147 protein-coding genes and 6 tRNA genes (1 of these 153 running past the window's edge) are annotated in these 209,557 nt (G+C 60.2%); 103 read left to right on the forward strand and 50 right to left on the reverse strand.

Annotated features, from left to right (window positions below; translation table 11 throughout):
- The 7 genes from B9Z51_RS14580 to B9Z51_RS14610 all read left to right on the forward strand — a co-directional run.
- On the forward strand, positions 1–588 hold the 3' portion of the coding sequence (locus tag B9Z51_RS14580) for a DsbA family oxidoreductase (protein WP_108376042.1). The gene continues 69 nt to the left of window position 1, outside the view; only the last 588 of its 657 coding nucleotides appear in the window; the start codon falls outside the window, past its left edge; its stop codon occupies positions 586–588.
- Between the two features lie 18 nt (positions 589–606).
- Entirely contained in the window at positions 607–1,407 is an 801-nt protein-coding gene (locus tag B9Z51_RS14585; RefSeq protein WP_108375831.1) for a class III extradiol ring-cleavage dioxygenase, read from the forward strand.
- Positions 1,408–1,416: 9 nt separating this feature from the next.
- Positions 1,417–1,803 carry a thiol-disulfide oxidoreductase DCC family protein gene (locus B9Z51_RS14590; RefSeq protein WP_108375832.1) on the forward strand — a complete coding sequence of 129 codons (387 nt, stop codon included), beginning with the start codon at positions 1,417–1,419 and terminating at the stop codon, positions 1,801–1,803.
- Positions 1,800–2,519 carry a formylglycine-generating enzyme family protein gene (locus B9Z51_RS14595; protein WP_108375833.1) on the forward strand — a complete coding sequence of 240 codons (720 nt, stop codon included), beginning with the start codon at positions 1,800–1,802 and terminating at the stop codon, positions 2,517–2,519. The genes B9Z51_RS14590 and B9Z51_RS14595 overlap by 4 nt, the downstream gene beginning before the upstream one ends.
- A gap of 20 nt (positions 2,520–2,539) precedes the next feature.
- Entirely contained in the window at positions 2,540–3,229 is a 690-nt protein-coding gene (locus B9Z51_RS14600) for an SDR family NAD(P)-dependent oxidoreductase (protein WP_108376043.1), read from the forward strand.
- A 58-nt stretch (positions 3,230–3,287) separates the two neighbouring features.
- Positions 3,288–3,917, forward strand: coding sequence for a LysE family translocator (locus B9Z51_RS14605; RefSeq protein ID WP_108375834.1), 630 nt, complete (start codon positions 3,288–3,290; stop codon positions 3,915–3,917).
- 253 nt (positions 3,918–4,170) lie between these two features.
- Entirely contained in the window at positions 4,171–4,410 is a 240-nt protein-coding gene (locus tag B9Z51_RS14610) for a hypothetical protein (RefSeq protein WP_108375835.1), read from the forward strand.
- Positions 4,411–4,569: 159 nt separating this feature from the next.
- Here B9Z51_RS14610 and B9Z51_RS14615 read toward each other — a convergent pair whose 3' ends face one another.
- Genes B9Z51_RS14615 through B9Z51_RS14625 form a run of 3 tightly spaced genes read right to left on the reverse strand, consistent with a single transcriptional unit; the run spans position 4,570 to position 8,782 of the window.
- Positions 4,570–5,028 carry a hypothetical protein gene (locus tag B9Z51_RS14615; protein ID WP_108375836.1) on the reverse strand — a complete coding sequence of 153 codons (459 nt, stop codon included), beginning with the start codon at positions 5,026–5,028 and terminating at the stop codon, positions 4,570–4,572.
- Positions 5,009–6,796: an ATP-binding protein gene (locus B9Z51_RS14620; RefSeq protein WP_108375837.1), complete on the reverse strand. Its 1,788-nt coding sequence runs from the start codon at positions 6,794–6,796 to the stop codon at positions 5,009–5,011. The genes B9Z51_RS14615 and B9Z51_RS14620 overlap by 20 nt, the downstream gene beginning before the upstream one ends.
- A 54-nt stretch (positions 6,797–6,850) precedes the next feature.
- Positions 6,851–8,782, reverse strand: coding sequence for a radical SAM protein (locus B9Z51_RS14625; RefSeq protein WP_108375838.1), 1,932 nt, complete (start codon positions 8,780–8,782; stop codon positions 6,851–6,853).
- A gap of 260 nt (positions 8,783–9,042) precedes the next feature.
- Here B9Z51_RS14625 and B9Z51_RS14630 point away from each other — a divergent pair, with 260 nt between their 5' ends.
- From B9Z51_RS14630 to B9Z51_RS14710, 16 genes are all read left to right on the forward strand, one after another.
- A complete protein-coding gene (locus tag B9Z51_RS14630; protein ID WP_108375839.1) occupies positions 9,043–9,756 on the forward strand; it encodes a response regulator transcription factor in 714 nt (237 codons plus the stop codon).
- Positions 9,753–11,099: a FecR domain-containing protein gene (locus B9Z51_RS14635; protein ID WP_146187780.1), complete on the forward strand. Its 1,347-nt coding sequence runs from the start codon at positions 9,753–9,755 to the stop codon at positions 11,097–11,099. The genes B9Z51_RS14630 and B9Z51_RS14635 overlap by 4 nt, the downstream gene beginning before the upstream one ends.
- Positions 11,099–13,369: a CHASE2 domain-containing protein gene (locus B9Z51_RS14640; RefSeq protein ID WP_108375841.1), complete on the forward strand. Its 2,271-nt coding sequence runs from the start codon at positions 11,099–11,101 to the stop codon at positions 13,367–13,369. Before B9Z51_RS14635 ends, B9Z51_RS14640 begins: the two co-directional genes overlap by 1 nt.
- Positions 13,370–14,072: 703 nt before the next feature.
- The gene (locus B9Z51_RS18300) at positions 14,073–14,312 is read left to right on the forward strand and encodes a hypothetical protein (RefSeq protein WP_146187781.1); all 240 of its coding nucleotides are present in this window, start codon (positions 14,073–14,075) and stop codon (positions 14,310–14,312) included.
- Positions 14,305–15,132, forward strand: coding sequence for a transporter substrate-binding domain-containing protein (locus B9Z51_RS14655; RefSeq protein ID WP_233254979.1), 828 nt, complete (start codon positions 14,305–14,307; stop codon positions 15,130–15,132). The genes B9Z51_RS18300 and B9Z51_RS14655 overlap by 8 nt, the downstream gene beginning before the upstream one ends.
- Before the next feature lie 60 nt (positions 15,133–15,192).
- Positions 15,193–16,692 carry a sigma-54-dependent Fis family transcriptional regulator gene (locus tag B9Z51_RS14660; RefSeq protein ID WP_108375845.1) on the forward strand — a complete coding sequence of 500 codons (1,500 nt, stop codon included), beginning with the start codon at positions 15,193–15,195 and terminating at the stop codon, positions 16,690–16,692.
- Between the two features lie 222 nt (positions 16,693–16,914).
- On the forward strand, positions 16,915–18,102 hold the full coding sequence (locus tag B9Z51_RS14665) for a substrate-binding domain-containing protein (protein ID WP_108376044.1): 1,188 nt from the start codon (positions 16,915–16,917) through the stop codon (positions 18,100–18,102).
- Between the two features lie 207 nt (positions 18,103–18,309).
- Positions 18,310–19,074: an ABC transporter ATP-binding protein gene (locus tag B9Z51_RS14670; RefSeq protein ID WP_108375846.1), complete on the forward strand. Its 765-nt coding sequence runs from the start codon at positions 18,310–18,312 to the stop codon at positions 19,072–19,074.
- Complete coding sequence (locus B9Z51_RS14675; RefSeq protein WP_369959310.1) at positions 19,071–19,811, forward strand: ABC transporter ATP-binding protein; 741 nt, start codon at positions 19,071–19,073, stop codon at positions 19,809–19,811. The genes B9Z51_RS14670 and B9Z51_RS14675 overlap by 4 nt, the downstream gene beginning before the upstream one ends.
- Complete coding sequence (locus tag B9Z51_RS14680) at positions 19,808–20,794, forward strand: branched-chain amino acid ABC transporter permease (RefSeq protein WP_108375847.1); 987 nt, start codon at positions 19,808–19,810, stop codon at positions 20,792–20,794. Before B9Z51_RS14675 ends, B9Z51_RS14680 begins: the two co-directional genes overlap by 4 nt.
- A gap of 10 nt (positions 20,795–20,804) precedes the next feature.
- On the forward strand, positions 20,805–21,896 hold the full coding sequence (locus B9Z51_RS14685; RefSeq protein ID WP_108375848.1) for a branched-chain amino acid ABC transporter permease: 1,092 nt from the start codon (positions 20,805–20,807) through the stop codon (positions 21,894–21,896).
- Between the two features lie 7 nt (positions 21,897–21,903).
- A complete protein-coding gene (locus tag B9Z51_RS14690; RefSeq protein WP_108375849.1) occupies positions 21,904–22,770 on the forward strand; it encodes an alpha/beta fold hydrolase in 867 nt (288 codons plus the stop codon).
- An 83-nt stretch (positions 22,771–22,853) separates the two neighbouring features.
- A complete protein-coding gene (locus B9Z51_RS14695; protein ID WP_108375850.1) occupies positions 22,854–23,873 on the forward strand; it encodes an ABC transporter substrate-binding protein in 1,020 nt (339 codons plus the stop codon).
- A gap of 13 nt (positions 23,874–23,886) precedes the next feature.
- Positions 23,887–26,100 (forward strand): iron ABC transporter permease, encoded by a 2,214-nt coding sequence (locus B9Z51_RS14700; protein ID WP_108375851.1) that lies wholly within the window; start codon positions 23,887–23,889, stop codon positions 26,098–26,100.
- 17 nt (positions 26,101–26,117) lie between these two features.
- Entirely contained in the window at positions 26,118–27,173 is a 1,056-nt protein-coding gene (locus B9Z51_RS14705; protein ID WP_108375852.1) for an ABC transporter ATP-binding protein, read from the forward strand.
- A 224-nt stretch (positions 27,174–27,397) separates the two neighbouring features.
- Positions 27,398–28,027 carry an HAD family phosphatase gene (locus B9Z51_RS14710; protein ID WP_158272904.1) on the forward strand — a complete coding sequence of 210 codons (630 nt, stop codon included), beginning with the start codon at positions 27,398–27,400 and terminating at the stop codon, positions 28,025–28,027.
- Positions 28,028–28,138: 111 nt separating this feature from the next.
- Here B9Z51_RS14710 and hemH read toward each other — a convergent pair whose 3' ends face one another.
- Entirely contained in the window at positions 28,139–29,227 is a 1,089-nt protein-coding gene (gene hemH / locus B9Z51_RS14715; RefSeq protein WP_108376046.1) for a ferrochelatase, read from the reverse strand.
- A 19-nt stretch (positions 29,228–29,246) separates the two neighbouring features.
- Here hemH and B9Z51_RS14720 point away from each other — a divergent pair, with 19 nt between their 5' ends.
- The 4 genes from B9Z51_RS14720 (at position 29,247) to B9Z51_RS14735 (ending at position 32,216) form a co-directional block, all read left to right on the forward strand.
- Positions 29,247–29,954, forward strand: a complete 708-nt coding sequence (locus B9Z51_RS14720; RefSeq protein WP_108375854.1) for an HAD family hydrolase — start codon at positions 29,247–29,249, stop codon at positions 29,952–29,954.
- Positions 29,955–30,155: 201 nt separating this feature from the next.
- Entirely contained in the window at positions 30,156–30,806 is a 651-nt protein-coding gene (locus B9Z51_RS14725; RefSeq protein WP_108376047.1) for a glutathione S-transferase family protein, read from the forward strand.
- 75 nt (positions 30,807–30,881) lie between these two features.
- Complete coding sequence (locus B9Z51_RS14730) at positions 30,882–31,475, forward strand: nitroreductase (RefSeq protein ID WP_108375855.1); 594 nt, start codon at positions 30,882–30,884, stop codon at positions 31,473–31,475.
- Positions 31,476–32,024: 549 nt separating this feature from the next.
- On the forward strand, positions 32,025–32,216 hold the full coding sequence (locus B9Z51_RS14735; RefSeq protein ID WP_108375856.1) for a hypothetical protein: 192 nt from the start codon (positions 32,025–32,027) through the stop codon (positions 32,214–32,216).
- Here B9Z51_RS14735 and B9Z51_RS14740 read toward each other — a convergent pair.
- Positions 32,204–33,385, reverse strand: coding sequence for an IS4 family transposase (locus B9Z51_RS14740; RefSeq protein ID WP_108375857.1), 1,182 nt, complete (start codon positions 33,383–33,385; stop codon positions 32,204–32,206). The genes B9Z51_RS14735 and B9Z51_RS14740 overlap by 13 nt on opposite strands.
- 304 nt (positions 33,386–33,689) lie before the next feature.
- Between B9Z51_RS14740 and B9Z51_RS14745 the strand changes: the two genes are divergently transcribed.
- The 4 genes from B9Z51_RS14745 to B9Z51_RS14760 all read left to right on the forward strand — a co-directional run bounded on the left by B9Z51_RS14745 (position 33,690) and on the right by B9Z51_RS14760 (position 36,793).
- Entirely contained in the window at positions 33,690–34,790 is a 1,101-nt protein-coding gene (locus B9Z51_RS14745; RefSeq protein WP_108375858.1) for an IS5 family transposase, read from the forward strand.
- A 302-nt stretch (positions 34,791–35,092) separates the two neighbouring features.
- A complete protein-coding gene (locus B9Z51_RS14750) occupies positions 35,093–35,554 on the forward strand; it encodes a GNAT family N-acetyltransferase (protein WP_108375859.1) in 462 nt (153 codons plus the stop codon).
- Between the two features lie 19 nt (positions 35,555–35,573).
- Positions 35,574–36,512: a DUF4135 domain-containing protein gene (locus tag B9Z51_RS14755; RefSeq protein WP_108375860.1), complete on the forward strand. Its 939-nt coding sequence runs from the start codon at positions 35,574–35,576 to the stop codon at positions 36,510–36,512.
- A gap of 53 nt (positions 36,513–36,565) precedes the next feature.
- Positions 36,566–36,793: a helix-turn-helix transcriptional regulator gene (locus B9Z51_RS14760; RefSeq protein ID WP_108375861.1), complete on the forward strand. Its 228-nt coding sequence runs from the start codon at positions 36,566–36,568 to the stop codon at positions 36,791–36,793.
- A 48-nt stretch (positions 36,794–36,841) separates the two neighbouring features.
- Here B9Z51_RS14760 and hpnD read toward each other — a convergent pair whose 3' ends face one another.
- Together hpnD and B9Z51_RS14770 are read right to left on the reverse strand one after the other, a co-directional pair.
- Positions 36,842–37,681: a presqualene diphosphate synthase HpnD gene (gene hpnD, locus B9Z51_RS14765; RefSeq protein ID WP_108375862.1), complete on the reverse strand. Its 840-nt coding sequence runs from the start codon at positions 37,679–37,681 to the stop codon at positions 36,842–36,844.
- Between the two features lie 14 nt (positions 37,682–37,695).
- Positions 37,696–38,724 carry a phytoene/squalene synthase family protein gene (locus B9Z51_RS14770; protein ID WP_108375863.1) on the reverse strand — a complete coding sequence of 343 codons (1,029 nt, stop codon included), beginning with the start codon at positions 38,722–38,724 and terminating at the stop codon, positions 37,696–37,698.
- An 85-nt stretch (positions 38,725–38,809) separates the two neighbouring features.
- On the opposite strand from B9Z51_RS14770, the gene B9Z51_RS14775 reads away from it, so the two are divergent.
- The 11 genes from B9Z51_RS14775 (at position 38,810) to B9Z51_RS14825 (ending at position 50,061) form a co-directional block, all read left to right on the forward strand.
- Positions 38,810–39,988 carry an efflux RND transporter periplasmic adaptor subunit gene (locus B9Z51_RS14775; RefSeq protein WP_108375864.1) on the forward strand — a complete coding sequence of 393 codons (1,179 nt, stop codon included), beginning with the start codon at positions 38,810–38,812 and terminating at the stop codon, positions 39,986–39,988.
- Positions 39,989–39,993: 5 nt separating this feature from the next.
- The gene (locus tag B9Z51_RS14780; RefSeq protein ID WP_108376048.1) at positions 39,994–43,167 is read left to right on the forward strand and encodes an efflux RND transporter permease subunit; all 3,174 of its coding nucleotides are present in this window, start codon (positions 39,994–39,996) and stop codon (positions 43,165–43,167) included.
- A 151-nt stretch (positions 43,168–43,318) separates the two neighbouring features.
- Positions 43,319–43,405: transfer RNA gene (locus B9Z51_RS14785), tRNA-Leu, on the forward strand.
- A gap of 65 nt (positions 43,406–43,470) precedes the next feature.
- Entirely contained in the window at positions 43,471–44,784 is a 1,314-nt protein-coding gene (tig, locus tag B9Z51_RS14790) for a trigger factor (protein ID WP_108375865.1), read from the forward strand.
- A 121-nt stretch (positions 44,785–44,905) separates the two neighbouring features.
- Positions 44,906–45,514, forward strand: a complete 609-nt coding sequence (gene clpP / locus B9Z51_RS14795; protein ID WP_108376049.1) for an ATP-dependent Clp endopeptidase proteolytic subunit ClpP — start codon at positions 44,906–44,908, stop codon at positions 45,512–45,514.
- A 107-nt stretch (positions 45,515–45,621) separates the two neighbouring features.
- Positions 45,622–46,887, forward strand: a complete 1,266-nt coding sequence (gene clpX / locus B9Z51_RS14800; protein ID WP_108375866.1) for an ATP-dependent Clp protease ATP-binding subunit ClpX — start codon at positions 45,622–45,624, stop codon at positions 46,885–46,887.
- Positions 46,888–46,987: 100 nt separating this feature from the next.
- Positions 46,988–49,408, forward strand: a complete 2,421-nt coding sequence (lon, locus tag B9Z51_RS14805; protein WP_108375867.1) for an endopeptidase La — start codon at positions 46,988–46,990, stop codon at positions 49,406–49,408.
- Between the two features lie 97 nt (positions 49,409–49,505).
- Positions 49,506–49,581 (forward strand) — tRNA-Gly (locus B9Z51_RS14810).
- A gap of 93 nt (positions 49,582–49,674) precedes the next feature.
- Positions 49,675–49,748, forward strand: a tRNA-Cys gene (locus tag B9Z51_RS14815).
- A gap of 83 nt (positions 49,749–49,831) precedes the next feature.
- Positions 49,832–49,907, forward strand: a tRNA-Gly gene (locus tag B9Z51_RS14820).
- Between the two features lie 80 nt (positions 49,908–49,987).
- Positions 49,988–50,061 (forward strand) — tRNA-Cys (locus B9Z51_RS14825).
- Positions 50,062–50,225: 164 nt separating this feature from the next.
- Here the strand turns inward: B9Z51_RS14825 and B9Z51_RS14830 are convergent.
- Complete coding sequence (locus tag B9Z51_RS14830; RefSeq protein ID WP_108375868.1) at positions 50,226–51,128, reverse strand: LysR family transcriptional regulator; 903 nt, start codon at positions 51,126–51,128, stop codon at positions 50,226–50,228.
- A 105-nt stretch (positions 51,129–51,233) separates the two neighbouring features.
- Between B9Z51_RS14830 and B9Z51_RS14835 the strand changes: the two genes are divergently transcribed.
- The 13 genes from B9Z51_RS14835 to B9Z51_RS14890 all read left to right on the forward strand — a co-directional run bounded on the left by B9Z51_RS14835 (position 51,234) and on the right by B9Z51_RS14890 (position 62,124).
- Complete coding sequence (locus B9Z51_RS14835; protein ID WP_108375869.1) at positions 51,234–52,451, forward strand: CaiB/BaiF CoA-transferase family protein; 1,218 nt, start codon at positions 51,234–51,236, stop codon at positions 52,449–52,451.
- Positions 52,448–52,945: a MaoC family dehydratase gene (locus B9Z51_RS14840; RefSeq protein WP_108375870.1), complete on the forward strand. Its 498-nt coding sequence runs from the start codon at positions 52,448–52,450 to the stop codon at positions 52,943–52,945. The genes B9Z51_RS14835 and B9Z51_RS14840 overlap by 4 nt, the downstream gene beginning before the upstream one ends.
- A gap of 39 nt (positions 52,946–52,984) precedes the next feature.
- Positions 52,985–53,962 carry a tripartite tricarboxylate transporter substrate binding protein gene (locus tag B9Z51_RS14845; RefSeq protein ID WP_108375871.1) on the forward strand — a complete coding sequence of 326 codons (978 nt, stop codon included), beginning with the start codon at positions 52,985–52,987 and terminating at the stop codon, positions 53,960–53,962.
- A gap of 20 nt (positions 53,963–53,982) precedes the next feature.
- Positions 53,983–54,969, forward strand: coding sequence for a tripartite tricarboxylate transporter substrate binding protein (locus B9Z51_RS14850; protein ID WP_108375872.1), 987 nt, complete (start codon positions 53,983–53,985; stop codon positions 54,967–54,969).
- Positions 54,966–56,219, forward strand: a complete 1,254-nt coding sequence (locus B9Z51_RS14855; RefSeq protein ID WP_108375873.1) for a CaiB/BaiF CoA-transferase family protein — start codon at positions 54,966–54,968, stop codon at positions 56,217–56,219. The genes B9Z51_RS14850 and B9Z51_RS14855 overlap by 4 nt, the downstream gene beginning before the upstream one ends.
- Complete coding sequence (locus tag B9Z51_RS14860; RefSeq protein ID WP_108375874.1) at positions 56,216–57,373, forward strand: acyl-CoA dehydrogenase family protein; 1,158 nt, start codon at positions 56,216–56,218, stop codon at positions 57,371–57,373. The genes B9Z51_RS14855 and B9Z51_RS14860 overlap by 4 nt, the downstream gene beginning before the upstream one ends.
- A 12-nt stretch (positions 57,374–57,385) precedes the next feature.
- A complete protein-coding gene (locus B9Z51_RS14865; RefSeq protein WP_108375875.1) occupies positions 57,386–58,387 on the forward strand; it encodes an acyl-CoA dehydrogenase family protein in 1,002 nt (333 codons plus the stop codon).
- A 21-nt stretch (positions 58,388–58,408) separates the two neighbouring features.
- On the forward strand, positions 58,409–59,200 hold the full coding sequence (locus B9Z51_RS14870) for a crotonase/enoyl-CoA hydratase family protein (RefSeq protein WP_108375876.1): 792 nt from the start codon (positions 58,409–58,411) through the stop codon (positions 59,198–59,200).
- A 112-nt stretch (positions 59,201–59,312) separates the two neighbouring features.
- The gene (locus B9Z51_RS18565) at positions 59,313–59,483 is read left to right on the forward strand and encodes a hypothetical protein (protein WP_199222242.1); all 171 of its coding nucleotides are present in this window, start codon (positions 59,313–59,315) and stop codon (positions 59,481–59,483) included.
- Between the two features lie 131 nt (positions 59,484–59,614).
- Positions 59,615–60,007, forward strand: a complete 393-nt coding sequence (locus tag B9Z51_RS14875) for an MAPEG family protein (RefSeq protein WP_108375877.1) — start codon at positions 59,615–59,617, stop codon at positions 60,005–60,007.
- Between the two features lie 40 nt (positions 60,008–60,047).
- A tRNA-Leu gene (locus B9Z51_RS14880) sits at positions 60,048–60,139 on the forward strand.
- Positions 60,140–60,162: 23 nt separating this feature from the next.
- A complete protein-coding gene (locus tag B9Z51_RS14885) occupies positions 60,163–60,798 on the forward strand; it encodes a DUF6806 family protein (RefSeq protein ID WP_108375878.1) in 636 nt (211 codons plus the stop codon).
- Between the two features lie 12 nt (positions 60,799–60,810).
- The gene (locus B9Z51_RS14890) at positions 60,811–62,124 is read left to right on the forward strand and encodes an MFS transporter (protein ID WP_108375879.1); all 1,314 of its coding nucleotides are present in this window, start codon (positions 60,811–60,813) and stop codon (positions 62,122–62,124) included.
- 165 nt (positions 62,125–62,289) lie between these two features.
- On the opposite strand, the gene murI is transcribed toward B9Z51_RS14890, so the two are convergent.
- The 3 genes from murI to B9Z51_RS14905 are packed head-to-tail and all read right to left on the reverse strand — an operon-like array spanning position 62,290 to position 65,395.
- A complete protein-coding gene (gene murI / locus B9Z51_RS14895) occupies positions 62,290–63,141 on the reverse strand; it encodes a glutamate racemase (protein WP_108375880.1) in 852 nt (283 codons plus the stop codon).
- A 55-nt stretch (positions 63,142–63,196) separates the two neighbouring features.
- On the reverse strand, positions 63,197–64,750 hold the full coding sequence (locus tag B9Z51_RS14900; protein WP_108375881.1) for a fumarate hydratase: 1,554 nt from the start codon (positions 64,748–64,750) through the stop codon (positions 63,197–63,199).
- A gap of 42 nt (positions 64,751–64,792) precedes the next feature.
- On the reverse strand, positions 64,793–65,395 hold the full coding sequence (locus tag B9Z51_RS14905) for a TIGR00645 family protein (protein WP_108375882.1): 603 nt from the start codon (positions 65,393–65,395) through the stop codon (positions 64,793–64,795).
- A gap of 177 nt (positions 65,396–65,572) precedes the next feature.
- Here B9Z51_RS14905 and acs point away from each other — a divergent pair, with 177 nt between their 5' ends.
- Together acs and B9Z51_RS14915 are read left to right on the forward strand one after the other, a co-directional pair.
- Positions 65,573–67,534 carry an acetate--CoA ligase gene (gene acs / locus B9Z51_RS14910; RefSeq protein WP_108375883.1) on the forward strand — a complete coding sequence of 654 codons (1,962 nt, stop codon included), beginning with the start codon at positions 65,573–65,575 and terminating at the stop codon, positions 67,532–67,534.
- Between the two features lie 270 nt (positions 67,535–67,804).
- Complete coding sequence (locus B9Z51_RS14915) at positions 67,805–68,299, forward strand: hypothetical protein (RefSeq protein WP_146187783.1); 495 nt, start codon at positions 67,805–67,807, stop codon at positions 68,297–68,299.
- A 218-nt stretch (positions 68,300–68,517) separates the two neighbouring features.
- Here B9Z51_RS14915 and B9Z51_RS14920 read toward each other — a convergent pair whose 3' ends face one another.
- The 3 genes from B9Z51_RS14920 to B9Z51_RS14930 all read right to left on the reverse strand — a co-directional run bounded on the left by B9Z51_RS14920 (position 68,518) and on the right by B9Z51_RS14930 (position 72,330).
- Positions 68,518–69,501, reverse strand: coding sequence for a tripartite tricarboxylate transporter substrate binding protein (locus tag B9Z51_RS14920; protein ID WP_108375885.1), 984 nt, complete (start codon positions 69,499–69,501; stop codon positions 68,518–68,520).
- A 96-nt stretch (positions 69,502–69,597) separates the two neighbouring features.
- A complete protein-coding gene (locus B9Z51_RS14925) occupies positions 69,598–71,412 on the reverse strand; it encodes a gamma-glutamyltransferase family protein (RefSeq protein ID WP_199227544.1) in 1,815 nt (604 codons plus the stop codon).
- Between the two features lie 159 nt (positions 71,413–71,571).
- Positions 71,572–72,330, reverse strand: a complete 759-nt coding sequence (locus B9Z51_RS14930) for a 3-hydroxyacyl-CoA dehydrogenase (protein ID WP_108375887.1) — start codon at positions 72,328–72,330, stop codon at positions 71,572–71,574.
- 206 nt (positions 72,331–72,536) lie between these two features.
- Here B9Z51_RS14930 and cfa point away from each other — a divergent pair, with 206 nt between their 5' ends.
- The 4 genes from cfa to ahpF all read left to right on the forward strand — a co-directional run bounded on the left by cfa (position 72,537) and on the right by ahpF (position 76,674).
- A complete protein-coding gene (cfa, locus tag B9Z51_RS14935) occupies positions 72,537–73,706 on the forward strand; it encodes a cyclopropane fatty acyl phospholipid synthase (protein WP_199227545.1) in 1,170 nt (389 codons plus the stop codon).
- A 110-nt stretch (positions 73,707–73,816) separates the two neighbouring features.
- Positions 73,817–74,215 (forward strand): DUF423 domain-containing protein, encoded by a 399-nt coding sequence (locus B9Z51_RS14940; RefSeq protein ID WP_158272906.1) that lies wholly within the window; start codon positions 73,817–73,819, stop codon positions 74,213–74,215.
- 105 nt (positions 74,216–74,320) lie between these two features.
- The gene (ahpC, locus tag B9Z51_RS14945; RefSeq protein ID WP_108375890.1) at positions 74,321–74,884 is read left to right on the forward strand and encodes an alkyl hydroperoxide reductase subunit C; all 564 of its coding nucleotides are present in this window, start codon (positions 74,321–74,323) and stop codon (positions 74,882–74,884) included.
- Positions 74,885–75,111: 227 nt separating this feature from the next.
- Positions 75,112–76,674, forward strand: a complete 1,563-nt coding sequence (gene ahpF / locus B9Z51_RS14950) for an alkyl hydroperoxide reductase subunit F (protein WP_108375891.1) — start codon at positions 75,112–75,114, stop codon at positions 76,672–76,674.
- Between the two features lie 422 nt (positions 76,675–77,096).
- On the opposite strand, the gene hemP is transcribed toward ahpF, so the two are convergent.
- The 8 genes from hemP to B9Z51_RS14990 all read right to left on the reverse strand — a co-directional run bounded on the left by hemP (position 77,097) and on the right by B9Z51_RS14990 (position 84,518).
- The gene (gene hemP, locus B9Z51_RS14955) at positions 77,097–77,279 is read right to left on the reverse strand and encodes a hemin uptake protein HemP (protein WP_233254980.1); all 183 of its coding nucleotides are present in this window, start codon (positions 77,277–77,279) and stop codon (positions 77,097–77,099) included.
- A 26-nt stretch (positions 77,280–77,305) separates the two neighbouring features.
- Positions 77,306–77,719 (reverse strand): biopolymer transporter ExbD, encoded by a 414-nt coding sequence (locus B9Z51_RS14960; protein ID WP_108375893.1) that lies wholly within the window; start codon positions 77,717–77,719, stop codon positions 77,306–77,308.
- A 62-nt stretch (positions 77,720–77,781) separates the two neighbouring features.
- Positions 77,782–78,492 carry a MotA/TolQ/ExbB proton channel family protein gene (locus B9Z51_RS14965; RefSeq protein WP_108375894.1) on the reverse strand — a complete coding sequence of 237 codons (711 nt, stop codon included), beginning with the start codon at positions 78,490–78,492 and terminating at the stop codon, positions 77,782–77,784.
- Positions 78,493–78,499: 7 nt separating this feature from the next.
- Positions 78,500–79,207 carry an energy transducer TonB gene (locus B9Z51_RS14970; protein ID WP_233254981.1) on the reverse strand — a complete coding sequence of 236 codons (708 nt, stop codon included), beginning with the start codon at positions 79,205–79,207 and terminating at the stop codon, positions 78,500–78,502.
- Between the two features lie 7 nt (positions 79,208–79,214).
- Positions 79,215–80,357 (reverse strand): alpha-hydroxy acid oxidase, encoded by a 1,143-nt coding sequence (locus B9Z51_RS14975; RefSeq protein WP_108375895.1) that lies wholly within the window; start codon positions 80,355–80,357, stop codon positions 79,215–79,217.
- 18 nt (positions 80,358–80,375) lie between these two features.
- Positions 80,376–81,062 carry a Fe2+-dependent dioxygenase gene (locus B9Z51_RS14980; protein ID WP_108375896.1) on the reverse strand — a complete coding sequence of 229 codons (687 nt, stop codon included), beginning with the start codon at positions 81,060–81,062 and terminating at the stop codon, positions 80,376–80,378.
- 8 nt (positions 81,063–81,070) lie between these two features.
- Entirely contained in the window at positions 81,071–83,353 is a 2,283-nt protein-coding gene (locus tag B9Z51_RS14985) for a TonB-dependent siderophore receptor (protein WP_108376051.1), read from the reverse strand.
- A gap of 121 nt (positions 83,354–83,474) precedes the next feature.
- The gene (locus B9Z51_RS14990) at positions 83,475–84,518 is read right to left on the reverse strand and encodes an extracellular solute-binding protein (protein WP_199227546.1); all 1,044 of its coding nucleotides are present in this window, start codon (positions 84,516–84,518) and stop codon (positions 83,475–83,477) included.
- A 141-nt stretch (positions 84,519–84,659) separates the two neighbouring features.
- Between B9Z51_RS14990 and B9Z51_RS14995 the strand changes: the two genes are divergently transcribed.
- Complete coding sequence (locus B9Z51_RS14995) at positions 84,660–85,580, forward strand: patatin-like phospholipase family protein (protein WP_108375897.1); 921 nt, start codon at positions 84,660–84,662, stop codon at positions 85,578–85,580.
- A 184-nt stretch (positions 85,581–85,764) separates the two neighbouring features.
- Here B9Z51_RS14995 and B9Z51_RS15000 read toward each other — a convergent pair whose 3' ends face one another.
- Positions 85,765–86,853: an ABC transporter ATP-binding protein gene (locus B9Z51_RS15000; RefSeq protein ID WP_108375898.1), complete on the reverse strand. Its 1,089-nt coding sequence runs from the start codon at positions 86,851–86,853 to the stop codon at positions 85,765–85,767.
- A gap of 95 nt (positions 86,854–86,948) precedes the next feature.
- Between B9Z51_RS15000 and B9Z51_RS15005 the strand changes: the two genes are divergently transcribed.
- Positions 86,949–88,583 carry an iron ABC transporter permease gene (locus B9Z51_RS15005; protein ID WP_108375899.1) on the forward strand — a complete coding sequence of 545 codons (1,635 nt, stop codon included), beginning with the start codon at positions 86,949–86,951 and terminating at the stop codon, positions 88,581–88,583.
- A gap of 328 nt (positions 88,584–88,911) precedes the next feature.
- Here the strand turns inward: B9Z51_RS15005 and B9Z51_RS15010 are convergent, their stop codons facing one another.
- Positions 88,912–89,445 carry a phasin family protein gene (locus B9Z51_RS15010; RefSeq protein ID WP_108375900.1) on the reverse strand — a complete coding sequence of 178 codons (534 nt, stop codon included), beginning with the start codon at positions 89,443–89,445 and terminating at the stop codon, positions 88,912–88,914.
- A gap of 195 nt (positions 89,446–89,640) precedes the next feature.
- Between B9Z51_RS15010 and B9Z51_RS15015 the strand changes: the two genes are divergently transcribed.
- The 12 genes from B9Z51_RS15015 to B9Z51_RS15065 all read left to right on the forward strand — a co-directional run bounded on the left by B9Z51_RS15015 (position 89,641) and on the right by B9Z51_RS15065 (position 105,097).
- A complete protein-coding gene (locus B9Z51_RS15015; RefSeq protein WP_108375901.1) occupies positions 89,641–90,570 on the forward strand; it encodes a histone deacetylase in 930 nt (309 codons plus the stop codon).
- Positions 90,567–91,019: a thioesterase family protein gene (locus tag B9Z51_RS15020; protein ID WP_108375902.1), complete on the forward strand. Its 453-nt coding sequence runs from the start codon at positions 90,567–90,569 to the stop codon at positions 91,017–91,019. Before B9Z51_RS15015 ends, B9Z51_RS15020 begins: the two co-directional genes overlap by 4 nt.
- Entirely contained in the window at positions 91,016–91,753 is a 738-nt protein-coding gene (locus B9Z51_RS15025) for a nitroreductase (protein WP_108375903.1), read from the forward strand. Before B9Z51_RS15020 ends, B9Z51_RS15025 begins: the two co-directional genes overlap by 4 nt.
- Positions 91,754–91,818: 65 nt before the next feature.
- Positions 91,819–93,837, forward strand: coding sequence for a site-specific DNA-methyltransferase (locus B9Z51_RS15030; RefSeq protein ID WP_108375904.1), 2,019 nt, complete (start codon positions 91,819–91,821; stop codon positions 93,835–93,837).
- Between the two features lie 47 nt (positions 93,838–93,884).
- Positions 93,885–95,285 carry an AAA family ATPase gene (locus B9Z51_RS15035; protein ID WP_108375905.1) on the forward strand — a complete coding sequence of 467 codons (1,401 nt, stop codon included), beginning with the start codon at positions 93,885–93,887 and terminating at the stop codon, positions 95,283–95,285.
- The gene (locus B9Z51_RS18305; RefSeq protein ID WP_146187784.1) at positions 95,282–95,845 is read left to right on the forward strand and encodes a hypothetical protein; all 564 of its coding nucleotides are present in this window, start codon (positions 95,282–95,284) and stop codon (positions 95,843–95,845) included. The genes B9Z51_RS15035 and B9Z51_RS18305 overlap by 4 nt, the downstream gene beginning before the upstream one ends.
- Positions 95,846–95,854: 9 nt before the next feature.
- Positions 95,855–98,836, forward strand: coding sequence for a DEAD/DEAH box helicase family protein (locus B9Z51_RS15040; RefSeq protein WP_108375906.1), 2,982 nt, complete (start codon positions 95,855–95,857; stop codon positions 98,834–98,836).
- A 165-nt stretch (positions 98,837–99,001) separates the two neighbouring features.
- The gene (gene pncB, locus B9Z51_RS15045) at positions 99,002–100,186 is read left to right on the forward strand and encodes a nicotinate phosphoribosyltransferase (protein ID WP_108375907.1); all 1,185 of its coding nucleotides are present in this window, start codon (positions 99,002–99,004) and stop codon (positions 100,184–100,186) included.
- Between the two features lie 30 nt (positions 100,187–100,216).
- Positions 100,217–101,545 (forward strand): cation:proton antiporter, encoded by a 1,329-nt coding sequence (locus B9Z51_RS15050; RefSeq protein ID WP_108375908.1) that lies wholly within the window; start codon positions 100,217–100,219, stop codon positions 101,543–101,545.
- 17 nt (positions 101,546–101,562) lie between these two features.
- Positions 101,563–102,546, forward strand: a complete 984-nt coding sequence (locus tag B9Z51_RS15055) for a D-glycerate dehydrogenase (RefSeq protein ID WP_108376053.1) — start codon at positions 101,563–101,565, stop codon at positions 102,544–102,546.
- Complete coding sequence (locus B9Z51_RS15060) at positions 102,543–103,916, forward strand: DNA recombination protein RmuC (RefSeq protein ID WP_108375909.1); 1,374 nt, start codon at positions 102,543–102,545, stop codon at positions 103,914–103,916. Before B9Z51_RS15055 ends, B9Z51_RS15060 begins: the two co-directional genes overlap by 4 nt.
- The gene (locus tag B9Z51_RS15065; protein WP_108375910.1) at positions 103,913–105,097 is read left to right on the forward strand and encodes an MFS transporter; all 1,185 of its coding nucleotides are present in this window, start codon (positions 103,913–103,915) and stop codon (positions 105,095–105,097) included. The genes B9Z51_RS15060 and B9Z51_RS15065 overlap by 4 nt, the downstream gene beginning before the upstream one ends.
- A gap of 84 nt (positions 105,098–105,181) precedes the next feature.
- Here the strand turns inward: B9Z51_RS15065 and B9Z51_RS15070 are convergent, their stop codons facing one another.
- The 4 genes from B9Z51_RS15070 to B9Z51_RS15085 all read right to left on the reverse strand — a co-directional run bounded on the left by B9Z51_RS15070 (position 105,182) and on the right by B9Z51_RS15085 (position 107,718).
- Complete coding sequence (locus B9Z51_RS15070; protein WP_108375911.1) at positions 105,182–106,069, reverse strand: TIGR00730 family Rossman fold protein; 888 nt, start codon at positions 106,067–106,069, stop codon at positions 105,182–105,184.
- A gap of 102 nt (positions 106,070–106,171) precedes the next feature.
- Entirely contained in the window at positions 106,172–106,726 is a 555-nt protein-coding gene (gene efp / locus B9Z51_RS15075) for an elongation factor P (protein WP_019428318.1), read from the reverse strand.
- A 96-nt stretch (positions 106,727–106,822) separates the two neighbouring features.
- Positions 106,823–107,248 carry a DUF6691 family protein gene (locus B9Z51_RS15080; RefSeq protein WP_108375912.1) on the reverse strand — a complete coding sequence of 142 codons (426 nt, stop codon included), beginning with the start codon at positions 107,246–107,248 and terminating at the stop codon, positions 106,823–106,825.
- Positions 107,245–107,718 (reverse strand): YeeE/YedE family protein, encoded by a 474-nt coding sequence (locus tag B9Z51_RS15085; protein WP_108375913.1) that lies wholly within the window; start codon positions 107,716–107,718, stop codon positions 107,245–107,247. Before B9Z51_RS15085 ends, B9Z51_RS15080 begins: the two co-directional genes overlap by 4 nt.
- Positions 107,719–108,106: 388 nt before the next feature.
- Between B9Z51_RS15085 and B9Z51_RS15090 the strand changes: the two genes are divergently transcribed.
- Both B9Z51_RS15090 and B9Z51_RS15095 read left to right on the forward strand, forming a co-directional pair.
- Positions 108,107–108,349, forward strand: coding sequence for a FeoA family protein (locus B9Z51_RS15090; RefSeq protein ID WP_108375914.1), 243 nt, complete (start codon positions 108,107–108,109; stop codon positions 108,347–108,349).
- A complete protein-coding gene (locus B9Z51_RS15095) occupies positions 108,342–110,240 on the forward strand; it encodes a ferrous iron transporter B (RefSeq protein ID WP_108375915.1) in 1,899 nt (632 codons plus the stop codon). Before B9Z51_RS15090 ends, B9Z51_RS15095 begins: the two co-directional genes overlap by 8 nt.
- A 12-nt stretch (positions 110,241–110,252) precedes the next feature.
- Here the strand turns inward: B9Z51_RS15095 and B9Z51_RS15100 are convergent, their stop codons facing one another.
- Entirely contained in the window at positions 110,253–111,020 is a 768-nt protein-coding gene (locus B9Z51_RS15100) for a helix-turn-helix transcriptional regulator (RefSeq protein WP_108375916.1), read from the reverse strand.
- An 84-nt stretch (positions 111,021–111,104) separates the two neighbouring features.
- Here B9Z51_RS15100 and B9Z51_RS15105 point away from each other — a divergent pair, with 84 nt between their 5' ends.
- The 7 genes from B9Z51_RS15105 (at position 111,105) to B9Z51_RS15135 (ending at position 119,350) form a co-directional block, all read left to right on the forward strand.
- Positions 111,105–111,572 carry a DUF3237 domain-containing protein gene (locus tag B9Z51_RS15105; RefSeq protein WP_108375917.1) on the forward strand — a complete coding sequence of 156 codons (468 nt, stop codon included), beginning with the start codon at positions 111,105–111,107 and terminating at the stop codon, positions 111,570–111,572.
- Positions 111,573–111,631: 59 nt separating this feature from the next.
- Positions 111,632–112,654 carry a tripartite tricarboxylate transporter substrate binding protein gene (locus B9Z51_RS15110; RefSeq protein WP_199227547.1) on the forward strand — a complete coding sequence of 341 codons (1,023 nt, stop codon included), beginning with the start codon at positions 111,632–111,634 and terminating at the stop codon, positions 112,652–112,654.
- A 43-nt stretch (positions 112,655–112,697) separates the two neighbouring features.
- A complete protein-coding gene (locus tag B9Z51_RS15115; RefSeq protein ID WP_108375918.1) occupies positions 112,698–114,425 on the forward strand; it encodes a tannase/feruloyl esterase family alpha/beta hydrolase in 1,728 nt (575 codons plus the stop codon).
- 37 nt (positions 114,426–114,462) lie between these two features.
- Positions 114,463–116,058 carry a tannase/feruloyl esterase family alpha/beta hydrolase gene (locus B9Z51_RS15120; RefSeq protein WP_233254982.1) on the forward strand — a complete coding sequence of 532 codons (1,596 nt, stop codon included), beginning with the start codon at positions 114,463–114,465 and terminating at the stop codon, positions 116,056–116,058.
- Positions 116,059–116,418: 360 nt separating this feature from the next.
- Complete coding sequence (locus tag B9Z51_RS15125; protein WP_108375920.1) at positions 116,419–117,513, forward strand: phosphotransferase family protein; 1,095 nt, start codon at positions 116,419–116,421, stop codon at positions 117,511–117,513.
- 43 nt (positions 117,514–117,556) lie between these two features.
- Positions 117,557–118,549 (forward strand): Bug family tripartite tricarboxylate transporter substrate binding protein, encoded by a 993-nt coding sequence (locus B9Z51_RS15130; protein ID WP_233254983.1) that lies wholly within the window; start codon positions 117,557–117,559, stop codon positions 118,547–118,549.
- A 75-nt stretch (positions 118,550–118,624) separates the two neighbouring features.
- Complete coding sequence (locus tag B9Z51_RS15135) at positions 118,625–119,350, forward strand: FadR/GntR family transcriptional regulator (RefSeq protein WP_158272907.1); 726 nt, start codon at positions 118,625–118,627, stop codon at positions 119,348–119,350.
- Between the two features lie 31 nt (positions 119,351–119,381).
- On the opposite strand, the gene B9Z51_RS15140 is transcribed toward B9Z51_RS15135, so the two are convergent.
- The 8 genes from B9Z51_RS15140 to B9Z51_RS15175 form a co-directional block, all read right to left on the reverse strand.
- The gene (locus B9Z51_RS15140) at positions 119,382–119,897 is read right to left on the reverse strand and encodes a DUF1993 family protein (RefSeq protein WP_199227548.1); all 516 of its coding nucleotides are present in this window, start codon (positions 119,895–119,897) and stop codon (positions 119,382–119,384) included.
- 38 nt (positions 119,898–119,935) lie between these two features.
- Positions 119,936–120,514, reverse strand: coding sequence for a flavin reductase family protein (locus B9Z51_RS15145; protein ID WP_108375922.1), 579 nt, complete (start codon positions 120,512–120,514; stop codon positions 119,936–119,938).
- Positions 120,515–120,520: 6 nt separating this feature from the next.
- On the reverse strand, positions 120,521–120,724 hold the full coding sequence (locus B9Z51_RS15150) for a hypothetical protein (RefSeq protein ID WP_108375923.1): 204 nt from the start codon (positions 120,722–120,724) through the stop codon (positions 120,521–120,523).
- Positions 120,721–120,984 (reverse strand): DUF2164 domain-containing protein, encoded by a 264-nt coding sequence (locus B9Z51_RS15155; protein WP_108375924.1) that lies wholly within the window; start codon positions 120,982–120,984, stop codon positions 120,721–120,723. The genes B9Z51_RS15150 and B9Z51_RS15155 overlap by 4 nt, the downstream gene beginning before the upstream one ends.
- A gap of 13 nt (positions 120,985–120,997) precedes the next feature.
- Complete coding sequence (locus tag B9Z51_RS15160; protein ID WP_108375925.1) at positions 120,998–121,456, reverse strand: RidA family protein; 459 nt, start codon at positions 121,454–121,456, stop codon at positions 120,998–121,000.
- 392 nt (positions 121,457–121,848) lie between these two features.
- Positions 121,849–122,748 carry a transglutaminase family protein gene (locus B9Z51_RS15165; protein WP_108375926.1) on the reverse strand — a complete coding sequence of 300 codons (900 nt, stop codon included), beginning with the start codon at positions 122,746–122,748 and terminating at the stop codon, positions 121,849–121,851.
- A 12-nt stretch (positions 122,749–122,760) separates the two neighbouring features.
- Entirely contained in the window at positions 122,761–125,433 is a 2,673-nt protein-coding gene (locus tag B9Z51_RS15170) for a circularly permuted type 2 ATP-grasp protein (RefSeq protein ID WP_108375927.1), read from the reverse strand.
- Between the two features lie 14 nt (positions 125,434–125,447).
- On the reverse strand, positions 125,448–128,834 hold the full coding sequence (locus B9Z51_RS15175) for a DUF2126 domain-containing protein (protein WP_108375928.1): 3,387 nt from the start codon (positions 128,832–128,834) through the stop codon (positions 125,448–125,450).
- A 209-nt stretch (positions 128,835–129,043) separates the two neighbouring features.
- On the opposite strand from B9Z51_RS15175, the gene B9Z51_RS15180 reads away from it, so the two are divergent.
- The 3 genes from B9Z51_RS15180 to B9Z51_RS15190 all read left to right on the forward strand — a co-directional run bounded on the left by B9Z51_RS15180 (position 129,044) and on the right by B9Z51_RS15190 (position 134,481).
- On the forward strand, positions 129,044–131,650 hold the full coding sequence (locus B9Z51_RS15180; RefSeq protein ID WP_108376057.1) for a DNA internalization-related competence protein ComEC/Rec2: 2,607 nt from the start codon (positions 129,044–129,046) through the stop codon (positions 131,648–131,650).
- A 217-nt stretch (positions 131,651–131,867) separates the two neighbouring features.
- A complete protein-coding gene (locus B9Z51_RS15185; protein ID WP_108375929.1) occupies positions 131,868–133,331 on the forward strand; it encodes a circularly permuted type 2 ATP-grasp protein in 1,464 nt (487 codons plus the stop codon).
- 172 nt (positions 133,332–133,503) lie between these two features.
- Positions 133,504–134,481 carry an alpha-E domain-containing protein gene (locus tag B9Z51_RS15190; RefSeq protein ID WP_108375930.1) on the forward strand — a complete coding sequence of 326 codons (978 nt, stop codon included), beginning with the start codon at positions 133,504–133,506 and terminating at the stop codon, positions 134,479–134,481.
- A gap of 218 nt (positions 134,482–134,699) precedes the next feature.
- Here B9Z51_RS15190 and xth read toward each other — a convergent pair whose 3' ends face one another.
- From xth to B9Z51_RS15220, 6 genes are all read right to left on the reverse strand, one after another.
- A complete protein-coding gene (gene xth, locus B9Z51_RS15195) occupies positions 134,700–135,479 on the reverse strand; it encodes an exodeoxyribonuclease III (protein WP_108375931.1) in 780 nt (259 codons plus the stop codon).
- A gap of 7 nt (positions 135,480–135,486) precedes the next feature.
- Positions 135,487–136,062 (reverse strand): DUF4337 domain-containing protein, encoded by a 576-nt coding sequence (locus B9Z51_RS15200; RefSeq protein WP_108375932.1) that lies wholly within the window; start codon positions 136,060–136,062, stop codon positions 135,487–135,489.
- 11 nt (positions 136,063–136,073) lie between these two features.
- Positions 136,074–136,562, reverse strand: coding sequence for a dihydrofolate reductase (locus tag B9Z51_RS15205; protein ID WP_108375933.1), 489 nt, complete (start codon positions 136,560–136,562; stop codon positions 136,074–136,076).
- Between the two features lie 136 nt (positions 136,563–136,698).
- Entirely contained in the window at positions 136,699–137,550 is an 852-nt protein-coding gene (locus B9Z51_RS15210) for a thymidylate synthase (RefSeq protein WP_108375934.1), read from the reverse strand.
- Positions 137,551–137,575: 25 nt separating this feature from the next.
- A complete protein-coding gene (locus B9Z51_RS15215) occupies positions 137,576–139,006 on the reverse strand; it encodes an FAD-binding oxidoreductase (RefSeq protein WP_108375935.1) in 1,431 nt (476 codons plus the stop codon).
- A gap of 40 nt (positions 139,007–139,046) precedes the next feature.
- Entirely contained in the window at positions 139,047–139,454 is a 408-nt protein-coding gene (locus tag B9Z51_RS15220; RefSeq protein ID WP_108375936.1) for a DUF2069 domain-containing protein, read from the reverse strand.
- 21 nt (positions 139,455–139,475) lie between these two features.
- Here B9Z51_RS15220 and B9Z51_RS15225 point away from each other — a divergent pair, with 21 nt between their 5' ends.
- Positions 139,476–140,735, forward strand: a complete 1,260-nt coding sequence (locus tag B9Z51_RS15225) for a YihY family inner membrane protein (protein WP_108375937.1) — start codon at positions 139,476–139,478, stop codon at positions 140,733–140,735.
- A 25-nt stretch (positions 140,736–140,760) separates the two neighbouring features.
- Here the strand turns inward: B9Z51_RS15225 and B9Z51_RS15230 are convergent, their stop codons facing one another.
- The 4 genes from B9Z51_RS15230 to B9Z51_RS15245 are packed head-to-tail and all read right to left on the reverse strand — an operon-like array spanning position 140,761 to position 144,533.
- On the reverse strand, positions 140,761–141,072 hold the full coding sequence (locus B9Z51_RS15230) for a DUF962 domain-containing protein (RefSeq protein ID WP_108375938.1): 312 nt from the start codon (positions 141,070–141,072) through the stop codon (positions 140,761–140,763).
- Positions 141,073–141,091: 19 nt separating this feature from the next.
- Positions 141,092–142,423 (reverse strand): cytochrome P450, encoded by a 1,332-nt coding sequence (locus tag B9Z51_RS15235; RefSeq protein ID WP_233254984.1) that lies wholly within the window; start codon positions 142,421–142,423, stop codon positions 141,092–141,094.
- Positions 142,420–143,238, reverse strand: a complete 819-nt coding sequence (locus B9Z51_RS15240) for an alpha/beta fold hydrolase (RefSeq protein ID WP_108375939.1) — start codon at positions 143,236–143,238, stop codon at positions 142,420–142,422. The genes B9Z51_RS15235 and B9Z51_RS15240 overlap by 4 nt, the downstream gene beginning before the upstream one ends.
- The gene (locus B9Z51_RS15245; protein WP_108375940.1) at positions 143,235–144,533 is read right to left on the reverse strand and encodes an O-acetylhomoserine aminocarboxypropyltransferase; all 1,299 of its coding nucleotides are present in this window, start codon (positions 144,531–144,533) and stop codon (positions 143,235–143,237) included. Before B9Z51_RS15245 ends, B9Z51_RS15240 begins: the two co-directional genes overlap by 4 nt.
- Before the next feature lie 114 nt (positions 144,534–144,647).
- Here B9Z51_RS15245 and B9Z51_RS15250 point away from each other — a divergent pair, with 114 nt between their 5' ends.
- Positions 144,648–145,112, forward strand: coding sequence for a CBS domain-containing protein (locus tag B9Z51_RS15250; RefSeq protein ID WP_108375941.1), 465 nt, complete (start codon positions 144,648–144,650; stop codon positions 145,110–145,112).
- Here B9Z51_RS15250 and gluQRS read toward each other — a convergent pair.
- A complete protein-coding gene (gene gluQRS / locus B9Z51_RS15255) occupies positions 145,102–146,055 on the reverse strand; it encodes a tRNA glutamyl-Q(34) synthetase GluQRS (RefSeq protein ID WP_108375942.1) in 954 nt (317 codons plus the stop codon). The genes B9Z51_RS15250 and gluQRS overlap by 11 nt on opposite strands.
- A 7-nt stretch (positions 146,056–146,062) precedes the next feature.
- Positions 146,063–147,106 carry an NAD(P)/FAD-dependent oxidoreductase gene (locus B9Z51_RS15260; protein WP_108376059.1) on the reverse strand — a complete coding sequence of 348 codons (1,044 nt, stop codon included), beginning with the start codon at positions 147,104–147,106 and terminating at the stop codon, positions 146,063–146,065.
- A gap of 297 nt (positions 147,107–147,403) precedes the next feature.
- On the opposite strand from B9Z51_RS15260, the gene B9Z51_RS15265 reads away from it, so the two are divergent.
- The 10 genes from B9Z51_RS15265 (at position 147,404) to B9Z51_RS15310 (ending at position 188,848) form a co-directional block, all read left to right on the forward strand.
- Complete coding sequence (locus tag B9Z51_RS15265; protein WP_158272908.1) at positions 147,404–148,759, forward strand: TolC family protein; 1,356 nt, start codon at positions 147,404–147,406, stop codon at positions 148,757–148,759.
- A 46-nt stretch (positions 148,760–148,805) separates the two neighbouring features.
- A complete protein-coding gene (locus B9Z51_RS15270; protein ID WP_108375944.1) occupies positions 148,806–150,959 on the forward strand; it encodes a type I secretion system permease/ATPase in 2,154 nt (717 codons plus the stop codon).
- Complete coding sequence (locus B9Z51_RS15275; RefSeq protein WP_108375945.1) at positions 150,956–152,263, forward strand: HlyD family efflux transporter periplasmic adaptor subunit; 1,308 nt, start codon at positions 150,956–150,958, stop codon at positions 152,261–152,263. Before B9Z51_RS15270 ends, B9Z51_RS15275 begins: the two co-directional genes overlap by 4 nt.
- 5 nt (positions 152,264–152,268) lie before the next feature.
- Positions 152,269–154,050 (forward strand): TolC family protein, encoded by a 1,782-nt coding sequence (locus B9Z51_RS15280; RefSeq protein WP_146187785.1) that lies wholly within the window; start codon positions 152,269–152,271, stop codon positions 154,048–154,050.
- Positions 154,051–154,091: 41 nt separating this feature from the next.
- Complete coding sequence (locus tag B9Z51_RS15285) at positions 154,092–154,847, forward strand: hypothetical protein (protein ID WP_108375947.1); 756 nt, start codon at positions 154,092–154,094, stop codon at positions 154,845–154,847.
- Positions 154,848–154,865: 18 nt separating this feature from the next.
- Positions 154,866–156,182 (forward strand): HlyD family type I secretion periplasmic adaptor subunit, encoded by a 1,317-nt coding sequence (locus B9Z51_RS15290; RefSeq protein ID WP_108375948.1) that lies wholly within the window; start codon positions 154,866–154,868, stop codon positions 156,180–156,182.
- Between the two features lie 63 nt (positions 156,183–156,245).
- On the forward strand, positions 156,246–157,742 hold the full coding sequence (locus B9Z51_RS15295; RefSeq protein WP_108375949.1) for a hypothetical protein: 1,497 nt from the start codon (positions 156,246–156,248) through the stop codon (positions 157,740–157,742).
- Positions 157,743–157,801: 59 nt separating this feature from the next.
- Entirely contained in the window at positions 157,802–169,540 is an 11,739-nt protein-coding gene (locus B9Z51_RS18910) for a hypothetical protein (RefSeq protein ID WP_108375950.1), read from the forward strand.
- On the forward strand, positions 169,533–171,665 hold the full coding sequence (locus B9Z51_RS15305; protein ID WP_108375951.1) for a peptidase domain-containing ABC transporter: 2,133 nt from the start codon (positions 169,533–169,535) through the stop codon (positions 171,663–171,665). The genes B9Z51_RS18910 and B9Z51_RS15305 overlap by 8 nt, the downstream gene beginning before the upstream one ends.
- 35 nt (positions 171,666–171,700) lie before the next feature.
- Complete coding sequence (locus B9Z51_RS15310) at positions 171,701–188,848, forward strand: Ig-like domain-containing protein (RefSeq protein WP_108375952.1); 17,148 nt, start codon at positions 171,701–171,703, stop codon at positions 188,846–188,848.
- Between the two features lie 14 nt (positions 188,849–188,862).
- Here B9Z51_RS15310 and B9Z51_RS15315 read toward each other — a convergent pair whose 3' ends face one another.
- Positions 188,863–189,792 carry a LysR family transcriptional regulator gene (locus tag B9Z51_RS15315; RefSeq protein WP_108375953.1) on the reverse strand — a complete coding sequence of 310 codons (930 nt, stop codon included), beginning with the start codon at positions 189,790–189,792 and terminating at the stop codon, positions 188,863–188,865.
- A gap of 108 nt (positions 189,793–189,900) precedes the next feature.
- Here B9Z51_RS15315 and B9Z51_RS15320 point away from each other — a divergent pair, with 108 nt between their 5' ends.
- The 4 genes from B9Z51_RS15320 to B9Z51_RS15335 form a co-directional block, all read left to right on the forward strand.
- A complete protein-coding gene (locus tag B9Z51_RS15320; protein ID WP_108376060.1) occupies positions 189,901–190,602 on the forward strand; it encodes a pirin family protein in 702 nt (233 codons plus the stop codon).
- A 43-nt stretch (positions 190,603–190,645) separates the two neighbouring features.
- On the forward strand, positions 190,646–191,179 hold the full coding sequence (locus B9Z51_RS15325; RefSeq protein ID WP_108375954.1) for a flavodoxin family protein: 534 nt from the start codon (positions 190,646–190,648) through the stop codon (positions 191,177–191,179).
- 197 nt (positions 191,180–191,376) lie between these two features.
- Positions 191,377–192,072, forward strand: coding sequence for a DUF599 domain-containing protein (locus B9Z51_RS15330; protein WP_108375955.1), 696 nt, complete (start codon positions 191,377–191,379; stop codon positions 192,070–192,072).
- A 309-nt stretch (positions 192,073–192,381) separates the two neighbouring features.
- On the forward strand, positions 192,382–209,557 hold a 17,176-nt coding region (locus tag B9Z51_RS15335; protein ID WP_108375956.1), incomplete at its 3' end, for an Ig-like domain-containing protein.

The following is a 209,557-nucleotide window of genomic DNA, read 5'->3' on the forward strand; positions in this document are numbered from 1 at the left end:
TCCCTCGAAAAAGCCCTTGACCGACTGCAAGGCGAAGTCCAAGTCGAGATGCATTTTCAGCCTTTTGAACTCAACCCCCACATGCCTGCGGGTGGGCAGGACCTGACCGAGCACATCACCGAAAAGTACGGCTCCACGCCCGAGCAGCAGGCCCAGATGCGCGAGAACATCCGCCAGCGCGGCGCCGAGGTGGGCTTTGCCTTTGCGCCCGGTGGCCGGGGGCGCGTCTACAACACCTTCAACGCCCACCGCCTGCTGCACTGGTCGGCGGGGCAGGGCGAGGGCATGCAGCGCGCGCTCAAGAAAGCCCTGCTGGCGTCCTACCAGGGCCGCGCCGAATGCATCGAAGACGACGCCGTGCTGCTGCAGGCGGTGCAAACCGCTGGCCTGTCTGTGGAGGCGGCCCGCGAGGTGCTGGCCAGCCAGGCCTTTGCCGACGAGGTGCGTGCCCAAGAGCGCTACTACCAGCAGGCGGGTATCCATTCAGTGCCTGCGGTCATCATCAACGACCGGCACCTGATCTCGGGCGGTCAGCCCGCCGAGGTGTTTGAGCAGGCTTTGCGCCAAATCGCGGCGCAAAGCCTGTAGGGCACCGAGGCCTGAGCCATGGTCGATCGCTTGCCGGTGTTGTTTGTCTCGCATTGCTCGCCCATGTTCGCCCTGAACCCGGGCAGCACCGGCCAGGCCTTACAGGCCTGGATGCAGGCCCATGCGCCTGCCGAGCGCCTGCGCGGCATCGTGCTCATGTCGCCGCACTGGATGACCCGTGGCCTTGGCGTCATGTCCAACCCGCAGCCGCCGACCTGGCACGACTTTGGCGGCTTTCCGCCGGCTTTGTACGAACTGCAGTACCCCGCACCGGGTGACCCGGCGCTGGCCCACAGGATGCTGGATCTGCTGAGTGCAGCGGGCCTGCCCGCAGGCGCTGACCCTGAGCGGCCGTTTGACCATGGCGCCTGGGTGCCATTGCGGTACATGGCACCTTTGGCGCAGGTGCCGGTGGTGCAGTTGTCTTTGCCGGCCTACGGGACCCCGGCCGACATTTACGCCATCGGGCAAGCCTTGGCACCCTTGCGTGAGGAGGGCATCTTGCTGATGGGCTCGGGCAGCATGACGCACAACCTGTTCGAGTTGCGCCGAGAAGAAGGCCCGACCGAGCCTTATGTGTCGGCGTTTTGCGGCTGGGTCGAGGGCACCCTGCGCCTGGGCGATCTGGCGGCCATGCTGGACTACCGCCGAACAGCACCGCACGCCGAGCGGGCTCACCCTACGGACGAGCACTTTCGCACGATCTACTTTGCCTTGGGCGCGGCAGGCTGGGGTCAGGCAGGCGGTCCACAGCCTGACTACATCAGCCACGAGGTGATTTACACCTCTTTGTCGATGGACGCTTTCAGCCTGCATTGAGCACACCACATGAACTCGCCTGAACTCACGGTTTACTTTGATGGCAGCTGCCCCTTGTGCCGCCGCGAAATCGCGCTGTATCGTCGGCTGCCAGCCAGCCAAGCCCTGCAATGGGTGGATGTGAGTGCTGGGCAGGCCTTGGGGCAGGGGCTTTCGTGTGATGCGGCCATGCGGCGTTTTCATGTGCGCGAGGCGAGCGGCCGTTTGCTCAGCGGTGGCGCCGCTTTTGCCAGTTTGTGGCGGGCCTTGCCCGGCTGGCGTGTGCTGGGTTGGGTGTTCGCTTGGCCACCGCTGTCTTGGTTGCTGGAGTTGAGTTACCGCGGTTTTTTGCCCCTGCGCCCCGGACTGCAGCGCCTGGCCAGGCGTTGGACGCGCGAACCGGATGCCTCCCAATGACATGGGCCTTGGTCAAGGTGTGCGCTTTGCTATGGCTGAGCACCGGGCTTGCACAGGCACAGATTGGCGAGCGTGTGGCGCTCGAAGGGCTGGGTGGCTTGCAGTTCGATCGCACCGAGGTGACCATGGGGCAGTTCGAGCGCTACGTGCAGGCCACGGGCGTGCGCACCCGCGCCGAGCTGGAAGGGGGCGGGTTTGAGTATGTGGGGGGCTGGCAGCGCCGTGCAGGTTGGACTTGGCGGCAACCCGATGGCGAGCCAGCGTCGGCGCAGTTACCCGCGGTGCACCTCACGCACGCAGAAGCTACAGCGTATTGCCGTTGGGCCGGGGGGCGTTTGCCCACTGCCGCCGAGTGGCGTGCTGCCGCTTTCACAGAGCTGCGTGCGGCCCCACCTGCGCCTTGGGTTCGTGGCAAGACCTACCCCTGGCCCACGGGCGAGAGCCCGCAAGGGGCCAATACCAGCGACCCCGACCCTTGGCCACGCGCGGCCCCCGTGACGCAGACCCGGGCCGGGGTCAACGGCCTGCACGACATGGGGGCGAATGTGTGGGAGTGGGCCGCAGATGCCCGGGGCAACGAGCGCCAAACGCTGGGCGGCTCCTGGTGGTATCCGGCTGGCCAGATGAAGGCCGATGTGCAGGCGTGGAAACCGGCCGATGTTTATGTGGTCTACATCGGCTTTCGTTGCGTGTACGAGGCAGGGGGCAAGCCGTGATCCAGGCGGTGTTTGCGGGCATGCACAGTTTGCGAAATGGCTACCGTGCCTTGGTGATTGGCGCCAGCGGGGCGCTCGGGCAGGCGTTTGTGCAGGCCTTGAAGACCGACCCGCGATGCGCTGAGGTGCAAGCCGTCTCGCGTGGGCAGCCTTGCGACTGGGACCTCAGCGATGCGGCCACCCTGACGGCACTGGCTGCGCAGCTGCAAGGACCCTGGCAGCTGGTGGTGGACGCCACCGGGGCCCTCACGCTGGGTGGCCAAGGCCCTGAAAAGCGCTTGCCCGAACTGGATGCCGCGCGGCTGCTGCACAGCTTGCAGGTCAATGCGGTGGGGCCTGCCATTTTGTTGCAGCAATTGAGCCTGCAGCTGGCACGCGGCGAGCGCGTCATCTGGGCCAAGCTCTCAGCGCGTGTGGGCAGCATCGAAGACAACCGCAAAGGCGGCTGGTACGGCTACCGCGCCGCCAAAGCCGCGCTCAATCAACTCATGCAAACGGCCGCCATCGAACTGGCGCGCCAACGTCCGCTGGCCGTGGTGGCTGCCTTGCAACCCGGCACCGTGCGCTCGGCCTTGAGCCAGCCTTTTGTCGGTGACGATGCCATGGACCCCGCGGTGTCTGCGCAGCGCCTGCTGGCGGTGCTTGACGTACTGGAGCCAACGGGCAGGGCGCAGTTTGTCGACCATCTGGGGCAGCACATTCCTTGGTGATGCAGGTGGCTGGGCGACAATGCAGCCCAATTCAAACAATTCAGGGAACGGGTGCGGTATGGGTGGGCACACATGGTGGTTGTTCGTGGGCATGACTTTTGTCGTCTCGGCCACGCCGGGGCCCAACATGCTGCTGGTGATGAGCCACGGTGCGCGTTTTGGCTGGCGCAAGGCGGTCATGACCATGGCCGGATGCATGAGCGCCTTGCTGAGCATGATGAGCCTGTCGGCCGCAGGGCTGGGGGCGGTGCTGCACACCTCACCCACGCTGTTTGATGCTTTGCGCTACATGGGTGCGGCCTACCTGGCTTATTTGGGCTACAGGCTTTGTATTGCACCCACTCAAGGCGCGCATGCGGGTGAAGCCATGACAGACGCTGCAGCCCAGCGCAGTGGCGGGTCCTTGTACCGCGCGGGCCTGGCCGTGGCCGCCAGCAACCCCAAGGCCATCGTGTTTGCGGCGGCATTTTTCCCTCAGTTCATCCAGCCCGGGTCGCCCGCTTTGCCGCAGTTTGGGATTTTGCTGGCCACATTCACCTTGATCGAGGTGGCTTGGTACGGCATTTACGCGGTGAGCGGTCACAAGCTCTCGCCTTATTTGCAGCGACCAGAGGTGCTCAAAACCTTCAACCGCCTGACCGGTGGCGTGTTTGTGGGCTTTGCCGCACTCATGGCGGTCAGCCGCTGAGTGCCGAAGTGTTCATGCGGGGTTACCCCCAGCGGCTGTGCGCCAAGCTGTGGATAACACCTTGGACAAGCCTTGAAGTCCGCATGCCTGTTGACCGGGCGGGCGATGCCTAAAAAACAGGCGCTCGGTGCGTCAGTCCAGGGCCTTGGCGATTTGGTGGCGGGCCACGGTGGGCTTAGGGCATTGGCCCTGAAAAATGCATGCAGTAACTCGATGGCGGCACAGCCTGTAGATCAATGCGGTGGGACCAGCGTTGAGGAAGCAGCTCAGTCCGTGGCTGGCCCGTCGCGAGCGCGTCATCTGGGCCAAGCTGTCGGTTTGTTTGGGCATCATCGAAGACAACCACAAAAGCGACGGGTACTGCGACCGATCTGCCAAGCCAGCACGCACCCAGCTCGTGCAGACCGAAGCGATTGAAATCAGTCGACAGCGCCTGCGGGTGTTGGTGGTCGCCCCGCTGCGAGGTATCGGTAGCGGTAGTGCACGCTACTGAATCAGTCCTGTTAGGGCAATGACTTGCAGGATTCACTTGCGGCTCAGATGGGCCTCATGCAGGCATTCGACACAGCACCCGTCTCAGTCCGTGGGCTATTTCTGGATTACTGGGGAAACCGCATTCCTTGCTGAGGTCGGCTGCCACACGCGGCGTCTGTCACGGTACACAACCACGCACCGCATTGGCCAGCTGTGCATGCGAGACCGCCTGCGCGGTCACGATCGTGCAGACCAGACTCTTTTGCAGAAAGACGCAGCCCTGATCGGGCAAGATCTGCACACGCTCACCCAGCGGCGTTTGTACCTGCTCGCAAGTATTCAGTGCATCTTGCTGCTGTTTCCAACGCACACGGGGTGGCAGTTTCTGTCGCCAGGCTGGGTCGAGTTCTGCCAGTGCGGCGCCCCTGTCCGAACAGTCCTCTGGCCCGGTTTTGAGTGGCGCGATGAAACGGATGTCACCGGTTTGCGCGTTGACTTCGATGGTGCGGTACTCGCAGATAATCTCTGGATTTTCGGCGGCCTGTAAAGGCACCGCCGTCAGAAGAGGCATCAGCCAGAGGAGGACATATGCGTTGAATTTAGCTCGCATGCTGGCTTCAGGCGCTGCGGCGCGCATGTTCAAGGACTTTCTTGCTGAGCAGGATGCGGTCAAAGGGTTTGACCATGGATTCGTTCATGCCGACGGCCAAGCAACGTTCATGCTCGCGGGCATCGTTGTTCGCTGTCAGGGCAATGATGGGGGTATAGCACAGCGGTGGGGGCAATTCGGTGCGCACCTTGCGGGCGGTTTCAAAGCCGTCCATGTCGGGCATCAGGAGATCCAGCAAGACCACGTCGTAGTGACCATCGCGGATTTTTTCAAAAGCCTGCCGCCCCCCTTCTGCTTGGTCGATTTCGGCTTGCAGCAACTGGCGGCGCAGCTGCAATGAAGCAACTTGCCGGTTCAATGGATTGTCATCGACGATGAGGATGCGCACAGGCCCTTGATCTGCGAGTGGCTCATCCGACCTGATGCGCGACTGCAGTGGCGCTGTGCTCTGGCACGGTAAGCTGATGTAAAAGCGGCTGCCTTTCCCGCCCGTGCTATCTACCCCGATTTTGCCGCCCATGGCCTCAACCAGATTGCGGGTGATGGACAGGCCAAGTCCGTTACCACCAAAACGCTGTGCAATGCTGCTGTCGGCCTGCACAAATTGCCCAAACAGCTTGGACTGATTTTCTGCTGAGATGCCAATGCCACTGTCTCGCACCTCGATGTGCAGGATTCCATGCGCCGTGTCCTCAAGGCTCTCTTCGTACTGGCAGCTCAGGCTCACAAAGCCCTCGGTCGTGAATTTGACCGCGTTACCCAGCAGGTTGACCAGCACCTGTGTGAGTCGGTGTGCATCGCCCAGAATCCACAGGGGCACGCCCGACCCCATGTGCAGCGTGTAGCTGATTGGTTTGGTCAGTGCACGCGGCTCAAGGATCATGTAGGACGTGCGCAACGTGTCGTGCAGGTCAAATGGTTCATGCACGATCCGCAGGGCCCCCGCAGAAATCTGCGAATAGTCCAGCAGATCGTTGATGATCGTCAGCAGGTGTTCTGAAGATTTTTGGATGTTTTCAACCTTGGCACGCACATCGTCTGCCAGGTGCTTGTCGTGGTGAATCAGGTCGGCCAGACCAAGGATCGCATTCATGGGTGTGCGCAGTTCGTGACTGACGGAGGCCACAAAAATGTCCTTCTGCTTTTGAGCATGCACCAGGTCGTTGCGCATGCGGTGCAACAGCCTCGTGTGGCGGTGCATGCGTTCGAGTCGTTGCAGACGCAGGCGCTGAAAGCGGTAGAGCAGGCCAGTCTGTAGCGCCAGGATCAGCAGGGCCACCAGTGCGTGCCAGTGCACCAGATGTGATGGCGCCATGCCCAGCATGACCTCGCCGCCCATCAGAGCGTAGGCGTAAAGCGCCAAAATGAGTAGGGCGGTGCCACCAATCCAGGCATGTGCCTGACGGATGGAATGGTCGATCACCGCAGGCAGGCAAGCCCAAGCCAACCAGCCCAGCATGGGCGAAAAAATACCGCCACTGGTCCAGGCCAACGCCAGGGCCTGCCCCAGCAAAGTCCACTGCGTCAGCCGAACCAGCCTGGGCAATGCCGTGCCCCGCCAGCGCAGTACGAACACCGTCAGGTTCAGCAGCAGGCCCGTCAAATGAAGCTCAGCTCCTTCGACGTACCCTACCGCCCAGGACACACCAGCAAAAGCGGTATTGGCCAGGGTGAGGATGGCCAGGTAAGTCAGGAACAGCTGGTCGCGTTCACCTCGTAAACCCGAGGGTAGCCATGAAGGAAAGGAGGTGCCATGTTGAGCAGCTTTGGCAGTGGAAACGGAGGGGGTGATCAATATGTGGTCCTCTTTTTGAGAACCTTATTATGTATAAGTTTGGAAAGAGAATTTTCAAGAAGTTTTCAGTGCCCGTCCAATGCGGTCACGCCGCACGGTAGGTTTGGTGCAGACGCTGCTGGGCAGATCAAACCAATTGCGCACTTCCTGATTCAGTCCCACGCCGTGCATGAAGTTGTAAATCGCTTTCTTCAGCCCTTGGCCCAGCAGGTCGTGGTCCACACCCTTGGGCATGGGAGTCGGGTCCACAAAACCCACATCGTTTTTGGCAAAGGTGCCTTCAGGCAGGGGCAATAACGTGACGCCATAGGCATTGGGGTTCCGGCCCACAGGTGAATGCACCGTGCAGACAAAGCGGTGGAAAAAGCCACTGTGGATGCAGCCGTTCTCAAACAGCTGGCGCACGTATTCGAGAGCGTCCACGGTGTCTTGCACGGTTTGCGTTGGAAAACCGTACATCAGGTAGGCATGCACCAACACGCCTGCGTCGGCAAAGCCCTTGGTCACTTTCGCCACCTGCTCGACTGAAACGCCTTTTTTCATCAGCTGAAGCAAGCGGTCGGACGCCACTTCGAGCCCGCCCGACATGGCGATGCAGCCGCTTTGCGCCAGCAGCTCGCACAGCTCGGGGGTGAAGGTTTTCTCAAAGCGGATGTTGCCCCACCATGAGATTTGCACGCCCCGGCGCAGCAGTTCTTCGGCCAGGGCCTTCAGGGCTTTGGGCGGCGCGGCTTCGTCCACAAAGTGAAAACCCGTCTGGCCCGTTTCGGCCACGATCTGCTCGATGCGGTCCACCAAAGTGCTGGCCTGGGCGGTCTCGTAGCGGCTGATGTAGTCCAGGCTCACATCGCAAAAGCTGCACTTTTTCCAGTAACAGCCGTGCGCCACGGTGAGCTTGTTCCAGCGTCCGTCGCTCCACAGCCGGTTCATGGGGTTGAGCATGTCCAGCAATGACAGGTATTGGTGCAGCGGCAGGCCGTCCCAGGTGGGGGTGCCCACGTCTTCAAAGGCGATATCAGGCTCTTGCATATTGAAGTACTGCACCTGACCTGCCTCGTTGCGCATGAAGGTGCGTTGCAGGCGCTGCACGCTGCGTTGGCCCTGCAGGTGTTCGATCAGGCTCAGCAGTGGGCGTTCTCCGCCGTCAAGCGTGACGAAATCCACATGATCGAAGACGCGGGCGTCGTTCAACTCGCGCAGCTCGGTGTTCACAAAGCCGCCACCCAGGCCAATGCGTATGTGCGGATGCGCCCGCTTGATGCACTGTGCAATGCGAAAAGCCGCATACACCGAGCCGGGGAAGGGCACTGAGAGCAACACCAAGCTGGGCTGGTGGCGTTCAATCGCCTCCAGTGTCAGGCGCTCCAGCGTGGTGTCGATCAGATTGGGCGGCTGGGCCAGCGCTTCGGCCAGCGCGTCAAAGCTGGGCTGGCTGGCGGCGAGGCGTTCGGCGTAGCGCACAAATTCAAATCCCTCATCGACCGCATCGCGCAGCACATCGGCCAGGTCGTTCAGGTACAGCGTGGCCAAGTGCCGCGCGCGGTCGGTTTGGCCCAATGCGCCAAAAGCCCAGCCGATCGGGTCGCCTGTGCCGTCATCGTCATAGGCATCGAGCGCGGCAAAGCGCGGGCCTTCGGGCAAAAAGCCACGGCCCGCAATGCGGTGGCTCAGTGTGCTGTCGCGGCCTTGCAAAAAGGCGATCACCGGATCGATGCTGACGGCGTAATCGTTGAAGTGATCGAGGAAGAAGTTCACTGGACCCGAACGGTCTTCAACGGGCAAAGCCAGCGCCGTATCGCGCAAATTGGTGAGGCCCTGGCGGTTGAGCAAAGCCAGCACGGTGGCCAGCGCCAGGTCTTCTTGCACTGCATCAAACCCCCGTGAACGCAAAAAACCCGTCAGGTAAGCCGTGGACGGGTAGGGCGTGTTGAGTTGCGTCATCGGTGGGATGATGCTCAAGACGTTCAATGGTGAGGTAGAGTACATCAAAAGGAGCTAGGTCAATTCAAAACTGTGGGAGGATTATCGTGGCGCATCCAAGACTAAGTCTTATGCATTTCGAGTCGCTCATGGTCAACACCAAGCACCTGTGCGATCAGCTTCTGTCTTTCTTGGATGATCGTTCACTGTTCGTGAAATGCTGTGTGAATGCATGAATGATTTTTTTCTTTTTCAATGAATGCATACATTCGCAACGTATTTGACGGTTTTGACGTATACAATTTGACTCAAATACGGGAACTTCAATGCACATTGCTTTACTCGAAGATGAACAGACCTTGGCGATTGATGTTCAAAACTTGTTGTCCAACGCTGGCCATTCTGTGGTGCACTTTCCGGATGGCCATCAGATCATGCGTGCTTTGTTGAAAGACACCTTTGATCTGTTTGTGCTCGACTGGAATGTGCCGGGGCCAGATGGACTTGAGGTCTTAAAGCACATGCGCAACAACATGAAGCTCGATACGCCAATCATTTTTTTGACAAGCAACAATGCCGAAGAACAGATTGTCACTGCACTTGATGCCGGTGCTGACGACTATTGCACCAAACCCATCCGGCCGTTTGAATTTCTCGCGCGCGTAGCGGCTCTTCAGCGTCGATTTCTGCCCAAGGAAAACCCCGATGTTGATGGTGAATTTGTCGAAGGCTATGTGTTTGAAAGAAGTCAGCGAACAGTCACGATTTTTGGTAATTGTGTCAATCTGACTGAGAAAGAATATGAATTGGCACGTTTGATGTTTCAGAACATAGACCGGCCCATTTCTCGCCATCGCATCATGCAGGAAGTTTGGGGACGAGAGGAGGACGCATTGTCACGAACACTGGATGTGCATATCTCCTGGGTTCGTCGAAAGCTGGATATTGGCGCTGGGGCTCAATATTTGCGTTTGGTTGTCGTGCACGGATTTGGCTACCGCTTGATCAAAATTACAGTGCCAGAAGGTGGTACGTTGTGAATTGCAGATCTTGGATCGCTTGGGGCGTGTGGTGTTTTCTGTCTGCGGCAGCGGGGCTGGCGATGTGGCCTGCCCCGGTCTTGGCGCAAGTGGTCGCCAGTGATGAGCGATTCATTCATTACAAAATCAAGCCTGGCGATACCTTGCGTGCTTTTGTAGCGCAATACATTTTTGGTGACGATGGTTTGGCGCTGGTGACCAAGATCAACCAAATGGACAACCCCAATAAAGTTCAAGTGGGCAAGGTCATCAAGTTGCCCCGTGAGCGGATCAAGTTCAGGCCCTCGACGGCGACCGTCAGCCGTTTGAATTGCACGGGCGTGACCTTGTTGGGCGGGGACAGTCCTGTCACAGTGAGTGCAGGCATGTCTTTGACGGAGGGGGCTGTGGTGAGAGTTCCGCCGGGCTGTCAATTCGGCCTCACCTTGGAAGATGCATCTACTGTGAGCATGCTTTCGGGGGCTGTGATTCAACTCAAAACTTTGCGTGTGAATGTGCTGGAGCCTTCTCCCGATATTCAAATCGAGTTGCTGGAAGGGCGGATTTTTGTGGATGTGCCACGAAAACGGCTCGACGGCGATGCGCCATTCCGCGTGAAAACGCCGACTTCGGTTGCTGGCGTGCGAGGCACCCAATTTCGAGTAGGTTTTGACGCTGCCGACCGGCATAGCCAGGTGGAAGTCGCCTTCGGCATGGTCGGCGCCAAAGGCCATGATGAGACTGAAGAAAAACGTGCTGCAGGTAATCAGGGGGTGCCAGTTTTGCCCACAGGCAAATCTTTGCCTGTAGAGACTTTGCCCAAGTCGCCGATGTTCAAAAAATTCAGCTTTGTGCCCAGTGCGCAGGCCGTGCAAGATGTATTGCTGGAGTTTGAGGTCGATCCTCAAACCCACAAAATGGCTTTGGTCAAAGCTCAGGATGTCGCTTTTTCCTTGGCCCAGAACGAGATCAAGTTGCTCAAGCCCGAAGTCGTGCTTGCAGATCTGGGCAACAAGGCCGTGTTCTATCAGGTCGCAGCCATTACTGAAACAGGCTTGTATGGCGCTACGGCAGACTACGCTGTTTGTCGCGGGTATGTTCGAGGCAAGGACTTGCGATGCAATGTGCAATTTGATCTGGCCGGGTTGAGTAAGCCAGTTTTGTATTTTGAGCGGCTCGATGCCGATGGTGGGGCCAAGATTTTGTTGAATGCGCCCATTGATGTCCGTGTCAACGACCAAGCCGTTTTTCGCGGAGTTCCTTCGGGAATCTACAAATGGCGCATTGAGTACGCCGTCTCTGACACCTTGAATGCCAAATTGACTGGGCAGTTTCAGTTGATTGCATTTCCTGGGAACGATTGATGCAGAACTTGGTCAGGTACTGGTGCGGACGCCTTTTCAAACGTGAACTTTCTGGAGATGAAAAACGTTTTTACGGCGAATGGGTGATCTTTTCCATCGTGGCGTTGGCGTTGCTTGCGTGCAGTCTTTGGTGGCAATGGGGAACATCCTTTGGCAATGTGATCTATGACCGTCTGCATCGCTTGCGGGGCCCTGCACCATCCAGTGAAATTGTGGTGATCGCCATTGATGACTTTTCGCTGGACCGATTGGGGGGGTGGCCGGTTTCCCGTTCAGTGTATGTGGATCTGCTGAAAAAACTGGCGGATACCGACAACCGGCCAAAAGCCATTGGCTTTGATATTCTGTTTCATGATGCCACGCCCATGGACGACGCTTTTGCTGAGCAATTGAAGCGTCATCGCGCTTTTCTGGCGGTGGAAACCCCATTGGATGAGATGGGTTTTAGCATCAAAAAACCCCGAGATGTTCTGGCCAATGCGGCGTTAGGCTTTGGGCACATCAACATTGCTTTTGAGACCGATGGTTTTTTGCGTGGTATCCATTTGACCGAGGCGATGGTGCCCCATCTGGCTTTGGCCATGTCCGGACAGGCCTCGCAGGGTTTCAATGAACAGGCCAGCTACCGGCGCTTCAATATGGTCAATCCTGCGGTGGGATTTCCAACGATCTCATTGGCCGATGTGCTGTCGGAGCATTTCCCGGTACACGTCCTCAAAGACAAATATGTTTTGATCGGCTCGACCGCCCCCAGCTTGGGCGATCACTATCCCACGATTTATGCAGGTCGGCAATCTTCAGGCATGCCCGGTGTGGAACTGCATGCCAATGTGCTCAATGACATTTTGCGAGAGGATTTGATTTCATTCGTCAGCCTGCCTGCGCACATTGCGTTGAGTTTTTGGGCACTCTTGTCTGTGTTGGTTGCACTGCTGGTACTCAGTCCGCTGGCTGAGTTACTGGTGACTTTTTTTGTGATTTTTTGCGCGCTGGCCGTGAGCTTTTTCATGCTGGTCAACTGGAATGTCTGGTTTGATCCGGGCCCTTGTGTGCTCGCCATCGTTCTGGTCAAACCCGCATGGGCTTGGCGACGCATGGAAATGATCGTCAGCTTCATGGGCGAGAGAGCCGCTCAGGTGGAGCAGTTCAAGAGACCTCGACGCAGTCTGGCCAAGGGTTTGCGTCTTCAGCATTTCACCAGCGATACGGTGTTGCAGTATTCGCGCTTGCTGGATCGCGCTATTGGAGTCATGAATGAGCGCGTTCAGTTTTTGGGGGCCATCGTCAATGATGCCCCCAATGCCATGCTTTCAGTGGATGAAAATGGCGCCATACTGAATGCCAACCCGAAGATGGCCAGCTTGGTTCCGGCAGGTTTGATTCGGATTACAGCCAGCGTGGCTCCATTTTTAGCTTATTTGGGCGTGCCTGCATCAGATGGCCTGCAATCATTGGTGGGCAAAGATCATTACGTCAGCGCCTTGGACAATCAGGCAAGCCTTCATTACCATATTTTCAGCGTAATCCGCGTATCACAGTCGGATGACAAATTTCTTTGGATTTTGTCCCTGGTGGACATCACTGAAATCCGGCAATTTCAAAACCAGCGTGACCGTACGTTGCAATTGCTGTCGCATGACATGCGCACACCGATCGCATCTATTTTGTCGCTTTGTCGCCAAGATGCTGTTGCGTATGAAAATCCAGAGAGCAGTTCCTTCAAGAAGCGTCGGCATGCAGAGCATTTGCTCAACATGATGGATGATTTCATCTTGTCCATCAAAGCGCAGGCACCAAAATACAAACTCAGTGAGGTCTTGATCGATGATTTGATGGATGAGGCCATCTTTCAAGTCAAGGATTTGGCAGTGAGCAGGCGAATCCACATAGAGCAGGTGTTTGATGCAGCGCCGCAATTCATTTGGGTAGATCAGCGCTTGTTCACGCGGATGCTGGTCAATTTACTGGTCAATGCCATTCGGTATGGTGCGCCAGACAGCACTCTTGAAATCGAGTTGGCGCACGATAAAGACGGCCGCCGCCACGCAGGTGCATGGGTCCACTGCCACATTCGCAATCGTGTGGTTGATCGCGCGCATGAAGTCGACAATACTGCCCAGCAAGGTTTTGGTTTGGGCATGGATTTTGTCCGAACGGTGATCGGCAGGCACCATGGAAGAATTCAGTTCGATGTTGACAAAAAACCAGGCCAATTGGCGGTTGTGCATCTGATGCTTCCCATGATCAATGCGCCAGATGAAGCGCCTTGACAGGGTGTTTGGCTGGCTCCATGTCCGGTGATCTTCAGTCGTTAAAAAAATATATTTAGCTCATTTTTTGCAACAAAAAGAGTAATTAATATTTATTCATTAAGATAGTGCTTGGCCGAGCTGCAAGCTTGGCCATCAAAGTCTTTTTTGACCTTTTGATAGGTGCTCGACATATGACGTGGACTGTCAACCCTTGGTGTTTGGTTTCACAAACTCGGGATGCGAATCCTGCGAGTGTGTGGCGCTGCCTCTTGTTGGTGCTTTTGTCGACTCTTTGGAGTTTGGCAGTGCACGCTGATCCCCTGCTGGATTTCAGCATGTTCTCCGCACCTGATGTGAGCAAACGCAGCATCAGTTTGCCCACCGTCAGCTGGATTGTTCACCCTCAAGCAGAAACTTATTGTCAGCAAGTGGAGCCCAAAGACGGGTTTGTGGCCAGACCTGAGGGCTGCGTTTATTGGCAAATAGCCACTTCGCGCTGCACGCTTGTGACCCGACCATCGACGACCCATTCGCAATTGGGTCATCTGCTCTTGCATTGCATGGAGGGCAAGTGATGGCCCAGATGAAATCATTGAGGCAGCAGGCCGTGGCCCGGCTGTGCCGACCGTGGGTGTGGGCCGGGGTGGGGGCTTTGCTGCTATCGGGTTGTGAAACGGTGACTTTGACGCCACCCAAGGTTGACCAGGTGAGGTTTTCCCCCATGCCCACCACCCAACGGACGATTGCAGAGCCCAAGATCAAATTTTTACCTCGCCATGATGGTTTCGAATATTGCTCACGCATCACAGGGGTGCCCATCACACCGACATCTCGTCCAATGGCCTGTGCTTTTTGGAATGTGCGCCGTCAGGAGTGCACGATCGTGACCCCCTTGTCCACCGGTTACAACTACCTGGGGCATGAGTTGCGCCACTGCTTTGAGGGGGCATTTCATGATTGAGGGCATGAACACCCTGGCCGCAGAGCAGGTCAGCCGTCGCACTTTGTTGTTTCAAGCGCTGGCGGGATTGGGCGCATGGGTTGCGCCGCTGTGTGCTCAAGCCCAGGCCTCAGATGCACTGAAAATTGGTTTCTTGAACCACTATCCGCCTTTCAGTTTCAAGGACAAGGACGGCGTTCAAAAAGGCTTTGACCTGGATGTGATGGTTCGGGTGTGTCAGATCTTGGGCGTGGCCTTTGTTCCTGAAGTCGATGGCATGGCTTCTTTGAAGCAAAAAATCCAGACTGGTCAAATTTCATGGATCGGGCACCAACTGCTGGCGACTCCGGAAAACCGACGTGAGTTCGATCTGGTCAAGCCTTCTTATGCTGCCATTCAACTGGTCTGCGTTCAGCAAGAAGACGATGACCGGGACTTTCTGAGCCTGGACGATCTGGTGGGCAAAAAACTGGGCGTTTTGGCCAACACCGGCATCGAAGAGCAGTCCCGCCAAGCCATTGGAAAGTCCACTGTGGCCTATCCCCGCATAGAAGATGCGTTGGCCGATCTGGCGCGCAAAAAACTCGATGCGGTGCTGGAAGAAAGCCTGATTGCAGATTACTTCATTGAGCGTGATCGCTTGCCTCTGAGGCTGGCAGCGCCGTTTGCAGCACCGATTGCGGCGGGTTTGGCCGTTCGCAAAGGCCATCGGGAGATGCAGGCCCAGCTGTCGTCCGCGATCCAGACCCTGCTCAAGGACGGTTCCTTGCGCAAAATCGCTGAAAAATGGTTCGGGTATGACGTCAGTCGTCCCCGGGTCAGCCATCAGCAAAGCAACTGATCAACAGGGTTCCTGCCTGCAGTGCCTCCACCGGCGTGGGGCATTGGTAAGCTACAGGCCATGAAGACAGCTAAGACCCAGAGCCCTGTGGGATATTTGCCCAAAGATGCGCAAAGCATTTTGAATCTGGCCGCCAAGTCACTTTTTGATGTGTTTGCCAACGCCAGCGAGGGCATGTTGCTGGTGGATCGCACCGGTTGTGTGGTGTGGATCAATGACCAGTACCGCCGATTTTTGCCTGCCCTGGGGTTCGCGAGCGAGCAGGAATTTGTGGGGCAGCCGGTTTCCTCGGTGGTGCAAAACACGCAAATGGAACAGGTGCTGCAGACCGGCAAACCCATCCTGATTGATTTGCTGACCAACAAGGCGGGTACCTTTGTCGTGAGCAGGTTTCCCTTGCGAGACGATGCCGGGCAGGTGATTGGTGCGCTGGGGGTGGTGCTGTTTGATCAGCCACAGTCCAACTTGCAGCCCTTTTTGTCCAAATTTTCCCTGCTTCAGCGCGAGCTGGATGAGGCCCGAGATGCCCTGGCGGTGCAAGGCCGTTCCGGTGCCGGCTTGCGGCAGGCGCGGCACAGTTTTGCCAGCTTCATTGGCAACAGCGCCCAGGTGGTTGACCTCAAGCGCCAGGCGCGCAGGGCAGCGCAGTCGAGCAGCCCGGTCTTGCTGTTGGGTGAAACCGGCACCGGCAAAGAATTGCTTGCCCACGCCATCCATGCATCATCGCCCCGGGCCCAGGGGCCGCTGATCAGCGTGAACATTGCCGCTGTGCCGGAGACTTTGCTCGAAGCCGAATTCTTTGGCGTGGCACCGGGGGCCTACACAGGCGCCGACCGCAAAGGTCGCGATGGCAAGTTCCGACTGGCCGATGGCGGCACCTTGTTTCTGGATGAAATCGGTGACATGCCGCTGGGGCTGCAGGCCAAACTGCTGCGCGCCTTGCAGGAAGGCGAAATCGAGCCTTTGGGCTCCAACCGCTTGCTGCCCTTTGATGCCAGGATCATCGCCGCTACATCGCGCGATTTGGTCAAACTGGTGCAGGATGGGCGTTTTCGCGAAGATTTGTTTTACCGATTGAATGTGCTGCCTTTGCGGGTGCCACCTTTGCGTGACCGGGCCAGTGACATCCCGGCCCTGATCGAGGTGCTGACCGAAGCATTGGCCTTGCGCAGTGCTTTACTCCAGCCCGAGTTCAGTGCGCAAGCCATCGCCTTGTTGTCCGCGCAGCACTGGCGAGGCAATGTGCGCGAGTTGCGCAATGTGATTGAACAATTGTTGTTGCGCAACGACAGCGGTTGGCTGGATGTGAACGAGGTGGAGCAAGTCCTTCGGGAGTCGGGCCTCAGCCAGATCGCCCCGGCGCAGAGTCCGGGGCCCACGCCACCAATTGCGGATGGGGGGCAGGCACCAACCCGGCTCCTTCGGCCCTTGTCTCAGCAGGTTCAGGAGTTGGAGCGCCAGGCCGTGGCTGCGGCCTTGGGATCCACACAGGGCAACAAGGTGGCCGCTGCGAAACTGCTGGGGCTTTCCAGGGCCAAGTTGTACCAACGTCTGCCTTGATCTGTATTTAAAAAAATACATTTGTATTTTATTTGGACATTTTAATTGTCTATAAATTAGACAATTTACGGTGCTTCATGCAACAAGCCATATGGGGAGGAAAAAATCTTTGATGCGACAAGGGTTTAGTATGCCGTGGTGACTGCAGCAGCCTGGCACGGCTTGTGCAACACAGTCCATGCACAAATGCAGCACACGACCATTCATTCAGGAGACCCTCACATGTTCCGTCGACACCTCATTTCGTTGGCCGCCTTGACTTTGACCACGGCGCTGGCCCCCACCGCCATGGCCCAGGGCAAAGACATCAAGATCGCCCACATTTACAGCAAGACCGGCCCGCTGGAGGCTTACGGCAAACAGACCCAAGTGGGTTTGATGATGGGCTTGGACTACGCCACCGGTGGCACCATGACCGTCGGTGGCCGCAAGATCGTGGTGATCGAAAAAGACGACCAGGGCAAGCCTGATCTGGGCAAAAACCTGTTGGCCGCCGCGTATGGTGACGACAAGGTGGACCTGGCCGTGGGCCCCACCGCATCGCCCGTGGCGCTGGCCATGCTGCCCGTGGCCGAAGAGTACAAAAAGATTTTGCTGGTCGAGCCCGCTGTGGCCGACTCGATCACTGGCGAGAAGTGGAACAAATACATCTTCCGCACGGGCCGCAACAGCAGCCAGGACGCGATTGCCAACGCCGTGGCGGTGGACAAGGACGGCGTGAGCGTCGTCACGATGGCGCAAGATTCGGCTTTTGGCCGTGACGGCGTGAAGGCCTTCAAGGAAGCGCTGAAAAAATCCAAGCTGGTGCACGAAGAGTACCTGCCGCCCGCCACCACCGATTTCACCGCGGGTGCGCAGCGCATGATCGACAAGCTCAAGGGCCTGCCTGGCCGCAAGATCATCTTCATCATCTGGGCCGGTGGCAATCCCTTCAAGATCGCCGACATGGACTTGAAGCGCTATGGCATCGAGATCGCCACGGGCGGCAACATCCTGCCCGCCATGGTGGCCTACAAACAGTTCCCCGGCATGGAAGGCGCGGCCTACTATTACTTTGGCATGCCCAAGAATCCGGTGAACGACGCCATGGTGTCCATGCACTACACCCAGTTCAAGACGCCGCCAGACTTTTTCACCGCAGGCGGCTTCTCGTCGGCCATGGCTTTGGTGACAGCGCTCAAAAAGACCAATGGCGACACCAGCGCCAACAAGCTGATCAGCACCATGGAAGGCATGAGCTTTGACACGCCCAAAGGCAAGATGACCTTCCGCAAGGAAGACCACCAAGCCATGCAAAGCATGTACCACTTCAAGATCAAGATCGATCCGGCTTTTGCCTGGGGCGTGCCCGAGCTGATCCGCGAGATCAAGCCTGAAGAAATGAACGTGCCGATCCGCAACAAACGCTGATTGCGGCAAGGATGTGGGAGCCCCGCCCCAGGGGCGATGGCGTGTGGATTGCGGGCAATTTTCGCGGCGAAGGCGCCGCTCCCACAGTACGCTTCTTGACACGATCTTGTTGTGGGAGCCCCGCCCTCGGGGCGATGGCTTGTGGATTGCGAGCGCTTTTCGCGGCGAGGGCGCCGCTCCCACAAAACGCTTTGACGGATGGATGGAATGCTTGAAACCCAAAACCTGACGGTGCGGTTTGGCGGTCATGTGGCCGTGAATGCGGTGTCGTGCCGCTTTGAACCCGGCACGCTCACGGCCATCGTCGGCCCCAACGGGGCGGGCAAAACGACCTACTTCAACCTGATCTCGGGGCAGCTGCCTGCCACCGCAGGCTCGGTGCACCTGAACGGCCGTTCGCTGACGGGCTTGCCCGCATCGGCGCGCACCCGTGCTGGCTTGGGCAGGGCATTTCAGTTGACCAATCTGTTCCCCAATCTGTCGGTGCTCGAAAACGTGCGCCTGGCAGTGCAGGCCACGAAAGAAGGCGCACACCGCCGGGGCCTGAACCTGTGGAGCATCTGGAGCGACCATGCGCAGCTCACGAACCGCACTTTGGAAATTTTGCAGTCCGTCTCGATGACTGCGCAGCAAGACGCCCCGGTGGCCAGCCTGCCGCACGGCGACCAGCGCAAGCTCGAAGTGGCGCTCTTGATGGCGCTGGAGCCATCGGTCTACATGTTTGACGAGCCCACTGCGGGCATGAGTCACGACGAAGCGCCGGTGATCCTGGACCTGATCCGCCAGCTCAAAAAAGACAAGACCAAAACCATTTTGCTGGTCGAACACAAGATGGACGTGGTGCGCGAGTTGGCCGACCGCATCATCGTGCTGCACAACGGCTCGCTGGTGGCCGATGGCGAGCCGAATGAGGTGATCGCTTCGCCCATCGTGCAAGAGGCTTACCTAGGCAAAGCCAAGGTGGCCGCATGAACCAAGCCGACATGAACACGAATTTGCTGACCCTCGAAGGCGTTCACACACACATCGGGGCCTACCACATCCTGCACGGAGTTCAATTAGCCGTGCCGCGTGGCGAGCTGACCATGCTGCTGGGCCGCAACGGCGCGGGCAAGACCACCACGCTGCGCACCATCATGGGCCTGTGGCAAGCATCGCAAGGGCGCATCACCTTCGGCGGTGAAGACATCACGCAGCTCAACACGCCCGCCATTGCGCAAAAAAACATCGCTTATGTGCCCGAAAACATGGGCATCTTCTCGGACCTGACCGTGAAGGAAAACATGCTTCTGGCTGCCCGCAGCGCCAAGCATGCGGCGCAGATGGACGAAGCGCGTTTGCAGTGGATTTTTAAACTCTTTCCGGCTGTTGAGAAATTCTGGAACCACCCGGCAGGCAAGCTCTCGGGCGGGCAAAAGCAGATGCTGGCCGTGTCGCGGGCCATTGTGGAGCCGCGTGATTTGCTCATCATCGACGAGCCCAGCAAGGGCCTGGCCCCGGCCATCATCCAAAACATGATCGACGCGTTTCAGCAGCTCAAGGCCAGCGGCGTGACGATCTTGCTGGTGGAGCAAAACATCCACTTTGCCCAGCAGTTGGGTGACAGCGTGGCCGTGATGGACAACGGCCGCGTGGTCCATGCCGGCCGCATGCAGGTGCTGGCCGAAGACGCGGCTTTGCAGCAATCCTTGTTGGGGCTGGCTTTATGAAATTTTTCGAAGACATCGATACGCGCCCCTTGCTGTTGGTCCCGGTGCTGGCTCTGCTGGCCTGGCCCTTGATCGGCTCGGGTTCGACTTGGCTCACGCTCACGGTGGCGGGCCTGGCCATGGGCATGATCATCTTCATCATGGCCTCGGGCCTGACGCTGGTGTTTGGCCTGATGGACGTGCTCAACTTTGGCCACGGCTTGTTCATTGCGCTGGGTGCATTTGTGGCCACCAGCGTGCTGGGTGCCATGGGCGACTGGACCGGCTCGGGTGAGTGGTGGCGCAACATGGTGGCGGTGTTGCCTGCCATGGCGGTAGCCATGGCTGTGGCTGCTGCCGTGGGCTTGGCGTTTGAACGCTTCATCGTGCGGCCGGTCTATGGCCAGCACCTCAAGCAGATCCTCATCACCATGGGCGGCATGATCATTGGCGAAGAACTCATCAAGGTCATTTGGGGTCCGCAACAGATCGCCTTGCCTTTGCCCGAAGCCATGCGCGGCTCGGTGCTGTGGGGCGACGCCGCGATTGAAAAATACCGCTTGCTGGCGGTGGCCGTGGGCCTGGCCGTTTTTGCGGTGCAAATGTGGGTGCTGGGCCGCACCAAGATCGGTTTGCTCATCCGCGCAGGGGTGCAAGACCGCGAGATGGTCGAGTCGCTGGGCTACCGCATCCGTCGCCTGTTTGTGGGCGTGTTCGTGGCGGGCAGCGCGCTGGCGGGCTTGGGCGGCGTCATGTGGGGCCTGTACCAACAAAACGTGGTGCCGCAGATGGGCGCTCAGGTCAACGTGTTGATCTTCATCGTCATCATCATTGGCGGGCTCGGCTCGACTGGCGGGGCGCTGATCGGCGCTTTGCTGGTGGGCCTGATGGCCAATTACACCGGCTTTTTGGCCCCCAAGCTGGCGCTGTTTTCCAACATCGTGCTGATGGCGGGCATCCTGCTGTGGCGTCCGCAGGGCGTGTACCCGGTGGCCAACCGCTGAAAGGCCAGACATGTTCAATCGACTCATTTCCAACGACCCGCCACGCAGTCGCCTGCTGGCCGCCTTGCTCATCGTCATCTTGCTCGGGCTGGCCTTCGCACCGTTTTTGTTCCCTGGCGTCAAGGCCTTGTCGGTCGCGGCCAAGGTGCTGATTTTTGTGGTGCTGGTGGCGGGCTTTGACCTGCTCTTGGGCTACACCGGCATCGTGAGCTTTGCGCACACCATGTTCTTTGGCATCGGGGCCTATGGCATTGCCATCTCGTCCAACACCTGGGGGCCGACCTGGGGCGCGATCGGGCTGGGCTTTGCGCTGGCCTTGGCGCTCACGCTGGTGTTGTCGCTGGCCATCGGCCTGTTTTCGCTGCGCGTGCGGGCGATCTTTTTTGCCATGATCACGCTGGCCGTGGCGGCGGCCTTTCAGACGCTGGCCTCGCAGTTGTCCGACTTCACCGGCGGCGAAGACGGCCTGAGCTTCAAACTGCCCGAGCTGCTGCTGCCCAGCACCGAGTTCAGCGAAGAGCCGTTCTTGGGCGTGTCGCTCGATGGCCGCCTGCTTTGCTATTACCTGCTGTTTGTGTTGGCCTTGGGCATGCTCTTGTCGCTCCTGCGCATCGTCAACTCGCCCTTTGGCCGCGTGCTTCAAGCCATCCGCGAAAACGAGTTCCGGGCCGAGGCCATTGGCTACCGCGTGGTGGTTTACCGCACGCTGTCGAGCGTGTTGTCTGCGCTGTATGCCTGTGTGGCCGGGGCCATGCTGGCGCTTTGGCTGCGCTACAACGGGCCAGACACTTCGCTCAGCTTTGAAATCATGATGGACGTGCTCTTGATCGTGGTGATCGGCGGCATGGGCACCATTTATGGTGCGGCCATTGGCGCGGTGCTGTTCTTGCTGGCGCAAAGCTATCTGCAGGACCTGCTGCGCCTGGCCAGCGAAGCCACGGCTTCGTTGCCTTTGCTGTCGGCACTGCTCTCGCCCGACCGCTGGCTGCTGTGGCTCGGTCTTTTGTTTGTGCTGTCGGTCTATTACTTCCCGACTGGGGTGGTGGGGCGCTTGCGCAGCCGCGCTGCGCTGAATGCCTTGGCATCGTCGAAACAGGCTTGAGGTTGATATGACGTTCACATCCAACTACATCACTTGCGCTGGGCTGGAAATCCATTACACCGACTGGGGCAAGGCCGACAAAGGCACGGTCATCGCTTGGCACGGCCTGGCCCGCACCGGGCGCGACATGGACGAGTTGGCCGCGCACCTGAGCGCGCAGGGCTGGCGCGTGATTTGCCCCGACACGGTGGGTCGTGGTTTATCGCAGTGGAGTGCTGACCCGGAAAAGGAGTATTGTCTCGCCTTCTATGCCCGCATCGCCCGCGAGCTGATGGACGGTTTGCAGCTGCGCGCCGTGCATTGGGTGGGCACGTCCATGGGCGGCGCGATTGGCACATTGTGTGCGGCGGGCCTGGTGGAGCCGACCTTGAAGCACCGCATCCTGAGCCTCACGCTCAACGACAACGCGCCGGAGCTGGCGCAGGCGGCCATCGACCGCATCAAGGCCTATGCGGGCACGCCGCCGTCTTTTGCCACGGTGACCGAACTCGAAACATTCTTGCGTCAGGTCTACAAGCCCTTTGGCTGGTTGAGCGATGCGCAGTGGCGGCGCTTGGCCGAAACATCGACGCGCCGGTTGCCCGATGGGCGGGTGACGCCGCATTACGACCCGGCCATGGCGCTGCAATTCACGGTGCACCCCAACGACTACCTGATCTGGGCGCATTACGACGCCTTGAATCTGCCCGTGCTGCTGCTGCGGGGTGCAGACTCGGATTTGGTGCTGCCCGAAACGGTGGTGGACATGCGCCACCGCGGCCCGGGCTTGCGAGGGCAGCTCAAAATCATCGAAGTGCCCGGTTGTGGCCATGCGCCCGCGCTCAATGTCTTGCAGCAACTCGAATGGGTGACCGATTTCATCGCCGGTGTTTGAGTGCCGTGTCATGGGTGTTTCCACTCTGAATAAATGAGGACTTTTGAGCTGACAATCTCGGCAGTCCCATTTCAGAGATTCCGATGAACATTGCATTCAAACTGATTCCCTTGTTGGCCTTGTGGGCCACGGGTGCGCAGGCCCAGAGCCGTGAGGTCAACATCATCTGTTCGGCCCAAGCCGCTTGGTGCAGCATGATCGCCGTCACCTTTGAAAAGAGCCAGGGCATCAAAGTCAACATGACGGCCAAGGGCTCGGGTGAGGCGATTGCCCAGTTGGCCGCAGAAAAAGCCAACCCCAAGACCGACATCTGGTTTGGCGGCACAGGCGACCCGCACCTGCAGGCGGCTGAACAAAACCTGAGCCTTGAATACAAATCGCCCACCTTGCCCAAGCTGCACGACTGGGCGCAAAAACAAGCCGCGCAAGCTGGCTACAAAACCGTGGGCATTTACTCTGGCCCGCTGGGCTTTGGTTACAACACCGAGTTGCTGGCCAAAAAGAAACTGCCCATCCCTAAAACTTGGGGTGACCTGCTCAAGCCCGAATACAAAGGCGAAATCCAGTCGGCCAACCCGGCCTCCAGCGGTACGGCCTACACCATGATCGCCACGCTGGTGCAGCTCATGGGCGAAGACAAAGCCTTTGATTACCTCAAGGGCCTGCACAAAAACATCGGCACCTATACCCGCTCGGGCACCGGCCCCATCAAGGCCGTGGCGCGGGGCGAGACCGCCGTGTCCATCAGCTTTGTGCACGACGGCCCCGGTGAAAAGGCTCAGGGCTTTCCCATCGAGACCATCACCCCGGCCGATGGCACGGGCGCCGAAATCGGCTCCATGTCGATCGTGCGCGGCAGTCGCAATCTGGAGGCCGCCAAGAAGTTTTACGAATGGGCGCTGACCCCTGCTGCCCAAGAATTAGCCGCAGCCACTTTGCAGTTCCAACTGCCCTCGCACAAAGAGGCCAAGGTGGACCCGCGTGTGCCCGACTTCCGCAAGATCAAGATGATCAATTACGACTACGCCAAATACGGCCAAACGGCTGAGCGCCGCCGCCTGATCCAGCGATGGGAAAAAGAAGTCAACTCGCTGCCCCGTTGAGTGAAGGTTTGAGATGAATCCTGCGCTGCGTTTGCAGCGCGCTTTGCAAGGGTGGGTCGTGCTTGGCCTGCTGGGCTTTGCGCTGCTGCCTTGGTATTTTTTGCAACAAATGAGTTTGGCCGATGCCATGCCGGGCGTCTTGGCTGGGACGGGTGTCGGGGCCGAAACGGCCAGCGGCATCGTGCAGGCCCTGCAGCACGGTCGGCCCTGGTTGTGGTCAGGCTTGGTGGGCTTGTTGGTCTGCGCTCTGGCGGTGCTGCGGCCTTGGCCTGCGCGCCTGCAAGGTTGGGGCCTGCTGGCAGGCAGCCTGATCGGCCTCTTGGGCTTGCTGCTCAGTGGCTTTGCCATCGGCGCAGTCGGCTGGGCTTTTGAATCGCTCACATCACTTTGGGGCGCTTTGCCCACCGGCCAATACGGCATGGGCTGGGGCGCTGCCGTGGTGCTGCTCAGCTTGGTGGTTTTGCTGGGCGCATCGCTGGCCCGTTTGGGTGGTTTTAGGGGCGACGTGTTTGTGTCCGCTGCGGTGGTGGGCTGTACGGCGCTGCTGCTGCTGTTTGTGGTCTATCCGGTGTTGCGCTCTTTGGTGGCGGCTTGGGTGGACGATGCGGGGGGCTATGCCTGGGCGCACCTGCTGGAGCGCGTGGCCACCGAGCGGGTTTGGGGCTTGGGCTGCGTGCAGGGGGCAGGGCGCTGCGGCGTGGCCTGGAACACCTTGTGGCTGGCCACCCTCACGGCGGTGGGCACCACCCTCATGGGCACTTTGCTGGCCTTGTGGGCCGAGCGGGGGGGCACGCGCTTGTCCAAGCCGCTCAACATCTTGGCCATGTTGCCCATCATCACGCCGCCTTTTGTGGTGGGGCTGGGCTTGATTCTGTTGTTTGGCCGTGCGGGCCTGTTCAACCAAGGCTTGGAGTGGGCCTTCGGCATTGAGCCAGGCCGCTGGTTTTATGGCGTGTTTGGCATTTGGCTGGCGCAGATGTTCGCCTTCACGCCCATTGCCTTCATGATCATGCGCGGTGTGGTGCAGGGCGTGAGCCCGAGCATGGAAGAGGCCGCACAAACCCTGCGCGCCAGCCGCATGCAAACCTTCTGGACGGTGACGTTGCCCCTGCTCAAGCCGGGGCTGGCCAACGCCTTTCTGGTGGGTTTCATCGAGAGCATGGCTGACTTTGGCAACCCCATCATTTTGGGTGGGCAGTACGCGGTGCTGTCCACGGAGATCTTTTTTGCCATCGTGGGCGCGGCGCTGGACCCGGGCATGGCCGCAGCTTTGGCGTTGGTGCTCACGGCCTTTGCGCTGGCGGTGTTTTTGGTGCAGCGCCGGGTGCTCTCGGGCAGCAGCTTCACCACCGTCTCGGGCAAGGGCGATGCGGGCGTGGCCATGGCTTTGCCGCCTGCGGTGCTGCGTGTGTGCCGCAGCGTGGCAGGACCGTGGCTCTTGTTCACCGTGGTGGTGTATCTGTTTGCGTTTGCGGGCGGCTTTGTGCAGACCTGGGGGCGTGACTTCAGCTTCACGCTGGCGCACTTCAAAACCGCGTTCGATGTGCAGCAGGGCGAGTTTGGCTGGGTGTTTGCGGGCACGGCCTGGAAGTCGCTCTTCACCACGCTCAGCCTGTCGGCCATGGCCGCGCCCATTTGTGCGGGCGTGGGCTTGCTGATCGCCTGGTTGCTGGCCCGCACCGAATTCCGGGGCAAGGCAGCGTTCGAGTTTTCTGCACTGCTGACCTTTGCCATTCCGGGCACGGTGCTGGGCGTGAGTTACATCCTGGCCTTCAACGTGCCGCCAGTGGAGCTGACGGGCACTGGGCTGGTCATCGTGTTGTGCTTTGTGTTTCGCAATCTGCCGGTGGGTGTGCGGGCGGGCACGGCGGCCTTCAAGCAGTTGGACCGTTCGCTCGACGAAGCCTCGCAAATGCTGCGCGCCAGCACCCTGACCACGCTGCGCCGGGTGGTGTTGCCCCTGCTCAAACCCGCTTTGGTGGCAGCGCTGGTCTACAGCTTTGTGCGCTCCATGACCACGGTGTCGGCAGTGATTTTTTTGGTCACGGCGCAGTACGAGCTGGCCACGACTTACATCATTGGCCGCGTGGGCAATGGCGACTATGGCGTGGCGCTGGCTTACTGCACGGTGCTGATGGTGCTCATGTCCGTCATCACCTGGGGCATTCAAAAGCTGGTGGGTGAGCGGCAGCTGGGGCGGCGGGCTTCTGCGGTCACACCGGCTTGAAACAAGGATTCAAAAGCATGGGTATTCAATTCAAACAAGTCACCAAACGCTATGGCGGCGGCGCGTCGCCGCTGGTGGTGCAAGGCATCGACTTTGTCGTGCCCAAGGGCAGCTTGACCACGATCCTCGGGCCATCGGGCTGCGGCAAAACCACCACCTTGCGCATGATTGCCGGGCTGGAAGCGCCCACGGGCGGGCAGATTTTGATCGACGGTGTGGACGTGACGCACCTGGGTCCGTCCGAGCGCAATGTGAGCATGGTGTTCCAAAGCTATGCGCTGTTTCCGCACATGAACGTGATCGAAAACGTGCGCTATGGGCTGGACGTGAGCGGTGTGAACAAACACGAAGCCAACGAACGCGCCTTGAAAAGTCTGGCCAATGTGGGTCTGAAGGGCTACGAGCAGCGGCTGCCGAGCGAATTGTCGGGCGGGCAACAGCAGCGCGTGGCCCTGGCCCGTGCGCTGGTGCTGGAGCCCTCGGTTTTGCTGTTTGACGAGCCGCTGTCCAACCTGGACGCCCGGCTGCGCCGCTCCATGCGCGACGAAATCCGCCACCTGCAGCAGCGCCTGGGCTTGACGGTGGCCTATGTGACGCACGACCAAAGCGAAGCGCTGGCCGTGAGCGATCAGATCATCGTCATGGAGGCAGGCCGCATCGCGCAAGCGGGCACGCCGCAAGACCTGTACGAGCGGCCCGCATCCGCATTTGTGGCTGGGTTCATGGGCGAGGCGGTGCTGTTTGACGGCCAGTCGCTGGCCGATGGCACGGTGCAACTGGGGCCGCTGCGGCTGGTGCCACGTCATGCAGTGGCGTCGGGTGCCGTGCGTGCGGCGGTGCGGCCTGAGGCTTGGTTGGTCGGGCGTGAATTGCTGGGTAACGAGACCGTGCCCGGCAGTCTGTCGGCCAAGCTTGTGCAGTGGTCTTATCTGGGCAGCTTTGTGGAGCTGACTTTTGACACCGAACTGGGACAGGTTTTTGTCGTCTCGCCCGAGGTGGAGCGCGACTGGCGCATCGGCCAATTGCTGGCCCTGAGCCTGCCGGGGCGTGGCGTGTCGGTGGTGGCGGTTTGAACGACCGATTTGGCTGTTTTGTAGGTCGGCGGTCGAAGACCCCGACGTTGGTGGTTTGTTCGGTCAGGCTGATGGAGGCTGAGCAGGTATACCGAAAAACGTCGGACTCTGCGAGTACCGACTTACCGGGCGGAGCCGTATTCTTGTAGGTCGGCGGTCGAAGACCCCGACGTTGGCTGCTTGAGCGATAGCGGATCAATGGCTTGAACCTTGAAAGAGAAATGATGAGCAAAGACGTGGTGTTCGATTTGGGCGGTGTGGTGTTCCGCTGGCAGCCGTTGGTGCTGTTGCAAGAGCTGTTTCCCGAGCAGGTGAGCAGCGAGGACATCGCCCGTGAATGGGCGAGCCAGATTTTCGAAACCTTTCACCCAGAGGCTGATTGGGCGCTGTTTGACCTGGGCCGCATTGAGCCCGAACCGCTGGCCCAGCGCATCGCTGCGCGCACTGGATTGGCCAAATCCGATTTGCTGCGTTTGATGCACGGCATCCCGCCGCACTTGCAACCGATCCCGGGCACCGTGGACTTGATCCATGACTTGAAGTCGCAAGGCCACCGTCTGTATTTCCTGTCGAACATGCCCGCTGGCTATGCCGACCATCTGGTGCGGATGAACCCCTTTTTCAGCCAGTTTGACGAAGGCATCTTCTCGGCCTATGTGCAGCAGATCAAACCCCTGTCAGACATCTTTGCAACCGCCCAAGCGCGTTGGCCTTTGCGCGGGCAGCCGGTGTTCATCGACGACGTGCAACACAACATCGACGCTGCCGAGCAGCACGGCTGGCAAGGCATCCGCTTTGAAACGCCTGAGCAGGTGAGAAAGGCGCTGGAGGCGCGGGGTTATTTGCCAGTTTGAACCTGCAGACGGGCGACGATAGGGCCATTTTTGCAGGTCCGTGGCTTCAGCCCCGACCAGTGGCTGTGTCTTTCAATGAACGTCGAAGCAAAAGCCCCAGCACACTGACCCTTAAGTTTTTGCCCCATGCGCCAAAGCCCGCGCCCGGCTGGCGGCCAGCGCCGAAGCATCCGGCGCTGATAAATCCCAGCTCTGCATGTGGCTCAGGCTGATGTCGGCCAGGGCCTCGATCCATTGCGCGTGGTTGTTCAGGCAGGGGATGTAGTTGAAGCTTTCGCCGCCCGCGTGCAAAAACGCTTCTTGCGCCTCTTGCTGGATTTCTTCCAGCGTTTCCAGGCAGTCGCAGGTAAAGCCCGGGCAGATCACGTCAACTTTTTTCACGCCTTGCTGCGCCAGTGCGATCAGCGTGGGTTCGGTGTAGGGCTCCAGCCACTTGGCTTTGCCAAAGCGCGATTGGAAAGTGAGCTTATATTGGTCTTTGGACAAGCCTAGGGCTTCGGCCAGCAGGCGGCCGGTTTTCATGCACTCGCAGTGGTAGGGGTCGCCCAGTTGCAAGGTGCGCTCAGGCACGCCGTGGAAACTCATCACCAGCTGCTCGGCTTGGCCGTTGGCTGCCCAGTGTTCACGCACCGTCTGCGCCAGCGCGGCGATGTAGCGCGGGTCGTCGTGGTAGCGGTTGACAAAGCGCATCTCGGGGATGAGGCGGGTTTTCAGGCCCCAGAGGTAGACGGCATCAAACACGCTGGCCGTGGTGGTGCCGCTGTATTGGGGGTAGGCGGGCACGATCAGCACGCGCTGCACGCCTTCGGCTTTGAGGGCGTCGAGCTGCGCCGGGATGGACGGCTGGCCGTAGCGCATGGCGTAGCGCACGCTGACGTGGTGGCCGCGCTCTTGCAGGGCAGTGCCCAGCGACTGGGCTTGTTGTTCGGTGAAGGCTTTCAGGGGCGAGCCCTGCTCGGTCCAGATACTGGCGTATTTGGCCGCCGATTTGGCGGGGCGCACGCGCAAGATGATGCCGTGCAGGATCAGCCACCAGATGGGTTTGGGGATTTCCACCACGCGGCTGTCACCCAAAAATTCGGCCAGGTACTTGCGCAGGGCCGGGGCGGTGGGGGCGCTGGGGGTGCCCAAGTTGCAATACAGGATGGCCGTTTTGGCAGCCTGACCATGCTGGAAGGAGGGTTCTTGTTGAAATGCCATGCGGTATTCTCCCACCACCATGATTGACATTTCCCGAATCAAAGCCATTACCCTCGATCTGGACGACACTTTGTGGCCCGTCTGGCCCACGATTGGCCGTGCCGAGGCCGTGTTGACCGCGTGGTTGACCGCGCATGCGCCCAGCACGGCGGCGCTGTCGGCCGATGCCGAACTCAAAAAAGCCGTGCGCGCCGAGATCAACGCCCGCCATGCCGACCGGGCGCACGATTTGTCATTTTTGCGGCTGCAGTCGATTCGAGCCTTGTTGCAGCAAGCCGGTGACCCGGTGCACCTGGCTGAGCCAGCGTTCGAGGCCTTTTTTGCCGAGCGCCAGCGGGTGGATTTGTTTGAGGACGCGCTGCCTGCCTTGGCGTTTTGGAGCCAGCGCTACCCGGTGGTGGCCCTCTCAAACGGCAACGCCGACGTGCACCGCGTGGGCATTGGCCAGCACTTTCACGCCAGCGTGAGTGCCCAGTCGCTGGGTGTGGCCAAGCCGGACTTGCGCATTTTTCTGGCCGGCGCAGAGGCCGCAGGCGTTGCGCCGCATGAGGTGCTGCACATTGGCGATGACGCGCACGCCGACTGCGTGGGCGCTTTGGCTGCTGGCATGCAGGTGGCTTGGCTCAACCGCGAAGGGCACGAGTGGACCCATGGCGACACCCGGCCGCACCTGGAGGTGCGAGACTTGCACGCGCTGTGCGCCAGTTGGCCCGAATACGCTGATTGATCCGGCCCTGCCGACGGACTTATGCCTTTGTGGGAGCCCACCCCGTGGGCGATGGCCTGCCGTGGTGGTATGCGTGCCATCGCCCACAGGGGTGGGCTCCTACAAATAAAGCGTTCATGCCAACATCATCAGGTTGGATCAATCGTTGGTGGCTTTAGCCCCGACATGGAAGCTGTGCTGTTTGAAAAGGAGGAGACCGAGATGACATTGAAAATTTACGGCATTGGCGCATCCCGCGCCGCACGCCCCTTGTGGGCTGCGCTGGAGCTGGGGGTGCCGTTTGAGCACATCGCAATGCCTTACCAAGGCGGTGCCACGCGTACCCCCGAGTTTTTGGCCATCAACCCCAATGGTCACATTCCGGCTGTGGTGGACGAGCGCCCCGAAGGCGCGGTCACCGTGTGGGAGAGCATGGCCTGCGCCCTGTACATCGCCCGTGTGCACGGCAAGGCTGACGGCCAAACGATCACGCCCGCCACGCCCCGCGAAGAAGCCGAGGCTCTGCGCTGGAGCTTTTGGGCTGTATCTGAGCTGGAGAGTGATGCGCTCACGGTGCTCATGCACCGCATGGCCATGCCCGCCGATCAGCGCAAACCCGAGTTGGCCGATCGCGCGGAAAGCCGACTGAAAGTGCCCTTGGCCGTGCTGGAAAAACACCTGCAGGCCCAAAATGCCCAAGGTCAGGCTTATCTGGCCGCCAATCGCTTCACCGTGGCCGATGTGTGCGTGGCCAGTGTGGCCAGTTGGGTGCGTCCAGCCGGTGCCTTGCTGGCGCAGTACCCGGCCGTTTCCGCCTGGCTACATGCCTGTGTGGAGCGCCCCGCCCACAAGCAAGCCCGTGCACTGAAGTGAAGGGCGCTGTGCGGCTGAATCGAACATGCCTTATGAAACGATGGACCTGGCACAAGCCGCAAGTTGGGATGCCACATGAGTGAAACCGAAAAACAAAGCGCCACACGGCTGGCCAGCCAGTGGATCGCTTCGCGCCAGACCGTTTTGCCCAAAAGGTTGGTGGCCCCAGGACCCAACGCGGCTGAACTTGAACAATTGTTTCAGGCCGCTGCCGCCGCGCCTGACCACGACCTCATCAACCCCTGGCGCTTCTTGATCATTCCCGAGCACAAAAGGGCCGATCTGGGCGAGCTGTTTGCTTCTGCCTTGCTGGAGCGCGATGCCAGCGCCTCCAACGATCAGCTGGCGCAGGCACGCGACAAGGCCCTGCGGGCACCTTTGCTGATGCTGCTGATCGTGGACGAAGCCAAAGGCTCTGCCGACATCGACCTGCACGAGCGCGTGCTGAGCGCGGGCTGCGCCGTGCAAAACCTCATGCTGTTGGCCCATGCCATGGGCTATGGCTCGGGCTTGACGAGTGGCAAGGCGCTCAAGGCAGATTCATTTAGAGCCGGTCTGGGGCTTGGTGCTTCAGAGCACGCCATTTGTTGCCTGAGCGTGGGCACGGTCAGCTCACGCAAACCCTTCAAGCCGCGCCCCGAGGTGCCGCAATTCACCCGCATCTGGTGAGAGGATGCGTGCGGTAGCAGGTTCCAAGCGACAGGCTTTCTTTTGTCATGTCGCTTGCACCGATTGCGCATGCAGCCGGATGCCCAGGGCCGAGGTGACTTTCAAAGGTGTTGCCTGTTGGGCAGATTTTGTGGGAGATTGCCCTGCAAGCGAAAAGCCTGTGGTCCACAGGCGCCGCATCGCCAGCAGGGCTGGCTCCCTATCAAGGTGCAAGTTTGAAGTCACCGTGCGGACTTCACAGGGGCGGATCTTCAAAACAACTTCGCCCCCAGCTCAAAGAAGTCAAAGCCACCTGTGCGCCCGCCCAGGCAGCGGGCCAGAAAGTCTTCGGTTTTGCGGTAAACCACCATGTTGTCTTGCCAGCGCCGAATTGCGTCGCCGGGCGGCAAAAAATCGCAGATTGGCATTGAACTAAGGGACGAACTTATGCGTAAAAAATAAACTTAAGAATTTTAAAATTTGCATTTTTTACTAATTGAGTAGTGCAATTCTTGTCTCTGCGATTTATTCGCAGGGAATTCTTTTTAATTTTTTTGAAACGGTCATCAAATGAACAACGCAGTAGGCATCTCTGCCAGCCTTGCCCAAATTCCAACGAGCCTTATCGATACAAAAAGTCTTCTCGATCTTTTTGAAAAATACAACAGCGTTACATACTACGCCGGTGGCGGTGGCGGTGGCGGTAAAGGTGCTGGGGGTCAATCAGCCAATCCACCGAACATAAGCCTCTACGCCTTGTAAGCCAAATGCGGATGCGGCTTTGTTTTGCTCGCCGGTCGTGGCCGAGATCGGCCTTCAACCCTTCGCACCAGATTGCCCTTGAGCAGTTCGATGCTCTGGGCGATGCACGTCGCAAGGGCACCCGGCAGCAACAGCAAACGGGGCAGCATGCGTTGCATCAGGCTGGCCGCGTAGCTGCGGTTGCAGACACGATCCGTGCGCTCTTGCATGCCACGGGCACAGTGACTGAGCAAAGCGCCCAGGTTGTCGGCCAACACTTTGGCGGCGATGTCAACGACACAGGCTTGCTGGCTCAAGCCACTGACGCTTTCGATTTTCAGGCGGTGCTTGAGGCGTTTGAAGGCTTCTTCGATGCGCCAGCGTTGGTGGTACAGCTGCCCAAACAGCTCAGCAGGAAACGCTTGTGCATCCAAGTTGGTGAGCAGCACGCGCACCTTGCCGCTGGAGCTGACACAACGCACCAGGCGCACGCGCGGGGCTTGGCGAATGAACTCGTAATCCTTGGCATCTTCAGTGCTGGGCATGTTCAGGGTGACCATCGCCTCGCTGGCACCGCTACGCAAGAACTCGCGCACCGCCTTGAAGCCGCAGTCACTGTCGCAGCGCATGCAAAAGCGGATGCTTTGCTGCTGCAACAGGGCAATCAACCAAGCAGCCGGATAACCCCGGTCAAGCACCAGCACATCGGTGGCTTGCAGGTGGTGCAAGTTCTCAAAAAGCATCTGACGCTCGCCCGTCTCGGGGCCATAGAGTTGGGCATGCAGACACAGCTCAGGGCCGGGCAGATACAGGCCAAACAAACGCTGATCGGGATGTGCCGCAAGGCGCGTTCGGTGACACGCACGGGTGGCGGGCATGAACACAGAGGCGTCTGCGGCCACCACACGCAGGCCATGCCAAAGCGGCATCCAGCCTCTGGCCTGAGCCAGGTCCAGCAATTGAGCATTCAAAGCGGTAAGGGCTTCGGGCTTGAGTTTGTTGCGTGCTTGGGCAAATGCGCGGTCACTGGCCACGCGCTCAAGACCTGCGTGACCGGCCAAGCTGGCGAAAAACGAGTCCAGCATCAGCTGCTGAGATTGAGAGCGTTGGCTGAGCAAAGCGCCCACGAGACAAGGCAGGGGCAGTTTGCGTTGGCGAACAAAGGCGGTGGATTGTGGGCCTCGGGCCAAATCTGCAAAAGCGCAGCTGTGGATGAATTTGCTCAGCTGAGCAAAGACAGAGGTCAGCTCAGCAAGAGGCGATGAACCAAGGGTAAACCCTGTATTTTCTTACCATGGTGGTTGTCATGTTGTGGCGAGAGAAAATAAGAAAAACTTCAATTAAATCAATGAGTTGCGTTAATTATTATAGCTTAAGTTCGGTGGATTGGTCAATCAGCGGGCAGCACTAGCAGGCTGCTGAAATACCCCCCTTGACGAAAGCCTCCCTTCAGCTTCGCCGTAGAAAATACCCGCATCACAAAAGCAGACAACTATGCGCGGCGCTGACACCTTCACCGAAAGCCTGTTTCTGATGAAGCGGCTGGATGATTTCGTACCTGCAAACCACCCTCTGAGGCCGATTCGCGAGATGGTGAACAAAGCACTGATTGCCATGAACGGCTTGTTTGCGGACATGTACGAGGCTGATATCAAAGGCGGCCGCCCCAGCGTTGCGCCAGAGAAGTTGTTGCGCGCCATGCTGTTGCAGGTGCTCTACAGCGTGCGCTCTGAGCGCATGCTCATGGAACAAATTCAGTACAACATGCTCTTTCGCTGGTTTGTGGGTTTGGCCATGGACGATGCCGTCTGGGTGCCCACGGTCTTCACCAAGAACCGCCAACGCTTGATTGAGCATGATGCGGTGGTGGAGCTGTTCAACCAGATCGTGGCTCAGGCTGACGAGCAAGATCTGCTCTCAGGTGAGCACTTCAGCGTAGACGGTACCTTGATCCAGGCCTGGGCAGGTCACAAAAGCTTTGTACCCAAAGACCGCAAGGATGAGGACGACAGCGATGGTGCCAACTTCCGCAACCAGCGCCGCAGCAACGAGACGCACGAATCGAGCACCGACAGTGATGCGCGGCTGTACCGTAAAGGCAAGACAGCCAGCGAGCTGCGTTTCATGGGCCACACACTCACTGACAACCGCAACGGCTTGGTGGTCAACGCCATGGTCACGCAAGCCGATGGATACGCCGAACGAGAATCGGCCAAGGCCATGATCAATGATGCGCGCCAAGCGCGTGAAGAGGAGACGACGCTCACATTGGGTGCGGACAAAGGCTATGACGCCAAGGAATTCATCGAGGCCTTGCAGGAGATGAACGTATTGCCGCATGTGGCGCAAAACAAATCTGGTCGCCAATCGGCAGTACCCGATGCAGTGGCAGCCAGCGAGGGTTACGAGATCTCACAGGAAAAGCGCAAGCGCATAGAGCAAGGCTTTGGCTGGGCCAAGACGGTGGGTCACATGAGGCAGGTTCTGGTGCGAGGACTGGAGAAAGTCGACCAGATGTTCGTGCTGACGATGACGGGGTACAACCTCACGCGACTGCGCACGCTGGGACAGGTGCGCCTGCAAGGTGCTCGATGAGTGAAAAGAGCTGGAAAAGGGGCCTCAAAAACAGTTTTTGAGGCCTCAAAGGCAGCGGTATTTCAAAATGCGAAAAGAAAATCTAGGAAATGCTTCCTAGGGCAAGATGCTTCGCCTGAAACGATGAGTATTTCAGCAGCCTGCTAGATGCTGCGGAACAGGAACGTGTGACAATATGCCCGTTTAATCGCGTGTAAAAACGGATGTTGCTTCAGAATTTTTGTGCTGAACTGGCATCCTTCTCTAATTTTTTTACTGAAAATTATAATGGTCTCGATATTTTTTGATGCGAAAGGAATGTGATGATTAACAAGAGTGGTATTAATATTACGACGGACACAGAAAAGATTGGTTTTGATGACTTAGCCAATCTTTATGAATCCGTTGGGTATGGTTCTGCATCTTCTTATAAAGAGGACGAAGGGTATAGGGCAGCATTTTTTGGTCCCAGTTCTTTTTGTTTTTTTGCTTTGAATGATGATGGGCAGTTAGTTGGAATAGCTAGGGTTTTTAGTGACAACAAAATTTGCTCATGGATTGCCGAAGTGTGTGTTCATCCCTCATGGCAAGGAAAAGGAGTTGGTAGTAAACTTGTTGAAATGATAATTGAGCGTTTTGGACATACTGCAATTTATGTCGACGCTTTTGTTGGAGAAGAGAGCTTTTATGCAAAACATGGGATTAAGCCGAAGCAAAAATTAGTGGCTTGCAGTCGTGCAGGTAAAGTTAATGATGTTTCAGAGTCGTCACCTTTCATGCATTGACGTCTACCGCGACTGAACCATGTTATATGCTACCGTTGACAAAGAAGTATCAAGACTTTTGCAACTCTACAAAGAATTGTCCGCTATCAATTTTGATAGCCTTCGGACTATTGTGGAAAATGAGATTTTTACGGTTCTTCAACCAGTTTTTTTGACAACGGAGAATGCCCAAAAAAATTTTGATACTTCGCAAAGCTGGCAAAATTCTGTTGAATATCTAGAAAAAATAGCTCGAAAACGCGTCGAAAATATTGGAATTTTTTTGATCTCCGCTCTTGAGGCAAGTGCAATTTATAACCAAACGCAAAAAGATCGTATTACGCTCCCGTTAGTATTTAAAGCATTAGCGGGAGATTCACATAATGGAGGAATGCGTCCCCTGCTTATTGAAAATAGAAAAAGCGCCGTTGTTCTTAAATTCGCCGATCCCCGCCCTTATCAAGTGCTGAGGGAAATTCTTCAAGAGTTATCACAAGCAATCGGTTGTGATGTTGCACCCCCTCCAATTTTTGCCGATAAAAAAAATCAATGGTACTTCATCGAATATCTTGAAGAAGAAAACACCGAAGAGAGAATCAGCCAAAATAATATTGAAACATTCATGTACAGCATGGGAGTAATGACTGCGACCGCCTTTTCTTTAGGATTCGTCGATCTTCATCTGGAAAATATTATTGCCGTTGGAAGCAAACCTATCATCATTGATCCCGAGTGTATTTTCTATAATTTTGATGGTGATACTGTAGTATCGGAAAAATTATTAAGCACTGGTCTATTAAGTCACAATGTTCACATGTCCTCTTTAAGAGGAGGTGGTACGGCTGGAGTCCCGCTGCATGATTTTACTATGTATATCACAAAGGATGGGGTGCTTCGATATCGCAAGCCAGTACGACCTCATAGAAATAGGGTTCGACAAGTTGATGGTTCTTTGATTTCCCGTACGGGAAATTATTGAGCCCCATGCGGTTGAAATGTATAAAATTTCCCGAACGGGAAATTCAACAAAGCATGACCAGCATTCATTCACCACAGCAATTGGGCAGTGCCGTCCGCGCAGCCCGCAAGCAGCTCGCGCTCACGCAGCCTCAATTGGCCCTGGCGGCAGGGGTGGGCGTGCGCTTTGTCGTGGAGCTGGAGGCAGGCAAGCTATCGGTGCAACTGGCACTGGTGCTACGCGTCATACAAGCGTTGGGAGGTGAAATCCACATCACTGGATTTCCAGAGGGCAGCGCCTAACGTTCTTCCTGCGGTGTCTTGACGTGCATGCCCTTAGCGCTGAGCGCCTCAAAACCGCCCCAGCGCCTGCATCTTCCAAGCCAGCCACAGCTTGCGCAGCGGCGTGAGCGCAATGCGTTGGTGCAGCACCTGAAAACCCGAGGCTTCGATTTCCCGCAGCAAGGTGCGGTAGATGCTGGCCATCATGAGGCCGGGTTTTTGGGCGCGGCGGTCGGCGGCAGGCAGCAGGGCCAGGGCTTCGTCGTACAGGGCGTGGGCGCGGTCGGTCTGGAACTTCATCAGCGCGGTGAAGCGGTCTGAATAGTCGCGCTGCATCAGGTCTTGCGCTTTGACGCCAAAGCGTTGCTGTTCGTCCAGCGGCAAATAGATGCGCCCGCGCATGGCGTCTTCGCCCACGTCGCGGATGATGTTGGTCATCTGAAAGGCCAGGCCCAGCTTGTGCGCGTACTGGGTGGTCGCCTCGTCGGTCTGGCCAAAGATGCGTGCGGCGACTTCGCCTACCACACCGGCCACCAGGTGGCAGTAGGTCGTGAGGCCCGCAAAGTCCAGATAACGGGTTTGGTTCAGGTCCATCTGGCAGCCGTCGATCACGGCCATCAGGTGGCGGCTTTCGATGCCGAAGGCAGGGGCCAGGGGCATGAGGGCGTGCATGACGGGGTGGCTGGGCTGGCCTGCGTAGGCTTGCATCACTTCTTTTTGCCACCAGGCGAGTTTGGTGGCGGCCACGCTGGGGTCTTTGATTTCATCGACCACGTCGTCCACTTCGCGGCAAAACGCATAAAAGGCGGTGATGGCCGCACGCCGCTCGGGGGGCAAAAACAGGAAGGCGTAATAGAAGCTGCTGCCCGAGGCGGCGGCTTTTTGCTGGACGTAGTCTTGCGGGCTCATGGGCTGGGATTGTCTCACTGCGAAAGGCGCTGAAATTCTCGGCCCAGGGTATGGGGCGAGGCCAGCCGCCACAGCAGCCGCCAGAGCAAGGCGCGCATTTCGTGGCGCGGCATTTTCACGCGCTGGGTCAGGGCTTGTGGGCCTGCCTGGCGCAGCAGGGCCACAGTGCGGGCGCCGATCAGGGCGGGAAGTGCGCAGGCCAGGCGCAGGCGGCGGCTGCTCAGGCACTGGCTGTAATGCAGGCCTTCGCTCAGTTGGGTGTAGGTTTGCTGCAGGTACTCGCCCCACAAGGGGGCCAAAAGTTGCAGCGTAGCGGCATCACCCGTGCGAACGGCTTGCCTGAGCTGCTCGGGGCTGAGGCCCAGTGGTGTCAGGCGCGCCTCAGGCAAGTAGCACCGGCCCGCAGCCAGGTCGGCCCCGGCGTCGCGCAAGATGTTGAGCCTTTGCAGGCCCATGCCGTAGGCTCGGCCCGCCAGACGCATGGCGTCTGCGCTTTGGGTGGCAAAGCCGGGCAGGTGCCGCTCGCACAGTTCGGTCCAGAACTCGCCCACGCAACCGGCCACGAGCCAGGTGTAGTCGTCCAGTTCAAATTCGGTTGCCAGGGCTGCAGGCCCTTGGCCAAAGCGCTCAACGTCCAGCACCTGCCCGCGTGTGATGTGCCCCAGAACCCAGCGCACGCTGGCCTGGTCGTCGGGGGGCAGGGCGTGCAGCAGGGGCAGGCAGTCGGGCAGGGCCTGCATCAGCGCCCGCTCATGCGGGTCGGTCTGGTGGCGGGCAAACTCGTTGAGCAGGCTCTGGAGTGCTTGCAGGGACCCTGCGGGTGATTGAATCGCTTGGGCCAGGCCAGACAGCAAAGCCAGGCGTTCGGCGGCAGGCTGGGCCGTGGTGTCGGCCACGGTGTCGGTGGCCCGGGCCAGCAGATAGCCCACTGCTATGGGGCCTTGCAGGGCGGGTGGCAGCAGACGAATCGTCAGGTAAAACGAGCGCGATACGCCGCGTAAAAGAGGCAGTTGCTTGCGGGTCAAAAGAGTGGAGGCTGGCATGTGTAGGCATATTGTCGCTTGACAGAAGTCAGTCATTTGCTTAAATTACTAACCAGTCAGTCATTAATTTTGGGATGGTTTTTCCATGTTTCATTTCTCTTTGCCTCAAGGGGCCGGGCGCTGGGCGCTTCGCTTGAGTGTGGTTTCGGCGTTCACGGCGGTGGCTTTGTTGTCGGCCTGTTCGCGCCAGGAGGCGGTTCAGGAGCCGGTTCGCTCGGTCAAGCTGCTCACGGTGGGGAGCTCGGTGCTCCATGCACAGGGTGAATACGCCGCTGAAGTGCGTGCCCGGGTCGAGTCGCGTCTGGGTTTTCGGGTGGCCGGCAAGCTGGTGCAGCGCCAGGCTGAGGCGGGGCAGCGTGTGGGCGCAGGTCAGGTGCTGGCCCAAATAGATGCGCAGGATTACCAATTGGGGGCGCAAGCGGCCATGGCCGGTGTGACAGCCGCCCAGACCCAGCGCGACTTGGCGGCTGCTGAGTTCAAGCGTTTCGAGGCCTTGAAGGCGCAAAACTTCATCAGCGGTGTGGAATTGGAGCGCCGCGAAGCCAGTCTGAAAGCGGCCGAAGCCACCTTGGCGCAGGTCAAGGCGCAGGCCCAGGCCCAAAGCAATCAGGCGGGCTATGCAAAGTTGCAAGCCACGGCTGCGGGGGTGATCACTGCTGTGGAGGTTGAAGTCGGCCAAGTGGTGTCGGCCGGGCAGCCGGTGGTGCGTCTGGCGCATGACGGTCCGCGCGATGCGGTGTTTGCCGTGTCGGAGCAGGCCATTTTGGCGATCAAGACCGGACAAGCCATGCAGGCGGTCTGGCCTGGGACGGGCCAGGTGTTCAAAGGCCGGGTGCGCGAAGTGGGGGCTGGGGCCGATCCGGTGACCCGCACTTACACGGTCAAGCTGGCGCTGGAGGCGGCGGATCGCCTGCCTTTGGGGGCCACGTTGACGGTGCTGGCGGCTGAAGAGGCACCCCGCACAGCCCAAGTCATCAAGCTGCCCACCAGCGCGCTTCGCCAAGAAGGTGCAGGCAGTGCGGTTTGGGTGCTGGACGAAGCGACCATGACGGTGCGTTTGCAGCCTGTGCAAGTGAGCACGGTCGATGGCAATGAGGTGGTGATCGCGTCGGGCCTGAGCGTGGGCCAAAAGGTGGTGAGTGCCGGGGTGCATGTCTTGTCGCCGGGGCAGAAGGTCTCGGTGTACAGCGCACCGGCAGCGGCTCCCGCACCCGCAACGGCTCCCGCCCCCGTCACAGCGGCTTCTTCAGCAACCCAGCGGTGATGCCCATGCGTGACACCGAAAAAAAGAGTTTCAACCTCTCGCGCTGGGCGCTGGAGCACCCGGCCCTGACGCGCTACCTGATGGTGGCGCTCATGGTGCTCGGCATGGCGTCTTACTTTCAGCTGGGGCAGGACGAAGACCCACCGTTCACCTTCCGGGCCATGGTGGTGCGCACTTATTGGCCCGGGGCCACGGCCCAGCAGGTGGCCGAGCAGGTGACCGATAAGCTCGAACGCACGCTGCAGGAAGTGCCCTATGCGGACAAGATCCGCAGCTACTCCAAGCCGGGCGAGTCGCAGATCATTCTGGAACTCAAGGACTATTCCAAGCCCGGTGAGGTGCCGCAGGTCTGGTACACCGTGCGCAAAAAGATCGGCGACATGCGCGCCACCTTGCCGCAGGGCGTGGTGGGGCCGTTTTTCAACGATGAGTTTGGTGATGTGTATGGCGTGATTTACGCCCTGAGCGGCGATGGCTTCAGCGCCGCCGAGGTCAAGACGCACGCCGACCGCGTGCGCCAGACGCTGCTGCGCGTGCCCGATGTGGCCAAGGTCGAGCTTTTTGGCGTGCAGGACGAAAAAATCTTCATCGACGTCTCGCAAAAGAAGATCGCCCAGATGGGCTTGGACATGGGCGCCGTGCTGGCGCAGCTGGGCCAGCAAAACGCGGTCGAGTCGGCCGGCACGATGCAGTCACCCAACGACGTGGTGCAGGTGCGCGTGGGCGGCCAGTTCCAGAATCTGGACGACCTGCGGGCCATGCCCATACGTGGTGGCTCAGGCGCGCAGGTGCGACTGGGCGACATCGCCACGGTCAGCCGTGGGTATGTGGACCCGCCGTCCGTCAAGGTGCGCCATGACGGCGAAGAAGTCATTGCCCTGGGTGTGAGCATGGCCAAGGGCGGCGACATCATCGCTCTGGGGAAGGCGCTCAATGCCACGGTCAAGCAAATCGAGGCCAGTTTGCCCGTGGGCTTGGCGCTCAAGCAGGTGCAGGACCAGCCCGCAGCCGTGTCCAAATCGGTCAATGAGTTCATCAAGGTGCTGATCGAGGCGGTGGTGATTGTGTTGGCGGTGAGCTTTTTGGCGCTGGGTTTGCACAAGCGGCCCGGAAACAACCCCCTGTGGAAGCGCTGGACGCTGGACATCCGACCCGGTCTGGTGGTGGGCATCACCATCCCGTTGGTGCTGGCGGTGACCTTTTTGGCCATGAATTACTTTGGCATCGGTCTGCACAAAATTTCGCTGGGCTCGCTGATCATTGCGCTGGGCCTGCTGGTCGACGACGCCATCATTGCGGTCGAGATGATGGTGCGCAAGATGGAAGAGGGCTACGACAAGTTCCGCGCGGCCACCTTTGCTTATGAGCTGACGGCCATGCCCATGCTCACGGGCACGCTGATCACGGCGGCGGGCTTTTTGCCCATCGGCATCGCCAAATCGGTGACGGGCGAATACACCTTCGCCATCTTCGCGGTCACGGTGATTGCGCTGATCGTGAGCTGGGTGGCCTCGGTCTACTTTGTGCCCTACCTGGGCGCTTGGCTGCTCAAGCCTCCAGTGCATGCGGTGGTGGGCGAGGGGGCTGTGCACAGCCACGACAGCGCCGAAATGTTTGACACGCCGTTTTACCGCCAGTTCCGCCGCTGGGTGACTTGGTGTGTGACCCACCGCTGGAAGACCATCGGCATCACCATCGCCCTGTTTGTGCTGGGCATCGTGGGCATGGGCAAGGTGCAGCAGCAGTTCTTCCCCGATTCCAGCCGCCCTGAAATTTTGGTGGACCTGTGGCTGCCCGAGGGCGCACCCTACAGTGCCAGCGAAGAGGTGGCCAAGCGCGTCGAGAAACGCCTGGCGCAAGAAGAGGGCGTGAGCTCGGTCACCACCTGGGTGGGCTCGGGCGTGCCGCGTTTTTACCTGCCGCTCGATCAGGTGTTCCCGCAGAGCAATGTGTCGCAGTTGATCGTGTTGCCGCGTGACCTGAAGGTGCGCGAGAGCTTGCGTGTGAAGCTTCCGGCCTTGCTGGCGCAGGAGTTCCCCGAAGTCCGTGGCCGCGTCAAGCTGCTGCCCAATGGCCCGCCCGTGCCCTACCCGGTGCAGTTTCGCGTGGTGGGCACCGAGCCTGTGGCCCTGCGCCAGAAGGCCGAAGAGGTCAAGGCCGTCATGCGCCGCAACGCCAGTGCCCGGGGGGTGAACGACAACTGGAACGAGTCGGTCAAGACCGTGCGCCTGGAAGTGGACCAGGCCAAGGCCCGCGCCTTGGGCGTGACCAGTCAGTCCATTGCGCAGTCCTCACGCACGCTCTTGTCGGGGGCGCCTGTGGGCCAGTTCCGCGAAGGCGACAAACTGATCGACATCGTGCTGCGTCAGCCTTTGAACGAGCGCGATGCGCTGTCCGATCTGGGTCAGGCCTATGTGCCCACGGCGTCGGGCAAGTCGATTCCGCTCTTGCAAATCGCGCGTCCCGTCTTCGCCTGGGAACCGGGCGTGATGTGGCGCGAAGGCCGCCAGTACGCCATCACGGTGCAGTCGGACATCGCCGAAGGGGTGCAGGGCGCCACGGTGACGGCGCAGCTGCAGCCTGAGTTGCAGAAGCTGCAAGCCCAGTGGGCCAGCCAGGGCCAGACCGATTACCGCATTGAAGTCGCAGGCGCGGTCGAGCAAAGCTCCAAAGGCTCGGCCTCGATTGCGGCGGGTGTGCCCATCATGCTGTTCATCACCTTCACGCTGCTGATGCTGCAGTTGCAAAGCTTCAGCCGCTCGGTGCTGGTGTTCCTGACCGGTCCTTTGGGCATGGCGGGGGTGGCGGCATCGTTGCTGGCGCTCAACCGGCCATTTGGTTTTGTGGCTTTGCTGGGGGTGATCGCGCTCATGGGCATGATCCAGCGCAACTCGGTGATCCTGATTGACCAGATCGAGCAGGACCGCGCAGCAGGTGTGGAGCCTTGGCGGGCGATCGTCGAGTCGGCCGTGCGCCGTTTGCGGCCCATTGTGCTGACGGCAGCAGCGGCCGTGCTGGCCATGATCCCGCTGTCGCGCAGCGTGTTTTGGGGGCCGATGGCCGTGGCCATCATGGGTGGCCTGATCGTGGCCACCGCCCTGACTTTGCTGGCGCTGCCGGCCATGTACGCGGCCTGGTTCCGTGTGCCGCGCCCGACAGAGCCTGCCCAGGCGGCTTGAAAAACACCGTCGCAGAGGAGAAAACCAGCATCGCCCGGACCCAAAAATAGGGTCCGGAGCGGCTAAAATAGAAAGTTGACCGATTTCAAGCGGGCGGTCAGGCCTGTGGATGGCACCCATCCCGGCCTGTTCGCCCTTTTTGTTTGGACCCGCGCGGGTGGCGAAATTGGTAGACGCACCAGGTTTAGGTCCTGACGGTGGCAACACTGTGCGGGTTCGAGTCCCGCCCCGCGCACCAACTCTTTTTCATGAGAAGGGCTTGTCCCGGAACATGAGAGCGATTCACATTAACCGAGAACGACGATGACAGTGACTGTTGAAACCCTTGAAAAACTGGAACGCAAGATCACCCTGACTGTGCCCGTGACGGCCATCCAGTCCGAGGTCGATGCACGCCTGAAGAAAATGGCCCGTACGGTCAAGATGGACGGTTTCCGTCCGGGCAAAGTGCCCATGAACGTCGTGGCCCAGCGCTATGGCTACTCGGTTCAGTACGAAGTGCTGAATGACAAAGTGGGCGAAGCTTTCTCCGTGGCTGCCAACGAAGCGCAAGTGCGCGTGGCTGGTCAGCCCCGCATCTCTGAAAAAGAAGGCGCACCGGAAGGCCAATTGACTTTTGATGCCATTTTTGAGGTTTACCCCGAAGTGAAGCTGGGCAATCTGGCTGACACCGAAGTCGAAAAACTGACCGCTGAAGTCTCTGATGCGGCCATCGACAAGACCGTGGACATCTTGCGCAAGCAGCGCCGCACCTTCGCTCAGCGCGCTCAAGACGCCGCTGCACAAGACGGCGACCGCGCCACCATCGACTTCGAAGGCAAGATCGACGGTGAAGTGTTCTCTGGCGGCAAAGCCGAAGACTTCCAGTTCATCCTGGGCGACGGCCAGATGCTCAAAGAGTTTGAAGACGCTGTGCGCGGCATGAAAACCGGTGAAAGCAAGACTTTCCCGCTGGCTTTCCCTGCGGACTACCACGGTCAGGATGTTGCGGGCAAAACCGCCGACTTCCTCGTCACCGTCAAGAAACTCGAAGCGGCTAACCTGCCCGAAGTCAATGAAGCCCTGGCCAAGTCCTTGGGTATCGCTGACGCAACGGTTGAAGGCCTGCGCGCTGACATCCGCAAAAACCTCGAGCGCGAAGTCAAGTTCCGCTTGCTGGCCCGCAACAAGCAAGCCGCTATGGATGCTTTGGTGGCCAAGGCCGAGCTGGACCTGCCACAGTCGATCGTGCAAAGCGAAATCGAGCGCCTGAAAGATGGCGCCCGTGCCGACTTGAAGCAACGCGGCATCAAGGACGCCGACAAGGCCCCAATCCCTGACGATATCTTCCGACCCCAAGCCGAGCAGCGCGTGCGCCTGGGCTTGGTGGTGGCCGAAGTCGTGCGTGGCAATACCCTGCACGCCAAGCCTGAGCAGATCAAGGCGCACATCGAAGAGCTGGCTGCAAGCTACGAGCGCCCCGATGATGTGGTGCGTTGGTACAACAGCGACAACCAGCGTCTGGCCGAGGTGGAGGCCGTGGTCATCGAGAGCAATGTGTCTGATTTCGTGCTGGGCCAAGCCAAGGTCACCGAAAAAGCCATCACCTTTGAAGAGCTGATGGGTCAGCAGGCCTGATGGATTCTGTGAACACTTGAAGAATGGGGCTTGTGCCGGGCTTGCAGTCTGGCTGACAAGCCCCATCTCTTTGGTGGGTTGAGAACTCGGGTTAAAGTCATCTGAAATTCATGGAGAAATGATGAGCGCACTGGATATCACTAATCTGGGCATGGTGCCCATGGTCGTTGAGCAATCGGGCCGTGGCGAACGTGCCTATGACATTTATTCACGCTTGCTCAAGGAGCGCGTGATTTTTCTGGTGGGCGAGGTCAATGACCACATGGCCAACCTGATCGTGGCGCAGTTGTTGTTTTTGGAGAGCGAAAACCCTGAAAAGGACATCTCGCTGTACATCAACTCACCAGGCGGCTCGGTCAGCGCAGGCATGGCGATTTACGACACCATGAACTTCATCAAGCCCGATGTGTCTACGCTATGCAACGGCATGGCCGCCAGCATGGGTGCTTTCTTGCTGTCATCGGGTGCCAAGGGCAAGCGCTTTTCGCTGCCCAACTCCAAGATCATGATCCACCAGCCTCTGGGTGGTGCGCGTGGTCAGGCCACTGAAATCGAAATTGCTGCACGCGAAATCGTCAAGACCCGTGCACATTTGAACCGCATCCTGGCCGAAAACACCGGCCAGCCGCTGAGCAAAATTGAGTTGGACACCGAGCGCGATTACTACCTGTCGGCTGACGAGGCCAAGGACTATGGTTTGATCGATCAGGTGATCGCCAAGCGAGCCTGATGCGTGCCGGTTGACCCGGCCTGATTTGGACGGCGTTTACCTGTGCAGGTGAGCGCCGTTTTTCTTTCGTTATCATTGACGATCTCCGGATACCAAGGCGACTTTTTATGGCCGACAAAAAAGGCTCCACTTCTGAAAAAAACCTGTACTGCTCCTTTTGCGGCAAAAGCCAGCATGAGGTCAAAAAGCTGATTGCAGGCCCATCGGTCTTCATTTGCGACGAATGCATAGACTTGTGCAACGACATCGTGCGCGATGAACTGGCCACCACCTTGGTGGGCGAGGGTGCCAAGGACGGCTTGCCGACACCGTTGGACATCAAAACCAACCTCGATAACTATGTGATTGGCCAGGAAAAAGCCAAGCGCAGTCTGGCGGTGGCGGTTTACAACCATTACAAGCGCCTCAAACACAAAGAGGGTGCCAAAAAAGACGATGTCGAACTCGCCAAGAGCAACATCTTGCTGATTGGCCCTACGGGTTCGGGCAAGACTTTGCTGGCGCAGACCATGGCGCGCATGCTGGACGTGCCCTTTGTGATGGCTGACGCGACGACCCTGACCGAAGCCGGTTACGTGGGCGAGGACGTCGAGAACATCGTGGCCAAGTTGCTGCAGACCTGCAATTACGACGTCGAGCGTGCCCAGCGCGGCATCGTGTACATCGACGAGATTGACAAGATCACCCGCAAATCCGACAACCCCTCGATCACGCGTGACGTGTCGGGCGAGGGCGTGCAGCAAGCCTTGCTCAAGCTGGTTGAAGGCACCATGGCCAGCGTTCCCCCTCAGGGCGGGCGCAAGCATCCCAACCAGGATTTCCTGCAGATCGACACGACCAACATCCTGTTCATTTGCGGTGGCGCTTTCGCGGGGCTTGAAAAAGTCATCGAAAACCGCACTGAAGCTGGCGGCATTGGCTTTGGCGCCACGGTCAAGAGCAAGAAGCAGCGTTCACTGACCGATGTGTTCAACGAAGTTGAGCCTGAAGACCTCATTAAATTCGGCCTGATTCCCGAGCTGGTCGGTCGGTTGCCTGTGGTGGCCACTTTGGCTGAATTGACCGAAGACGCTTTGGTGCAAATCCTGACCGAGCCCAAAAACGCCGTGGTCAAGCAGTTCACCAAACTGCTGTCCATGGAGGGCGTGGAGCTTGAAGTGCGCCCCAGTGCGCTGACGGCGATTGCCCGCAAGGCATTGGCCCGCAAGACCGGTGCCCGAGGCTTGCGCTCCATCATGGAGCAAGCATTGATCGACACCATGTTTGAATTGCCCAATGCGGCCAATGTTGAAAAAGTTGTGGTAGACGAGTCCACCATCGACGACAACAAAGCGCCGCTGCTGGTTTACCGCGAGTCGGCCAAACAGGCCTGACCAACATGTGTGATGCGCTGCGCAATAGCCCCTCAAACTGCTGGGTTGTAATTGTGCGCAGAGCATCCATGTGTAGCTGAATTGACCTGAGGGAAACACCATGTCTGGACACACACCTTTGCCGCCCACCCCGATCGAACTGCCCATGTTGCCGCTGCGTGACGTGGTGGTGTTCCCTCACATGGTGATTCCGCTGTTTGTTGGGCGTCCCAAGAGCATCAAGGCGCTCGAATCGGCCATGGCAACCGAACGCCGCATCATGCTGGTGGCTCAAAAAACTGCCGCCAAGGACGAGCCAGACGCTTCTGACATGTTTGATGTCGGCTGTGTGTCCACGATATTGCAAATGCTCAAGTTGCCCGATGGCACCGTAAAGGTGTTGGTGGAAGGCCAGCAGCGTGCTTTGGTTCAGAGCATCGTGGATGGCGAGGTCCACTTTGTCGCCAAGGTGGCTCCGGTGGACCCGAGCATAGAGCAGTCCGAGCCTGGCAGTGAAATCGAAGCGCTGCGTCGTGCCGTGATGCAGCAGTTTGATCAGTACGTCAAACTGAACAAGAAAATCCCGCCGGAAATCCTGACCTCCATCTCGAGCATTGACGATGCCGGACGCTTGGCGGACACCATTGCCGCGCATCTGCCTCTGAAGCTGGAAAACAAGCAGCAGGTGCTGGACTTGTCCAGCATCAAGGCGCGCCTTGAGAATCTGTTTGCCCAACTCGAACACGAGGTGGATATTCTCAATGTCGACAAGCGCATTCGTGGTCGAGTCAAGCGCCAGATGGAAAAAAATCAGCGCGACTTTTACCTCAATGAGCAGGTCAAAGCGATCCAAAAAGAATTGGGTGATGGCGAAGACGGTGCTGACATCGAGGAAATCGAAAAGAAAATCAAGACGGCCAAAATGTCCGCTGAAGCCCGTAAAAAGGCTGAAGGCGAGCTGAAAAAACTCAAACTCATGTCGCCCATGTCGGCAGAAGCTTCGGTGGTTCGCAACTATCTGGATGTGCTGACCGGATTACCCTGGAGCAAAAAGACCAAGCTCAAGCACGATCTGGGCAATGCCGAAGAGGTGTTGAATCAGGATCACTATGGGCTGGACAAAGTCAAAGACCGCATCCTGGAATATCTTGCTGTGCAGCAACGTGTGGACAAGGTCAAGGCGCCCATTTTGTGTCTGGTCGGGCCACCCGGCGTCGGCAAGACCTCGTTGGGGCAATCGATTGCCAAGGCCACCGGTCGCAAATACGTGCGCATGGCTTTGGGCGGGATGCGTGATGAGGCCGAAATTCGTGGGCATCGCCGCACTTACATTGGTGCTTTGCCGGGCAAGGTGCTGCAGAACCTGAACAAGGTGGGCACCAAGAATCCGCTGTTCCTGCTCGACGAAATCGACAAATTGGGTACCGATTTCCGGGGCGATCCTTCCAGCGCCTTGCTGGAGGTGCTGGATCCTGAGCAAAACCACACCTTTGGAGATCACTACGTTGAAGTTGACTTTGACCTGAGCGATGTGATGTTCGTGGCCACCTCGAATTCGATGAACATCCCTTCGGCCCTGTTGGACCGCATGGAAGTCATCCGTCTTTCGGGTTACACCGAAGACGAAAAAACCAGCATCGCCATGAAGTATTTGCTGCCTAAGCAAATGACCAACAATGGTGTCAAGGAGTCCGAGCTGAACGTGTCCGAAGCAGCGGTTCGGGACATGGTGCGGTATTACACACGTGAAGCGGGTGTTCGATCTTTGGAGCGCGAACTGGGCAAGATTTGCCGCAAAGTCGTCAAGGCCTTGCTGCTCAAGCAAATGAAGCCGCAAGTTCAGGTGACTGCCGACAACCTCAATGAGTTTTTGGGTGTGCGCAAATACACCTATGGCCGTGCTGAGCAAAAGAACCAGGTGGGTCAAGTGGTTGGTTTGGCCTGGACTGAAGTGGGTGGCGACTTGCTGACCATCGAAGCGGCCCTTATGCCCGGAAAAGGCGTGATCACCCGTACCGGTTCGCTGGGCGATGTGATGAAAGAGTCTGTAGAAGCCGCCCGCACTGTGGTTCGCAGCCGTTCGCGTTTGCTGGGCATCAAGGACGAAATCTTTGAAAAGAAAGACCTGCACATCCACGTGCCGGATGGCGCTACACCCAAAGATGGTCCGAGTGCTGGTGCTGCCATGACCACGGCCATGGTGTCGGCCATGACGGGTATTCCTGTGCGTGCTGATGTGGCCATGACCGGTGAAATCACCTTGCGAGGTGAAGTCACGGCCATTGGTGGCTTGAAGGAAAAATTGCTGGCGGCATTGCGTGGCGGCATCAAGACCGTGATGATCCCCGAGGACAACGTCAAGGATTTGCAGGACATTCCCGAGAACGTCAAAAATGGCCTGGAAATTGTGCCCGTGAAGTGGATTGATCAGGTGCTGGAAGTCGCCCTGGAAGCCAAGCCTTTGCCCTTGAGTGAAGAAGAGGTGGCCGCTGCCGTGACGGCAGTGGCCGCAACGGCCAAACCGGAAGCAGTCAAGCATTGATGGAAATTTTTGAGTTCTATTCAATTGGCCTCGAAAATCACGCTATAATTCATGTCAATGCAGAGGATGAAGCATATAATGCCAAGTTCTTTGAAATGCGGGAATAGCTCAGTTGGTAGAGCGCAACCTTGCCAAGGTTGAGGTCGCGAGTTCGAGCCTCGTTTCCCGCTCCAAATCTTGAAAGAAGTGCCAACATCTTTCAGCAAATAGGGAAGCTAAAGCTTCCCTTTTTTGTGCGATTTCTGAGATTCCTTTGATAGGAACGGGGCGCGGTAGCAAAGCGGTTATGCACCGGATTGCAAATCCGTGTAGGTCGGTTCGACTCCGGCCCGCGCCTCCACTCATGAATCGGTGTGATGAATTGGATTTTGTCGTGGTCGGATTTGGTTCTGATTTTCGATGTATAATTTGAGTCCAGACAATGCGGGAATAGCTCAGTTGGTAGAGCGCAACCTTGCCAAGGTTGAGGTCGCGAGTTCGAGCCTCGTTTCCCGCTCCAAACATTGAAAGAAGTGCCAACATCTTTCAGCAAAAAGGGAAGCCAACGCTTCCCTTTTTTGTCAGGTTTTTTCTGAACATGGCTCGGTAGCAAAGCGGTTATGCACCGGATTGCAAATCCGTGTAGGTCGGTTCGACTCCGGCCCGAGCCTCCAAAAATTTCATGTTTGAAATCAACAAACTGGCCCGCTTCAGGCGGGCTTTTTTGTGGCGGTTACCTGAACAGCCGCATGAGCTTGCTATTGTTTTGCAGGCAGGGCAGGGCAGGGCAGGTATGTGAAACGCTTGCACTGCCAGTGGCGTAATCTGCGAGTTTCATTTACCCCGTGGTCTTGTCGGCCAGACTCTCAATCGTTTCCCTGAACCGGCGTGCCGCAGGCGTTTCGCTGTCGGGCCGCCACAGCAGGGCAATGCCAATTTCGGTGGCGGCGCCCGGCCCATGCACCTTGCGGAACACGACACCCGGCATGGCGTGGCGTGTGGCCACCGAGGGCACCAGGGCCACGCCCAAGCCGCTCTCGACCAGGCTGACCACGGTCTGCACTTGCACCGCTTCTTGCTGCACCTTGGGCACAAAGCCCGCCTGCTGGCAAGCGAGCAAGGCCATGGCGTGCAGACCGGGCACTGCTTGGGCGCTGTACATGACAAAGGGCTCTGCCGCGAGGTCCGACAGCTTAAGTTTGGGTTTGGCCAGCAGCGGGTGGCCTTCGGGCAGCGCGGCCACAAACACATCGCGCTCCACCGGGGTCATCTGCGCCTGGGTGGCGTGCACCATCGGAAAGCGCAGCAGCCCGGCGTCCAGATCGCCTTGCTCCACCTGCTCGATCAGGCGGCTGGTGGTCGACTCGCTCAGCACCAGCTCGACGTCGGGGTAGCGCGCGCGAAACAGCGGCATCAGCCGGGGCATGAGCGAATAGGTGGCCGAGCCGATGAAGCCGATGCGCAGCGTGCCCGCTTCGCCCCGGGCTGTGGCGGCGGCCGTGCGGCCGAACTGCTCGGTGTGAAACAGCGCGCGGCGGGCATCGGCCAGCGCCGCCTCGCCCGCGGGCGTGAGGTGGGTGCCGCGCCGCGTGCGCTCGAACAAACGCACGCCCAGCTCTTCTTCGAGTTTGCGGATCGAGGCCGACAGCGGCGGCTGCGAGATGTGCAGCCGCTCGGCCGCGCGGTGGTAGTTCAGGGTTTCGGCAAGGGCCACAAAGTGGCGCAGCTGGCGGGTGTCCATTGATATCCAATAGCTATCACAGAGGTGAAAACAAATATTAGACGAAAACATCCCCGGCAGAAATAATGGCCTGCGATACACCCTTTCCACATCTTCGTCTCAGGTATGCAGCCACTCAAAGGAATCCGGGTCCTGGACCTGTCGAGCGTGATTTTTGGCCCACTGGCCAGCCAGGTGCTGGCCGACTATGGCGCCGAAGTCATCAAGGTCGAGCCGCCCGAGGGCGATTCGACACGCCACACGGGCCCGGGCCTGGAGCCGGGCATGGCCGCCATGTTCATGGGCGCCAACCGCAGCAAAAAGAGCTTGGTGCTCGACCTCAAGCAGGCCGCAGCCCAGCAGGCCTTGCAGGCGCTGGTGGATTCGGCCGACGTGTTCATGCACAGCATGCGGCCCCAAAAACTCGCGGCGCTGGGCATCGACCCGGACACCCTGCGCCAACGCCACCCCCGGCTGGTGTACGCCAGCTTGTTGGGTTTTTTGCCTGGGCCTTATGCGGGCCGACCCGCATATGACGATGTGATCCAGGGCATGTCGGGCCTGGCCGATCTGATGGAGCGCCAGACGGGCGAGGCGCGTTACCTGCCCACCATCGCCGCCGACAAGACCTGCGGCCATGTGGCGGCGCACGCCATCTTGGCCGCCCTGATGCAGCGCGAGCGCACGGGCGAGGGCGCGCTGGTCGAGATCCCCATGTTCGAGTCCATGGTGGGCTTCAATCTGGTGGAGCACTTTTACGGTCAGCACTTTGTGCCGCCGCTCTCGGGTGCGGGTTACCCGCGTGTGCTGGCGCCTTGGCGCAGGCCTTACCGCACGGCCGATGGCCATGTGGCCATGATGCCCTACACCACCACCCACTGGCAGCGGTTTTTTGCCGAGGTCGGTCGCCCGAACTTGGCAGCGGACCCGCGCTTTGCCGACATCGCGCAGCGCACCAAGCACATTGCCGAGTTGCTTGAACTCGCGTCCGGTTTGGTGGAAAAGCACGACACGGCCTACTGGATCGCCACTTGTGAGCGGCTCGAAATCCCGGCAGCGCCCGTGGGGCGGCTGGACGATTTGCCGCAAGACCCGCATTTGTTGGCCACCGGGTTTTTCGAGTCGGTGCAAGACCCCGCCATGGGCGAGGTGCGCTTTCCGGGGGTGCCCGTGCGCTTCAACGGCCAGCGCCCGCCCGTGGCGCTGCCGCCGCGCTTGGGGGAACACACGCGCCCCCTGCTGTCCGCTGCGGGCTTGTCTGCCGCGCAGATCGACGCCATGCTGGGCAGCGGCGCGGCCGTGGCCCCCACACTTTCCAACGATTCCGGAGTTTCACACCCATGAGCAGCGCAGCGTTTTCGACAGCGGCGGTGGACCGCACTTTGCCTCAGCTGGGGCGCGGCTTTGTCTGGCAAGACCTCACGGTCGGTCAGCGCATGCGCACCTTCCGGCGCACCATCACCGAGACCGATTTGGTCAACTTCATTTCGGTCACGGGCATGCTCGAAGCCATCTTCATCGAAGAAGGCTACGAAGGCGGCGCGATGGCCGGGCGACCTGTGCCGGGCGCACTCACCTACACCCTGATCGAAGGCTTCATCTTGCAGACCATGATCCAGGGCACGGGCCTGGCCATGCTGGAGCTGCACCAGAAAATTTTGGCACCTGTGCTGGTGGGCGACACCATCGAGGCCGTGATCGAGGTGACCGAGATCCGACCCACTTCGCGCAGTGGCCGCGCCGTGGTCACGTCGCGCATCGACGTGTTCAAGCAGCACGGCACGCCCGTCATGACCTACACCGCCACCCGCTTGCTGGCAGGTCGCCCAGCCGATTGAGCGTTTTCAAAAACCCCGATCCACACCAGGAGACAAAAAATGAACATCCAACACACTTTTCGCAGAACCCTGCTGGGCCTGGCCGCTGCGGCTTGCTTGCCCCTGAGTGCTTGGGCGCAGGCTTACCCGAGCAAGCCCATCACCCTGCTCGTGCCCTTTCCGCCGGGCGGCCCCACCGACCTGGTGGCGCGCGTGCTGGCCAAAAAAATGTCGGAGCAAATGGGCCAGTCCATCGTGATCGACAACAAGCCCGGTGCCAACGGCAACATTGCAGCCGTGGCCGCCGCCAAGGCGCCAGCCGACGGCTACACCGTGCTCTACAACACCTCGTCCATCACCTTGAGCCCAGCGCTCTACAAGAGCCTGGCCTACGACGTTCAGCGTGACCTCGCGCCCGTGGCGCTCACGGCCGTGGTGCCGCTGGCGCTGGTGGTCAACCCTGCCGTGCCTGCCAACACTGTGCGCGAGTTCATCGCTTACGCCAAAGCCAACCCCGGCAAGCTGTCCTATGGCTCGGCAGGCAATGGCAACGTGACGCACCTGGCGGCCTTTCAATTGGTCAAGCACCACGACATCGACGCCACCCATGTGCCCTACCGTGGCAGCGCCCCGGCCGACGTGGACTTGGTCGCAGGGCAGATCCAGTTCATGACCGACACCATCAACTCGGTGATGCCTTTCGTGAAAGAAAAGCGCCTCAAGCTGCTGGCGGTCACCACCAGCCAACGCATGTCACTCTTCCCCGAGGTGCCCACGCTGGGCGAGACCGTGATGCCAGGATTTGAAGCGGGTGCCTGGCAGGGCATCATGGTGCCCGCCAACACCCCCAAAGCGGTGGTGCAGCGCCTGAACGCCGAAATCACCAAGGCCCTGCAAAGCGCCGAGGTCAAGGAAAAGCTGGCCCAACAAGGTGCCGAACCTCTGGGCTCGACCCCCGAGGAGTACGGCGCTTATGTCAAGAAGGAACTGGCGCGCTGGGCTGCCGTCGTCAAAGCCACGGGCGTGACGCTCGAATAAAAATTCACCGGAGACAAGCCATGATGCAACGCAGACACATCCTCAAGACACTCACCACGCTGGGCCTGCTGGCCGCAGCCATCGGTGGCACGGCCGTGCAAGCGCAGACAGCGGCCTTCCCGTCCAAGCCCTTGCGCTTTGTGGTGCCGTTTCCACCGGGCAGCGGCACCGACACCTCGGCACGTTACTTCGCCAAAAAGCTGACCGAGATGACGGGCCAGACCGTGGTGGTGGACAACAAGCCCGGTGCCAACGGCTTCATCGCCGTGCGTGCCGTGCAAAGTGCTCCCGCTGACGGCTACACCGTCTTTGTGGGCAGCAACTCCACACTGGCGGTGAATGCGGCGCTGTTCAAGTCTTTGCCCTATGACCCGGTGGCCGATTTCGCGCCACTGACCATGATGATGCGCGCCGCATCGCTGCTGATCGTGCCGGGCCAGTCAGAGTACAAGACAGTGGCCGATCTGGTCGCGGCCGCCAAGGCCAAACCTGGCCAACTCAATTACGGTGCGGGCTCGGCCGGTTACCAGCTGATGGCCGAGGCCTTCAACGATGCTTCCCGCATCCAGGCGGTGCATGTGCCGTTCAAAGGTGCCAGCGAAGTCGTGTCGGCAGTGACGGCAGGCACCGTGCAGTTTGCCTTTGCCGAGATGACGAGCGCGCAAGAGATGGTCAAGGCCGGCAAGTTGCGTGCACTGGCTTTTGCGTCAGAGCAGCGCTCGCCCACATTGCCTGCGGTGCCCACCGCCAGCGAGGCGGGCTTGCCAGGCTTCACGGCCTACACCTGGGTGGGCGCCATGGTCTCGGCCAAGACACCCAAGGCCGAAACCGACAAGCTCGCGAGCTTGCTCACCGCCATCGAGCGCTTGCCCGAAACCCGTGAGTTTTATGAGCGCCTGGGCGCTGAGGTCATGAACGGTGGCCCCGAAGAAATGCGCACCTTCCAGGCGGCCGAGATCAAGCTGTGGAAGCGCATTGCCGCCAGCGCAAAAGTGGAGCAGCAATGAACGCTGCCATCGAAGACACCGGTCCACGCGGTGCGCTCTCGCACATCCGCGTGCTCGACCTCTCACGTGTGCTGGCAGGGCCTTGGGCCGCGCAGACCTTGGGTGACCTGGGCGCCGAGATCATCAAGGTCGAGCGGCCCGAAACGGGTGACGACACCCGCACCTGGGGCCCGCCCTACCTGAAGGACGCACAGGGTGAGCCCACGCGTGATGCGGCGTATTACCTGTGCACCAACCGCAACAAGAAATCCATCGCGATCGACCTGAGCACCCCCGAAGGCCAGCAACTCGTGCAGCAATTGGCGCAGCAATGCGATGTGCTGATCGAGAACTTCAAGGTCGGCAGTTTGAAACAGTACGGGCTGGACTACGACACACTGCACGCCCTGCACCCCCGGCTGGTTTACTGTTCGGTGACCGGCTTTGGCCAGACCGGACCCTATGCCCAGCGCGCAGGTTATGACTTCTTGATCCAGGGCATGGGCGGGCTGATGAGCATCAGCGGTCAGCCCGATGGCACGCCCGGCGCTGGCCCCATGAAGGTGGGCGTGGCACTCACCGACATCCTCACGGGCTTGTATGCCAGCACCAGCATCCTGGCGGCCTTGCAAGCACGCCAAGTGACAGGCCGCGGCCAGCACATTGACTTGGCACTGCTCGACGTGGGCGTGGCGTGTCTGGCCAACCAGTCGATGAACTACCTGCACAGCGGGGTGGCCCCCCAGCGCATGGGCAATGCCCATCCGAACACAGTGCCTTACCAAGACTTCCCGACGGCCGACGGCCACATGATTTTGGCCATGGGCAACGATGGCCAATTCGCCCGTTTTTGCAAAACCGCCGGGCGGCCCGAATGGGCAGACGATGCGCGCTTTGTGACCAACGCCGGGCGTGTGCAAAACCGCGTGGCCTTGATTGAGTTGATGCGCGCACTCACCGTGACCCGCAGCACACGCGAGTGGGTGGCCTTGCTCGAATCGGCGGGCGTGCCTTGCGGTCCCATCAACACCATTGCCGATGTGTTTGAAGACCCGCAGGTCAAGGCACGCGGCATGCAGATCCAGATGGACCACGCAGCCAGGGACGATGTGGCCTTGGTGGCCAGCCCGATCCGCCTGTCGGACACGCCCGTGCAGTACCGCCACGCGCCGCCGCTCTTGGGGCAGCACACCCGCGAGGTGCTGGCGGATCTGCTCGATTTGAACGAAGACACCATGCAACCATTGTTTGAAAAAGGGGTGTTGGCATGAGCCAGCTTGATTCCTTGAACCCGTCGGCCATTCCTGCGCAAGACGAAGCCCTGCGCCAAGAAGTGCGGGCCTTTTTGGTCGAGGCCATGCGCGGCGTACCCGCCCATGTGCGCGCCCGCTCCTGGTCGGGCTACGACCCCGAGTTCAGCCGCGAGCTGGGCCGCCGAGGCTGGTTGGGCATCACCTTTCCGCAGGCCTATGGCGGCGCAGGGCGCAGCGCGTTTGCGCGCTATGTGCTGGTCGAAGAGTTCCTGAACTTTGGCGCGCCCGTGGGCTCGCACTGGATCGCCGACCGCCAAAGCGGCCCCTTGCTGCTCAAGTACGGCACCGAAGCGCAAAAGCAGCGCTACCTGCCTGCCATCTGCCGGGGCGAGGCCTTCTTTTGCATCGGCATGAGCGAGCCCGGCTCGGGCTCGGACCTGGCCAGTGTGCGCACCCGTGCGGTGCCCCATGAATCTGGCTGGTTGTTGAATGGCCAGAAAATCTGGACCACCAACGCCCACAACTGCCACCTCATGATCGCGCTGGTGCGCACCAGCGGCGAAGCGCTTGATCGCCACAAAGGGCTGTCGCAGGTGATCGTCGACTTGTCTTTGCCGGGCGTCACGGTGCGGCCCATCGTCGACCAATCGGGCGACAGCCATTTTTGCGAAGTCTTTTTCGAGAACGTGCAGCTGGGCCCTGATGCCTTGGTGGGCAACGAGGGCGGTGGCTGGGAGCAGGTCACGGCCGAGCTGGCTTTTGAGCGCAGCGGTCCGGAGCGTTTGTTTTCCAGCATCGCCTTGTTCGACGAGTGGCTGGCCTATGTGCGCACGCCGCAAGGCCGCACACCGCAGGCCCAGCGCCTGGCGGGCAAGATCCTGAGCCAGCTGGCACCGCTGCGGGCCATGTCGGTGGCCATCACCGAGAAGCTCACACGGGGCGAAAGCCCGGTGGTCGAGGCGGCGCTGGTCAAAGACCTGGGCACGGGCGTGGAGCAGTTGATCCCGGCGGCGATTGCCGACGACCTGTTTTCGCGCGATGCAGCCGATGTGCCCGCCGAACTGCTCAACACGCTCAACTACATCACACAGGTCGCGCCCAGTTACTCGCTGCGTGGCGGCACGCGCGACATCCTGCGCGGCATGATCGCCCGTGGCCTGGGCTTGCGCTGAAAAGGAAACACCATGGACGATCTTTTTTCCGACGCCGTCAAGGCGCTGCTCACCGACCACTGCACACCCGCTGTGGTGCGCGCCATCGAAGCAGGTCAGCCGCACGCCCCCTTGTGGCAAGCCCTGGAGGCCTCGGGCTTTGCCGACGCGCTGGTGCCTGAATCTGCGGGTGGAGCAGGGCTGACTTTGGCCGATGTCTACCCGGTGCTGGAGTTGTGCGGCACATTTGCCGTGCCTGTGCCATTGGGCGAGACCTTGCTGGCGCGTGGCCTGTTGGCCCATGCTGGCGTGTCCGCGCCAAAGGGTTCGGTGGTGTTCGGCACGGGCCAGCTGGCCAGCGATGGCCGTTTGTACTGCGCGCAGGTGCGCTGCGCCGCCAAGGCCGACTGGGTGCTGGTCTCGTGTGGCGGTGTGTGCCGCCTGCTGCCTGTGGCGGAGGCTCAAATGCAGGTGGCTGGGTTTTGCCTGGATGCGCAACTGAGCTGGCCGCAAGCGGCTTGGGAGCAAGCGCAGCCGGTGCCCGGCACGCACGACCTGGTGACCTTGCAAGCGGCGCTCTATGCCGCCCAGCTGGCGGGTGCTTTGATGGCCGTCTTCAGCCGCACGCTGCAGTACGCCAACGACCGACAGCAGTTTGGCAAACCGATTGGCAAGTTCCAGGCGATCCAGCACCAGCTGAGCCTCATGTCCGAGCACGCATTTGCTGCCCGCATGGCCGCCCAGTTGGGGCTGTGCGCCGAGGGCCCGGTGCCCGACCGTTTGCGCGTGGCCATGGCCAAGGCGCGCACCAGCGAGGCGGCACTCGAAGTCGCGGGGCTGAGCCACTCCATCCACGGGGCGATCGGCTTCACACGCGAGTTTGATTTGCAGCTGTACACCCGCAGGTTGCACGCCTGGCGACAAGCCGCTGGGTCAGAGTCCTACTGGCACGACGTGCTGGGCCAGGCCCTGCTGGACAGCCCCGAGCCGCTGAGTCTGGACCTGATACGCACACTCACCGACGTTGTTGTTTGACCCTTTAATACAGGAATTGCCATGCGTTCATTTCTCAAAATCACCCGTGAGGGCAGCATCGCCATCCTCACCATGAGCCAGCCCGAGACTCGCAACGCCTTGACCGGCAACACGGCGGTCGAAGAGTTTGTGCAGGCTTGTGCCGACATCACCAAGGACACCAGCATCCGCGCGGTGATCCTCACCGCCGAAGGCCCGGTTTTCAGTTCGGGCGGCAACGTCAAGGACATGCTGCGTTACCAAACCCAGCGGCTCTTGCCCGACGTGATCCGTGAGGAATACCGCAATGGCATCCAGCGCCTGCCCAAGGCGCTCTACAACCTGGACGTGCCTGTGATCGCCGCCATCAACGGCCCGGCCATTGGCGCGGGGCTGGACTTGACCTGCATGTGTGACATCCGCATCGCATCCGACAAAGCCACCTTTGCCGAGAGTTTTGTGAAAGTGGGCATCGTGCCGGGTGACGGTGGCGCTTGGCTGCTGCCGCGCGCGGTGGGCGCATCCAAAGCCGCTGAGATGGCTTTCACGGGCGAGGCTTTGTCGGCCGAGCAAGCGCTGGCCTGCGGTTTGGTGTCGCGCGTCGTGGCGGCTGAGCAGCTGCTGCCTGAGGCGCTGGCCTTGGCGCGCAAAATCGCCGCCAACCCGGGCGCGGTGCTGCGCATGACCAAGCGTTTGCTGCGCGAAGGCGAGCGCAGCTCGCTGGAATCGCTGCTGGAGTTGTCAGCGGGTTACCAGGCCATTGCCCACATGACCACCGACCACCATGAAGCGGTGAACGCGTTCATTGAAAAGCGTCCGCCGAAGTTTTCTTGACCTGAAGGCTGGCTTTGTCCGAGTTGAACCCTCACCTGTTGGACCCTCTTGAGAAAGTTCGGGTTCAACTTGTGGCTTAATATCGCTTTTGCATTTTTATCTGGAGCCATCGATGGGCAACAAAATCGTCACCGAAGCAGATCGTAAATTCACCCCTCCATTGCCAGCATTGCCTGGTGTGACCCTGCGCACGCATGGCCGTGGTCAGCGCGTCAGCCTGGAGCGTGGTGTGGCAACCCGCAGCAAGAAAAACCCCGGCAAGCGCTCCAAAAAGGGCGGTTGATCCAGGCTGTTGCAGCTGAGCGCTGCGACAGATCGTCAAGCCACTGATGCGTGTCAGTGGCTTTTTTTTAGGTTTGGCCACCCAGAGAATGCCTGAATGGGCAGCTGACCGGCCAGATAAAAGGTGATGCCATGTTGATCTCTTATGCGTCGCTGTTGATTGCGGGTTTGATGCCTGTCATTTGTGCAGGCATTGCCAAGGCTGGTGCCAAAGGCTATGACAACCACGACCCCCGAGCCTGGATGGCTCAACAAACCGGCTTTCGTGCCCGCGCCAACGCGGCGCAATCCAACAGCCTGGAAGCCTTCCCATTCTTTGCTGTCGGCCTTGTTTTGGCCCTGCTCACAGGCGTGGACCCCTTTGTGGTGGATATGCTGGCCGCCGCGTTCATTGCAGCGCGTATCGCCTATGTGGCCTGCTATGTCAGTGACAAAGCCCGGTTTCGTTCCATTTTCTGGGCCGTGGGCTATTTCAGCGTCATTGCGTTCTACGTGTTGGCCATGATGAATTTGCAACTGGGCTGAGCCCGGAAAAACGTCTTTCTCAAGGCACAATAGAGCCTTGGCCCCGGTGGTGAAACTGGTAGACACACCGGACTTAAAATCCGTTGCTTCCTGAAAAGGGGCGTGCCGGTTCGATTCCGGCTCGGGGCACCAGCAGTCAGTCATAAGGCACCATCATGAACCACGACAACGCACCGTTTGAAATCCACGTGCATGGTGATGTGCCGATCAAGCCCGGCACCGACACCAAGGCCATTCAGGAAGCTCTCAAGCCCCTTTGGCACTACGTCGGCGCACGCACCTTGAGTGAAGGTGCCATGAGTCTCTACGAGGAAGAGCCGGGCATCCGTTTTGATGCCAACACGCAGCGACTGCACATGTGCTGGACCGTGCGCGGGGACGACGATTTCCGCATGGTGCTGGACGACTTGTGCATGAACCTCAACGATTTGTCGGCAGCGGGCACCCAAATCGAAGTGACCTTTTACGACACCGAGTTTGATGACGAAGATGAAGCCCGTGGCGCGGAGTCTCGTGATGACTTTGTGATGCTGTTTGTCGGCCCCGATCCGGGCGCCATCATGCAGGCCCAGCGCGATTTGCTGGTGCACGACGTGGTCAACATGATGGAGCGCCATTTTGATGGCTCGGAGTTGTCCGGCGTCGTGGGCGAAATTGACAAATTGTTCAGCCAGCGCTTCGACAATCTGGTCAGTTCGCTGGAATTGGGCAAGCCGCCCAAGGGGTCGGGAGGCAACGGCAACAGTGGGCATGGCGGTGGCGGTGGCCGTCGTCCTCGTCACTTGCATTGAACGGGGTTTGCCATGGCAGCCCTGTTTACCCGCGATGTATTGAACCCTGGTGTCCGGTTGCGTGAGGTATTTGGTTGGGCGATGTATGACTTCGCCAATTCTGGTTACACCACCGTGGTCATCACTGCCGTGTTTGCGGCTTACTTTGTGGGGGGTGTGGCCCAGGGCGCTGCATGGGCCACCTTGGCCTGGACGGTGGGTTTGAGTGTTTCTTATGCCATCGTGATGCTCACCATGCCCGGGCTTGGGGCATGGGCGGATCGCACGGCTGGCAAAAAGCGTTTGTTGATGAGCGTCACCGCTGCTTGCGTGATCAGCACCGCTGCGCTGGCTTGGGTCGGCCCTGGACAGGTGGCCTTGGGTTTGGGCTTGTTGATCATCTCCAACACGTTTTTTTCATACGGCGAGTCCCTGACGGCTTCCTTTTTGCCTGAACTGGCCAAACCAGAGGCCATGGGCCGCATCAGCGGTTGGGGTTGGTCCTTGGGCTACATCGGCGGCATGCTGACTTTGGGCGTGTGCCTGGCCTATGTGCTGGCGGCGCAAGCCCGTGGTGAGACAGGTAGCCAGTTCGTGCCGGTGACGATGCTGATCACCGCCTTGGTCTATGGCGCGGCGGCATGCGTGACCTTTGCCCTCATGCGAGAGCATTCGCCCCCCCAGCCTGACGCGCCGGTGGTCAGCCTGCTGCAAAGCCTCAAACAACTCCAGCAAACTTTTCGGGATGCGCGGCCCTACCAGGACTTTGTCCGCCTGATGGCTTGCGCCGTGGCCTATCAGGGCGGGGTGGCGGTGGCGATTTCACTGGCTGCGATTTATGCCGAGCAAGTGATTGGTTTTCAGCCGCAAGAGACCATGGTCCTGATTTTTGTTCTGAACATTGCGGCCTTTGTGGGCGCCTTTGTGTTTGGTTACGCGCAAGACCGCATTGGACACAAATTGGCGCTGACCTTGACTTTGCTGGGTTGGATATTGACCTGCGTGATTGCCGCCTTGTCGAGCACCAAAGAAGTGTTTTGGTGGGCTGCTGCCATCGCAGGGGTGTGCATGGGTTCGAGCCAATCGTCTGGCCGCGCCATGGCCGGGCTGATGGTGCCGCCTGCGCGCCTGGGTGAATTCTTTGGCCTGTGGACCTTTGCGATCCGTCTGGCCAGCATCCTGGGGCCTTTGAGCTATGGCCTCATCACCTGGCTGAGCGGCGGCAATCAGCGCCTGGCCATTGGCTCGACTTCGCTGCTCTTTGTCTTGGGCTTGGTCTTGCTGATGCCGGTGAGCGTCGAGCGCGGACGCCGAATGGCGCTGGGACAGTCTGAGCCTTCTTCGTGATCCGGACCGCTGAAGTTTGAATTTTTTGCACCGCTACTCCGTAGGTCGGCAGCTTCAGCTCCGACAAGTGTCCACGCCGAAGTCAGTAAAGTCGGAGCTGAAGCTACCGACCTACAAAACCATGGCTTTTTGAACACTTTGCGGGGCAGGATCCATAAGCGCTGATCAGACCTGCGGGTCGGCCTTGTGGCAGGCCGCATGCGGCAAATCCAGCCAACGCTTCGCCGCCGCTTGAAGGCTGCTCAGTTCGCCATTCGTCAATAGCTGCATGCGGGCCGAAGCGGCCAATGGCGCAGGGCCTGCGCGCAGCTGGCCAGCCGCATCCAGCAGTCTTCGCGTTTGCCGGGCCACCGGTTCGCCGGTGGACACCAGCTGAATGTCGCTGCCCAGCAAGCTTTGCAGCGCCTTGTGCGCGAACACGTAGTGGGTGCAGCCCAACACCAGGGTGTCCATTTGACCTGCAGCCTGGCCAAACTCGCCCATCTGCTGTGTGTAGTCGCGCAGCAGTTGGGTGATTTTTTCAGAGGTCTGAGCACCGCTGGCGGCGTGTGTGCTTTGCTCGATGGCCAGCGCCAAGCCATTGCAAGGCTGAACCACGAAGTCGGCCTGGTCTTGCAGGCTGGTGAGCAGCCGATGGAATTTTTCGCTGGACAGCGTACCCTTGGTGCCAATGACGCCGATGCGTTTGGTTTGGCTCAGCGCCATGGCAGGTTTGAGCGCGGGCTCGACGCCGATCAAGGGCAAATGCGGGTACTGCGCACGCAAGGTGTGAATGGCCGCTGCCGTGGCCGTGTTGCAGGCCACCACCAGGGCTTTGATGTGGTGATGCTCGATCAGGTGCCGTGCAATGGCCAGGCTGCGTTGGCGCACGAAAAGATCGCTTTTTTCGCCATAGGGCGCATGACCGCTGTCGGCCCAGTACACAAAGTGCTCATGCGGCAGCTCGGCTTGAAGGGCCTGCAGAACGCTCAGGCCGCCGATGCCGCTGTCAAAAACGCCGATGGGGGATTCGGTCATGAATGGGGTGAGGGCAGGGGCATCTTGTCAAAACAAAGCCCCCGACGCATCACATTCAGGCAGCTGTGACGCCAATGCCCTTGAACTCGCCCGTGGCGATGCGTTTTTGCCATTCGGCCGGGCCGGTGATGTGGGCGCTGGTGCCGCCCGCGTCCACCGCCACCGTCACGGGCATATCGACCACGTCGAATTCATAAATGGCTTCCATGCCCATGTCGGCAAAGCCCACCACTTGGGCGTGTTTGATGGCTTTGGACACAAGGTAAGCCGCGCCGCCCACGGCCATCAGGTAAGCCGACTTGTGCTTCTTGATGGCTTCGATGGCGACCGGGCCACGCTCGGCCTTGCCGATCATGGCGATCAGGCCGGTGTTGGCCAGCATCATTTCGGTGAAGCCGTCCATGCGGGTGGCCGTCGTTGGGCCTGCCGGGCCCACAGCCTCGTCGCCCACGGGGTCAACAGGGCCCACGTAATAAATCACGCGGTTCTTGAAGCTCACAGGCAGCGGCTCGCCCTTGGCCAGCATGTCTTGAATGCGTTTGTGGGCGGCGTCACGGCCCGTGAGCATCTTGCCGTTGAGCAGCAAGGTCTGGCCGGGTTTCCAAGCAGCGACCTGTTCGGGTGTCAGGGTGTTCAGGTCCACGCGCTGGCTCTTTTCGGTGTCGGCCGTCCAGCCCACGTTGGGCCACAGGTCGAGCGAAGGCGCTTCGAGGTACGAAGGGCCGGAGCCATCCAGCACAAAGTGCGCGTGGCGGGTCGCTGCGCAATTGGGGATCATGGCCACGGGCTTGCTGGCCGCGTGCGTGGGGTACATCTTGATCTTGATGTCGAGCACGGTGGTGAGGCCGCCCAGGCCCTGCGCGCCAATGCCCAGCGCGTTGACCTTGTGGTACAGCTCCAGGCGCATTTCTTCGACTGGGTCGAGCTTCTCGCCTTTGCTCGATTTTTCGAGCAGCTGGTACATGTCCAGGTCGTCCATCAGGCTCTCTTTGGCCAAGAGCACGGCTTTTTCAGCGGTGCCGCCGATGCCGATGCCCAGCATGCCGGGTGGGCACCAGCCCGCGCCCATGGTGGGCACGGTTTTGAGCACCCAGTCCACGATGCTGTCGCCGGGGTTGAGCATGATCAGCTTGGATTTGTTCTCGCTGCCGCCGCCTTTGGCCGCCACGGTCACATGCACATGGTGGCCGGGCACGATCTTGGTGAAGATCACGGCAGGCGTGTTGTCTTTGGTGTTCTTGCGGTTGAAGTGCGGGTCAGACACCACGGAGGCACGCAGCATGTTGTCGGGGTGGTTGTAGCCACGGCGCACGCCTTCGTTCACGGCATCTTCCAAGCTGCCGGTGAAGCCGTCGAATTTCACGTCCATGCCGACTTCGAGGAACACGTTCACGATGCCAGTGTCTTGGCAAATCGGGCGGTGGCCGAAGGCGCTCATCTTGCTGTTGGTGAGGATCTGCGCAATGGCGTCCTTGGCGGCGGGGCTTTGCTCGCGCTCGTAGGCGCTGGCCAGGTGCGAGATGAAGTCAGCCGGGTGGTAGTAGCTGATGTATTGCAGCGCGGCAGCAACGGATTCGATCAGGTCGTCTTGTTTGATCAGTGTGGTCATGGTTCGTGAGTCCAGTGGAGAGTCAAAAATATCGAAAAGGGTTCAGTGGCCTGCGCTGTCGTGGTGCGACATCAGGCGGTCAGCCACGGCAATGGCAATGGCGCTGAGCAAGAAAGCGATGTGGATGATGGTTTGCCACATCAGGACTTTTTCGTCGTAGTTGGCGGCGTTGATGAAGGTCTTGAGCAGGTGAATCGAGCTGATGCCGATGATGGCCGTGCCCAGTTTGACCTTGAGCACCGAGGCGTTGACGTGGTCGAGCCACTCGGGTTGGTCCGGGTGGCCTTCGAGGTTCAGGCGCGAGACAAAGGTTTCGTAGCCGCCCACGATGACCATGATCAGCAAGTTGGAGATCATCACCACGTCGATCAGGCCCAGCACCACCAGCATGATCACGGTTTCGTTCAGGCTGGTGATGGCCGCATCCGTCTTGTAGCCAATGCTGCTGATCAGCAATTGCAATGCGTGTTGGTTACCAAAGGCGGCTTCGAGCAGGTGCACCAGCTCAACCCAAAAATGGAACACATAAACCGCCTGCGCTGCGATCAGCCCCAGATACAGCGGCAATTGCAGCCAGCGGCTGGCAAAGATGAAGTTGTTGAGTGGGCTGGTGGCGGTTTTGACGCCCGAAGATGGTTTGGACATGGTTTTCCTGAAACTTTCCTGAAGCCAGTGGCTTCTGGGGGTCCCGAATTTTAGGCGGTAGAACAGCAATTCAAAACCAAGTCCATGCAAGTCTGATGTCAGTCAGTGCTTTGTAAGAGCGAACGCCGACATTTGCACCAGTTTTGAAAACGCCATGTCATTGAGGAGACAAATCTGATGAGTTCCACCATTTACCAACCGAGCGCTGATTTCGTTAAAAACGCCAACGTCTCGGGCATGGCCGCCTACGAAGCCCTGTGCAAAGAAGCTGACACCGATTACCAGGGCTACTGGGGTCGCCTGGCCAAAGAGCTGATCACCTGGAAGACGCCTTTCACCAAATTGCTGGACGAGTCCAATGCACCTTTCTTCAAGTGGTTTGAAGACGGCACCTTGAACGTGTCCTACAACTGCCTGGATCGCAACGTCGAAAAAGGCCTGGGCGACAAAACCGCCATCATCTTTGAAGCCGACGGCGGCGAAGTGACCAAAGTCACTTACAGCCAGTTGCTGGCCAAGACCTGTCAATACGCCAACGCGCTCAAATCCCTCGGCATCAAAAAGGGTGACCGCGTTGTCATCTACATCTCCATGTCGATTGACGGCGTGGCCGCCATGCAAGCTTGCGCCCGCATCGGCGCCACCCACTCGGTGGTGTTCGGCGGCTTTTCTGCCCAGTCGCTGCGAGACCGCATCGAAGACACCGGTGCTGTCGCCGTGATCACGGCTGACCACCAAGTGCGCGGTGGCAAGCAGTTGCCCCTCAAATCCATCGTGGACGAAGCCCTGGCCCTGGGCGGTTGCGACGCCATCAAAAACGTGCTGGTCGTCAAGCGCTCGGGCGCCGACATCGCCATGACCGCAGGCCGCGACCTGTGGATGGCCGACGTGGCCGACCAGCAAGCCACCACCTGCGAGCCAGAGTGGGTGGGCGCTGAGCACCCCCTGTTCCTGCTTTACACATCGGGCTCGACTGGCAAGCCAAAAGGCGTGCAACACAGCACCGGCGGCTACTTGCTGCACGCAGCCTTGACCACCCAATGGACCTTCGACCTGAAGGCTGACGACGTGTTCTGGTGCACGGCCGACATCGGCTGGGTCACAGGCCACACCTACATCACTTACGGCCCCTTGGCCCTGGGCGGCACCGAGATCGTGTTTGAAGGCGTGCCCACATACCCCGACGCAGGCCGCTTCTGGAAGATGATCCAGGACCACAAAGTCTCGATCTTCTACACCGCGCCCACCGCCATCCGCTCGCTGATCAAAGCCGCTGAAGCCAACGACGCCGTGCACCCCAAGAGCTACAACCTGAGCAGCCTGCGCCTGCTGGGCTCGGTCGGCGAGCCGATCAACCCGGCCGCCTGGGAGTGGTACTACGAGCACGTGGGCGGCAGCCGTTGCCCCATCGTGGACACCTTCTGGCAGACCGAAACCGGTGGTCACATGATCACCCCGCTGCCTGGCGTGACCCCCATGGTGCCCGGTTCTTGCACACTGCCGTTCCCCGGCATCCAGGCCGCCATCGTGAGCGAAACCGGCGAAGACATGCCCAATGGCCAAGGCGGCATTTTGGTCGTCAAGCGCCCTTGGCCTTCCATGATCCGCAACATCTGGGGCGACCCTGAGCGCTTCAAGAAGAGCTACTACCCTGAAGACTTCAAGGGCAAGTACTACCTGGCTGGCGACGGCGCGATCCGCGACGAGAAAACCGGTTACTTCACCATCACCGGCCGCATCGACGACGTGCTGAACGTCTCTGGTCACCGCATGGGCACGATGGAAATCGAATCGGCGTTGGTGAGCTGCACCGAGCTGGTGGCCGAAGCTGCCGTGGTGGGCCGCCCTGACGACACCACGGGTGAGGCGATTTGCGCCTTCGTGGTGCTCAAGCGCGCCTTGCCAAACAACGACGAAGGCAAAGCGATTGCCAAGCAATTGCGCGACCACATCGCCAAAGAAATCGGCCCCATTGCCAAACCCAAGGACATCCGCTTTGGCGAGAACCTGCCCAAGACCCGCTCGGGCAAGATCATGCGCCGCCTGCTGCGTTCGCTGGCCAAAGGCGAAGAGATCACGCAAGACATCTCGACCCTGGAAAACCCGCACATCCTGGGTCAGTTGGGTCAGGCGTACTGACCAAACGCGGGCGTCAGCCCGCTGTATCAAGCAAAACAAAGGCAGCTTCGGCTGCCTTTGTTTTTTTGGGTGTGGGTTTTTTATTTAAATAAAAAAATAGTACTTAAATTTTATAAAATCTCATCTTCAAAATTATTCCTGTACATGAGTTGAGCAGGACATCAAGGATAAAAAATGAGATTCATAGTCAGCTGGGTCATGAATTTGGCTTCAAGTTTTTTGCATAGGATCTCCATGAAAAATCTGCTGGGTACCATCCTGGCGGTTTTTATGAGTTCAATCGCCATGGCTGAAAACGCCAGTCCTTTTGGCCTGGAGGTGGGCGTCGCTACTTTGTCGCAAGTGCAAAAGCAAATCGGTGACAAAACGTCACTGACCCCCACGGGCATCAATAAATACAGTGGTGGAAAGATGTTTGAAGTCGACGGCCATGGGCTGAACGTGGAAGGCGTGAATGCCGTGACCTTCATCTTTGATCAGGCTGACGTGTTGGTTGGGGTCCTCGTGTCCATGCCTAAAAATCCCAAATCACTGATCAAAACCTTTTCGGGAAAATACAAGGTGATCAACAACAAGGTTGACAACTTCATGAACTATGGCAGCGCCCAATTCAGCAAGGGAGACACAGTGATCGACATTGACGCGCCCCACCTGAGCTTTGTCATGGAAGTACGTTACTTGAGCAAACGCTTGCGAGATGCCTTCATGCAGCAATCGAATGCAGAAACGGCCGCCAAGCAAAAACGCAAAGCCGATAGTCTTTGAATTGCTGATCTTCAAATAGGTTCAAAAAAACGGCAGCCGAGGCTGCCGTTTTTTGTAGGTCGGTGGTCGCAGACCATGGCAATTTTTCGTGTACCGGGCATGCCCTGTATGGACAGTCAAAGGGCAATGTCGGACTCTTCGAGTGTCGACTTGCGAAAAGACCAGGGCTTTTGTAGGTCGGTGGTCGAAGACCCCGACAAATTTCCGCAAACCCCGCTTCAACTCTTCATGCCCAGCCCCAGCTTCTCGATCAGCCGCTTTTCCTTCACATAGCTGGCGAGGATGAACTGGGTGTAGGCCTCGCTGTCCATGTAGATGACCGGCTGGTCGTACTTCTCAAAGGCGGCCACCACACCAGGGTCGCTCAGGGTTTTCTTGAAACCGTCTTGCAGCTTGCGCACGATCTTGGGGTCCATGCCCTTGGGGCCTGCGATGCCAAAGGGCGAATCGGACACCGTGTCGTAGCCCAGCTCGTTGAGCGTGGGCACATTGGGCCAGCGTTTGGTGCGTTTGCTGCCGTAGGTGGCCAACAGGCGCAGGGTGCCTGCTTCAACGTGGGGTGCCCAGCCGGTGGCGTCGCTGTGGGCGTCGATGTGACCGCCTAAAAGCGCCTGCAGGCCGTCCGAGCTGCCTTTGAAGGGCACATGGGTGAGCTGGATGCCTGCCTTGCTGGCGAACTCTTCCACGGCCAGGTGTGGCGTGGTGCCGTTGCCAGTGGAGCCGTAGGCGAACTTGCCAGGGTTGGCTTTGGCGAAATTGACCAGGTCTTTGACCGTCTTGATGGGCGAGTCGGCCTTGACCACGATGCCGAAGGTGTAACCGGTCAGGCAGGCGATGTAAGTGAAGTCCTTGAGCGGGTCGAACTGCATCTTTTGCATGTGCGGCAAGCGGGCCACGCCGATCGTGATTTGCGACAGGGTGTAGCCGTCGGGGGCAGCCTTGACGAGTTCGTTGGGGCCGAGCATGCCGCTCGCACCGGGCTTGTTTTCAACGACGACCTGCTGGCCCAGCACCTTGGTGGCGCCTTCGGCCAGGGCGCGCATCACGATGTCACTCGACCCGCCTGCCGGCCAGGGGCAGATCAGCTTGAGCGGACGGGTTGGAAAGGCGGGTGTCTGGGCCAGCGCGGGCAAGGCCAAAGCGGCGGCAGCGGCGATGCCACTTTGCACAAACTGGCGGCGTGAGGTGTCGTTGGTGTTCACAAGTCTCTCCTGATGGGTTCAGCACGCAGTATGGCCCGGGCGTCTGCGCGTATGCATCGGGAGTTCCCTCAAAAGGTCGCGTGTGTGACCAACACCTCAGTCCCCGCGCACCACACCTTCACGCCGGGGATCGGCTGCGCCAAACCAGCCTGTGGCGGTGCGCTCAATGGCTTGCAGCCCGCTGGTCATGTCGATCAGGCGTACTTCGTGGCCTCGGCCTTGCAGTGCTTGCACCGTGCTGGCGGGCCAGCGCTGGTTTTCGAGCAGCACGGGGCCACCCAGATTGGCAAAGTTGGGCAGGTTCACCGCCTGCTGCACGTTCAAGCCCCAGTGCAGGGTGCCCACCAGCACCTTGCTCGTGAAGTGGATGATGACGGCCCCGCCCGGGCTGCCTGCACTCAGCAGCAACTGGCCGCTGGCCTTGTCAAACATCAATGTGGGCGACATGGACGAGCGCGGGCGCTTGCCGGGCTCGACCCGGTTGGCCACCGGGCGGCCTTGCGCGTCGGTGGGTACGAAGCTGAAATCGGTCAGCTGGTTGTTGAGCAAAAAGCCGCCGGGTCGGGCTGGGTCGGTCGTCACCATGCGGCGCGAGCCAAAGGCGGCTTCGATGGTGGTGGTCATGGCCACGGCGCGGCCTTGCGCGTCGACCACGCTGATGTGGCTGGTGCCGTATTCGGGCTGCGTGGGCATGGGGGCGTGAGCGATGGGGCTGGCTGCTGGTTGGCCTGGTAGGGCCACTTTCATGGCTTGGGCGCCGATCAGCTGGCTGCGTTCGCGCAGGTAGTCAGGGGCCAGCAGACTGCGCCAGTCACCGCCCGGCGCGTTCACAAAGTCGGGGTCGGCCACGTACTGCGCCCGATCGGCAAAGGCCAAGCGCGAGGCTTCGGCATAGCGGTGCAGCCAGTCGGGGGAGGGCAAGCCCTCGGCCAACTCAGGCCCTTGCGCGCGGGTGTGACTCAGCATGCCCAAAATTTGCCCGATGGCGATCTGGCCCGAGGAGGGCGGGGGGAAGCCGCAGATGCGGTACGCACGCGACGTGGCCGCGTGATCAAAACACAGGGCTTCGCGCATGCGGGGCTGGTAATTGGCCAGGTCTTGCAGGCTCAGCCCCCCCGGGCGCGGCGGCTGAGCCGTGCGGGCCACGATGGCTTGGGCCACAGGCCCTTCGTGCAGGGCGCGGCTGCCCTCGCTGGCCAAGCGGCGCAGCACATGGCCGTATTCGGGGTTGCGCAGCACATGGCCCACGGGCCAGGCTTGGCCCTGGGGGGTGTAGAAAAAGCGCAAGGCCAGTGGGTCTTTTCTGAGGTGCGGGTCGGCTTGTAGCAGGGTGTGCAGGCGTGGGCTGACCTTGAAGCCCTGTTCGGCCAGCGCAATGGCGGGCGCAAACAGTTGCGCCCAGGGCAGGGCGCCGTGCTGGCGGTGGGCCGCTTCGAGCATGCGCACCGCACCAGGCACGCCCACCGACTGGCCACTCAAGACCGCATCGTCAAAGGGCAGGGGTTTGCCTTCGGTGTTCAGGAACTGGTCACCCTTGGCCGCAGCGGGGGCGGTTTCGCGGCCATCGAAGGCTTGCACGCGCTGGCCGTCAAAGTGCAGTAAAAACGCGCCGCCACCGATGCCGCTGGACTGTGGTTCCACCAGGCCCAAGACCAGCTGCACTGCAATGGTGGCATCCAGCGCGGAACCACCGGCCCGCAAAATCTGGTGCCCTGCATCGGTGGCCAAAGGGTTGGCTGCCGCTACTGCTTGCCGCGTGGTGGCCCAGCCGGGTTTGTCGGTGAAGCCGCTGGCCGATTCGGGTTGGTCGGGGATGGTGTAGTGCCAGCCGCTGGCCAGGGGCTGCGTGGTGCAGGCGGTCAGCAGCGCCAAGGCGAACAGTGCGATCAGGCGATAGACGGTACTGTGCATGGATGGCATCACTGATGGCAGAGGCCGAACGGGTTTGACATGTTGATGGGGCGGTTTGCTGCCATCTTAGGCCTCTATCGGCCAATTTATCGCCAGCAGGGCTGGCTCCTACAAAGATGGGTACCTGTGTGGGAGCTTGCCCTGCAAGCGATTGTCAGCTCACTTCGGTGCCAGACGGATCGCGCCGTCCAGGCGAATCACTTCGCCGTTGAGCATGTCGTTTTCGAAGATGTGCTTGGCCAATTTGGCGTAGTCCTGGGGGGTGCCCAGGCGGCTGGGGAAGGGCACGCCTGCGGCCAGCGCATCTTGCACTTCTTGCGGCATGCCAAACAGCATGGGGGTGCCGAAGATGCCGGGGGCAATCGTCATGTTGCGGATGCCGTTGCGCGAGAGGTCGCGTGCGATCGGCAGCGTCATGCCGACCACGCCGCCTTTGGACGCAGCGTAAGCGGCCTGGCCAATTTGCCCGTCATAAGCGGCCACGCTGGCGGTGCTGATCAACACGCCGCGCTCGCCTGTGGCTTCGGGTTCGTTTTTGCACATGGCTTCCGAGGCCAGTCGGATCATGTTGAAGGTGCCCACCAGGTTGACCATGATGGTCTTGGTGTAGACGGCCAAGTTGTGCGCGCCGTTCTTGCCCACGGTCTTTTCGGCGGGGGCGATGCCTGCGCAGTTGACCAAGCCCACCAGCTTGCCCATGGACACGGCTTGGGCCACCACGGCTTGGCCGTCGGCTTCATTGCTCACGTCGCACTTGACGAAGGCGCCGCCCAGCTCTTTGGCCACCGCCTCGCCTTTTTCAGCCTGCATGTCGGCGATCACCACTTTGCCGCCGTTGGCCGCCAGCATGCGTGCCGTGCCTTCGCCCAGGCCCGATGCGCCGCCTGTGACGATGAAAACCTTGCCTTGAATGTCCATGTCTGACTCCTGTATTGGTTGACGTTACGTAAACGTCAATTATGCACATTCATGGCTTGCGCATGCAGGGATGCGTAAGCTGATCTCATTGGTTTACGGTAGCCGCGCTACATCAAAAGGCTGATGGTCATGGTTGCAGAGTCTTTCTAGCATGGGTTTGGACATCTACCAATGTCAGGTGGGTGGCTTTACATCAGGAGTATTGAATGGCTTCAGGCATGGCTGTGGGTACGGGGGGCTTGATTCGCAACGATGACAACTGGCGCAGGGCGACCGAGTTGTTGGCGACTGCAGGCATCACTGTCGGTGGCACAAGTCCTTGGGACTTGCAGGTGCATCACCCAGCGACCTTTGATCGCATTCTGACCCGGGGCAGCCTTGGCTTGGGTGAGAGCTATATGGATGGTTGGTGGGACTGCGCTCAGATTGATGAGCTGATCACCCGCATCCTGCGTTCACGTCTGGATGAGCGGGTGGGGCGTGCAGGGTGGCTGTGGGCATCCTTGAAGGCGCGATTGACCAATCTGCAGTCCCAGCAAAGGGCTTGGCAGGTGGGTGAAGTCCATTACGACTTGGGCAATGACCTGTATGAATCCATGCTGGACCCGTCCATGGCCTACAGTTGCGGCTATTGGGCGCAAGCGCAGACGCTGGAACAGGCTCAGGAGGCCAAACTCGACTTGATTTGCCAGAAGCTTCAATTGCGGCCTGGCATGACGCTGCTGGACATTGGGTGTGGCTGGGGCAGTCTGATGTTGTTTGCGGCACGCCATTACCGTGTGCAGTGCGTGGGCCTGACCATCTCGAAAGAGCAAGCCAGGCTGGGCACTGAAAAAGCTCAGGATTTGCCCATTCGTTTTGAGTTGGCCGATTACAGGGCATTCAATTTGCAAGGCACTCAGCGCTTTGACCGCATTGCTTCGGTGGGCATGTTCGAGCATGTGGGGCATAAAAATTACCGCAGCTTTTTCGACATGGCCAGGCGCTGCTTGCGTGATGATGGCCTGTTTTTGTTACACACCATTGGCAAAAACAAGCCGGGTTGGGGCATTGATCCATGGATTGAAAAATACATTTTCCCCAATGGCGTGTTGCCTTCTGTTTCAGAAATCGGTTTTTACAGCGTGAACGACTTTGTCATGGAAGACTGGCACAACTTTGGCTGTGACTATGACAAGACTCTGATGGCATGGCATGAGCGGTTTGAAGCAGCCTGGCCCCAATTGAAAGAGAAATACGGGGAGCGGTTCTACCGCATGTGGCGGTATTACCTGCTGTCTTGTGCGGGCACCTTCAGGGCACGGGACAACCAGTTGTGGCAGGTGGTGTTTTCGCCGCGTGGGCTTCCTGGCGGTTACAGGCGCCCGCTGGCGTGAACGCAATGGGCGTGCATGGGGCCATATGCAGGCGCTCATGGGGGAAAAGCAAGGGGTCGTAGACAATGAGGCTTTTGGCGATAGCTCGCCCCACTTCATTGATTGAAACCATGCCTGCACGCATTTTCCTGATCCTGGGCGCCTTGTTCGCTTGTCTGAGTGTTGTTTTCAGCGCGGTCATAGCCCATTTGTCCGATTTTGCAGGTGGCAGGGCCTTCATGGTGCAAACCGCATTGGGCCAGCAGCAATTTCATGCCTTGGGCTTGCTGCTTGTGGGGCTGGCTTGTCGTGGGCATGCGCCTTCGCGCTGGTGGCTGGCTTCGGGAGCGCTCATGGTGGTCGGCATGTGCCTGTTCAGCTTCAACATCTATGCCCATGCCTTGCTGGGTTTTGATGCCTTGCGCGCCCTGGTTCCCTGGGGTGGCGGTGCATGGATTGTGGCTTGGCTGCTGTTGTTGGTAGGGGCTCTCCGGTCATCGCCTGCGCGCGGCGGCTATGACCTTCATTGAAACTTCCAATCGTCAGGACCCTCTCGGGCCTGTGTATTCGACTTATGATTCGGATCAATGAGTTTTCTCATTCGATAGTTTTTTTCAACCACCAAAGGAAACACCATGTCCCTGATCAACACGCAAGTTCAGCCTTTCAAAGCCAACGCTTTCCATAACGGCAAGTTTATTGAAGTGACCGAAGCCAGCCTCAAAGGCAAGTGGAACGTGTTCATCTTCATGCCTGCCGCTTTCACCTTCAATTGCCCCACAGAAATCGAAGACGCGGCTGACAACTACGCTGCTTTCCAGAAAGCCGGTGCCGAGGTGTACATCATCACCACCGACACCCACTTCTCGCACAAAGTCTGGCATGAGACTTCGCCTGCTGTGGGCAAAGCCAAGTTCCCATTGGTCGGCGACCCTACACACGCTCTGACACGCGCTTTTGGCGTGCACATCGAAGAAGAAGGCCTGGCACTGCGCGGCACCTTCATCATCAACCCCGAGTTGACCATCAAGACCCTGGAAATCCACTCCAACGAAATCGCCCGTGACGTGTCGGAAACCCTGCGCAAGCTGACGGCTGCCCAGTACACCGCCGCTCACCCCGGCCAAGTGTGCCCCGCCAAGTGGAAAGAAGGTGCCAAGACTTTGGCTCCCTCCATCGATCTGGTCGGCAAGATCTAAACCTGCCAGCAGCCTCAATGTAGGAGCCGGCCCTGCTGGCGATTGCTCACTGATCGCTTGCAAGGCAAGCTCCTAAAAAAAACCCTGCGGCGCAGGGCGTTGAGCACAGCACAACAAGGCCACAAGCCGGGTGTGTGCTGTTCTCAACGATTCCCCCCCACCCCTTGATCTGAGGTCCCGCCACAAGCAGGGACCAGGATGAGTGCAGCCTGAAACCGGAGAAAACCATGCTCGACGACACCCTCAAAGCCCAATTGCAACAATACCTTGGCTTGCTGCGCCAGCCGATTCGCCTGATCGCCTCGCTGGATGACAGCGAAACTGGCACCGACATGAAGAGCCTGTTGGAGACCATTGTGGGCCTGTCGGACAAGGTCACGCTGGACACCTCGGGCAACGATGCGCGCAAGCCTTCTTTTGTGGTGGCGCGTGAGGGCCAAAACGTGAATGAAGGGCAAGGCGTGCGCTTTGCGGGTTTGCCGCTCGGCCATGAATTCACCTCGCTGGTGTTGGCGCTGCTCTGGACCGGTGGCCACCCGCCCAAGGTCGAGACTGAAGTGATCGACGCGATCAAAGCCCTGGACGGCGACTTCAGCTTCGAGGTCTACATGTCCCTGAGCTGCCACAATTGCCCCGACGTGGTGCAGGCCTTGTCGCTCATGGCCATCTTCAACCCCAAGGTCAAAACCGTGGTCATCGAAGGCGGTGCGTTCCAGAAAGAAGTGGAAGAGCGCCAGATCATGGCCGTGCCCATGGTCTTTTTGAACGGCCAGGTGTTCGGATCGGGCCGCATGAGCGTGGAAGAAATCGTGGCCAAGCTGGACACAGGTGCGGCCACCCGCGAAGCGGCCAAGTTGGACGCCAAAGACCCCTATGAAGTCTTGATCGTGGGCGGTGGCCCCGCTGGCGCGGCTGCGGCTGTGTACGCAGCCCGCAAAGGCATCCGCGTGGGCGTGGCGGCTGAGCGCTTTGGTGGCCAGACCAACGACACGATGGCGATTGAAAACTACATCTCGGTGCTGGAGACCGACGGCCCCAAGTTTGCCGCTGCCCTCGAAGCGCAGGTGCGCCATTACGGCGTGGACATCATGAACCTGCAGCGGGCAGACAAATTGAGCCCTGCTGGCGCCGACGGTTTGGTGCACATCCAGATGGAAAACGGCGCGACGCTCAAGGCCAAGACGGTGATCTTGTCCACGGGCGCCCGCTGGCGCAATGTGAACGTGCCCGGCGAATCCGAGTACAAAAACAAGGGCGTGGCCTACTGCCCGCACTGCGACGGCCCGCTGTTCAAGGGCAAGCGCACGGCCGTGATCGGCGGCGGCAACTCCGGCATCGAAGCGGCCATTGACCTGGCTGGCATCGTCGAGCACGTCACCGTGATCGAATTTGCCGAGCAACTCAAGGCCGACGCCGTGCTGGTGAACAAGCTGCACAGCTTGCCCAACGTGACGGTGCACACCAACGCGCAGACCACCGAGATCACCGGTGACGGCAGCAAGGTCAACGGCATCCGTTACAAAGACCGTGCGACCGGCACCGAGCACCACGTGGAGTTGGCTGGCGTGTTCGTGCAAATCGGCTTGGTGCCCAACACCGAGTTCCTGAAGGGCACGGTCGAGCTGAGCAAGTTTGGCGAGATTGTGGTGGACGCCAAGGGCCACACCAATGTGCCGGGCGTGTTCGCGGCGGGTGATTGCACCACGGTGCCTTACAAGCAGATCGTGATCGCCGCAGGCGAGGGTGCCAAGGCTGCACTGAGCGCTTTTGACCATCTGATCCGTAATTGATCTTTTACGGCGCGCAATGTGTCGCACTCAGAAAAACCGGATTGCTTACAGTCCGGTTTTTTGTTTGTGCACCCAGCATGGGCGCACACTTTCAGGTGCAAGTCCTGATGCGAACTGGTCACAGTGAGCAAAGAGAAGCCCAACTGCTTGAGGCTGGCATCGCGTGGCAAGCGTGAGTCAACTCACGCGTCGCTCGTGAGTGCTGGGCGAGTGGGTTGCGCCATCGGCAGAGGGGGCGAGCCCAGACAGTCATGACCTCCAGCTATCGAGTCGCCCGGTTCGGACCCGCACAGGCCTGGTGGTGTAGCAGGAGCGCCTCCGATCATGGGGGCCCTCCATGCCGACATTGGAAGAATCTATCCGAAGCGTTGAACAATTGATCCCACTCTTTACGGCATTGGCACCAAGACTTGATGGATGCTTCATTTTGTCAAAATCAGCTTGCCCTGCCGAGTGGTTTGCAGGCGGTAGACCTCACCCAGATGGCGGATCAGCAGCGACGATTGGCCCGCCAGCAGGTCGCGGCTGTCGATGATGCGCAAACCACCGGATGCGGATGAAACCGGTGTCGTGAACGCCTCGGAGGGCACAACAGTCTCATCCAAAAGGCGTTTGCGATCATCGCCGGGTGTCATGGCTTGCTGCCTTCGGTCACAAAACCGATCTTGGTCAGGCCTGAGCGTTGTGCTGCGGTCATGGCCTGGGCCACATGTTCGTAGGGCACTTTCTTGTCGCCTCGGATGTACAGATGCGGCTGCGGGTCCTTGGCGGCATGCAAGCGCAGAGCTTCTTCCAGGTCATCGGCTGCAATGGCCTGCTTGCCCAAAAAGAACTGGCCTTGCGCATCCACGGCCAGCTGCAGGTTGTCGGGTGGCGTTTTGTCCCGCGTGCTGCTGGTGCGGGGCAGTTCCACTTTCACGGCGTGTTGCACCACCGGAATGGCAATCATGAAGATGATGAGCAGCACCAGCATGACGTCCACCAAGGGCGTCATGTTGATTTCGCTCATCACGTCATCGGCGTTGTCGTTGACTTCAAAGGCCATGGGGCTCTCCTTGGGGGCTGCGCAGCGTTCAGGCGTGGCTCTGATTTAGTGGGGATCTGGGCTCAGTGCACTGCCGGAGTCAGGCTGGACGCTTGCGACGAGGGCGCGATGCGGGTGCCCGTCACGTAATAGGCGTGCAAGTCGTGGGCAAAACGGTTCATTCGGGAAATGATGAATTTGTTGCCACGCACCAGCGCGTTGTAGCCCAGCACCGCCGGAATGGCGACTGTCAGACCGAGCGCGGTCATGATCAGGGTCTCTCCAATGGGGCCGGCTATGGCGTCGATGCTGGCGTTACCGGTGACCCCAATGGCCACCAAGGCGTGGTAAATGCCCCATACGGTACCAAACAAGCCGACGAATGGTGCGGTGGAGCCGATGGAGGCGAGGATCGCCAGACCGTTTTGCAACTTGCCCGTGCTGTCGTCAATGGCGTTGCGCAGGCTGCGGGTGACCCAGTCGCTCACGTCCAGGCGGTCGTGCAATTGTTTTTGCGCGGCCTGGTGGTGGTCGGTGGCTTCTTGGCCGGTGATGGCCAGGTCGTGGAACAGGTTGCCTTTGGAGCCCAGGACGTTCAGGCCCTCGCTCAGGCTGTGGCTGTGCCAGAAGGCTTCGCTGCCCAGCGCTTGCTGTTTGTAGCGCCAGACGTCGAGCGCCTTGAGCACGATGACGATCCAGCTGACGATGGACATGCCGATCAGCAAAGCCATGATGGCGCGTGTGATGGCATCGCCATGGAGCCAGATGTGAGAGAGACCAAAAGATTCGTACATGATTTTTTTACTCCAAAACAAATCGAACAGGGACGTTGAACCACATGGCTTCGGGGGTGCCGTGGCGTTTGCCGGGCACATAGCGCCAGCGTTGAACGGTTTCGAGGGCTGTTTTGTCCAGTCGGTCGTAACCGCTGGACGTGCGGATTTCTGCTTGTTCGGCAGTGCCTTGCAGGCCAATGAATACGCGCACGATCACGGTGCCTTGCTCCCCCATGCGCTTGCTCATGCGAGGGTAGACAGGCGCCGGGTTGTTCAGGTAGTCGGCGTCAGACGACGGCAGCACCAGGCTGGGGGGCGTGGGTTTGCCGACACTCGCGCTGGGGGCTGCAGCGGGGGTGGCGGGGCTGACGGGGGAGCTGCTGGTCGCCGCCACGACTGGCGCGTTTGGGCTGGCTTCAGCTGACTTGCTGACCGTTGGCAAGGGGGTAGGGGCCGGTATGGGTCGGGGCCGGGGCACAGCGGGTGTGACCGGTTTGGGCCGTGGCTGCTGTTTGGGTTGCGGTGCTGGTGGCGTGGGTGCCTCCAGCATCACAGAGGCCATGATGACCTGGGCTTCTTCGACGAAGGCGGGTTGTTCCAGCCAACCTTGTTCAATCGCCCAGAGCACGCCCATGTGAGCCAGCAGCACCACCCCTGTGACACGCCAGATACGGTTGTTGTGGCTGCGGTCAGGTCTGCTGGGCACTTCGAGGGAGGCTTTTGGGGTTGTCATGGAGATTTCAGGCAAGGCCTTTTGCACCTTGCAAGTGGACGTTGACGTGTTGTTCCAGTGCGGCAACATGGTTCAGATGGATGTCTTGCACTTGGGCGCAACCGCACAGGGCCAGGGTCATTTCAAATTCATCGCGCAACAGGCGCAGCACATGGGCCACGCCTTGCGCGCCCGCATGGGCCAAGCCAAACACGGCGGGGCGGCCCAGCAGCACCGCATCGGCCCCCAGCGCCAGGGCCTTGAAGATGTCGGTGCCGCGTCGGATGCCGCCGTCCACCAGGATATTCATGGTGTGGTTGGTGGCCGTGTTTTGACAGCGCACCGCAACGGCAATCGGGGCCAGCAAGTGGGCGGTGTCGGGCAGGGTGTCCAGCGTGCGGCCGCCGTGGTTGCTGACGATGACGCCCGCCACTTGCAGGCGAGCCGCTTGCAAGGCGTCTTGCGGGTGCGTGATGCCTTTGAGCAAGATGGGCAGTCGGGTCATGCTTTGCAGCCAGGCCACATCGGCCCAGGTCGGGGCTGCGTTGGCCAGGCCTGCGCACAGGCCGCTGGTGTCGGTGGATGGGGCGGCTTCTGGTGGCCAATGCACAGCACGCACGCCCAGGGGCAGTTGTATGCCTTTGCGGCGTTCTCGGTCGCGCACGCCGTGTACAGGGGCGTCTACGGTGAGCACCAAGGCTTCGTAGCCTGCGGCCTCGACCTGCTGAATCAGGTCTTGTAAATAGACTTTGTCGCTTGGCCAGTACAGCTGAAACCACAGCGGCCCCCGGTCAGGCTCGGCCAGCATCAGGGGTGCCACGGTGTGCAAGGGTGTGCTGGTTTGGTGGCTGAGCACCAGGCCGCATTGTTGGGCGGCAGCCGCCATGGCCATACCGGCTTCCCCATCGGCATGGGCCCAGCGCTGAAAAGCCATGGGCGCCACCAGCAAGGGGAAAGGCCAGGTTTTACCCAGCAATGTGCAGCGGGTGTGGCCGCCGCTCAAGTCTTGCAGCACGCGCGGTGCCAGGCCCCACTGTTGCCAGCCGCGCAGGTTGCTGCGCAGGGTAATTTCGTCTGCCGCACCGCCGCTGAAATACGCCCAGGCAGACGCAGACAGCGCCGCTTGTGCGGCATGTTCGTGGTCTTGCAGGTTGACGATGGGGGTGGGCATGCGCTTGTTTTCTGGGGGTCAGGTGCTGGCCCATTGGCGCAGCAGGTTGTGATAAACGCCTGTCAGCCCGATGGTTTCTGACGTTTCGCCGTGTTGCTCGCGCAGTTTGAGCAAGTTCATGTCCAGATCGAACAGGATGCGGCGCTGCTCGTCTGAGCGCACCATGCTTTCGATCCAGAAGAAAGAGGCCAGCCGCACGCCCCGCGTGACCGACTTCACTTGGTGCAGGCTGGTGCCGGGGTAGAGCACCGCATCACCTGCCGCCAGCTTCACATCATGACTGCCATAGGTGTCTTGCACCACCAACTCGCCGCCGTCGTAGTCGGCTGGATCGGACAGGAACACGGTGCACGAGACATCGGTGCGCACCCATTCCTGGGTGGTGCTGGAGCGCAGCACGGCCCCATCGATGTGCGGGCCATAAAAATTGCTGTTGCCGCCATAACGGTTGAACAGCGGGTTGTAGATCTTGCGCGGCAGAGCCGCCGAAAAGAACAAGGGCTCACGTTGCAAGGCCCCCAGGATCAGTGCTTGCAGGCTGTGCGCCGCAGCACTGGTCTGCGACAGTTGTTGGTTGTTCTTTTGTGTCAGTGCTTGTGCGCCCGCGCTGCTGCGCCCGTCGATCCACGGCGCATCCTCGCCCAGCAAAGACCGGGCAGTGTGGAGTTCTTCCGTGGTCAACAGGTTTTTCAGGGGCAGCAGCATGGGATACCTCAGAACAAGGTCTTGAGACTCAGTTCCACGCGACGTGGGGTGCCTGGGATGTAGAAGCCCGAATAGACCTGGTCGATGTAACGCTGGTTGCTCAGGTTGGAGACGTTCAACTTGAGCACGGTGTTGTCAGACAGGGTGTGCTCGACCATGGCATCGACGGTGGTGAAGGCTGCGGTGGTGAGGGTCGAGTTGATCAAGGGGGTCTGTTTGCTTCGGTAGTTCAAACCGGCGCCCACACGCCACATGGGGGCCACGCGGTAGGTGCTCCACAAGCTGGCGCTGTGCTCGGGCGTGAGGCCCGGGCGATCGCCTTGCACCATGTTGCCGGTGGCGCTGCTGACGTCGATGCGTGCCGTTGGAATCCAAGTGTGGTTGTAGAACATCTCCCAGGCCGCCGAGAGACGACCCGCGAAGTTGAACTCCAGGCCTGTGGCATGGCGCTTGCCGGACAACAGGTATTGGTTGGCTGCTGTGTCCACATCGGTGTTGCGCTCGTTGTATTTTTCGGAGTGGAAAAAAGCCAGGCCCAACAGGGATTTACCTTCGAACAGCTCCCACTTGCCACCCACTTCAAAGTTCTGGCTTTTCTCGGGCGGGGTGTTCAAGGTGGTCAAGTTGGCGTTGGCCACGGTCTTGCCGTTTTGCACCACCGTCGGGCTCAGCTGAGTACCCACGCCATAGAGGTAGGTGTCGCCCGAGGTGTTGTAGGACGTGCCCCAGGATGTGTAGTAAGTGGTGCTGGGGTCGGGCTGCCACAGAGTGCCGATGCGTGGACTGGCCAGTGTTTTGCCCAGAGCCACGCTGTAGCCTTGGGCATCGGTGTACCGGGCCGAAAAACGTTCCAGCCGCAGACCGCCTTGCAGCTTGACGGTGTCGTTCAGTTGAACCGTGTCTTGCACGTAGGTGCCCAGATTTTGGGATTTGAAGGACAGCGTGGGCGCCCACGGCCGACCATCGACGATGCCCACGCCATTGTTGGGCGTGCCCACCAGGGTGCTGTCGTAGGGTGTGGTCAAGCCTGCGGTGGCGTTGTTGTTGCGACGGGCTTTTTCATCGTTGAAGTCAACACCTGCGATGAGGCTGTGTTGATGGCCCAGCCATTGGAATTTGCTGGTGTAGTCGCTTTGCGCTTGCAGCACATCACTGTCGCCATAGCGTGCTTTGGGATTGCGGCTGAGTTCCGTGTTGTCGTTCAAGCCTGAAAAGGAGGTCAGGCGCTTGAAGCCGACCTGGGTGCCCAGTAAATCGCGGCTGTAGTGGCCCATGCGCACAGTGGTTTTGAGTTCATTGTCTTGGTCAAAACGGTGTTGGTGCGCGAAGGTGCCATAGGTGGAGTCGGTGCGCAGGTGGTCGCTGGACATGCCGTAATAATTTTTCGCATCCAGCACCGGCACCATCGTGCCGCTGGGGTTTACTCCGCTGTTGCGCGGGCCACCATTGATGGATGTGCCGTTGTCCACCATCCAGGGGTGGCTGTACAAGGGACGGCCGTTGGTTTCAAGGTGGTAGAGGCTGGTGGTGAATTCATCCCGTTCACCGATGCCCCAGCGGTAGCTGGCCGCAGCGCCTTTTTTATCGACCGATGCCCCCCAGTTATCGGCTTTATGGAGCATGGCGTTGAGGCGCAGGGCTGTGTTCTCGCCGGTCTGTTTGTTGAAGTCGCCGGTCAGGCGCCGCGAGTTGCCGCTGCCCACCGTCACGTTGACCTCGTTTTGGTCCATGAGGAAGGGTTGTTTGTTGACCTGGTTGACCACGCCGCCCGTGGAGCCTTTGCCAAACAGCATGGAGGCCGAGCCTTTGAGCACCTCCACGCGGTCGAGGTTGAAGGTGTCGCGCTCGACCAAGGGTGCGTCGCGCAGCCCGTCGACATAAAGGTCGCCCGCTTGTTGCAGTGAAAAACCGCGCATGCGCACGTCTTCTTCACCGGTTTCGCCCGCCAGAAAAGTCACGCCCGAGGTGGTTTTCAGCACTTGGCGCAAGTCGTCCAGATTGCGGTCGTTCATGAGCTTTTCGGTCATGACGGTGACGGTCTGGGGAATGTCCTTCAAGGCCTGATCGCCTTTGGCGATGCCGGTTTTCTTGACCAGCAGATTTTCCTTGGCCGAGGTCGGTGACTCCTGCTGATCGCGCACCGTCACCGTTTTGAGGGTGCCTTCGGCGGATGCCTCTTGAGCTGCCGCCAGCTGAGGGCTCGACAGCGAGCTTGCCAGCATCAGGGCAGCCAGAGGCAGCATTTTTGCGGGAGGTTGCGTTTTGATGACGTGGTTGTTTCTTTGAGTCATGGTGATGCGAGTCATTGAGTGAAAGGAAGTGACAAACCTGGTTTGTCGGCAAGTTCAATGGCTGGCTATCACCACCCGGGTCTTGTCCCGGTGTGAATGGCTGGCTGTCTAAATCGAGGCTTTACTTGAAGCCCACGCGGTCGAGCATTTGCTGGACCTTGATCTGGTTCTGTCCTACTGCACTGATTGGGATCAGCTCGCTCTTGAAGCTGCCCCCGGTCATGGCCTTGAGGGCCGGGTTGTCAAAGCTCACGCCTTTGGACACGGGCCACTCGTTGTTGCCGTTGGCAAAGTGGTTCTGCGCCGAAGGGCTGGCCAGGTACTCAAGGAACTTGACGGCGTTGTCCACGTTCTTGGCGTTTTTGGCCACCGCTCCCCCGGCAATGTTGACGTGTGTGCCCCAGCTTGACTGGTTGGGGAAGACCACGCCAATCTTTTCAGTCACGGACTTGTCGGCGGGGTTGGTCGATCGCATCAAGCGGGCCAGGTAATACGTATTGGTCACGGCCACACCGCATTCGCCCGCAGCCACAGCCTTGATCTGGTCGGTGTCACCACCTTTGGGGCTGCGCGCCATGTTGTCTACCAGGCCTTTGAGCCAGGCTTCCGTCTTTTCAGCACCCAAATGCTCTGTCATGGCGCCAAACAGACTCAGGTTGTAGGGGTGCGAGCCAGAACGGATGCACAACTGGCCTTTGTATTTGGGGTCGGCCAGCTTTTCGTAACTGTCAAAGTCCGATTTTTTATATTTGATCTTGTCGAACACCACCACCCGGGCGCGGGTGGACAGGCCAAACCACGCAATGCCGCCGTTGTCGGCAGCCTTGGCGTGAAGCTGGCTGGGCACGGCCTCTTCAAGCACCCTGGACTTGATGGGCAGGAACAAGCCATCCACTTCGGCACGCCACAGACGTGACGCGTCCACCAGCAAAATGACATCGGCAGGGGAGGCGGCCCCTTCTGCTTTGAGACGGGCAAGAATACCGGCATCGTCGGCGTCCACGCGGTTGATCTTGATGCCCGTGGATTTGGTGAAGTCAGCGTACAGGGCTTCATCGGTCGGATAATGGCGCGCCGAGTAAATGTTGAGTTGTTTGTCCTGGGCAAGCACAGAGGTGCAAACCAGGCATGTGGCAACAAGGGCGGCGGTTTTCAAAATGGACATGTGTTGAATGATCTTTGGATCGTTGATGGAAAAATTATAAACTAAATGCGAATCATTATCAATGAATTGAATTCGAGGCGCAATCAAGCCGCAGCAGCGTCGAACAACAAACGGAGACCTTTCTTCTGGGGCCATGCTTGCATGGCACTCGCGTGCGCCCTCCTGGCGGGGTGCAGCACAGTGATGCCTACGTCTCAAGCGCCTGGGAGCATGAGCAAAAGTGGGACAGGGGAAACGTTGGCCAACCCTGAACAGGCGCTACAGCGCGAACGCCGGCAGGCCCGCATTGGTTTGGCCTTGGGCGGCGGCGCGGCACGCGGTTTTGCACACTTGGGCGTGATCCAGGTGCTGGAAGAAGCAGGCTTGCGTCCGAGTCTGGTGGTGGGCACTTCTGCCGGAAGTTTGGTTGCTGCGCTGTATGCCAGCGGCAAAACCACCCAGGAGTTGCGACACGTGGCTGAAACCATGGAAGAGGCCGAGATCACCGACTGGATGATGCCCATCGTTAATCGGGGGGCTCTGCGAGGCGAGGCGCTGGCGCGGTATGTCAACAACCAAGTAGGTGGCAAGCTCATTGAGCAGATGAAGATCCCGTTGGGCATCGTGGCCACGGATCTCAAGAACGGTAATGCCGTGACCTTCCGGCTGGGGAATACCGGTTCGGCCGTTCGCGCTTCCAGTGCCGTGCCCGCCGTGTTCCAGCCCGTTCGCATTGGTGAACGTGAATATGTGGACGGCGGCCTCGTCGCCCCCGTGCCCGTGCACCAGGCTCGTGAGATGGGGGCCAACTTTGTGATCGCGGTCGACATCTCCAGCGACCCGGAAGGCAATCCATCAGGCGACACCTTCCAGATCCTCTTGCAAACCTTCGCCATCATGGGCAAGAGCATCAACAGCTTGGCTCTCAAGAACGCCGAGTTTGTGGTGCGTCCCCCTTTGATGGGCTTCAAGAGCGCGGACTTCACTGTGCGTCGCCGCTCCATTGAGGCCGGGCGGTCTGCCATGCAAGCCCAGCTGCCGCAGCTGCGGGCCCGCATTGCGGCCTTTGAAGCCGGGCAGTGAAATGAAAAAGGGCTGATCTTGCAATCAGTCCTTGAAAGAATTCCTGTTAAGAATCCTTGTTTCCCAGTCGAAATTCAAAAAGGTTCTGATCCGGTGATGCAATTGCAGCAGGTGCGCGAACTTTATTTGGAGCAGGAATTCAAGACTTAAGGTTGGATGTGGCGATCCCCAACAGGGCTGGAATCTACTGAGCAGGCTGAGCTGCAGGGGCCGAGCGCTTGAAGGTCACCACATGGTCCACCTCGGCGCGAATGCCAATCCACTCGCCAAGTTTGTGGTCGTGGTGGCTCGGCACATGGGCCATCAACAGCTCGCCCGTGGCCAGGCGCAATGTGTAAAGAAATTCCGAACCCCGGAATGATTTGCGGATGATCTCGGCCTTCACCGGGGCGTGGTCGTCGTGCACGATGTCGTCGGCGCGCAGCAGCACATCGCACTGGCCGCTTTCAAAAGCGCTGGGCAGAGGGCACTCTGCCACATCGCTCAAATCGCCCACGGGGGTTTGCACCACAACCTGGCCACCGACCTCGCGCAGCGTGGCCGGGGTGAACACACCGTGCCCGATGAAGTCGGCCACAAAGCGTGTGGCCGGGCGGTGGTAGAGGCTGTAAGCATCGTCCCACTGGTGCAACTGGCCCTGATGCATCACGCCGATCACATCGCCGATGGCAAACGCTTCCAGTTGGTCGTGCGTGACCAGCAGCGCAGTGGCGTTGGCCGCTTTGAGGATGTTGCGCACCTCATGCGCCAGCCTTTCGCGCAAGTCCACATCAAGGTTTGAAAACGGCTCGTCCAGCAGCAGCAAGTCAGGGCGGGGGGCCAGCGCCCGGGCCAGGGCCACGCGTTGCTGTTGGCCGCCCGAGAGTTGATGCGGGAAATTTTTTTCGGCACCGGTCAGGCCCACCAGTGCCAGCACCTCGCTCACGCGTTGCTGGCGCTCGGCGCGGGGCAGGTGGTTCAGGCCAAAGCCCACGTTGCGGGCCACATCCATGTGGGGAAAGAGCGCGTAATCCTGGAACACCATGCCAATGCGGCGGCGCTCGGCCGGCTCGGTGTGGCCCGGTGCACTGACCACCCGGCCCGACAGCAGGATCTTGCCGCCCGACACGGGCTCCAGCCCCGCCACTGCACGCAGCAAGGTGGTTTTGCCGCAGCCCGAAGGCCCGATCAGCACCCCGATGTCGCCCTTGCGCAGACCCAGGTTGACGCCTTGCACAGAGGGCGTGTTGCGGCCCGGATACTGGATGTCGAGTTGGCTCAGCGCTAGAAACATCGCCCGATTGTAGGCAGGTTGCCGCCTGCCTCGAGGGTGCCCGGAGGCGAGCCGGGCCTGCGGTGTTCTGGGGCGCTTCTACAATACGCGGCTCTATGTCCCGCACTTTGGCCCGAGGTTTTTCGGGCATTCCCTCTTTGCTCTTCGCCTTGCTGGCCCTGATTCTGGCGTTGCCGGTGCTGGCCGTGCTCGGCTCATGGCTTCAGTGGAGCGGCTCAAGCGCTGAGATTTTGCAAGAGATGGCCCGCACCGTATTGCCCGACTACGCGCTCACTTCGCTGGGTCTGTGCCTCATGGTGGCCGTGGGTGTGACGGTGCTGGGTCTGTCCACCGCGGCGCTGGTGACCTTGTTTGATTTTCCGGGGCGGGGCGCTTTTGAATGGCTCCTGCTGTTGCCGCTGGCCATGCCCGCTTACGTGGTGGCCTATGCCTACACCGACTTTTTGCAGTTCAGTGGCCCCTTGCAGATGGCGCTGCGGGACTTGCTTGGCCTGCAAGGCCGCCTGTGGCCTGACGTGCGCAGCGTCTGGGGCGCAGCGCTGGTGTTCACCTTGTCGCTTTACCCCTACGTCTATTTGCTGGCCCGCACCGCCCTGGTGGAGCGCGCTGGCGGCCTGATGGAAGCGGCCCGCCTGCTGGGTGCACCGCTGCCGCGCCGCATCCGCGAAATCGCCTTGCCGCTGGCGCGCCCCGCCGTGGCCGCAGGTGTGGCCTTGGCCCTCATGGAAACGCTGGCCGACTTTGGGGTGTCCAGTTATTTCGGCATCCAAACCTTCACGGCCGGTATCTACAAAGCCTGGCTGGCCATGGACAACCGCATCGCAGCAGCCCAACTGGCCACCTTGTTGCTGGCCGTGGTGGTGGTTTTGCTACAGCTTGAGCAGCGTGCCCAAAAGCGCATGCGCTTCAATCAGGCCCGAGGCAGCCGTCAGGGCTCGGCCGAGGCGCAACCCGTGCAACTGGTCGGCGGGGCGCGTGTGCTGGCATGGTGCTTGTGCGGTGTACCCGTGCTGTTGGGTTTTGCGCTGCCAGTGCTCATTTTGTGCCACGCCATGTTGGGTGAAGCCACCGAGCTGCCCTGGGCTCGCTTTGGCCAATGGGCCTTCACCAGCTTGCGCTTGGGGGCTTTCACCGCTGTGCTGGCCGTGGGCGTGGCGCTGGCGTTGGCCTTCAGCGTTCGCACCCGTGCCGATGCCCTGAGTCGCACCGCCATCGGTTTGGTGGGTCTGGGCTATGCCATTCCGGGGGCCGTGGTGGTGGTGGGCTTGCTCTTGCCGGTAGGCTGGATTCAGCACACCTGGCCCGCCTCAAAGGCCGGCGCCTGGGTCACAGCCACCGCATTGGGGCTGGTGTGGGCCTATCTGGTGCGCTTTTGTGCGGTGGCCTTGCAGTCGGTACAAAGTGGTTACGCTCGCATTCCGGTCAGTCTGGACGATTCGGCCCGCATGCTCGGGGTGACCGGCTGGGGCTTGCTGCGCCGTGTGCATGCGCCGCTGCTCAAGCGCACGACCCTGGCGGCCGTGTTGCTGGTGTTTGTCGACGTGATGAAGGAGCTGCCCGCCACCATGGTGCTGCGCCCGTTCAACAGCGACACCCTGGCCGTGGTGGCCTACCAATTGGCGCGTGACGAGCGCCTGGGAGAAGCCGCCTTGCCCTCGCTTGCACTGGTGCTGGTGGGCTTGATTCCCGTCATCTTGCTCAGCCGTACCTTGCGCCAGCCTCTGAAATGAAACGCGATGGCACGGAGGGTGCCACCTGTGCTTTTCGGTCACCCTACAGTCAGCCGTCGCTTGCAATTGTCTATTTGAATGTCGCCTTGATGCAGACATGTCCATGCACAGCAAGCCATGATCGGCTTTCGAGGCCTGGGCAAAGGGCATGTCTTGTGGGATGGGCCAGCCTGCTCGCCTCCATGCTCTGCGGCCCATAAAAAAAGGGCTGATCTTGCGATCAGCCCTTGAAGGGATCCCTGTTTCCCAGATGAAATTCAAAGAGATCCGAGGAGACAACTTGCAAAAACAGCAGACAGATCCTTGCAAAACCTGTCTGTCGTGAAAATCACTTCTTCTTGGCAGCTTTAGGGGCAGCAGTTTGGGTCACGGCCGCCAGGTTGGACTCGGCCAGATCGGTGGCTTGCTTGACCGCTTTTTGCACGGTTTCGAATGCGCTGTTGGCGGCAGTCACGGCACCCTTCATCATGGCCACAGCTTGCTCGGAGCCAGCTGGGGCGTTGGAGGCGGCGCTGTCAACCAAAGAAGCGAATTGCTGTTGTGCAGCAGCGGCTTGGGCTTCGAACGCTTTGGTGAATTCGCCACCGGTGCCGGTTGCGATGTCGTACAAGTGGCGGCTGTAAGCGGCGGTTTTTTCAGCCAAAGGCTGGAACAGGCTGGCTTGCATGGCCACCAACTCTTGGGCATCTTTCACGCTCAGAGCGGCTTGGGTGTTGCTGGACGATTCGTCCAGGGCTGCTTTGGCGGCAGTCAGGTTCAACTCGACCAGTTTTTCCACGCCTTCGAAGGCTTTGGCGGTCAGACCAAACAGGGTTTCAACATTGGCTTTGTGCGAAGCGACGATTTGTTCAGCGGTCATCATGAGAATCTCCAGATCAAGGTTTCAAAAAAAGGTTTCAAGTGACTGCGCCGAAACTGGCCTGGGCCGTACAACTTTGTTGCAGTGCAGCATGGTTTTGATTTTAGGGGTTCTAGCGATTCATGCAAGGGGATTGAACCCTTTTGAATCCAATTTAGAGAGCATTTTCTAGAATCGATCGATTGCCACCGAATTGACATGCACGCCTATTACGCCGATCACTTTGTTTTGCCCTTGCCCGAAGGACACCGTTTTCCGATGCACAAGTACAGCCGCTTGCGTGACCGACTTACGCAAGAGCTGCCACGTGTCGTCATGCGCGAAGCGCCGACGGCCAGCGATGGCGAGCTGGCGCTGGTGCACACGCCGGACTACATCCGGGGCGTGGCCCATGGCAGTCTGGACGCTGCGCTGCAAAGAGAAATCGGTTTTCCATGGAGTGTGGCCATGGCAGAGCGCGCACGTCGTTCTGTAGGGGCTTCGGTGGCTGCTGCGCGAGATGCCCTGGTGCAGGGCGTCGCTGGCAATCTGGCGGGCGGCACCCACCATGCCTATGCCCACAAAGGTGGCGGCTTTTGCGTCTTCAATGACATCGCAGTCACGGCCCGGCTCATGCAGGCCGAGGCGTGGCGACACCGGCGTCAAGTCCTGCATGTGGCAGTGATTGACCTGGATGTGCACCAGGGCAACGGTACGGCGCACATCTTCGCCAAAGATCCCAGTGTGTTCACCTTGTCGCTGCACGGTGAGAAGAACTTTCCGTTTCGCAAAGAAATGAGTGATCTGGATGTGGGCCTGCCCGACGGCTGCACCGATGCGCCTTATCTGGAAGCGCTGCACCAGGCACTGCAAACCCTGCAAGACCGCTTTGATCCGCATCTGGTGATTTATCTGGCCGGGGCTGACCCGCACGAGGGGGACCGCTTGGGGCGGCTGAAACTGAGCGCAGACGGCATGCAGGCGCGCGACCGAGTCGTCATGGACTGGGCCTGGCAGCGGCGCCTGTCCGTGGTGCTGTGCATGGGCGGAGGTTACGGTCATGACATTGAAACCACGGTGCAGGTGCAAGTACAGACCTGGGCGGTGGCGCTGGGGTATTGGCAACGCTGGCACAATCTCGGGCGATGAACACCCCTGCCACGCCCCCCTTGAAACCCCAGGCCGATGCCCGCAGCAGCTACAAGGCGTTTCGCGCCATCAGCACCCGCTGGATGGACAACGATGTGTACGGTCATGTGAACAACGTGGTGTATTACAGCTGGTTCGACACCGCCGTGAACGCCACACTGATTGAAAAAGGCGTGCTCGACATCCACGCGGGCTCGACCATTGGCCTGGTGGTGGAAACCCAATGTTTCTACTTTGCCCCCCTGGCTTTCCCGCAAACCATTGACGCCGGTATCCGTGTGGCCAAGCTCGGTACATCGAGCGTGCGTTACGAGGTCGGTCTGTTCGCCCAAGGCGAAGAGATGAGCGCCGCCCGGGGCCACTTTGTGCATGTGTACGTAGACCGTGAAACCCGCCGTCCAGTACCCCTGCCACCCGAATTGAAAACTTTTTTGGAGACTTTGACATGAGCACCCCCACCATCACCCAACAAGTCAGCACCCGCGTGAACGACCCGGCCAGCGTGGACGCCGCCATCCTCAGCCGTTTCTCGGCGCGCGCCTATTTGCCCAAACCGGTCGATCGCAGCGTGTTGCAGGACATCCTGGACATCGCGGCCCGCGCGCCCAGCGGCACCAACACCCAACCCTGGAAGGTGTATGTGCTGCAAGGCGCCAAGCTGGAAGAACTGGTGACCAAGACCTGCGCTGCACACGACGCCATGAGTGCCAACCCCGCCTTGGCAGCTGAATACGCCGAGTCCTATGACTACTACCCCGAAAAATGGGTCAGCCCCTTCATCGACCGCCGCCGCGAGTGCGGCTTTGGCCTGTATGGCGTGCTGGGCATAGGCAAAGGCGACAAAGACCGCATGCACGAACAGCACCAAAAGAACTTCCGCTTCTTTGACGCACCGGTGGGCCTGATCTTCACCATCGACAAAGTCATGGGCCGGGGCAGCTTGCTCGACTACGGCATGTTCCTGCAAACCCTCATGATCGCAGCCCGTTCGCGTGGCCTGCACACCTGCCCACAGGCGGCGTGGAACAATTTCTCCAACATCATCTTGCCGCTGGTGGGCGCGGGCGACAACGAAATGGTGGTCTGCGGCATGTCGCTGGGCTATGCCGACGAAGCGGCCGTGGTCAACACCTTTCAGACCACCCGTGTGGCCGCGCAAGACTTCACCCACTGGGTGGACTGAACCGTTGCGTTTGACGATCCGGCGCAGGCCTGCCGCTGTGCCAAGTTCCCTTTTTTGAGTTCCCCATGAGCCACCCCATCTTCACAGCCCCCAGCCCCGCCGCTCAAAAACTGGAACTGCTGCGCGAATTGTTCCCGCAAGCCATTGAAACAGCCCCTGATGGCAGCGTGCGTGTGAACGCCGCCGCCATCCAGCAAGCGCTGGACCCGGTCAACCCCGAAGGCATTCGGGTCGAAGAAGACGGCTATGAACTGCGCTGGGTGGGCAAGCGCGAGGCGTATCACACCGCTTTTGTGCCGCCGCAGAAAATTTTGAAACCCTTGCATGCTGACAGCCAAGACTGGGACACCACCGGCAACCTGCTCATCAAAGGCGACAATCTTGATGCGCTGCGTCTGCTGCGCCAAAGCTACTTTGGCAAGGTCAAACTGATCTACATTGACCCGCCTTACAACACGCAAAACGATACGTTCATCTATCGAGACGATTTCAGCGCGAAGCAAAACGAGGTTCTCAAACAGCTGGGATACAGCGCCGACAACATCGACTACATCAAAAACATCTACGGTGCCCGCACGCACAGCGGCTGGTTGAGCTTCATGTACCCGCGTCTGCTGCTGGCCAAAGACCTGCTGCGTGAAGATGGCGTGATCTTCATCTCGATTGACGACAATGAACAGGCGCAGTTGAAGTTGTTGTGTGATGAGGTGTTTGGGCAGGAGAATTTTGTAGCAGAGATTGTCTGGGAGGGAGCCAACAAGAACGATGCACGTCAAGTCGGAACCGTTCATGAATATGTTTTGGTCTATGCTCAAAACCGTAGTGAACTGCCTCGCGAATGGAGCCTCAAAAAAGAAGGTGCAGAACCAGTATTTGCTGAGGTCAAGCGATTAAAAAAATTGCATGGTTCGGACTTTGAAACCATTTCCAAAGAACTTGCGGGCTGGTTCAGAGCAATGAAAGCTAAACCTTCATTTGCGTTGCGCCGCTTTCGCTATGTTGATGAGAGAGGTGCATACAAAGAGGACGATCCGACAGCGCCAGGAGGAAGAAAGTTTGATTTGATTAATCCCCAAAATAACCAAGTATTACCGCTGAGAAAAAATCGCGGCTGGGGGTTTGATCAAACTGAATTCAATCGTTTAGTTGATGAGGGCCGTGTCTCGTTTATTACAGATTCGAGTGTCATGATTCGTCGATATCTTCATGAAACCGACACCATTACACCGCCCAGTGTGCATTACCAACCGGCACGCTCAGCTTCTGAGCGGTTGACACGCATGATGAATGGGAATGTTTTTGAATTTCCCAAGGACGAAACGGTACTTAACAAGTTTGTCGAAATGGCAACTGATCCTAACGATGCCAATTGCATAGTTCTGGATTTCTTCGCTGGCTCAGGGACCACAGCTCATGCTGTGATGTTGCAAAACGCGTTGGATAGCGGTTGTCGGCGTTTCATTCTCGTTCAAATCCCCCAGACCATCGACCCCAAGAAACAAAAAGAAGCCCACAGCTTCGTGACCGACACCTTGGGCAGACCCGAGGCCACGATTTTTGAAATCACCGCCGAGCGCATCCGCCGAGCCGGAGCCAAGTTGCAGGCCGACCGAAAAACCGACTTGGCGACCGATCCCACCCATTTGGACACGGGTTTTCGCGTGTTCGAGCTGACCGACGACCCCGATGCCCTGATCTTGCAAAAGCCGCTGGCCGAGGCCACGCAGGCCGACTTGGTCAAGCTGCAAACCACCATCGCCACGCCTCAGCCTGAACAACTTCCGCGTATCCTTTACAACCTGCTGCTGGCCGAGGGCCTGCCCTTGTCCACCCGCATTGAGGCCGTGCAAGCCGAGCAGCACCCGCAAGCGCTGTACCGCGCAGCTGATGTGCTCATCATCTTGCAGGCGGTGGACACCGAAGACCTGCGCCAAGCATTGACCCAACTCAAGGCCGCTGGCACCCCGGTGCAGCACCTGAGCGTGTATGCGCCCTGGGTGCAAGACAACAATTTCTTGCTGGGCCTCAAAACCTTGCTCGAAACGCTGGGTCTGTCGGAAGACAAGCTGCGCTTACGGGGTTGACCGACCATGGACGAAGCCGCAGTAAACAACACCATACGAGGTGAAATATGAAAATTGCCATTGAAAATTTTGGTGCCATTAAAAAGCGCATCGAAATCGAGCCCAAACCGCTTACCATCTTTTGCGGAAGCAACAACACGGGCAAGACCTATGGCCTGTATGTGCTTAACGCTTTGATGGACTCACGTTTTGTTGCCTCTTTTGATTGGGCAAAACACAACGCCAAATTGTTGCTTGAACAGGGTCGATTGCTGATTGATCGAGAGTCTTGGCTGGGGGAAGATGCGCTCAAACTCGCACAAAAGAACATCTCTCAAGGTCTGAAAAGCTCACTTGCTAGATTTTTTGTGGCAGACAGCGGCCTGACAGACGACGCCATTTTTGAAGTTTCACTGTCCTTGTCTGAAATCGAGGCAAGTGTGGTTAATTTCGAACTTTCGTATGGGGAGTCCACCAACTCATCACAAAAGAAACCAATGGGGCTGAGAGGTGAATTCAGTGGCAAACGCATTGGGCTTATCTTGTATGGTGACTGGCCAAACATTGCAGCCGTGGAGCGAGTGATTAACAACGCATTGATGGCGCTTTACTGTCCGATTCGTCAGGGGCGTGCCTTGTTGTTGCCTGCGGAGCGTACAGGGATTAACTTGTTTTTTCGCGAGCTGAATTCGCGGCGGGCCGCTTTGCTGCGTCATGTCACTAGCCAAACGCTCGATACCAACGAGCTGCTCAAGGACATCATCGTTTCACGGTATCCGCAGCCGATTCATGACTACATTGAATTCATGAATGCGCAGCCAGAAATAAAACGCCAGACCAGTGAAAATTTTGCAGATTTGGCCGCTTGGTTGCAAAAAGAAGTTTTGAGGGTGAAGTACAAGGTCGATCGTTACGGCGATATCAGCATTGCGCCCTTGCGCAGTAAGACGGAGTTAGGTTTGCACTTGGGTTCGTCAACTGCTAAAACTTTCTTTGGACTTTGGTCGTATCTCAATCATTTGGCGCAGCCGGGGGATTGTTTGATGATCGACGAACCAGAGTTGAACCTTCATCCGCTGAACCAGCGCAATATTGCCCGCTTGCTGGCTGAGTTGGTTAATCGCGGTATTCGTGTGGTCGTTAGCACCCATTCCGACTATATGGTTCGTGAATGGGGCAACCTTGTGATGCTTAGCGAAGATTTTCCTGGGCGGGATGCGCTTTCGAAGCGTCATGGGCTGAGCAGTTCGCAGTGGCTGCCAGCCGATAAGGTCCACGCTTACGAATTCCATTCTGGCGGTGTCGAAGCTATGTCTGTTGATGTGGGCAGTGGCATCCGTACCCCGTTGTTTGACGAAAGCATTGAGCAACTCAACGCAGCGGCACAAGATATTTACTTTGCAGTGCAGGAGGCAAGACCAGCTGAACCTGAGCAAAAGGTGCTCAAGGCGCGCAAGGGCAAGGTATGACAGAAAACGAATATTTTGAAACGCTGCGAGAAGTGCTTAACCCGCCACTCAGAGATGGCCGCAAAAATGTTGGAGGTCATTTTGTGATCGAAGAGAAAGATCAAAAACCGTTTGGATTGAATGTAAGCGGATTAGGCGGTCACGAAGCGATCAAGCTAGAGGGGATGAAGACAGACTGGCCATGCTTCAGAGGTTCTCATCGATTTGCGCATCGTCGCTGCGACCGCATTGTGGTTGCTTGGAACAAGAGCAAAGGAGTTCCCCAGTTTCTACTCGTCGAGCTAAAAAGTGGAAATTCGGCCGGTGCACGTGCACAACTGGGCGCATCGCTGGCGTTCTGCCAGTTTCTGCATCACATGGTTTGCGTGGGTCAAGCAAATCCACCAAAGCCTGAGTTTTCTGCTGTCACGGTGAGTTCAACCCCGTTTGCACTCAAGCTCGGCAGCACGCCCGGTTTGCCATCTTGGAGTTCAAATGGTATTCATCCTGATTGTCGGCACATGGACTTTCCGCGTTCACGGGGCTCACTGCCTGTAAAAGCTGTACTGATCAAGGTTTGAGTCAGTAGCATGACCGCCCAATTCCAATACACCCGCTTGGCGTACCAGGCCCAAGCGGTGAACAGCATTTTTGAGGTGTTTGCCGATGTGCGCTTTGTTGCGCCCAAGAGTGTTCATGCCAATCCGACTTATGTGGCGCATGAGGCGTCCAAGACGATTCTCGCCAACATTGAGCGGATACGGACCGAAAACCATGTGCAGGCGGGTGAGGTGACGGTGGCAGGTTCAGTGACGCCCGCTTTGTCCCTGGATGTGTTGATGGAGACGGGTACGGGCAAGACCTTCACCTTCATCGAGACGATTCACCGGCTGCACCAGAAATACCAGCTGTCCAAGTTCATCGTGCTGGTGCCCAGCAATGCCATTCGGCAGGGCACGGTCAAGAGCTTGCAGTCCACCGCGGATTTTTTTGCCAAGGAATACAACAACCAGAAGATCAATGTCTTCAATTACTCTGACAAGACGGTAAAGGGCTTCATTCACGCGGCCAACATGGGTATTTCGGTCATGGTGGCCACATACCAGTCGTTTGCAGGGGATGGCCGGATCATCAACAAGCGCGGGGTGGAGTCCAACCTTTTTGGCCAGGCCAAAAGCTACATGGAGGCACTGGCCGCCATTCGGCCCGTGCTGATCATTGACGAGCCGCACCGCTTTGACGGCAAGGTGGTCAAAGAGTATTTGCCCAAGTTCAACCCACTTCTCACCATCCGGTTTGGGGCCACTTACAAACGTGACGAGTTCAAAAACCTGGTTTACACACTGGACAGTCTGGAGGCTTTTCGCCAGCGGCTGGTCAAAGGCATCACAGTAGATACCGTGGGCACTGGGTCCACGATGGCGCAAACCCTGTGTTTGCAGCAAGTCACGGGCACCGCCAAAGAGCGTTTGGGGCATGTGAGTTACCAGACAGCCGCGGGCAAAGCTGCCACCACAGAGCTCAAAGCCAAAGACAACTTGGGCGAAAAAACCGGTCTGGCTTATCTGGATGGTCATGTGGTGGAGAGCGTGACGACCAAGGAGCTGGTGTTCACCAATGGCTTTGCCTTGCCGCTGGGCGAGGCCACGGCTTACGGCATGCTGGCCGATGAGGTGCAGTCGCTGTTGATCCAGTGCACGGTGGCCAACCACTTTGAGCGGGAACAGGCCTTGTTCAAGCGCGGCATCAAGGCCATCAGTTTGTTTTTCATTGATGCGGTGGCCAAATATTTGCCAGATGGGCAACGGCCCGCCGTGTTGCGCGAAACGTTTGAGCGCCATTACAAGGCTGAATTGGCCAAGGTATTGGCCGATGCCGATCTGGACCCGGATTACCGTGCTTATCTGGAGCGCACGGCAGAGGATGTGGGCAAGGTTCACAAAGGGTACTTTGCCCGCTCGCACAGCGAGAAGGGTGAAGAGGAAGCCATCAAGCTGATCTTGCAGGAGAAAGAAAAGCTGTTGTCTTTCGACACCGACTTGCGCTTCATCTTTTCGATGTGGGCGTTGCAAGAGGGTTGGGACAACCCCAATGTGTTCACCCTGTGCAAGCTGGCCCCCAGTAACTCCAAGATCACCAAGCTGCAACAAATTGGCCGGGGTTTGCGCTTGGCAGTGAACCAGAGGCTGGAGCGGGTGCATTCTGACGATGCCGCGTTTGACGAGATCAACGATTTGGTGGTGGTGGTGCCCGCCAGCGAGGGCGATTTTGTTCGGGCTATTCAAAGCGAGATCACTGAGCACAGTGTCAAGCGTGTGGCGGGCGTGTTTGACGATGCCGTTTTGGCCGAATTTGGCGTGGCGGCGAGCACGCGCCAGGCCAACAAGGTGTTGGATGCCTTGGCGGGTTTGGGCCTGATTGCGCTGGATGACATGTCGGGGCAGGCCACGGTACTTTGGCAACGTCCGCAGTACCAGGCTCAGCGCGAGGTGATTGTGGCGGCACTGAACAAAGTGACAGGCATGACGCCAGAAAATGTGCAGAACATGCTGCGTTATCTGGATTTGTACTTTGATGGGGCAGGGCAAGTCAAAGCCAAAAAGAACAAACAAACACCTGTATTGACGATCAACCCCGGTCAATATCAGAAGTTCAAACACCTGTGGCAGAACCTGAACCGTCATGCGGTGCTGCGCTACGAGCTGGACACGGAGCAGCTCAAATTGAATGTTCTGGCCAGCATTGAACGCAACTTCAATGTGCGGGCTTTGTCTGTCACTGTCACCACGACTTCAGGGGTGCAAAACCTGCACCAAGCGACGGCAACGCAAGGCGAATACACGATCAAGCCGCATTCGGTTTACACGTTGGCTCAGTTTGTGCGCGAGCTGGCCAATATGACGCGCCTGTCCATGCACACGGTCAGTGACATTTTGTGTCGCATGCCCGCCGACAAGTTTGCGAAGATCAAGGACAACGAAAATCGCGCCTTGCTCAGCCTTCGAGATTTGATTCAAAAGTGCATTCATGCGCTGGTGGTGAACAAACTTTGCTACGACTTGCGCGAGATCCGGGTGCAAACCTCTTTGACCGACAAAAATGGCCAGTTGCTCAAGACCATTCCTTTGTCGCTTTGTGGTGTGGAGGCGCATGACGTGGTCAATCCGGCGGTGCGGGAGCGGTCCTTGTACAAAGAGCCATGGATGCCGGTGGACAGTCAGATTGAGCGCTACACGGTCGATGAATCCAATCACCAGCGGATCACGGTGTTTGCCAAGCTGCCCAAGATCAATATTCCAACGCCGCTGGGGAATTACAACCCGGATTTTGGCTACGTGATTGAGCAAGAAGGACAGGCTCAAGCCTTGTATTTGGTGGTTGAAACCAAAGGCTATGACAACCTGCAAGAAATCCCTGACCCGGAACGATGGAAGATCGACAGCGCCAAGCATTTCTTTGCTGCGTTGAAACAGCATGGCGTTGATGTGCATTACAAGACCAAGATCAATCAAGACACTTTGGCTCAGCTCATGATAGAGATTGATCCCGCCATCGGTGGCGCCAGAGATTAAGCGTCCATCATTTTGGAGAGCCTTCGGGCTGACGCCAGGGCTGGCCGGGTGCTTTGAATCACGAAACGCATGTTTACCCGCAGGCTTGAGCCTGTTCCTTTGCCTTAACATCCAAGCTCTTGCCCTTCGCGCTGCCTTTGTCCTTTTTGGGGGCCAAAATTCGCCATGATCATCACCAGTCTGCTCGACACCGACCTCTACAAGTTCACCATGATGCAGGTCGTGCTGCACCAGTTTCCGGGTGCGCAGGTCGAGTACAAATTCAAGTGCCGCAACCCGGGCATACCTTTGGCCCCTTTTGTCAACGAGATCCGGCAGGAAATTCGTTCGCTGTGCAACTTGACCTTCACCGAGTCGGAGTTGGACTATCTGGGTTCACTGCGTTTTATCAAAAGCGACTTTGTGGACTTTCTGGGCTTGTTCAAGCTCAACGAGAAATACATCCAGGTCACGGCCTTGCCCTCGGGTGAGATCGACATCACCATTCAGGGCCCTTGGCTGCACACCATCTTGTTTGAAATCCCGGTGCTGGCCATCGTCAACGAGGTGTATTTCCGCAACACCCAGAAAGTGCCCGACCTGATGGAGGGGCGGCGCAGGGTGGATCAGAAGATCGCTCAATTGCAGGGCACTGGCCTGGAGACCCTCAAGATTGCCGATTACGGCACACGCCGCCGCTTTTCACGGGCCTGGCACGAAGAGGTGCTGCGCGTCTTGTCGGCCCGTCTGGGCACAGGCCCCGAGGGGCAGTTTGCGGGCACCAGCAATGTCTATTACGCCTACCTGCTGGGTTTGACCCCCCTGGGCACCATGGCGCACGAGTATTTGCAGGCCGCGCAAGCGCTGGGGCCACGCTTGCGGGACAGCCAGGTGTTTGCCTTTGAGTCCTGGGCCAAGGAATACCGGGGCGACCTGGGCATTGCCCTGTCCGATGTGTACGGTTTCAACGCCTTCCTGCGCGACTTCGACATGTACTTTTGCAAGCTGTTCGATGGCGCACGGCACGACAGTGGTGACCCGTTCAGCTGGGGTGAACGCATGATCGCCCACTACCAGCTCAACCGGGTGGACCCCAAAACCAAAACCCTGATCTTCAGCGACAGCCTGACGATTCCGCGCACCATCGAGCTGTACCAGCAGTTCCGGGGGCGCTGCCAGCTGGCTTTTGGCGTGGGCACCAACCTGACCAACGATCTGGGCTACGAGCCGCTGCAAATTGTCATCAAGATGACCCGCTGCAACGGCCAGCCCGTCGCCAAGTTGTCAGACACGCCGGGCAAAGGCATGTGCGATGACGAAAAATACCTGGCCTACCTCAAGCAGGTGTTTGAGATCGACCAGACGGCCTGAGCCATCTTGAGTCAGCCCCCAGAGCTTCACATGAACTACCTCAAAATCGCCGTCCTGTTCGTCATCGCCGCTGTGCTCAACGCGCTAGCGCCTTGGCTGCTGCAGCGCATCGCGCAGCTGGGCGGCACCGAGACCGCCATCGCCTCCACTTTGTGGTGCTTGAGTCTGTTTTTGGGTTTTGGCTGGGCCTGCAGCAAAGTGGCCGAGGGCACGGTTTTTCCGAGCTTCACCATACAACTGCTGATCGGCATCGTGCTGCACGACGCGCTGGCGCCCCTGTCGGTGGAGCTGGCTTTGGCGGTGGTGGTCTGCACCGCGCTGGCGGCGGTCATCCTCAAGTCCGGTGGCGACGAAATCGACCGCAAAGCCTTTGTGAAGATCGCTTTCCCGACCCTCATGATCGCAGTGGTGGGCTACTTGATCACGTTTTTCATCACCTACGCACTGCTGCTGGCGCTGGGGTTGGCGGGCAACACGGCCGCCCTGTTGGCGGCCATTTTGGGCTCGACCGATCCGGCGGCCCTGATCCCGACGCTCAAACAGTTGACCATCAAACCCGAGTACCGCCGCGTCTCGGACATGGCCGTGGCCGAGAGTGCGCTCAACGACGCGGTGGGCGCCATCTTCACCTCGGCCATCGCGGCCATGGTGCTGGGCGGCATGAAGCTGGACAACATGGGCGGCCTGGCGGGTGGACTTTTCAGCGCCGACAACCTGATGCTTTTGGGGCAGCAGTTTTGGTGGGGCACGGTGGCGGGCATCGTGGGGTGGCTTTGCATGTACGGCTTTGATTGCTATAAGGCCACGCACCATGCGAGCGGGGCCGACGAGCCGATGTACGACTTTGCCATTGCCCTCGCCGGGCCGCTGGTGACCTTCATGTTCGCGCAGCTCATCCACGGCAATGGTTTTCTGGCCGCCTTCATCGCGGGCTTGCTGGGCAACTTCAACCGCGGCTCCAAGGCCTTCCATTCGCTGATCCACAGCATGGAAACCAAGATCGAGAGCATCGCCAAACCCACCATCTTCATGATGGTCGGGCCTTTTGTAGCCTTGCCTGACTTGGTCAACACCGCCGGGCTGGGCTTGGCAGTGGCCCTGCTGTTCATGCTGGTGGCCCGTCCGGTGGCGGTGATGGTCTCGCTGCTGCCCACCCGCATCAGTTTCAAAGAAAAATTGTTTTTGTGCGCCGTGCGCGAGACGGGGGTGATCCCGGTGGTGCTGGCGGTGATGACGGTGGCCCAGTTTCCGCAGATGACGCAACTCATGCCGCTGACCGCCTGGGTGGTCATCTGGACGCTGACGCTTCTGCCCGCCATCACACCCTGGTGGTCGCGCAAGCTGGGTATTTTGGAATGAATGAAAGAGAACAAGACATGAAACCCAAGATTTTGGTCGCGTGCCCGATATTTGAAGATGTGCTGGCTGGCCTGCGCGAGCATTTTGATGTCACCGACAACCAGGCCGGTGAAAGCTGGAGCAAAAGCGAATGGATGGCGCGTTTGTCGGGCCATGTGGGTGCCTTGACCGTGGGGGCCAACCCGGTGGATGCCCAGGTGCTGGCTGCCAACCCTCAAGTGCGCATCGTCGCCAACATGGCCGTGGGTTACAACAATTTCGATGTGCCCGCCATGACGGTAGCTGGCGTGCTGGCCACCAACACCCCTGATGTGCTGACCGAGACCACGGCTGATTTTGGCTTTGCTTTGCTCATGGCCACGGCCCGACGCATGGCTGAGAGCGAACACTACCTGCGTGCCGGACTTTGGAAAAATTGGCGCTATGACATGTTTGCCGGGGCCGAAGTGCATGGCTCGACCATCGGCATCATCGGCATGGGCCGCATCGGGCAGGGCATTGCCCGCCGCGCCGCGCACGGTTTTGGCATGAAGGTGATCTATCACAACCGCTCACGCCTGAGCCCCGATCTGGAGGCCGAGTGCAAAGCCAGCTACATGAGCAAAGAAGCGCTGCTCAAGACGGCAGACCATGTGATGCTGGTGGTGCCCTACAGCGCCGAATCGCACCACACCATTGGCGCAGCAGAACTGGCCATGATGAAACCGACCGCCACCCTGGTGAACATTGCGCGCGGCGGCATCGTGGACGATGCGGCCCTGGCGACGGCCTTGCGTGAGCAGCGCATCGCGGCGGCAGGCCTGGATGTGTTCGAGGGCGAGCCTGCCGTGCACCCTGATTTGCTCACCGTGCCCAACGTGGTGCTCACGCCCCACATTGCCAGCGCCACGGTCAAAACGCGCCGCGCCATGGCGCAGTTGGCGGCCGACAACCTGATCACCTATTTCAGCCGTGGACAAGCCTTGACGCCTTTGAACACCGTGCCTGGGCGTGCCGCATGAATGAGTGGGTATTGCTGGCGCTGGGGGGATTGAATCTGCTGGTGCTCCTGGTGCTGTTGCTTCGATCCCAAGCTGCACCAGACAACGGGGCGGACAAGACCGCTGAACAAACGGCCTGGCAACAGCAGCAGTTTGGTGCTTTGCAGGTGCAAACTGAGCGGTTGCAACGAGAGCTGCGCACCGAAATCAGCCAGTCTGGTGTGCAGGGTCGGCAAGAAGCCATGCAGACGCTGACGTTGTTTCAGCAATCGCTTTTGCAACAAAGCGCTGAAGCCACCCGCACCCAAAACCAGCAGATTGACGCCTTGGCCCAACAGCTGGCCTTGCTGCAAAAAAGCCTGACCGACAGCCTGGCCCAACAGGTCAATGCGCTGTCTGAGGCCAATGCCCGGCGCCTGACCGAGATGCGCGGCACCATGGAAACCCAGCTGGCGCAGTTGCAACAAAGCAATGCCGCCAAGCTCGACGAAATGCGTCAGACCGTGGATGAAAAACTGCAGGCCACCTTGCAAGCCCGCTTGGGCGAGAGCTTCAAGCAAGTGGCCGACCGGCTCGAGCAGGTGCACAAAGGCCTGGGCGAAATGCACCACCTGGCGCAGGGCGTGGGCGACCTCAAACACCTGCTGACCAACGTCAAAACGCGCGGCATATTTGGCGAAGCGCAACTGGGCGCACTGCTCGAACAGGTACTCGCTCCGGAGCAATACGCCGAGCAGGTGGCCACCAAACCCGGCGACAAGAACCGCGTGGACTTTGCCATCCGCTTGCCGGGCCGCTCGGACAACGGTCAGCCCGTGTGGCTGCCGATTGACGCGAAGTTTCCCAACGAAGATTACGAGCGCCTGCTCGAAGCTCAGGGCCGCGCCGACCCAGTGCAGGCCGAGCTGTGCGCCAGGGCATTGGAGGCGCGCATCAAGCTCGAAGCCCGGTCGATTGCCGACAAATACCTGGAGCCACCGCACACCACCGACTTTGCGGTGATGTTTCTGCCCACCGAAGGCCTGTACGCCGAGGTACTGCGTCGTCCCGGCCTGATGGAAAGCCTGCAGCGCGACCACCGCGTGACGTTGGCCGGTCCGACCAACCTGATGGCCATGCTCAATGCGCTGCAAATGGGCTTCAGAACCCTCGCCCTTGAAAAGCGCTCCAGCGAGGTCTGGCACGTTTTGGGTGCGGTCAAGACTGAATTTGGAAAATTTGGTGATGTGCTGACCAAGGTGCGCAACCAGACCCAGACCGTGCTTAACACGCTCGACCAGGCCCAGACCCGAAGCAATGTGTTGAACCGAGCCTTGCGGCAGGTCGATGCCTTGCCTGAGACTGCGGCACAGGCGCTGTTGCCTGGCTCGGCAGAAGAGGGCGCTGAGTGAGCCAAGAGCTGGCCCGCCTGATCGCAGGCCAGATTTTTTTACATGCTTGCATGGCGGGCATGCGCATGGCCACTCCATTGTTGGCCCTCAAGCAGGGCTACAGCGCCATGGCGGTGGGCGCTTTGCTCTCCTTGTTTGCCCTGACGCAGGTGTTTCTGGCCATTCCTGCCGGGCGCTACACCGATCGGCATGGCCTTAAAAAACCCCTGCGCTTCAGCATTGCCATCGCCAGCATCGGCGCCATGCTGTCGGCCATCTGGCCGGTGTTCCCGATGTTGTGCGTGAGCGCCCTGGCCTCGGGCGGCGCCACGGGCATGACCGTGATCGCCCTGCAGCGCCATGTGGGCCGTTCTGCCAAAGATGGCGTGGCGCTCAAAACTGCGTTCAGCTGGCTGTCGATCGGCCCGGCCATCTCCAACTTTTTGGGACCTGTGGTGGCGGGGCTGCTGATCGACCACGCGGGCACGCAAGCGGCCGACACCACAGGCTTTCAGGTGGCTTTTGCGGCCATGGCCTTGTTGCCGCTGGTGACGTGGTTTTGGGTGCGCCATGTCCAGGAACACCTGATCCAGCCTGCACCAGACAACGCAGCCCCACGCAATGCACTGGACTTGCTGCGCGAGCCGCTCATGCGCCGACTCTTGATGGTCAATTGGCTGTTGTCGTCCTGCTGGGACGTGCACACCTTCGTGGTGCCCATCCTCGGGCACGAGCGGGGCTTCAGTGCCTCGGTGGTCGGTACGATTTTGGGCTCGTTTGCCATGGCCGCGGCCTTCATCCGGGTGTGCTTGCCGTGGCTGGCGCGCCATGTGCATGAGCACCAGATCATCACCTTCGCCATGGTGGCGACCGGGCTGCTGTTTGGCCTTTACCCCTGGCTACCCAACGCCTGGGCCATGGGGGCCTGCTCGGTCACGCTGGGCCTGGTGCTGGGCAGCGTGCAGCCCATGATCATGAGCACCTTGCACCAGATCACCCCGGCCCACCGCCAGGGCGAGGCGCTGGGCCTGCGGCTCATGAGCATCAACGCGTCCAGCGTGTTGATGCCCACGCTCTTTGGCGCGGCCGGGGCCATTGCGGGCGTTGCGCCTGTGTTCTGGGTGGTGGGCACGGCAGTGGGCTGGGGCTCACTGCTGGCCTGGAAACTGCGACCGGAGCGCACCCACTCACCCTCATCGTAGGTCGGCGGTCCAAGGCCCCGGCCAATGCGAGTGGAATGGCAGCGTCTTTTCAAGCGGCAGATGCCGGACTCTGCGAGTGCCGACCTACGAAGGCGAGGTGGCTTGGTGGCTCAATTGGTAGAAATCGCAGATGGCTTTCCAGGCGTCCTCAGGCGTATCCACGTAGCGAAATAAATGCAGGTCTTCTGCCGTGATGGTGCCTTCTTCGACCAACACATCCATGTTGATCAGCCGTTTCCAGTAATCCGTTCCGAACAAGAGGATGGGCACCGGACGGGCTTTGCGGGTTTGCACGAGGGTCATCACTTCAAACAGCTCGTCCAGCGTGCCAAATCCACCGGGAAAAGCCACCAATGCTTTGGCTCGCATCATGAAATGCATCTTGCGCAACGCAAAGTAATGAAACTTGAAGCTCAGATGGGGGGTGACGTAGGGGTTGGGGTTTTGCTCATGGGGCAAGGCGATGTTCAAGGCCACAGAAGGCGCGCCGGCTTCATGCGCGCCCCGGTTGGCCGCTTCCATGATGCCGGGGCCGCCGCCCGTGCAGATGAACAGTTTTTCTTCATCGGGCAGGTTGGCCGAGGAACGGGCCACCAAGCCTGCAAAAGTGCGTGCGTTTTCGTAATGCTGCGCATTGCGCACCAGGGCTTGCGCTTTGGCGATGGCGGGTGCCAGACCGCTTTGCTGGGCAAGCACAAGCTGGGCCTGAGCAGTCAACCTGTCCGTGAACCGGGCACTGCCAAAAACCACCACGGTGTGGTCGATGTGGGCTTCGGTTTGAGCCAAATCAGGCTTGAGCATTTCCAGCTGGAAGCGGATACCCCGTGTTTCGCGCCTCAGTAAAAATTCGGGGTCGGCAAAGGCCAATCGACTTGCTTGCGGTTCCAGCCAATCGGCATCGTGAAAATCGGGTTTGGTTTCCGCCCAGGCATGGGGCAGGGACGGGGATTGGAGATCTGGGGTCGATTGCATGCTGTGATTGTGCCTCTGCCCATCTCGGAGGCTCTGTGGATTATTGTGCTCTGCCCATGAAAAAAGCCCCTGTCGGGGCTTTCTTAGGAGAGTCGTCTTCGATCAAACGCGCTTGCGGTATTCGCCAGTGCGGGTGTCGATTTCGATTTTGTCGCCTTGGCTGACGAACAAAGGCACTGGCACTTCCATGCCGGTAGCGATCTTGGCGGGCTTGAGCACTTTGCCGGAGGTGTCGCCTTTGACCGCGGGCTCGGTCCAGGTGATCTCGCGCACCACGCTGGTGGGCAATTCGACCGAGATGGCTTTCTCGTTGTAGAACACCACTTCGAGTTCCATGCCGTCTTCGAGGTAGTTCAGGGCGTCACCCATGTTGGTGGCTTCGACTTCGTACTGGTTGAAGTCGGTGTCCATGCAGACATACATCGGATCAGCGAAGTAAGAGTAAGTGCAGTCTTTCTTGTCCAGAATGACCTGGTCCATCTTGTCGTCGGCGCGGAACACCACTTCGGTGCCGAAGTTGGCGATCAAACTTTTGAGCTTCATGCGCACGGTGGACGAGCCACGGCCACCCCGTTGGTATTCGGTGCGCAGGACGACCATGGGGTCTTTGCCGTGCATGATGACGTTGCCAACGCGGATTTCTTGAGCGGTTTTCATAGGAATTGAGTCTGAAATGAAAAAGGGGTGACCTGAGGTCAAGCCCACTATTCTAACCTGCGGGGCAGGATTGGCTGGTCGGCAAGGCTTGGTCGATCAATCGCATGCCGTCAGTCCTTGCACCAGAGCGCCCAGCACAATGCCGCCCAAAGCCCACAATATGTCGGTGTTGCCGGTGCCCAAGGCCGCAATGGCTGGGCCAGGGCAGACCCCGCTCAGACCCCAGCCCATGCCAAAAATGGCCGAGCCGATGACGGTCTGGCGGTTCCAGCTGGCGGGTTGGGTGAGGAACTGGCCACCCAACAGCGGACGGCCAAACCAACGCGGAAACCCCTTGTAAGCCACCATCGCCAGACCGGCTGCACCGCCCATCACCAGCATCAAGCCCCAGTCCTTGAATCGCAAAAAGCTGATCACGACTTCAGGCTGAACCATGGTGGCCAGTGACAGGCCAAAGCCAAACAGCGCCCCGGCCAGCAAGGTGATCAGTGCTTTGGGAAAGGTGAGGGTGTGCGGGTTCATGCCAGGCTCCAGGCGATCAGGTTGGCGGTCAGAAAGGCTGTGGCCATGAAAGTGAGCACTGCGCCCAGCGAAGGCAGCTGCAACGAGCCCAGCCCGCAAATGCCATGGCCCGATGTGCAACCGTTGCCAAGGCGTGCACCGTAGCCCACCAAAAAACCGCCAATCAAGAGTTGCCAGGCTGGCACGCTGGTGTGCTGTGCTTGACCGCCTGCCAGCGCAAAGCGCCAGACCAAAGCCCCCAGCACCACACCCAGCGCGTAAACCAGCCGCCAGTTGCGGGAGTTGAGAAAGCGGTCTTGCTGAAAAAACGAGCGTTTGAACACGAGGGACCAGCTGCTGGAAAACACGGTGCTCATGCCGCCCACCCAGCCATTGAATACATAAAGCAGCGCCACACCAGCGCCAATGGTCAGGCCGCCCAACAGGTAGTGCTGCCAGCCGAGGGGGAAGAGGGTGTTGATGAGGGTCATGGTTGGGATTATCGGGGTGAATCGCTATGGGCTTTGCTCAAGCAGCTGCCTTGGGCTTTTTATGGATCCGGCCCATTCAAGTCATTGCATTTGTCCTGAATCTGCCGCGTCACAGCTGGGCCTCGTTTGGTCGGTCAAAGTGCGGTGTTTGCGCCATTCGACCTTGAAATGTGAATTTTGATGGTTTGAGTGTTTCCAATTTTCCGCCGGTGCCTACTTTTTAAGCGCGCTCCGCCAGCCCTTGCTGGGTGGGGCTTTGGCGGCTTGTCCCTGTAGTTGTCCACAACTTTGGGCACGGACTTTGGGGACTGTTCTGGGGGTTGTCGGGTGTGTATTTAATTGAGAATGATTCTCGATATAATTGGAGGACTGTCATTTGAGACGTCCCATGAACCTCGATCAAGCCCCTTTGTCCAGCGTTTGGCGTGTCGCGCGCGTGCGAGTTCCTGTGGGGCAAGGTGCTCAGGCTCGGCAGTTGGAGGAGATCGGTTTTTTGCCGGGTGAGCCTGTGTGTGTGATGTCGCGTGGCTTGTTGGGTGGCGATCCGCTGGCGGTGCGGGTGGGCTTGTCCACCTTTGCGCTGCGCCGCGCTGAGGCTCGTTGCATCGAGCTGGAGTCTGTGGATGCGTGAACAACGCCTGTACCTGATGCCACGCGGCACCATGCTGGCATTGGTGGGCAATCCCAATTGCGGTAAAACGGCTTTGTTCAATTTGCTGACGGGCAGCCGCCAGAAGGTGGCCAATTACGCAGGCGTCACCGTTGAGAAAAAAGAGGGTAGTCTGCCCATGCCTGACGGTGCTGCGTTGCGTGTGCTGGATTTGCCGGGTGTTTACAGCCTCTACCCACGTTCGGACGATGAGCGCGTGGCCTGCGATGTGCTCATGGGCAAATCTGCCGGAGAAAAGCGCCCAGATGCTTTGGTCTGCGTGGTGGATGCCACCAACTTGCGTCGTGGTCTGCGCTTGGTGCTGGCGGTCAAGCGCTTGGGCCTGCCGTGTCTGGTCGTGCTCAACATGGCCGATCAAGCGGAAGGCCGGGGCTTGAAGATTGATACCGAAGCGCTGTCTGAGGCCTTGGGCTTGCCGGTGGTGACCAGTGTGGCTGTGCGTCAAGGGGGCGAGGCCGCCATTCGGCAGTGGTTGGTCAAACGGCCTTGGACCCACAGTTCCCCTCTGCCAGGGCGTGTCGAAAGCCCTGAGGTGCAACAGGATGCGGGCCACATTGAGGCCGACCATGTCGTGGTGCAGGACATCTTGCGTCGCTTGCAGCTGGATTCGTTGGTGCCCGATGTGTTGAGCGACCGCATTGACCGCGTGGTGCTGCACCCGTGGATTGGGCCGCTGATTTTGCTGGCCGTCTTGTTTTTGGTGTTTCAGGCGGTGTTTGCCTGGGCTGTATGGCCCATGGACCTGATCAAGTCCGGTACGGACGCGCTGTCGGCGGTGGCCCTGCAGGTGCTGCCCGAGGCCTGGTGGCGCGACCTGCTGGTGCAGGGGTTGCTGGCGGGCATGGGCGGCGTGCTGGTGTTTTTGCCGCAAATCCTGATCTTGTTTTTCTTCATCTTGCTGCTCGAAGAGTCAGGCTATTTGCCGCGCGCGGCGTTTTTGCTGGACCGCATCATGGGCGGGGTGGGGTTGTCGGGGCGTTCGTTCATTCCGCTGCTGTCGAGTTTTGCTTGCGCGGTGCCGGGCATCATGGCCACGCGCACGATTGCCAATCGGCGTGACCGGCTGGTGACGATCCTGATCGCGCCTTTGATGACTTGCTCGGCCCGTTTGCCGGTCTACACCCTGCTGATTTCGGCCTTTGTGCCTGCCAAAACGTGGGGCGGCATGCAGTTGCAAGGGTTGGTTCTCTTGGGTCTGTATCTGGCGGGCATTGCGGGTGGCATGGGTGTGGCCTGGGTGCTCAAGCAGCTCACATGCACGGGGCGCCAGACGCGTCCGCTGATGATGGAGTTGCCGTCTTACCATTGGCCCACGCTGCGCAATCTGGCGCTGGGTTTGTGGCAACGGGCCTGGATTTTCTTGCGCCGCGTAGGCACGGTGATTTTGCTGTTGACCGTGGTGCTGTGGGGGCTCGCCAGTTATCCGGCTGCGCCTGCAGATGCGGTGGGATCAGCCATTGAATACAGCTATGCAGGTCAGATCGGGCGGGCTTTGCAAGTGCTGTTTGCGCCGTTGGGCTTCAACTGGCAGATCAGCGTGGCCCTGCTGACGGGCATGGCTGCCCGCGAAGTGGCCATTGGTGCGCTGGCCACGGTCTATGCCGTGGTGGCGGCCGATGGCGGTGGTGCGGCCACTGCATTGGCACCGGTGCTGGCCGGGCAGTGGAGCCTGGCCACAGGCATGGCACTTTTGGCTTGGTACATCTTTGCACCCCAATGCCTGTCCACGCTGGTGGCCATTTACCGCGAAAGCGGTGGCTGGAAGTTGCCCGCCATCACCGTGCTCTATCAGCTGGCGCTGGCCTATGGCGCGGCCTTCATCACCTTTAGGTTGGTTTCAGTTTGGACCTGATGGCCACAGCACTCAGGCCGAAAACAGCGCAAACAGTTCACTCTTGAAATGAATGCCCAGCCGTGCAAAAGCGCGGTTGCGGTAGGTCTTGACGGTGGGCAGGCCCAAGCCCAGATCCAAGGCAATGCCCTCTTGCGTCATGCCTGTCAGCAGACGGGCGCAGACTTCCCGCTCGCGTGGTGTCAGTGCGGGCTCGAACTGTTGCAGTTGCATGACCCATTCTGAGGTGCTTCGGCGCGCCAGCCGGGGCCGGGTGAGTTCGATTTGTTTTTGCGCCAGAGACAGCAGCGCCGGGGCCAGCGATGCAAAGTCGGACAGCTGGCCGTCACTGAAGGGGTGCTGGTGATCGTGCCGGTAAAAGTTGATCGCAAAAATCGCCGCGTTCTGACGCTGGACGATCGAAACCCGCTCGGCCATGCCATGGGCTTCATACACACGGGCCCGGTGTTGGGCGGGGACTTCGGGGGCCGTGATGTGGCACAGCACCAGGCTGTCTGTTGATTCGTCCTGAGCGGCCAAGGTGCGGTCGCTCAGATAAGGCCCCGACAGGTAGGCGTTCCAGCATTCGCGGGTGGTGTCCGGAATGCCCAGGCTGGCGGACATGAAGCGGGTCGGGTCACAGCCACGCCCAGTCTGGTAAATCGAATAGGAGGCCGCTGGCACCAGGGGCTGCAGGTGCTCGAGCAGCGAGGTTTCAAATGCGTTTTGGCCCATCAGACCGATGAGCCCTGGCAAGACCTGAACGGAATGGTTGGAACAGGAAGGGGTCCACTGACGCATGGGTATAAAGCAAAGAGGGCTGGGGTTTTCCCGTCATCTTAAGGGAGGACAGACAGGCCCTTGAATTGGGAATACCCTAGCGCCATGCTGAACTTGCCAACACCCACACTGAACTTGTTTGCCGATTTGTCCGTCCAGGTGGACAAGCCCCAGGAGGTCGGCCAGACCCACCACGGCGTGCGCCGTTTGATTCCGATTCTGGGCGGGCAGGTGCAGGGGCAGGGTTGGACGGCCCGTGTGTTGCCCGGCGGCGCTGACTTCCAGCTGATCGTGAACGAGCGCATGGCCGAGCTGGACGCCCGCTACACGATCGAGACCGATGGCGGTGATCTGATTTTTGTGCAAAACCGTGCCGTGCGCACCGCCGCGCCCGAGGTGATGGCGCGCTTGGTGCGCGGCGAGCCGGTGCCGCCTGAGTCGGTGTATTTCCGCTGCAGCCCGAGTTTTGAGACAGCTTCGCCCTCACTGCGATGGATCACCGAGCGCCTGTTTGTGGGCACCGGTGCCCGCCACCCGGACCGGGTGGTGATGCGCTTTTTTGAGGTGGCCTGAAGCCCATTTTTTCTTATCCACCCTGATGGGTGTCTTTTTTCCCCTGTCTGAAATACCACATGACCCGAATCGCATTGAATACCGTTGCTTCCCTGGCCCGCCGCCATGCCCTTTTGACTGCAGCATGCACGCTGTGCGCCGTGATGAGCGTGGGTGCGCAAGCACAAACAGCCGCACAGGGCTACCCCAATCGCCCGGTGCGCGTGATCGTGGGCTTTCCGGCTGGCACCGGTCCCGATATCGTGGCGCGTTTGCTGGCGCAAAAGCTGTCCGAGGGCTGGGGCAACATGGGTGTGATCGTGGACAACAAGCCCGGTGCCGGTGGCCTGATCGCTGCCAGCGAAGCGGCCCGCGCCGCGCCCGATGGCTACACCCTGATGCTGGGCGAAACCGGTCAGCTGAGCATCGCGCCCAGCAGCTACAACAAGCTACCTTATGACCCGGCGAAAGACTTTGCCGCCGTCAGCCAGGTGGTCAGCGCCGACTTTGTGCTGCTGGTCAACCCGCAAAAGGTGCCCGCCAAAAACGTCAAAGAGTTTGTGAGCTGGACACAGCAGCAAAAGGGCCTGTTCATGGCCACCTTTGGTGCAGGCACGCCCGGCCACTTTGGCGCTTTCATGTTTGGCGATGCGGTCAAGCTCAAGCCCGAAGCCGTGCACTACAAAAACACCGGCGATGCGTTGGGCGGGCTGTTCAGTGGTGACGTGCAAGGCGTGTTTGCCAGCGTGGGTCTGGCTGCGCCCAACGTCAAGGCGAGCAAGCTGGTGGCTTTGGGCAGCACCGGGGCCACCCGCACGGGCGCACTGCCCGATGTGCCCACCATCAAGGAGCAGGGCTACAGCAACCTGGAGTTCTCGTCGTGGTTTGGCATCGTGGCACCGTCCAAGGTGCCCGCCGACATCCTGGCCAAACTGAGCGCCGACATCCAGAAAGCGGTCAAGTCGCCCGACCTCAAGGCCAAGCTCGAAGAGTCGGGCTTTCGCGTGACGGGCACCAGCCGCGAAGAGTTTGCCCGCACCATCGCGGCCGACACCGTGACCTGGGGCAAGGCTGTAGCGGCCACGGGCTTCAAGGCTGATTGACACGGCCCGTTTTGCATTTACCCCTCTTTCAAGGAGACACACCATGCGTTCCATTTCCATCCACCGAGCCTTTCAGGGCCTGGGCGTTTTGTCTGCGGTCGGCGTGCTGGTCGCTTGCGGCACTTTGCAAAGCACATCGCCTGCCCCTCTGAAAGCGGCCACAGGTGCCAGCTTGCCCAACTGTGAGGCCTTGGCGTCCAAGCTCCAGTTGCCCAACACGCGCATCGAATCGGCGGCTTCTGTGGTTGCGGGCGCAGTGATGCAAGGCGACAAAGCCGTGCCAGCGCACTGCCTTGTGAAAGGCCGCATGCACGAGCGCAAAGGCAGCGATGGGCGTGACTACGCCATTGGCTTTGAGATGCGTTTGCCGGTGGCTTGGAATGGCCGGTTTTATTACCAAGGCAATGGTGGGCTGGATGGGGCGGTGGTGCCCGCTTTAGGCGCTTTGGGCGGTGGACCGCTCACGGGCGCACTTATGCAGGGCTTTGCTGTGATCAGCTCCGACGCTGGGCACAGTGGCCCGCAAACCACGGTGTTCGGTCTGGAGCCACAGGCGCGGCTGGACTACGGCTATCAGGCCGTGGAAAAACTCACGCCCATGGCCAAGCAGCTGATTGCCGGGGCTTACGGCAAAGGGCCTGACCGCTCGTACATCGGCGGCTGCTCCAACGGCGGGCGTCACGCCATGGTGGCGGCAGCGCGTGTGGGTGAGCAATACGACGGCTATCTGGTCGGCGCTCCTGGCTACCGCCTGCCTTATGCGGCGCTGGCGCAAATCTGGGGTGCCCAGCAGTGGGCACCGCTGGCCACACCCGGTGCCACGGTGAAGAACCCGCTCAACCCCAATGGCACCTTGCCCGATCTGGCCAGTGCCTTCACCTCGCAAGAGCGCCAGACTGTGGCCAAAGCGATTGCTGATAAATGTGATGCCCTTGACGGCGCGAAAGACGGCATGGTGCAGGCCACACAGGCTTGCCAGGCGGCTTTCAACGTGAAGACCGATGTGGCCACCTGCACGGGTGAGCGCAACGGCGCTTGTTTGACCTCTGCACAAAAAGACGTGGTGGCCCGCGTGTTTGGTGGCGCGCACACGGCGGACGGCCAGCGCATTTACGCCAGCTTCCCTTACGACACGGGCGTGGCCGGGGCCAACTGGGGCACCTGGAAGTTTGTCGACTCGTTGATCCGTGATCCGCTGGCCATTGGCACCATCTTCAGCGTGCCGCCTGCGCCACTCAAGCCGCTGGATGAAAACGTCAGCCAGCGCTTGGCCATGTTCTCGGCCACCAACGACAGCTACCGCGAATCGGGCTGGTCGCTGATGACACCGCCCGGAGAGGCCAACCCCGCCAACATGGCCGCTTTGCGTGCGCGGGGAGCCAAGGTGGTGATGTACCACGGCGTGAGCGATGCGATCTTTTCGGCCGAAGACACCCGCCAGTGGGTGGAGCGCCTGAGCCGCGCCAACGCCAATCCGGGTTCGGACTTGGCCCGCTACTTCCCGGTGCCCGGCATGAACCATTGCAGCATGGGCCCGGCCGCTGACCAGTTTGATTTGCTCGGTCCGCTGGTGCAATGGGTGGAGCAAGGCGTGGCACCGCAGGCCGTGGTGGCCAGTGTGCGCGGCGCGGGTAATGCGGGTGGTGTGAACACCGAGCTGCCTGCCGACTGGTCTGCGAAGCGTACCCGTCCGTTGTGCGCCTACCCCACGGTGGCCACTTACAAAGGCAGCGGTTCGCTGGAAGACGCCAGCAACTTCTCGTGCAAGTGAATAACCCTACGAACAGCCGTCATAAGGAATGTCATCCATGCAAAAACTGAAATTGAATACGACGTTGATCCTGGGCGCGCTGTTGTCTGCCAGTGGTGCGGCTTGGGCGCAGACCTCGGACTGCGCCGCTTTTGCGGCCACAGCCTTGCCAGGCATGACCCTCAAAACCGAAGCTGTGGCGGGTGACAGCACGCGCCCGCCGGGTGCTTCAGCAGGCCCCACACTGGTGGCGCATTGCAAGGTGAACGGCAAGATGGCCGAGCGCATGGGCCAGGACGGCAAGCCGTACCACATCGGCTTTGAGCTGCGCTTGCCCACCGCCTGGAACGGCCGCTTTTTGTACCAGGGCGGTGGCGGCAACGACGGCGTGGTGCGCCCTGCCGTGGGGCCGCAAGCCGCACCTGGCTATGCGCTCAACCGCGGCTTCGCCGTGGTCACGACCGATGCCGGGCACCAAGGGCCCACGGCCGATTTCGGTTTTGACCCCATCGCCCGGACCGACAATGCCTACAACGCGCACGACAAGGTGGCGGTGACGGCCAAAGAGCTGATCCGGCGCTTCTACAGCAAGCCCGCTGATAAGTCTTACTTCATCGGCTGCTCGGGTGGTGGGCGTCAGGCCATGATGTTCACCCAGCGCTTTCCGAGTTACTTTGACGGTGTGATCGCCATGGCCCCGGCCATGCGCGTGTCCAAGGGCGCAACCATTGCGGCGACCTGGGACACGCAAGCGCTGCAGGCCATTGCGCCCAAAGGCGCAGACGGCCAACCGGTGCTCAGTCAGGCGCTGTCGGATGGCGATCTGGCCTTGGTGCGCAAAGGCGTTCTGGACGCGTGCGACGCCCAGGATGGTGTGGCCGATGGCCTGGTGTCGAACCCTGCGGCCTGCAAATTCGATGTGGCGGCCTTGCAGTGCAAGGGCCCGAAAGACGACAGTTGCCTGGCCCCCGCGCAAGTGGGTGCGCTGAAGAAGATGTTCACAGGGCCTAAGAACTCGGCTGGCCAGCCGCTGTATTTCTCTTGGCCTTGGGATGCGGGCATTGGCTACCCCCAAAACGACTGGCGCATGTGGAAGCTGGGCAATTCGCCCACGGGCAAGGCCAATTCGCGCCATGTGTTCCTGATGGAAGACGCGCTGCAGGGCTACTTTGTCACGCCGCCCGACCGCAGCCTGAGTATTTACAAGTTTGACTTTGACCGGGACCCACAGCGCATGGATGCGCATGCGTGGATCTTCAACACGGCCGACGATGCCAAGTTGACGGGTTACCAGGCGCGTGGTGGCAAGCTGATGTTCATCCACGGCATGGCCGACCCGATCTTCTCGGCCGACGAGATGGTGGACTACTACCAGCGCCTGACGGCCCAGAACGGCCCGAAGACGAATGAGTTTGCGCGCCTCTTCCTGGTGCCTGGCATGGGCCACTGTGCAGGCGGCGCGGCCACTGACAGCATCGATGGTCTGGGCAGCCTGGTGGACTGGGTTGAAAAAGGCCAGGCCCCCCAAAGCGTGCCCGCCAGCGGCACAGCGGTGTACCCGGGCCGCACACGCCCGCTGTGCGCCTACCCGCAATACGCGCACTACAAAGGCACAGGCAACCCTGAGGATGCAAGCAACTTCAGCTGCCGGTGACGTGGGCGCTTGGGTTTTGCCTGCGTAGGAGCCCACCCTGTGGGCGATGGTTCGGGTATCGCCATGCCACGCCCATCGCGCACGGGGTGCGCTCCTACAAAAACATCCTCGGCTCGTTGCAGCCCACCGCGTCGGCGCTGGCTTTTCTCCTTGTAGGAGCCCACCCCGTGGGCGACAGGCGAGGCACACGCGCCTGAAATATCCACGAAAAATTCAACCATCACGGGGCCGGATCAACGAGACAAGCCCCCGGATTGATGCGGCAGGTCCGCTGGTCGCTCCTTCAGGAACCGATTCGTGGGCACAGCAAGGGTTTGTACTGAATTAATTTTCGGACGGATTGTCCGACAATTATTTTCAATGAACACCACCGAACTTGACCGCCCCCAGGCCACGCCGAAGTCGGCCAGCGGGTCCCTGAACCTGCCTGCCTTGGTGGCCTGGCTGGCTCCGCGTGTGCCGGGTGCGGACGCGCAATTGCGCGCTGAGCGCATGGACGGCGGTCAATCCAACCCGTCGTGGTTGCTGCACGGGGCAGGGCAGTCGTGGGTGCTCAGGGCCAAGCCCGCACCTGCGGCCGAGTTGTTGCCGTCGGCCCATGCCATCGAGCGCGAATACCGCATCCTGCAGGCGCTGGCCAGCACCGATGTGCCGGTGCCGCGCGTGCGGGCGCTGTGCGAAGACGAGTCGGTCATCGGCGTGGCGTTTTACGTGATGGACTTTGTGCAGGGCCGCATCTTTCGCGATGCCACCTTGCCCGAAGTGCCCGCTGCCGAGCGCAGCGCCTACTTCATGGCGGCCAACCGCGTGCTGGCTGCCTTGCACCAGGTGGACTGGCGGCAGCTGGGTTTGCAGGACTTTGGCCGACACGAGGGCTATTACAGCCGCTTGATCCGCCGCTGGACGCAGCAGTACCAGGCCACGCGCCAAGCACCCGTGCCCGCGATGGAGCAGCTGATCGCCTGGTTGCCGCAGCACATCCCGGCCGGGGCCGATGGCGCAGAGCACACCTGCATCACGCACGGCGACTACCGCATGGAAAACCTGATGTTCCACCCCACACGCCCGGAAGTGGTGGCGGTGCTGGACTGGGAACTGTGCACGCTGGGCCACCCTTTGAGTGACCTGTCGTACAGCGCCTTGGCGTGGCACATGCCCGCAGGCATTTTGCGCGGCTACGGTGACCAGAACCTGCCTGCGCTGGGCCTGCCCGCCGAGCAAGACTACGTGGCCAGTTATGCCGAGCGCATGGGGCTGGACACGCAGGCCGTACTGAAAGACTGGCCGTTTTACCTGGCCTTCAACCTGTTTCGCCTGAGCGCCATCCTGCAAGGCATTGGGCAGCGCGAGCGCGAAGGCACGGCGTCCAACGCCACGGCCAAAGAGATTGCCGCCATGGCCGAGCCGGTGGCGCAGTGGGGCTGGGCCATCGCCCAAGACCAGCCTTTGCCTTGATCGTTTTCTGGCCCCGGATTTTCAAACCCCAAAGGAGACAAACATGAAACCATTGAACAGCCCTGTGACTCGCCGATTGAGCCTCAGCACCTTGCTGGTCAGCTTCTTGGGTATGGCCTTTGCTGTGCCCGCCAGTGCGCAAGAGGGCGCACCCGCCAAGATCATCGTAGGCTTCCCGGCCGGTGGCTCGTTTGACGCGATCGCCCGTCTGATTGCCGACAAAGCCAAGACCGAGCTGAACCGCCCCATCGTGGTGGACAACAAGGCTGGTGCCGGTGGCCGCATTGCGGTGGATGCGCTCAAGGCTTCGCCTGCAGATGGCAGCGTGGTCATGTTGGGCCCTGACGCCCTGACGGCTTTGTACCCCTTCACCTTCAAAAAGCTGAACTACGACCCCAAGAAAGACATCGTGCCGATTGGCACCGCGGCTGAGTTCGCTTTCAGTTTTGCTGTGGGCACAGCCCCCAAGGTCAATACCTGGGCAGAGTACGTGACGTGGGCCAAGGCCAATCCCAAGGATGCCAATTTCGGCATTCCCGCATTGGGCGCACCGCACCACTTCTTTGGCATCCTGCTGGGCAACGCCATCAACGTGCCCATGCAGCATGTGCCCTTCCAGGGCAGTGCCCCGATCAACCTGGCCCTGATGGGCGGTCAGATCAGCTCGTCCATCGATGTGGCCAGCAGCCAGGTGGAAAACCACAAGGCTGGCAAGATCAAGATGCTGGCGGTGTCCACCGAGCAGCGCATCCCGCAGGCCCCCGATGTGCCCACCTTCACCGAGCTGGGCTTTCCGGCCATCAGTGGTGCTGGTTTCAACGCGCTGTATGCGCCTGCAGGCACACCCGCCAATGCAGTGGACGCCTGGAACAAGGCCTTGGCCAAGGTCATGGCCATGCCCGATGTGAAGGACAAGCTGGTCGCCATGGGTTACCTGCCGGTGGGCAAGTCCACCCAGGAGCTGATCGACCGCCAGAACGCGTCCATCAAGAAATGGGAGCCAGTCATCAAGGCTTCGGGCTTCACGGCCGACTGATCCAGTGGCTGTCCAGGCGCCATGCGACCGCGTGGCTCCTACAATGCGCCATCTCTTTTTTGTGCCGACCCGATGATGGACATTCCCAAACTGCAGATGACCCCCGCTTACCGCGTGGTGTCGGACGATTTGCGCCAGCGCATTGTGCGCGGGGAGGTCCAGGCCGGGCAGGCCTTTCCAACCGAGGCTGACCTGGCCACGCGCTTTGGGGTGCACCGATCCACCATTCGCGAAGGCTTGCGCCAGCTGGAGCAAGACGGTTTGCTCCAGCGCGTGGGCAAGCGTCTGGTGGTGACCATTCCGAAGCACGCTGACCTGGCCCACGCGGCCGAGCGGGCCTTGCGCATGCATCAAGTCAGCTACCGCGATGTCTGGGAAGTTGCGTCAACGCTGGAGCCCATGTGCGCCAGCTTGGCGGCCGAACGCATCAACGACGAAGAATTGGCGCAGCTCGAACGCAATTTGGAACACACCGCAGTGTTGGTGCAAAGCGGTCAGTCGCCCATCACGGCCACCATCGAGTTCCAGTCACTGATCGCGGAGGCCACGCACAACCAGGCCTTGTTGCTGGCGCGTGCACCCGTGAGTTTGCTGATGCGCTCGGGCTATGCGGCCATTGCGCCTGCATTGCCCCAGTCAGGCGCCCGCTTGCTGGAAGCGCACCGCCATGTGTACGACGCGCTCAAGCAAGGCGATGCCGAATCGGCTGTGGCCTGGACCCGCAAGCATTTGATGGACCACAAGCGGGGGTTCGAATTTGCCGGGCTGGACTTTGATTCGCCCATTCCCGAGTCCGCCTGAAGACAGCGGGCACCCCGGGTCTGGCAGGGTCTCAGCCCTGCGCGCCGATCAAATAATCGACCTTGCCCACTTCCACACCGTTGTGCCGCAGGATGGCGTAGGCCGTGGTGATGTGGAAGTACATATTGGGCAGCATCCAGCCCGTCAGGTAGTCCTGTCCAGTCATGGTGCGGGTTTTGCCCGGACCTGCAGGGAAGGTGATTTCTTTGTCTTCGGTGCCGTCCAGCGCAGCAGCAGGCACGGTGGCAATGAAAGCCAGGGTTTTTTGGATGCGTTCTTGCAACTGGGCCAGCGTGGTTTCGGTGTCGTCGAACTTGGGCGCTTCCACGCCTGAAATGCGGGCCACGCCGTTTTTGACTGCGTCGCAGGCGATCAGCACCTGGCGGGTGAAAGGGAACATGTCAGGCGCCAGGCGGTAAGTGGTCAGCGCTGTGGGGTCGATCTTTTTGGCTTCGACAAACTGCTCGGCTTTGGCCAGGATGTGGCTCAGGTTGGTGAGCATGCGGGTGCACACGGGCAAGCTGGCGCTGGACATGGAAAGGGTCATGGAAGTCTCCTGTTGGAAATGAAGGGTCAGGCACAAGGTCAGGCATTCGCCACGGGCAGGGCGCGCACGGGCTCGCCAATGGCGTAGAAGTTGCCGCCTGCCACATGGTGCAGGCTGCGCAGCTCGGGCGGGGCGTCTTCAAAGTGCCAGCGGCCTTCGGTGAAAACGCGTTCGTCGGCCCAGGCGGCGATCACCTCGGCCAGGATCAAATCGTGTGGACCTGCCACATGGGCGGTGGCGGGCAGCACGCGGCATTCGAGTTGCGCGATGCAGCCTTGCACCAGCGGCACGCCGGTGTGTGGTGCGGCCAGGGTGCTGATCTGGCAGCGGGCCAATTTGTCTGCGTGGTTCTTGCCGCTCATGCCGCCAGCGGCCATGACCTGGTCTTTCATGGCCACGGTGGGCACATTGATGCTCAGCACGCCCGAGGCGTCGATCAGCTCGCGGGTCAGCGTGGCCTTGTCGATGACGACTGCGATCTTGGGCGTGTCAAAGTCCAGCGGCATGGCCCAGGCGGCGGCCATCACATTGCTGCGGCCTGCATGCTGGCTGCCCACCAACACCGTGGGCCCGTGGTTGAGCAGGCGGTAGGCATGTTTCAGGTCAACGGTTTGCATGGGATGTCAACGGGCCTCGGGGGAGAGGCCGGAGCGCTCTTTTTGGTATTGGTCGTAACGCGGCAAGCCATTGCTGGGCGCAGCACCGGTGCCGACCGCCTTGGTTTTTTCCTGGGCGCGGATTTCTTCGTACACGGCTTGTGTCGAGACCAGGCCACAGCCCGTCAAGCCGGTCAGCAGCGTCAGGGTGAAAAGTGTCTTGGCAGTCATTTGCGTGTGTTGAATTTTTGCCAATATTGAAATTCGTCTTCGCGGATTTCGTATTCCAGGTCTTCCACGCGCATGAGCATGCGCTCTTTGGCGTCGCTCAGCGCGCGGTTGTAGATGCAGGGGCCGATTTCTTCGAGCACAAAGCCGAGCAGGGCGCCGGCAGAAATGTTGCCGATGCGTTGCTCGAAGTTGGCTTCAAAGTAGCGCTCAATGCTGGCAATGGCCTGGGCGCGGTCTTCTTTGCTCAGCTCAATGGGCATGGTGCCGAGGGCGTCAAGCCAATTCGGCGATCAATTCGATCTCGACGCAGGCACCCATCGGGATTTGCGCCACGCCAAAAGCGCTGCGGGCGTGGGCGCCGACTTGCGGGCCAAACACCTGGCCCAGCAATTCGCTGCAGCCGTTGGTCACCAGGTGCTGCTCGGTGAAGTCGCCGGTTGAGTTGACCAGGCTCATCACCTTGACGATGCGCTTGACCTTGTTCAGGTCGCCCACGGCGGCGTGCAGGGTGCCCATCAGGTCAATGGCCACAGCACGGGCCGCTTGTTGGCCTTCGGCTGTGCCGATGTCTTTGCCCAGCTGACCGGCCCAGACCTTGCCGTCTTTTTTGGCAATGTGGCCGGACAAGAAGACCAAATTGCCGCTTTGCATGAAGGGCACATAGGCCGCAGCGGGCACAGCCACCGGAGGCAGTTCGATGTTCAGGGATTTGAGGGTGTCGTAAACGCTCATGGCAAGGGGTCGTTTCAAGTTGAAAAGTAAGAGTTCAGCAGGCGCTGAAAAGACAGAAAACAGGCCAGATTGTCGCCGAAGCGCCGCCAGCATTTGACCTTGTGGCTTTGGCACACAACGGGGATGTGGCGCTGTGATGGTGTAGGTCGGTACTCGAAGAGTCCGATATTGTCGAATTGCCCCACAGAGACAGACACGGGCATGGGCGGCAAGCGAGCGCATGTCGGGGTCTTCGACCACCGACCTACAAGACGGCAGGAGCCCTGGTTCGGGATGTGGCGCTGTGATGGTGTAGGTCGGTACTCGAAGAGTCCGACGTTGACGGCTTGATCCATAGAGCCCGACACGGGGCATGGACGGTAAACGTGCCCGTGCCGAGGATGCCGTGAATTTCACCCGTCCATCGGCGCCACGGTGACCGCCACTTCCAGCGTGTGTTCGCCGCCGCCTTGCAGCACGCCGCGCAGGGGCGAGACATCGGCAAAATCGCGGCCCACGGCCAGCCGCACATAGTCCAGGCCGGGGCTGGCCAGGCCGCATCGGTTGTTGGTCGGGTCCAGATCGAGCCAGCCCTGGCAGGCGTGGCTGGCCAGCTCGGGCAGATACACGGAGGCCCAGGCGTGCGAGGCATCGCTGCCTATCAAACGGGCTTGACCGGGCGGCGGCTGGGTCAGCAGGTAGCCGCTCACGTAACGGGCGGGCAGGCCCAGCGATCGCAGGCAGGCCAGCAGGATGTGTGCAAAGTCCTGGCAGACGCCGCGCTTGGCCTGCAGGGCTTCGAGCGCCGGGGTGTTGATGTCGGTGCTTTGCGAGGCGTAGGTGAAGTCGCGGTGCATGCGCGCCGTCAGGTCTTGCGCGGCTTGCATCAAGGGGCGATCGGGTGAAAAGCTGCTTTGTGCGTAGGCCGCAAAGGCTTCGTGCACGGGCGCATGGTGTGAGCCAAAGACAAAGCCGTTGTTCACGTCGGCCGGATGCCCGCCCCGGTAGCGCAAATGCTCGCGCACCGATTCCCAGCTTTGAGATGACGTGGCGGGTTCAATCACTGAGGTGTTCAGTTCGCTGTAGGCGCGCACCAGCAAGCCGTCGTGCGGGTGGGTCAAGGCCCAATAGGCGCGGTGGTTGCAATAGGCGTCCACACTGTGGTGCACGTACGCTGGGGGCTCCACATGCAGGTGGTGGTTGAGCACCTGCTGGCAGGGTGAGTTGGCCGGTTGCAGGTGCGCCACATGCTGCGCGGTTTGCACGGCCGGGCTGTAGCTGTATCGGGTTTCGTGGGTGATGGCCAGACGCATGGGAACAATCGATCAAGCGCCAAAGCTGAAACGGGCTTCACCGCTGTGGGTGAAAAACAGCGCGCACAGCTGGTCGGACACCTGCCGTGCGGCGCTTTGGCAATGCCCCAAAGCCGCATGCAAGGGCAGGGGCTGGGCCGAGCCCATGAAGTGGGCATCGGGCGCACTGTACAGAGGCCACAAGGCTTCGGGCGTGAGGTCCACCAAACGCGGCACCAAACCTGCCAGCGGCACGGTGGCGCCATCGGCCAGATTGCCCATGCGCAGCAGGCGCGAACGCAAAGTGTGCGCCACCCAGCCCAGGGCGCGGGGGTTGTCGGGGTTGGTGACCAGCAGGTCCATCAGGGCCTGTGGCGTGCGGCTTTGCTGGTATTGCGCGTGGAAGCTGATGGTGCTGTCAAACAGGTCCAGCACCGCATCAAAGCCCGCTTGCTCGCCAATCAGGCCGCCTTGCACGGCTTCGCTCAGAGCGCTCGACAAAAACTCCAGCCGCTCGATGTGGCGGCCAATCGACAAGAGGCGCCAGCCATCGTCGCGCGTCATGCGGTCGGTTTGCGCCCCAGTGAGCGCTGCCAGCATCTGACTGGTTTCGCCCAGCAGGGCTTGCACTTCCACCGTGTCTTGCGAGTTGTCGCTGGCCACCGAGTTGAAAAAGCGCGATTCGGCTTGCTCCAGCAGCCGCCAGTGTTCGGGCGACAGGCGCTCGCGCACCGAAGAGGCGGCCAGCCGCACCGAGCGCAGGTTAAAACCCACGCTGGTGGCCAAGGTCTTGTCCCAAAGCCCAGCGATCAGCGAACGCTCAAACACGCGGTGCGACAGCGCGGCGGCAGGCACACCCGGGCGCACCAGGCCGTGGCGCGTGGCCATGCGGGTGATGAAGTTCAAAAGCAGTGGCTGGTTCTGGTTTTCGCTGTTCAAAATCTCCAGACTCATGCGCACCAGACGCAAGGTGTTTTCGGTGCGCTCGGTGTAACGACCCATCCAGAACAGGTTTTCTGCGGCGCGGCTTGTGACCAGGCGCTGGCGCTGGGCCAGTATCTGGGCCGAGGGCTGTGCCGACTCGGCTTGGGGCGGCTTTGCTTCGCTGGCCGCAGTGGGCTCAGGCGGGGCGGCCGTGGCGGGCGCGACCGTGTCGTTTGCAGGTGCGGCCGATGCGCTCTGCACCCACACATCGGCGCTGCTGCCGCCGCGTTGCATGGAGGCAATGCCATCGCGCGTGCCCAAGCGGGCCAGGCCGCCGGGCAAAACTTGCCAGCCGCCTTGCGCGTCGGCCACGGCAAAGACGCGCAGCACCACCGGACGCGACTCGATCCGGGCCTGGCCGCCGGGCGGTGTTTGCCAGGTGGGCTGGTGCGACAGCGGCAAGCACGACTGCAAGGTGTGGGCGTCCGGGTCACGCAAGATGCGCCCGGCCCATTCGTCTTGCTCGCGGCGGCTGAGCTGGTGACCGAGCACCGGCTCGAAGCTTTGGCGGTCGGTGTTGTAGGGGTAGGTGGGCTTGATCACGCAACTCTGGATGCGTGGCAGCACGTCTTGCAAGGCCGCCGCTTCGCCGCACCACCAGCTGGGGATGGCGGGCAGTTGCAGCTCTTCGTTCAGCAGCGCACGCGCCAAGGAGGGCATGAAGCCCAAGAGCGCGTTCGATTCCAGAAAACCCGAGCCGGGCGTGTTGGCCACCAGCAGGTTGCCGCTGCGCACCGCTTGCAAGAGGCCGGGCACGCCCAGCGTCGATTCGGCGCGCAGCTCCAGCGGGTCGAGCCAGTCGTCGTCCACCCGCTTCAAGAGCCCGTGCACCGGCTGCAGGCCTTGCAAGGTCTTGAGGTAAAGCCGTTCATCGCGCACCGTCAGGTCGTTGCCTTGCACCAGACTCAGGCCCAGATAGCGGGCCAGGTAGGCGTGCTCGAAATAGGTTTCGTTGTAGGGGCCGGGCGTGAGCAGGGCGATGTGGGCCGAGGCCCCAGCTGGGCTGCGCGCCTTGATGCCGTCGATCAGCGTGCGGTAGGTCTCGGCTAGGCGCTGCACCGGAAAGCCTTCAAAGGCTTGCGGAAAAAGCCGCGAGACGATGAGCCGGTTTTCGAGCAGGTAGCCCAGGCCCGAAGGCGCTTGGGTGCGCTGCGACAGGAGCCACCAGCAGCCGTCCGGCCCGCGTGCCAGGTCAAACGCGGCCAGCGACAAATAGCGGCCCCCCACAGGCGGCACGCCGTGCATGGCACTCAGGTAAGCGGGGTGGCCCTGGATGAGCGCCGCAGGCAATTGCCCGCTCAGCACCAGGTTTTGCGGGCCATAGGCGTCGGCCATGATGCGTTCGAGCAGCTGCATGCGCTGCAGCACGCCCGCTTCGATCTGCTGCCAATTGGCCTCGGGCACCATGAGTGGGAACAGGTCGAGTGACCAGGGGCGCTGCGGTTGGTCGGCGGCGGCATACACGTTGTAGGTGATGCCGTTGTCACGCACCTGGCGCTGCAAATTGCCCATGCGGGCGTTCAGCCCGTCCGGGCCTTCGGCGCCCAGATGCTGGATGAAGGTTTGCCATGCCGCGCTCATGCAGGTGGCTGGGGCCTGCGTGTGGGTCAGTCCGCGCAGTTCGTCCCAGTGGCCCTCGGGCGCGGCCAGCGCCTGGTGCGTCAGCCAGTTCATGGCTTGCGCGTCCAGGGGCTGGGGTGTGCCGTGGCGGGATTCATTCATTCAACCATTGTCGCTCAGGCATTGCGCAGATCCAGTGTGTACGGGAACTCAGGACTGGCGTGCAGCGTGGCGTTGGGGCGCAGTGCAGCCAGCTGTTTCATCGCCCCAGGTGTATGCCCCATGCGGAAGAAACGCGCCAAGCGGCGGCTTTCGGCCTCGTAGGCGTTGACCGGGAAGCTGTCGTAACTGCGGCCACCGGGGTGAACGACGTGGTACTGGCAGCCGCCCAGAGACCGCTTCATCCAGGTGTCCACCAGGTCCACCGTCAGCGGCGCGTGCACGCCAATGCTCGGGTGCAGCGACGAAGGCGGGTTCCAGGCTTTGTAACGGACGCTGGCCACGTACTCGCCCACCACGCCCGTGGGCTGCAAGGGCAGAGGCTTACCGTTGACTGTGACGGTGTGGCGCGACGGGTTCATGCCGGTCACATGCACCTCGATGCGTTCCAGCGACGAATCCACATAACGGGCGGTGCCGCCTGCGCCGCTTTCTTCGCCCATGACGTGCCAGGGCTCCAGTGCATTGCGCAGGGTGACCACCGCACCGTCGACCCGGATTTGCCCCACCAGCGGGAAACGGAACTCAAAATGCGGCGCAAACCAGCTGGGGTCAAAGTGGAAGCCCGCATCGCCCAGCTCGGTGAGCACGTCGTCAAAGTCCTTGTGGATCCAGTGCGGCAGCATGAAGCGGTCGTGCAGCTCGGTGCCCCAGCGCGTCACGGGCGCTGAATACGGCTCGTCCCAGAAGCGGGCCACCAGCGCACGCAGCAAGAGTTGCTGCACGATGCTCATGCGCTCGTGCGGTGGCATCTCGAAAGCGCGCAGCTCCAGTAGGCCCAGCCGTCCGGTGCTGCTGTCGGGTGAATACATCTTGTCGATGCAAAACTCGCTGCGGTGGGTGTTGCCGGTCACGTCGACCAGGATGTTGCGCAGGGTGCGGTCGACCACCCAAGGTGCCATGTCGGTCCCGTATTTTTGGCGGTTGCGGGTGATCTCGCGCAGCGCGATCTCCAGCTCATAGACCTGGTCATTGCGCGCCTCGTCCACACGCGGTGCCTGGCTGGTCGGGCCGATGAACATGCCGCTGAACAAATAACTCAGGCTCGGGTGGTTGTGCCAGTACAGCACCAAGCTGGCCAGCAACTCGGGGCGGCGCAAGAAGGGGCTGTCGGCGGGCGTGGCCCCGCCCATCACCATGTGGTTGCCGCCGCCCGTGCCCGTGTGGCGGCCGTCGGTCATGAACTTTTCAGCAGACAGGCGCGTCTCGAAAGCGGCTTTGTACAAAAACTCGGTGTGCTCGACCAACTCTTTCCAGTTGTGGGCCGGGTGGATGTTGACCTCGATCACACCCGGGTCGGGCGTGACCTGCAGCAGTTTGAGGCGCGGATCGCGTGGCGGTGGGTAGCCTTCGAGCACGATCTTCATGCCCAGCTTCAGCGCTGTGGCTTCGACCGCGCTCAACAGCGCCAGGTAGTCTTCCAGGCGGGCCAAGGGCGGCATGAAGACATACAGCACGCCCGACTTCTCGCCCTTGGCCATGGCCTCGGCTTCGACTTGGGGGCCGTTGGCGCGCTGGGGGTCACGCACTTCCACGCACAGGGCTGTGCGCACCACAGACGGGTCGGACTCGAATTTGACAGGCGCGGCGGCTTTCACCGCTGCGCTGGCGTGGCGCGCTTGCAGCGTGATGGGGGCGGCAGGCAATGCTGTCCGGGGGGCAAAAGGGTCCTGTTCGATTTGGTGCCAGCGGTCGGTGGGCGCCGCCCACGGCAGCGAGTCCAGCGGCAGTCGCCAACCCATGGGGGAGTCACCTGGCATGAGGTACATGCGCTCGTCGCGCACGAACCAAGGGCCGGTTTGCCATGACGTCCCCGTCAGCTCAGGCGAGGCCGTTTCGACAGGCTGAATGGGCAGCACAAAACCTATTGCCTGGTCCAAGCCCTTGCTGAAAATACGGCGCAAGCGGTTGCGCTCCATCTCGTCGTCCAGCCGTGCATCAAACGGGTCCACGTTCACGGGCAATCGGCGTTCACGCCACAGGTAGTACCAGGTGTCCTCGTAGCCCGGCAGCACGGTGTCTGCGCTCAAGCCCAGATGCGCCGTGAGCCCTTGCATGAAGCGCTTAGCGTCGGCGCTGGTGTAGTGGCTGGGTTCGCGTTCGTCGGCAAACACCTCGGGGTTTTGCCAGCAGGGCGTGCCATCGGCACGCCAGTAAATGCTCAGTGCCCAGCGCGGCAGTTGCTCGCCCGGGTACCACTTGCCTTGGCCAAAGTGCAAAAAACCACCCTGGCCGTATTGCTGGCGCAGCTTGTGCACCAGCTCGGTGGCCAGGCCACGCTTGGTTGGGCCTAGGGCGTCGGTGTTCCACTCTGCACCATCGCGGTCTTGGGTCGACACAAAGGTGGGCTCGCCGCCCATGGTCAGGCGCACGTCTTGAGCTACCAACTGCGCATCGACTTGTTCACCCAGCGTGAGCACATCTGCCCATTGCTCGTCGCTGTAGGGCTTGGTCACGCGGGGCGACTCGTGGATGCGCGTCACGCTCATCTCGTGGTGGAACTCGACCTCGGCTTCGTCCATCAGGCCCTCAATGGGGGCGGCGGCCGAAGGTTGGGGTGTGCAGGCCAGCGGGATGTGGCCTTCGCCCGCCAGAAGGCCGGAGGTCGGGTCCAGCCCCACCCAGCCCGCGCCCGGCAAATACACCTCGCACCAGGCGTGCAGGTCGGTGAAGTCGACTTCGGTGCCGCTCGGGCCATCGAGCGATTTCACATCCGGGGCCAGCTGGATCAGGTAGCCGGAGACAAAGCGGGCCGCGATGTTCATGTGGCGAAACAGCTGCACCAAGAGCCAGGCTGAGTCGCGGCAGGAGCCACTTTTCAGGGTCAGGGTTTCCTCGGCCGTTTGCACACCGGGTTCCATGCGGATGGTGTAGCGGATGTCTTGGTGCAAGCGCTGGTTGATCTGCACCAAAAAGTCGATGGTGCGCTGGCGCTTGCGGTCCATGCTGGCCAGGTATTTCTTGAACAGCGGGGTTTTGTGGTCTTTGTCCAGATACGACTGCAGCTCTTCCCGCACGGTGTCCGAGTACTTGAAGGGCACTTCTTCGGCCGATGGTTCCAGAAAGAAGTCAAAGGGGTTGAACACGGCCATTTCGGTGACCACGTCCACCGTGACCTTGAAAGCGGTGGTTTTTTTCGGGAAGACCAGCCGCGCCTGGTAGTTGGCAAAAGCGTCTTGCTGCCAGTTGATGAAATGCTCTGCGGGCTCGACCTTGAGGCTGTAGCTCAGGATACGGCTGCGGCTGTGCGGCGCAGGGCGCAGGCGAATCACCTGGGGGCCGAGCTGCACGGGGCGGTCGTATTCGTAATGGGTAACGTGATGCAGGGCAACGTGTATCGACATATCTCGTTCAGCGCAACAGGGGCTGCACGCATGACAAATGCAGCTTGGGCTTTCTAAACTAGCAAGACACGCGCCAGCCTGGGGTTTTGAAACATGCAGGCCAAACAACGCAAGGCGCAGCACACAGCCAATTCAGGGAGGCTGCCGATGAAGACAAGACCGAACCGGGCATGGCCCCGCACGCGCATGGGCCGCCTTGCAGGGTGTCCATGAACTGGGCGCAACGCTTGTGGCCTTGCCTCTTGGCGTGGTGTGTGGGCTTGGCGCTGCAATTGCAACAAGCGGCGCTGTGGCCCACGGGCGCTTACCTGGGCATGGCCGCCTTGGCTGCGCTCTGGGTGTGGGGGCTCTCCCGGGCCGGGCATGGGCGCTGGCTGGCTGAGGGGACGCGGCTGGGGCTCATGGTGTTGGCTTGGGGTGGGCTGTCGTTCGCCTGCACAGGGCTGCATGCCGTGTCCAAAGTGGTCAGCACAAACAGCGATTGGGAAGGTCATGACCTGGATCTGGTGGGCGTGGTGCAGGCCATGCCACAAAGGCAAGAACAGGGTTGGCGTTTTCGTTTTCAGGTGGAAGATGCTCGCCGGGCCGGTGTTGCTGTCGTCGTGCCTGAGCAGCTGTATCTGGGCTGGTATGGCAAGGAGGGCGTGAGCGACAGTGGCTGGCGTTTGTCGCCCCTGCCTGAGCCTGTGCTGGCGGGGGAGCGTTGGCGCCTGCGGGCGCGGCTCAAGGCCCCGCATGGGCATTTGAATCCTCGGGGTTTTGACTACGAACTCTGGTTATGGGAGCAAGGCGTGGGCGCCACCGCTTATGTGCGCACCGGTGCCACCGACCCGCCGCCACAGCGCCTGGCGCAGACCTGGACGCACCCGGTGGAGTGGTGGCGGCAATCGGTGCGTGACCGTTTGCTGCTGCGTTTGTCGGCCTGGGGTGAGGGGGCCTGGGGTGGGGGGGCCGCCCCCGGGCCCAACCTGGCGGGCATTGTGGCGGCCCTGGTCACGGGCGATCAGGCCGCGATTGACCGCAGCGACTGGGATGTGTTTCGTGCCACGGGCGTGGCCCACCTCATGAGCATTTCCGGTTTGCATGTGACCATGTTTGCCTGGTTGGCGGCAGTCACCGTGGGCTGGTGCTGGCGCATGTCGGCGCTGTGGGGCTTTCAAGGGGCTTTGCGCTGGCCTGCAGCCCATGTGGGTGCCTGGGCCGGGTTGGTGCTGGCGGCTTTGTATGCCTTGTTCAGTGGCTGGGGCGTGCCTGCGCAGCGCACTTTGTGGATGCTGGCGGTGGTGGTCGTGCTTCGGGTGTCGGCACGGCAGTGGCCAGTGGGCCTGATCTGGCTGCTGGCGGGGGTGGTGGTGCTCACCATCGATCCCTGGGCCTTGTTGCAAGCAGGTTTCTGGCTGAGTTTTGTGGCGGTGGGCGTCTTGTTGGCCAGCACAGGTCACGATGGCCATGCCCCGCCTGAAGTACCAGGACAGGATGCTTGGGATGCACCAAAAGGCGGCACCAAGGGGGTGCCCTTTTGGGTAATGCACCAAGGGGGTGCCGGGCTGGTCAAGCAGCTCCGAACCTGGGTTTGCGGCCCTGCCTTGACCCGTGTGCTGGGCCTGTTGCGCGAACAAGGCGTGGTCACTGTGGCCTTGGCGCCTTTGACTTTGTTGTTTTTCGGGCAACTCTCCCTGGTGGGTTTGCTGGCCAATTTGGTGGCCATTCCCTGGGTGACTTTGCTGATCACCCCCTTGGCCATGCTGGGACTGGTCTGGCCGGGGGCGTGGGTTTGGGCTGCGGTGTGTTTGCAGCCCTTGGTGGTCTGGCTGTCCTGGCTGGCTACTTGGCCGCAGGCCAGTGTGAGCACGGCCATGCCGCCCTGGGGCCTGGCTGTGCTGGCGCTGGTGGGGGCGGTGGTCTGGGTGTTGCCTGCGCCCCGGTCTTTGAAAGTGCTGAGTGTGCCGCTGTTTTGGCCGGTCTTGTTTTGGGCGTCCCCCCGACCTGTGGTGGGCAGCTTTGAGCTGCTGGCGGCCGATGTGGGGCAGGGCAACGCCGTCTTGGTGCGCACCGCTCACCACAGCCTGTTGTACGACGCAGGGCCCCAGTATTCGACCGAAAGTGATGCGGGCCACCGCGTGTTGGTGCCCTTGCTGTCGCAAATGGGGGAGCGGCTGGATCGCCTGGTGCTCAGCCACCGCGACAGTGACCACACAGGGGGTGCCCGAGCCATTTTGGCCATGCAGCCACAGGCGGATCTGTGGACGTCGCTCGAAGACGAGCACCCTTTGCACCGCTTGCGCGGCACCTGGACACGCTGCCAGGCTGGCCAGTCCTGGGTCTGGGATGGCGTGCGTTTTGAGGTGCTGCATCCACCGTCACCCAGCATGGGGGCCAAAGACGGACGGGACGGGCCTGTGCAAGACCGCCAGTCTCTGGGCAAACCCAACGCCGTCAGCTGTGTGCTGCGCATCTCGGATGCCCACGCCTCGGCCTTGTTGGCCGGTGACATCGAGTCGCCCCAGGAGTTGAGGCTGGTCGAGGCGGGCTTGTCCAAGGTGGATGTGCTGCTGGTGCCTCACCACGGCAGCAAAACCTCGTCGAGTCCGCCGTTCTTGCAGACCTTGCAGCCCCGGCTGGCGCTGGTGCAGGCCGGTTACCGCAACCGCTTCGGGCACCCCGCAGCGCCAGTGGTGGCGCGCTACGACAGCCTGCACATCAGGGTGGTGGACAGCGCCCATTGCGGTGCGGCCACCTGGCGCAGCGATGCGCCTGAACAAGTGCTGTGCGAGCGGGAACGATCGCGCCGGTACTGGCACCACCTGCCGCCCTGAGCGGCGCCATGTCGGGGTCTTCGACCGCCGACCTGCGAAGGAGCCGCATCCTGTAGGTCTGCACTCGCAGAGTCCGACATCTGCCGTGCTTCATGGCGTGAGGGTTGACCCCCAAATGTCGAGGTTTTCGACCGCCGACCCGCAAAAATGATTGTTTGGACTCGGTCATCAAAAACGGGTACGCATCTTGCTATCCTCTCTACAGGAGTGACGAGCTATGCGCCAATTCGATGAAATGTACAGCCGCTTGCCTGCAATCGGCATTGCGGGAGAAGTCCGTAAACACTATGCGGCTTATGCCCTGTGGTTGAAAGCGCAAGACCCTCAGATCATGGCTTCGCGCCGTGAAGAAGCCGAGATGATTTTTCGCCGTGTGGGCATCACCTTTGCCGTCTACGGCGAACTGGACGAAGACAAAAACAAAGAAGAGGGGGGCACCGAGCGCCTGATTCCGTTTGACCTGATTCCCCGCGTGATCGCCGCCCAGGAGTGGAAAAGCATGGAGGCCGGACTGGTGCAGCGCGTCACGGCCCTCAACCGTTTCATCCACGACGTGTACCACGACCAGGACATCTTGAAGGCCGGGGTGATCCCCCGCGAGCAGATCGAGAACAACGCGCAGTTTCGCCCCGAGATGGTGGGTGTTCATGTCCCCAACAACATCTATTCGCACATCAGCGGCATCGACATCGTGCGCGCCCCCGACAGCGCCGGCAACGGCGAGTACTACGTGCTCGAAGACAACCTGCGCGTGCCCAGCGGTGTGAGCTACATGCTCGAAGACCGCAAGATGATGATGCGGTTGTTCCCTGAGTTGTTCAGCCAGCACCGCGTGGCCCCGGTGGCGCATTACCCGGATTTATTGCTGGAGACCTTGCGCGCCAGCAGCCCCGCCACCACGGCCGAGCCCACGGTGGTGGTGCTCACGCCCGGCATGTACAACAGCGCCTATTTCGAGCACGCCTTTTTGGCGCAGCAAATGGGCGTGGAGCTGGTCGAAGGGCAAGACCTGTTTGTCAAAGACAAATTCGTCTACATGCGCACCACGCGCGGCCCCAAGCGGGTGGACGTGATCTACCGCCGGGTGGACGACGACTTTTTGGACCCCAACGTGTTCCGTCCCACCTCGACGCTGGGCTGCGCGGGCCTGATGGAGGCCTACAAGGCCGGTCATGTGGCGATCTGCAACGCGGTGGGCACGGGCGTGGCCGACGACAAGTCGATCTACCCCTATGTGCCCGACATGATCAAGTTCTACCTGGGCGAGGAGCCGATCCTCAAAAACGTGCCCACTTATCAGTGCCGAAAGCTCGACGATTTGCAGTACACGCTGGCCAACCTCAAGGACCTGGTGGTCAAGGAAGTGCACGGCGCAGGCGGCTACGGCATGCTGGTCGGCCCGGCCTCGACGAAAGAAGAGATCGAGCGTTTCAGAGGGGCCCTCTTGGCCAACCCCGAGGGCTACATCGCGCAACCTACGCTGAGTTTGTCGAGCTGCCCCACGTATGTGGAAAGCGGCATCGCGCCGCGTCACATCGACCTGCGCCCCTTTGTGCTGAGCGGCCGCACGGTGCAAATGGTGCCTGGGGGCCTGACCCGCGTGGCACTGAAAGAAGGCTCTTTGGTGGTGAACTCGTCGCAGGGCGGCGGCACCAAAGACACCTGGATTTTGCAGGACTGAGCCATGCAGAAACTCGGTTTTTCGTAGGCCGGTGGCTTGAGCCCCGACATCTTGGTTGTGCACAGGCCCATGTCGAGCTTTTGCCGCCGACCTCCAAAAACCAAGCACAGCCAGTCGGTTTTAAACCCGCCCACACAGCCCAAGATCCGCCACGAATCGTCAAGGAAATCCCATGCTTTCAAGAACCGCTGACCACCTTTTCTGGATGTCCCGCTACATGGAGCGGGCCGAGAACACCGCCCGCATGCTCAATGTGAGCTACGAGACTTCCTTGCTGCCGCAATCGGCCGCCGCCGTCGAGGCGGGCTGGGAGGGCATCTTGTCCATCAGCGAACTGCTGCCTTCGTACCAGGCGCTGTATGCCAACGTCAATCCCCGAGACGTGATGGCCTTCATGGTCAAGGACGCGGACAACCCCTCGTCGATCATCTCGTGCCTGCGCGCTGCCCGTGAAAACGCCCGCGCCGTGCGCGGCACCTTGACCACCGAGGTGTGGGAGACGCAAAACCAGACCTGGCTGGAAGTCAACCGCATGCTCAAAAGCGGCGAGTTCGAGCGCGATCCGGGTCAGTTCTTTGAATGGGTCAAGTTCCGTTCGCACCTGTCACGCGGCGTGACGGTGGGGACCATGCTGATGGACGAGTCGCTGTACTTCATGCGCATGGGCACTTTTCTGGAACGGGCCGACAACACGGCGCGTCTGGTGGATGTGAAGTTCCACGCCATGAACAATGACTTTTTCGGTGCGCCCATGTACGGTGGCATGGAGGCCGAGGTCACGCAGGAATACGACTTCTACCACTGGAGCGCCATCTTGCGCAGCGTGAGCGGCTTCGAGGTGTACCGCAAGGTCTACCGAGATGTGATCCGGCCCGAGCGTGTGGCCGAGTTGCTGATCCTGCGGCCCGACATGCCGCGCTCGCTGCACGCGAGTTTGAATGAGGTGCTGTCGAATTTGAAGCTGGTCTCGCACGATCCCGAAAGCGACACATTGCGCCACGCCGGGCGTTTGCGCTCGGAGCTGGCATTTGGCCGCATCGACGAAATCCTGGCCACGGGCCTGCACGCCTACCTGACCCAGTTTCTGGAACGGGTGAATGTGCTGGGCGGCCGCATCAGCCGCGAGTTTTTGATGCCGCAAGCGGCATAAACAGCCATGGCAAGACTGGATGGCCACGTCGATGCGCTCCTCGCCATGACGGGTGGATAGTCGTCATGGCGAGCGAAGCGTGGCAATCCAGTTGGCAATTCAGCACCAGTCTCTTTCTTGGCAGGCGCAGTCAGCAAAGATTTGTCGGGGTCTTCGATTGCTGACCTACCAATGGCCAGTTTGCTCCTCGGCACTCGAAGAGTCCGACATGTGCTATTTCAGTCCAGCGTCAGCACCACAGGCGCATGGTCACTGGGGCGCTCGTTTTTGCGGGGTACGCGGTCGATGACGCAGGTTTTTGCGCGGGCTTTGAGGGCCTCGGAAATCAGGATGTGGTCAATCCGCAAACCTCTGTTGCGCCGGAAGGCGAACTCGCGGTAGTCCCACCAGCTGTAGCTTTTCTCGGGCTGCTCGAACAGGCGGAAGCTGTCCGTGAGTCCGAGGTCGCTCAGCGCTTTGAGTTTTTCTCGTTCGGCATCGGTGCAGTGGATGGTGCCTGCCAGGCCCACCGGGTCCCACATGTCCAGTTCGTCAAAGGTGATGTTGTAGTCGCCCAGCAGCACCAGCTGCGGGTGGCGGGTCATTTCACCCTTTACCCAGTCGCGCAGTGCATCCAGCCAGCGCATTTTGTAGACAAACTTGTCGCTGTCCGGGGCCTGGCCGTTGGGGAAGTAAGCGCCGATCACGCGCAGGCTGCCGCCCGCCTCGTCGGGGTAGGTGGCCGCAATCACGCGTGACATGTCGTCTTCAAAGCCGGGGATGTTTTTGACCACTTCCGTGCCTTCGGCCTTGGAGATCAAGGCCACGCCGTTGTAGGTCTTCTGGCCAAACCATTGCGCCTGGTAGCCCGCCTCGGCAAAGGCGGCGGCGGGAAATTTGTCGTCGGTGAGTTTGAGTTCCTGCAGGGCCAGCACATCGGTGGGGTTGGCGGCAAGCCAGTCCAGCACCTGCGGCAGGCGCACCGACAGTGAGTTCACGTTCCAGGTGGCAATTTTCATGGAGCGCTCAAATGTGCAGGGCGGCCAGGCCACCGATCACGACGCCAACGGCGCCAGCGCCGTACATGACGTATTCCAGCCATTTGCGCTTGGACAGCAAGGCAATCGCGGCCATGGCGATGGACACCTGTAGCACGGTGGTCGCTTGCGCCCAGCGGTGGTGTTGGTGCATTTGCTCGTCGGATTGCTCATCCCAGGACTTGGCTTCGGCTTCGAGCTTTTCTGCGGCCTGTTTGATCTCGGCTTTTTCAGCTTTGTAGCGTTTGATTTCGTCGGTGTAGAAGTCTTTCCTGGATGCGGGCGCCAATTCAATGGCCAGCTCGCTCAGGTTTTGCTTGCTGCTTTTGGCCTGGTAATAGTTCCACTGGTTGGAGGCTTCTGTTTTCTTCAAGGCTGCATTGTTTTTGTACAGCCCGGCATTGGCCTGCGTGGCGCCGCCCATATAGCCAAACAAGGCGCCCACCGTGGCGATCAGGGCGGTGAACATGGCGATGCTGTTGGTGTGGCTGCCGCCATGGCCTTGAGCGGCGTGTTCCAGTTCGTGGTCGTGCGGGCCGTGGACGTGAAAACCGTGTCCTGACATGTGAGGATTCCTTAAAGGCTGTGTTGGTAAGTGACAAAACTGAAGGGCAAACCCTGGGTCGAAACCTGTGGTTCGCGCCGGACCTCTTGCCAGTCGGCGCCGAGTGTAGGGGCGAATGCATCCCCTTCGTAATCGCAGTCAATTTCGGTGACCACGGCGCTGCTGGCGAGCGGCTCGGCTTGGCGATAAATTTCGGCGCCGCCCATGATCCAGGCGTCGGGCACATCGCCGCACAGATGCATGGCGTCTTCTATCGAGCTGGCCCGCACTGCGCCTTGGGCTTGCCAGTCGGCCTGGCGGGTGATGACGATGTTCAGTCGGCCGGGCAGGGGGCGGAATTTCGAGGGCAGCGATTCCCAGGTTTTGCGACCCATGATGACGGGCTGGCCGAGCGTCACACGCTTGAAGTGCGCCAGGTCTTCGGGCAGATGCCAAGGCATCTGATTGTCTTTGCCGATCACGCCATTGCGGGCGCGGGCGTAAATGAGGTGGAGTTTCATGTGGGGTGTCGTACTGAATTGCCGTCTAGCCTTGCTCAACCCAATGCGCTGGATGGCCACGTCACTGCGCTATTCGCCATGACAGCCAAGATAACCGTCATGGCGAGCGAAGCGCGGCAATCCATGTCTTTGGGGTTCAAACGGCCACCGGTGCCTTGATGGCGGGGTGGCATTCGTAGCCTACGACTTCGAAGTCTTCGTATTCGTAGTCGAAGATCGAAGCGGGCTTGCGCTTGATGTTGAGCGTGGGGTAGGCCATGGGCGCACGACTCAGCTGTAGCTCAACCTGTTGGTGATGATTCGAGTAGATGTGGCAGTCGCCACCGGTCCAGATGAAGTCTCCGACATCCATGTCGCATTGCTGAGCGATCATGTGCGTGAGCAAGGCGTAGCTGGCGATGTTGAAGGGCACGCCCAGAAAGATGTCCGCGCTGCGCTGGTACAGCTGGCAGCTGAGCTTGGGCTTGTCGCCTGCCTTTTGGGGCGGCGCCACATAGAACTGGAAGAAAGCGTGGCAAGGCATGAGCGCCATCTGGTCCAGCTCGGCCACGTTCCAGGCGCTGACGATGATGCGGCGGCTGTCGGGGTTGCTTTTGAGCGTGTCCATGACCTGCTGGATCTGGTCGATGTGGCCGCCGCCCGGGGTGGGCCAGTTGCGCCATTGCACGCCGTACACCGGACCCAGGTCACCGTCTTCGCGCGCCCATTCGTCCCAGATGGTGCAGCCGCGCTCTTGCAGCCATTTCACATTGCTGTCGCCGCGCAGGAACCACAGCAGCTCCACGATGATGGCCCGCAAAAAGACCTTCTTGGTGGTGACGAGCGGAAAGCCCTCGTTCAGGTCAAAACGCATCTGATGGCCGAACACGCTGCGCGTGCCGGTGCCGGTGCGGTCACCCTTTTGCACGCCGGTCGTGTAGACGTGGCGCATGAAGTCTTCGTACTGGCTGCGCACTGGGCGATGAAGGCGGCGGGCTGGGGTGTTCATGGTCGCTAAGTTTAAAGGCTGGATTTCAAGCAAGCACACGCCCGGGATTGAGCAGGTTTTGCGGGTCCAGCGCCTGTTTGACCGCCCGCATCATGGCCAGCGCCGTGGGGTCTTTGTAAAGGGGCAGCTTGCCGACTTTGAGCTCACCCACGCCATGTTCGGCGCTGATGGAGCCGTCAAAGCGCTTGACCTGGTCAAACACCAGGGTGTTCACGCGTTCTTCGTTCTCGCGCAAAAAGTTGAGGCCATCCACACCCTCGGGGGCCTGAACGTTGTAGTGCAGATTACCGTCGCCCAGATGCCCGAAGTCCACCATGCGCACGCCAGGCACCTCGCTTTCCAGCAGGGCGTCGGTCTCGGCCACAAAGGCCGGGATGCGCGAGACCGGGATGCTGATGTCGTGTTTGATGTTCAGGCCTTCGGTGGCCTGCGCCAGGGTGATGCTTTCACGGATGTGCCACAGCCCGCGTGCCTGGTTCAGGTTTTCGGCGACCACGGCATCGGTCACGCAGCCGACCTCCAGTGCGGTTTCCAGCAAGGCTTCAAACTGGCTGCGGGCATGCTGCTCGTTTTCGCTGTCGGAGTTTTCGAGCAGCACGCACCAGGGGGTGTCCTGCCACAGCGGCACCCGCAGTTGGGGGTAGTGTTTGTCGACCAGACTCAGCGCAAACTGGCCCATGACTTCAAAGCCCGTGAGGCCCGGACCCAGGCGCTGGTGGGCCAAGCCCAGCAATTGCACAGCGGCTTGCATGCTGGGCACGGCGGCCCAGGCGGTCAGCTGTGCGGCGGGTTGCGGGTAAAGCTTCATGGTGGCGGCGGTGATGATGCCCAGCGTGCCTTCGCTGCCGATCATCAAATTGCGCAGGTCGTAGCCGGTGTTGTCCTTGCGCAGACCTGACAGGCCGTGCCAGATGTCGCCTTGTGCGGTGACGACTTCCAGGCCCAGGCACAGCTCGCGGGTGTTGCCGTAGCGCACGACTTGCGTGCCGCCCGCGTTGGTGCCCAGATTGCCACCGATCGTGCAGCTGCCTTCGGCGCCCAGGCTCAGGGGGAACAGAAATCCGGCGCCCTCGGCAGCCGCTTGCAGGTTTTGCAGCACGCATCCGGCTTCCACCGTGATGGTCAGGTTGGCCGGGTCAATTGTCCGCACCGCGTTCATGCGGGTCATGCTCAGCACGATCTGGCGGCCCGAGTCGTCGGGCACGCCGCCCACCACCAGCCCGGTGTTGCCGCCTTGCGGCACGATGGGGGTGCCCACCGCAGCGCAGGCCTTCACCACGGCGGCCACTTCGCGCGTGCTGCCGGGGCGCACCACGGCCAGGGCGCGGCCCCGCACGCGTTTGCGCCAGTCCTGTTCCCAGGGGCTCAGGTCGGTGGCAGGGTCTTCATGGGTGAGGACGTTGGCTGCGCCGCAAATGTCACGCAGCTGGGAGATCAGGACGGCTGAAGGGGTCATGGTGCGGTCAGGGCGGTCGGCCGGAAGCGTTCGGGAAAAATCAATCTTTGGGCACAGGCACAAAATGACCTGTCGCCTTGGCGGCCCGGATGCGGATGCGCACATGCAGGGCGCAGGCTACGAACAGACTGGTGCACAGCAGCACCTGCAGCAGCGCCAGGCCATTCGATGGCCATTTGTCGCTCCAGGCGCGCACGGCGCCTTCGGTGAAGTACAGCCACACCAGCATGCTCACCCAGCGGTAGGTGTACATGCGGTTTTTCAGCAAACCTGCCAGAGGCAGGCACAGCGGCAGCACTTTGATGGCCCACCAGGAGCCTCCCGGACGCAGTGGCGCCAGCCAAAGCTCCCAGGCCAAGCCCACAACGATGAGGCCCAGCAAGCTGCCGGTGGCCAGGGTTCGGGTGAAATTGACGCCGGTGGGGATGTGGTCTGAGTTTGGGTTCATGGCGGTGGCATCATACCGGGCATGAAATCTATTTCCCCCATGCCTTCGTGGCGTGAACACCTGCTGGGCTGGTGGCAAGAGCTGGCCGAGCTGCCCTGGCGCCAGATGCTGGGCGTTTTGTCTCACCGTTTTCGGGATGCCCGGTTGGGCGTGAGCGCCAGTTCCCTGACCTTCACGACCGTGTTGGCCCTGGTGCCTTTGTTTGTGGTGGGCCTGTCGGTGTTTGCGGCTTTTCCGATGTTCGGCAAGTTTCAGGACACCATCCAGCGCTGGCTGATCGATAGCCTCATGCCCGAGAGCATTTCCCGGCAGGTGCTGAGTTATTTGACGCAGTTTTCACGCAAGGCCAGCCGCTTGGGCTCGGTCGGTCTGGTCGCCGTCATCATGACGGCAGTAGCCTTGATGGTCACGATTGAGCGGACTTTGGGGCAGATCTGGCGCATTGATCGGCAACGGCCCCTGGCTCAACGCGTGCTGCTGTATTGGTCGGCCATCACACTGGGGCCTTTGTTTCTGGGGGCGAGTCTGGCGATCACCTCGTATGTGGTGACGGCTTCGAGCAATGTGGTCGATGTGCTGCCTGGTTTTGTGCGCGGCATTCTGGATGGTCTGGAATTCATGCTGCTGGTCGCGTGTGTCAGTGGGGTGTATTTTTATGTGCCTTACACCCGCGTGCAGTGGCGCCATGCGATGACGGCGGGTTTTCTGGTGGCCGGGGGCATCGAGATCGCCAAGAAGTTGTTGGCCATTTACCTGACCCAGATTCCGACCTATTCGGTCATTTACGGCGCTTTTGCGGCCGTGCCGATTTTGCTGGTCTGGATCTATGTGATTTGGGTGATTGTGCTGCTGGGCGCCGTGCTGGCCGCCAGCATGCCCGAGGTGCGGCGCCAGCATTGGCGCCAACCCGATGGCGCGGGCTGGCAGTTCCGCGTGTCGCTGGAACTGCTCGGCGCACTGCACGCGGCGCGCAACACCCCGTTGCACGGCCTGAGCGCTGAGGCTTTGAGCTTGCAATTGCGGCTTGATGTGCGCGAGGTCATGGTTGTGCTGGACGCGCTTCGCCAACTCGATTGGGTCGGCTGCCTGCGTGACGGGGGCGGCGCAGAGGCTTCGCGGTATGTGTTGCTGATCGATCCCGAACACACCCAGGCCGGGCCTTTGGCCCACCGACTGCTGCTTTTGCGCGAGGCCACCTCAGAGCCCCTCTGGTTGGCTGCAGGCCTGGACCAATTGCCCCTGGCACCGCTTTTGCCACAGTCACTCACCCTGTCTTCGTAGGTCAGGGGGCGAAGACTCCGACGTTTCAAAAGGGAATGCGGCCTGTCCAGATGTCCTTGTACATGACCCAGTCGCCCATGAAGCTGTAAAGCGGGCGCTTGAAGCTGGCGGGCTTGTTTTTCTCGAACACAAAGTGACCGATCCAGGCGCAGCCATAGCCGCACAGCAGGCCATACACAAAGTATTGGGGTTTGCCGGTGACGGCCAGCATGGCCAGGCAGATCAGCGACAGTGTGCTCCCCACAAAGTGCAGGCGGCGGCAGGTGCGGTGGCTGTGCTCGCTCAAGTAGAAAGGGTAGAACTCTGCAAAGCTGACGTGGTGAAGGGCTTGGGTCATGGGGTGTCTCCTCAAAAGTTCAGGCGGTGCGAAAGGCTGCGTTTAAAAAACCACGGAAACGCGCCCGGCCACCGCGCACAGGTGCTTGCGTGAGCTGGTAATCGGGAAATCGCTGCAAAAAGCGCCCGATGGCCACGCGGCCTTCCAGTCGCGCCAGGCTCAGGCCTGCGCACTGGTGCACACCAAAGCCAAAGGCCAGGTGCTTGTTGCCGGTGCGGCGCAGGTCCAGCTGTTCGGGGTTCTCGTACACCGCAGGGTCGCGGTTGGCCGCGCCGATGCACAGCGTGACCAATGCGCCTTCAGGAAGATCGACGCCATTGACCTGTGTGGCCTGCAGAGCGCGGCGGTTGCCCAGCTGGTTGGATGATTCAAAGCGCAGGAACTCGTCTACCGCCAGACCCAGAATGTGTTCCCGTTCTTCGTCGCTGGCCGCTTGTTTCAGGTCGGCCTTCAGTTGTTCGCGCTGTTCGGGCCATTCCTGCAGGCTGATGAGCGCGTTGCCGATCAGGTTGGTGGTGGTTTCATGCCCGGCGTTGAGCAAAAAAACGCAGTTTTGCAGCAGCTCGACTTCGCTCAGGGCGTCGCCACCTGTTTCGCCATCCTTTTCGCCTTGGATCAGTCGGGTCAGCACATCGTGCTCCGGGTCGCCCGGGCGCTGGCGGCGCTGGGCGACCAGTTCGCGCAAATAAGCCAGAAACTCGGTCACGCTGCGGTTGCCCAGCGCTTCCTGCTCGGGCGTGAGGGCGGGCTCAAGCGCTCCCAAAATGGCCAGCGACCAGCCGCGCAAGGGCTCGCGGTCGGCGTGCGGCACGTCCAGCAGGTTGCCGATGATCTCCACCGGAATGGCCGAGGCAAAGTCTTCGATCAGGTCGCCGCCGCCGCGTGCCTCGATCTTGTCCAGCAGGCTGTCGACCAGCTGCACCAGCCCAGGCTCCATGGCCTCAATGACGCGGCGGGTCAGCGCGCCCATGATCAGGCGCCGCACCCGGGTGTGCAGGGGCGGGTCGTTGAAGACCAGGCTGTTGGTGTGGTGCTCAAACAGCGGGGCAACACCGCCTGCTGTGGCGTAGGGCGCTTGGTTGAACGGGGCGTGGTTGTATTTGGGGGCGAACTCGACTTGCTTGTCGGAGCTGAAGACCTTGGCGTCGCGGTACACGGCCACCAGATCGGCGTGACGCGTGAGGAAATACGCCCCATCGGGCATGCGCTTGAATGGCTCGGCTTCGCGCAGCGCGGCATAGACCGGGTAGGGGTTGTCCAGAAAATCGCGCGGCAGGCTGCGCAGGTCCAGCGTGCGGGCGATTTCTTGAGCCCGGGCCACGTTCATGGAGGGCGTGATGTTGACGTTCATGATTTCAGAAAATCCTTGAGGGCCTGCAGCACGCCATCGGGCGCTTCGGTCATGAGCGAATGGCCTGCGAGCAGATTGACCACCTTCGGCTTGGCACAAAGCTCGATCAGGCTTTGCGCAGCCTTGGGCGGTGTCATTTGGTCGGCGTTGCCCAGCACAAACAGGGTGGGGCAAGTCACACGGGGCATGGCGGCTTCGGCGCCGCTGTAGCTGTCGCAGGCCTTGAAGCCGGTGTGGAACACATTGACTTGCGTGTTGCTGGCCAGCACCCGGCGCATGAGCGCCTTGCTGCCGCCATACAGCCAGGTGCCCGGCCCCAGGGCCGAAGGCGGTGGGGCCAGCGTCGAGTGCGAAAAGCTGTTGACCATGTCGATGGCCTTGAACGGTGCGCTGACCGACAGGTCGAGCAGGGCAGGTGAGACGCGCATCGGATAGGCGGTACCGACCATGACCAGACGGCTCACGCGGCCCGGGTGTGTCTCTGAATCGCGTGCCGCCGCTTCGAGCGCGATCAGCGAGCCAAAGCTGTGGCCGATCAGCGCTGCCTGGCTGATGTTCAGGGCATCGAGCAGCGCGATGACGGTGTCGGCCGCTTCGGCCACGCTTTGCGGTGGCGGGCCTTCGCTTTTGCAGTGTCCAGGCAGGTCAATCGCCAGCACATTCCAGCCGTGGTGGGCGAGGTACCGGGTTTGCAAGATCCAGACGCTGTGGTCGTTGAGCACGCCGTGGATGAACACGGCGGTGGGCTGCGTGGGGTTGAAGTCTTTGCCGCCGGTGTAGGCGTAAAGCGCGTGGCCTTGGACAGAGATTTTCATGCGGCTTTCTCCGCAGCCTTGAGGGCTTTTTTGAGGTCGTCGATCAGATCGGCGGGGTCTTCCAGGCCAACCGACAGGCGGATCGTGCCAGGGCCGATACCGCTGGCGGCCAGGGCCTCGTCAGTCATGCGGAAATGCGTGGTGCTGGCCGGGTGGATCACCAGGCTTTTAGCATCGCCCACATTGGCCAGGTGGCTGAAGACCTTGAGGGCTTCGATGAATTTTTGACCTTGGGCGCGGCTGCCTTTGATGTCGAAGCTGAACACCGAGCCCGCGCCGCGTGGCAACAGCTTTTGCGCCAGCGCGTGCGAAGGATGGCTCTCCAGCATGGGGTGGCCCACGCGGCTGACCATCGGGTGCGCGGCCAGAAACTCGACCACTTTGGCGGTGTTTTCCATGTGCCGGGCCATGCGCAGCGGCAGGGTTTCGATGCCTTGCAGGATCAGCCAGGCGGTGTGCGGGCTCATGCAGGCGCCAAAGTCGCGCAGGCCCTCGCGCCGCGCACGCAGCAAGAAGGCGCCCACGGTACTTTCTTCGCTGAAGACCATGTTGTGAAAGCCTTCGTAGGCCTGGCTCAGTTCGGCGAACTTGCCGGACTTGTCCCAGTCAAAACTGCCACCATCGACCACCACACCACCCACCACCGTGCCGTGGCCCGACAAAAACTTGGTGGCCGAGTGGTAGACCAGATCGGCACCGTGGTCAAAAGGTTTGATGAGCCAAGGCGAGGTCAGGGTCGAGTCCACCAGCAGCGGCACACCGGCCTCGTGCGCAATGGCGCTGATGGCCGGGATGTCCAGCACGTCCATGCCCGGGTTGCCCACGGTCTCACCAAAAAAGAGTTTGGTGTTGGGTTGCACGGCGGCTTTCCAAGCGTCCAGATCGCCCGGTTTGACGAAGGTGGTGCTGATGCCAAAGCGGTTCAGGGTGTAGTGCAGCAGGTTGTGCGAGCCGCCATACAAAGCGGTGGACGCCACGATGTGTGAGCCCGCCCCCATGAGGGTGGCAATCGTCAGGTGCAAAGCCGCCTGGCCGCTGGCGGTGGTGATGGCGCCAATGCCGCCTTCCAGAGCCGCCATGCGCTGCTCCAGCACCGCGTTGGTGGGGTTGCTGATGCGGCTGTACACATGGCCAGGCCGCTCCAGGTTGAACAGGGCGGCGGCTTGGTCGCTCGACTCGAAGACGAACGAGGTGGTCAGATGAATCGGCACCGCCCGTGAGCCGGTGCTGGGGTCGGGTGCGGCGCCTGCATGCAGGGCCAGGGTGTCAAAACCGGGGTCGCTGTAGCCAGCCATGGGGTGTCTCCGAAAAAGAAAGTGTGCGGCAAGCTTCAATCGCTACGCTCGGCTTTCATTGTGGGCTATATTGGAAGCCAATTAAAACTGTACTCGACCCCAAGGAGACACACCATGCAAGTCAACGACATCCTCCGCGTCAAAGGCGGCACGCTGTTCACAGTGCACCCCGATGAGCCCCTGTCTCGCGCCATGAACGACATGGCCGAAAAAGACATCGGGTCTTTGGTGGTCATGGCCCAAGGCGACCTGGTGGGCATGCTGACTTTCCGCGAAGTGATCCAGCAGATCGTCAAGAATGGCGGCCAGGTGGGCCACACCACCGTGCGCGAGGCCATGGACAGCCAACCGTTGACTTGCACCGGCGAGACCGACATCGACAATGTGCGCCGCATGATGCTGGAGCACCATGCCCGCTACATGCCTGTCATGGACCAGCGCGTGTTGATGGGTGTGATCAGCTTCTACGACGTGGCCAAGGCCGTGGTGGACAGCCAGAACTTTGAAAACAAGATGCTCAAGGCTTATATCCGCGACTGGCCAGCCCATGAAGCGGTGGAGCCGGACGTCAAGCTTTGAAGAACGGAGCACGCGGCGCGTATTGAGCGCGCCAGATCGCTGTCCAATGCGCCAGTGAGGCGTCAATGTCCGTGACTTCTGCCCGCACGGGTAAATCCACGGCCAACGCGGCCTGCCTCAGGGCATGCAGGGGGGGGTGCAAATCCAGCGCCTGGGCACCGTTTTGCTTGCTGAGTTTTTCGCCGTTGGCGCCCAGCACCAAGGCGGTGTGCAGGTATTGTGGTGTGGGCAAATCCAAGGCCTTTTGCAGCAGTATCTGGCGTGCCGTGTTGTCGGCCAGGTCTTCCCCGCGCACCACATGGCTGATGCCTTGCGCCGCATCGTCCACCACCACGGCCAGTTGGTAGGCCCACAAACCATCGGCACGGCGCAGCACGAAGTCGCCCACGGTCTCCAGGACATTTTGCGCTTGCCTTCCCAGCCTGCGGTCATGCCATTCGGTGATGGGCGGCAATCTCAATTCGGCCTGAACCGCCTGCACATTCAGGCGCCAGGCCCGTGCTGGCTTGCCTTGCAGGCCTGAGCGGCAGGTGCCTGGGTAGACCGCGACCTGGTGGCGCAGCACGGACCGGGCTTGTGCCGATTCAATGTCTTTGCGCGAGCACCCGCAAGGGTAGGCCCAGCCTTTGACGATCAAGGTCTCCAGCGCTGCTTGGTAGGCGTCTCCACGCTGGCTTTGCCAAAGCACCGGGCCATCGGGCACCAAATGGCAAAGTGCCAGTTGCTGCATGATGGCCAGGTCTGCGCCCGGCACGCAGCGCGGCGTGTCCACGTCTTCCAGGCGAACCCGCCACTGGCCCTGGTGGGCGCGTGCGTCCAGCCAGCTGGCCAGTGCGGCCACCAGGGAGCCCGCATGCAGCAAGCCGGTGGGAGAGGGGGCAAAGCGCCCGATATAGCCTGGCCCGGCCTGCTCAGACTCCGGGCGATTGCCTTCCCATCCCATGGATGGATCAGCGTTTTTTGAGCACCGACAAAGCCAATTCCAGGCCCGACACGAATGCGTCTTCGACCCGATGGCCTGTGCACCAGTCACCGCACAGACCGATGCCCAGGTCCTTGAACCACAAATGGCTCTGACCCAGAGGCTGTGAGGTCTTGGCATACAGCCAGCGGTGCACCTCGGCATGCGCCGGTGTGGCCCGAATGCCGGTGATTTCTGCAAAGGCCTTGAGCAGCTTGCCGGTGATGCGTTCGGGCGTGTCGTCCACATGTTCCGCAGACCAAGGGGCGCTGGCTTGTACGGTCCAGCGCTCAATGCGTTCACGCGCAGGTTTGGACGATTCGCGTGCCATCCAGGCGATGCGGTGGTGCGTGCTGCGCGCAGCGTTCCATTGGGGGCCGATCGTGATCAGGCCAGGCTGAACGGCTTGCGGGTAGGCCACCATCAGCGTCCAGCAAGGCTCGACCCGCACATCGCTCAAAGGCTGCGCCAGGGCGCTCAAGCCCGAGCTGTGCAGCAATGTGGTCGCTTGTGCAGGCGGGATGGCCAGGACCACACGGTCAAAACCGGCAAACACATGCTGACTACCGTCCTCGCCTTCGGTGTGCAGTTGCCAGCCGTTTTTCTTGAAGGGATCGGCGCTGATCTGGGTCACGCAGGTTTGCAACTGCACATTGCCGTCTTCCAGCAGCGGTTCGGCCCAGGCTTTGACCAGGCCATTCATGCCGGGCGTGGCCACCCAGTGACGCTCTCCGCCCGGCAGTCCGGCTTCGATGACGCGGCCATTGGGGTCGAGCACGCGCACAGCATTGGCGCTCCAGGGCTTGCACAGGCCGGGTACGGTGCTCAAGGCCAGGTCAAAGCGCGGGTCTCGCACGGTGAAGTACTGCGTGCCGTGGTCAAAACTGCCGAAGGCACTCGCACGCGTGGCCATGCGCCCGCCAAGTCCTCGGCTTTTTTCGAACAGTGTGACGTTGTGACCGGCTTGGCGCAGTGTCCGTGCACAAACTACGCCGGCCATGCCGACGCCGATGATGGCTGTGTTGTGTTGCATAGAGTGACCTTTTGTGTCGTATGGAATGACTTTCACCTTATACAGCATGTCGTTAGAGGATAAAATTCAAATTTCCGCATCATCAAAAATGTGAAAAATGTTTAATTAGTCATTTTTAATTTCCATTTAAGTATTTTTAATGGATGAGAATTGATTTTGTTTCTCAATATGATGAATATAAAATAATTAAGCTATAAACTCTGATGATAGTTGTCTTTCGTGCAGGTTAAATATTCAATTTCAAGGGTCAACTTTTGCATTGCTCAATATGTATTGAGTCACCTTCGGAGTATGAGAGTGGTTGATTTTTTGGCGATTTTTGTGATTTTGATGGGTTTGATGCCTGTTGGTCTGACCTATGCTCAAACTCAGCCGAGCACCTCGCCACCCACTGTGGTGCTTACTTCCACTTCCTCTCTCGCCGATCATGAGGAAGAGCGCCAAATTCCCGCAGCTGTGGTGGCTTATGTGCAAATGGCGCTGCAGCGCCATCCTGAACTTTTGCAAGCCGAAGCGCAAAGCCGTGCACAGGAAGGCTTGTACAAGGAAGCCAAATCCCAATTCATGCCGCGTGTGGTGGTGGGCGGCAATGCCGGTCAAGAAAATCAGCGCCTGACGGCATCAAACGTCTCGAACGCCTACAAGCAAAGCCAGGCCTACGTCCGCATGACCATGCCCTTGCTGGATCAGGGGCTGGAGGCACAGGCCGAGCAACGCCGTCAATCTTCCATTGGTGCGGACTGGAAGCTGGTGGACAAGCGGGAAGAGCTGATGCTGCGCACTTTGGAGGCCTATGTGGAAGTGCTCAGGGCTTCGCAGTTGCTGGTGCTGGCACAAGACAATTTGTCCATGCACCGTGGGTATGTCAAACAGGTCAAGGGGATTGCCAAGCTGGATTTGGGCCGGGCGGCTGACTTGCCCGCTGCCATGAGCCGCGCATCCCTGGCGGAGTCGGTCATGACCTCTCGCCTGATGCGTCTGGAGCAGGCGCGTCTGGAGTTTCAAAGCCTGACAGGCTTGGCCAAGGCACACGATTTGCCTGAAATGCGTTCGCTGACGCCTGCTGCGAGTCTCGAAGAAGCCTATCAAAAAGCCCTCAATGCCAGCCCAGCCTTGCAAGTGGCCCGGGCCGATGTGGAGCAAGCTCAGCAGGGCATTGCCTTGGCCAAAGCTCCCTATCGCCCGCGCGTGAATCTGGATGCCACGGGCAAGACCGGACGCGATTTCAACGGCATTCATGGCAATCAATCGGATCTTTATCTGGGTGTGCAGGCCGAGTGGACGGTGTGGGCTGGCGGGGCGGATGGACATGCTCTGAATGCAGCCACGGCCACCCAGATGGCCACGCGTTTTGCCTTTGAAAAAGCACGCGATGAATTGCAGCAGCGCGTGGGTTCTGCCTGGTACGAATTTCTGGCGCACACCCAGTCCCTGGCCTCATTTGATGATTACGTCAACCACGCGCAAGAGATGGTGTACGCCAACCGCAAGCAGTTCAGGGTGGGGCGTCGCAATTTGCTGGATGTGCTCAATGCCGAAAATGAATTGTTCACCGCCCGCTCCAACAAGCTGTCTTCCGAGATGGACCAGATCAAGGCTTCTTTTCGCTTGATCGGTCTGCAGGGGCTTCTTCCCACGGTGTTGCAGCTGTGAGGGGCCAAGCGATGCATGACAGGGTGCTGTTTGCGGAGGCTGATCAATGACTTTGCAGCCCTCTGTTTTTGAGGCATTGAGTCAGTTGGCCCTGCGTTTGGGCCAGCGTGTTTCGGCGCGCGACCTGATGGCGCAAACGGCCGAGTTTGGCGACGAAGAGCTGAGCTTGCTGGCTGCTGCGCAAACCCTGGAACGACAGGGGTTGCAGGTGCAGATGGCGGCCGTGGGACCTGCTGACTACGACAGTCGCCTGGGGCCGGTGGTGATCGGGCTCCATGGGGGGGGGGCGGCTGTGCTGCTGAGTCGCCAGGGCGCTCAATGCCAGGTCATTCGCCCACATCTGCTTGCTGGCGAGCCCCAGTGGGTGCCCGTGAATGAGTTGGCGGCCGAAAGCGCTGGCTGGAGTCTGCACGCGCGTCTTCGCCCAGCGTCGGCTTTTCCGTCTGAAAGCCCTGACGCACAGCCTCAGGCAGGCAGTTTGCCCTCAGCCCCGCATTGGTTCTGGAGTGTGTTTCTCACCCTCAAGAGCTATTACCTGGACAGCACCTTGGCGGCGGTGCTGATCAATTTGCTGGCGCTGGCCACATCGATGTTTTCGATGAATGTGTATGACCGCGTCATCCCCAACGCGGCGGTGCATTCCTTGTGGGTGCTGGCCTTGGGTGTGACCCTTGCAGGCGTGCTGGAGTTGGGGCTGCGCACCTTGCGCGGCTATCTGGTGGATGTGGCCGGTAAAAAGGCCGATCTGCTCTTGTCTTCACGCATTTTTCAGCAGGCCCTGAATTTGCGGGCGCAGGACCGTCCGGCCTCGAGTGGCCAGTTCGCAGGCCAGTTGCGCGAGTTTGAATCGGTGCGTGACTTTGTCAGCTCCACCACCTTGGTCACGCTGAGTGACGTGCCCTTTGTCATGGTGTTTTTGTGCGTCATCGCCTACTTTGGCGGCCCGCTGGTGTGGGTGCCGGTGGTGGGGGCTGCGCTGGTGTTTTTGGCGGGTTGGGCCTCGCAGTGGCCGATCCGTGAATCCATTGCCCGTTACCAGTATGAAAGTGCCCAAAAGCTCGGCTTCATGGTCGAGACTCTGGAGCGGTTGGAGCAAATCCGCGCCATGGGCGCCGAGCCCCGGTTGCAAAGCCACTGGGAACGCATCAGCGCCACCACCGCCCGCAGCGCCATGACCAGCCGCTGGGTGTCGGCCATCACGCTGAACTTCACCCAGTTTGTGCAGCAAACCTGCAACACCACCCTGATCGTCTGGGGCGTGTACCTGATCCTGGAAGGTCGCCTGACCTCGGGCGGGCTGATCGGCTGCACCATCCTGGCCGGTCGCGCCCTGGGGCCGCTGGCCCAGGTGGCGGGTTTGCTCACCCGCTACCAACATGCTGCCGGGGCCTTCAAGACACTCGACCGCATCATGCGACTGCCCGGCCAATACGAGGCCGGGCGCAGCTACATGGGCCTGCAGCAATCGACTGGCCAGGTACAGCTGCGCCAGCTTCAGTTCAGTTACCCCCACACCGACCGCCAGGTGCTGCAGATTCAGGATTTGTCCATCGCCGCCGGTGAACATGTCGCCCTGATGGGGCCTGTGGGCAGCGGCAAATCAACGCTGCTGAAGTTGCTGGCCTGGCTGTATCCGCCTACGCAAGGGCAGGTCTTGCTCGATGGCCTGGACATGGCCCACATCTCGCCCGCAGACTTGCGCGCCCAGCTGGCCTGGGTCAGCCAGGATGCAGTTTTGTTCCGGGGCAGTTTGCGTGACAACCTGCTCATGGCCGCCCCGCATGTGCCTGATGCCCGTCTGCAGCATGTGTTGCAGCTCACGGGCATCCAGTCTTGGGTGGCTGGGCATCCGCAAGGGCTGGACATGCCTTTGGGTGAGGCCGGTGCCGCCTTGTCGGGCGGGCAGCGCCAGATGGTGGCTTTGGCCCGTGCTTTGCTGGCCAACTGTCCGGTGGTCTTGCTCGATGAGCCCACCAGCGCCTTCGATGCCGCCGGTGAGCAGCGTTTGCTGGAGCAACTTCAGACCGAGTTGACCGGTAAAACCGTGGTCATCGCCACACACCGCCCCGGCCCGCTCAGTCTGGTGACGCGCCTGGTCTTGCTCGATGGCGGTCACATCCTGGCCGATGGCCCCAAAGAGGCCGTGTTGCAAGCGGTGCAGGCTGGTCGTGTCAAACGCATTGCCGGGAGGTCTGCATGAGCGCGCCCCGTTCACAAGCGCCGGGCGCAGCGTCTGGCATGCCGACGCCCATGTCACCCCAAGAGCGCCAGGCACTGACGCAAAAAATCCTGCGTCTACGAGCCCAAAACCAGCTGCAGGCCGATCTCGATTTGCTGGATGACGTGTACGCTGCTTCCCTGCGCGAGCGTCAGCCGGTGCTGCGCATCGGGCTGTACGCCACCGCCGTGGTCTTGCTGGTGTTCATGCTCTGGGCGGGCTGGGCGCAGCTCGAAGAAGTCACCACCGGCATGGGCAAAGTCATTCCCACCAGCCGAGAACAAGTCATCCAGAGCCTGGAGTCGGGTGTGCTCGCCGAGTTGCTGGTGGCCGAAGGTGACACGGTCGAAGTCGACCAGCCCTTGCTGCGCATCGACGATGCGCGACAGGGCGCCACGGTGCGCGAAGGCCAATCCAAGATCGACGCCTTGCAGGCCGCTGCTGTGCGCCTTCGCGCCGAGGCCCAAGGCGGCACTCTGGCGTTTCCGGCCGAATTGCAGCGCCGCGCTCCAGAGCTGACGCGCAACGAACGCGATACCTTTGAGGCCCGTCGCCGCAGCCTGGACAGCAGCATTGCCGCGCAGCAGCAAGCCTTGAAGTTGGCCACCGAAGAGCTGCGCATCACCGAGCCGATGGCCGCCAGCGGCTATGTGTCCGATCTGGAGGTGTTGCGCATCAAGCGCACCATTTCCGAGACCAAAGGCCGTCTGAGCGAGCTGGCTGGCAAATTCAAGGCCGATGCGGCCACCGAGCTGGCGCGTGTCGAGGCCGACATGGGCTCGCAGCGACAAGGCCTGTCTGGCAAGGAAGACAACTTCCGCCGCACCGTCTTGCGTGCGCCCAAGCGCGGCGTGGTCAAAAACATCCGCATCAACACCCTGGGGGGCGTGATCCAGATGGGGCAGGACCTGCTGGAAATCGTGCCCATGGACGACAAGCTGCTGATCGAAACCCGCATCCGCCCCTCGGACATCGCCTTCCTGCACCCTGGCATGGAGGCGGTGGTCAAGATCACGGCCTACGATTCGAGCGTCTACGGCTGGCTCAATGCACGATTGGTGCAAATCAGTCCCGACACCTTGCGCGACGAGGTGCGTCGCGAAGAAACCTATTACCGCGCCTTGGTTCGCACCGACAGCGCGAGTTTGAAAACACCGGACGGCAAAAATCTGCCGATCATTCCGGGCATGTTGGCCCAAGTGGATATCAAGACCGGTCAAAAGTCGGTCCTGACCTATCTGTTCAAGCCTGTCATGCGCGCCCGAGAAGCGCTCAGAGAACGGTGAATGCCATGAAACACATCCAGACCCACGCATACCTCATGACCCCGCAGCGCCAGCGGGGGCCGGTTTTCAAGCCAGCCATCTTGTGTGCGGCCTTGACCGCCTTGGCCTCACACAGTGCGGTGTGGGGGCAGGCCGCTGCGGCCACGTCAGACGCCGACATTGAACGCCAGCGTCAGGCCACACAAAGCATGGTCGAGCAAGTCACGGCCGACCAGGACAAACCCACAGATCGTGCCAGCAGCCTGGGGCAGGCATTGCCTGCCGCTTTGCAGTCGAAATTCAAGCCCTGGAAAGAGGCCGTTCGCGCCAAAGCACCGGTGGACACCGCGGACAAGGCTCGCCTGGAGTTGCCCGTTTTGGCCAAACCCGAGCCCGCCGTGGTGCTGCGTCGCCCGGTCGACACCTCGCCCAAATCCAATCTGTCCACACCGGACTTTTCACGCCAGAGCCTGACGTTTGCGCAATTGACGGGCAAGTCCGAGATTGATTTGCCTGAACCGGAAGGTGGTTTGGGCACATCGGTGGTGACACGCAAAACCACCGAATTTCAGCAAGTGGCCTTTTCAATGCCCGATTTGCTGCAGGCCGGGCTGGAATTCAGCCCGGAGTTGAACGCAGTCCGGGCGCGCCAGGAAAGTTCTCGCCAGCGTGTTTCCAAAAGCCGTGCGGATTTGTTGCCTTCTTTTTCAGCGCGATACGCCACAGGCAAAGAGAACTCCACGACCACGACCCTGAACAACAGCGGTCACGATTACAAAAACACCTCTTTGCGCGTGACCCAGCCGCTGGTGAATTACCCGGCCTGGGAAACCTGGCAGGCCAGCGGATTGGCCATGGATGCGGCCTTGCTGCGCAGCTCGGCCATGGAGCAGGACGTGTCCTTGAACCTGGTCAAAGCCGTGATCAACCTCACGACCAGCCGCATCACGCTGAATTTTTCAGATGAATTGCTCGATAACCTGTCTGGCATCCTGAGCTATCAGGACCAGCGCTCGCAATCGGGCGCCAGCAGCCAGGCCGAACTCGAACGCGCCCGATCACGCGTTCTTGCGGCGCGCCAGGCCCGGCTGGAGCAGCAGGCCAACTACAAAGGCGGCTTGCTCGAACTGGAGCGCCAATTGGGTTTTGCGCCGCAACTGCTGAACCTGCCCTTCTTGAGCCAGTTGCCTTCCTTGCCGCGCACGCAAGCTGAAATCCGCGATCTGGTCTTGAAGGAAAACGCCGAACTGACCGCGCTGCGTGCCGAAGTGGAAGCCCAAAAAGCCCAGGTGCGCGCCCAATACGGCCGTGCAGCGCCCACGGTGCTGGCCAGTCTGGAAGATGACCGCGCCACCAACAACGGTGGCGTGATGGGCTCGCGCCAGGACACCCGCGCCCTGGTGGTGCTCAACTGGGCGGTCTCCTTGGGCGGCAAGGAATACTTTGCAGGCAAGGAAGCGTCTGCCGACTTGTCCGAGTTGCAAAGCAAGCTGGAGCAAAACGAGCAGCGTCTGGCGCAAGCGGTGGACACTGACTTCGCCTTGCTCCAAGCGGCCACTTTGCGCATCAGCTTGGGGCAGCAAGAGCAAGAGGCCGCCCGGCGTGTGACCGAGGCCGTGCGCGAACAACTCAAGGTGGGGCGCATTTCTTCGCTGCTGGAAGCCCTCGATGCCAGCCAGAGTCTGTATGACGCCCGACTGAAATTGACGCAAGCCCTGGGTCAGCAAATGCTGGCCCAGGCGCAACTGCTCAAAAGCATGGGACGGCTCAGTACCATGCGTGAGCAGGCCCGCATCCAGTTGAAGTGATTATTTGATTTTTCTTTTCCAAACAATAAAAAGGCTCATCCATGGCTGGTTCCTCCGACTCGAACGACGCATCCGATATTTTTTGGCCCGGTTATGTGGACGCCATCTCCAACCTGGCGATCAATTTGCTGTTCGTGATCGCGGTGATGTGCATCGTGATCCTGAGCTTTGTGCTGGAAGAAACCACCAAAGGCACACCCCGCGAAGGCACAGTCCCGCAAGATGTGCAATACGTCAATGACAACCCCAATACCCATGCCGCGCAATTGCAGGAGTTGCAGCTTGAAAACGCCAAACTCAAGGAAACGCTGCAGGCTTTGCAAAAAAGCAGCGCAACGCCTACGAGCACCACTACGACCAAGACCGAAACCCAGGCCAAAACAGAAAGCACCACCACGACCAACAATGTGCCCAACAACGCACCCAAGATGGAGGTGGTGCAGGCCCGTCAGGAGGTGGTGAAAGAGGCCAAAGGCGAGTCCAGCGTGAACACGGTGGGCGCAGGCCTGATCGTGAACTTTGACCCCAAAGTGGTCACGTTGTCGGCAGACGAGTCGAAAAATGTGGTCTCGCGCCTGGAAGCATTTGGTCCCGTCAAAACCACGCGCTGGCAAATCACGGTCATCACACCCAAGGGCTTCAGCGAGTCTTCTCGTTTGGGGTATTACCGTGCCGTGGCGGTGCGCAACGTGCTCATTCAGGCCGGTACACCCGGCGAGCTGATCAATATGCGGGTGATTGAAAGTGTCCAGTCGGGCGCTGACAGTGCCCGAGTCACCGTCAATGCGGCGCCTTGAATGCAAAGAGTCTGACGCATGAATCTTCGGCAACTTTGGCAACAAATGCACCAGCCTCCGAGTGAGGCTGTTTTGCGTTTGTCACTTTCCGAACGCCATGAACGGCGTTGGTTGATCCGTTTGACCGTCCTGTTTCTGGTGGCGCTGGCCTGGGCCGCTTGGGCACCGGTGGATCGCGTGGTGCGCGCAGAAGGCCGCATCATCCCGTCCACCCGAGCCCAACTGGTGCAGCACCTGGAAGGCGGCATCGTGCGTGACATTCGCGTTCGTGAAGGTCAAAACGTCAAGGCGGGTGACATCTTGCTGAGCTTGTCGGGCACCCAGGCCAACACCGATGTGGAGCAAGGACGCAACCGCATCGTGACCCTCAAGTCCCAGCAAGCCCGTCTCAAGGCCGAAGCCACCGGTGCTGCGTTGCCAGAATTTCCAGCCGATGTGCCTGATGTGCAGAAAGAACTCGAGCGTGCAGCATTTCGTGAGCGTGCTGAAAAAATTCGTGCCGAACAGGGCGCCTTGCGCCAGCAAATCAACCAGCGCCAATCCGAATTGAGCGAAGCCCAAAACCGGCTCAAAAACATGGCCACCGAGCTGGATGTGGCGCGCAAGCAATTGGCCGTGATGGAGGGGCTTTACCGCAAAGGTGCGGCTTCGCAGCTGGAGTGGCTGGATGCACAGGGGCGCTTGCAGCGCCTGAGCACAGCGCAAGGCGATATCACCAGCTCCATCCCACGCCTTCAGGCAGCCATTGATGAGCAGTCTGCCCGTTTGAACGAGTCCACGGCGCGCTTTCGTGCCGAGGCCCGTGCGGAGCTGGCCCAGATCAGTGCAGAAATCCAGCGATTTGAGTTGAACGTGAGCAATGACAGCGATCGGCAAGCGCGCAACGATGTGCGTGCGCCGGTGACCGGTTTTGTGAACAAGCTCAACTTCAACACCTTGGGGGGCGTGATTCGCCCCGGTGAGGTGGTGCTTGAAATCACACCCAGTGAGGGGCCTTTGGCCGTGGAGGCCCGTGTGCGACCCGATGATCGGGCGCGCTTGCGGCCCGGTTTGCCAACGCGCGTGCTGATTGGTGCCTATGACTACGCCATTTATGGCGCTCTGGACGGTCAAGTGACAGAAGTCAGTGCCGACACCTTGGCCGACGAACATGGGCAACGCTATTACCGGGTCTTGATCCAGACCGGTCAGGCCAGGGGAGCCTTGGCCGAGCAGGTCATCTTGCCGGGCATGACAGCCCGTGCCGACATTGTGGCGGGCCAGCGCAGCGTGCTCAGCTATGTGCTGTCACCCTTGATGCGCTTTGCCTCGCAGGCCATGCGCGAACCGTCCTGAAAACGTCCGCCATTCACCCCGAAATTTTTCCCCCAGATATTCACTGAAGCAACCGAGGTCACCATGAAACGACTCAAACCCTATTACTTTTTTGTTGGTCTGCCGATCCTGCTGGTCCTCTTGGGCTTTGTCTTCTTCTACAAGGAAGTGGCAGGCACCATGCGGGGCAATCCGCACCCCCAGATCAACTATTTGATTTTTATACTGATGGCTGTGGGCGCAGGCATGATGCTGCACGCTGTGCATCGCATGAACGGAGAGGGTGCATTCATCCAGAAGTTTTTCAGGCTGGCACGCGATGGTGCCACCCCTGAAACCCTGCGTGAGATGGTCCTGGGTGAACGCTACGACGTCAGCACCGTGCTGGAGTTTTTGGCCGAGACGCAAAATGCGCCCATCAGCGATGTGCAGCACGCGGCGCTGGAGTCCGAGGTGCACCGGTTTGAGTCCCGTCAGAACATGCGCCTGTATTTGCCCCAGTTCTTGTCCGGTGCCATGGTGGGCCTGGGCTTGCTGGGCACCTTCATTGGTTTGTTGGGCGCGCTGGAAGAGATCGGCAAACTGATTTCTGCCTTCACCATGGTGGAGTCGGGCAACGCCGCAGCCGCTGTGCGTACCCTGGTGGATCGCTTGAGCGCACCCATGAAGGCCATGGGTGTGGCCTTCAGTGCGTCCTTGTTCGGCGTGTTGGGCTCGCTCATCATGAGCGTGCTCATGGTGGGTGTGAAGCGTTGCTCCAGCGAACTGGTGGCGGCCATGCACTCGCGTTTGGTGTACCTCACCGACTTCACCACGCACGCGGCCCCGGAAAACAAGCAAGACCAGCTGACAGCCAGTTTGAATGTGGTGGCTGAGCAGTCGCCCATTTTGAAAGCGCTGACGGTGGCGCTGGAGCAGTCCGAGCGCCGGGTACGCGATCTGATCACCTCGCTGGGCACGCTGTCGGCCCGCATTGAGCGCAATGAAGTTCAGCTCTGGGCCGAATTGAGCGAGGGCTTCAAGGCCAACCAGCAAGGACAAAACGCCATGTTGGAAAACCTCCACCAAACGGTGCAGGCCGTGCGCGAAATCGCCCGCGAGGTCACGCCTGCCGCTTACCGCGAAAACGCTGTTGTGGCGGCCCTGGTGACCCAGCAAAACCGTTTGGAATCGGTCTTGCAGGTCATGGAATCGAGCTACGGACAGTTCAATAAATCCCTGACCCAGCAAAGCGAAGTGTTGCTGCGCCAGGAGCAATCGGGTCAGGAGCTGGTGCAGCTGCGTCAGGCCATGGCCGATCAGCAGCGCGGCATTCAGCAAGCGCTCAACGCCTTGGGCAGCAGTTTTGCCAGCCTGGACAGCGTGATCCGCGAACACCAGGAGCTCATGGTGCACCAGCGTGCCACAGACGATGTGCACAGCTCGCAACTGGCCTCGGCCTTGCGCGAAGAAGGCGAAATTCTCAACCGCCTGATTGGCCGCATCGAAGCTTTGCAGCATGAACAAGGTGCGCAGCAAGAGCGGCATCTGAGCTTGCTGGTGCAAGAGCTGCGTGCGCAGCCTCCTGCAGCCACCAGCTGACTTGATGGTTGACCGGTTCGCGCGACTGCTTGAAATTTGATTCCCAGGGAAAAAAACAAATGGACACCCCACTCACACCCAACGCCCCCACACTGCCGCTGGTACTGGCACAAGCCAACACCTCAGGACCTGTGACGGATGGCGCCGTGGCCGCCGATGCACCTGCGTCAAGCGGAGTGAGTGCCGGTGTGGGCGCCCAGCAGGGACTGCGCAATGTGAAAGTGGTCGAGAGCAAAGAGATCGAAGGCGGCACAGGCTTTGCCTTGCCCGTGACGAGCAGCCAGGTCAAGTCGGTGCAGGTGCTTGATCTGGACATGCTGCTTTTGCTGGACAACGGCGATGGCATCTTGTTGCGTGAAGGTGCGTTTCTGGCCACCACCAACACCGCACAGAAAGTCACATTCAGCAACGGCACCCAATTGCCCGTGACCGATTTGCTCAAGCAAGTGGGCGTGATGAAACCCTCGGAGGCGGCCAGTTTCCGGGTCAGCTCCACCGACCTCAAACTGGTCAACAACGAGCCCCCAGGTGGGCAGGGTCTCAATCTGGGCAAAGGCGATGACGACACCCAAAAAGGGCCAGCGGTCGAAGAAGTGACGCAGCTTTTACAGTCGCTGCAAAACGCCAAGTTGTCAGATGCACCTGTGGCTGAACAACCCATCACCCCCCTGAAAATTTCGGACAGCGTGGCCGAGCCCGTGGTGCTGCGGCCTGCGGCATCACCGGGCACCGAGTTCACCACCAACAACCAAAGCACTTCCAACCTGACGGCTTTGAAGGTGGCCAGTTTGACTGGTTACACCGACCCCAAAGTCAGCCATGTCGCCTTGAGTGACAGCACGCAAACCTTTGCGGGAACCTCGATAGACAAAATGGTCGCGACGCAGCAGCTGTCCGTCAAAGTGCAAGCGGATGCTGTGGCACCTCAGTGGCCAACCAGTCCAAGCAAAGGTTTGGCGACGCTGAACCTGGATGCGCCCAGCAATGCCAAAACAATGGTGATTGTGCTTCCCACAACAGACCAAGCAACCTTGGACAGTTTGAAAAATAGTGGCGTTCAACTGAACGGACAGGAAATTGTTCAAACAACCTCATTGTCTGTTCCTGTGTCCGGCATCAGTCACTTGCCCGTGAGCTGGAATTTGGTCGATGGTGACGTGTCAACCTTCTCATTTCAGATGAAGGTGCAATACAAGGACGCTACTGGAAGCATCATTGCTGAGCAATCTGTCAGATTTAAATACCAAACCATCAACGAGCTCAGTCAAGCCTATGAACTGGATGGCAACGGCAACCCCATACTTGCGCTCCCCTCCAATGGCTTCAACTACAACATCGAAGGCCGTGATGTTGCTGACAACATCCAGGCTTGGTTTGGCAATGACCAGGTGCATGGCCGAGGTGGCAATGACACGATCGATGGTGGCGCAGGCAACGACAGCCTGTACGGAGATGCGGGCAACGACAGCCTGATCGGCGGCACAGGCAACGACCTGCTCGATGGCGGTGATGGCAACGATGTGCTCAATGCAGGGGAAGGCAACAACACACTCCTCGGTGGCAATGGCAACGACACGCTGAGCGCAGGTTCTGGCAACGACAAGCTCGACGGCGGTGCTGGCGATGACCTGTTGAACGCCGGTGATGGTGACAACTTGCTTTTGGGCAGCGATGGCAACGACACCTTGGAAGGCGGCGCTGGCAACGATACCCTGGACGGCGGTTCCGGTAGCGATGTGTTGACAGGGGGCGGGGGCAACAACACGGCAACTTACGCTTCAGCGACCGTGGCCGTTGAAGTGGACCTGGTCACTGGCGGCACTGTTGGCGATGCCCAAGGTGACGTTTACACCGGCATTCAAAACGTGGTGGGCTCAGCGTTCAATGACCGGATTCAGGGCAACGCGCAAAACAACCTGCTGCAAGGCGGGCTGGGCAACGACACCCTGGAAGGCGGCGCAGGCAGTGACACCCTGGTGGGCGGCTTGTCCTTGACGGGCAATGATCTGGCCGCAGGAGAGGCCAACACGGCCAGTTATGCCCAAGAGACTGCAGCTGTGCTGGCCTCGTTGGACAAGCAAATCTCCAACGCTGGCGCGGCTTTGGGCGATGTGTTCATCGGTATTCAGAATCTGGAAGGGGGGCTGGGCAATGACCTGTTGGTGGGCGATGCGCAAAGCAACCAGCTGACCGGTGGTGCAGGGGATGACACCCTCATGGGCGGTGCAGGTGCTGACACCTTGATGGGGGGTTTTGGGTTTGATGTGGCTTCGTATGCCAATGCAACAACGGCTGTCAAAGCCAATTTAGCGGTAGCTTCAACCAATTCAGGCTCCGATGCCGCAGGTGACACTTACGAATCCATCGAAGGCCTTGAAGGCTCGCAATTCGATGACCAATTGACAGGCCAGTCGAGCTTGGCTTCCTTGCTGATGGGCGGGCTTGGCAACGATTCGCTGACAGGTGGCTCGGGTGCAGATACCTTGCTGGGCGGTTCGGGCAACGATTCCTTGATGGGGGCTGCAGGCAACGACTTGCTGGACGGCGGGGCTGGTCAAAACACGCTCGATGGTGGCGATGGCAACGATGTGCTCAGCGCTGGAGATGGCAACAACTCCTTGGTGGGTGGCGCAGGCCAAGACACCCTGAACGCAGGCACGGGCAATGACACGCTGGATGGCGGAGTCGGCAACGACCTGCTCAATGCGGGCGATGGTCTTAATTCGCTGGTGGGCGGTGAAGGTGATGACACCTTGATCAGCGGCAGTGGCAAAGACATCCTGGACGGTGGCACTGGCAACGACGTGCTGTCCAGTGGCGCAGGTGACGATCAGTTGACCGGTGGCACAGGCGATGACAGTCTAATCGGTGGTGAAGGCGTCAACACCTTGCGCGGCGATGCAGGCAACGACACCTTGAGCGCAGACAGCGGCAACGATTGGCTCGACGGCGGTAAAGGCAACGATCTGTTGAAAGCCGGTGATGGCCAAAACACCTTGTGGGGTGGCGCAGGTGCCGACACCCTGATCAGCGGCGGCGGCAATGACACATTGGACGGTGGCGATGGCGATGGCGATGGCGCTGACCTGCTCAATGCGGGTGATGGCCTGAACAACCTGACGGGCGGTGTGGGTGACGACACCTTGCTCAGCGGCAGCGGCAACGACAAGCTCGATGGCGGCGAGGGCAACGATGTGCTCAGCGCTGGAGATGGCGACAACTCACTGGTGGGCGGCGCAGGCAACGATAACCTGAGCGCAGGCACGGGCAATGACACAATGGATGGCGGCGTGGGCAACGACTTGCTCAATGCGGGCGATGGCCTGAATTCGCTGGTGGGCAGTGATGGTGATGACACCTTGCTCAGCGGCAGCGGCAAGGACACCCTGGACGGTGGCGCTGGCAACGACGTGCTGTCCAGTGGCGCAGGTGACGATCAGTTGACCGGTGGCACAGGCGATGACAGTCTGATCGGTGGAGAAGGCGCCAACACCTTGAAGGGCGATGCAGGCAACGACACCTTGAGTGCAGACAGTGGCAATGACCTGCTTGATGGTGGCGACCACAATGACCTGTTGAAAGCCGGTGACGGTCAAAACACCCTGTGGGGTGGCAAAGGAGCCGACACCCTGATCAGCGGCGGCGGCAACGACTCACTGGACGGTGGCGATGGCGATGGCGCTGACCTGCTCAATGCGGGTGATGGCCAAAACACCTTGTTGGGTGGCGCAGGTGCAGACACCCTGATCAGTGGCGGCGGGAATGACACACTGGACGGCGGCGAGGGCAGCGATTTGCTCAATGCGGGCGATGGCCGAAACACCGTCATGGGCGGGGGGGGCGACGACACCTTGTTCAGCGGCAGCGGCAATGACCAGCTCAATGGTGGCGATGGCAACGATGTGCTCAACGCCGGTGATGGCGACAACGCCCTGGTGGGAGGCGCAGGTAATGACATCCTGAGCGCAGGCACGGGCAACGACACGCTCGATGGTGGGTTGGGCAACGACCTGCTCAATGCGGGCGATGGCCTGAATTCGCTGGTGGGCGGTGAAGGTGATGACATCTTGATCAGTGGCAGCGGCAAGGACACCCTCGACGGTGGCGGTGGCAACGATGTGCTTTCAAGCGGTGCAGGCGATGATCAGTTGACCGGTGATGCAGGCGATGACAGCCTGATCGGTGGTGAAGGCGCCAACACCTTGAAGGGCGATGCAGGCAACGACACCTTGAGCGCAGACAGCGGCAACGACTGGCTGGATGGCGGTGAAGGCAGTGATCTGTTGAAAGCCGGTGATGGCCAAAACACCTTGTTGGGTGGCGCAGGTGCAGACACCCTGATCAGTGGCGGCGGCAATGACTCACTGGACGGTGGCGATGGCGATGGCGCTGACCTGCTCAATGCGGGTGATGGCCGAAACACCGTCGTAGGTGGGGGGGGCGACGACACCTTGCTCAGCGGCAGCGGAAACGACCAACTTGATGGTGGCGCTGGCCACGATGTTTTGAATGCCGGGGATGGTGACAACTCTTTGATGGGCGGTGCAGGCAACGACATCCTGAGCGCAGGCACGGGCAACGACACGCTCGATGGCGGCGATGGCGCCGACTTGCTCGATGCAGGGGATGGCCTGAATTTGCTGCAGGGCGGTGAAGGTGATGACACCTTGTTCAGCGGCAGCGGCAAGGACACCCTCGACGGTGGCGTTGGCGTTGGCAACGATGTACTGTCCAGTGGCGCCGGTGACGATCAGTTGACCGGTGGTGCAGGCGATGACAGCCTGGTGGCCGGAGAAGGCGCCAACACCTTGAAGGGCGATGCTGGCAACGACACCCTGAGCGCAGACAGCGGCAATGACTGGCTCGATGGTGGCGACAACAATGATCTGTTGAAAGCCGGTGATGGCCAAAACACCTTGTGGGGTGGTGCAGGTGCCGACACCCTGATCAGCGGCGGCGGCAACGACTCACTGGACGGTGGCGATGGCGATGGCGCTGACCTGCTCAATGCGGGTGATGGCCGAAACACCGTCGTAGGTGGGGTGGGCGACGACACCTTGCTCAGCGGCAGCGGCAACGACCAGCTCGATGGAGGCGCTGGCAATGATGTCTTGAATGCAGGAGATGGTCAAAACACCTTGCAGGGTGGCTTGGGCGATGACATCCTGGTCTCGGGTGCAGGTCATGACAGCCTCGCTGGGGGCGACGGCCAAGACAGCTTGTTCGGTGGCGAGGGCGACAACAAGCTCAACGGCGATGCAGGCCATGACACCCTGAGGTCGGGCGGTGGCAACGACACGCTGGATGGCGGTGCTGACAACGATGTGTTGATTGCGGGCGATGGCCAGAACTCGCTCGTCGGCGGTTCGGGCAACGACACCCTGAGCTCAGGCATGGACAACGATACGCTGGACGGTGGCTTGGGCAATGACGTGCTGAACGCCGGTGAAGGTGACAACTCGTTGGCGGGTGGCGGCGGGGATGACAGCTTGAATGCAGGCGGCGGCAATGACAAGCTCTACGGCGATGACGGCAACGATGTGTTGAATGCGGGTGAAGGCCAGAACACCTTGTTTGGCGGGGCAAATGATGACACGCTGATGGCTGGCAGCGGCAATGACATCCTGGACGGAGGCCTGGGCAACGACTTGATCATTGCGGGCGAAGGCGAGAACTCGCTGGAGGGGGGCGACGGCCATGACATCTTGAGCGCAGGCATTGGCAATGACACCCTGGTGGGGGGCGTTGGCAACGATTCCTTGAATGCGGGCGATGGCCAGAACACCCTGATGGGCGGATCGGGTGATGACACCTTGCTTGCAGGCAGTGGCAATGACACCCTGGATGGCGGTGCAGACAATGACTGGATCAATGCGGGTGATGGTCAAAACTCGCTGCAAGGTGGCGACGGCAATGACCGCTTGATGGCTGGCAGCGGCAACGACTGGCTTGACGGTGGACAAGGCAACGATTCCTTGAATGCAGGTGATGGTCAGAACACTTTGCTGGGTGGCTTGGGTGATGACACCTTGGCAGCAGGCAGCGACAATGACCAACTCGACGGTGGCGATGACGATGACTCATTGAACGCTGGCGAGGGCAACAACTCGCTGTTGGGTGGTGGCGGTCATGACATCTTGATTGCAGGCAGCGGCAACGACCAACTCGACGGTGCCGATGGCAACGACTCCTTGAATGCAGGCGACGGTCAGAACACTTTGCTGGGTGGTCGGGGGGACGACACCCTGGCTGCAGGCATGGGCAATGACACGCTGGACGGGGGGCTTGGCAATGACTCCATGAGTGCTGGCGAGGGCAACAACTCGCTGGTGGGCGGCGGTGGCAATGACACCTTGAGCGCAGGCAGTGGCAACGACAAGCTTGAAGGAGGCAATGACAACGACTCTTTGAATGCAGGCGATGGCCAGAACACCTTGCTGGGTGGCGACGGCAATGACACACTGACCAGTGGCGTGGGCAATTCCACCTTGCTGGGCGGTGCAGGTGATGACAGTCTGGTGGCCGGTGATGGCAGCAATGTGCTGCAGGGCGATGAAGGCGCTGACCAGCTGAAAGCTGGATCAGGCAATGACACCCTGGATGGCGGCATCGGCAATGACACCTTGTCAGCCGGTGACGGTTTGAATTGGCTGTTGGGTGGTGCAGGTGATGACAGCCTGGTCGGGGGTGCAGGCAATGACACCCTGGATGGCGGCATCGGCAACGACACCTTGTCAGCCGGTGATGGTTTGAATTGGTTGTTGGGTGGTGAAGGTGATGACACCCTGGTCGGGGGGACTGGCGCTGACACCCTGGACGGTGGCACTGGCAACGATGAGATCCATGCGGGCAAAGGCCATGACCTGTTGATCGGTGGCGCGGGTGCTGATGAGCTGGATGGCGGTGACGGGGTTGACACCGCCTCCTATGCGGCTTCGAGCGTGGTGGTCACTGTCGATCTAGGCGCTGAAACGGGTCAAGGCGGGGATGCTGAGGGTGATCATTACACCGCCATAGAAAACGTGATCGGTTCTGTCTTTGACGATCAATTGACGGGTGATCAAAGCGATAACCTGCTGATGGGCGGTCTGGGCAATGACACCTTTGTCGGCAGTGCTGGCAACGACACGTTTGTGGGGGGCACCGCCCTGGATGGCAGCGACCAGGCAGTGGGCGAGCGCAATACCATGAGCTATGCGGCAGCTACGGCAGCCGTGACCGCTTCCTTGACTGACTCTGCAGAAAACACCGGTGCAGCCGCAGGCCATGTGTTTGTCGCGATACAAAACCTGATGGGTGGGCAGTTCAACGACAAGCTCACGGGCGATGCGCTGGCCAATCAATTGTGGGGTGGAGCAGGCCATGACACCTTGATCGGCTTGGTCGGCCAGGACACCTTGGATGGCGGCGATGGCAATGACGTCTTGCTGGGGGGCGTGGGTGATGATGCTTTGATCGGTGGCCAGGGCAATGACGTTCTGGACGGCGGCGATGGTGCAGACCAGCTGCTGGGCGGCGCGGGCGATGACACCTTGATGGGCGGCGTGGGGGCAGACCTCTTGTCAGGCGACGAGGGTATGGACATCGTCTCCTATCAAAACGCCACAGGGCCTGTGAAGGTCAATCTGGCAGACGCCAGCCAAAACGCGGGTGACGATGCCGTGGGCGACACCTTGACGAGCATTGAAGGGCTCATCGGGTCGCAACTGAACGACCAATTGACCGGAGACGGGACGGCCAACAAGCTCTATGGTGGTGCCGGCGATGACACCTTGACCGGTGGCGCCGGTGCTGACACCTTGAGTGGTGGGGAGGGGCTCGATATAGCGTCTTATCTGAGCGCGGCTTCGGGCATCAAGGCCAGCCTCGCTCAGCCTGGAACGAACACAGGCGATGCGCAAGGCGATGTGTATGTCGGCATCGAAAACTTCATGGGTTCTGCCTATGCTGACACGCTGGAAGGCAACACCAGCGCCAACGTGCTTTCAGGTGGCAAAGGCGATGATGTTCTGGTGGGGCGTGGCGGTGGTGACACCTTGCAAGGTGGGGATGGCGGTGATGCGGCCGATTACTCGGACGCCCTGGACAAAGTGGTGATCAATCTGGCCAACCAGGGAGTCAATGCCGGTGCTGCGGTGGGCGATCACTTGGAGTCCATTGAGCGTGTCGTCGGTAGCCGTTACAACGACGAATTGACCGGTGACGGCAATGACAACGCCTTGGTGGGCGGTGACGGCAGTGACACGCTCAATGGCGGTGCAGGCAAAGACGCATTGGATGGCGGCGATGGCATTGACACGGCCACTTATGCTTTCGCAACGATAAGCGTGGCGGTCAACCTGGCAACGGGCGGTACAGAGGGTGAAGCATATGGTGACACGTACGTCAACATTGAAAACCTGGTCGGAACAATTTTTGACGACAAACTCGAAGGCACTTCGGGCAACAACGTCATCACAGGCAATGCAGACAGTGACACCTTGGTGGGCGGCGGCGGCAGCGATGTGCTTTATGGCGGTGAGGGCGATGACGTCATGCGCAATACAGGTAATGGCGTCAACCAGTATTTTGGCGGAAGTGCTGAAGCTGATAGCGGCGTTGATGTGGTCACTTATGAAGGCTTGAACACGCCTGTGCGGGTGAGCCTGTCCACAGGCGGCACCAACAATGCCACGGCAGGGCAGCAAGGCAGTACAGAAACCTTTTCGGGCATTGAAAACCTCACCGGAGGCACGGTCAACGACTGGCTAGAAGGCGATCTCAAGGGCAACCAATTAAGTGGCGGAACGGGGGAAGATAGCCTTTACGGCATGGATGGCTCCGATATGTTGCTGGGTGGCAGTGGCAATGACTTGTTGGTGGGCGGCGCTGGCAACGATCTTCTCAATGGTGGCGAGGGGATGGACACCGTCAGTTATCAAAGTTCGTCACAAGCCGTGACCATTGACATGGGTCTTTCTCAGAAAGGGTTGTCAGGCGCCAATGATGCGACTGGTGATGCTTTTGTGGACATTGAGGTCTTTGAAGGCAGTCGGTTCAGTGACACGTTCCTCGCTTCCTCTGCCGCAACCTGGATGCGTGGTGGTGACCCAACCTCAACTCGGGTGACCGATACGGTCGATTACTCGGCTTCTGCGGACACCGGGGATGGTTCGGGCATTGACGTGGATTTGGTGCGAGACAACCAGATCAATGCCACTGTTTCCGTGCAAGGTGCCCGAGGCGTGGGCGACTGGGATGGTGGTCTGGCCAAGGGCGACACCTTTGATTCCATTGAAAACATCATGGGCTCCAAGCGCAATGACTGGCTTGCTGGCGACGCGCAGGCCAACAAGCTCGAAGGTGGTCTGGGCAACGACACGCTCACGGGCCGGGGGGGCAATGACACGCTCGACGGTGGTGATGGCACCAATACCGTCAACTATGGAGAGACTTCGTCGAATTTGCTGGTGAATTTGAGCGCAACCGACAGCAATGGCTATGTGGCTGTCTCTATCGGCTCAGGCGCCAGCGCAGAAGTGGACCTGATCAAAAACATCCAGAACGTCGTGGGTGGCACAGGCAACGACAGCTTGACAGGCAACAGCCAAGACAACTGGCTGGATGGAGGCACTGGCCATGACAGCTTGGTGGGACTGGCTGGGGCCGACACGCTGGATGGCGGGGCAGGCAATGACTTGCTCGACGGTGGCGCAGGCGACGATTCGCTGCTGGGCGGCACGGGTGTTGACACCTTGATGGGCGGCGCCGGGGCGGACACCTTGACCGGTGGCATCGGCTCGGACACCTTGAACGTAGCCAGTTACGAAAACGCAACGGTAGGCGTCACCGCATCCCTGAGCACGCCTTCTGCCAATACAAACGATGCGCAAGGCGATGTGTACAACGCCATCTCGGGTCTGAAGGGTTCAGCCAAGGACGACGTCCTTGTCGGGGATGGGCAAGCCAACACCCTGGACGGTGGTGCAGGCAACGACCGGCTGGATGGCGGAAGCGGCAATGACAACTTGATCGGCGGCGCAGGCAACGACACCTTCATGGGCGGTGAAGGGGCTGATCTGATGGAAGGCAAAGGTGCTGCGGATGCTGCGTCTACAGATGTGGATGTGGTGAGCTATGCCGCATCGACGGCGGGCTTGGTGATTGACCTGTCGAATTTGTCGGTGGGTCAGGGCCAAGGCACTGACTGGGCCAAAGGCGATGTGTTTTCAAATATCGGCAAAGTCATTGGCACATCGAAAGACGACACCTTCTGGGCAGGCAGTGCTGCCATGGTGATCGATGGCGGCTCTGACACGGTCAGCGGCAGCAACACGGTGAGCTTTGAGGCGTCCAGCAGCGCAGGGGTTTCAGCTTCCTTGATGGTGAGTCCTGGCATCACGCTGGCCGGTTGGGGTGTCGGTAAAACTTACACGAACATCCAGAATCTGACGGGCACAAGCTTGGCCGACGTGCTGGAAGGCGATGCCAACAACAACGTCCTCAAGGGCGGCGGTGGAGATGATGTCTTCAAGGGCACGTTGGGGAATGACACCTTGATCGGTGGCGCTGGCAACGATACGGCTGATTTTTCCAGTTCGGCAACAGCATTGCACATGAGTCTTGGGGACAGCGTGGTCACCGGCGACAGCATCCACAGCACATTGGACAGCATCGAATGGCTGGTGGGCGGCAGTGCTGCCGATACCTTGATTGGCGGTGCAGGCAACGACATCCTGACCGGGGCTGGCGGTGCTGACAGCTATTTGGGCGGCGATGGCACGGACTTGGTCAACTATGAGCGCATCGGACTGACCGCGGGCATGACCATTCGCATGGACACCGTTTCCGGTGCGGATGGCGATGCAGTTGGGGACACCTATGCCGCAGACATCGAGGGTGTGATCGGCACCCGCTATGCCGACAGTCTGTATGGCCGATCCTCGGCAGAAATTCTGCAAGGTGGCGCGGGCGATGACACGCTGTATGGCAGTGAGGGCGCCGATATTCTGGAAGGCAATGCAGGCACCAATACAGCGGACTACAGCGCTTCGACAGCGGTCAATATCGATTTGTCGGACACCGCAGCCGAACAAGGTGGTTTGGCACAGGGTGACTCGTTGTCCAGCATCCAGCGCATTGTGGGCAGCGGCTATGAGGATGCGATGACGGCTGGAACTTCGTCCATGCAGTTGTTCGGGCGTGGCGATAACGACACGTTGACAGGCAACAGCGGCAACGACCGGCTCGATGGCGGCGCTGACAATGACAAGCTGACAGGTAATGGCGGCAACGACACCCTGCTGGCAGGCACGGGGGTGGACACCCTCAGTGGCGGTGATGGCAACGATGTGCTGGATTTCTCGGGCAAGGGCTTGACGACGGATCGGGGCTCGGGCGATGCTGGGGATGACACATTCATTCTGGATTACTCATCCTCCAACTTCCCTAGCTCAGGCTCTGGCGCAGGCTTCCTGATGGATGGAGGCAGTGGTGGCACGGATACTTTGAAGTTGAATCTATCTGCTTTGACCAGTTGGAATTTGAATAGCACCAACATAGTGGATAGTAAATTTATCAGCTTTGAAAAATTGGATCTGCGAGGAAATCACCTTAATGAATTGAAACTGTCAGCTGAAGGCGTCAAGAACTTGGTTGACTTAAGCAATTCTCCCAGTTTGACTTTGTACCTGGACAGTGGTGTTGGCGTTTCGGTTGATCCTTCGACAACTACTAACTGGAACGTCACTGGAAATACTTGGAATGTGACCAACGCCACCTTGGGCATCGCCGCTCACGTGACCATTGTGTATGCCTGAAGTTGCCAAACCTACCACCGTCATGCCTATCGCCATGAATGCCCAACAGCTTGGCCGCTGGCTTCAGCAAGAAGCGCAGCGCCAGGGGGCATTTCCCGCATCGCGTTGGGCCGAGCTGTTGCAAGACTGGCTGGATCAAGGCAGCCCCTTGGAGGGCTTGGCCTGGACGGCTGTGCGCCAAAGCTTGGCGGAGTCAGGTTTGCAGTTACGTGTCTTTGCGCAAGGCATCGCGGCAGACGCCTGGCATGAGGGCTTTTGGTTTTGGGCAGCATCAGGCGGGCAGTGGTCAGCACGCCGAGTGGATGCCGCAGGCCAGCCGCATGACCCCTTGAGCGCGGCCGCTTCTGACATGGCCCACGAGGCTTTGCCCGGGCCGGTTTACCTGATCCAGTCGGTGGGTTTGCCGCACCAGCGCGGCGGGCAACGCAGTTATTGGCAATGGGTGGCCCAGATTCTGCAAGGGCGTCTGCAAGGCCTGGTGCTGTCGAGCATGCTGATCAATCTGGGCGTGATCAGCATGCCGCTGTTTTCCATGCTCGTGTATGACAAGGTCATGCACAACGGCATTTTTGAAACCTTGTGGGCCTTGGCCATTGGCGTGTTTCTGTCTCTGGCGCTGGAGGTGATGTTGCGCTGGTTGCGTGCCCGCCAAGTCGAGCGCCTGGCCCAAGTGCTGGACCAGCGTGTGGATGCGGTCTTGTTCCAGTCCCTGCTTCAGCCCAGCGGGCGCGCAGGCAGTCAGCCGGGCATGACGGCACGCTTTGTCTCGCTTTACCGCGATTTGTACAGTGCACGCGATTTCTTTTCTGCTCATTACCTGTTGGCCCTGGCCGATGTGCCTTTCATCTTCATCCTGTGGGCGGTGATTGGCTGGATCGCCTGGCCACTGCTTTTGATGCTCATGGCCTGGACGGCGGTGTATGTGGGGCTGGGCACTTGGGTGAAGAACCGTTCCAAGCACATCGGTCGCCATGCAGCGCAGTTGCAGACGGGCAAGTTTGCCCTGCTGGCCGATGCGCTGTCCTCGCTGGACGCTTTGCGCACCAGCCATGTGGGCCAGCGCTTTCAGGGCCGCTTTGCCACCCTGTCGCAAGACCATGCCGATTTTCAGGCGCTGCAACGTCATGAGTTGACGCGCCAGATGCTGCTCAGTCAGGCGGTCTACATCGGCTGCTCGGTGAGCTTGCTGGTGTTGGGGGCTTATCTGGTGTTTGACCAGTACATCACCCAGGGCGCCATGGTGGCGGTGGGCATGTTGGCCGGGCGTACCTTGGCCGCAGTCGGTCAAGCCCTCATGACGCTGGGCCGTTGGCGTGAACTCACCGATGCGCTGGCCGCCCTCGATCCGTTTTTGCATTCACCATCGCTGGATGCCGCCCCGGTCATGGAAGCTCCTGCGCGTGCGGTCGAAGGTGACATCAAGCTCTTGCAGGTCGGCCATGGTTATGGCGGTCAAGCACAAGCGCTCAAGGACATCACGTTGCACATTCGGGCGGGTGAGCGCATTGCCTTGTTGGGGCGTCCCGGTTCGGGCAAGTCGACGCTGGCCAGGGTGTTGGCGCGTGCCATTGAGCCGACGGCTGGCGAAGTGCGTGTGGACGATGTGGCTCTGGCGGCTTACCCCCTGAACAGCCGCGCCAGTTGGCTGAGTTTCAAGCCACAAGAGGCGACTTTGGTGGCCGGTACGGTCGAGAGCAATATCCTGGCCGGACTGCCTTTGTCTGCTTCGGCCGAGCAACGCATTCAGGCTTTGAAACGTGGCTTGTACCTGTCGGGCATGGATGTCGATCTGGGCAATGGCAGTTTGAGCCTGAGCCAGGCGGTGGAAGAGTACGGCAGCAACCTGTCGGGCGGGCAAAGGCAAAAGGTGGCTCTGGCGCGTGCTTTGGCCATCGACGCGAAAGTCTTGATTCTGGACGAGCCGACCAATGGCCTGGACCCGGAATCCGAGAAATTGCTGGTGCAGCGCTTGGCGCAACTCAAAGGCACGACCTTGATTTTGGTCACGCACAGTGCGCGGGCCTTGGCCCTGTGCCCCCGCGTGGTGGCGCTGGACCGTGGCTGCGTGGTGGCCGATGGGGCCACGCGTGAATTGGTCAAAGTGGACCCTGTGCCCGGCGCGTGACGCCAGAGCCAAATACAAGAATTGGGAGTTTTTCAATGAATACCGTCACCCTGCGTGTGCCCCACATCACCCAAGCCCTGGAACGCGGGCAAGTGCTGGCTTTGCAAGACGTGCTGCGCCTGGAGCGTGCAGGCGATGATCTGCTGGCCTGGGTGCAGCAGGTGGACGGCTCGGTGCAGTTGCTTCGATTGCCAGGTTTTTATGAGGCGGGGCGCGATGCGGTGGTGGAGGTGACTGAGGCCAATGCCTCTGCCGACAAAGTGTTGCGCGTGACGGCGCAGACGATGGTGCCCCCTACAGTGCTCGATGAACAATCGGCCTCTGGCCCGGTTCCATCAGATTCCGAGTCAGGCGATGGCGATGTGCTTTGGCTGCAATTGCTGGCCAATGACTTGTCCCATACCGATGACGTGTGGCGAGGTTTGATGTCCTCATCCGATGCGGGCTTGCGGGTACTGTCTGGTGTTTACAAGCCGATTGAACCGATCGGCGCCGCTGTCCTTGCCAAGCCGGTGCACGATTTCAGTTTTCAGGGTGAATCGGATTTGTCGGCCCCCGAATTCACGATCCATGAAGTCTCGGCATTGGGGGACAAATCTCTCAACGCAGCCGAAGCCGCTGCAGGCACGCTCATCAGTGGCAAGACCGAACCGAACTTGGCGGTGACGGTGACGCTCACGCAAGGTACACAAACATGGTCGTTCCAGACCCAGTCGAATGCGCAAGGAGATTGGTCATATACCTTGACGCAGGACGATTGGGCCAAGCTGCAAGATGGACCCACGACGCTGAGTGCCAGCAGCCAAGACCCGGCAGGCAATGTGGGGCACATGAGCTTGCCCACTTTTGAAGTGCATCGCAGCCTACCCGCAGCGCCGACGGCGGTGATGGACAAGACGGGCACGAGCGCAGTGCAGACCAAAGACAACACGCCGGGCTTCACGGGCACAGGCCCGGCAGGGGGCAAAGTGCGCTGGGTGCTGGACGGCAACAGCAACGGCAAGATGGACGCGAATGAGCGCGTGTTTGAGGTGCTAGTGGGCTCAGACGGCAAATACGCCACCAGCCTGGCCACCTTGCCTGCAGACGGTGCCTACCAATGGGTGCTGCAAAGTGTGGACAAGTACGGCAACGTCTCCACGGGCAGCACGACGGTGGCGCTGGAGCTGGACACCGTGGCCCCGGTGCAGATCCTGAACAGCGTGGCAGCGCTGAGCGACAAGGTGATCAATGCGGCCGAAGCAGCGGCAGACACAGTCATCAGCGGCAAGACGACAGCAAACCTGGATGTGACGGTGACGCTCACACAAGGCGCGCAAACATGGAAGTTCCAGACCCATGCCGATGCGCAAGGGGATTGGACCTGTCACTTGACACAGGCCGATTGGAGCAAGCTGCAAGATGGTTCGGCTACGCTGAGCGCCAGCAGTCAAGATGAAGCGGGCAATGTGGGGCAAGCGAGCTGGCCCGCCTTTGACGTGCACACGACGCCGCCCCCCGTGCCGACAGCGGTGTTGGTCAAGACGGGCACGAGTGCGGTGCAGACGAACGACAGCACGCCGGGCTTCACGGGCACAGGCCCGGCAGGCGGCAAGGTGCGCTGGGTGCTGGACGGCAACAGCAATGGTGTGATTGACCCCAGCGAAACCGCAGTGTTTGACGTGAGTGTTGGGGCAGACGGTCAATACAGCTTTACTTTTGAGAGCATGAGCTTGCCGCCCTTGCCCTCAGACGGTGCCTACCAATGGGTGCTGCAAAGTGTGGACAAGGACGGCAACGTCTCGACCGGCACCACAACGGTGTCGCTGGAGCTGGACACGGTTCTTCCCGTGCAGACGCTGAACAGTGTGGCAGAGCTGATCGACAACGTGATCAATGCGGCCGAAGCGGCGGCAGGCACAGCCATCAGTGGCAAGACAGATGCGAATTTGGCCGTGACGGTGACGCTCAAACAGGGGGCGCAATCGTGGACATTCCAAACCCAGGCGAATGCCCAAGGAGACTGGACTTACACCCTGAGTCAGGCCGATTGGGCCAAGCTGCAAGAAGGTGCAGCCACGTTGATCGCCAGCAGCAAAGACGCAGCAGGCAATGTGGGACAGTCCAACGCGCTGAGCTTTGAAGTGCACGCGACGCCGCCTGCAGCGCCAACAGCGGAGATGGACAAGACGGGCGCGAGTGCGGTGCAGACCAACGACAGCACGCCGGGCTTTACGGGCACGGGCCCGGCAGACGGCAAAGTGCGCTGGGTTCTGGACGGCAACCACGACGGCAAGATCGACGCGAACGGGAGCGTGTTTGAAGTGAGCGTCGGCTCAGACGGCAATTACGCCACCAGCCTTAATACCTTGCTCGCAGACGGTGCCTACCAATGGGTGCTGCAAAGCGTGGACAAGTACGGCAACGTCTCGAACGGCACCACGACGGTGGCGCTGGAGCTGGACACGGTTCTTCCCGTGCAGACGCTGAACAGTGTGGTGGAGCTGAACGACAACGTGATCAATGCGGCCGAAGCGGCGGCAGCCACAGCCCTCAGCGGCAAGACAGAGCCGAACCTGGACGTGACGGTGACGCTGAAGCAGGGTTCGCAAGAGTGGACTTTCCAAACCAAGGCCAACGCGCAAGGAGACTGGACCTGTACCTTGAGTCAGGCCGATTGGGCCGAGCTGCAAGAAGGCGCAGCCACGCTGCTCGCCAGCAGCAAAGACGGTGCGGGTAATGTGGGGCAGTCCAGCGAGCTCGGCTTTGAAGTGCACGCGACGCCGCCCGAAGCGCCGACAGCGGCGATGGACAAGACGGGCACGAGTGCGGTGCAGACGAATGACAGCACGCCGGGCTACACGGGCAATGGCCCGGCAGAGGGCAAAGTGCGCTGGGTGCTGGACGGCAACAGCAACGGCAAGATCGATGCGAACGAAAGCGTGTTTGAAGTGAGCGTCGGCTCAGATGGCAAATACAGTTTTAATTTTGAGCGTCCAGACTTGAGCCCCTTGCCCGCAGACGGCCCCTACCAATGGGTGCTGCAAAGCCTGGACAAGTACGGCAACGTCTCGACCGGTAACACGCTGGTGCAACTGGAGCTGGACAGACAAGCGCCACTGCCGATCCTGAACAGCACGGGGGCGCTGAGCGACCGGGTGATCAATGCGGCCGAAGCGGCGGCAGGCACAGCCATCAGTGGCAAAACCGAGCCGAACTTGGACGTGACGGTGACGCTGAAGCAAGGTTTGAATGAATGGACTTTCCAGACCCAGGCCAATGCGCAAGGGGACTGGGCCTATACCCTGAGCAAGACCGATTGGACCAAGCTGCAAGAAGGCGCAGCCACGCTGATGGCCCGCAGCCAAGACGGTGCGGGCAATGTGGGGCTGTCCAACGAGTTGAACTTTGAAGTGCACGCGACGCCGCCCGCAGCGCCGACGGCGGTGATGGACAAGACAGGCACGAGTGCGGTGCAGACCAACGACAGCACGCCGGGCTTTACGGGCAAGGGCCCGGCAGACGGCAAAGTGCGCTGGGTGCTGGATGCCAACCATGACGGCAAGATCGACGCGAACGAAAGTGTGTTTGAAGTGGGCGTCGGCTCGGACAGCCATTACCTCCATATCCTGAACGCCTTGACCGCAGATGGGGCCTACCAATGGGTACTGCAAAGTGTGGACAAGTATGGCAACGTCTCGACGGACACCACCTTGGTGCAGCTGGAACTGGACAGACAAGCGCCAACCCTGAGCCTGAGCACTGTGGCGGCCTTGGATGATCATGTGATCAATGCGGCTGAAGCCGCAGCGGGCACGGTCATCAGTGGCAAGACGGATCCGAGTCTGAGCGTGACGGTGACGCTGAAACAGGGCTCGCAAGAGTGGCAGTTCGACACCCAGGCCAATGCGCAAGGAGATTGGACCTGTACCTTGAGCAAAGACGATTGGGCCAAATTGCTGGAAGGCACAGCCACGCTGAGCGCGAGCAGCAAGGACGCTGCTGGCAATGTGAGTCAGGTGAGCTTGCCCGACTTTGACGTGCATGTGACGCCGCCAGATGCGCCGACTGCAGTGATGGACAAGACGGGCACGAGTGAGGTGCAGACGAACGACAACACGCCGGGCTTCACGGGCACGGGCCCGGCAGGAGGCAAAGTGCGCTGGGTGCTGGACAGCAACAGCAACGGCGTGATTGATGGCAGCGAGGGGGCACGTTCATTCGACGTGAGCGTAGGGTTGGATGGCAAATACAGTTTTAACTTTGAGCGTCCGGGCTTGAGTGCTTTGCCTGCAGACGGTGACTACCAATGGGTGCTGCAAAGCGTGGACAAGTACGGCAACGTCTCGACCGGTAGCACGCTGGTGCAACTGGAACTGGACAGCCAGGCCCCCACGCTGAGCCTGAACAGCGTGGCAGAGCTGAACGACAAGTTGATCAATGCGGTCGAAGCGGCGACAGGCACAGTCATCAGCGGCAGGACAGATGCGAACCTGGACGTGACGGTGACACTGAAACAGGGTTCGCAAGCGTGGCAGTTCCAAACCAAGGCGGGTGTGGATGGTGTCTGGACCTACACCTTGATCCAGACCGACTGGGCCAAACTGCAAGAAGGCGCAGCCACGTTGATCGCCAGCAGCAAAGATGCGGCGGGCAATGTGAGTCAGGTGAGCTTGTCCGATTTTGAAGTCCACATAAACCCCCCGGCAGCGCCGACCGCTGTGATGGACAAGACGGGCACAAGTGCGGTGCAGACCAAGGACAGCACGCCGGGCTTCACGGGCATGGGTCCGGCAGGGGGCAAAGTGCGCTGGGTGCTGGACGGCAACAACGACGGCAAGATCGACACCAGCGAAACCGCAGTGTTTGACGTGAGTGTTGGGGCAGACGGTCAATACAGCTTTACTTTTGAGAGCATGAGCTTGCCGCCCTTGCCTGCAGACGGTGCTTATCAATGGGTGCTGCAAAGTGTGGACAAGTACGGCAACGTCTCGACCGGCAGCACGCTGGTGCAGCTGGAGTTGGACACCGTGCGCCCCGTTCAGACACTGAACATCGTGGCAGAGTTGAGCTACAACGTGATCAACGCAGCTGAAGCGGCGGCAGGCACAGCCATCAGTGGCAACACCGAGCCGAACCTGGACGTGACGGTGACGCTGAAGCAGGGTTTGAATGAATGGACTTTCCAAACCCAGGCGAATGCGCAAGGAAACTGGACCTATACCCTGAGCAAGGACGATTGGGCCAAGCTGCAAGAAGGCGCAGCCACGCTGAGCGCCAGCAGCAAAGACGGTGCGGGCAACGTCGGGCAGTCCAGCGAGTTGAGCTTTGAATTGCATATGACGCCGCCAGCGCTGCCGACAGCGGCGATGGACAAGACGGGCACGAGTGCGGTGCAGACAAAGGACAGCACGCCAGGCTTCACGGGCACAGGCCCTGCAGACGGCAAAGTGCGCTGGGTACTGGACAGCAACAAGGACGGCAAGATCGACGACAACGAAACCGTTGCCTTTGAAGTAGACGTAGACGCCTACGGCCAATACAGCACCAGCCTGGCCACTTTGCTTGTAGACGGCAAGTACCAATGGGTGCTGCAAAGTGTGGACAAGTACGGCAACGTCTCGACAGGCAGCACGACCGTGGCTCTGGAACTGGACACGCAAGTGCCGGTGCTGGGGCTGGATGCGGTGACAGGCGACGACAAGATCGGGTATCAGGAGTTTGTGGCCGACACGGGCATTGTGTTGACGGGCCAGGGCGAAGCCAAGGGCGTTGTCGTGCTGACCCTGTCGCAAGGCAGCGTCAAGACCACGCTTGACAATGTGCGGGTGGATGACTCAGGCCATTGGTCGGTCACGGTGAGCAAAGCGCAGTGGGCAGCTTTCAGCTCAGGACAAGTGACGGTGTCAGTGGCTCAGACGGACGGCGCAGGCAATGTGGCCACACCTGTGGAGCGCAGTGTGCCCATTCGCACCACCGCTGTAGCACCCGTGACCAGCATGGTGCTGGCAGACGGCCAGGACACCGGACGTGATGCCAGCGACGGCGTGACCTACATCGCAGCCCCACAGATCAAGGTGTCTGCATCCCCCAACAGCTGGGTGCGTTTGGTGCGCGATGCCAACACGGACGGTATTTTGCAAGCCAGTGATGTGGTCTTGGCTGAGTTGCAGACCGATGCGTCGGGCCATGTGGTCTGGAGGCCAAGCTCAGCGCTGGGTGAAGGGGTGCAACACATCCTGGCCTTGGGCTGGGACCCGGTCTCGGGCAGTTATTCCAATGCGGACCTCACGACCGGACAGGTGTCCAACGTGACCGCGCGGCTCATGCTGACCATTGACACGCAGGCGCCGGGGGCGCCCACCCTCAATGCGGTGGCGGGTGACAACACCATCATTTTGACCGAGAGCCTGACCGATCAGTTGGTCAGCGGCACGGCGGATGCCCTGGCCGATGTGACCTTGACCTGGAGCCGGGGTTTGAATCCGGTCACGGTGCGTGCAGACAATTCGGGGCATTGGCAATACACCCTGACGCCCGCTTTGATGAAGGCTTTGGGTGGGGGTGTGGTGACCGTGACGGTCAGTCAAGCCGATGTGGCTGGCAACGTGGGTACGGGTACGGGCTCTGCGGTGATCACGCTGGACACGTCCGATTTGCCAGCCCCTTATGGATTGGCGCTGGATGCTTCGCTCGATACGGGCCGCAGCCATACAGATCATGTGACCCGGACAACGCAGCTGACTGTGACGGGACACAGCGGTGCGGGCAACACGATCGAGGTGTTCGATGACCGCAATGACAACGCAGTGATGGATGACGGGGAGTCGCTGGAAGCCGCGACGGCCGATGCGCAAGGTCTTTTCAGCGTGAGCCACACGTTTGCTGTGGATGGCAGTTTCAATCTGCGAGCCATCGCTCAAGATACGGGGGGCAAGGTGAGCGGAGCCAGTCAGGCCTTGGGCGTGACGGTGGACACTCAGGTCAATCCAGTGAACGATTTGCGGGTCTCTGACAATGACCGCATCAATCTGGCCAAGCGCAGCAGTGGGGTCAATATCAGCGGCACCGGTGAGGCTTTGGCAGATGTCTCTGTGTTGTTCAAGGATGAAGGTGACCACCTCTTGCTGACGGTTGTCGGGCGAGTCGATGCCCAACACGCGTGGTCTGTGACCCTTACCCCGGCGCAAATTGAGCTTTTGGGACAAGGGCGGCTGCATGCAGAGGTCACTCAGACCGATGTGGCCGGCAACGTGTCGCAGGTACAAACACACGAATTTTTTGTGGATACGGTGCCTCCGGATGAGCCCTTAACGGACAGGGTTCAAGCTGCTTTGGAATGGAATGCCAGCACTGAGTTGGCGGGAGGACTGAATTGGCAGGAGTTGGCCGATGGCACGACCGTCGCCGTTGCCTTGCCTGCTAATTTGGGGGAGGGCGGCGTGGTCGTGCTGGCTTGGGGTAACCAGCAGGTGCGCTACAGCGTTACGGCAGAAGAGCTGGCCGCTGGTGTGGCTCAAGTGTTTGTGCCGGCCACCACCATTGTGGCGGCGGGCGACAACAGCGCCTTGAATGTCAGTGCCTTGTTTGAAGATGCTGCAGGCAACACGGGTCCGTGGAATGGCAGTCAGGTTCAAGCCTTTCAGGTTTTGAATGGGTTGTCGGTCAGCTTTTCAGAGCGGCCACCCGGCATGATTCCCGTGTCTGAAGACTATGGTCGGGTATTGAGCAGCACCTATTACACCCACAAAACGCAGGATTTTCGGATTCAATTGTCCGGGGCCGCAGGCAGCACCGTGGTGATTTATGAGGGCAGTCAATATGTTGAAGGGCAAGCACTGACCCGAGTCCAGCTCGACAGTTCTGGTCAAGGCGTGGCCATACTTTCTCTGTCTGAAGGCAGTCACACCCTTCAAAGCTTTGCCACTTTGCAAGGGGTGAGCGCACCTACATTACAAAGCACGCTTTCGGTCGTTGTGGACACCGCCGTGCCTGCATTGCCCGTGGTGACGACTTACGACGACAAAGTCAATGCGGTGGAGCGTGACGCGGGTGTCTTGGTCAGCGGTACGGCAGAGCCCAATGCCGAGGTGAAGTTCAAATTGGTGAACTCCCGCACAGATGTGGTGGGCCAGGAATACACCGTGTTGACCGATGGCGCAGGTCAATGGTCGACCCGCATCACCGTGGGGCAATGGGCGGAAGTGGGTGATGGGCCTTTGTCGCTGCGCTTGACGCAAACTGACCTCGCGGGCAATACCAGTGACCCACAATCAGTGAACATCACCCTGGACACGACGGTGTTGGCGCCTACCGTCAACAGTGTCTCGGGCAATGATTGGGTCAATGCGCAAGAGATGGGGGATGGTTCGGTCGCCTTGAGTGGTGGCAGTGAAGCCTTGGCTTGGGTCTCGATCGCGGTGGCCGGGTCATCGGGCACATACAACACTTCGGTGCGTGCTGATGCGAATGGTTTTTGGTCGGTGCCTTTGAATCCTTCGGTTTTGCGTGACAAATTGGGCGAAGGCTCTGCCACTGTCAGTGCCAGCCAAACCGATGCAGCGGGCAACGTGTCGGTGCTTGTTAACCATGTTTTCAAAATTGACACGGTGGTGGATGCCCCTGTGCTGGACGCCATCAGTGGTAACAACATCGTCAACGCTGTCGAGGCTGCTCAAGGGGTGGTGGTCAGTGGCTCAGGGGAGTCGGGGGCGACGGTTCAGGTGATTTTTTCCAAAGGCAGTCTGGCTTTGCCTGCCCGCTCAGCGCTGGTGGGCAGTGGCGGTCGGTGGCAATTGAATCTCAGCAGCGATGAGTTTCAGCTTTTGGGGGATGGGGCTTGGTCGGTGGCGGTTTCGCAAACCGATCTGGCGGGCAACGTGTCCTCGGTGACTTCGGGCACATTGACTGTGGACCGGACACCCATTGCCGGTTCGGTGCAGGTCAATGCGTTGAGTACGGATGACGTGGTGTCGTTTGCCGAGCAAGGCAGTGATTTTGTCGTGACGGGCACCGGGCCAGCGGGAACGCAGGTTTACTTGAGTTTGCAAGGCAGTTTGGGGAGCGTGAAACTGGAGGCTTTGGTGGTCAACACGCAAGGTCAATGGCAAGCCACACTGACGAGCGTTCAGATGCGCTCTATTTTGGGCAGTGGACCGGTTCAGGTTCAGGCTTGGGCTGTGGACCCTCAAACCGGGGACCGATCCACGCAGGTCAATACAGTGGTCGAGCACACCTTTGTTCTGGAAGACCTGGAGCCTACACCCTCAGTCAACCAGATTGGCGGGGATGGCTACATCAATGCCCTAGAGGCGGCCGCCGGGACGGTGCTTACAGGGACGGGAGTGGCCGGACATTTTGTTTCTATCCAATTGACCGGTGCAAATGGCAACATCAGTCGCCTTGTGCAGGTGGGCCAAGACGGCAGCTGGCAAATCCGTTTGGGTTTTTCAGACCTTCAGACGCTGGGGGAAGGCGCTGTCCAGATTCAAGCCGTGCAGCGCAATGGTTTGACGGGTGGCGCTCAGACTTCTTTGCCAGCGACGCAACAATTTGTCATGGATACCGAGGCGCCGAACAGTCCCCACAGCAGTGATGCAGTTGCTGCGCAAAGCTACAACGCAAACCATGCGCTGGCGGGCGGTGTGACGCCGGTTGAAGCTGCGGCGGGTGTGAAAGTGGCCGTGCCACTGCCCGCCAATGCCCGAGCGGGTGACACACTGGAGTTGCTCTGGGGTGCTCAAGTGGTGGTTCATGTGCTCACGGCGACTGAATTGGCGGCCATCACAGGCGGCGATGCGCAGCAGATATTCATCACGGTACCCGGCAACACCATCGCACGTCAGGGGGATGGCTCGGTGGATATCCATGTCCGGGTCACCGATTTGGCAGGCAACGTGGGCGATCCATATTTGCTGGTTTCTGGTGTGGCGGTGGATGCGCCGCCCCTGGCGCCGCAAATCGACGCAGTGATGACCGACGGTTATGTGAATCTGGCCGAATTCACCGCAGACCAGACCACGCCAGGCAGCATTTTGATCTCGGGCACCTCATCGAGTAATGGGGCCGTGACGGTGGAATTGAGTCGTACGGGGACCCTCATCAAAATCACCCTCCAATGCACCGCAGTTGGTGGCATCTGGACCGTGCCTGTCAGCCAAACTCAGCTCCTTGATCTCGGAGAAGGCACCATTGACATGGCTGCGTACTTGATCGATGCCGGTCTTGTTCAGTCGGCCACGAGCAATGGCAGCTTTGTGTTTGACAAAACCTTGCCTGCATCCGTGCTTGATGTGAATATGCAGGCTGCGCAGGTGCAAAACGCTCGCGGTGAGCTGGCGGGTGGTTTGATTGTCATGCCGGATAACCACAATTTGACCGAAGCCACTGACGGCACCGTGGTGCATGTCGGTTTGGCCAGCGACGCGCAATCGGGCGATGAGGTGGTTCTTTATTGGGGCAGTAGTTCAGGTGCCGGTGGCTTGGAAGTGCGCACCAAATTGACCCAGACCGATGTGAACCAAGGCTTTGTGGCGGTGACTGTGGCGGAGTCTGTCATCACTCTGGCGGGCGATTCGAGCAGTTTGCGAGTTGAGGCCCGATCCGTTGACCGTGCAGGTAACGAAGGCGAGCGTTTCCTGGTCTGGACCGGCACGGTCGATGCCTTGCCTGAGGCACCGACCGTTACAGCTGTGGCGACAGATGGACTGGTTAATCTTCTGGAAAGCCAGGCCGATGTACTCATCGAGGGTGCGGCCACCGTGGGGCAGGTGGTGACCGTCAAGATCGTGGTGGGCACTGCCATCAAGCTGCAGAAAACAGCCACCGCAGTCGATGTGAATGGCCACCCCTATTGGTCGGTGTCTTTGACGCCTGGTGACATAGTCACCCTGGGTCAGGGTACGTTTGAGATTCAGGCCTACCAGACGGACGGCACGGGCAATCCTTCCAAGGTGGCGAGCAGCCGATTTGTGATCGATACAGTGCCGCCTGCGCCCCCCACCCTCGACGCAGTGACCGCTGACAACCGCGTCAGCTACGCCGAGTCTCAGTCTGGAGTGAAATTAACCGGCACGGGTGAGCCTGGCGCCTCCATCAGTCTAAAACTGTCGGATCAGTACTCGCATCGGGTGAGCAAAAGCAATGTCGTCGTCGATGCGAACGGCGCGTGGACAGTCTCTGTGCTGGCGGCTGACTTTGCTGGATTGGATCAAGGAACATTGCAAATTGCAGCGGTTCAAGCCGATGCGGCGGGCAATGTCTCGACAGTCACGCAAAAAACTTTGACCTATGTGTCAGTGCCGGTCAGTGTGCCGACCATTGTCAGCGTCAGTGGTGTCAGTGGCAGTGACATCTATTTCAATGCCCAAGATCAGATCAACGCAAGCGGCAATTTGGTCGTGAGTGGCTCGGGTGAATCGGATCATCAACTTCGTCTGGATGTCCGTGTGGCCGGTGTGGCCTATGACGTGCCGTCGGTGACTGTGGGTGCTAACGGCTTGTGGAGCGTCGTTCTCACTGCGGCAGATTTGAGCCGAATCGGGCAAGGCGTGACGCAACTCCAGGCGGTGCAAATCAATGCCGCGGGGGATGAATCCTTGCCTCAGATCTTTGACACTTTTGTCATTGATACCCTGGCTCCGCAGCTCAATGTGGCGCAGATAACCGCCAATGGACTCAATGGCAATGCCAAAGAAGACGATGTGATCACCGTGACGGTGCAATTGTCCGAGGCTGTGACCGTGACTGCCCTGCCCCAAGTGGCATTGCAATTGGGGGCACAGACGGTATACGCCCAGTACAACGCAAGCGCCAGTCAGTTGGCGGGCAGCAACCGCGCTGTCTTTACCTACAAAGTTGTGGCCGGTGATACAGACACCGACGGTGGCGTGGCTTGGGCGGCCCAGTCAGTCGACTGGAAGGGCGCTCAGGTGCAAGACGCGGCAGGCAACCCGGCCGGTACAAGCATTTCACAGGTGCTGGCTAACACGGTGCGGGTGGACACATCGGCCCCTAATGCACCAAGCATTGATGGCTTGGTGAGTCCGTCGGGTGGGGCAGATGGCGCCGTGGCTGCTTCCTCATTGGGGGGCGACTACATCAACAAAGTCGAGGCCAATCAGAACCAGGTGGTGGTCAAGGTCAATTTGGTGGGCACCAATGCTTTGGCAGGCGACAGTCTGCAAGTGTTTTGGGGCGGTCAGCAGGTCAGTCCCAAGACGCTTCTGGCTGGTGAGATCACTCAGGGCTTTGCTTGGGTCACCGTGCCTGCCAGCACCATTGGCAGTGCAGAAAGCACGGTGGACATTACAGCCAGGCTGGTGGATTTGGCCGGGAACGTTTCAGGCGTTTTGGTGGGCATTCCGGTGAAGGTGGACACCATCGCCCCGGGTGCATTAACGATGAACACGGTATTGAGTGATGACCGGGTGTCTGCGGTCGAGGCGCTGTCGATGTTGGGCTTGGGTGCGGGTGTTTCTTCGGCGCAGGATGTGACCGGTTCGGGCGTGGTGGTCGGGGTCACCTTGAATGCGGTGGTCCGCCAAAACGGCCATTCGTACAACTTGACGCCCGTGAACAATGGCACCACTTGGTCCATCAAGGCCGGTGATTTGGGGCAGGTCATTGCCCAGCTGGATGATGGCTCTTGGGATCTGGTCGTCACCCAAACCGATGCCGCCGGGAACGACAGCACACAGACCGTGCGCAGTGTGCAGCTCGATCGAGATGTGCCTTCCGCCCCCACGATCCTGTCTGTGCCTGCAACGCTTGATGGCTGGATCAATCTGGTCGATGCCAACAGTGGTGTGCTGGTGAATGTTTCCTTGGCCGGAACGCGCGCCAAGGCGGGTGATGCCTTGGTGATTTCAGGCTTTGCCACCGACTACCAGGTGGTCTTGAAAACCACCGATCTGGCTGCGCAGCAGATCGCCGTGCTCGTTCCAAAAGACCTGGTGTTGCAAGCGACAGGTGCTACCCCTCAAACGCTCAACATCACCGCGCACATTGAGGACACCGGCGGCAATATGTCCGCTGCGTCCAATGTCGTCGGAGTGAAGCTCGACACCATCATCTTGACGCCAGTGGTTGTGGCAGCAGCATTTGCCGATGGCATCACATCTGCTGAAGCCAGCATGGTCACTGGTCAAGTATTTTCAGGCAGTGGTGTGGAGGCTGGCGCTTCGGTGGTGATCACGATGCAAGGCGCTTTGGGCGACAGCTTGCGCTTTCCCACCACGGGCCAGGCCGACGGCACTTTTTCCGTCACCGTCATGCCCTCGGATTTTCGGGTGCTGGGTTCAGGCACAGTGGCTTACACGGTCGTACAAACCGACAAGGCGGGCAACGTTTCGACCTCCACCACAGGCTCGTTCAATGTGGTCTTGACTTTGCCGCCACCGAGCCTTTTTGACATGACGGGCGACAACCTCATCAATGCGGCAGAAGCCTCTGCGGCGCAAACTTTGTCAGGATTGGCCAGTGCCGGGGCACAGGTCAAGATCCGGTTTTTCGATGCATCGACCAACACCGAATACTTGTCTGAAAAGACCGTGACAGCAGCTGCATCCGGCACCTGGTCCTTGTCCTTGACTGCGGCCGATATCCAAACCCTGTCACCCAGCGGTGCGGCAACCATCCTGATCAAGGCGCAACAGAGCTTGAACAATCAGCTGTCGGATCAGGCCACTTTGAGTGTTCTGATTGATCGGGTGCCACCGGCTGTGTCGGGCGCGGTGAGCTTGTTTGATGCCAATCTGGACGGCGCGAAAAACGATGGCTTGGTGCTGACCTTCACTGAGCCCGTGCGCTTCAGTGATTTGAACGCCTTGTCAAAGTTTGTGTTGCCGACAGGGCGAACCTGGGGCACGGGAGCCCGCCTGGAGGCCAGTCAATCGCAGACCCTCAATGGCGCCGAGTATGCGGCCGTGGTGAAAATTTTCCTGGGCACGGGGTCCAATCTGGCGGCGGGTGACACCATCACCCTGTCCAGTGCGCAGGTGGTTGATGTGGTGGGCAACACGGCCTTGTCCAATGCCGTGTTCACTGTGCCGAGTCTGCTCATTCCTGGCACGCCAACGCCACCCGTGACGATTGCCACAGACAACCGCATCAATGCCACCGAGTTGACTCAAACCACAGCCGTGGCGTTCACCCACTCGGCAGCAACAGCCGGAACGCAGTTGGTGGTTTACCTTGACGGTGTCGTGGTCAAGCGGCAGGACATGACCCCCAACACCACCAGCACATCGGTGACCCTGACTTCGGCAGAATGGGGGGCGGTGTCGGGTCAGAAGTCTTTGGTGGCTCAAATTGTCAACCCCACCACCGGCGCCACAGGCGCCTATTCCGCACCCAAACCCATTGCGCTGGATTTTGCGGTGGAGAGCTCTGTCCAATTGAACGCGGTCTCAGACACGGGCACTGTGGGCGCATTCGATGGCGGAGACAAGATCAGCCTGGTCTTCAAAGAGGCCGTGAATCTGAGCACAGCAGCCTTGCCCGCAGGACTGAGTGCGAGCAGTCTGGTGGCGGTGGATGGCATCAAGCAAGTGGGCGATACCAACACCTACGCCACGACTTGGCAGGTGACCCTGGGCACTGGCACGACTTTGCAAGCGGGTCAGATCGTGAACTTGAATGCAGTGCGTGACATGGCGGGCAATACGGCCACCTTGAGCACCACCGTCAGGGCGGATGTGTTCACGCCCAACCCCACGCTGGTGATTGACACGGTAGCGGGCAACAATGTGCTGGATGCCAGCAAAAAATCGGCCGGTGTTTCGGTCACTGTTCAGTTGACGGGCGCCAAGGCGGGCGATGTCATCCAATTGACGATGGACGGCGAGGTGGTGGGCACGGCCACTGTTCAGACCACTGGCCAAAGCAGCGCAGCTTTCAGCCTGGCTGCGGGCAGTTGGGGCGGAGATGGCGAGCGTGTGCTGCATGCCAATCTGGTCCGTGCAGGCCAGACCACCAGTTCCTTGAACCGCTCGGTGTATGTCGCAGCAGATCAAAAGCATTGGTCGACCGTGTATGCCGATACCTTGTGGTTTGACCCGGACACCTTGATGACCCTCAAGGATGGCAGCCAGGTCATGACATGGACATCCAGTGACGGCACGGTGACTTTACAGCCCAAAAAAGGGGCTGTGCCCAAGTTGACCGACTCGTCAGGCCATGTGGCCTTGTACTTCAATGGCGCATCCTCTTTGAATACAACCCAAAAGACGGCTGCACCCAGACTGGATCTGACGGGCTATTCGGACTTTTCCATGCTCAAGTTGTTGGGCTACCCTCCTCAATGGGGCTACACCATGAGCCGAGAAATTGATGGTGCTGTCAACGGGACGGTTTATGCATTCAGGCACCACTTTGGCGGTGTCCAAACATCACTGTCATCCCACTTTTCGGGCTACGGGGTGAATACGGTTTCCAACGCGGCCACCGTCAGCTCCTGGATGGTCATGAATGGATTCAACGACACCACAGCGGGTTCGCTGGCCGTGAACAATCGGGTGCTGAGTTCAACCGCCAACAGCACCATGATGTCGACACCAGGCAAGTTTGCAGTGGGCGCTGCAGGGACGCTGGCCATCGGTGCCTCGGGCGGAACGGGTTCAGGCAGCGCTGAATTCGTCACAGGGGTGATGGGCGATCAAATCGCTTTCAACCACACCTTGACTGCAGCCATGAGGGGCGAGGTCTCGACCTATCTGGCTGCCAAATACCAGACCGTGGGTCGACTGGTGGCAGTCACCGGGACGGCGCAGACCTATGACTTGTCCCTCAGTCAGAATGCCACGCCCATTCTGGATGATCTGTTGCAGCTCAATACCTCCGATTTGGGCGCTGGCAAGGACCGTGTGATCACGGCCGGCGCAGACTATGTCAACACCAGCGCAGGTGATGACACCATTGAAATCAAGGATGCTTTTTTCCGTCAAATTGATGGTGGTAAGGGCTTAGATACCCTGGTCTGGTCGAATGCCTACAGTGGTAGCTCCAAACTTTATCTGTCGGATTTTGTGTCCAATTTCCGGGGCGATTCGGGGGCGACGGCAGACAACACGCGCGTCAATGCAGCGGGGTATCACCAGTTACTGGGTATTGAGCGGCTTGACTTGACGCAGTCCGCTTTGGAGGCAGGCGCTGTGGGCAAGCAAGTATTGACCATTGCATCGGCCGATGTTGGGCAATTGTCTGAAACCAACACGCTGGAAGTCATGCTGGGCGGGCAGGATGTCTTGCTGACGACCAGCAATGACTTCTCATCCAGGGTGTCGGGTAACTTCTTGAATAACGGTGTTTACTTTGACACGCGCTATCAAAAGACGGTCAATGGTGAAGATGTCACCTTGTATGTGAAGGGCGGCTCTGGCGACCCCGATCCCAACGATTTGACCCTGACGGCCAGTGCACTGCAGCTCAATTTTTCTGCTGCCATGTACGGAGCCGCGCCCGTTGTGGGGGATTTTTCGATCACAGCCTGGTCCAATGGTTCGCTACCCGGCCTCACCTCGGTGGATTCGGTCAATGTCAAGCAAGGTTTGTATTTTGGCTTCAACGGGGCGGTGACTGAGCCCATGCGCATCGACTACACAGGGACGCTGGCCGATGAAACCGGGCGCAGTTTTCTGCACAAAACCTGGGGCGTTGGCACCGATGGCGGCGATACCCTGGACGCCAGCACCTGGACGGTGGCTGCGGCCATTTTGGGGGGCGGCGGCAACGACGCCATCACGGGCACAGCCTATGCCGATGTGTTGGTAGGTGGCTTGGGCGCAGATCGTTTGACGGGTGGGCTGGGCTCGGACCGCTTCGTCTACAAAACCGTTTACCAGGGCGTGGGCGGCGCAGGCGGTTTGGGCGGTCTCACAGGGGATGTCGTCACAGATTTCAACACCTCCCTGGGCAAAGATGCCGACGTGCTGGACATGTCGGACTTGTTCGCCAGCAGCCTGGGCGCCACAGGACAAGCTGTGATCGATGCCACCAAGCTCATCAAAGGGGGCTACATCGATTTGGTCAAAACCAATGCAGGCCATGACCTGCAAGTGTTTGTCGACCGCGATGGCGGCGGCGCCATGGGCTTGCTGGTCACCTTGCAAAACATGGACAGCTACTTGACGGTGCCGGGTGAAACCACCGAGCAACTGTTACAGCGCTTGTTGACCGAGGGGCGCATGCAGGTCTCTCATGCTTGATCTTGCCCTTCAGGTCAAGCTTGTGTGATCAGCGCCTGTTGCGTGGCTGGATTCTCCAGCTGCGCAATCCACCAGCGCAGGCCATGTCCGGCAGGGCTCAGGCGGCTGTCTCGCCAAGCGATGTGAACCAGACTTTGTCGCTTTTGCGTGACCTGCTTGATGACCAAGCGAGCTTGTTGAACATGGGGTTCGGCCAGGTTTTTGGGCAAAAAACCTGCCCCCAGTCCCCGCAATTGGGCTTGCAGTTTGCTTGGCATGTCGGGCACCGTGAAGACCTCTTGCCCACCTTGCAAACCAATCGTGAGGCCTGTACCACGTTGAATCGAGTCCGCAACGGCCACAGCCCGGTGCTGCATGAGCAGGTCGTCGGTCAATGGTTCAGGGGCTGTGGCCAAGGGGTGGTGAGGCGCTACAGCAAAGACAAAAGGAATTTCGCCCAGTGGCATGTGCTGAATATCGGCCGACATGCTGTGCTCGGGCACCACGCCAATAGCCAAGTCGGCTTGGCCGGTGGTGAGTGCCGCCAGAGTGCCCGACAAGGTTTCGTGGCGAATGCGCAAGCGGGTGGGGCTCTTCAGGGCCAAAAAGGCCTCGCACATATCCATGACCACGCTGCGCGAGACGATGCTGTCTGCTGCCACAGTCAGCACGGCTTCCCAGCCGGTGGCCACGCGCTTGACCCGGTTGGCCACCGCGTCAATGTCTTGCAACAGCCGCCCGGCTTCGCGCAACAGTTCCACGCCTGCGGCCGTCGCTCGGGCTTGGCGCGAGCTGCGGTCAAACAACAGCACATCCAGTGCGTCTTCGAGTTGTCTGACCCGGTAGGTCAGGGTACTGGGCACCAAGTTCAGTTCGCGGGCTGCTGCTGCAAAACTGCCGCGCTCTGCAATGGTTTGCAGCATGAACAAGGCATCTGGTGTGAGCCAATCTTTGGGACTTTGCATGATCAATGCATTTTATTTCAAACAATTTGAATGATGGCGGCAAATGGATTGAACCGTGCAGACCCCTGCTTTCAGTACAGTCATGCACAGGCTTTCAAAGGAGATCACATGTTGACAATGCGCAAATCCACTGAACGTGGCTACGCCGACCACGGCTGGCTCAAGTCGTTTCACAGCTTTTCTTTCGCCAATTATTTCGATCCAGCCCACATGGGCTGGGGCAATTTGCGCGTCATCAACGAAGACCGCATTGCGCCCGGCACCGGTTTTGGCACCCATGGCCACCGCGACATGGAAATCATCAGCTATGTGCTCTCGGGTAACTTGGCGCACCAGGACAGCATGGGCAATGTCAAGGGCATTCCGCCCGGTGACGTGCAGCGCATGAGCGCAGGCTCAGGCGTGCGTCACAGCGAGTTCAACCACGCCCAGGGCGAGCAAACCCACTTTTTGCAGATATGGATCGAACCCAACGTGACCGGGATTGACCCAGGCTATGAGCAAAAAACCATTCCCGATGCGGCCAAGCGTGGCCAACTGGCCTTGGTGGCGGCTCCCGAAGAGGCTCAATACACAGTCATGATCCATGCCGATGCCCGCATGTATGCGGGTCTCTTCGATGGCGCCGAAACAGCGCAACTGCCTCTGGACCCCTCACGCAAGGCCTATGTTTTTTTAGTTCGCGGCAGCTTGCAGGTCAATGGTCAGCTGTTGAATGCGGGTGACGCCGCGTTGCTGCAAGCTGAGTCGTCATTGGCCTTGAGCGAAGGCCAGGACGCCGAAGTCCTGGTCTTTGACCTGAGCGCTTGATTTTTTTCTCTCAACCCCCTGTCTTTTTTAAGGAATTTTTCTCGTGGCTAAAACTGTTGTTGTTTTCCATTCCGGCTACGGCCACACCCAGCGCGTGGCCCAGTTTGTGGCCCAAGGCGCCAACGCCCAACTGGTCACCATCGATGCCGATGGCAACATTTCTGACGACGACTGGAGCGCACTGGACGCCGCCGACGCCATCATCTTTGGCTCGCCCACCTACATGGGCATGGCGTCGTGGCAGTTCAAGAAATTCGCTGACGCCTCTTCCAAGCGCTGGTTCACCGGCGCCTGGAAAGACAAAGTCGCTGGCGGCTTCACCATCTCGGCCAGCCCCAGCGGTGACAAGTTGTCCACCATCCAGTACTTCATCACACTGGCCATGCAGCAAGGCATGGTCTGGGTGGGCCAGCCGTCCATGAACGACGGCACCATCAACCGCATCGGCTCCAACTCCGGCGTGATGGCCCAAGTGGGCCCCACCAGCCCCGCCGAAGATATTCCCCAAGGTGACCTGGACACCGCCAAGGCTTACGGTGAGCGCGTTGCGGCTGTGGCCGCCAAGCTGCGGGGGTAAAAGGTTTTGTAGGTCGGTACTCGCGCGCTGTTCTTTTTAGCGCATGCCCATGTCGGGGATGAAGCCGCCGACCTACAAAAACAGTACCCGCAGGTCGGCACTCGCAGCGTCCGACGTTTTGCGTTCACCGAGACAGCACCGCATGACTTTTTGGGGTGCTCAGGTGCCAGGGGCTCCTTGCTTGCTAGGATAGACCCATGAAAATCATGACAATGTTGCCCTGGCTCGATTGGTTGGCGCTGGTGGCTTTTTTCAGTCTTTGGGTGGGTTATGCCTGGTTTGCCAAGGTGCGTGGCAAGCGTGACCAGAGCCTCATTGCCACCACCAATTTGTACCGCCAGCAATGGATGCTGCAGGCCACGGCGCGAGATCCGCGCATGCTCGATGGTCTGATCACGCAAAACCTGTCGCACACGCCATCGTTTTTTTCATCCACCACCATCATCATCATCGGCGGCTTGTTTGCCTTGTTGGGCACCACCGACAAAGCAGCAGAGCTGGTGCGCGAGATCCCGTTTGCCCAGCCCACGCCCATACTGGTGTTTGAGTTCAAGGTGCTGGTTTTGGTGGGTATCTTTGTTTACGCTTTCTTCCGTTTTTCGTGGTCCATGCGCCAGTACACCTTTGTCGCGCTGGTCATTGGGGCCATGCCACCCCCGGAGGAGTTCGATTCAGGGCGTCAGGATCGTCAGGCTGTGGCCCAGCGGGCGGGGCACCTGGTCGGTGCTGCCGCAGAGACCTTCAATGACGGTTTGCGGGCCTATTATTTTTCGTTTGCAGCCATGGCCTGGTTTTTTTCGCCTTTAGCCCTGGTCTTGGCCACAGCCTTGGTGGTTCTCATTCTTTATGGTCGCGAGTTCCGATCAGATGTATTGCTTGTCCTGCGGGACTGAGTTCTTGGATAGGCATGGCTTGCTGCTCTTGGTCTTTTTGATGCGTTGAGTTTTGGCGATGAACAAAGCCAGATGTCGTCCCCACTCATGGACGGCTCGATTTACAAACTACCCAAATTAATTTTCATTGCCTTTTTTTGCTATTTTTGGTTGTTTTGCGATATTTTTGGCAGGAGTACCCCAATTAGAGGTTTTTGATTTTCATGATTTATTGAATAATTTTTATCAAAATTTTCATTTAAATCAAAAAAATTCAGTTAAAAGTAAATTGTTTACTTTTAATGTAATTTTCTGAAAATCAGAAAAATCATGAAGTCAATCAAAATGTTGGACGCCCAAGGGCGCGTGGTTCAAAGTGCGGAGACGATCAACCGCAATGTGCGAGCCAGCAAGTCCAGCCCCGTCAGTCTTGATGCCATAGCTTCGACCAAATTGATGGTGTTGACTTTGAATGACAAGGTGTTGCCTGAAGTCGCGCCGCCACAGAAGATCCATGTTCGGCGTGTCGCCAAAAATCTGGAATTGGTGCTGGATGGCGATTTTTCTGAAGGTGCAGATTTCGTCATCAACAATTATTTTGATGTTTGCAAATCCAATGATTGCCGAATTTATGGCTATGACCAAGCGGGCAAGGTCTTGGAATACCAGGTGGCGGATGGCGTTGCTTCCAGCGCATGGAGTGCCGATTTGTTTGGCCAGACGCAAGTGCATGCCGTACCTTTGGTACCCAGTGCAGTAGCTGCCGGTGGCGGTGGAATATTTGGTTTATGGGGTTTGGTGGGAGCAGGTGGTTTATTGGCTGTTGCAGGCTTGGCTTCCAAGGGCAAATCTGATCCGGTCGCTGCGCCCAGTGCACCCCAGTTGGCGCTTTCTGCGGACACCGGGATCGCGGGGGATACAGTCACTCAGGATGCGCGGATCAATGTCAATGGTGTAGCGTCTGACGTCACGGTTTACTACAGCCTGGATCAAGGCAAAACCTGGACCACCCAGTGCACCCCAGTAGAGGGCCTCAATACTTTATGGGTTCGGGCTGAAAAAGGCGGTGTGCGCAGTGCCACGTCGACCATGGTGTTCACTTTGGATACCAAAGGCCCTGAGGCCACCATCACGATGGATAAATCCGTCTTGAAAGTGGGTGACACGGCAACAGTCACCATCACCTTCAATGAAAAAGTCACGGGTTTCAGCAAAGACGATGTCATCGCGCAGCATGGCAGTTTGGGTGATTTTGTGTCTGATGCGACTGGGCTGATTTGGACGGCGACGTTCACCCCAGAAGCGGGTTCCGACAATCTGGGGTTGAGCTTGAGTCTGCAATCGACTTACGCCGATCAAGCAGGGAATGCGGGTCATGCGGCTTCAACGACTTATGCCGTGGACACTCAACTTCCGGGTTTTACGGTCAAGCTGGATACCGCCAGCGACACCGGTCTGGTGGACGATTCGGCCACCAACGATGACACGCCGACCCTCAGCGGCACCGGCACGACAGGTGACATCATCCGCGTGACCATGCCCGGCACACTGGAAGTGCTCAGCACCACCGTGGACGCCAGTGGCCAATGGCGTGTGACGCCCACCCAATCGATAGCCAGCGGCAGCGTGAGTGTGATCGCCACCGATTCGGCTGGCAACGCCAGTCCAGCGCAAATTTTGTCATTGGTGATTGACAAGAGCATCTCGATCCCTGTGGTGAGCCTGAGCTGTGACAGTGGATTGAGCGCGACGGACAAAGTCACCAACAGTGGCGTCCTCAGTGTCCTTGCTGACGGCGGCGCTCAGCTCGAATACAGCACGGACGGCAGCAGCTGGGCGAGCACCTTCACCGCCACAGAAAGGGCAAACTCAGTCTACGTGCGCGCCACCGATGCTGCTGGCAACACGGCCACCTCGCAGCCGATGACGTTCACCCTGGACACCACAGTCCCGGTCTATCAAGTGGCACTGAGCTGTGACTCCGCTGTGCCCACAGACAAGATCACCCAAGAGGCTGTCTTGATGTTGGGGGGGGTCGAGACATCCACCTCTTTGAGTTTCAGCTCTGATGGTGGCGCTTCCTGGTCAAGCACATTTGTGCCGACCGAAGGTCACAATCTGGTGACCGTGCAGGTCAAGGATGTGGCAGGGAATGTGCGCCCCGAGGACTTTTCCTTCACAGTGGACAGTCTGCGTCCATCTGCGCCTGTCATCAGCTTGGTCAATGACAGTGGTTGGCGTGACAACGATCAGATCACGGTGGATGGGCGGATCAATATTGACTTTGATTTGGGCACCACAGTGGAGTTAAGTCTGGATGGTCAGACCTGGGTCACCACGTTTGCTGCGAATGAGGGTTTCAATACGGTCTCTGCCCGTGCCAAAGATGCTGCTGGCAATGTCAGTGAAACCAGCAGTCTGAATTTTTGGATGGACACCCAGCTGCCCGATGCACCGCTTGTGAGTTTGGTTTGTGACACCGGCAGCGATATCCCTGACCAACTGACCGCTCAGGGCTTGCTGCGTCTCAATACCCAAGATACGGACAGCCAAATCCAGTACAGCACCAATGGGGGCATCTGGACGACCACGTTCAGTGCGCACGAAGGCTTGAATCAGGTTCAGATTCGGGTCGTAGACGGTGCGGGCAATGTGGGGGCGACGACCCCTTTCAACTTCACTCTCGACACGCAAGGTCCTGACGCACCCACCGTGTTTTTGGCTTGTGATTCGGGCATTTATGAAACCGACAACATCAGCCAAGATGGCGCGCTGCTTGTCGGTTCTGTTGAGGCTGGCAGCATTTTGGAGTACAGCACAGACGGCGTGGGTTGGGCATCGACATTCGCGGCGGGTGAGGGCATCAACACCGTCAAAGTCCGCAGTGTGGATGCAGCAGGCAATGCAGGCCTTGTCGAAACGCTGGTGTTCACGGTCGATAAGCACGTCAGTCAGCCGCTTGTGACTTTGGCTTCAGACACCGCGATTTTTGGTGACAGTTTGACCCATCAGGGCGAGTTGACTGTTTCGGGGGCTGACAGTGATGCACGTCTTGAATACAGCACCAACGGTACCGACTGGTTCAACAGCTTCGTGGCGGTCGAAGGTGAAAACCGCGTGCAAGTGCGCGCTACCGACGCTGCGGGCAACACGGCAACCTCTGAGGAAATGGTGTTCACGCTGGACAGCCAGATCAGCACCTTCACCGTGGCATTGAACTGCGACAGTGGACAGGCGGCAGACAGCATCAGCCGAGAGGGCTCATTGCTGCTGAGTGGTGTAGAAGTTGGAGCGGAAGTCAGCTACAGCACCAACGGAACCATCTGGACCAGCACCTACGCAGCAGCCGAAGGCCTGAACAACGTCAAAGTGCGGGTCATGGACGCCGCAGGCAACCAACGCACACAAGATTACAGCTTCACCCTGGACCGCACAGCGCCTACCCCAGCCGTGCTCACCCTGGTGTGCGACAGCGGCAGCCAAGGCGCAGACAAACTCAGCAACAACGGCGCGATCAACGTCGCCGCCGAAACCGGTGCCACGCTGGAATACAGCACCAACGGCACAGTCTGGGGCAGTACGTTTGCAGCCGCAGAAGGCGCCAACACGGTGAGCGTGCGTGTGACCGACAAAGCGGGCAACGTCAGCAGCACCTCCAGCCTGAACTTCACGCTGGACAGCGCAGCCCCTGCGGCCGCCAGCGTTGGCTTGGTGTGCGACAGCGGCCTGAACGTTTTGGCCAACAGCGACAAAGTCAGCCACACCGGCACACTGGCCGTGCAGACGGCAGAAACAGCAGGGCTGATTGAATACAGCACCAACGGCGTGAACTGGGCCACCACGTTTGCAGCTGCCGAAGGCGTGAACAACGTCAAAGTGCGCGTGACCGATGCCGCAGGCAACACCGGGGCCGTGGCCACCTACAGCTTCACCCTGGACACCCAAGCACCCGATGCACCCGTACTGAGCTTGGTGTGCGACAGCGGCGCGTTGGGCACCGACAAGATCACCCAAGACGGCCGCTACAGCGTCACGACCTCGGAAGTGGGCGCCACGCTGCAATACAGCACAGACGGCGTTGGGTGGGGCACCACCTTCACAGCAGCCGAAGGCAGCAACACCGTCAAGGCGCGGGTCATCGATGCTGCAGGCAATGCAGGCGCCGCCGGTACCTTGATCTTCACGCTTGACACCAGCATCAGCAAACCCACCGTGGCCCTCAGCTGCGACAGCGGCACCAGCAGCAGCGACAGCATCACCCGCAACGGTGCCCTGAACCTGAACAACGTGGACAGCGACGCGCAGGTGCAATACAGCACCGACGGCCAAACCTGGACCAGCAGCTTCACGGCCGTGGAAGGCACCAACAGCGTGACCCTCAAAGTCACGGACGCAGCGGGCAACGTGGCCACGTCAGATGCGCTGAGCTTCATCCTGAATGCCGCAGACCCTGTGTTCACGGCTCAACTGGATTCGTCCAGCAACAGCGGCAGCCAGACAGACCTGCTGACCAACGACTTGACGCCCACCATCAGTGGCACCGGCACGACGGGCGACATCATCCGTGTGACCATGCCCGGCACGGGCGAGATATTGAGCACGACGGTGGACGCCGATGGCGCCTGGAGCGTGACCGCCAGCACCGATGTGGCCAGCGGCACGGTCAGCGTGACTGCGACCAATGCCGCAGGCGTGGTGAGTGCCGCCAAGACACTGACGTTGCAAATCGACGCCAGCATCACCACCCCCGTGATCAGCCTGATCAGCGACAGCGGATCCAACACCACAGACAAAGTCACCAGCAACGGCGCCATCGGCATCACTTCAGACAGCGACAGCCTGCTGGAATACAGCACCAACGGCACAAGCTGGAGCACCACGTTCACAGCCGCAGAAGGCGCCAACACGGTCCAAGTGCGCGCCACCGACGCTGCAGGCAATGTGGCCACCTCGGCTGCATTCAGCTTCACGCTGGACAGCCAAACCAGCGCCTTCACAGTGGCGCTCAGCTGCGACAGCGGCACAGCAGGCGATAAAGTCAGCCGAGATGGCACCCTGGTCATCACCGGCGCAGAAGCCGGAGCCAGTATCGAATACAGCACCAATGGCAGCACCTGGACCAGCACCTACACAGCAGCCGAAGGCCTGAACACCGTCAAGGTGCGGGTCATGGACGCCGCAGGCAACCAGCGCACCCAAGACTACAGCTTCACCCTGGACAGCACAGCGCCCACAGCGGCCGTGCTCACCCTGGTGTGCGACAGCGGCAGCCAAGGCGCTGACCAACTCACCAACAACGGCGCCATCAATGTCGCCGCCGAAGCCGGTGCCACCCTCGAATACAGCACCAACGGCACAAGCTGGGGCAGCACCTTTGCAGCCGCAGAAGGCGCCAACACGGTGAGCGTGCGCGTCACCGACAAAGCGGGCAACGTCAGCAGCACCTCCAGCCTGAGCTTCACGCTGGACAGCGCAGCGCCCGTGGCCCCCACAGTAGGTCTGGTCTGCGACAGCGGCACCATCAGTGGGGCAGGCACCGACAAAATCACGAACTCAGGCACCCTGAGCCTGAGCAGCGTAGAAGCAGGCGGCCAGCTTGAATACAGCACCAACGGCGTGAACTGGGTCACCACGTTCGCCGCCGCCGAAGGCGCCAACAACGTGCAAGTGCGCGTGACCGATGCCGCAGGCAACACCGGGGCCGTGGCCACCTACAGCTTCACCCTGGACACCCAAGCACCCGATGCGCCCGTCCTTGGACTGGTGTGCGACAGCGGCACCTTGGGCACCGACAAAATCACACAAACCGGCAGCCTCACCGCGTCCTCACTGGAAGCGGGTGCCACGCTCCAATACAGCAGCAATGGCTCAGCCTGGGGCACCACGTTTGCAGCCGGTGAGGGCAGCAACACTGTCAACGCACGCGTGGTCGATGCTGCAGGCAACACCGGAGCGGCCAGCCAACTGGTGTTCACCGTGGACACCCAGATCGTCAAACCGATCCTGACCCTGGCTTCCGACACCGGCACCCCGGGCGATCTGGTCACCATCGACGCCAGCCTGAACGCCCCCGGCAGCGCCACCGGCTCGGCCATCGAAGCCGGTGCCGTGGTCGAATACAGCACCAACGCCAGCAGCTGGACCAACACCTACAGCGCCATAGAAGGCAGCAACACCGTCTACGCACGGGTCCGGGACGAGGCAGGCAACATCGCCGTCTCCGACGTCCTCAAATTTGTGCTCAACACCAAAGCAGGCACCTTCACCGCGGGCCTGGACAACAACAGCAACAGCGGCGCCCTGACGGACCTGAGTACCTACTACGACACCCCCACCATCACCGGCAGCGGCGCAGAAGGCGACCGCATCAAAGTGACCATGCCCGGCACCGGCGAAGTGCTCACCACCGTGGTCGACAACAACGGCCTGTGGTCCGTCACGCCCACGCTGGCCATTGCCTCGGGCAATGTGCAAATCGAACGCACCTTGCAAGCGGGCAACTCGGTGGACGCCACCATCAACCTGGCGGTGGTCATCGACCAAACCGTGGCCTCACCCTCCGTCAGCTTGCTGTGCGACACCGGGCGCAGCCAAAGCGACAAGATCAGCACCGTAGGCAACCTGAACATTGGGCTCATCGAAACAGACGCCTTGGTCGAATACAGCACTGACGGCAGCACCTGGAGCAACACCTTCACGGCGCAAGAAGGCGCCAACACCGTGCAAGTGCGCCAAACCGACAAAGCCAACAACACCAGCACCCCCACCGTGTTCAGCTTCACGGTGGACACCGGCAAACCCGTGCCCACCGTCAGCATCACGCCCATTGGCGGCGACGATGCCGTGGGCCCGGCCGATGCGGCCAACCCGCAAACCACCATCACCGGCTCTGCGCTGCAAGCCAGCGAAGGCGATCTGGTGCAAATTGCCGTGAACGGCCACACCTTCAGCGGCACGGTCAACGCCGTGGGCAGCTACAACATCGGCATCGACACGGCCGACCTGGTGGCCGACTCGGACAAAACACTGGAAGTGCTGCTCAACGCCAGCGATGCCGCAGGCAACCAAGCCAGCACCTCGGCCAGCCGCAGCTACAGCGTGGACACTGCGGCGCCGCAAGTGCAAAGCATCGCGCTGGATAAAACACTGCTCAAAGCAGGCGACAGCGCCACCGTCACCATCCGCTTCTCCGAGAAAGTGATCGCCTTTGATGTGGGCGATCTGGTGGCCGACAACGCCAGCCTGAGCGACCTGGCCACAGCCGACGACGGCCTGACCTGGACGGCCACCCTGGTGGCCAACAGCAGCATCGAAGACACCAGCAACCTGGTGCAACTGTCGGCCACCTACACCGACACTGCAGGCAACGTGGGCACCGCAGGCACGAGCGGCAACTACAGCCTGGACACCAAAGCACCGACGGCCACCATCAAACTGGCCGACGAAGCCCTGCAAGCGGGCGAAACCACCACGCTGACCATCACCTTCAGCGAAAAAGTGCAAGACTTTGGCAATGCCGATGTCACCGTGCAAAACGGCACATTGGGCACGCTGGTCAGCAGCGACGGCATCGTCTGGACGGGCACCTACACCCCCAGCGTCAACCTTGAAGACACCACCAACGTCATCACGCTGGCCAACACCTACAGCGACCTGATTGGCAACGCCGGAGCCGTGGGCACCAGCGGCAACTACAGCGTGGACACCAAGGCCCCCTCGGCCACCGTCACCCTCCAAGACACCCAAGGCGCGGCCATCACCAGCCTCACGGCAGGACAAAGCGCCAACCTCACGATCACCTTCAGCGAAGCGGTCAAAGACTTCAGCAACGCCGACGTCATGGCCCCCAACGGCACACTGAGCACCCTGGCCAGCACCGACGGCGGCACCACCTGGACCGCCACGTTCACGCCCAACGCCAACGTGGAAGTCGCGGCCAACAGCATCAGCGTCAACCCCGGCGCCTACAGCGACCTGGCCGGTAACGCAGGCTCAGCCGCATCCAGCGCCAACTACGCGGTGGACACCCAAGGCCCCACAGCCAGCATCACGCTGAGCGACAACGCGCTGACGGCAGGCGAGAGCGCGCAAGTCACCATCAGCTTCAGCGAAAAAGTCACTGGCTTTGACAACACTGATGTGACGGTCGAGAACGGCACGCTCACCACCCTGGCCACCACAGACGGCGGCAAGACCTGGAGCGGCACCTTCACGCCCACGGCAGGCACGGCAGACGCCAGCAACCTCATGAGCGTGGCCAACAGCTACACCGACGTGGCGGGCAACCAAGGCGCCAGCACCAGCAGCGCCAACTACGCGATTGACCTCAAAGCGCCAACGGCCAGCATCGCCTTGAGCGACAACGCCCTCAAAGCAGGCGAGAGCGCCACGGTGACCATCACCTTCAGCGAGAAAGTCAAAGACTTCAGCAACGCGGACATCACGGCGCCCAACGGGGCTTTGAGCAGCTTCACCGCCAGCGCAGACGGCCTGATCTGGACAGCCACCTTCACGCCGAGCGTGGACACCGAAGCAGCCAGCAACACGCTGAGCCTGAGCACGGCCTACACCGACGAAGCGGGCAACACAGGCACAGTGGCCACAGCCTCGTACGCCGTGGACACCAAGGCTCCGAGCTTCACCGTCATGCTCGATGATGCGAGCAACAGCGGCGCTTTGTCAGACCGCCTGACCAACGTCAACATGCCCACGATCAGTGGCACGGGAACGACGGATGATGTGATTCAAGTGACCATGCCCGGCACCAACGAAGTGCTGAGCACCACGGTGGCTGCAGACGGCAGCTGGAGCGTCACGCCAACCCTGGTGATCGCCAGCGGCAGCGTGAGCATCATCGCCACCGATCCGGCAGGCAACACCAGTGCAGCGCAGACACTGCCTCTGCTGATCGACGCCAGCATCACCACACCGCTCATCAGCCTGATCAGCGACAGCGGATCGGACAGCACAGACAAAGTCACCAGCAACGGCGCCATCGGCATCACTTCAGACAGCGACAGCCAGCTGGAATACAGCACCAACGGTACGACCTGGGGCACCACCTTCACGGCGACGGAAGGGGCCAACACGGTCCAAGTGCGTGCCACCGACGCCGCAGGCAACGTGGCCACCTCCAGCACCTTCAGCTTCACGCTGGACAGCCAAACCAGCGCCTTCACAGTCGCCTTGAGCTGCGACAGCGGCTCGGCCAGCGACAAAGTCAGCCGTGACGTCACCTTGGTCATCACGGGCGCAGAAGCCGGGGCTGACATCAGCTACAGCACCAATGGCAGCACCTGGACCAGCACCTACGCAGCAGCCGAAGGCTTGAACAACGTCAAAGTGCGGGTCATGGACGCGGCAGGCAACCAGCGCACCCAAGACTACAGCTTCACCCTGGACAGCACCGCGCCCACCCCAGCGGTGCTCACCCTGGTGTGTGACAGCGGCAGTCAAGGCGCAGACCAACTCACGAACAACGGCGCCATCAACGTGGCCGCCGAAGCCGGTGCCACCCTCGAATACAGCACCAACGGCACAAGCTGGGGCAGCACCTTTGCAGCCGTAGAAGGCGCCAACACCGTCCGCGTGCGCGTCACGGACAAAGCAGGCAACGTCAGCGAGCCATCGAGCCTGAGCTTCACCTTGGACAGCGCAGCTCCCGTGGCGCCCACCGTGGGCCTGGTGTGCGACAGCGGCAGCATCACTGGCGCGGGCACAGACAAACTCAGCAACATCGGCACGCTCAGTCTCAGCAGCGTAGAAGCAGGCGGCCAGCTCGAATACAGCATCAACGGCGTGAACTGGGCCACCACCTTTGCAGCCGCAGAGGGGGCCAACAACGTGCAAGTGCGCGTGACGGATGCCGCTGGCAACCTGGGCGCAGTCACAAATTACAGCTTCACCCTGGACACACGGGCGCCCGATGCGCCTGTCCTTGGCCTGGTGTGCGACAGCGGCGCTTTGGGCACCGACAAGATCACCAACGATGGCATCTACAGCGTCACGACCTCGGAAGCAGGCGCCACGCTGCAATACAGCACAGACGGCGTCGCCTGGGGCACCACGTTCACAGCCGCCGAAGGCAGCAACACCGTCAAGGCGCGGGTCCTTGACGCGGCAGGCAATGCAGGCACTGCCAGCACGCTGAGCTTCACGCTGGACACCGGCATCAGCAAACCCACCGTGGCCCTGAGCTGCGACAGCGGAGTCAGCAGCAGCGATGGCATCACCCGCAACGGCGCGCTGAACCTGAACAACGTGGACAGCGACGCGCAGGTGCAATACAGCACCGACGGACAAACCTGGACCAGCAGCTTCACAGCCGTGGAAGGTGCCAACAGTGTGACCCTCAAGGTCACGGACGCAGCGGGCAATGTGGCCACCTCAGATGCACTGAGCTTCACACTGAACGCAGCAGACGCGGTGTTCACCGCCCAGCTGGACCTGTCCAGCAACAGCGGCAGCCAGACCGACCTGCTGACCCAGGACCTGACCCCCACGATCAGCGGCACGGGCACAGAGGGCGACATCATCCGTGTGACCATGCCCGGCACGGGCGAGATATTGAGCACGACGGTGGACGCAGACGGCAAGTGGAGCGTGACCGCCAGCACCGACATCGCCAGCGGCACGGTCAGCGTGACTGCAAGCAACGCGGCAGGCGTGGTGAGCGCAGCCAAAACACTGGCCTTGCAAATCGACGCCAGCATCGCCACCCCGGTGATCAGTCTGATCAGCGACACTGGATCGAACAGCACAGACAAAGTCACCAGCAACGGCGCCTTCAGCGTCAGCGCAGACAGCGACAGCCTGCTGGAATACAGCACCAACGGCACAAGCTGGAGCACCACGTTCACAGCCGCAGAAGGCGCCAACACCGTGCAAGTGCGCGCTACGGATGCCGCAGGCAATGTGGCCCCCTCCAGCGCCTTCAGCTTCACCCTGGACAGCCAAACCAGCGCCTTCACCGTCGCCTTGAGTTGCGACAGCGGTACAGCGGGCGACAAACTCAGCCGCGACGCCACCCTGGTCATCACCGGCGCAGAAACCGGTGCAGACATCAGCTACAGCACCAACGGCAGCACCTGGACCAGCACCTATGCCGCCACCGAAGGCCTGAATACCGTCAAAGTGCGGGTCATGGACGCGGCAGGCAACCAGCGCACCCAAGACTACAGCTTCACCCTGGACAGCACCGCGCCAACCCCGGCCGTGCTCACCCTGGTGTGCGACAGCGGCAGCCAAGCGGGCGACCGACTCACCCACAACGGCGCCATCAACGTGGCCGCCGAAGCTGGCGCCACCTTGGAATACAGCACCAACGGCAGCAGCTGGGGCAGCACCTTTGCAGCCGCAGAAGGCGCCAACACCGTCAGCGTGCGCGTCACCGACAAAGCAGGCAACGTCAGCGAGGCATCGAGCCTGAGCTTCACCCTGGACAGTGCAGCCCCCACAGCCCCCACCGTGGGCCTGGTGTGCGACAGCGGCAGCATCACTGGCGCAGGCACCGACAAACTCAGCAACATCGGCACCCTGAGTCTCAGCAGCGTAGAAGCGGGCGGCCAGCTGGAATACAGCACCAACGGCGTGAACTGGGCCACCACCTTTGCAGCCGCAGAGGGTGCCAACAACGTGCAAGTGCGCGTGACGGATGCAGCAGGCAACCTGGGCGCAGTCACAAATTACAGCTTCACCTTGGACACCCAAGCGCCCGATGCGCCTGTCCTTGGCCTGGTGTGCGACAGCGGCGCTTTGGGCACCGACAAGATCACCAACGATGGCATCTACAGCGTCACGACCTCGGAAGCAGGCGCCACGCTGCAATACAGCACAGACGGCGTCGCCTGGGGCACCACGTTCACAGCCGCCGAAGGCAGCAACACCGTCAAGGCGCGGGTCCTTGACGCGGCAGGCAATGCAGGCACTGCCAGCACGCTGAGCTTCACGCTGGACACCGGCATCAGCAAACCCACCGTGGCCCTGAGCTGCGACAGCGGAGTCAGCAGCAGCGATGGCATCACCCGCAACGGCGCGCTGAACCTGAACAATGTGGACAGCGACGCGCAGGTGCAATACAGCACCGACGGACAAACCTGGACCAGCAGCTTCACAGCGGTGGAGGGCGCCAACAGCGTGACCGTCAAAGTCACGGACGCAGCTGGCAACGTGGCCACCTCGGACACGCTGAGCTTCACACTGAACGCAGCAGACGCGGTGTTCACCGCCCAACTGGACCTGTCCAGCAACAGCGGCAGCCCAACAGACCTGCTGACCCAGGACCTGACCCCCACGGTCAGCGGCACGGGCACAGAGGGCGACATCATCCGTGTGATCATGCCCGGCACAGGCGAGATCTTGAGCACGGCAGTGGACGCCAGTGGCGCCTGGAGCGTGACCGCCAGCACCGATGTGGCCAGCGGCGCCGTCAGCGTGACTGCGACCAATGCCGCAGGCGTGGTGAGTGCCGCCAAGACACTGACGTTGCAAATCGACGCCAGCATCACCACTCCAGTGTTCAGCCTGGCCAGCGACACTGGATCGAACAGCACAGACAAAGTCACCAGCAACGGCGCCTTCAGCGTCAGCGCAGACAGCGACAGCCTGCTGGAATACAGCACCAACGGCACAACGTGGACCAGCACCTTTGCAGCCGCAGAAGGCGCCAACACCGTGCAAGTGCGCGCCACCGACGCCGCAGGCAACGTGGCCACCTCCAGCGCCTTCAGCTTCACGCTGGACAGCCAAACCAGCGCCTTCACAGTCGCCTTGAGCTGCGACAGCGGCACCACAGGCGACAAAGTCAGCCGTGACGCCACCCTGGTCATCACCGGCGCAGAAGCCGGGGCCGACATCAGCTACAGCACCAATGGCAGCACCTGGACCAGCACCTACGCAGCAGCCGAAGGCCTGAACAACGTCAAAGTGCGGGTCATGGACGCCGCAGGCAACCAACGCACACAAGACTACAGCTTCACCCTGGACAGCACCGAGCCAACCCCAGCGGTGCTCACCCTGGTGTGTGACAGCGGCAGTCAAGGCGCAGACCAACTCACGAACAACGGCGCCATCAACGTGGCCGCCGAAGCCGGTGCCACCCTCGAATACAGCACCAACGGCAGCAGCTGGGGCAGCACCTTTGCAGCCGCAGAAGGCGCCAACACCGTCAGCGTGCGCGTCACCGACAAAGCAGGCAACGTCAGCGAGGCATCGAGCCTGAGCTTCACCCTGGACAGTGCAGCCCCCACAGCCCCCACCGTGGGCCTGGTGTGCGACAGCGGCAGCATCACTGGCGCAGGCACCGACAAACTCAGCAACATCGGCACCCTGAGTCTCAGCAGCGTAGAAGCGGGCGGCCAGCTGGAATACAGCACCAACGGCGTGAACTGGGCCACCACCTTTGCAGCCGCAGAGGGGGCCAACAACGTGCAAGTGCGCGTGACGGATGCCGCTGGCAACCTGGGCGCAGTCACAAATTACAGCTTCACCCTGGACACGCGGGCGCCCGATGCGCCTGTCCTTGGCCTGGTGTGCGACAGCGGCGCTTTGGGCACCGACAAGATCACCAACGATAGCCGCTATAGCGTCACGACCTCGGAAGCAGGCGCCACGTTGCAATACAGCACAGACGGCGTCGGGTGGGGCACCACCTTCACAGCCGCCGAAGGCAGCAACACCCTCAAGGCGCGGGTCCTGGACGCAGCAGGCAATGCAGGCACTGCCAGCACGCTGAGCTTCACGCTGGACACCGGCATCAGCAAACCCACCGTGGCCCTGAGCTGCGACAGCGGAGTCAGCAGCAGCGATGGCATCACCCGCAACGGCGCACTGAATCTGAACAACGTGGACAGCGACGCCCAAGTGCAATACAGCACCGACGGTCAAACCTGGACCAGCAGCTTCACGGCGGTGGAGGGCGCCAACAGCGTGACCCTCAAGGTGACAGACGCAGCAGGCAATGTGGCCACCTCAGATGCACTGAGCTTCACGCTGAACACGGCTGAAGCGGTGTTCACCGCCCAGCTGGACCTGTCCAGCAACAGCGGCAGCCCCACAGACCTGTTGACCCAGGACTTGACCCCCACGATCAGCGGCACGGGCACCACGGGCGACATCATCCGTGTGACCATGCCCGTCACAGGTGAGATCCTGAGCACGACAGTGGCCGCAGACGGCAAGTGGAGCGTGACCGCCAGCACCGACATCGCCAGCGGCACGGTCAGCGTGACTGCAAGCAACGCGGCAGGCGTGGTGAGCGCAGCCAAAACACTGGCCTTGCAAATCGACGCCAGCATCGCCACCCCGGTGATCAGTCTGATCAGCGACACTGGATCGAACAGCACAGACAAAGTCACCAGCAACGGCGCCTTCAGCGTCAGCGCAGACAGCGACAGCCTGCTGGAATACAGCACCAACGGCACAAGCTGGAGCACCACGTTCACAGCCGCAGAAGGCGCCAACACCGTGCAAGTGCGCGCTACGGACGCCGCAGGCAACGTGGCCACCTCCAGCGCCTTCAGCTTCACGCTGGACAGCCAAACCAGCGCCTTCACCGTGGCCCTGAGCTGCGACAGCGGCACAGCGGCCGACAAACTCAGCCGCGACGCCACCCTGGTCATCACCGGCGCAGAAACCGGTGCAGACATCAGCTACAGCACCAACGGCAGCACCTGGACCAGCACCTACACGGCAGCCGAAGGCCTGAATACCGTCAAAGTGCGGGTCATGGACGCCGCAGGCAACCAGCGCACGCAAGACTACAGCTTCACCCTGGACAGCACAGCGCCCACCCCAGCCGTGCTCACCCTGGTGTGCGACAGCGGCAGCCAGTCAGCTGACAAACTCAGCAACAACGGCGCGATCAACGTCGCTGCTGAAGCCGGTGCCACGCTGGAATACAGCACCAACGGCACAGTCTGGGGCAGTACGTTTGCAGCCGCAGAAGGCGCCAACACGGTCAGCGTGCGTGTGACCGACAAAGCGGGCAACGTCAGCAGCACCTCCAGCCTGAGCTTCACGCTGGACAGCGCATCCCCCGCAGCGCCCACCGTGGGCCTGGTGTGCGACAGCGGCACCATCACCGGCGCAGGCACCGACAAGATCACCAACGTGGGAACGCTCAGCCTGAGCAGCGTCGAAGCAGGCGGCCAACTCGAATACAGCACCAACGGCGTGAACTGGGCCACCACCTTTGCAGCGGCTGAAGGCGTCAACAATGTGCAAGTGCGCGTCACAGATGCCGCAGGCAACCTGGGCGCAGTCACCACCTACAGCTTCACCCTGGACACCCAAGCACCCGATGCACCCGTCTTGGGGCTTGTGTGCGACAGCGGCGCGTTGGGCACCGACAAGATCACCCAAGATGGCCGCTACAGCGTCACGACCTTGGAAGTGGGCGCCACGCTGCAATACAGCACAGACGGCGTAGCTTGGGGCACCACCTTCACAGCTGCCGAAGGCAGCAACACCGTCAAGGCGCGTGTCCTCGATGCCGCAGGCAATGCAGGCGTCGCCAGTACCCTGAGCTACTCGCTTGACACCAGCATCAGCAAACCCACCGTGGCCCTCAGCTGCGACAGCGGCACCAGCAGCAGCGACAGCATCACCCGCAACGGTGCCCTGAACCTGAACAACGTGGACAGCGACGCGCAGGTGCAATACAGCACCGACGGCCAAACCTGGACCAGCAGCTTCACGGCCGTGGAAGGCGCCAACAGCGTGACCCTCAAAGTCACGGACGCAGCGGGCAACGTGGCCACGTCAGATGCGCTGAGCTTCATCCTGAATGCCGCAGACCCTGTGTTCACGGCTCAACTGGATTCGTCCAGCAACAGCGGCAGCCAGACAGACCTGCTGACCAACGACTTGACGCCCACCATCAGTGGCACCGGCACGACGGGCGACATCATCCGTGTGACCATGCCCGGCACGGGCGAGATATTGAGCACGACGGTGGACGCCGATGGCGCCTGGAGCGTGACCGCCAGCACCGATGTGGCCAGCGGCACGGTCAGCGTGACCGCGACCAGCGCCGCAGGTGTGGTGAGTGCAGCCAAAACATTAGCCCTGCTGATGGACAAGGTGGTGGCCACACCCACCATCGCTTTGGTGTGCGACAGCGGCGCCAGTGCCAGCGACAAAGTCAGCCGAGTCGGCAGCATTGTGGCGGGCAACCTGGAAGCCGGTGCCAGCCTCGAATACAGCACCAACGGCACTGACTGGGCAACGACTTTCGTGGCCACTGAAGGCGACAACACCGTGAGCGTGCGCCAGACCGACACGGCAGGCAACGTGAGTGCAGCCAGCACGCTGAGCTTTACCCTGGACACCACCGCCCCAGCGCCTGCGGTCAGCATCAACGCCATCGGTGGCGACGACGCCTTGAGCCCCGCTGACGCCGTGCAAACCCACACCGGCATCACCGGCAGCGTCACCGACGCCCGCGAAGGCGATGTGGTCAAAGTGCTGGTCAACGGTCAAACCTTCAGCGCGACGGTGGATGCACTGGGTCATTACAGCGTGAGCGTGGCCACGGCCGATCTGATTGCCGACCAAGGCAGCGCCATCGAAGTGGTGCTGACAGCCAGCGATGCAGCAGGCAACACACAAATCGTTTCGGACACCCGAACCTACGCCGTGGACGTCACCGCGCCCACCGTGCAAAGTATCGTGCTGGACAAGAGCGCCCTCAAAGTGGGCGACAGCGCCACCGTCACCATCACCTTCAGCGAAAAAGTCAAAGCCTTTGACCTGTCAGACCTGACGGCCGACCAAGCCACGCTGAGCAACCTGGCCACCGCCGATGGCGGCCTGACCTGGACCGCCACACTCACGCCTACAGTAGGCATCGAAGACACCAGCAACCTCATCCAAGTGCTGGCCAACTACACCGACCTGTCGGGCAATGTGGGCACAGCAGGCGCGAGCAACAACTACAGTGTCGAGACCAAAGCGCCGACGGCCACCATCAAACTGGCCGACGAAGCCCTGCAAGCGGGCGAGACCACCACGCTGACCATCACCTTCAGCGAGAAGGTGCAAGACTTTGGCAACGCGGATGTCACGGTGCAAAACGGCACACTGGGCACCTTGGTCAGTACCGACGGCATCGTCTGGACCGGCACCTACACGCCCAACGTCAACACAGAAAGCCCCCTCAACGCCATCAGCCTGGCAGGCAGCTACAGCGACCTGATCGGCAACGCCGGTACCGTGGGCACCAGCGGCAACTACAGCGTGGACACCAAAGCCCCCTCGGCCAGCGTCACCCTGACCGACAGCGCCAACGCAGCCCTCACCAGCCTGACCGCAGGCCAAAGCGCCAAGCTCACCATCACCTTCAGCGAAGCCGTCAAAGACTTAAGCAACGCCGATATCACAGCGCCCAACGGCACGCTCAGCACCCTGGCCAGCACCGACGGCGGCACCACCTGGACAGCGACGTTTACGCCCAATGCCAATGTGGAAGTGGCCGCCAACAGCATCAGCGTGAACCCCGGCGTCTACA

Source organism: Limnohabitans sp. T6-5, from assembly GCF_003063315.1.
In the GTDB taxonomy this organism is placed as follows: domain Bacteria; phylum Pseudomonadota; class Gammaproteobacteria; order Burkholderiales; family Burkholderiaceae_C; genus Limnohabitans_A.

Coding starts and splice junctions, on each gene's coding strand:
- B9Z51_RS14915 (WP_146187783.1), top strand. CDS start 67,805: ATGAGTTCAATCGCCATGGCTGAAAACGCCAGTCCTTTTGGCCTGGAG.
- B9Z51_RS14840 (WP_108375870.1), top strand. CDS start 52,448: ATGAGCAGCGCAGCGTTTTCGACAGCGGCGGTGGACCGCACTTTGCCT.
- B9Z51_RS14985 (WP_108376051.1), bottom strand. CDS start 83,353: ATGACTCAAAGAAACAACCACGTCATCAAAACGCAACCTCCCGCAAAA.
- B9Z51_RS14585 (WP_108375831.1), top strand. CDS start 607: ATGGTCGATCGCTTGCCGGTGTTGTTTGTCTCGCATTGCTCGCCCATG.
- B9Z51_RS15175 (WP_108375928.1), bottom strand. CDS start 128,834: ATGTCGATACACGTTGCCCTGCATCACGTTACCCATTACGAATACGAC.
- B9Z51_RS15285 (WP_108375947.1), top strand. CDS start 154,092: ATGGCTGGTTCCTCCGACTCGAACGACGCATCCGATATTTTTTGGCCC.
- B9Z51_RS14615 (WP_108375836.1), bottom strand. CDS start 5,028: ATGCGCGCCGCAGCGCCTGAAGCCAGCATGCGAGCTAAATTCAACGCA.
- cfa (WP_199227545.1), top strand. CDS start 72,537: ATGGCTTCAGGCATGGCTGTGGGTACGGGGGGCTTGATTCGCAACGAT.
- B9Z51_RS15280 (WP_146187785.1), top strand. CDS start 152,269: ATGAAACACATCCAGACCCACGCATACCTCATGACCCCGCAGCGCCAG.
- murI (WP_108375880.1), bottom strand. CDS start 63,141: ATGACCGAATCCCCCATCGGCGTTTTTGACAGCGGCATCGGCGGCCTG.
- B9Z51_RS15330 (WP_108375955.1), top strand. CDS start 191,377: ATGAAAATCATGACAATGTTGCCCTGGCTCGATTGGTTGGCGCTGGTG.
- B9Z51_RS15180 (WP_108376057.1), top strand. CDS start 129,044: ATGAACTGGGCGCAACGCTTGTGGCCTTGCCTCTTGGCGTGGTGTGTG.
- B9Z51_RS14890 (WP_108375879.1), top strand. CDS start 60,811: ATGGCAGCCCTGTTTACCCGCGATGTATTGAACCCTGGTGTCCGGTTG.
- efp (WP_019428318.1), bottom strand. CDS start 106,726: ATGAAAACCGCTCAAGAAATCCGCGTTGGCAACGTCATCATGCACGGC.
- B9Z51_RS14720 (WP_108375854.1), top strand. CDS start 29,247: ATGATTGACATTTCCCGAATCAAAGCCATTACCCTCGATCTGGACGAC.
- B9Z51_RS15090 (WP_108375914.1), top strand. CDS start 108,107: ATGAACCTCGATCAAGCCCCTTTGTCCAGCGTTTGGCGTGTCGCGCGC.
- B9Z51_RS15130 (WP_233254983.1), top strand. CDS start 117,557: ATGAAACCATTGAACAGCCCTGTGACTCGCCGATTGAGCCTCAGCACC.
- B9Z51_RS15050 (WP_108375908.1), top strand. CDS start 100,217: ATGAACTACCTCAAAATCGCCGTCCTGTTCGTCATCGCCGCTGTGCTC.
- B9Z51_RS15270 (WP_108375944.1), top strand. CDS start 148,806: ATGACTTTGCAGCCCTCTGTTTTTGAGGCATTGAGTCAGTTGGCCCTG.
- B9Z51_RS14695 (WP_108375850.1), top strand. CDS start 22,854: ATGAACATTGCATTCAAACTGATTCCCTTGTTGGCCTTGTGGGCCACG.
- B9Z51_RS15200 (WP_108375932.1), bottom strand. CDS start 136,062: ATGTCAGGACACGGTTTTCACGTCCACGGCCCGCACGACCACGAACTG.
- B9Z51_RS15320 (WP_108376060.1), top strand. CDS start 189,901: ATGTTGACAATGCGCAAATCCACTGAACGTGGCTACGCCGACCACGGC.
- B9Z51_RS15000 (WP_108375898.1), bottom strand. CDS start 86,853: ATGTTTCTAGCGCTGAGCCAACTCGACATCCAGTATCCGGGCCGCAAC.
- B9Z51_RS15120 (WP_233254982.1), top strand. CDS start 114,463: ATGCAAAAACTGAAATTGAATACGACGTTGATCCTGGGCGCGCTGTTG.
- B9Z51_RS14750 (WP_108375859.1), top strand. CDS start 35,093: ATGATTAACAAGAGTGGTATTAATATTACGACGGACACAGAAAAGATT.
- B9Z51_RS14655 (WP_233254979.1), top strand. CDS start 14,305: ATGATTGAGGGCATGAACACCCTGGCCGCAGAGCAGGTCAGCCGTCGC.
- B9Z51_RS15225 (WP_108375937.1), top strand. CDS start 139,476: ATGAAATCTATTTCCCCCATGCCTTCGTGGCGTGAACACCTGCTGGGC.
- B9Z51_RS14710 (WP_158272904.1), top strand. CDS start 27,398: ATGAGCAAAGACGTGGTGTTCGATTTGGGCGGTGTGGTGTTCCGCTGG.
- B9Z51_RS18565 (WP_199222242.1), top strand. CDS start 59,313: ATGGGCAACAAAATCGTCACCGAAGCAGATCGTAAATTCACCCCTCCA.
- pncB (WP_108375907.1), top strand. CDS start 99,002: ATGATCATCACCAGTCTGCTCGACACCGACCTCTACAAGTTCACCATG.
- B9Z51_RS14925 (WP_199227544.1), bottom strand. CDS start 71,412: ATGCACAGTACCGTCTATCGCCTGATCGCACTGTTCGCCTTGGCGCTG.
- B9Z51_RS14860 (WP_108375874.1), top strand. CDS start 56,216: ATGAGCCAGCTTGATTCCTTGAACCCGTCGGCCATTCCTGCGCAAGAC.
- B9Z51_RS14865 (WP_108375875.1), top strand. CDS start 57,386: ATGGACGATCTTTTTTCCGACGCCGTCAAGGCGCTGCTCACCGACCAC.
- B9Z51_RS15250 (WP_108375941.1), top strand. CDS start 144,648: ATGCAAGTCAACGACATCCTCCGCGTCAAAGGCGGCACGCTGTTCACA.
- B9Z51_RS18305 (WP_146187784.1), top strand. CDS start 95,282: ATGACAGAAAACGAATATTTTGAAACGCTGCGAGAAGTGCTTAACCCG.
- B9Z51_RS14780 (WP_108376048.1), top strand. CDS start 39,994: ATGCGTGACACCGAAAAAAAGAGTTTCAACCTCTCGCGCTGGGCGCTG.
- B9Z51_RS14595 (WP_108375833.1), top strand. CDS start 1,800: ATGACATGGGCCTTGGTCAAGGTGTGCGCTTTGCTATGGCTGAGCACC.
- hemH (WP_108376046.1), bottom strand. CDS start 29,227: ATGGCATTTCAACAAGAACCCTCCTTCCAGCATGGTCAGGCTGCCAAA.
- B9Z51_RS14660 (WP_108375845.1), top strand. CDS start 15,193: ATGAAGACAGCTAAGACCCAGAGCCCTGTGGGATATTTGCCCAAAGAT.
- B9Z51_RS15215 (WP_108375935.1), bottom strand. CDS start 139,006: ATGACCCCTTCAGCCGTCCTGATCTCCCAGCTGCGTGACATTTGCGGC.
- B9Z51_RS15105 (WP_108375917.1), top strand. CDS start 111,105: ATGCTGAACTTGCCAACACCCACACTGAACTTGTTTGCCGATTTGTCC.
- B9Z51_RS14755 (WP_108375860.1), top strand. CDS start 35,574: ATGTTATATGCTACCGTTGACAAAGAAGTATCAAGACTTTTGCAACTC.
- B9Z51_RS14700 (WP_108375851.1), top strand. CDS start 23,887: ATGAATCCTGCGCTGCGTTTGCAGCGCGCTTTGCAAGGGTGGGTCGTG.
- acs (WP_108375883.1), top strand. CDS start 65,573: ATGAGTTCCACCATTTACCAACCGAGCGCTGATTTCGTTAAAAACGCC.
- B9Z51_RS14980 (WP_108375896.1), bottom strand. CDS start 81,062: ATGCTGCTGCCCCTGAAAAACCTGTTGACCACGGAAGAACTCCACACT.
- B9Z51_RS14930 (WP_108375887.1), bottom strand. CDS start 72,330: ATGGACATTCAAGGCAAGGTTTTCATCGTCACAGGCGGCGCATCGGGC.
- B9Z51_RS14870 (WP_108375876.1), top strand. CDS start 58,409: ATGCGTTCATTTCTCAAAATCACCCGTGAGGGCAGCATCGCCATCCTC.
- B9Z51_RS15150 (WP_108375923.1), bottom strand. CDS start 120,724: ATGACTGCCAAGACACTTTTCACCCTGACGCTGCTGACCGGCTTGACG.
- B9Z51_RS18300 (WP_146187781.1), top strand. CDS start 14,073: ATGCCCACCACCCAACGGACGATTGCAGAGCCCAAGATCAAATTTTTA.
- B9Z51_RS15295 (WP_108375949.1), top strand. CDS start 156,246: ATGAAACGACTCAAACCCTATTACTTTTTTGTTGGTCTGCCGATCCTG.
- clpP (WP_108376049.1), top strand. CDS start 44,906: ATGAGCGCACTGGATATCACTAATCTGGGCATGGTGCCCATGGTCGTT.
- B9Z51_RS15110 (WP_199227547.1), top strand. CDS start 111,632: ATGACCCGAATCGCATTGAATACCGTTGCTTCCCTGGCCCGCCGCCAT.
- B9Z51_RS14690 (WP_108375849.1), top strand. CDS start 21,904: ATGACGTTCACATCCAACTACATCACTTGCGCTGGGCTGGAAATCCAT.
- B9Z51_RS14775 (WP_108375864.1), top strand. CDS start 38,810: ATGTTTCATTTCTCTTTGCCTCAAGGGGCCGGGCGCTGGGCGCTTCGC.
- B9Z51_RS15275 (WP_108375945.1), top strand. CDS start 150,956: ATGAGCGCGCCCCGTTCACAAGCGCCGGGCGCAGCGTCTGGCATGCCG.
- B9Z51_RS14685 (WP_108375848.1), top strand. CDS start 20,805: ATGTTCAATCGACTCATTTCCAACGACCCGCCACGCAGTCGCCTGCTG.
- B9Z51_RS14590 (WP_108375832.1), top strand. CDS start 1,417: ATGAACTCGCCTGAACTCACGGTTTACTTTGATGGCAGCTGCCCCTTG.
- B9Z51_RS15205 (WP_108375933.1), bottom strand. CDS start 136,562: ATGAAACTCCACCTCATTTACGCCCGCGCCCGCAATGGCGTGATCGGC.
- B9Z51_RS18910 (WP_108375950.1), top strand. CDS start 157,802: ATGGACACCCCACTCACACCCAACGCCCCCACACTGCCGCTGGTACTG.
- B9Z51_RS14875 (WP_108375877.1), top strand. CDS start 59,615: ATGTTGATCTCTTATGCGTCGCTGTTGATTGCGGGTTTGATGCCTGTC.
- B9Z51_RS14665 (WP_108376044.1), top strand. CDS start 16,915: ATGTTCCGTCGACACCTCATTTCGTTGGCCGCCTTGACTTTGACCACG.
- B9Z51_RS14990 (WP_199227546.1), bottom strand. CDS start 84,518: ATGTCCATTTTGAAAACCGCCGCCCTTGTTGCCACATGCCTGGTTTGC.
- B9Z51_RS14705 (WP_108375852.1), top strand. CDS start 26,118: ATGGGTATTCAATTCAAACAAGTCACCAAACGCTATGGCGGCGGCGCG.
- B9Z51_RS15160 (WP_108375925.1), bottom strand. CDS start 121,456: ATGAGCGTTTACGACACCCTCAAATCCCTGAACATCGAACTGCCTCCG.
- B9Z51_RS14745 (WP_108375858.1), top strand. CDS start 33,690: ATGCGCGGCGCTGACACCTTCACCGAAAGCCTGTTTCTGATGAAGCGG.
- B9Z51_RS15135 (WP_158272907.1), top strand. CDS start 118,625: ATGGACATTCCCAAACTGCAGATGACCCCCGCTTACCGCGTGGTGTCG.
- B9Z51_RS15125 (WP_108375920.1), top strand. CDS start 116,419: ATGAACACCACCGAACTTGACCGCCCCCAGGCCACGCCGAAGTCGGCC.
- B9Z51_RS14960 (WP_108375893.1), bottom strand. CDS start 77,719: ATGGCCTTTGAAGTCAACGACAACGCCGATGACGTGATGAGCGAAATC.
- B9Z51_RS14970 (WP_233254981.1), bottom strand. CDS start 79,207: ATGACAACCCCAAAAGCCTCCCTCGAAGTGCCCAGCAGACCTGACCGC.
- B9Z51_RS14630 (WP_108375839.1), top strand. CDS start 9,043: ATGCACATTGCTTTACTCGAAGATGAACAGACCTTGGCGATTGATGTT.
- B9Z51_RS15005 (WP_108375899.1), top strand. CDS start 86,949: ATGTCCCGCACTTTGGCCCGAGGTTTTTCGGGCATTCCCTCTTTGCTC.
- B9Z51_RS14600 (WP_108376043.1), top strand. CDS start 2,540: ATGCACAGTTTGCGAAATGGCTACCGTGCCTTGGTGATTGGCGCCAGC.
- B9Z51_RS15080 (WP_108375912.1), bottom strand. CDS start 107,248: ATGAACCCGCACACCCTCACCTTTCCCAAAGCACTGATCACCTTGCTG.
- B9Z51_RS14675 (WP_369959310.1), top strand. CDS start 19,071: ATGAACCAAGCCGACATGAACACGAATTTGCTGACCCTCGAAGGCGTT.
- B9Z51_RS14850 (WP_108375872.1), top strand. CDS start 53,983: ATGATGCAACGCAGACACATCCTCAAGACACTCACCACGCTGGGCCTG.
- ahpF (WP_108375891.1), top strand. CDS start 75,112: ATGCTCGACGACACCCTCAAAGCCCAATTGCAACAATACCTTGGCTTG.
- B9Z51_RS14965 (WP_108375894.1), bottom strand. CDS start 78,492: ATGTACGAATCTTTTGGTCTCTCTCACATCTGGCTCCATGGCGATGCC.
- B9Z51_RS14855 (WP_108375873.1), top strand. CDS start 54,966: ATGAACGCTGCCATCGAAGACACCGGTCCACGCGGTGCGCTCTCGCAC.
- B9Z51_RS14900 (WP_108375881.1), bottom strand. CDS start 64,750: ATGACCACACTGATCAAACAAGACGACCTGATCGAATCCGTTGCTGCC.
- B9Z51_RS15240 (WP_108375939.1), bottom strand. CDS start 143,238: ATGAAAATCTCTGTCCAAGGCCACGCGCTTTACGCCTACACCGGCGGC.
- B9Z51_RS15230 (WP_108375938.1), bottom strand. CDS start 141,072: ATGACCCAAGCCCTTCACCACGTCAGCTTTGCAGAGTTCTACCCTTTC.
- B9Z51_RS14835 (WP_108375869.1), top strand. CDS start 51,234: ATGCAGCCACTCAAAGGAATCCGGGTCCTGGACCTGTCGAGCGTGATT.
- B9Z51_RS15155 (WP_108375924.1), bottom strand. CDS start 120,984: ATGCCCATTGAGCTGAGCAAAGAAGACCGCGCCCAGGCCATTGCCAGC.
- B9Z51_RS15290 (WP_108375948.1), top strand. CDS start 154,866: ATGAATCTTCGGCAACTTTGGCAACAAATGCACCAGCCTCCGAGTGAG.
- B9Z51_RS15070 (WP_108375911.1), bottom strand. CDS start 106,069: ATGCAATCGACCCCAGATCTCCAATCCCCGTCCCTGCCCCATGCCTGG.
- B9Z51_RS14975 (WP_108375895.1), bottom strand. CDS start 80,357: ATGCCCACCCCCATCGTCAACCTGCAAGACCACGAACATGCCGCACAA.
- B9Z51_RS14905 (WP_108375882.1), bottom strand. CDS start 65,395: ATGTCCAAACCATCTTCGGGCGTCAAAACCGCCACCAGCCCACTCAAC.
- B9Z51_RS15035 (WP_108375905.1), top strand. CDS start 93,885: ATGAAAATTGCCATTGAAAATTTTGGTGCCATTAAAAAGCGCATCGAA.
- B9Z51_RS15020 (WP_108375902.1), top strand. CDS start 90,567: ATGAACACCCCTGCCACGCCCCCCTTGAAACCCCAGGCCGATGCCCGC.
- B9Z51_RS15185 (WP_108375929.1), top strand. CDS start 131,868: ATGCGCCAATTCGATGAAATGTACAGCCGCTTGCCTGCAATCGGCATT.
- B9Z51_RS14770 (WP_108375863.1), bottom strand. CDS start 38,724: ATGCCAGCCTCCACTCTTTTGACCCGCAAGCAACTGCCTCTTTTACGC.
- B9Z51_RS15085 (WP_108375913.1), bottom strand. CDS start 107,718: ATGACCCTCATCAACACCCTCTTCCCCCTCGGCTGGCAGCACTACCTG.
- B9Z51_RS14845 (WP_108375871.1), top strand. CDS start 52,985: ATGAACATCCAACACACTTTTCGCAGAACCCTGCTGGGCCTGGCCGCT.
- lon (WP_108375867.1), top strand. CDS start 46,988: ATGTCTGGACACACACCTTTGCCGCCCACCCCGATCGAACTGCCCATG.
- hpnD (WP_108375862.1), bottom strand. CDS start 37,681: ATGAGCCCGCAAGACTACGTCCAGCAAAAAGCCGCCGCCTCGGGCAGC.
- B9Z51_RS15315 (WP_108375953.1), bottom strand. CDS start 189,792: ATGCAAAGTCCCAAAGATTGGCTCACACCAGATGCCTTGTTCATGCTG.
- clpX (WP_108375866.1), top strand. CDS start 45,622: ATGGCCGACAAAAAAGGCTCCACTTCTGAAAAAAACCTGTACTGCTCC.
- B9Z51_RS15100 (WP_108375916.1), bottom strand. CDS start 111,020: ATGCGTCAGTGGACCCCTTCCTGTTCCAACCATTCCGTTCAGGTCTTG.
- B9Z51_RS15055 (WP_108376053.1), top strand. CDS start 101,563: ATGAAACCCAAGATTTTGGTCGCGTGCCCGATATTTGAAGATGTGCTG.
- B9Z51_RS15235 (WP_233254984.1), bottom strand. CDS start 142,423: ATGAACGTCAACATCACGCCCTCCATGAACGTGGCCCGGGCTCAAGAA.
- B9Z51_RS15010 (WP_108375900.1), bottom strand. CDS start 89,445: ATGATGACCGCTGAACAAATCGTCGCTTCGCACAAAGCCAATGTTGAA.
- B9Z51_RS15060 (WP_108375909.1), top strand. CDS start 102,543: ATGAATGAGTGGGTATTGCTGGCGCTGGGGGGATTGAATCTGCTGGTG.
- B9Z51_RS15210 (WP_108375934.1), bottom strand. CDS start 137,550: ATGAACACCCCAGCCCGCCGCCTTCATCGCCCAGTGCGCAGCCAGTAC.
- B9Z51_RS15025 (WP_108375903.1), top strand. CDS start 91,016: ATGAGCACCCCCACCATCACCCAACAAGTCAGCACCCGCGTGAACGAC.
- B9Z51_RS15040 (WP_108375906.1), top strand. CDS start 95,855: ATGACCGCCCAATTCCAATACACCCGCTTGGCGTACCAGGCCCAAGCG.
- xth (WP_108375931.1), bottom strand. CDS start 135,479: ATGAAAATTGCCACCTGGAACGTGAACTCACTGTCGGTGCGCCTGCCG.
- B9Z51_RS14605 (WP_108375834.1), top strand. CDS start 3,288: ATGGGTGGGCACACATGGTGGTTGTTCGTGGGCATGACTTTTGTCGTC.
- B9Z51_RS14730 (WP_108375855.1), top strand. CDS start 30,882: ATGAGTGAAACCGAAAAACAAAGCGCCACACGGCTGGCCAGCCAGTGG.
- B9Z51_RS15305 (WP_108375951.1), top strand. CDS start 169,533: ATGCCTGAAGTTGCCAAACCTACCACCGTCATGCCTATCGCCATGAAT.
- B9Z51_RS15140 (WP_199227548.1), bottom strand. CDS start 119,897: ATGACCCTTTCCATGTCCAGCGCCAGCTTGCCCGTGTGCACCCGCATG.
- B9Z51_RS15220 (WP_108375936.1), bottom strand. CDS start 139,454: ATGAACCCAAACTCAGACCACATCCCCACCGGCGTCAATTTCACCCGA.
- B9Z51_RS15095 (WP_108375915.1), top strand. CDS start 108,342: ATGCGTGAACAACGCCTGTACCTGATGCCACGCGGCACCATGCTGGCA.
- B9Z51_RS15015 (WP_108375901.1), top strand. CDS start 89,641: ATGCACGCCTATTACGCCGATCACTTTGTTTTGCCCTTGCCCGAAGGA.
- B9Z51_RS15190 (WP_108375930.1), top strand. CDS start 133,504: ATGCTTTCAAGAACCGCTGACCACCTTTTCTGGATGTCCCGCTACATG.
- B9Z51_RS15310 (WP_108375952.1), top strand. CDS start 171,701: ATGAATACCGTCACCCTGCGTGTGCCCCACATCACCCAAGCCCTGGAA.
- tig (WP_108375865.1), top strand. CDS start 43,471: ATGACAGTGACTGTTGAAACCCTTGAAAAACTGGAACGCAAGATCACC.
- B9Z51_RS14680 (WP_108375847.1), top strand. CDS start 19,808: ATGAAATTTTTCGAAGACATCGATACGCGCCCCTTGCTGTTGGTCCCG.
- B9Z51_RS14830 (WP_108375868.1), bottom strand. CDS start 51,128: ATGGACACCCGCCAGCTGCGCCACTTTGTGGCCCTTGCCGAAACCCTG.
- B9Z51_RS15115 (WP_108375918.1), top strand. CDS start 112,698: ATGCGTTCCATTTCCATCCACCGAGCCTTTCAGGGCCTGGGCGTTTTG.
- B9Z51_RS14625 (WP_108375838.1), bottom strand. CDS start 8,782: ATGTACTCTACCTCACCATTGAACGTCTTGAGCATCATCCCACCGATG.
- B9Z51_RS14940 (WP_158272906.1), top strand. CDS start 73,817: ATGCCTGCACGCATTTTCCTGATCCTGGGCGCCTTGTTCGCTTGTCTG.
- B9Z51_RS15145 (WP_108375922.1), bottom strand. CDS start 120,514: ATGCAAACCGTTGACCTGAAACATGCCTACCGCCTGCTCAACCACGGG.
- B9Z51_RS14735 (WP_108375856.1), top strand. CDS start 32,025: ATGAACAACGCAGTAGGCATCTCTGCCAGCCTTGCCCAAATTCCAACG.
- B9Z51_RS14995 (WP_108375897.1), top strand. CDS start 84,660: ATGGCACTCGCGTGCGCCCTCCTGGCGGGGTGCAGCACAGTGATGCCT.
- B9Z51_RS15170 (WP_108375927.1), bottom strand. CDS start 125,433: ATGAATGAATCCCGCCACGGCACACCCCAGCCCCTGGACGCGCAAGCC.
- B9Z51_RS14670 (WP_108375846.1), top strand. CDS start 18,310: ATGCTTGAAACCCAAAACCTGACGGTGCGGTTTGGCGGTCATGTGGCC.
- B9Z51_RS14725 (WP_108376047.1), top strand. CDS start 30,156: ATGACATTGAAAATTTACGGCATTGGCGCATCCCGCGCCGCACGCCCC.
- B9Z51_RS15030 (WP_108375904.1), top strand. CDS start 91,819: ATGAGCCACCCCATCTTCACAGCCCCCAGCCCCGCCGCTCAAAAACTG.
- B9Z51_RS15245 (WP_108375940.1), bottom strand. CDS start 144,533: ATGGCTGGCTACAGCGACCCCGGTTTTGACACCCTGGCCCTGCATGCA.
- ahpC (WP_108375890.1), top strand. CDS start 74,321: ATGTCCCTGATCAACACGCAAGTTCAGCCTTTCAAAGCCAACGCTTTC.
- B9Z51_RS15165 (WP_108375926.1), bottom strand. CDS start 122,748: ATGCGTCTGGCCATCACCCACGAAACCCGATACAGCTACAGCCCGGCC.
- B9Z51_RS14885 (WP_108375878.1), top strand. CDS start 60,163: ATGAACCACGACAACGCACCGTTTGAAATCCACGTGCATGGTGATGTG.
- B9Z51_RS15260 (WP_108376059.1), bottom strand. CDS start 147,106: ATGCAACACAACACAGCCATCATCGGCGTCGGCATGGCCGGCGTAGTT.
- B9Z51_RS14760 (WP_108375861.1), top strand. CDS start 36,566: ATGACCAGCATTCATTCACCACAGCAATTGGGCAGTGCCGTCCGCGCA.
- B9Z51_RS14640 (WP_108375841.1), top strand. CDS start 11,099: ATGCAGAACTTGGTCAGGTACTGGTGCGGACGCCTTTTCAAACGTGAA.
- gluQRS (WP_108375942.1), bottom strand. CDS start 146,055: ATGGGATGGGAAGGCAATCGCCCGGAGTCTGAGCAGGCCGGGCCAGGC.